This is a genomic window from Mesorhizobium sp. LSJC269B00, assembly GCF_000502815.1.
Taxonomy (GTDB): Bacteria; Pseudomonadota; Alphaproteobacteria; order Rhizobiales; family Rhizobiaceae; genus Mesorhizobium.
Map to the genome: position 1 here is coordinate 57,672 of NZ_AYVN01000003.1, position 224,773 is coordinate 282,444.

The following is a 224,773-nucleotide window of genomic DNA, read 5'->3' on the forward strand; positions in this document are numbered from 1 at the left end:
GGTATGCGAGCGCGTGAACTGATGAGCCTCGACAAGGCCGAGGCGCCCTGCAGTGCTGAAAGCAATACCAATGAAGGGACGGCCAGATGAAAGTCATGATCCGCAGGACCGATGCTGGTTTGTCGGCGTATGTCCCCAAAAAGGACCTCGAAGAGCCGATCATCAAACTCGAGAAGGAAGAGTTGTGGGGCGGAACGGTCACGCTCAGGAACGGGTGGCGGCTCCTCCTACCCGATCTCCCACATGATACGCGTCTGCCGATCACCGTCGAGGCAAGGAAGATTTCCGAAGAGGGCTGATGCTGCCCCTAGGTGCGTCGCGAGGAAACGAGATGAACACGATCCTGACATCGGGCCACCTCGTCATTGTGCGGGACAGTTTTGCTGAAAAGCTGCTTGACCTGGCGAAGGGAGCGCTCGCCGCCGATGAGGTGATCCCCTATCTCGGTCCGGGTCTTCTTGAGTTGAACTGTGTGGAACCGCCTGTGCCGCATACCCCGGAGGTTGTTGCAGCGGCACTCAATGCACGGGCTCCAGCGCCTTCCAGGATCCGCACCAATATGTGGTCGGTTGCGCAGTTCATCGAACAGCGCCGGCATCGCCGGACGCTTCAAGCTTGGATGACCGACATATTCGCAGCGCCGGTGGGGCCGACCCCCTTCCACGCCTGGCTCGCAAGGCTGCCACTCTCCCTCATCATCGACAGCTGGTATGACAGCGCGATGCGCACGGCTCTGGTAGATACCGGCCGAACGGACGTCGTTGAGATACAAGGCGTCACGCGCGCGAATGAAATCGGCAACATTTGGACGAAAACCTACGATTTGTCCGGGAGGGAGCTCGACCCCCGATTGGGGGCCAAGACGGTTCTCTATTCACCTCACGGGAGTATTACGCCCGCGCAAAACTTTCTCGTCGCAGATTCCGACTACGTCGAAGTCCTGTCCGAAATTGATATCCAGACACCGATCCCAGACGCTGTGAAGGAACGGCGCATCACCCGTGGATTTTTCTTCGTTGGCTGCCGCTTCAACGATCAGATGCTGCGCACCTACGCCAGACAGATCATGAAGCGCTCCCGCGGTCCCTATTGCACCGTAATGGACGCCGAAACCCTGACCAGAAACGAAGCGCGTTTCCTTGCGGCAAGCGGAATCACGGTGATCGACATGCCACTAAGTCAAGCGGCGGCTCGGCTTGTGGGAACGGGCACGGCTGCAGGTTGAGGACGGGATTAACAATGACGGATGCCTTTGATGATGTCTGCTTCGGCTTTCCTCGAAGGCGCAAAATGCAGTCGGGAATACACCCGTGAACAGTGATGCTGCCAGTAGCGCAACGAACGCACTGAATTCGTTGACCCATGTTGAAGCGGCGCGCTGGGGCCGGGATTTGAGTACGCTGTTGCGCATCACGCGTATGAATCTGCGCCATCCGTGGCAGGTTGCCCTCGCTATGGGCTCGACGATCATGGCGGCAATCCTCCAGGTGCTCATTCCCCAGCTTCTCGGCCGGGCTGTCGACCAGACCCAGACAGCTATCGGGGGCGGCGTCGCGGGGGCCGCGGCAGGACAAGCGCTCTGGGCCCCGGCTCTCCTGCTGCTCGCCGTCAGCGCGCTACGCGGCGTTTTCACGATGGCGCAGAACTATTTTGCCGAAGCCGTCGGGCATCATGTCGCGTACGAATTGCGGCTCGCCTACTACGACAAGATCCAGCGTCTCAGCTTTTCCTTTCACGACCGGGTCCATTCAGGCGATCTGATAACCGCCGGAATGCTCGATCTCGAAGGCGTGCGGATGTATTTTTCCACCGGGCTTATGCGGGTGCTCCTGCTGACGATGCTGATCGGGATTGGCGCTTACATGATGATCTCGACCGATCCCATGCTCGGCTTGGCCGCGCTCAGCTTCGTGCCTTTTGTCGCTTGGCGCTCATCGACCACACAGCTTAGGCTGCGCGCCACCTGGCTCGACCTCTATGAGCGCCTTTCGGTACTAAGCCGCGTGATGAAGGAAAATCTCGCAGGTATCCGCGTGGTCCGCGCTTTTGCGGCTCAGTCCTATGAGATGCTGAAGTTCGACGGCGCTTCCAAGAACGCGCTCGGCCTCGCCAACGATCTCGTTGACATCTACGTACCCAACACGTCGGCGATGACCTTGTCCTACTTTTTCGCAATGGGATTGGTGCTTGGGATCGGTGGCAACAAGCTCGTCGCTGGCGAGATCAGCGTCGGAACCATGGCGACCTTCCTGACCTTCATGACCATGCTGCAAATGCCAGTCCGCCAGATCGGTCTCATGGTCAATGCGTTTGCCCGCGCTTCTAGCTGCGGTTCGCGGCTTTTCGGTCTCCTCGATCAGGAGATCACCATCAGGGATGCTCTCGAGGCCAGACCGCTTGAGATAAGTGACGGCACTCTGCGCTTCCACAATGTCTCATTTGCCTACCCCAACGCCGAAAACCGCGCCATTCTGAAGAACCTCAGCTTTGAGGCCCGGAGAGGCGAGACGATCGCGATCGTCGGTCCGCCGGGTTCCGGCAAATCGACGATGGCTCATCTGGTCCCCCGCTTTTACGACGTGACCGGTGGCGCCATCACGTTGGACGGCCAGGACATACGCAATGTCACCCTCGAGAGCCTTCGCAAGGCGGTCGCGGTTGTACAGCAGGATGCGTTCCTATTCACCACAACGATCGAGAACAACATCGCTTATGGCGATCCCTGGGCGAAGAGACAGCGAATTGAACGCGCTGGAGAATTCGCCCAGCTCCACGACTACATCCTAGGGCTCCCGGCAGGGTATGAGACGGTCGTGGGCGAACGCGGCGTTTCTCTCTCTGGCGGCCAGCGCCAGCGTCTCACGATTGCTCGCACCATGATGCTGCGCCCCTCCGTCATCATTTTCGACGACTCGATGGCCGCGATCGATGCCGGCACCGAGCTGCGCATTCGCGCGGCGATGCGGCGCTTCGCAAAGGATCGGGTGACGATCATCATCGCGCACCGGCTGAGTGCGCTTAAGCATGCCGATCAAATCCTTTTTGTCGATAACGGCGAAATCGTAGAACGCGGCACGCATGAAGAGCTTCTGGCGAAGCGGGGACGCTACAGGGCCCTTTACGATCTCCAGACGTGCCCGGGTGATAGCATTATTAGCCAGGATGGGGGCGCCCGCTGATGGACCAGGGCCGCGGCGAACTCGAAGCCGAACCTGACGACGGGAGACGCCCTCCGCGCGCGGTCGTCGGCTCGCACCGGATCGAGGAGGAGATGTTCGGCCGGGCTTTCGACAAGAGCATCCTCCGTCGCATCTGGGGCTTCGTCCATCCCTACCGGGCAAAGGTAGTTGTCACGATTGTCGCGATGCTGATCTTCACCGGGACGCAGCTTCTCATCCCCTTGATCATCCGCTACGCGATCGACCTCGGCATGAACCCGGCAAGGCCCGATCGCTCAGCCCAGCTTGCGGCCGTCGGCGCGTTCCTTTCGGCGATTTTGGTCAATTTCGCCGCCGGCTACATGCAGGAAGCCTTGGATGGGAAAATGGCCGAAACTGTCCTGTTCGACATCCGCCGCGCCATGTTTGGCCATCTGCAAAAGGTTTCGCTCTCTTTCATGGACAAGACCGAGGTCGGACGCCTGATGTCGCGCCTGCAAGGCGACGTTAACTCCATACAGGAGTTCCTGGAAACCTCGGTATATTCCCTAGGCGATGTTGCGCTTCTCTTCGGCATCGTTTTCGTAATGCTGTGGCTCGACTTTCGCCTCGGCCTCCTGACGCTATCGGTTCTGCCGATCCTGGTGATCGTCCGCATTGTCTGGTTGCCGCGTGCCCGCGACGCCTTCATGGCTGCACACGAAACCAATTCCGTCGTCAATGGCGCGCTGGCCGAAGCCATTCACGGCGTGCGGACCATACAGTCAATGGACCGCCAGCAGGTGAATTTCAGTCTTTTTGACGATCGGGCCCATGCCAACCTCAGGACCCACCTGGTCGCTGCCAGATATGCACTGGTCATGGTGCCCCTCGTCGATGGCATCACCGGCCTCGCCTTGGCCGCCGTTATTGTGGTCGGCGGCTCGATGGTCATGAATAGCCGTATAGATGTGGGCGTGTTGGTAGCCTACCTATTTTACATCCAGCGGTTCTTTGACCCGATCCGCTCACTCACCCTGCAATATTCGGTCATGCAGCGCGCCATGGCCTCAGGCAAGCGCCTGACCGATGTGCTCGACGTCAAGATCGATGTTAAGGACAAACCCAATGCCGAGGTGCTTTCGCCCGAAATGGACGGCTCGGTCGAGTTTAGGGACGTCACCTTTGGCTACGATCCGAACCGTTCGGTTCTGAAAAATGTCTCGTTCAAGGTCAATCCGGGCGAGACGGTCGCACTAGTCGGACCGAGCGGTTCTGGCAAATCGAGTGCGATGGCCCTGGTCCACCGCTTCTATGATGTTCAGCAGGGTCAGGTGCTGGTTGGCGGACATGATGTACGCGACCTCACCCAGGAATCGCTCGGCCGCCAGGTCGCCATGGTGCTGCAGGAGCCATTCCTGTTCACCGGGACGGTCTTCGAGAACATTCGATACCAGAAGACGGAAGCCACGCGCGACAAGGTGATCGAGGCGGCCAAGGCTGTCGGCGCGCATGACTTCGTCATGAGCCTCGCCGACGGGTATGAGACCCAACTTGGCGAACGGGGCGACAACTTATCTCTCGGCCAGCGCCAGCTTATCAGTTTCGCCCGCGCCCTCGTCGCTGACGCCAAGATCCTCGTGCTCGACGAAGCTACCGCCAACATCGACAGCTACACGGAATTGCAGATTCAGAAGGCTCTGATCAAGCTGCTTGAAGGGCGGACTGGCCTCGTCATCGCCCACCGTCTCGCCACGGTCCGGGGGGCCGACCGCATCATCGTGCTTCAGAATGGCCAAGTTATTGCGACTGGCAACCACGATGAGCTAATAGCCATGGGCGGCCTGTATTCCAAACTCTACTATCTCAACTACGCCTCCTTCGACGACCTTCCCGAACACGATACCACCGTCCAAGCTGGCTCTCAGACCTGACATCTTGGCGGCCTTGTGGTAGTGGCGTTGACTTTCGGGCGTGTCGGCAGACCACTCAGGCCACCGCATCCGGCCAGCAGCCAGCATTCAAGAACGAGCACTCCTCGCAATTCGTGAAGACCGGCTGCGAACGATTTCCTCCAGCATCGTATCCGACCGCGGTGCACCACCATCATCGGGCGAGCTCGCTGGAGGTGTTGGCTGGGCGTCGCAAAGCCGCTCGCGAGCGCGCCCTCAATAGCGCTGTAGCGAGTGACGGCTTTGCCACCGACGGCCGCTGATGAAGCTGGGCCGCACCGACGCCGCCCCGGGCGAGAAGAACCTCCTGCGGCTGGCTATGGGCAACGACTAGCGCCAGCGCGACGAGCAGACGCGTGCCGGCATCGTGACGCGCTCGGCTACCCTCTCCTTAGGATCGTGGATGTTCACACGATGGCCCAGACGCCAGCCAACGCACAAGCTGGTATCCTGTGCCGTCTGCTCGTCGTCAGTTTGGCCTCCTCTCGATTGCCCGCCCCACCACGTGCACGCTCGATCACGTGAGTGTGAGAGCGCTGCACAACGATTTAACCTCAGACCGCGAATTTCATGGTCAGCCAAGTCGAGCCATGATTTCGGACTGAATCGTCCTCGCGGTGTAAAGGGAAGCATCTAGCGGCAGATTTCCAAATGCCATTTGACAAAGCAGGTAGTTGGCACCTGCCTCTTCCAACTGATCTAGCAGAGCTTTTCGCACAGACTCTGCTGATCCTACCACGCACAATTCACTCTCGACTGCCGCATCGAAGGTCAGCGGCAAGTTTGGTGGAGTGGGGATAGCGTTAAGCTCGTAAAGGAATTGGAAGCTCTTGAGCCAGCGTGCGTAAGCAGGTGCCGCGAGCGAATAGGCATGTGTGTCACAACGCCCAATCACGACCATGCGGAGCAATCCGACAAATCTCCCTTGATCCCCCCCGCCTGCGTTGTCCTCTCGATAGGCGCGGAACGCATCAGTAGTTTTGCGAACAGAAGAGGAAGGTCCTACACACGCGATATTTGTTCCATTCGCAGCGGCCCAAGCTGTGGACTCGGGTCGATTGGCAGCGACCCATGTGGGCGGATGTGGACGCTGATGAGGTCTTAGCGTCAAAGGAACGTCATTGAGATCAAAATGGCGGCCTTGATAGCATAGCGTGCCGACCTCCCTCGAATTAACAAGTATTTGCATAAGAATTTCGCTGGCTTCGGCATAACGGCCCGGCACCGCGTCCGCACCAATCCCGAAGTAGCCCAATTCGGTCGGGAGAGCACCGCGCCCTATGCCCAGTTCGAGCCTGCCACCGCTCAACTGGTCCAGCATACAGATCTCTTCGAACGCACGCAGCGGATGATAAAGCGCAAGCAGCATCACCAAGGGTCCGAGACGCAAGCGCCGGGTGCGCTGGGCGACGCTCGATAAGAACAGATTCGGCGATGGACCTCTCCCATGGGGAGTACAGTGGTGTTCTGCGAGGTGATAGGCATAGAACCCTAGCTGATCGCACGCCTCTGCTAATATCAGGCGATCTTCGTACTGCCGGCCTATATCGCGGCCATCCTCATCCAAATGATCGAAGATGCCGAAAGCCAGGTTTGAAGGAAAGACGTTTGTCACTCTTTAAGTCCCCGATTTTAAAAGCAGGCTGTTTTCTTGCTGGGATCACCCGCAAGTCGGAAGAGATGTGTGTGATCGCCGATTAGCGTCAGCGTAACGAAGAAGCAGAGCCTGACGCTTCCCTGCCCCTGGAGCTTGGCACCGTTAAGCTTCCAGCAATGTCGCCAGCGGCAGCAAGAAATTCATCCATCTGCTCTTTTGTGCCGATGCTGACGCGGATACAGTGTTCCAAGCCTTTGTCCGGAAAAAACGCGACAAGTATCTTTTGCCTCTCCAATGCTGCTTGCCACCATGAGCCGTCCTGTCCCGCGGGCACACGGGCCAGCAAGAAATTTGCGCGGGAGGGTGTTACGGAAAATCCGAGTTGCGATAGTGCAACTGTCACTCGCTCTCGTTCATCCTTGATGTGCTTGTGGTTGTCTGCGTAGGCGCCGCGATGCGCAAGCACGCTGATACCAACGGCATGCCCGATCACGTTCATGTTGAAGACGTTCTGGATGTTTCGCAGCCTTCCAATAATTTCAGGGTGACCGAAACCGAAACCGACGCGAATGCCGGCGGCGGCATAGCTTTTCGAGAATGACCTCAAGATCAGAAGGTTCGAATACCGGTTGATGAGGCGCAGTCCGTGATCGGGTGCAAAGTCGACGTATGCCTCATCAAGGATAATCAAGCGGTCCGATTGTGCTACGAGGCGTTCGATATCGCTGATCGGGAGGAATGTTCCGGTCGGATTGTTTGGATTGGCCAACATAATAAACTTGGCGTCTTTTGCCGGACCGGAAAGCAATTGCTCCATTGGCAGGGAATGAGCTTGACATCCGATTTCGAGGAACTCAGCGCCCTGAAGCATGGCAAGTTTGCGGTTGAACGAAAACCCTGGCGACATCATCGCAACCTTGTCGCCGGGTGCGAGGAAAGCTCTGTAGATCAGTCCGAGCAGTTCAGACGACCCGTTGCCAGCGATGACCTGATCCCTGGAAACGCCATAGGTGCTGGACGCTGCTTCCCTCAATCTGAAGTTATCGTCATCCGGATATAGATACTGGCGCTTGAGGGCCGCCACTGCACTTTGCATTATGATTGGCGGCAACGGAAACGGGTTCTCATTCGTATTCAGCTTGATAAAATTTGCGTCCGGCGCTGGTCCGTTGGACGGCAGAGCATCCAACTGTCGTGTCACTTGCGAAAGAGCCGAAAGCACAGTTTGCAGTTTTGCATCGGACATATTTAACTCCGTTTCAGTCACACAGGGGCATCCGTATGAGCTCGCAACGAGAGCAACATGGCGGACGGGATTGACGATGGCAGGGTTGCCTTTCACACAATGGTCGCAGCGCCGGCTGACATGGGAATTCAGCCAGGCTGTCCTCGGTCGAATCGAGTTGACGCGCACGCGGATCTGCATCGCTGCGCGGCGCCAAGGCGCTAAGCGGCTCAGCTCATGCCCAGGGTCATGCTTTCAAAGACGCTTGATCTCGACGCCGTATTTCCTCAGCACGTAGCCAATCTGTCGCGGGGTCAGCCCAAGCAAGCGCGCTGCCTTTGCCTGCACCCAGCCACATCTTTCCATGGCAGCAATGACGCGCTCTATATCGGGCGTCCTCGCGCCAATTGGGTGGGTTGCGCCGGCAAGCGGGTTAGTCGCGGCCGAACTGGCGGCCTCGTCCGGGGGCGTGGCCAAATTCGCTGACTCCGGCAGGATCGGCGGTGGTTGCAGCGCGGCCTTGCCCGATCTGCACTTCCACAGCGCCTCGGCAAAGCATTGGCCTTGGGAGCAGGCAAAGTCGTTTCTCCCGATTGACAGTCCCTCGGCCAGGATCGCTGTCCGGTGCACGCAATTTTCAAGCTCGCGAATGTTGCCGGGAAACTCACATTTCATCAGCACTTCAATCGCACGCGGATCGAAGGTGAGCGTACAGCCGTTCTCGTCGTTGAACTTCTTGAGAAACTCAGCTGCGAGGAGCGGAATATCGCTGCGCCTTTGGCGCAATGCTGGTACCAGCAAGGGAACCACGTTGATGCGGTAGTATAGGTCGGCGCGGAACTCATTCCTTGCAACCGCCTCTTCCAGGTTCCTGTTCGTGGCGGCAATCACGCGAACATCGACCTTGATGGTCTGATTGCTGCCGACGCGCTCAAACTCCTGCTCCTGCAGCACGCGCAGTAGCTTTGCCTGGAACGAGGCCGAGATCTCGCCAATCTCATCCAGAAACAACGTCCCCTTGTCAGCGAGCTCAAAGCGCCCCTTGCGGGAATTGAATGCGCTTGTGAAGGCACCCTTCTCATGACCGAACAATTCGGATTCCAGGACTGTCTCTGGGAGCGCTGCACAATTGAGTTTAACGAAGGGCCGCTTGGCGCGCGGCGACAACTCGTGAATTGCCTTGGCAGCCAGCTCCTTCCCGGTACCGGACTCACCTCGCAACAGAACTGTGGTTTTTGCCTTCGCTACGACCGCGATCTTCTCCAGCAGGGCGCTTATCGCCGGACTGTCACCAATCATCCCCTCGACGTGAACCTTTTTGCGCCGGGGTGCAGGGTGCTTAACATCAGAAAATTTCGTTTGCAGCCGATGTTCCAGCTCCGGCGTTCGCTCGCGGTCGGCCGCGGAGAAGCGATGCAACTTGACTGTCTGTCCCACCATGTTGGCAATCATGGTAAGCAGCCGGACATCATCGTCGAGCCGATAGCTTGACCTGCTTTCCAAAACCCGGTCCAAAGTCAGCGCGCCTATGGCGTTCCCATCAACACGAATGGGAACGCCGATGAACGACACGGTGTCGGAGGCCCCAAGCACCTCGATATCAGCGGCAGTGAAGGTCGGATGCATCGCTATGTCCTCGGCGAGGATCGGCGTGTCGGTCGTCACAATCTGGTCGATGGCGTTGCGCGGCAGGCGCGACCGGGAGGGCTCATTGCCGTTCGTGCCGCAGCCGCTGGCCACTGTGATGTCCAGTCCGCCCTCGGCATCGCAGAGAGCGATGATGCCGTGCCGCATCTGCACAAACGAGTGCAGGAGGTCGACTACCTTGGCCAACTTGAGTTCGAGCCGGGCGGCATCGGCGAGTACTTTCGATATTTCGAAGATGCCGGTTAGCGCGCGCTCGTGCAATGCCACATTCGCAGGATTCGTGTCGGGCTTTGGACAACCTTTTATCGCATTCGGCAGCGATATGCCGCAGTCGCGGGCATTCTGTTCTGACTTGCTAATGTTGTGGTGCATGTGATCCTCGATCTCGCGCCATCAAATCTAGGCTGGCGGCATGTGCGCCCGCGACGTGGCGGGCACGCGCGAATATGCTCCGACGTGAACTCGTGCCGCCGCCGTGTGGTCGAGTGCAAAGCGGGTCTAGCCCTGACGCATCGCTTGGCTACTCCCTCCACGAGGCTTGGCCATGTTATTGGCTTGCCCCGGGCAAACACACGTTGTTTTCAAAAGACTGGAGCGAGGCGGCATAGTCAATCGAGCTTTCTTTCATCTGTGAAAGGAAACCTCGCGGCCTATGATAGGATTCATCAGTTCTATCTTTGCGTTGAAGCAGAAATACCTGGGCCGGCCATGCGTTGCCCGAGCGGCTGACCGCGCGGAGTGTAAATGCGAGGCCGTGCCATTCACCAGCGCCCGCGAAGGAGGGTCGGGAGCGATAATAACCGCCAACGGCAGCACTGGTCGGTTGCGGCAACCGCCATCTTTCTCGAGTTGATCAGGCGGCGGCGATGTCGGCCTAGGCGGTGCTCGCAACTTCTGAATCGCATCGTCGTGGTCAGCACCATCACCGGCCTGGGGCCGAAATCGGCACACTCAATGAGCGTATCGAAAAGTCTGAACAGATTACGATGCGACCGCTTGAAAACGGCTGCCCCTGCTGCGGGCGTTGATTTGCAAAATGGGTCGTCCAAAAGGCCGTCCGAATTTATTCTGTGATTGCACTGGCTGCATGGTCGTAGGCTGTCTAGAAACGAGCGCTTCCGAACAGGGGTAAGTTAGCCTGTCGTCTGGACGGCCTTGAACAGGCGACCTATTGGTACGCGCTGGCGCCAACGATGGGGCCCGGTCCAAAGCCGGCTAACGAGGAACCCACCACGCTCTGTGCAGCAAAACCGCTAGCCAGAGGGATCGACCGGCAGCACTCTGCCACAGACCATCAAGGGCGTTGGGACCGCGGCCTTGCCCGCTGGTCTGACACCGCATTCCTCCATCATTGGCGAGCCCACATCAGTTCAGGTGATGCGGATTCATCTGGCATGGGTATTGCGGCGGCGTTGGTGCAGCGTTCGACCGGAGCGCCGCGATAGGGAGAAGCCCGGGAGAAGTCACGCCACCTCGATCCGGTCAGGGAGAGAGAAACAGTGTCAGCTGCACAAGTCCGCGGCGCGAGTCCCGCGCCCCGCAAACCCTTCTACACCAAGCTCTACGCCCAGGTGCTTGCCGCCATCGCGCTCGGCGTCGCAATTGGCTATTTTTATCCGGAGACCGGCGAGAGCCTGAAGCCGCTGGGTGATGCCTTCATCAAGCTGGTCAAGATGATCATCGCGCCTGTCATCTTCCTGACAATTGCGACCGGCATTGCCGGCATGAACGATCTTCATAAGGTCGGCCGGGTCGCCGGCAAGGCAATGGTTTATTTCCTCACCTTCTCAACGCTCGCGCTGATCGTCGGCCTCATCGTCGCCAATGTCGTCCAGCCTGGCGACGGCCTGAACATCGATCCGGCCTCGCTCGATGTCCAGGCCGTGAATACCTATGCCGCAAAAGCCAAAGCGCAGTCGGTCACCGGCTTCCTGATGAACATTATCCCGCCAACGATCGTCGGTGCCTTCGCGGAAGGCGACATCCTGCAGGTGCTGTTCTTCTCGGTTCTGTTCGGCATGGCGCTTGCGATGGCCGGAGAGGCTGGCAAGCCTGTCGTTTCCTTCCTCCAGGCGCTCATTGTGCCTGTCTTCAAGCTCGTCGGAATTCTGATGAAGGCCGCGCCGATCGGCGCTTTTGGCGCGATGGCCTTCACCATCGGCAGATATGGCATCGGTTCGGTAGTCAACCTCGCGATGCTGGTCGCGACGTTCTATTTCACCGCCTTCCTCTTCGTGTTCGGGGTTCTCGGCGCAGTCTGCCGTTACAACGGCTTTTCGATTTGTTCTCTCATTCGTTACATCAAGGAAGAGCTGCTGCTTGTCCTCGCAACGTCCTCCTCGGAGGCGGCGCTCCCGTCGCTGATGGAGAAAATGGAGAAGGCGGGCGCCAGGCGTTCGGTTGTGGGTCTCGTCATCCCGGCCGGATATTCGTTCAATCTGGACGGCACGAATATCTACATGACGCTAGCGGCTCTCTTCATCGCACAGGCGACGAACACGGATCTGTCCATCGGCGATCAGGTGCTGCTGCTGCTCGTAGCAATGCTTTCCTCCAAGGGCGCTGCAGGTGTGACAGGTGCGGGCTTCATCACCCTGGCGGCTACGCTCGCGGTAGTTCCGAGTGTTCCCGTTGCTGGGATGGCACTGATACTCGGCATCGACCGATTCATGTCCGAATGCCGGGCGCTGACGAATTGCGTCGGCAACGCAGTGGCATCCCTCGTCGTCGCACGCTGGGAAGGAGAGTTGGACCGAGCACAGATGAAAGCTGCCTTCAGCGGTCATCAGCTTACCGAGGCATCAAACCGGCTACCCTCCTGCAAGTAAGGTGGGCGGCCCACGACCTGTCAAGTCGCTTAGCTGGCCACATAACTGAACGACCGACCCGCAGCCTCTAAACGGCTCCTCACGGACCATGTATCAGAAGCGCTAAATGTGTGAGTGCAAATCTTCACCGCCCTTTAAGCGAATGAGCCTTTCAGTATACCCGGCCGGTTTACGTCTGCAATGATGTTCGTCCAACACGCTGTGCCCATTCGTATGGGACGTCTTCGTTTTGCCACCCGAAACCGAAACGCGTTAGGCGGACAGAGAGCCGGCCCGCGTCAAAAACCAATCAGAATAGGACCTATGACCAAGCGCCCCACAATTGCCGATCTCGCCCGCGAAGCCCGAGTCAGCGTAGCAACGATCGATCGGGTTCTGAACGCCCGCCATCCGGTGCGCGAGGAGACCGCGCGGCGGGTCCACGACGCCGCCCAGGCGATCGGCTATCATGCTGCCGGGCTAATCAAGCAGCGGTTGCGGCGAGACCTACCGCACTACCGTCTGGGCTTCATCTTGAGAAAACCGGCCCAGCATTTCTACCAAGATTTTGCGCGCGAGGTCGAAGCATCGGTCAATTTGGCCCAGTCCTTCCACGGGATTCCGCTCGTCGAATTCGCCCCGTCACATATGCCGAGCGACCTGATCGCGCCGCTCAAGGAGTTGGGCGCACGCTGCCATGCAATCGCGATGGTGGCACCGGACCACCCGAAAATCACAGCAGCGGTTGAGGACCTCAAGGCCAAGGGCATTCCGGTTTTCTCGCTGCTTTCCGACTTCGCCGCCGGCGTGCGACAGGGGTATATCGGCCTTAACAACCGCAAGGTGGGGCGCACGGCCGCTTGGATGGTGTCCAAGGTCGCAAAACGGCCCGGCAAAGTGGCGGTGTTTGTCGGCAGCCATCGTTTCCAGGGGCACGAGCTCCGTGACGTCGGCTTTCGCTCCTATTGCCGTGAGAACGCGCCCACGTTCGAGGTGCTGGATCCGGTCATGAACCTCGAGAAGCGGCAGATCACCTACGAGGCAACGCTTGATCTCATGCAGCGGGAGCCCGAGCTCGTCGGCTTCTATGTCGCCGGCGGCGGCATGGAGGGCGCGATCTCCGCGCTCCGAGAAGAGGGCAAAAGTCGGGATCTCGTCGCGATCGTGAATGAAATCACACCTGAGTCTCGGGCAGCGCTCGCAGATAACATCGTCACGATGGCGGTCGCCACGCCAATGCGCCGGCTTTGCCAGGAGCTGATAACGCTGATGACACGGGCTATCGAGACCGGCACCGCTGAAACACCCGGACAGACATTTCTGCCGTTCGACATCCATCTGCCGGAAAATATATGAAGGCGGAAGCGCGAGGGAGATTGCCTAGATCCGCAGCGTCAACCTCCACCGGCTTCACTTGCCAACATGCCCCACGTTCTCGTGCAGGGGGTGTGGTCAATGATCCCGCACGGCAAGAGCCGAGCGAGGCCAGCACAGTCCATTTGGGGTCGACCTCGTCGACCGCCATCTCCTCGCCTGGCTGCACGTGAAAAGCCGCGGCACAGCCGGCAAGGTAGGAATTTAACCGGGCTAACCATCTTCTGGGACTTCGCACGCAAATCGAGGCGGCAGTCAATTCAGTAGCAGCCCGGGCGTGTGTTCTGCTCGTTCCGGCCCCTCGCACTTAGCAAGGAACTGCGCCGCTCTGCCGGGCCAAAGGCCCGACGCCCGAAGGGCAACCGCTCCTACGCGATCGCGTCCGCCTCCAGAAGCCGCCATCGAAAAGAATGCTCGCGTCGTCACCACCTACGGCCAAAGCGGGCAATCAAGGCAGCTGGCATCACTCTGCCACACATCCTCGACGAGCAACTCGCCTGAGATCAGCCCCAGAACGTAGGTAACACGCGCCGCGCCGGCGCTTGTCGAACATGCTGATCAGCCTGTCTTACAGGCGGTGATTAGGTGGGGCTCAACATCTTCCGGGACTTCGCACGCGATTTCGAGGTGGCAGTCGGTACCAAGAAACGAAAGGTCGGATCGGCGTGCCCGAGACGCTCAATGATTTCAGGCAAAGGCGCCAGGCGAGATGCCTCCTGCAACATCATTTCCCGCATCCACATGCTTGCCGGATCACTATTGTGAAGCTCAGGCCATTGGACGGCTTCCGTGAATGCAGGAGGAGGAAGTGGCGGCGGAAGTTGGACAATCCGCAGGGGTGTTGTTTTTGCGAAATGCTGCGCCAGCCGTAAGGGCATGGTCCCGATGCGGTTGGTGCCTGACAGGACGGGCGGGATCAGGCTAAAGCCCTGTACGACAACTTCGATACGTCTCTCGAAACCGTGCTCGAGCAAATACCATTCCTCCATGGTGGGCTGCCGGGTGTGTCTGAATTTGAGCACAACATGCCCCATGCACAAGTATCGCTCGAATGTAAGTGGCTCCGACAGCTGCTTGTTCGTGCCGCAGCCTACGCCTACGAGCTTATCTTCGAACAGGGCTGCGCGAGGATGTTTCGACATGAACACTTCCGGCATAATCAGAAAATCAACGTCGCCGCGCCGGAGAAGCTCCTCGGGGTCGTCGCAAATAGGCAGACATTCAAAGCGAACGGCGGGAGCTTCCCGCGCAGCGCGCTCTACTATCGTCCTAAAAAATACGAGCGTGATGTAATCGGAAAGCATGATTCGGAAGAGGCGATCCGATTGGGCCGGGTTGAAGGCGTCGGGGGAAATAATCGATAGCTGGATGTGCAGCAATGCGTCCCGGACTGCTGGGGCGAGCCCGTCGGCGCGCGGCGTCAAAATGAGCTCGCGGCCGTTCATCGTAAATAGCTCATCGTTGAAATAGGCGCGTAGCCGAGCAACGGCGGCGCTCATGGCCGGCTGGCTCAGGTTGATACTGCGAGCCGCGGCAGTGACTTTACGCTCCCTCATCAGAGCGTCCAGCACAACGAGGAGATTTAGATCCAGCCCTTTAAAACGCATGTCATGTTCTATCCAACGTGTGGATGCGTATCATTCAAACAATCAATTTTACGAATTTACGAGCCATGCATTAGAGGAACGGAAAGTGAGCGACGTCAAGCTCAAATCGACGACACGGGCCGGAACTCGAGAGAGCGTCTGGCTCACCTTCGCCAACGACAACGGCTGAGTGCAGCCACCAACGCCGCTTTGGTCGAGTAATGCGGCCGCAAAAACCAATATGAAGAGAGGTCCTGAATGCGCCATCAGGTGCAGTGGAAGTTGTGCTGGGAAAACGAGTTGCAGCTCTCCGATCACGTTAAGCTCGCCGAGTTCTTTCGTGATACGTACGGGCCGACTGGGGCGTCCAACGCAGAACCGTTCGAAGGTAGTCGAAGCTGGGCCGGAGCCAGGCCTGAACTCCGCGTAATCGCCTATGATTCAAGCGGTGTAGCGGCTCACATGGGCATACTGCGCCGTTTCATCAAGGTCGACGCGGTCGACCTGTTGGTGGCTGAACTGGGCCTGTACGGGGTACGTCCGGACCTTGAGGGTCTGGGAATCGCCCATTCAATCCATGTCATGCTTCCAATACTGCAGGAGCTTGGCGTTCCATTCGCTTTCGGAACGGTCAGGGACGCGATGCGGAATCATGTTGAGAGGTTCGGACGGCGATACAGCCCTATGGCCGTTTTGTCGGGAATTCGCGTGCGCTCCACCCGACCAGAGGCCCGCCTCGACCTGCCGCCCACACGCATCGATGACGCACTCACAATTGTTCTGCCAGTTGGACGGCCGATCAGCGAATGGCCCACGGGCACGATGATAGATCGGAACGGACCAGAGCTATGAGCCGGTCCGATTGCTTGTACGAAGTGCGCCGTGAGTGCTCTGACGGCACCGGCCGTCGAAGCGTTTATCTGACGTTTGACGACGGTCCCAATCCACTTTTCACACCGGAGATTCTCGACGTGCTGGCAGAGCAGCGGGTGCCGGCGACTTTCTTCGTCATCGGCGCCTACGCCTTAGAGCACCCATATCTAATCCAACGGATGATCGCAGAAGGGCACGAGGTAGGCAACCACACGATGTCTCATCCGGATCCGTACCAATGCGGTTTCGGCGAAGTGCAACGTGAGGTCTTTGAAGCGAACGACGCGATCATGAGAGCGTGCCCGCAGGCCTCGGTCCGCTTTGTTCGCGCGCCCTACGGCGCCTGGAGCGAAGAAGTCTGCACAGCATCACAGATCGCCGGGCTGGCGGCCCTTCATTGGTCCGTCGACCCTCGAGATTGGTCTCGCCCTGGAGTCGAGGCGATTATCGATAAAGTGCTCGCCTCCGTCCGGCCGGGCGCAATTGTACTCTTGCACGACGGATGCCCTCCCGGCGAGTTGAGCCAGGGCGCTCACGCCGGCATGCGCGACCAGACGGTCACGGCGCTGTCCCGGCTGATTCCAGCACTGCGTGAGCGCGGATTTGTAATCCGCTCACTTCCTCAACATCACTGAACAACGAGATCCCATGACTCTTCTTGGTACAACCAGCACTGTGGCCATTTCGCTTTATGCACTGCTCTCGACTGCCTATAAGAGCATGCAAGGGCTTTATGCTATGCCGACAAAGGATTCGTCGGCGTTGGAGGTTCTCGCCGGCTCCGACAAACTGCCCAGCGTGGATGTCATCGTCCCCTGCTTCAACGAGGATCCGCGCACGCTTTCAGAGTGCCTGGCTTCCATTGCAGACCAAGAATACGCCGGAAGACTTCGGGTCTATTTGGTTGATGACGGTTCTGGAAATCGCGAAGCCTTAGGAACTGTCCACGAAGACTACGCGCGCGACCCCAGGTTCGACATCATTTTGCTTCCCGAGAATGTTGGAAAGCGCAAGGCGCAGATCGCCGCGATACGACGCTCATCAGGGGATCTGGTGCTTAACGTTGATTCAGACACGGTACTCGCGCCCGACGTCATTTCCAAGCTTGTACCGAAGATGCGAGATTCAGCGGTCGGCGCAGTCATGGGTCAGTTGACGGCCAGTAACCGAACCGAGAGCTGGCTGACCAGGCTGATAGACATGGAGTACTGGCTGGCTTGCAACGAGGAGCGCGCGGCACAGGCTCGCTTCGGTGCCGTTATGTGCTGTTGCGGCCCATGTGCCATGTACCGCCGGTCTGCGCTCCTTTTGTTACTGGACCAGTACGAGTCGCAATTTTTTCGGGGCAAGCCAAGCGACTTCGGTGAGGATCGCCATCTCACTATCCTGATGCTGAAAGCAGGCTTTCGAACCGAATACGTTCCGAGCGCCATCGCGGCCACAGTCGTTCCGAACAGACTCGGACCGTATCTGCGCCAACAACTCCGTTGGGCACGAAGCACATTCCGGGACACACTGCTTGGGCTGCGCTTGCTGCCTAGCCTAAATAGCTATCTCACGTTGGACGTGGTCGGACAGAATCTCGGCGCGCTACTCCTCGCCCTATCGGTATTAACGGGCCTCGCACATTTCGCACTGACAGGCACTGTGCCTTGGTGGACAGGACTGATGATTGTGTCCATGACCATGCTCCGATGCAGCGTGGTAGCATTTCGTGCTCGACAATTTCGATTTCTTGGCTTTTCGCTGCACACGTTCATCAACGTCTTTCTCTTGCTTCCGTTGAAGGCCTACGCGCTGTGTACCTTGAGCAATAGCGATTGGCTGTCGCGAAGCTCTGCTGTCGCTACATCGAACACTGGGGGAAAACAGGCCCCCACCCAAGCTCCGATCACTGGTTCCAGCAGGGCAGAACTCTCGCCCCATTCGGCTCCGCTTCGCAGGCTCAGTCTTGCGCGGGATTCTTCGGAATTAGTCCTGTCGGACAACATTTGCGGCGACGATTGATCGCAAATACCTAATGGACGAGAGGTGCACGAGTTTGACCCAGAACGTGAATCATCAGTTGCTTGATCGGGAATTGGCCGCCGACGATCCGTGGGGCCTCGACGGCAATCCATTCGAGCGGAAGCGCCACACGCAAATGCTCCAGCTGGCGCTTGCCCAAGGCTCCATTACAAATGCCCTCGAAGTCGGGTGCGCTGCCGGCGCATTCACGGAAAAACTAGCCCCCTACTGCCAAGGGCTCACCGTCATCGATGTCGTGGCGCAAGCGATTGCTCGAGCACGTCAACGGATAAAGGAGCCGTCGCGCATCAACTGGATAGTCTGCGATGTTCAACAGTTTTCGACCGACGAGTTGTTTGACGTGATCGTTGTGGCGGAGGTCCTCTACTACCTCGGAGACATAGCCGAGATGCGCGCGGCCGTCAAAAACCTGGTGCGGGTGCTTGCGCCAGGCGGGCATCTGATCTTCGGATCGGCAAGGGATGCTAATTGCCGTCGCTGGGGTCACGCCGCTGGTGCTGAGCCGGTCATCGCCATGCTGAACGAAACGTTGATCGAGGTAGAGCGGCTTGAGTGTCGGGGCGAGTCGGTCAACGAAGACTGCTTGCTCGTCCGTTTCCGGAATCCGATTTCCGCTTCCTGATGAATCTCGAATCTATCGCCGTTAACGTGGAGACACTATGCGCATCTGTGGTACCAAGCTGACCCATGATGGGGCGATCGCCCTGGTCCAGGATGGACGGCTCGTCTTCTGCGATGACCAGGAAAAGCGGCACAACGATCCGCGATACCAACCCATCGATAATCTCGACGCAATTGTCGCCGCTTTAGCGGAGCAGCGGCTAGATCCTTGTGATGTCGATCAGTTCGTTATCGACGGCGGGGATGACGAAGACGAGTCACAGTTTCAGGTCGGCAGGGAACCAAGCAACCGCCAGTTTTGTCGTCCCTCTCGGTAAAATGAACCCATGTCCATGATAGCGATCGACCTTACTGACGTAAGCAAAACTTATGACAAGCTCGTTGTCGACAGGCTGTCGTTCCGCGTTGCGGCGGGGGAATGCTTCGGGCTCTTGGGACCGAACGGCGCGGGCAAAAGCACGATTGCGCGTATGGTCCTCGGCATGACATCGCCTGATGCGGGGAAGATTACTGTGCTCGGCGCTCCAGTGCCGGCGCGCGCGCGTTTGGCACGTATGCGCATCGGCGTGGTCCCGCAGTTCGACAATCTTGATGCCGCGTTCACTGTACGCGAGAACCTGTTGGTGTTCGGGCGCTACTTCCGGATGAGCAGACGCCAGATCGATGCGGTCATACCATCGCTGCTTGAGTTCGCCCGCCTCGAGAACAAAGCGGATGCGCGCGTCGCCGAACTGTCCGGCGGCATGAAGCGGCGCCTGACGCTTGCGCGTGCGCTCATCAATGACCCGCACTTGCTGGTGATGGACGAGCCGACCACCGGCCTCGATCCGCAGGCCCGCCACCTGATCTGGGATCGGCTGCGGTCGCTGCTGGCGCGGGGCAAGACTATTCTTTTGACTACCCATTTCATGGAAGAGGCCGAGCGGCTGTGCGATCGGCTGTGCGTTATGGAGGAGGGGCGCAAGATCGCCGAAGGTCGCCCGTCCGAACTCATTGACGAGCAGATCGGCTGTGACGTGGTGGAGGTCTACGGCGGCAATCCGCATGAACTGGGTGCGCTGATCCGGCCGTACGCACAGCGCATCGAGGTGAGCGGTGAGACGCTTTTTTGCTATGCACCCGATCCGGAGCAGGTGCTGGCGCAGCTACGCGGGCGCACGGGTCTACGCCTTCTGCAGCGTCCCCCCAACCTCGAGGATGTGTTTTTGCGGTTAACCGGGCGCGAGATGGAGGACTGAACAATGGGCGAACGTTATGCGGCGGGCATGCCCGCCAATGCGTGGAATTGGGTCGCGGTTTGGCGCCGCAACTATCTTGGATGGAAGAAAATCGGGCTTGCATCGGTTCTCGGCAACCTCGCCGATCCGATGATCTATCTGTTCGGTCTCGGCTTTGGCATCGGAACAATGATAGGTCCTGTTGAGGGCACTTCGTACATTGCGTTTCTCGCGGCTGGCATGGTTGCCACGAGCGTGATGGCATCGGCGACCGCTGAAACGGTCTACGGGAGTTTCGGCCGCATGGGCGACCAGCGCACCTGGGAAGGAATGCTATGCACTCAGCTGACGCTCGGCGATATCTTACTCGGCGAATTGGCGTGGGCAGCCACGAAGGCCCTCATGGCGGGCACAGCAATCACTATTGTTGCCACCACGCTCGGCTACGCATCGTGGCCATCCATCCTCTGCTTGCTGCCAGTCATCGCTCTCAATGGCCTCGCCTTCGCGAGTCTAGCGATGGTCGTCACGGCGCTTGCGCCCAGTTATGAATATTTCATATTTTATAATACGCTTGTTATTACACCCATGCTGTTCCTTTGCGGCGCGATGTTTCCGGTCAACCAATTGCCCGGCGCTTTTCAGTATGCTGCCTCCTTATTACCGCTCGCACATGCAATCGACCTCATTCGTCCAGCGATGCTTGGCCGTCCGATTGACAAAATGGGCCTGCATATCGGCGCGCTTTGCATATACACAGTTTTGCCCTTCTTCTTTTCGATTGCTCTTTTTCGTCGAAGGCTGATGCGTTGACGCTACTCACCATTCGAATTGAATGTTTGGTCGCAACCCATTCACACGCCGCCTAGATCAAGACATGCGTTTTAAGGGACTCGATCTGAATCTCCTCGTTGTGTTGGACGCTCTGGTCAGGGAACGTAAAGTCACCGCGGCGGCCCGCAGTATTAACCTGAGCCAGCCGGCAATGAGCGCCGCCGTTGCTCGGTTACGCGCCTATTTCAGCGATGAGCTATTTACGATGAGCGGCCGCGAGCTCATTTTGACACCTCGCGCTGAGGGGCTCGCCCCAGCAGTCAGGGAGGCATTGCTGCACATCCAGCTATCGATTATTTCCTGGGACGCCTTCAACCCAGCCCAATCGGATCGTCGCTTCCGGATTATCCTTTCCGATTACATCACGCTCGTATTTTTTAAGAAGATCGTAGAACGTGCTGCGCGGGAAGCTCCCGCCGTCCGCTTTGAATGTCTCCCTATTTCCGACGACCCCGAGGAGCTTCTCCGGCGCGGCGACGTTGATTTTCTAATTATGCCGGAAGTATTCATGTCGAAACATCCTCGCGCAGCCCTGTTCGAAGATATGCTCGTGTGCGTAGGCTGCGGCACGAACAAGCAGCTGTCAGAGCCACTTACATTGGAGCGATACTTATCGATGGGGCAGGTTGTGTTCAAATTCGGGGACACCCGGCAGCTCTCCATGGAGGAATGGTATTTGCTCGAGCACGGTTTCGAGAGACGCATCGAAGTTGTCGTACACGGCTTTAGCCTGATCCCGCCCGTTGTATCAGGCACCAGCCGCATCGGGACCATGCCCTTACGGCTGGCGCAGCATTTCGCAAAAACAACACCCCTGCGGATTGTCAAACTTCCGCCGCCACTTCCTCCCGCATTCACGGAGGCCGTTCAATGGCCTGCGCTCCACAATAGTGATCCGGCAAGCCTGTGGATGCGGGAAATGATGTTGCAGGAGGGATCTCGTATGATTCCCCTGCCTAATAGCACCGGACGTCTGAGTTGTCCCCAAATTGAGAAACTGCCCCCCCCTCGACTATGAGAGGAGGCATGGATGGCGATCCCCCGCCGCCTGCGACCCCGCAACTGCTCAGCAGAAGGGCGAAGCGCACGAGAGTGCATCCATTTCGTAAATGTGTGCCTATCCAAGCAATCGATTTCTGCAACTGTCCGATGACGAATATGAACGCGCCTGAAGGTGTGGAGGCGGAAGCCTGTTCGGGCCCTTGCGGCCGACCACGATGAATCCCTTCCAAACTGTCAGCCGGACGGTGTTGTTGACCCGCTCCATTAAATGCCGGGACCAAACATATTCGGCGGGAGCACTGATCCTGAACCAGCGAGCGGATGCAGTCGGTTGCCGGTCGGGGAGCAATATAGGGAGCTGGGTCGCCAGCCTCCGGAGACTTACGTGACAACCATTCCTTAAAGGATTCAGCTTTGAGACCCTTCCCTCTGACTTCCGCGATTTGGGGCATTGTGTTGATCAGCGGCGTGGTCAACGTGCTTGCGCTCATCTCGCCGCTGTTCATGCTTCAGGTCTATGACCGCGTTCTGGCAAGTGGCAGCGTATCCACGCTAGTGGGGCTCGTCGTGCTTGCTGCGGGGCTTTATGCGTTCCAATGCCTGCTCGACATTTTGCGCGCCCGCGTGCTGCTGCGGATTGGCGAGCGTTTCGATGGACAGTTTTCCGGACGCGTTCACGATGCGATCGTTCGCCTTCCGCTTTCAACGCGCATGCCGGGCGACGGCTTGCAGCCGCTTCGCGATCTCGACAATGTTCGCGGCTTCTTAGGTGGAAACGGTCCGACAGCGTTCTTNGACGGCTTGCAGCCGCTTCGCGATCTCGACAATGTTCGCGGCTTCTTAGGTGGAAACGGTCCGACAGCGTTCTTTGATCTGCCATGGATGCTGTTTTATCTTGGCATTTGCTTCCTCCTTCATTTCTGGATCGGCATGACGGCACTTATCGGGGCGGTCGGTCTCACATCTCTGACACTCCTTGCCAACACTCTCTCGCAAGGGCCGATAAGCGATACCGTTGCCCACAACATGGCACGCAATGGCCTGCTGCAAGCAGCGCGATGTAATGCCGACTTGCGCCTGCAGGTGCAATCGGCCATTCTTACCGTCGGTGCGTACCTTGTCGTCAGGCAGGAGGCTACGGCCGGGGTCATGATTGTCAGTTCGATCATGATGGGGCGTGCGCTGGCTCCGGTCGATCTGGCCATTTCAAGCTGGAAACCCTTCCTCATTGCGCGCCAGAGTTGGGCGCGGCTGGAGGACCTCTTGGAAAGGGTTCCTGAAACCGCTCCTGTTGTGCCTATGCCTGCACCTGAACGCGAACTGCGCTTGGAAGGCGTGACAATCGTTCCGCCCGGCGAAAGCAAGCCGACCGTGACCGGCATTGCGTTTGCCATTCAGGCGGGAAGCGCACTCGGGGTCATCGGTCCATCGGGTTCGGGCAAGTCGACACTCTCGCGCGCCATCGTCGGCGCATGGACGCCGGTCGCCGGGAAGGTTCGCATTGACAGCGCAAGCCTCGAACAATGGGACCGGGAAGCACTAGGCCGTCATATCGGCTATCTACCACAAGGTGTTGAACTGTTCGACGGCACCATTGCCGAAAACATTGCTCGTTTTGAACATGATCCTGACCCTGAGGCTATGGTCGCCGCGGCGAAAGCAGCGGGCACGCACGAACTGATCCTCCGATTTGAGCACGGATACGAAACTCCGATTGGTGAGGTNGCGGCGAAAGCAGCGGGCACGCACGAACTGATCCTCCGATTTGAGCACGGATACGAAACTCCGATTGGTGAGGTCGGATCGGCACTTTCCGCCGGGCAGCGCCAGCTTATCGGTCTTGCCCGTGCCCTTTATCGAGACCCTTTCCTTGTTGTGCTGGATGAACCCAATATCCATCTCGACGCGGAAGGCGAAGCTGCAGTCGCTAAGGCGATCGCCTCCGTGCGCGAGCGCAAGGGCATTGCGGTTGTTGTCTGCCATCAGCCGAGCGTCATCCGCGCCGTGGATTTGGTGTTGGTGATGGAAGGTGGACGGCAGCGATCATTCGGTGCGCCTTCCAAAGTCCTGAAGGCCATCGAGTCTACGCAGGATAACGTGGCAGAGCGCGCTGACATGGAGGATACCGGTGTCCGGCATTGATCAGAACAATGACGTTTCAAGCTCCATTCGCCGCCACCTGGTGGCGGGCCTTCTGGCGAGCGTGATCTTTGTGGGAGGAGCCGGAGCCTGGGCGACCTTCACGAATCNGCCACCTGGTGGCGGGCCTTCTGGCGAGCGTGATCTTTGTGGGAGGAGCCGGAGCCTGGGCGACCTTCACGAATCTCTCCGGTGCGGTTGTAGCGACCGGACACTTTGTCGTCGTTTCGTATGTCAAGAAGGTGCAGCACCCGACTGGCGGGGTGGTGGGAGAAATCCTGGTGCGCGAAGGCGATAAAGTAAAAGCCGGCGACATCCTTATGCGGCTCGATGCCACCCAGACGCGCGCTAATCTCGCCATAGTCACCAAGCGGCTCGATGAGCTGGGCGCCTACCTGGCACGACTCGATGCTGAGCGTGACGATCTCGCGGAAATCGCCTTCCCGGACTGGCTACTCGCCCGAAGAGATGTTCCAGACGTAGCTTCGGCAATAGATAGCGAGACGTTGCTGTTCGAATTCCGCAGGCAATCCCGCGACGGGAAGCAGGCGCAATTGGCGGAACGCATTACTCAATATCACCACGAGATCGAAGGACTCAAGGCGCAGGAAATTGCCTGTGAAAAAATGATCGAGGTTCTCCAAAAGGAAATTGCTGTTCTAAGTGGGCTGCGCGAGCAAGGCATTGTCTCGGTCCAACGGTTGAACAGCCTGAAGATCCAGGTTGCCACTTTCGGTGGCGAACGCGGTGAGAAGATCGCAGATCAGGCACAGACGGCAGCCCGCATAGCCGAAACGCGCCTGCAGATCCCGCAGATCGATCAGGATTTCAAGACGGAAGTCGGCCAGGAGCTCAGAGAGGTTCAGGCGCAGGTCGGGGAGTATGTTGAGCGCAAGGTGGCGGTTGAACAGGAACTGCGGCGGATCGATGTCGTCGCGCCGCAGTCAGGCACCATTCAACAACTCGCAGTTCATACGGTCGGCGGAGTGATTACGCCCGCCGATCCGATCATGCTAATCGTGCCGGAAGGCGACGATCTTGCGCTTGAAGTACGAATCACCCCGAAGGACATCGACCAAATCCAGCTTGGTCACAAGGCCGTGCTGCGGATGTCAGCCTTCAATCTGAGAACCACGCCGATATTGAACGGATATGTCAGCCGGATCGCAGCCGATCTGGCGACGGATGAAAAAAACGGCATTTCGTACTACCTGGTGCGCCTGTCGGTTCCGCAGGCGGAACTGACGAAGCTCAAGGGCCTGACGCTCGTGCCCGGTATGCCGGCCGAAGCGATGGTCCAGACGGGCGAGCGTACGGCGCTTTCCTATTTCGTGAAGCCGCTGTCGGACCAAATCAGTCGGACATTCCGGGAGGAATGAAGTAACCCACCAGAATATATTGTTGGTATTTCTGTTGGTTGTCCGCAGGCCATGTGCGTGGTAAGATCTGAAAGCACAGACATTTCCTACTTGCCCCTGGGCACCACTTGTTTCTGTAATATTCAGCTCATGTTACACCATGTAGCAACTGAGTATCCTTGGTTTCCGACGGTTTTTACTGATGCGCGGCTGATGGACGCGACATGAAACGCGACATGAAAAACCCGCCACCAGCAGCAGCGGGCTGTTCGTTTCTCTTCTGCGGAATGAAAGTCAGTCAGTGCCGCGTGGCTGACATCGCCTCGAACATATCCCAAGCCGCATCTCGGTTTCGGTGCTTGCCGGGAATGGGGACCCAGCACTGCTTCGCAAAGATCCGAGCTTCTAGATCGTCGTCAGGATGCGTATCGGTGACAAGCGCCGCCCAGTCCCACTTCCGGGCTTCGCGGCGCATCACGTCGACCACAAACCAGCCGGAAGGCGGTCGATCACGTTCGGTCGTTCGCATGGCAGTTTCCTTCTGAACGAAAGATCATTGCCGTTCACTCAGCGGCCTGAAGTCAACGCCGACAGTCTGCAAGACGAGCAGCGCACGCGTGGCTGGCGAGGGCACCGTTTCCCATGTCGGGCTATAACTCTCGGTCATCGTAGCGGGAAATGGTAATGCGCCGCAAGAGTGTTGCAGGGCACGAGGGCTGTTTGGCGGTAGGGGTTGCGCTCGCCAGGGTAGATGTCGCGCATAAGCAGCAGACGTTCGAAGAACAGCCACTCACTGTAGGCTTGCAGCAGTTCCTCCTGGGAGGGCAGAGGCGCCGGTTGCGGCGGGACATGCGCCGCGGCCGCGCCTCTTATGCCCGGAATAGAGGCGATGGCACCGAGCAGGGCGCGGGAAAATCTTCTAAGGGAAGGCAGCGGCCATAGCTTCGCCGGCCTCCAGAAGAGGGGTGTTAGGCATTTGGGTCTGCATTTGCGATAACGTTGCACTAATGGTATAAGGCTGCACGTATCGTACAGTCGCACTTTAATGTAAGGTTTAACTAAAATGACAATTTCGCCATCTCAATGCCGGGCAGCCCGGGCGCTTGTTGGATGGTCGCAGGATCAGCTGGCAGCGGCCTCCCAGGTGGCCAAGACGACCATTGCCAATTTCGAAGCTGGCAAGCGGACGCCATACGACCGCACGTTGGTCGACCTGCAGGCCGCTCTGGAGGCTGCCGGGGTTGAGCTCATTCCGCAGAATGGAGGAGGCGCCGGCGTGAGGCTCGCAAAGCCGTAGCCGGGCCGGCGCTTGCGTTCGCGCTCAACCGGCGCGAAGCTGCCTTTTGAGGAACGGGAGGGCATACGTATGGCAATCAGCTATCGGGCGACGACAACGATCCGGCTCAACACGGATGGCATATGGGGTGCTTGGATGTTGATCGTGTCTCCGCTGGTGCAGGCGATTAGCTGGTACTACTATTTTGCGAAGCCGGACTATGGATGGCTCGGCCTTATTGCCCTCACCAGCGTGACAGTGCCCTGCGGCTTCGTGCTGCTACTGATCGGCCGCGACTATGACAGTATCGTCGGCGAGACGAACTGACGCCTCGCCGATGGATCGGCGCGATGCCCAAGGACAATACGTCTGGCATGCAGCGGGGGGAGGAAGACCTAGGCTGGCGCGTCCCGATGGGCTTTGCCGCGTCGCTCTGGCTGCATTCCTGCTTGGAAGGCATTGGCCCGACTACTCGACGATCTGCCGAGATGGCCAAGGCGGCGCCATTTGCGCCCGAGAATGGATCGGCGCGGATGTGGCCTGGATCGGCCAGCTGAGCACGGAGGGGCGTTGGATCGTCATCTCTGGCGATCGACGCATTACCCGGAACAAGGTCGAATATGCTGCATTTCGAAGCTCTCGGCTCGTCGGGTTTTTTCTTTCGAAGGGCCTCTACAAGGCTCCGGTCGTCAAGCAAATGGAGCGGCTACTCGCCCTTTGGTGCCCGATCGAAAAGCAATCGGAAATTGTCGCGGGCGGCGCGATGTTCGAACTTCCAATAAAGAGCACGCGCATCGAGCAACTGAAGGTGTAGTCTAAAGGCAATCGCTACACTTTCGCTTTCCGCCAGCCCGCCCACCACGCTTCCCATTGTGAGCAGAACCAGCGCTCTCCTCGAGCTGGGTTGACGCGCGTAGCAGAGTAATATTCCTGCCCCGGCATATGGTAGATATGCTCGCCGCGCTCGTTAATGTTGCCCTTGATATCGCAGCCCGCCTCGCGGACAGCCGCGTTGCTGGCCGACGAATCGCCGCCATGGTGAACGCGCGGCAGCTCGTGCCGATCGTCGCCGACTGCAAGATAGCCCGCGGAAGTCGCCCCGAGCATCACCAGAACGGCGGCGAGACGATAGCGGAAAAGCGAGCGCCACCAAGGCCGTCGCCTCTCCAACCTCCTGGCATGAACAGAATTGCCCATGATCCCTTCCCCGAGGCGAGAATGCATCGTCTGAAGCCCGGAGTCCAGTATCAGGCCGCAGCGCTGTAGCCCGCTTCCTTGATGCGGCGCCCGAGACGCTACAGGCGCGAGACATGGTCGGCATGACCGCTTCCCTCCTGATGGTGGCGCTTGGCGCCTGGCCCTATCGCTCCCGTGAGAGTAGGCCAGGAGGTCAGGAAGCGTGGCATGTAGGACTATGGTCCGCGTTGCGGCGAACCCCACCAAGCGGAGATCGCCAATGGCCCAGAACCAAACCTTCCGAACAGCTTTCTCGGGCTGAAATCCGAGCGCTTTCTGGCGGCAGCCGAAGCGGCTGCAAAAGAGCATCGTCGGGCCGCTTCTGCGATCGATTGCGCTCAGAAGACGGAAACCCGTCAACTCCACAATACAAGTATTTGGCCCGGAACATTAGTGGTCCCTTAAGCACTTCTCCACAATCGGTACTTGTCCGGCTTGGCGCGTTTTGCTAATGAGTCCGTACAAACGGGGGTTTGGATAATGTCGAAACGCAATTTCCTGTCACCAATGGCCTTGTCGGCCACGATGATTCTCGGCGGCCAAGTTCAGGCTGCAGTCCTTGTCGAATCGGCAAATCAGCCTTCGACCAAGCTCGCTGAAGCTGGCACTGTCCCGGCGGACCTCGGCTACGGTGAGGTGCTAGACCGCTCAAATGGTACGGACGTTATCATGGCGTACCACACCAGCCATTCGAGCCATGCTAGTCACGGGTCTCACTGCTCTGGCTACAGCTATTGTTGATGGCGGACACCCCTCGCGAGAGCGAGCTCGTCCAGACTGCCCAAGTCAAGTTTGATCTGTCAGTCTTCAGCCTCGACTGTGTAAAGCGCGCAGCGTATCGGGTAACCGGCAACGCTGCGGTTGAGATCACGATCGAGGGCGGCTTCGCAGTATGCACGATCAACTTCAGCAAGGCGGCCGCGCGAACTTCGGCCGACGCAGCGGTAGAAAGACTGCGGCTAGAGGTCTTGGATCAGGACCTGCGTAGCAGCATCGCCGCCGAAACCGCCACTGTTAGAAACGCGATACTGGCGCTTGCGTTTTCCAGATCGGGCCTGCAGTCCGATGACTAAGTTTGCTCCGGCAACTGAGTTCCAACGACCGTTGGACGACACTTATCAGCTCGCGTACTTCCGTTTTTCCCAGTTGGACGACGAGCGGTATGTGCTGACCAACCAAGCGGGCGAATATCTGGTATTGCCGCGCGCCGTGCTGGCTTCGTTCATCAGGCACGAGCTTCCCAGCACACACCCCGCCTACTCCCGCCTGCGCAGCAGGCAGTTCCTCTTTGATGCATCCTCCAATATCGGCAAGGAGCTGCTGGCGCTGAAGGTTCGGACCAAGGCAAGAAGGCTTGAGAACTTCACCTCCCTTCACATCATGGTCGTGTCTTTGCGGTGCGAGCACTCCTGCCCCTACTGTCAGGTATCTCGCCAAAGCGAAGATCGTTCAGCCTTCGATATGTCAGAGGAGACTGCCGAGAAGGCGTTGGCGCTCATTTTCCAGTCTCCAAGTCCGGCTATCAAGATCGAGTTCCAAGGCGGCGAGCCGCTTCTGAATTTCCCGTTGATCCAACACGTCGTGCATCGGGCTGAAGCGATCAACAAGGTCGCCGGGCGGTCGCTGCAATTCGTCATCACGACGAATCTCGCCGTCATCACCGACGAAATCTTGGAATTCTGTCGCGAGCACAGGATTCTAATTTCAACGTCGCTCGACGGACAGGCCACTCTTCACAATGCGAATCGACCGCGCCCGGGAAAGAACAGCTACGAATTGGCTGTGGCAGGTATCCACAAGGCCAGACTGGCTCTCGGCCATGAACGCGTCAGCGCACTTATGACAACGACCAAAGCCAGTCTTCCACTGGCGCGCGAGATCATTGACGAATACGTGCGGCTAGATTTCCCCGGAATATTCCTTCGGCCGCTTTCCCCTTACGGCTTCGCGGTCAAGACGAAATCCTACGCAGCCTATGACGTGGACCGCTGGCTCGATTTCTACTTCGACGGGCTGAATTACATCCTGGAACTGAACCGTAACGGCATTCCTTTCAAGGAGTTTTACGCGGCCACCATCCTTACAAAGATGCTCACGCCTTTCGAGCCAGGATATGTGGATCTTATGAGCCCGGCAGGCATCGGTATCTCCGCCGTTGTCTATAACTATGACGCCAGCGTCTACGCGTCCGACGAAGCACGAATGTTGGCCGAAATGGGCGACAAGACATTTCTGCTCGGGAATGTCCACGAAAACACCTATGGCGAGATTTTCGGGTCCGACGCTCTCCTCGATCCTATCGAGCAATCTTTTGCAGGCTCCGTACCGATGTGCGCCGACTGCGCTTACGAGCCGTTCTGTGGCTCCGATCCAGTATTCCATACCGCAACGCAGGGCGACTTTGTTGGCCTCAAAACGCGGTCGGGATTCTGCAATCGCAATATGTCGATCTTCAAGAGGCTGATCGACCTTATGGAGAGGGACGTTACCGCCCGAGAACTCTTTCTAAGTTGGGCGAATTAGGATGTTGCGACTGAGTGGCTTCGCTGCGTCAGCAAGCGTCGGTGATTTCTCACAGCGAGTGGCACTTAGGCTCGTGACGGGCCAAGCTGACCAAGCGCCTAACCGAGAACATGATGCGTATCTTTTCAAGGGGCAGACGTTTCATCCTGAATGCCAGTGGGTTGTCACCTTTGAGGAGCATCGGCCGGAAGCTGAGCGACTGTTTTCAGACCGACGACTAGTCGTTCTGCCCCACGAGTTCGACCACCTTAGCGAAGGAGACGTCATCCGCTTTGTGCCGGATCGGAAGGCAGTGCGTGTCCTGTTCAGAAAGGATGCCAACGCGAACTATTTCCTCGTAACGGAGCGGTGCAACCACCTGTGTTTGATGTGCTCCCAGCCACCCAAAGACGTTGATGATCGCTGGTTGGCGAGGGAGATTTTGGATGTGCTGCCCCTGCTGCCCGTAACGACCCCGTTTCTCGGGATCACTGGCGGTGAGCCAACGCTGGTGGGTGAGGACTTTTTTGACATTTTGTCATCAGCTCGTGACCACCTTCCGTCTACGCCGGTTCATATTCTTTCCAATGGCCGGACATTCAAGGATCGGCAATTCGCAGAGCGCTATCAAGGGATTGGACATCCTAGTCTTTCGGTCGGCATACCGATCTATTCCGCCGACCCGGAAGTTCACGACTACGTGGTTCAGTCCAAAGGCGCCTTCGATGAGACCGTCCGCGGGATCATGAACCTGAAGGCCGTCGGGGCTGAGGTTGAGATACGAGTTGTCGTTCACAAGCAGACCTATGAAGGTCTCGTCGACCTGTCAGATTTCATTTTTAGAAACCTCACCTTCGTAGACCACGTGACGTTTATGGGACTGGAGATCACTGGCTTCACAAGGGCAAATATGGATAAGCTCTGGATGGACCCGTACGACTATCGAAGTGAGTTGCGGGCGGCTGTGCAATATCTGGCTGCGGCTAGGATCAATGTTTCAGTCTACAATCACCAGCTCTGTCTTCTTGATGGCTCTATCCACAAGTATGCAAAGCGATCGATTAGTGACTGGAAAAATGCGTACATGAACGAGTGCACAAGCTGCTCCAAGCGCGCCGAATGTGGTGGCTTCTTTTCATCTAGCCACCTTGCACGAAGCTCCCATATCTCGGCGTTTCAAACAAAATAGAACATCAGATTGGTTGACAATTACCAAAGCCGTTCGCCCGGTGGGATAACCTAGCCTAAATCTTAGAAATACAATCTGTGCGCTGCTGACTCGGATAGCGATTGGAGAGAATATGACCTTCGATTTTAAAAATGCGTCCAAGGCGGAGCTTCGAATTGAGTATAAACGTATCGCCGATGAAATCGGCGACGATCAATTTTTTACAAAGAAAGAGCTAAATCACCTTCCGGAGATTCTTTCAGACGGTGAGCAGGTATTGGCATTCACTTCTGGGCTCATGGACGGCGACACGTGGCTCATCACCCTGACAGACCGACGTATCATCTTTCTCGACAAAGGAATGATCTACGGCCTGAAGCAGGCCAGCATAGGCCTTGACAAGGTAAATGCTGTTAGCGGCAAAACGGGGCTCATCTTTGGTTCGATCACCATCGAAGACGGAGCTTCGCAGCGGCACATCAGCAACGTTTGGAAGAAGACTGTTGTCAAATTCGTCAATAAGGTTAGGGATGCACTGGAGCAGAGAAGGCAGCCAGATCCAGTCTACAATCAACCGCAGGGTACCGACGTGGTGTCAATGCTTGAGCGTCTCGGCGCTTTGAAGGCGAACGGAATCATCACAGATCAAGAATTCGAACAGCAAAAAAGAAAAATACTGGCGGGATAATGGAATTTATAGGGGTCGTTGTCGGGATTATACTCTTCGTCTCTATTTATTTTTGCGTCGGCATTACCCTGCGCTTCATTTGGGAGTGGTGGATACTCGTTATGTCGACCCCATCGCTTTTTGCGGCAGCTCTGCTGTACGGGTGGATTGGTGCACTTGTATCCATAAGCCTTTGGGCCTGGACGCTTACCTTGAATAACTCATGGCACTCGAGTGCGGTATATTTCAGAGGCGCAGATTGGCTTGATAGGCGGTTTAATTTCAAGGATACCTAGCCGCTGCGGTTCCTTGCGCCCAGAGCCGTTATGACTGTTGGCGGGGCTTTAGTTTTTTTGTCGAGGAAATTCAATGAAAGTAAACGTCATCGGATTGACGGCAGCATTTCTACTCGGCTGCACCGCTTCCGCATACGCTGATTGCTTGGGTGAAAGCGACTACAGGGTCTGCACAGATTCCTATTCCGGTACGAATGGGGATCAACATGTGAGATCGTACGATACCGAAGGGAATAACTATTCGATTGACACCGAAACTCTTCGCTTACCGAACGGAGGCCAAGAGGTCACCAGTAGCGATAGCGAAGGAAACTCCTACTCCATTCGCTCCTGGACAGACAGAACCGGAACTCATTCCGTGGACACTGAAGGCAACGAATGCACCATCACGCCATCAGGTACGATGATTGGATGCGGGGAATAGGTGCGATGCGATGAAGAAGTTCGGCGTCTTTGGCTGCACTGGTTGCGTAGCCGCCATTATCATAGCGTGGCTGCTCGGTGTGCGCATATTGGTAGTTCAACCGATCGGAGCCATTCCTGAGGGTGTAACTGCCATAGTATATGGGGTTCCAGATCTGCATCTCGTTGACAGTCCGGATGCCATCTGCCAACGAACCCAAGGGGGCGTCAGTCTCCTATGTAGAGGAATGACAGCTGCGGCAATTGCCAACCACGGCAAGATCCTTGCTCGGCTACCCTACAGCGAGATGCTTTTTCGTCTTAGCGGCGCTCCCGTTCTTGACCGGTAAGCCGGACGGCTTTCGATTTGCGCATATGTTGTTGTTGCACATCAGGGTATACCTGGAAGTGACACCAAAGCGTCGGGTTCAGCAGGGTTGCGCTGGGCAGCCCGGTCAGCGTCCGACACTTGCGGACGCTCCGTTATAAGACATTCCCTCTTCCTCTCGGGGGCGCGCGCGCCACTGTTCGACCCGCTCGTCGACCCATCCTACGGATGGAGGCCAGGACTTCGACTTGCTGGCCGTTTATGGACCGGCCGCTGGGTTGCTTTTCGGCATCGGCACACCAAGAAGCTTTGGACGCCTACGAGGTAGTGGCAGCTCGCTGAAGCGCCTAGCTCGCCTAATCACTTCGGATAAGATCGTCGTAAAGCGAGAGATATACGAAGCTCCGCCAAACGGGGGGTGCGGCTCGCAGCAGCAACAAATTTGCATCAGGCTTCACGGAAGCTCTTGAAAAGATTGCCGGGCGCAAAGACCATACCCCGCCGTGGGACATGGCCGGTGCAGTTGGGGGGTGCTTGTGAGGCCCCACTCTGCCTAAGATATAGGCATATTAGCAAACGAGCAAATTATCTCGCAATGCCACCTTGAAGGCTCAACCGCGAAGCCAACTTAATTCCGAGAGAGCGGACGGAACTGGTGAGCGCTTTGTCGAACCCCGGAAGCAGTGAGCATCTTTGGGCTTCGGACCTTGCCGACCTGCGCAAGGAGTTTGGAAAGTTTCGTCAAGAGCGCGGGACAACGCCCCTTGAGTGGGACGAGCACACCAAGCTGTTCCTTGAAGAACGACGGGAACGCCGCCGGGAACCGGATTTGTCCGAGCCGTTGGGGAATGGCTAGGCTAGCGTCGCGATCATCATTCACCTTCCGACGTGGGGGTCTTGTTGTCAGCCCTTCGAACGCATGCACACACCCCCCCGGAACTTTTGCCGGGTCGCCGTGTTCGTTGGTGATGACGAAAATTGTTGACCTTGGACCGCCTAAGCCCGGCAAGCCACATGACGCTGACTGGCCGGAGCATTTCCATGCGTGCCCCATCTGCGGCCAGCAGGTCGACCGACACGACTTCCGGCAGGTGATGTGACACGAGCAGCCCGATCACGAGCCGCTCGATCTCAACCAATAAAAAGCCTGCCGCCCTTCCGGCCGCGCGGGCGGACGACAGAGACGTCACACCGCAAGCCTCACCAGCAATGGAACAATCGGCCATCACCGTCGCGGCCCTGAGGGTACCCAGCCGCAGGAGGGTCCTAAAGCCGCACAACCTTGTCGAGATGCAGGCGTATCCGCTGGCCTTCCGCGAAGGCCAGTGCGAACGATTCCAGGGCGAATGAGCGTGAAATTTCCTGGTCAGTTTCAATGACGCGGACGACCCATTCGCCACTGGCTCCGACCACTTCCACGCAAGGCGCGGCCTTGCAGATTGGCACCACGTTGCCCATCACGTCCTCCCTACGAAAAGCAATGGCGAGTCGACTTAAAACCGTCGTAGCCGGTAGATCTATAACAAATTGCTTGTTCGGATCGGACGAACCAACCTGGATGGGCAATACGACCGGGGGCTAATGCCACTTCGGTCAGGCGAACCCTCCGGGGAACCTCCCGTGAGATAGCCTCTGCTTCAGGTCGTTGGCATTCAGGATGGCGGCCAGCTCTTCGGCATACTCCATGTCGGGAAGGTCGACAGATGGGTGGCCCGCTACAATAGCCGGCAGCCCGGTGNGCCAGCTCTTCGGCATACTCCATGTCGGGAAGGTCGACAGATGGGTGGCCCGCTACAATAGCCGGCAGCCCGGTGAACACGTCGAATACCGTCCACGTCCCATCCGGTTCCTGCCTTTCGTCGTACCGCAGAGTTGCCATGAGGGGATCATATAGTCACCCTTAGGTGTTGGGAATATTTGGTCCACGGAGGCTCGCGATGCGGAGCGCTGAGTTCGCCGCTTTGAAGATTGCCAATCTCGTCGACAGAGATCAGGCCGCTCAATCTGCGATCGAACTTTATGGGATGGAAGCACCGACCGCCGTGGCGCACTGCGCTTTGGAGGCGCATTTCGACGGTCGACCAGATGACTACCGCTTTTGGTGCGATGTCTTTCCCAACTGAGAAAACCAAACTGACGGAACTTTGCCGCAGCATCTTGTTCGGTCGCGCATGGCTAGAATAGCCGACCTTGGACCGCCTATCCCCGGCAAGCCACACCAACCGCAGGACGGTGACTATCGATTTCACGCATGCCCGATCTGCGGTCAGCAGGTCGACAAACGCGATTTCCGCCAGGTGATGTGGCACGAGCAACCAGATCACGATCCGCTTGAACTGGATCAGTGAGGCAGGAACAACTTGGCAGCCTTCAGGGCCACGTCACACTAGGAAGGAAAGGCCGGACCCTTTGCCGCCGGCCGGTGAACCTTGTGGTTCCAAATTCGTCCTCGACCTTCGCAGTGGCTGCATCGCCCGTAATGTCGAGCGATGCGACTGCCCAGTTGGGGCTGGTGTTCGGCGGCAAGGCCGCACTCATCACCTCGCCGACATAGGCATCGACACTCAGCCATGGAGCTCGAAGAGATCGCGGCTATCTACCCGTTCTATCAGCAAACCGGGTATGGGCGGAAAGTGGGCGTAGGCCGACCATGTGGTTGTCGACGCCGAGATGCGCAGTGCTGGTATCGGCGCCAAACTGATGGGGCGGATCGAGAAGGAAGCAGCGCGTTTCGGCTGCGACATCACCCGCATCTCGATACGAGCGCACACACAAATTCTACAGCCTAAACGGTTAGGCCGATGATGCGCTCGTTCTGGTCAGCCACTGAGTGCGTGGGCCGAGGCAGAGTTCCCACAATATGCTGCGCACAAAGTAGCGACAGAGCGGGCCTAGAAGCGACATAGCGCCGGGTGTGAACGCGAACGCAGCCGGCGCCCGAATGCGTTCAGCGAGCGCCGTCGCGTCCACCTTGCCTTTCTTTGACGGCCCTGTGTTCAGCTTCCCACGGCAACGCGTGGAAGTCGGGCTGGTGCCCCGCTTCACGGTAGCCAGCCTGAGTGAGTAACTTGCTTTGTCCCGCTCCACAACGCAAACAAACGGCGGATTCCCCAAGCACCTATAAACGCCTACAGCTTTTTCCATGCGACAGGTGTGCTGCGGGTGCTCGAAGATGTCGTCCTTCATTGCGATGACAGAACAGGGAGCGAGGACAACTCTTTTTTTGATTGCAGAGAGAGTCTGGGCGGGCTTCTTAGCGCGTCGATTCGCTTCGAGGCCTCGGCTTTGCTTAGATCTTCGGCGTAGCTTCTGTCGTCGCCCGCCTGCTCACATCTGGTGTGGTCACTGCGCTCGGCTACGGCACCACGGGGCTTTCTATAGGTCAGCGGGTGTTCGGCCTCGCGGACTGGCATCGCGACGGCACCCTCGCCGAGTATGTTGCCATGGAGGCCCGTAACCTCGCGCCGCTGCCCGGCGATGTCGACTTTACGGTGGGCGCTAGCCTGCCGATCTCCGGCCTAACTGCATGGCAGGGGCTGTTCCAGCATGGCCGCATCAAGGCCGGGCAGAGCGTTCTCGCGCATGGCGCTGCCGGTGCCGTCGGTTCGATGGTGGCGCAGCTTGCCAGGGAGGCTGGAGCCTATGTGATCGGCACCGGGCGGGCCGCCGACCGCCAGAAAGCGCTCGACTTCGGTGCAAATGAATTCCTCGACCTCGCAAAAGACACGCTTGAAGATGTAGGCGGCGTCGATCTGGTGTTCGATGTCATCGGCGGCGATTTCCAGAAGCGATCCGCAACGCTCGTCCGGGCCGGAGGTATCCTTGTCACAGTCGTTGGACCAACGGACATTCGACCTGCCGATGGCCTGACCGTTGACTTCGTCGTCGAGGCTGATCGCCCCCAGCTTTCTGAGATAGTGCAGCGGATCCGCGATGGACGACTGCGGACGAACATTGGCAAGGTTTCGAGCTTGGATGATGCCATCGGCACCTTCAACTCAACGGACCGACGTGCAGGAAAGACGGTTATCCGCGTTCGTCCGTGAGAATTTGGGGAGGCGGGTCCTCTCTCCTTATGGCCGCGTCGGCAGCTGACACGGTGAGGTGCAAATCAGCGCCTTCGAGGGATTTAGCCATCGTAGGGCGGTGTTTGCGGGAACCTGCTTTGTACGTTTCCGACTCTTGCCTTTTTCGGAAAGTGACCCACAGAATAGCTGATGAGGTTCTATCTCTCTGGGAGGATGGGATGGACATTCAAGCACCTGTTCGGCCTACGCAGCAAACGGCCAAGGAGCTGGTCCGCGAGGTCCTGTTGGGCTCTCAACCCGGCGACATTATTTCCGTCAAAGCGACCATTGTAGCGGTCCGTGAGCGCGGCGGCGATCTTCTCGAAACTGACTGCCAGTTAGTCGAAATGATCGTCAAATCAGCCTCCGTTTGCGGACTGTTCATCGCCTTTGACGTTCGAGAGGCGTGATGCCCCACCGTTGGTTCAACCCTCCAGTTTATGTGAAGACTGAGCGCCCGGGGCTTCTCCTTGGTGTCAACCGGGTTGATGCCGCCGCCGAGGAGCTCCTAAAGTGGTCCAATCGTGGCCCCAAGTGGCGGCTGGCGGCCGAGGCTTGCCTATCTGCGATGGATGGCAAAATGCCGGGTAATGACTTCCGGCTGCTGTTCGAAGCCGCGGCTGATGAAGAGGAGATGCTGCTGCCGGATTAACAACGCTATACGACGAGACCATTCGGGTCTGTTCGCGTTGCGAATTCACCGGCAACGGGCATCTATGCCGTCCGGCTACCGAGCGACGCCCCAGATGGACAGTTGTTCGCCGGTGGGCGTACCATAGGGCCGGGGGGTGACCGATGGAGGTCACATGGTTGATGAAGAGCATCGCCGCGAACGGAGGCAGCGGGTGCTTAAAGGCGCCTCAATCATCAGCGGAATTACAAACTCCGAGATCAGTTGCACCATTCGGAACCAAAACAGTGGCGGAGCTGAGCTCAAAGTCCCGGTGGAATCGCGTGTCCCTGAGCGGTTCGTGCTTTACGTGCCGACCGACGGCGTTGCCTACCAAGCAGTCCTGCGGTGGCGCAGGAACGACCGAATTGGGGTTCAATTTACAGGAACGTTGCCAAAGCCGCGTCTCCACTATGGCTAAAGCGGATGCCCGGGATGCACAGACTCGGGAATTTGGACTCCGGCGCTCCACACGTGTTCCATGGCAGTCATACTTTAGAGGTTACCCCCCGGCGAACCTTCGCTTCAGGTCGACATGGTCAGAAGGCTGAAGATCACGGGAATATTCCTCGTCCAGATAGTTAGCCAGACGCCCACGCGCTGCGGGGGTACCCAGTGAAGACATCAAACACCGTCCCGCTTTCGGCGGGTTCCTTCCTCAGGTCGTAGCTTTGGGAAGCCATGCCGTCACTAGGTAAGTCTGCGGTCCAGTTCTCAAGCAGTGATCGACATTCCTGTTGGAATGCGGGTTCTACAGCAGATTCGGTTTCAAGGATCGCGAGGGGTTGGCTCAATGCATCATGAGCGACCCAGCATTCTCAGAAACCGGCACCCGTCTGCGCAGCCTTATCGTGCAGATAGGTAGAGTCAAAATCTGCGGCGCGAACGAGCCCTGCCCAGTCGGGCGCATGAAAACGCGAGCCAAGGGTAGATATCAGACCGTCGCGTCGAAGGTCCTGAAGCACTCGGTTCACGTGCACGGAGGAGAGGCCTAGTGCGTCGCCAAGTGCAGCCTGCGTTATCGGGAGATAGGCCACATGATCTTCAATGCGACCGACCGAGCGAAGGCGGACAATAAGTTCGCAAAGAATGTGAGCCATACGCGAGTAGGCGTCGCGCCTTCCGACGTTGGTGACCCACTCTCGATAGATCGCCGCATCGATCACAGTGGAGCGCCAAAACACTCTCGTTATCGAAGAGTGCTGGTCGCAAATGGCGCGAAGATCGTCGTGCCGCATGAAGCCCACTCGAGAGGGCATCAGAGGGGTGAACGTGCAATCCATGACCGACAAATGCAAACCATGCAGGTCGGGAATGTCGCCCGGAACAAAAAAGGAGGATATCTGACGCTTGCCCTCCCCGGTTAGTTTGGTCGACCCTATCAAGCCGTCAAGAACGACGAAGGAAAGGCTCGGCTTATCGCCCTCGCGCAGAATGTCTTCGTTGGCCTGATATCTCTTCTCCTGAATCGAGATGTTCCCCAAGGTCGCAATGTCTGATTCTGCGAGTTCCGAGATGGCTTGGAGCTTGCGGATCAACATTTTGAAGGAAGGATCATGTGCCATCAAGAACCTGTTCGTGTTTGCTCTCAACTTTTAGTTGGCGCTAATGTTCCCGCTGCCTAGGGAGACGAAGGCCAATGGTCAGTGCGTCGATGATGCGGGCAAAGTTCAGCTGTCCTCAATCCTTTTCGCCTGCCGCACCCTGTTCGAAACGGCTGGATCACAACCTGCTTTCCACCGGATTAACGAGTGCTATTGCGCGCCAGGAACCTTAAGAGTTCGCAGCCGTTCAACTGTTGGGGCGCACGAAGCAGGCTTTCAATGTCATCGGGTTCCGTGCTGTTCGTGGAGACGTCGAGAACTCTCCGGGAGGCCGGGTTCGAGGTGGTCGCCGGCTTAAGGGGCCTTGAAGCGATTGGGACTTTCGGTCGTGAGCCGGAGCGAGTTGTGGCTCTCCTGACAGATATCAGACTTGGGGACGGCCCAAGCGGGTGGGATGTGGCCCGGCACCCCCGAGGCGCCGATCCTACTATGCCAGTTATATGACAGCGTTGGTCGATGCCATGGCCTGCTACGCAATTGACCGACATCAAATCGACATCCTGTCTCTCGGCTGCGTTGAATTGGAGTTCGCCTTCACCAAGGGCCAAATCGCCAAGGGCGGTATCAGGCACTGGCGCGAGATCATTTCTGCCGCCATGCGCCTGCAAAGCCAGAATGCACTGGGCCAAGCTGGGCTGCTGGTAGGACGAGACCGTCTACTACGCGTCGACGGAGCACCTATGAAGTCTAATCCAATCGACCTCGACGACTACACCCGGTCCGCCGCAGAGTTACCTGTTTATTGCTGCCTCACTGGTCAAGCAACATGAGGAACGGCTGGCGGCGCTTTTCGCTGCGCCGCGTCCACCCTACAAAGCGGTGTATGGGCCAAGGTCTCAGGACCCGTAAATAGCCACCTGTTCTTCGCACGATGTCGGCTTTCAGAAACCGCCTAAAGCGATCCCGATATTGGGCGCAATGGCCATCCGTTCTGATTAAGTCGTCTTGGCCAGCCGTGGTCTTCACTCGACCCCGCATGATGAGGTATGACCAAGAAGGATGTATACTCAACCGGAAGAGACAAGGTGCAGGTGCAAGGCATTGAGAGAAATAGCAGGAACCGAACCAATCCACAGGAATATTTTGTTGGTATTTATGTTGGTAGCAGATGCGGAAACATTCCCCTAAGTATCTGAAAGCAAAACGGGATTTTCTTCACTTGAATTCCGCCTCTGGGCACCATCACCCTAGGGTCCATTCCGGACACATAGCTGAGCAATGCCTCCGCGCTGCACATCGCGGTGTCAGCGCCGCCAGTGAGTTGAACTCCGCCTGCAGCCATCCGAAACGCCGCGCCGATTAGCGCCGGTTATTTCAGTCCGAACTCGACCGGCGTCGGCTGACCGCCGGCCGGCCCATCGAACAGCAGAAGCGCGCGCAGCCTGCCATCGGTCTCGCCGAGCGGCAGCAGCGCTTCCGGCTTGATCTCGGCGCCATAGCCTTCGAGATCGAGAAGCTTATCGGCCTGATCGCCATCGGAGAACACTGAGTAGTCGCCGAGCTTGATGGGCTGGCCTTCGGGCGGGTCGTTGACGGGACCGGCGAGCACGAGCAGCTTTCCCTGATAGGCGAGAAGATCGCGCACGCCGCGCGCATGTCCCTCGCCGTCGACTCCGAGTTCCAGCTTCAGCAGGGTCGCGCCGCCCGGCCCGTGATCGAACAGCATGCCGAGCGGCACCGACAGGATGACGGCCCGGTTGCCCTCCAGAACCGGCCCGCGCAGCCCCGCCAAAAGGGCGCCGTCGCGCACCGCCACGCCCTCTATGGTGAGGCCGTTTTCCTCAAGCGGGCTTTGGGCGAAGGGCGCGAGCTCGGGCTGGGCGCGCACGATTGCCGGCAGTTCCGTCGATCGCCTCTTTTCCGGCTCGGCCATGAGCTTGCCGGTCGTCATATCGATCGAATCGGGCGCAAAGCGAATGCGGAAAATCTCACTGCTCGCCATGACCCTCGCCTCGACCTCGGCGGCGGCGTCGACGCCGGATTCATGGCGCGGCCGGCCATGTGAACCTATGACATAGAAGGCTCCGCCGGCGAAGGCCACGCCCTCGGCGTCCAGTTCGAGAGGCTTGCCGACGAAACTGTCGTCGATCAGCCGCACGAAATCCCCGGCGATCAGCTTACCGTCCTGCAGGATGATGATCTGTGCCCCTTGCGTCTCGTCATCGGCAATGAGGCAAAGCCGCGGGAAGCCACTTTCCGTCGCGCAGGCAATGCCGCTCACATCCTTGGAATTCTTGCTCTCCGATCCCTCGAGATTCTTCGGCTTGCCTGTCAGCTTGCCCTGGATCGTCCAAGGTTGCGGAGCCTGCGCAAGCGCCGCTCCGCTCCAGCCAACCGCCAGGCACGCAGCCACAAGCGAGGCGCTTAGTTTGCGAGAGTCAATCGACCATGTCATGGCGCTCAATCCATCCGCCGGCCCGTCAAGAACATGCCAAACGCGCGATGCGGCACAGCCGTCGGGAACGGGTGGAGCAGACGATTGACTTGCTTTGTCCGTTTTGAACAGCTTCTTCCGAAGCGCGTCGTATTTAAACGGGATCCTGCGACGCACTTCAAGTCTTTGTCTCGATACACGCTCAATTCCTTCCATGGCATTCAGGTATTTTCGAAGACGCTGAAATAGCCACTGGATTTTTACAATAGATCAAAGTAACCTTCTCCTGTCGGCTTCTCACTTTTGAATGATCGTTGTCTATTTTCGTGCGGCGCAGTAGCACTGTGCTGGGCAAATTCTGGTATTTATGGAGGCACTGGCATGTCAGGCATTGTGCGCGTGTGGATTTTTGGAATGTCGGTGCTTTTCCCGATCGCCATGAATTCGCCGAGTGCCGCGAAATCGCTCGAATGTACCTATGAGGGGCAGGCTGGCGTCGATGGCAGCCGGCTTATCGAAATCAACACAGAGCATTCGAACTATTCTTACCAGATGGTCGCATCAAACCCCGAAGATCTTGAGGCAGAGGGCAGCACTTCCTCTGACGCCACATTCGTTGAACTGGACGGCGCCCTCGCCGCTCTCGTTCATGTGAAAGGTTTGATGCAAGGGGGCGAAATCACCACCGAGACGCCGGCCCTCACAATTTTTTACGCCGGAGCGGACGGTAAGTTCGTGGAGGTGACGGACGGGGCCATCGCCAAGGGTACCTGCGTGGCCGGCAATGGCGAGGAGGCTGCACGGCAAGAGGCGCCTTCCGATACTTCTGATCCTTTTTCAGCGCCTTGGGAAAATTCGCAGAACGCAATCGTGCTCGATCCGTTCAAGGGCAACGGCATCGTCTGGGACAAAGTAAAGACGGACCGGCGCGTCGCCGCGGTTATTCACAAGGCGACGCAGGGGCTCGGCAGAGATTCCGCATATGCCACCCGCAAAGGCGAGGCAAAGGCGCTCGGTCTCAAATGGGGCTCATACCACCTCCTGACAAAAAGCGACGTTGACCGGCAGATCAGCAACTACCTCCAGGTGGTCGGAAACGATACGACAGAGACCCATGCCGTTGATGTGGAATGCCTTTCCACGTCCTCAGACTGCCAGGATGGAACGTTCAAGGTCACTTTCGTGCAGATCGAGAGCGCGCTTCGCAGGATGAAGTCGGAGACTGGACGGTTTCCGCTGCTCTATGTGAACCATTCCGTCGCCAAAGAGCTCTCCCGCCACTGGCACGGCTCGACCGAGTTCGGCGGCGTCCCGCTCTGGTATGCACGCTTCAAGCGGCACGTAACCGACTTCCCCGAAGGGCCTTGGCACGGCTACACGCTCTGGCAATTCTCCAGCGAGATAAACTGCTCTGCTGCTTCCTGCCCATACCGAGTACCGGGGACCGACCCTGACATGGACCTAAATGTCTACGGGGGGACCGTTGCGGCACTTCAGGCAGCGTGGCCTCTCGATCATTGAGTAGGCCGGGAAGCCACGGCCTGTGCCCCACAGCACGATTTGAACTGACTTGAGCGGTGGCCGTTCAACCCTCGCGGTCGCGCTCGACCAGTATATCGGCCTCGATCGCCGCATTGACGAAGGCAGCGCGGGCATAGTGCGGCTCTTTCAGGTCTTCGAGAACGCCGAGGCAGGCTTTGCGGGCGGCGACGTGATAGTGGCCGTCTTGGCGGGCCAGCGGTTCATCAGGATGTCAGCGGCCTGCGCGACACGCTCCACCTTGTAGATGGTGTTTCTGGACCTGCCGAGCGCCACGCGAACCGGCTCATCGAAATGCTGGTCTTGCATGCTTCCCCGCCCGAACGCGATCGCGAGTCAATTCGGCATGCACTGAAATGGTTCCAGAAACGAAAGAAGCCCGCCAGCCTGAGCCAGCGGGCTTTCTGTTGATCAGCAAGTCTCGCGCTCAGTGGAGGTCTATATCAAGTCTCGTCAGTGGATGGCGGAACGTCAATGGTTCCGCCGCCACCTGACGTAGGCGAAGCAACATGCGCCGCAAGTTTGCCCTTCCGGTGCAGGACCGGCTTTTCGTATACTTTTTTCATTGAATTATGCCCCAAGGCCAAACGCCCGGCGCAACCCGCGCCTCCATCAGCCCAATGTCAAGCAAATACGAAAACCGGCGCAACGCGAATGACAGGCTTGCCGCGATAGGAGATGGCGGCGTCCAACATTTGCCGCCCAATGAAATCACTTTGCGCCCATCGGCCAAATGGCGGATTCGCTTTGCTTGGTGATCCCCTCTCCCTGGGGCAAACTGCCTGCCGGGGCTGCAGGAGGAGAAATGCGAGCACGCGCAGCTACGATCGGCGATCTCGAAAGTGTCTTCCGTGATCTGTCCACGCGGATGTCGGACGAGTATGTGGCCGCCGGCAAGGACAGCAAGGTCGCCTACGACAATCTGATGATGAATTTGAAGGAAGGCCGAGCGCACGCGTTGGTCGAGGGCGACAAGACGGTGGCGATCGTCGCCTGGCACGAGAACAGCGACGCCGCCGACACGCTGTTTGCCGCGCAGGAGGGTTTCTTCAGCGCCGCGACGGTCCGCTTCTGCAGGCGCCACATCCGCCACATTCAGGCGCTGGCCGGCAACCTTCCCATCCACTCGCGCAGCTGGCTGCAGCGGGCCGACGTCGGCAAATGGTTCCGTGTCATCGGTTATGTCGAACGCGGCCGAGAGAACGGCGCCACTGTGTTCGAATTGCCGCCGGCACGGGGAGCGTCAGCTGCGCGGGCTGCCTAGGGCTGCGCACCCACGGATGCCATCACGGAAAAGCCCCCCGCCAAGATGGCGATGGGCCAATATCGCCTGCAATGGCCTCATATCGGGGGCTCAGATGTCGGGGCTCAGATATCGGGCTGATCCAGCGCCTCGAAAATCACCCGTTCCAGCGGACCGAGATCCTCTTCGATCTCGCTGACCTCAAGGCCTAAATGCCGAGCATCCAGGGCAGCTCGCGTGGTCAGGGTTCGAGCCGTTGCCTTGTCGGCAGGCAGTTCGCCCGGCAGGTGCTCGTGGATCCAGCCCTGCAGGAAATCAACGCCGCGCTCGCTCATCGATTTATCCCTTCCGTTATCTGGGGGATCATTCCCCCAGAATGACCCCAGAAGCGACGATCTGAGCCGTCAGGCTGGTGAGCCTGCCTCGCTTCACGAGCGTCGGCTTTTGGTAGATTTTCTTCATGGCGGTGCCTTTCGCGACAAATCGCTCGTCGGCAACAACGTCCGTCGCGGGGCAGCGTTCCATGGCGGGCTGTTGAGCCCGACCCCCTGACACATCGTATTTGAGAACAGCCCCGCTCCCGCGACCCGTGATGTTGATGCCGCGGCAGGTTGCGAAGCCAATGCGGGGCGTGGCATTTGTCGATGCCGATCATTGGGATGACAAGCAGGACATGGCAAGGCCGCCAGACATCGTCCGACAACAGGCCGCGAGCGCAGGCGTCAGCCTGAACCGGGCGCTTTCCAAACTCGGCCTGTGTTCGCGCAAGCAGGCCGAGCTGCTGATCGCCGAAGGGCGCGTGCAGGTTGGCGGCAAGGTGGTGCGCGATCCGTCGCTGCGTGTCGATCTCGGCCGCGACCGCATCGCTGTCGACGGCGAGCAGATCGTCGGCGAGGCAAAAGTCTACCTGATGATCAATAAGCCGCGCGGACAGGTCACCACGCGCGATGACCCGCAGGATCGTGGCACCGTCTATGACTGCCTGGTGGAACTGGAGTTGCCTTTCGTGTCGCCGGTCGGCCGCCTCGACAAGGCCAGCGAAGGCCTGTTGCTGATGACCAACGACACGCGCTGGGCCAACCGCCTGCTCGATCCGGCCTCGCATGTCGCCAAGACCTATCATGTCCAGATCGGCACCGCGCCCGACGAAGCGATGCTGGCGCGCTTTCGCGACGGAGCGATCGTCGACGGCGAACTGCTGACCGCAAGTTCGATCGAACTGCTGCGCAGCGGCGGCCGCACTGCCTGGCTGGAAATCGTGCTCGACGAGGGCCGCAACCGCCAGATCCGCCGCCTGCTCGGGGCATTCGATATCGAGGTGCTGAGGCTGGTTCGGGTGGCGATCGGCGGTTTGCAGCTCGGCGAACTCGCCAAGGGCAAGGCGCGGCATCTGACATCGGAGGAATTGGCGGTGCTCGCGCGTTAAGAGGCAGGCTTGCCGCGAAATCCTACTTCTGGTTCCACCTGCGTATCACCGGCTCGCTCAGATCGTGCTCATAGCCGAGGATGCTGAGGCTCGCGGTATCAAGTACGAAGTGCGCACCGCCTTCGGGTGGCAGACCGAGCCAGCGCGCGGCCAGCACGCGCAGGAAATGCGAGCTTGAAAACACCAGCACATTGCCCTCGATTGCCCGCAGCCCGGCGATGATCCTGTCGGCCCTGGCGCCGACATCCGCTACCGACTCGCCGTCGGGACAGCCGTCACGGAACAATTGCCAGCCGGGGCGCTGCACAAGAATCTCCTTGGTCTTAACGCCCTCATAGGCGCCATAGTCCCATTCCTGCAGGTCGTCCTTCTTGACGGCAGCAGCGCCGAAGCCGGCAAGCGTGCAGGTGCTGAAGGCGCGCTGCGACGGGCTCGACCACACCGCCTGGAAGGACAGATCCTTGAGCCGGTCCGCCACGCCGCGAGCCGCCGCCTCGCCCTTTGCCGTCAACGGTATGTCGGTGCGGCCGGTGTGTTTTCCCGAAGCGCTCCACTCCGTCTCGCCGTGACGGACCAGATAGATCTCGGGGTATGCACTGCTCATTCGCCGGCCTTTCGGTTGAAAACCGCCGACATCCTAGCCGGGAAGCTTTGGCCAACACCAGCCGCCATGCGCGCCAAAACAAAAGGCCGCAACGGGCGAACCGGCTGCGGCCTTGTGGCGAACGTCTGCGTTCAGTAATCAGGCGGGCTGCAGATCGCCCGACAGCGCCAGGTCGGCTTCCTCGGACAATGTGCCGGCCATGGCGGCGGCGAACTTGGTCTGGTCGAGTTCGCCTTCCCAGCGCGCCACAACGATCGTCGCCACTGCATTGCCGACGAAGTTGGTCAGCGCCCGGCATTCCGACATGAAGCGGTCGACCCCTAGGATCAGCGCCATGCCGGCAACGGGTACCGTAGGCACGACAGAGAGCGTGGCGGCCAGCGTGATAAAGCCGGCGCCGGTGATGCCGGCGGCACCCTTGGAGCTCAGCATGGCAACCAGCAGCAGCAGAATCTGGTCGCCATAGGTGAGCGGCGTATCGGTCGCCTGGGCGATGAACAGCGCCGCCAGCGTCATGTAGATGTTGGTGCCGTCGAGGTTGAAGGAATAGCCGGTCGGGATGACCAGGCCGACCACCGAGCGGTTGCAGCCGGCGCGCTCCATCTTGGCCATCAGGCCGGGAAGAGCGGCTTCCGAGGACGAGGTGCCGAGCACCAGCAGCAGCTCTTCCTTGATGTAGCGGATCAAGGCGAGGATCGAGAAGCCGTTGTACCAAGCGACAGCGCCGAGCACGACCAGCACGAAGAGCAGCGACGTCAGGTAGAAGGTGCCGATCAGAAAGGCGAGGTTGGCAATCGCGCCGATGCCGTATTTGCCGACGGTGAAGGCCATGGCGCCGAAGGCGCCGATGGGGGCGGCCTTCATCAGGATGGCGACCAGGCGGAAGATAGGCGAGGTCAGCGCCTGCAGGAAATCGACGACCGGGCGGCCGCGCTCGCCGACCAGAGCGAGAGAGATGCCGAACAGTACCGAGAAGAACAGCACTTGCAGAATGTCGCCTTGCGCGAAGGCGCCGGTGATGGTGTCGGGGATGATGTTGAGCAGGAAGCCGACGATGGTCGTGTCATGCGCCTTCTCGGTGAAGGTGGCGACCTTCGAGGGATCGAGCGTCGCCGCATTGATGTGCATGCCGGCGCCCGGTTGGACGACGTTGGAGACGACCATGCCGACGACCAGCGCTAGGGTCGAAAAGACCAGGAAATAGATCATCGCCTTGCCGGCGACGCGGCCTACCTTTTTCAGGTCGGAAACGCCGGCAATGCCGGTCGTCACCGTCAGGAAGATGACCGGCGCGATCACCATCTTGACCAGCTTGATGAAGGCGTCTCCGAGCGGCTTCAGCGAAGCACCGAGTTCGGGATAGAAATGACCGAGCAGCACGCCGGCGGCGATCGCCGTCAGGACCTGCACGTAGAGATGACGGTAAAAGGGTAGCTTGCCGCGCGGTTCGGCGGCAGCGAATGCTGGCTGCATGACGTCCTCCATGGCGCCCCGATCGAAAGCTCGACCTCCCGGGGCAGTTGTTTTCCGCAGCCTTGCGACTGCTGTATTGGCCACTGCAACTGCCGTGCCAGACTGTGCGGCATACCGCAGCCATTGATTTTGTTGGAGATTTTTGTCGACCGAGCTGGTGCGCCGCAACCGCAAGTGCGGACATCCGCATGATCGAATTGTGCTTTGTGCGAAATCATGCACAAATAGGGAATGCTGCAACGCCCTGCCGCGGTCCTGTCGCAGACGCCCGAGCAACTCGGCAAACGCGCGCGTCGCGCCTGGCTGCTGTTTGCGGCGATCGCGCTGGTGATCGTTGCCACGGCGCTCACCGGCGCCGGCCTCTACGCGCGCCGCGCCGAGGTCGCGGCACTGGCGGCGCAAGGCCGCACCGATGCCAATCTGAAGGTTGCGTTGCTGCGCGCCGTGCTGGAAAGCCCGCGGGCGCTGCCGCTGCTCTTGTCCGAGGACCAGCAGGTGCATGACGCCCTGCAGAACAAGGGCGCTGTCACGATCGACGTGCTCAACCGCAAGCTCGAAGGGCTGGTCTCCGGCACCAAGGCTTCGGTGCTTTACGTCACCGGCGTCGACGGGTTTGCGATCGCCTCCAGCAACTGGCGCGAAACAACCAGCTTCGTCGGCAACGACTATGGCTTCCGCGCCTATTTCTCCGGCGCCATGCAATCGGGAACGGCCGAATATTTTGCGCTGGGCAACACCAGCAAGCGCCCCGGCCTCTACATTTCGCGTCGCGTCGGCAATGCGGCGGCGCCGCTCGGCGTCGTCGTCGTCAAGATGGAATTCGACCAGCTTGAAGCCGACTGGCATGAGGCCAACCGGCCGGCCTATGTCAGCGACGACCACGGCGTCGTGCTGATCACCAGCGTGCCGTCCTGGCGCTTCATGACCACCGCGCCGCTGGCCGGCCCGGTGGCTGCCGCCATCCGGAGCAGCCAGCAATTCGGCAACGCGCCGCTGATTCCCTTGCCGATCACACGCCCCGAGGCATTGAGCCCTGACGTGTCGATGGTGCATGCGATAACACCGGGCGGCAGCGATGCCGAATATCTCAGGCTTTCGACACTGGTCCAATCGACGCCATGGCGGCTCGATTATCTCGTGCCGGTCGAAGCGCCGATCGCGGCTGCGGTGCGTGAGATGCGGCTGCTGGCGCTGGGCGTCGTGGTGCCGTTGCTGGCGCTGGCCGGCTATCTCCTGTGGCGCCGTCAGTCGGCGCAGATGCGCATCGCTGCCGAACAGGCAGCGCGCATCGAGCTCGAGCGCCGCGTCGTCGAGCGTACGCATGACCTCAGCCTGGCGCGCGACCGGCTGCAGGCCGAGATCACCGATCACCGCAGCACCGAAGCCAAACTGCAGGTCATGCAGCAGGAATTGGTGCAGGCCAACCGTCTTGCTACCCTCGGCCAGGTTGCCGCCGGGGTCGCGCATGAGATCAACCAGCCGGTGGCGACGATCCGCGCCTATGCCGACAATGCGCGTGTGTTCCTGGAGCGCAAGCAGACCGCCTCGGCCGAGGAGAACCTTGGCGCGATTGCCGCGCTGACCGAGCGCATCGGCGGCATCACCGAAGAGTTGAAGGTCTTTGCCCGCAAGGGGCGCACGGCAGCCGAACCAGTCGAACTGCGCGGCGTTATCGAGGGCGCCGTGGTGCTGCTCAGAAGCCGCTTTGCCGGCCGGCTGGACGCGCTCGATATCACACTGCCGCCGGTAACGCTCAAGGTGATGGGCAACCGTCTGCGGCTCGAACAGGTGCTGATCAACCTGTTCCAGAATGCGCTGGAAGCGCTGGACGGTCGCGACGGCGCCAGGGTGGAGGTTTCGGCCCAGGAGACGGCCGACGGCGTGGCGCTTGCCGTCGCCGACAATGGGCCGGGCATTTCGCCTGCCATCCTCAAGTCATTGTTCACGCCGTTCAACACCTCGAAGGAAAAAGGCCTCGGGCTCGGCCTCGTCATCTCGCAGGACATCGTCGCCGACTATGGCGGACGCATCGAGGTGGCGAGCGGCCAGGCCGGCACGCGCTTTACCATTCACCTCGCCAGGGCAGCATGATGGACACCGCACCGGTCGTATTGATCGACGACGACAGCGAATTGCTGAGGGCCACGCGGCAGACGCTGGAACTCGCTGGTTTTTCCGTCTCGGCCTTTGCGGTGGCGGCCGAGGCGCTGGCCGGGCTCGACGCCAATTTCGCCGGCGTGGTGGTGTCCGACATCCGCATGCCCGGCATTGACGGCCTGCAGCTCTTCGACCGCGTCTTGCAGCTTGATGCCGACATTCCGGTAATCCTGGTCACCGGACATGGCGACATCGCGGTTGCGGTCAAGGCGATCAAGGACGGCGCCTACGACTTCATCACCAAGCCGTTCGCCGCCGACCGGCTGGCGCAAAGTGTGGCGCGGGCGGCGGAAAAACGCCGACTGGTGATGGAGAACCGCGCGCTGCGCGAAAGCGCCGAACAGGCGCAGGACGGCCTGCCGCTGATCGGCCAGACGCCGGCGATGGAGCGGCTGCGCCGCACGCTGCGGCAGATCGCCGACACCGATGTCGACGTGCTGGTGACTGGCGAGACCGGCTCCGGCAAGGAGGTGGTGGCGAGCCTGCTGCACCGCTGGAGCCGCCGCGCCAAGGGCAATTTCGTGGCGCTGAATTGCGGCACGCTGCCGGATACGGTGATCGAAAGCGAACTGTTCGGCCATGAGGCCGGCGCGTTCACCGGCGCACAGAAGAAGCGCATCGGCCGCATCGAGCATTCGAGCGGCGGCACGCTGTTTCTCGACGAGATCGAAAGCATGCCGGCCTCGACCCAGGTGCAGATGCTGCGGGTGCTGGAAATGCGCGAGGTGACGCCGCTCGGCACCAATGAAATCCGGCCGGTCGACCTGCGCGTCGTCGCCGCCGCCAAGGTCGATCTCGGCGATGCCAGCCGGCGCGGCGCCTTCCGCGAGGATCTCTACTACCGGCTCAATGTGGTGACGATCTCGATCCCGCCGCTGCGCGAACGCCGCGACGACGTCGCCCTGCTGTTCTTCTACTTCGCAGAGCGTGCAGCCGCCCGCTTCCGCCGGCAAATGCCAGCCGTGCCTGCCTCAGTGCACCGCCATCTGAGCCAGCACGACTGGCCGGGCAATGTGCGTGAACTCGCGCATTTCGCCGAGCGTTTCGTGCTGGGACTCGAGGAAGCGGCGCAAGCGCCACCTTCCGCCCCGGCGGAGCCGGATGACGCCAGCTCACTGCCGGAACGGCTGGAACGCTATGAAGCCAATGTCATCCGCGAGGCGCTTGGCCGCAATGACGGCGATGTCCGGCGCACGATCGAAGCGCTCGGCATTCCGCGCAAGACCTTCTACGACAAGCTGCAGCGGCACGGCATCGTGCGCAGCGATTTTTCCAGGTAATTCATTTTCCAGGCAATTCAGGCGGGTGGACCCGAAAGCAGGGTAGATTTTGTGAACCGGCGCAAAAAAACCGTGGCAAGTCGGCATCAGAAAGTGTTGAAGACCGCACCGGCGGCCTTCGGCACGGCGCGATCCGGTTGCGCTCGGCAGATGTTGATGATTTGTTGCCGGTCAGCGGAGAATGAATGATGCGAGAACCTGTCGGTCAAGATGAATATGGATCGACCAATCCGTTCGATCCGGACGATCTGACGAATTTGAACGCGATCGGCCCGGCCATGGGCGGCGGCAACGACTTCGAGAAATACGCCGTTGCCGTGATCATCGTCTTCGGCGCGCTGATCATTGGCGGGCTGATGGCCGCTTCCATGACCTTTGGTCACCGGAACGGCTTCCTGTTTGCGCTTGGCGGCGCAACCGCGGCCTGGATATCGGGCAATGCGCTGCTCCTCGACCGTCCCCGCATCTACGCGGCGTTCGTCGTGATCGCCGCGCTGATGCTCGTCGGGTCGACGCTTACGCTCGTCCTCTGATCAATCTCTTGTTTTGATCAGTAGCCAATCGCCTCGCCGGATGCGGCGCGGCTGTCGATGGCGCCGTTGTAGCGGGAGCCGCCGCCCTTCTCGATTTCCGCCAGGCTCTTGCCGCCGACAAGAATGCCGGCCGCCTGCCCCCAGGTAGAATCCGCGAGATCGAGGTGGTAGCCCATGCCGGCCAGCAGTTTTTCAGTGTCGGGCGACAGGCCGAAGGGTTCGACATAGATCGTGTCGGGCAGCCATTGATGGTGGATGCGCGATGCGTCGATCGCCTCCTGGATGTTCATGCCGTGGTCGATGACGTTGACGATGGCTTCCAGCGTGATGGTGATGATGCGCGAGCCGCCGGGGCTGCCGATAACCATGAACGGCTTGCCGTCCTTGGCGACGATAGTCGGGCTCATCGATGACAGCGGCGTCTTCTTCGGCTGGATAGCATTGGCCTCTCCCTGCACGAGACCGTAGAGGTTGGGCACGCCAGGCTTCTGGGTGAAATCATCCATCTCGTTGTTGAGCAGGATGCCGGTGCCGTCCGCGACCACGCCGGCGCCGAACGAGCCGTTCAGCGTATAGGTGACCGCGACCGCATTGCCGTCATCGTCGATGATCGAATAGTGCGTCGTTTCCTTCGACTCGCCGAAGCCCTTCGGCATCAAATCCTGCGAGACGCCGGCGCGGAACGGGTCGATCTTGTCGCGGATCTCCTTGGCGTAACCCTTGTCGAGCAGTTTCGAGACCGGATTGTCGACGAAATCTGGATCGCCGAGCGCCGAGTTGCGGTCCACATAGGCGTAACGCATCGCCTCGACCATGACATGCACCGTCTCGGCCGAGCCGGCGCCGAGATAGGACAGCGGGTAGCCCTCCAGCACGTTGAGGATTTCGCAGATGATAACGCCGCCGGAGCTTGGCGGCGGCGAGGACGTGATCTCATAGCCGCGATAGGTGCAGCTCACCGGTTGCAGCTCGCGTACCTTATATTGCTCGAAGTCTGCCTTGGCCAGAATGCCGCCCCTGGCGCCGCTCGCCTTGACGATGGCGCCGGCGATGGCGCCTTTGTAGAAGGCGTCGGCGCCTTTTTCGGAGATGGCGGCGAGCGAGGCTGCAAGATCGGGCTGGAGGAGACGCTCGCCGGCGCCATAGGGTTTGCCGTCCGGCTTCAGGAAGATGGCGGCGGCGGCAGGGTCCTTCGCCAGCCGTGCGGCATTGCTTGCGAATGAAGCAGCGTCGCCCTGGTCGAGGATGAAGCCATCCCTGGCATAGGTAATTGCCGGCGCCATCAAATCCTGGCGTGGCAGCGTGCCATATTTTTCGCGAGCCATCTCGAACCCTGCCACGGAACCAGGTACGCCGACCGCGAGGTAGCCATCAAGGCTGGCGCCCTTCACCGGATTGCCGTCCTTGTCGAGATACATGGTCTTGGTTGCCGCCAGCGGCGCGCGCTCGCGGAAATCGAGGAAGGTGGATTTGCCGTCCTTGAAGCGGATGGTCATGAACCCGCCACCGCCGATATTGCCGGCATTGGGGTAGACGACGGCGAGCGCATAACCGACCGCGACCGCCGCATCGACAGCGTTGCCGCCCTTCTTCAGCACCTCGACGCCGGCTTCCGACGCCAGATGCTGGGCGGTGACGACCATGCCGTGCTCGCCCTTCGCCGGTTGAGGCGAGGCGGCATAGAGCGCACCGGATGGCGCGAGCGCAATTGCGAGCGAAAGGGTGACGCCAATCAGCGTCCGGCGGGTCAAGGGCATGGCGGTGCTCCAAGTGCAGTGTGCCTAGAAGACCTACATGGAGCGGCCGAGTCCATCATCAATATGAGCGAACACATATTGGTGTTCGCCTGCCGGCAGAGGCAAGCTGATCTCCCCCCTGTGGTGGAGATTAGCCAATCTCAAACAATCCCGCCTGAACCGCCCACAACCGCCGGCCGTTCCGCCGCGACCTTCGCCCGGTAGCCCGCCGCGCGATATGCGGCGACTGGATCGATGGCGCCGCCTGTGTTCAGCCGCGCCATGGCAAGGATCGGCTCGACATCGGTGCGGTAGGCAACTTTCAGAGTCTGCGTCGCCATCAGCGCATCATTGCCGTCTTGGAAACCCTCGAGCGCCTTGCGGTCGACCAGCAGCGCCTGCGCATAGGCGCGCTGCACCTCGACCGCCGACAGCATCAGGCTTTCGATCGGGTCGGTGACGTTGTGGCTCTGGTCGAGCATGTGGGCGGGATCGAAACCCTCGGCGACGGAAAGTTCTGCATCAACCAGTTCGTTGAAGACCAGGAACAGCCGATAGGGATCGATCGAGCCGGCATCGAGATCGTCGTCGCCATACTTCGAATCGTTGAAATGGAAGCCGCCCAGTTTTTTGAACTGGATCAGCCGCGACACGATCATCTCGATGTTGACATTGGGCGCATGGTGGCCCAGGTCGACCAGGCAGAACGCCTTGTCGCCCAGCTCCTTGGCGATCATGTAATTGGTGCCCCAGTCCTGCACGACCGTGGAGTAGAAAGCCGGCTCGTACATTTTGTGTTCGGTGAACAGTTTCCAGTCGGCGGGCAGTCCGGCATAGATCTCCTTCATGGCGTCGAGATAGCGCTCGAAGGCTTTGGCGAAATTGACCTGGCCGGGGAAATTCGAGCCGTCGCCGATCCACACTGTCAGCGCCCTGGACCCCAGCGTCTTGCCGATCTCGATGCATTCGAGATTATGCTCGACGGCCTGGCGGCGCGTGCCGGCATCGGCATGCGAAAGCGAGCCGAATTTGTAGGAGAGCGTCTGATCCCTGGCATCCGAAAAGGTGTTGGAGTTCATGGCGTCGAAGCCGAGGCCGAAGCGCGAGGCGGCCTGCTTCAGCCGGTTCGGATCGGCCTTGTCCCACGGGATGTGCAACGAGACGGTCGGTGTCGCCTGCGTCAGTTGGCTGATGACGGCGCAGTCCTCGATCTTGTCGAAAATGTCGCGCGGCTCGCCGGCGCCGGGAAAGCGGGCAAAGCGTGTGCCGCCGGTGCCGACGCCCCAGGACGGAATGGCGACGGCGAATTTCTCGACCTTGCCGCGGATGACGTCGATGGCGATGCCGCGACGGTCGAGGCGTTCCCCGAGCGAGGCGTAGTCGCGTTCGAGGTCGGGTTTGCGCTGGGCGTTGTGGCTGGAGACGAGATCGGCGGCGATGATGGTTTCGGACAAGTGCTATTCCTCCCAATGCGTTCAGTCAGCGCTGCCCCTCATCCGGCCCTTCGGGCCACCTTCTCCCCGTATAGTGACGGGGAGAAGAGAAGCGCTCCGCCCTTAACTCAGCGCGTAAAGCTCTGCGCGTTGCCGGCGTCGACGTTGATGATGTTGCCGGTGGATTTGGCCGACATGTCGGACGCCAGGAAATAAATCGCTTCGGCAATGTCTTCCGGAAACACCGAGCGCTTCAGCATCGAGCGCGAGCGGTAGTGTTCTTCCAGATCGTCGGTCGACATCTTGTAGGCGGCGGCGCGCTGTTCCTTCCACTCGCCGGTCCAGATCTTCGAACCGCGCAGCACGGCGTCCGGATTCACGACATTGACCCGGATCTGGGCTTCCGCGCCTTCCAGCGCGAGGCAGCGGGCGAGATGGATTTCGGCGGCCTTGGCGGTGCAATAGGCGGCGGCGTTGGGTGACGCGGCAAGGCCGTTCTTGGAGGCGACGAAGACGACATTGCCGCCGATCTTCTGGGCGCGAAACAGCCGGAAGGCTTCGCGCGAGACCAGGAAATAGCCGGTCGACAATATGTCCATGTTCTTGTTCCACAGCGCCAGCGTTGTCTCCTCGATCGGCGCCGAGGAGGCGAGGCCTGCGTTGGAGACGAGAATATCAATGCCGCCGAACTCGACGGCTGTCTGGGCGAAGCCGGAAATCACCTGCTCCTCCGCGGTGACGTTGATCAGCACCGGCCGGACGAAGTCCTTGCCATAGGCTTTCGCCAGTTCGTCGTTGGCGTTGGCAAGTGCGGTCTCGTCGATATCGGCCAGCACGACGCAGGCGCCTTCGCGCAGCAGGCGATTGGCGGTGGCGCGGCCGATGCCGCCGGCGCCGCCGGTGACCAGCGCGATTTGGCCGGCGAGCGACTTCGGCTTCGGCATGCGCTGCAGCTTCAAATCCTCGAGCAGCCAGTATTCGATGTCGAAGGCCTCCTGCGCCGGCAGGCCGACATAGGACGAAACGGTCGAGGCCCCGCGCATGACATTGATGGCGTTGACGTAGAATTCGCCAGAGATGCGGGCGGTGGCCTTGTCGCCGGCGAAGGTGAACATGCCGACGCCGGGCATCAGGTAGACCACGGCGTTGGGGTCACGGATCGGGGGCGAGTCCGGATGCTTGCAGCTGTCGTAATAGGCCTGGTAGCCGACACGGTACTCAGCAATATCGTCGGCGAGGCGCGCAATCACGGCTTCGACGTCGGGCTTCGCTGGGTCGAACTCGATAACCAGCGGGCGGATTTTTGTGCGCAGGAAATGATCCGGGCATGAGGTACCGAGTGCCGCCAGCGGGCGCAAATCCCTGGAGTTGACGAATTCGAGCACAGCGGCGGAATCGTCGAAATGGCCGAGCTTGTGGCTCTTCTCCGAAATCAGGCCGCGGATCCTCGGCATCAGTCTCGCCGCGATGGCGCGGCGCTCAGCGGCGTCGAGCGATTTGACGACTTCGCCGCCGAAGATGGCGAGACCCTCGGAGCGGCGCTCGAACCATTCGATCGCCTGGTTGATGACCGAGATCGTCGTCTCATAGCACTCCTTGGGTGTGTCGCCCCAGGTGAACAAGCCGTGGCTTTCGAGGATGACGCCCTTGGCCTCGGGGTGTTCGACGCAGAATTTCTCCAGCCAGAGGCCAAGTTCGAAGCCCGGCCGCTTCCACGGCAGCCAGCCGATGGCGTCACCGAATATCTCCTTGGTCAACGCCTTGGAATCCTTGGCCGCGGCAATCGCGATAATGGCATCGGGATGCATGTGATCGACGAACGGCTTCGGCACATAGGCGTGCAGCGGCGTGTCGATCGAGGCCGCGCGCGGGTTGAGGTTGAAGGTGCAGTGGGGAAGATAGCCCACCATCTCGTCCTCATGCGCGACGCCACGATAGAGGCCTTTCAGCGCCTGCAGTTTGTCCATGTAGAGCGTGGCGAAACCGTCCAGCTTGATCGAGGCGCTGTCGCCGCCCGAGCCCTTGACCCATAGCACTTCGACTTCGGCGCCGGAGAGCGGGTCCTTCTGCCGGATCTTGGACGAGGTGTTGCCGCCGCCATAATTGGTGACACGCTTGTCGAAGCCGAGCGTGTTGGAGCGATAGACCAGAAGCTCAGGCTCGCTCAGCCCCTTGGCTTTAGCATCGTCCCAAAGGTTGGCAAGGCGCGAGCCGGAGCGCTTGTCGAGCATGATTATCCTCCCTGGGACGCAAAAGGCGCGGTCCATTTTGCCGGAAATGTCTACGCAAGCATCTCGGTTGTCAATCATAAACGATCAAGATCGATCATATTGCACTGCACAATGAAATTATATGAGCGGAAATGATTGACACTGGTGGTTTTCTAGTGCCTCATGACCATGCAGGGAGGAACCATGCACGAAAAAGAGCGCCACAGGATCATTCTGTCCGCCGTCCAGGAAAAGCCTGTGGTGACGGTGCAGGAGATGGTCGACCTGACGGACTCCTCCGAGGCGACGATCCGGCGCGATATCGCGGCTCTTCATGTGCAAAAGCGCCTGCGTCGCGTGCGTGGCGGCGCCGAGGCGATCTCGCCACCGCAGTTCATCGGCCTCGCCGGCCGGCCCTTTTCCGTCAACGAAACGCTTAACGCTTCGCAGAAGCGCGCGATTGCGCGCGAAGCGGTGGAGCTGTGCAAGGACGGCGAACCGATCATCATCAATGGCGGCACCACCACCTTCCAGATGGTGCATTTCCTGACCGGACGCCGCATGCCGATCTTCACCAATTCGTTCCCCATCGCCGAGCACCTGCTCAAGCATTCGAAGAACACCGTCATGCTGTCGGGCGGCACCATCTACCGCGAGCAGAACATCATCCTCTCGCCCTTCGACAATGACGTGACGCGTAATTTCTACGCGCGCCGCATGTTCATGGGCGCTCAAGGGCTCGGGCCGCTTGGCCTGATGGAAGGCGACCCGCTGCTGATCCAGGCGGAGCAGAAACTGATCGACCAGGCCGACGAACTGGTGGTGCTGGTCGACTCATCGAAATTCCGCCAGCGCTCGAGCCTGATCCTGTGCGGGCTCAAGCGCATCGCCACCGTCATCACCGATGACGGCATCGAGGATCGCGAAGCCAACATGCTGGAGGCCGCGGGTGTGACGCTGATCGTCGCCCGCAAGTCGGCAAAGGAAGAATCCTCGCTGCAGGCCTGAGGCCAACCGCAGCGACGATGGAATGCAACGCTCAAGGGAGGAAATACGATGAGCTTTCTGAAGAAATTGATGGTGACGGCCGCGTTCTCGGCCGCCATGTTCGTGAATGCCGCCTATGCCGAGAACGTCAAGATCGCGCTGGTGGTGAAGTCGCTCGGCAACGGCTTCTTCGACGCCGCCAACAAGGGCGCCGAAGAGGCGGCCAAGGAACTCGGCGATGTCGACATCATCTACACCGGCCCGACCAAGGCGACCGCCGAAGCGCAGATCGAAGTGGTCAATTCGCTGATCGCGCAGAAGGTCAACGCCATTGCGATTTCGGCCAATGACGCCGACGCGCTGGTGCCGGTGCTGAAGAAGGCCATGGAGCGCGGCATCACCGTCATCTCGTGGGATTCGGGCGTCGCCAAGGAAGGCCGCCAGCTGCATCTCAACCCGTCCGACACCGGCCTGATCGGCGAGACCATCATCAAGCTGGCCGCCGACTATCTGCCGGAAGGCGGCGAAGTCGCCATTCTGTCGGCTTCGTCGACCGCGACCAACCAGAACGCCTGGATCGACGCGGCCAAGAAGATCCTGCCGGAGAAATTCCCCAAGATCAAACTCGTCGCCACCGTCTACGGCGATGACGATTCGGCCAAGAGCACCGACGAAGCCAAGGGCCTGCTGAAATCCTATCCGAACCTCAAGGCGATCATCGCGCCGACCACCGTCGGCGTCGTTGCCGCTGCCCAGGTCGTCACCGACGCGAACCTGATCGGCAAGGTCAATGTCACGGGTCTGGCGCTGCCGTCGGAGTTCAAGAAGTTCATCGACAACGGTTCCAGCCAGGCGGTTGCCCTCTGGAATCCGATCGACCTCGGCTATTCCGCCGTCTACCTCGCTCATGATCTGGCGGTGAAGAAGGAAGAGGCAAAGCCGGGCGCAACGCTGTCGATCGGCCGCGTCGGCAAGGTCACGCTCGATGACAGCAACTCGGCTGCGATGGCTCCGCCCTTCCAGTTCGACAAGTCCAACATCGAAAAGTTCTCCAAGATCTATTGATCTCGGACGTCTCGGACCAAGCGCGGCGGGACCAAAATCCCGCCGCGACTTTAAACGGACCTTGTTTCAGGGCTTGATACGGATATGGACACGACAGCCCAGCACGGCATTGCGAAGGAGGAGCCCACGGGTCCTGCCCCGCGCCTGACGCTGTCCGGCGTCTCCAAAAGCTTTCCCGGCGTGCGCGCGCTGCACAATGTCAGCCTGTCGCTTTACCCCGGCCAGGTTACGGCGCTGATCGGTGAAAACGGTGCCGGCAAGTCGACGCTGGTCAAGATCATGACCGGCATCTACCAGCCCGACGCCGGCACGATCAGCATTGACGGCCAGGCCGTCACCCTGCCCAGCGCGCATGCCGCCTTCGGCCACGGCGTCACCGCCATTCATCAGGAAACCGTGCTGTTCGACGATCTGAGCGTCGCCGAAAACATTTTTCTCGGCCATGCGCCGCGCACGCGGCTAGGCACCATCGACTGGCGCACCATGCGAAAACACGCGCGCGAAGTGCTCGACACCATGCATGCCGGCCATATCAACGCCGATGCGCGGCTGAAAGACCTCGGCATCGCCAACAAGCATCTGGTAGCGGTTGCTCGCGCGATGTCGATCGATGCGCAGATCGTCATCATGGATGAGCCGACCGCAGCCCTTTCGATGAAGGAGATCGAGGAGCTTTTCCTGCTGATCGAATTCCTCAAGGAGGAAGGCAAGGCGATCCTGTTCATCAGCCACAAGTTCGACGAGATCTATCGGATCGCCGATCGCTACACCGTGTTCCGCGACGGCGAGATGGTTGGCGAGGGCCTTATCAAGGATACCGGCCAGAGCCAGATCGTGCGCATGATGGTCGGCCGCTCGGTCGATCACATCTTTCCGCAACGCAAGGCCGAGATCGGCGCGCCGGTGCTGTCGGTCGCTGGCCTTTCGCACCCGACCGAATTCAACGACATCGGCTTCGAACTGCACAAGGGCGAGATCCTCGGTTTCTACGGCCTTGTCGGCGCCGGGCGGTCAGAGGTGATGCAGGCGATTTCAGGCATCACCCGCATATCGGGCGGCACGATAACGCTGGAAGGTAAGGTGATCACGCCGAAATCGGCGGCGGATTCCATCGAAGCCGGCATCGTCTACGTGCCGGAGGAACGCGGCAAGCAGGGCGTGGTGATCGGCCTGCCGATCTTCCAAAACGTCTCGCTTCCTTCGCTCAAGCGCACCTCCAAATCCGGCCTGCTGCGATTGTCGGACGAATTCGCGCTCGCCCACTCCTACACCGAGCGGCTAGACCTGCGCGCCTCGTCGCTGAGCCAGGATGTCGGCACGCTGTCGGGCGGCAACCAGCAGAAGGTGGTGCTGGGCAAATGGCTGGCGATGAACCCGAAGGTGATGATCCTCGATGAGCCGACGCGCGGCATCGATATCGGCGCCAAGGCCGAGATTTACGGGCTGATGCGAGCCTTGGCCGACGCCGGCGTCGCCGTGCTGATGATTTCCAGCGACATGGAAGAGGTGATCGGCGTGTCCGACCGCATCGCCGTCATGCATGAGGGCCAGATCTCGGGCATTCTCGACAAGGAACAATTCAGCCAGGAAAACGTGCTGTTGCTGGCGGTCGGCAAGCCGGCAAACTAGCGGGCTTCAGGCGATTGCCGGTCCGGCGCATTGGGGAGAAGACGATGAGCAAAAAAGATCTCGGCCTGCTGATCCTGATCCTGGTGGTCGGCGCCGTGGTGACCGCCATCAACCCGCGCTTCCTTTTGCCGATCAACCTCGCCAACACCTCGAACCTGATCGGCCTGTTCGGGATCCTCGCCATCGGCCAGGCCTTCGTCATCATCACCGGCGGCATCGAATTGTCGGTGGGGTCGCTGGTGGCGCTGCTCGGCACGCTATTCATCGATTTCATCGCTGTGCGCGACATGCCATGGCCGGTGGCGCTGCCGCTGATCCTGGTGCTGGGCGGCATCATCGGGCTGGCGCATGGCTGGCTGATCACAAGGCTGAAATTGCAGCCCTTCGTGGTGACGCTGTGCGGCCTTTTGATCTATCGCGGGGTCGCCCGTTTCTATACCGCCGACGGCACCGCCGGCTTCGCCTTCGGCCAGAATTTTCCCGAGCTCGAATTCCTCACCGCGGGCCGCAGCTATGGCGTGCCCAACAGTTTCATCGCACTGATCGTCATTTCGATCGTCATGTGGGTGGTGCTGCACCGCTCGGTGTTCGGACGCTACCTCTATGCCATCGGCAAGAACGAAGAGGCGGCTAAATATTCGGGCATCCGCACCGGCCGCGTCGTGATGGCCGCCTATGTCATCTGCGGCGTTCTGACGGCGCTGTCGGCGATCTATTTCGCCATGTACACGCGCTCGATCTCGCCGGCCAGCCACGGCCAGTTCTACGAACTCTACGCCATTGCCGCCGCCGTTCTCGGCGGCTTCTCGCTGCGCGGCGGCGAAGGCTCGCTGGTCGGCGTCATCCTGGGCACCGTGCTGCTGCAGGAGTTGCAGAACCTGGTCAATCTGCTCGGCATCCCGTCCTCGCTCAACTTCGCGGTGATGGGCGGCGTGATCCTGATCGGCGTGCTGGTCGACCAGCAATGGGGCGTGTTCCGCGCAAGGCGGCTGATGCTCGATGCCAGCCGGAAGACTGTCGCGGCGGAGTAGCGCTACATCACGCCGGATATATCCGAGAAGGCCATCGCCTTGCGCAGCACCTCGACGAAGCGTTCTCCGGCGGCTTCGCGCCGGCCGCCATTGTCGATCGAGGTGACGCCGGAGCCGGACAAAGCGATATTGGCGCTGCGGGCGAGCCGAGCCAGCACTTCGCCGCGCGATTCGCGGCCGCGCTGGGCGAGACGCTCGGCGAGGATTTCCGGCGAAGCGGTGATCTCGACGACAGCCAGATTGGCATAGCGCTCCCGCAGCACCGGGATGACTGCGCGCGAGACATTGGCCACGGCGACATGGCCATTGGCTATCGACCAGTCGACATCGGCCGGAATGCCGTAGCGCAGCCCGTGCGCCTCCCAGGAAATGGCGAAGGCGCCGTCGGCCTCGGCTTCGGCAAAGGCTGCGTCGGCCAGCGTGTCGTGATCCTCGCTTGCCGCGTCGCTCGGCCTGGTGATGACCCGGCGGACGAACTCCAGCCTCGTCTCGTCGGCAAACAAGGTGCGGGCATAGCCGATTACCGTATCCTTGCCGGCGCCGCTCGGGCCGACGACGGCGACAAACACGCCGTTGCGGAGCGGAAAGGCCTCGCTGCTGAGTTCGCGCTCGATCGACGCCAAGACCATCAGGCGACCCGGCGCCCTTGGCGCCAGACAGTGCGCACGACCGGCACATGGTCGTCGACGCGCACACGCACCAGATCGGCGCGGCGGCCCTGTTCGATGACGCCGCGGTCGTTGAGGCCGATCGCCTCGGCCGGATTCTTCGACACCATCGCAACCGCCTGCGGCAGGGAAATGCCCTCGACGACGTCGCCGAGGAAGAAGGCCGACTGGATCAGGCTGAAGGGAATGTAGTCGGACGACAATATGTCGAGCAGGCCGTCGCCGGCCAGCGTGCGGGCCGAGACATTGCCCGAATGCGAGGAGCCGCGCATGACGTTGGGCGCGCCCATCAGCACGCCGAGCCCGGCATCCTTCGAGGCCTTGGCGGCTTCCAGCGTGGTCGGGAATTCCGCGACGCGCACGCCCTGCTCGATCGCCTCGTCGACATGGCCTGATGTGGCATCGTCATGGCTCGCCAGCACAATGCCCCGCTCGTTGCAGGCGGCTGATATCGCCACCCGGTTCGGTCCCGAATTCTTCGCCGATTCCGACATCCGCTTTTCGCAGAACAATTGGAAGTCGCGATCGGTCAATTTCAGCTTGCGCTGATAGTAATGGGCGTAGGTCTCGAGATTGACGAACTGACGCTGTCCCGGCGCATGGTCCATCAGCGAGGCCAGCTTGACCCGCTCGTCGCCATCGAAATTGGCGAAAGCCCGCAAGCAATCCGGCGCCGAGACCTCGCAGCGCAGGTGCAGGAAATGGTCGGCCCGCAACCGGTCTTTCGCGACGCTGTCCTCGATCGCGCCGGCGAGCTTGCGGATGTCGTCGGAGGTAATATCCGCGTCATCGTCCATGCCGACACGCAAAGCGTCGAGCACGGTGGTGATGCCGGCGGTGGCCACCTGCGCGTCATGGGCAAGGACGGCGGCGATCGGGTTCCAGCGCACTTTCGGGCGCGGCGCATAGTGGCCTTCGAGATGGTCAGTGTGCAGCTCGACCAGGCCGGGAATGATGTAGTCGCCGCCCATGTCCTCGCCGCCCATGCTCCCCCCGGTGTGGCCGGTGCCGGCGTCGACGCCGGAGATAAAACCGTCGCGCAGCACGAGCGACCCTTCGACGATCTCGTCGGCAAGCACGATGCGGGCGTTGTGGAGAACAGTTTCGGCGGTCATTCAGGCAGTCTTTGCTTACTCGGACGAATTGCGGTCAGGCGGTTTTTCGGGCAGCGCGGCGGCCGAGCGCATGATGCGAAAGCACCATGAACGGAGCGCCCGGTTCGGTTTCGACGAACAGCGTCAGCGCATCCACCAGCACCGGCTGCTGCAGCACATCGGCGAACAGGCTGTCAATTGCCGCGCGCAGACGTTGGCTTTCCTGCGGCCCGGCCCGGCCGGACAGTGTCATGTGGAAGCGAAAGGTCTCAAACACATAGGGATAGCCCCACTGGCAGAGATTGCGGAACTCGGCCGGCTTCAGCGAATCCGGGCTGCGCCGCTCGATCTCGGCCTCGGTGAGCGGCGCGCGAAAACGGTCGAAGCTAAGCACGACATCATCGGCGAAACGGTTGAGCGGCGGCAGCGGGCCTTCCGGCAGCAAAGCGAAGAAACCATCGATCTGGCTGACGACCAGGCGCGGGATGGTGACCGTCGGCATTGCTTCGGCAAAGGCGTCCAGCGCCGCGCGCAACGAGCTTTCGGTTTCGTTGGCGGCCAACCGGAAGGGCGCTTTCAGCGTCGCATGAAAACCGTAGCGCCGCGCCGATGCGGTGTGAAAGGCGACTTCGGCCGCCGACAGCTCGCCCACCGCCTCGACCGGCCTCGCGGCGGCGCCAAAGGGGTCGCGGCCCAGCCAGTTGGCGGCGATCCGCGCCAGCGGCTCGTCCTGCCTCGGGGTGAAATAGATGGCGTAGCGCATCGAAAAAAATCCTCGTCAGCCCGCTGCCATAGGTGATTTCCATGACGGATTGACGAAGCTTATGCGAGTTTTCGAAGGCAAATCGACCCCATGGATCGTTAGCCGACGATTTTTCTTCCGGCGCAAGCGAAGGCCGATCAGGCCTTCATGAGCCATTCGTGCTCGGGCGCGTTGTGGAACTTCCACGTCCGCTTCGGCCCGGCCATGACGTTAAGGTAATAGAGGTCGTAGCCGTGACAGGCCGCGCACGGATGATAGCCCTTGGGCACCAGCACGACATCGCCGTCCTCGATCGCCATCGCCTCGTCCAGTTCGCGGGCGCCCGACTTGTCGGCGTCGGTGTAGACGCGCTGGAAGGCAAAGCCCTGCGGCGGGTTGAGGCGGTGGTAATAGGTTTCCTCAAGATAGGATTCGGCCGGCAGATTGTCCTGATCGTGCTTGTGCGGCGGGTAGCTCGATGTGTGGCCGCCGGGCGTGATGACCTCGACCACCAGCAGCGAGTCGGCGGGCTTGCCCTCGGGCAATATGTTGGTGACGTAGCGCGTGTTGGTGCCTTTGCCCCGAGTCTCCTGGCCGAGGTCGTCGGGTGCGATGACGCGAATGGGCAAGCCGCCGCCCAGGCCCGGCGCCGAGCAGACCGCGAGTTCGAGATCGGTGTCGGCGGTGACCGACCAGTCCGAACCCTCCGGGATATAGACCGACCACGGCTTGCCCTCGAAGGGCGACATGCGCTCGCCGAGCAGGCCGAGTTGCTGGCCGCTGGCCTTTGCCGTGCCCTTGCCGGTGACGAACACCAGGCAGACTTCGCGATCCTGCGTCTTGCCGGATGCGGTCTCGCCCGGCTTCAGCCGGTGCAGGTCGAAGCCGACATAGGTCCATCCGGCGCTTTTGGGCGTGACATGGGCGACGCGGCCATGGCCCTTGTCGGCTTTGACGAGCAGTTTCGACATGTTTTGTCTCCTATCGCAAGTCTTCGAGGTCGGCCTCTCAACTTCGTCATCCTAGGGCGAAGCAGGAACGAAGCTCCGTCGCGAAGACCCTAGGATGACGAAGCGAGGGACGTTCCGGCAATCACCGACGTAGGCGATACGCCAGGTGTCCAGTGTCCGACCCGCAAGCCCTTCCGAGCCGCGGCCGCTTCATTCCTTCGGTTCGGCGTCCGCCTTCGCTTCGCCGGTCTGCGGTCGATCAGGCGCAGCCTTGCTCTCCTCCACCGGCTTGTAAAGATAGAAGAACTGCCACACCGCGTAGGCGGCAAAGCCGAGCGCAATGATGCCCCAGAATGGGGTGCCGGAGGCGAATTCTATTCCGGCCCAGATCACGCAGACGGCGACGACGGCAACGCGCCGCCACAGCGGCCGGAAGAACGGGTGCTCGTAATCCTTCATCGGATCGCCTCAGGCATTGGGAAAGCCTTGCGTTTCCACGGCGTAGCCGGCAGCCGTCATCACGCGCATCAATTCCTTGTGGCCGACCTGCGCCATCTTGAGCGGCGGGTTCTTCTTCGGGTCCTGCTCGGCCTCGACGACGAACCAGCCTTCATAGCCACGGTCGGCGAAGCGCTGCACAATGGCGCCGAAATCGAGCGAACCGTCGCCGGGCACCGTGAAGGCACCGAGCGCCACGGCGTCGAGAAAGGACTGTTTCGTGCGGTCGAGCCCGTCGATCACGCCCATGCGCACATCCTTCACATGGACATGGCTGATGCGCTTGTGGTGGTTGTCGATGGCGCGCAGCACGTCGCCACCGGCAAAGGCGAGATGCCCTGCATCGAGCAGCAACGGAATGCCTTCGCCGGAATGGCGCATGAAGGCATCGAGCTCCGGCTCGGTCTCGACCACTGCTGCCATGTGATGGTGATAGGACAGCGGCATGCCTTGCTCGGCGCACCATTCGCCGAACTCGGTGAGGCGCCTGGCATAGGCCCTCATCTCGTCATTCGACAATTTCGGCTTGGTGGCGAGAGGCCTGGAGCGATCGCCCTGGATCGAGCGGCCGACCTCGCCATAGACGATGCAAGGCGCATTAACCGCCTTGAACAGGTCGATCATCGGCTGGATGCGATCCTTGTTCTTGCCCATGTCCTCATCGACCAGCGTGCCGGAGAACCAGCCGCCGCACAGCGTCACGTCGGCCTTTTTCAGGATAGGCAGCATGATTTCGGGGTCATTGGGAAAGCGGCGGCCCATTTCCATGCCGGTGAAGCCGGCCGAGCGCGACTGGCGCAGGCACTCTTCCAGCGAGACGTCGTCGCTGAGTTCGGCAAGATCGTCGTTCCACCACGCAATGGGGGACATGCCCAGTTTGGCTTTCAAGTTTTAGCTCCGGTCTCTTGTTCACCCTCCCCCTTGTGGGGAGGGTCGCTGCGAAGCAGCGGGGTGGGGGGTGCGGCGCCAGACCCCCACCCGGACCTGCGGTCCGACCTCCTCACAAGGGGGAGGTAGGGGGCAGCGCTGACTTAGCATCAATCGCCGATTGTCTGCATCTGCCGCTTTTCGTCATAGGCTTTGCGCGCTGCGTTGACCTGCGGCCGTGCGGAGACTTCCGGCACCGCGACATCCCACCAATGGCCGCCGGCATCGGTGGAAATCAGCGGGTCGGTGTCGATGACCAACACGGTGGTGCGGTCGTTGGTTTTCGACTTTTGCAGCGCAGTCTCCAGGCCGGTGATCGACGGCACCTTCTCGGCAATAGCGCCCATGCTCGCCGCATGCGCGGCGAAGTCGATGTCGGGCAGGATCTCGTGGCGCGCGTCCTTCAGGAGGTTGTTGAAGTTGGCGCCGCCGGTGGCCATCTGCAGCCGGTTGATGCAGCCATAACCCCTGTTGTCGAGCACCACGATGGTCAGCTTCAGGCCAAGCATCACCGACGTGGCGATTTCGGAATTCATCATGAGGTAGGAGCCGTCCCCGACCATGACGACGACCTCCTGGTCGGGCTTGGCCATCTTGGCGCCGAGCCCGCCGGCAATCTCGTAGCCCATGGTCGAGAAGCCATATTCGCCATGGTACGAGCCGGGCGCGCCTGCCTGCCAGAGCTTGTGCAACTCGCCCGGCAGGCCGCCCGACGCGTTCAGCAAGGTCACGCCGGACCCCAGCGCGCGCTGCACGGCGCCGATCACCTGCGCGTCCGACGGGAAGGCGGCGTTGGTCGACGCCGTCACCTTGGAGGCTTCGGCCTGCCAAGCCTTCTTGCCTTGGGTCGCATTGTCGGTCCATGTCGCCGGTGCTTTCCAGTTCCCCAGCGCAGCACCGAGTTCGGCGAGCCCTTCGGCCGCATCGGCGACCAGCGGCAGCGCACGATGCTTGCCGGCATCGAAAGGCTGCACGTTGAGTCCGATGATGGTCTTGCCGGAATTCTTGAACAGCGCCCATGAGCCGGTGGTGAAATCCTGCAGGCGGGTGCCGATCGCCAGCACGACATCGGCCTCTTCCGCCAGCCGGTTGGCCGCGGACGTGCCGGTGACGCCGACTGCCGCCATGTTGACCGGATGTGTGTCGGGCAGCGAGGATTTGCCGCCTTGCGTCTCGCAGACCGGAATGCCGGCGCTCTCGGCGAATTTCGCCAGTTCATCCGAAGCCTGCGAATACAGCACGCCGCCGCCGGCGATGATCAGCGGTTTTTTCGCACCCTTCAGCGCGGTGACCGCCGCCGCCAATTCATGCCGGTCCGGACGCGGCCGGCGCTGGTGCCAGACACGCTCGGCGAAAAAGCTCTTGGGATAGTCATAGGCCTCGGCCTGCACGTCCTGGCAGAGCGACAGCGTCACCGGGCCGCATTCCGCGGGATCGGTCAGCACCTGCATGGTCCGCGCCAATGCCGGGATGATCTGCTCGGGACGGGTGATGCGGTCGAAATAGCGCGACACCGGACGGAAGCAGTCATTGACCGTCGCGGTGCCGTCGGAAAAGTCCTCGGCCTGCTGCAGCACCGGATCGGGGATGCGGTTGGCGAAGACATCGCCCGGCAAAAACAGGACGGGCAACCTGTTTACGTGGGCGAGCGCCGCCGCCGTCACCATGTTGAGCGCACCGGGGCCGATCGAAGAGGTCGCGGCCATGAAGCGGCGGCGGAAATTGGCCTTGCCATAGGCGATCGCCGCATGCGCCATCGCCTGCTCATTGTGGGCGCGGAAGGTCGGCAATTCGTCGCGCAGCTGGTACAGCGCCTCGCCGATGCCGGCGACATTGCCGTGACCGAAGATCGCCCACACACCGCCGAAGATGGGCACTCTTCTGCCGTCGATCTCGGNTCATCTGCTTGCTCAGAAAGCGGGTCAGCGCCTGCGCCATCGTCAGGCGGATTGTCTTGCTCATGGTGTTTTCCTCCGCAGTCCTCTTGCCGCGCCTTTATGCTGCTTTACGGCCACGCGCGGCAAGCCACGCTTCGGTCAACTGTTCGAAGCGCGCGGCCATGTCGGCGATAGCCTCGTCATCCGTCATCTTGCCCGCCAGCCATTGTTCGGCGGCGTGGACGAAGATGGTGCGGCCGACAGCAAAACCCTTGACGATCGGCGCCTTGGCGGTGGCGGCAAAGGCCGCTTCCAGTTCGTCCTGCGGCGCTTCGAGACCCAGCAGCACGACGCCACGACACCAGGGATCGTGCTTCAAGATCACCGCTTCGATCTTGGCCCAGGCGCCGGCCGACGCCTGCGGTTCGAGCTTCCACCAGTCCGGCTTGATGCCAAGCGCATAGAGTTCTTCCAGGGCGCGCGGGATGGTCGTTTCGTCGAGCTTGCCGTGCTTGCCGGCGATGATCTCGACCAGAAGCTCCCGGCCGACCTTCCGCGCGGCTTCGAACAGCGAGCGCAGCTTCTGCTGCTGCTCTTCCTTGAGCGCTGCCGGATCGTCGGGGTGATAGAAGCACAGGCATTTGATGCAGTGGTCGACCGGCCATTCCACCAGTTGCGAGCCGATGTCCTGCGAGAACTCGAAGCGCAGCGGCCGCGAGCCCGGCAGTTCGACGGGACGGCCGAGCCAGGCAAAGGGGTGGCGGGCGAATTCGAACATCGCTTCGCGGCCATGCTTCTCATCGATCAGCATGCCATAGCCGTCGCGGCCGGCGGCGACTTTTACCGCGGCCTTGACCGCCAGCACCTTGAAGTCGCGGATGCGCGCCGGGTCGGCGCCGGTCCTGGCGGCGACGTCCTCGAGCTGCACACGGTGGTCGCAGGCGAGCGCCATCATGGAGGGGATGTCGCGGCGGCGGGTCGTCGCCCAATGGATGTGGCTGATCGCCTCGTCCTTGCGCAAAGCGAGGTGCTTGCTGCCGTTCCTGAGGAAGAACTGCAGCTCCTCGAAGGTCGGATATTCCGGCGCGCAGAGCAGCCGCGACACGGCGAAGGCGCCGCAGGCATTGGCCCAGGTCGCCGCCGTTGCCAGGTTTTCGCCACCGAGCCAGCCGCGCAGAAAACCGGACATGAAGGCATCACCCGCGCCGAGCACATAGATCGGAAGAGCACACGTCTNTTGCCAGGTTTTCGCCACCGAGCCAGCCGCGCAGAAAACCGGACATGAAGGCATCACCCGCGCCGAGCACATTGTAGATCTCGATCGGAAAGCCCTTGCCGACGATACCGTCTTCCAGATCGTCGCTGACCGGCCCGTCATAGACGATGCAGCCCATGGCGCCGCGCTTCAGTACGATGGTTGCCTTGGACAGCGCGCGGATCGTCTTCAGCGCGCTCAGGCAATCGTCGGCGCCCGAGGCGATCATGATCTCTTCCTCGGTGCCGACGATGAGGTCGCAATCGGGCAGCACCGTCTTCAGCTGGGCTGAGACGCGGTCGGATTTGACATAGCGCTCAAAACCTTCGGCATGGCCGGCGAGGCCCCAGAGGTTGGGGCGGTAGTCGATGTCGAACACCACCTTGCCGCCCCTGGCCTTGATGATGCGGATCGCCTTGCGCTGGGCGGCGTCGCTGTTGGGCCGGGAAAAATGCGTGCCGGTGACGACGATGGAACGGGCCGAGGCGATGAAGGCTTCATCGATGTCTTCTTCGGCGAGCGCCATGTCGGCGCAGTCGCTGCGATAAAAGATCATTGGCGAGACGCCTTCGCTCTCGACCGAAAGCAGCACCAGGGCCGTCAGCCGTTCCTGGTCGGTCTTGAGCCCATCGACATTGACGCCTTCGCGCCTGAGCTGCTCGCGGATGAAGCGGCCCATCTGCTCGTCGCCGACGCGGGTGAGCAGCGCCGAGCGCAGGCCTAGTCTCGCCGTGCCAACCGAGATGTTGGCCGGGCAGCCGCCGACCGATTTGGCGAAGGAGGTGATGTCCTCCAGCCGCGAGCCGATCTGCTGGCCGTAAAGGTCGACGGAAGCGCGACCGATGGTGATGACATCGAGCGTCGCCTGTTTGGCGTCCATGGCTTCGCTCATTGGAACCTCCCGTCGGTCTTGTTGTCTTGAGCAACGTAGTTGGGGGACACGCGCGAGCGGCAGCGTGGCGCCGGGAATATGAAATAATAATTCCAATCCATAGTCAATATGGAATGAGCATTCCTCCGCGAATTCGAGCGCCGGGCGCCGGCCTAGGCCTTACGCTTCTTTCCGGTGCTGCGCCGCTTCTCGCCGACGCCGACGGTGAGCGCCATGGCCAGCGCCATGGTGGCCGACAGCGAGCGGAAGCCGGCGAAATCGGCCTCGGCGACCTCGAACCAGACCTTGGCGAACTGGGCGAGTGGCGAAAACGAACTGTCGGTGATGGCGACGATCGGCACGCCCTGTTCGGAAATGGTGCGGGCCTCCTCGATGGTGGCCGGTGCGTAGGGCGAGAAGCTGATGGCGATGACGGCGTCCGCCGGGGTGGCGAAGGCGACCATTTCGGCATTGAGGCCGGCGGCGGATTCGATCAGCTGGTTGCGGATCTTCAGTTTGCCCAGCGCATAGGCGATGTAGCTCGCCACCGGATAGGAGCGGCGCTTGGCCAGGACATAGATGGTCTCGGCCTTGGCCAGCAGCGCAATTGCGTCTTCCAGATGGGCCTCGTCCAGCGAGCGTGAGATGTCGTTGAGCGAAGTGCTGGCGGCGGCGACGAAGCCGTCGAAGATGGCGCGGTGTCCAGCACCCGCATCGGCCTTGGCGCGCAGCGCCTGCAGGCGTTCGTCATAAGAGGAATTGCGCTCGCGCAGCCGCTCGCGAAACACCTGCTGCAGGCTGGTGAAGCCGTCGAAGCCTAGTTGCTGGGCAAAGCGGATCAAGGTGGACGGCTGCACGCCCGCCGAAGCGGCGATGCTGGCGGCGGTGCCGAAGGCGATGTCATCGGGATTGTCGAGCGCATAGGCGGCGATCTGGGCGATGCGCTTGGGCAAGGTTTCACGGCGATCGAGGATCGTGGCGCGCAGCGTCTCGAAGTCGCGAGGTACCCGTTCGTCCATCGTCGCCCCGTCCAAGCTCATCTAGAGCATGATGCCGAAAAGTGTGCAGCGGTTTTCGGACGACATCATGCTCTCTTTAACTCAAGTGACGTCCTCTCTGCCCCATCATAGCGAGCCTGCGCAAGAAGGCCATAAAAAATGAGGCAGACATTCCATTCGGAGAAGAAATGGACTAATTCATCCATCGATCGCTTCAGGTATTGGGAGAAAGAAATGGTCGGCGTTGGTCTTATCGGCACGGGTTTCATGGGCAAATGCCACGCCATTGCGTGGAGCGCCGTCGGCGCCGTCTTTCCCGATGTCGCCAAGCCGAAGCTGGTCCATCTCGGCGAGGTCAACGAGGAGCTGGCCAAGCGCAAGGCCGGTGAGTTCGGCTTCGCCAAGGCGTCGGGCGACTGGCGTGCCGTCGTCAACGACCCCGAGGTCGATATCGTCTCGCTGACCACGCCCAATCAGTTCCATCCGGAGATGGCCATCGCTATTCTCGAAGCCGGCAAACATCTGTGGTGCGAGAAGCCGATGGCGCCGAGCTTTGCCGAAGCAGCGGCGATGGCGGCCGCGGCGAAGAAGTCCGGCAAGGTCGCAGCGCTTGGTTACAACTACATACAGAGCCCGGCCATCCGCCACATCGGCGCGCTGCTCGAGGAAAAGATCATCGGCGAGGTCAACCATCTGCGCATCGAGATGGACGAGGACTTCATGGCCGACCCCGAAGCGCTGTTCTTCTGGAAGCATGAGGCCGCATCCGGCTATGGCGCGCTCGACGATTTCGCCGTGCATCCGCTGTCGCTGGTCTCGACGCTGTTCGGCCGCGTCGCAAAAGTCATCTGCGACATGGCCAAACCCTATGTCGACCGCAAGCTGGCCAGCGGCGGCCGCCGTGCGGTGGAGACCTACGACATCGCCAGCGTTTTGATGCATCTGGAAAACGGCATTGCCGGCACGCTGCTGGTCAACCGCTCGGCCTGGGGCCGCAAGGGCCGCATCGCCATACAGATTTTCGGCTCCAAGGGATCGATCCTGTTCGACCAGGAGAGGATGAACGAAATCCAGCTCTACGTCACCGCCGATCGCCCGACCGAACAGGGCTACCGCACCATATTGGTGGCGCCGCACCACAAGCCTTACGACGCCTTCCTCCCGGCGCCGGGCCATGGGCTCGGTTTCAACGACCTCAAGATCATCGAGTGCCACGAATTGCTGACGCGGCTTGCCGGCAAGCCGGCACGGGTCATCGAATTTGCCGAAGGGCTGGAGATCGAGCGCACCGTGCACGCGATGGCGAGGTCGTTCGAGGAAGAGCGCTGGGTGGATGTGCGGTAAACCCGCTCGCTTCAGCCGCCAGCGACAGCGTTCGCCTCCCAGCCACTGACCCAGACCTGGCGCAGGCGATCGCCTTCGCCCTTGAAGCGCAGGCCGGTCGCCCGGCAATCCGCGATGCGGTCGCTGCGGAAATTGCGGATGGCCTGGCGCAATTCGCACCAGGCGACGATGTTGGCGGTTTCTGAATAGTAGATCAGCGCGATCGGACGGATCAGCCGCTCGGAGGCGCGGCCGATTTCGTCGCGATAGGACAGGTCGAGCTTTTCCTCGTCGCGGATTGCGCGGCGCACCAGCGCCAGATCGATGGTGCCGATTGCCGGTGCTGCGAACCCCCAGACATGCAGTGCGTTGGCGTCGAACGCCTGGCGCAACGGCGGCGGCACGGCGCCGGCGATCTTGGCGCTGACGCGCTTGGCCGCCTGCTTGAGTTCGCTGTCTCCCGTGCGCTCCAGCAGCGCCAGCGACAGGACGATCGCTTCCATCTCCTCGATCGAAAACATCAGCGGCGGCAGGTCGAAGCCGGGCCGCAATATATAGCCGATACCGCGCCCGCCTTCGATCGGCACGCGCATTGCCTGCAGTGCGGCGATGTCGCGATAGATCGAACGCATCGTGACTTCCAGCTGCCCGGCGATCATGGCTGCCGTCACCGGCTGCCGCGCCAGCCGCAGGATCTGGATGATCTCGAACAGCCGCGACGCCTTGCGCATTTCCTCTCCCTGATGAACGCTACTGACACATCCCCGTCAGTTGGGATGATTTATTGGACTGCCTATTGGGTTGAAAATCAACAAATTCCTCCACGGCACCCCAGCAGGAAGCGACAAGCAACTGACATGAGCTACGCGGAAAATCTCTGGCTGTTCTTTATCCTGCTGTCCGGCATCATCATCGTGCCCGGCATGGACATGCTGTTCGTGCTGGCCAATGCGCTCACCGGCGGCCGCGACCGGGGCCTCGCCGCCACGGGCGGCATCATGGTCGGCGGCATCATGCACACGCTGAACGGCGCCATCGGCGTCGGTCTGCTGATGCATTTCGTACCGATCCTGTACAAGCCGCTGCTGATAGCAGGCGCCGCCTACATGGCCTTCATCGGTATTTCGCTGATGCGCAGTTCCATCACCGTCGGCCATGACGGGCCCGTCGGCAGCCGCACGGCCTGGAAGGCCTTTCGCCAAGGACTGGTGACCTGCCTGATCAACCCGAAGGCCTATCTCTTCATATTTGCCGTCTATCCGCAGTTCCTGAAGCCGGATTACGGCCCGATCTGGATGCAGGCGACGGTCATGGGCCTGCTGACGGTGGCGACTCAGGCCGCGATCTATGGCGGGCTCGCCATCACCGCCGGCCGCAGCCGCAATCTGCTGGTGGCCAACCCGCGGGCGACCGCTTTTGCGGGCCGCGCGGCCGGACTGCTGCTGTTTGCGGTCTCGGTGTTCACGGCTTGGGAGGGGCTGAGGATGGCGTGATCCCGATCAAGCGATGACGCCGCGTTTCTTCGTCTCGGCGCTGCGCTTGCGGATCACTATCCCGGTCTTTGTCGTCGAGGGCGGCAGCAACCGCGTCCCCGAGATCGACGACGTCATGACCGTCCCACGTTCGCGCCCAAGACGACGAGAAGCTCGTCCAGTTGCTCGAACGTCTCGCCCATCGCATCCGCCGCCCCGGTACCGGCCGCGTCGAGAGCCTCCTTCGAGGGATAGAGTTCGTGCATGACCAGCAGCGTCTTGCCACCCTTTTCCTCGAAGGTCAGCGTGGTGACGGGTCCACCGTCACCACCTTCCTCATTGGTCCAGACGAGGCGTGAGTGCGGTGTCACTTCGATATACCTGCCGAAGAATTCGTGAAGGTCCGAGGCGTCGTGGCCGAACACCAGGCGGTACGTGCCTCCTGTACGAGCATCCATCTCGCAGGAACGCAGGAACATGCCCATCGACTTCGGCACCCACCACTGCTTGAACAGCTCGGGCTTGGTCCACGCCTCGAACACGATGCGCGCCGGACCGTTGACTGTTCGCGTGACGACCAGCTCGCGCTCGGACGTCCGTTCGACCGTCGTGCGGTTGTTCGTGGGCTCACTCTCGGTTCTTTGGCGCATCGGCTTTCTCCTTCCGTTTCAATTCCTCGACAACCTTGTCCAACTCGTTGAAGCGTGCGTCCCAGAGCAGGCGGTGCCGCTCGATCCAGGCCGCCTCTTCCTCCAGTCCGCGCAGGCCGAGCTTGCAGGTCCGCACGCGGCCAACCTTCTGCGTGGTGACGAGCCCCGCCTGCTCCAGGACGCCGACGTGCTTCTTCATGCCCGTGAGGGTCATGTGGAACTTTCCGGCAAGCTCGGTGATCGAAGCATCTGCGCGTCCGAGCTGCTCCAGAACGCCACGCCGGGTGGCGTCCGAGAGCGCGGCGAACGAGGAGTCCAAGTCGGCATACTGAACCATATGGTTCAGNAACGCCACGCCGGGTGGCGTCCGAGAGCGCGGCGAACGAGGAGTCCAAGTCGGCATACTGAACCATATGGTTCAGTATCTAGCAGACCGGTGGCCGGGGTGCAAGGGGAGCCGCAGCGTCCTTCCCGCGCATCGCCTCGTATCAGGCGGCGCCCGGCCGGTTCTCCATCATGGCGCGGCGGGCTGAGCGGCGCCATTCTACGGCGCCGGCGAGGCCGTGCAGCACCGTCTCTGTGGTCGCCCAATCGATGCAGCCATCCGTGATGCTCTGGCCATAGACGAGCGGCTTGCCGGGCACGACATCCTGACGGCCGGCAACGAGATTGCTCTCGATCATGAGGCCGATGATGCGTTCGTCGCCCGCCGCGACCTGACCGGCGACATCGGCCGCCACCTTCGGCTGGTTCTCCGGCTTCTTGCTCGAGTTGGCGTGGCTGACGTCGATCATCAGACGGGGGGCGACGCCGATGCGGGCAAGTTCGACCGAGGCCGCCTCGACGCTCGCCGCATCGTAATTCGGCTGAACGCCGCCGCGCAGGATGACGTGGCAGTCCTCATTGCCGGTAGTAGTCGCAATGCCGCTGCGTCCGCCCTTGGTCACCGCCATGAAATGATGCGGCTGGGCGGCGGATTTCACCGCCTCGGCGGCGATCCTGAGATTGCCGTCGGTGCCGTTCTTGAAGCCGACCGGGCAGGACAGGCCGGAAGCCAGTTCGCGGTGGATCTGGCTCTCGGTGGTGCGCGCGCCGATGGCGCCCCAGGCGACGAGGTCGGCAATGTATTGCGGCGTCGTCATGTCGAGAAATTCGGTGGCCGAGGGCAGGCCGAGATTGTTGACCGCCGACAGCACGTTGCGCGCCATCCGCAGCCCCTTGTCGATGTTGAAGCTGCCGTCGAGATCGGGGTCGTTGATAAGGCCCTTCCAGCCGACAGTCGTGCGCGGCTTTTCGAAATAGACCCGCATGACGATCTCCAACCGGTCGGACAGGGTCTCGCGCAGCGCCACTAGCCGGCTGGCATAGTCAACGGCCGCGACCGGGTCGTGGATCGAACACGGGCCGACGATGACAAGCAGCCGGTCGTCGGTGCCGTTCAAGATGGCATGGGTGGCGTTGCGTGATGCGCTCACGGTGCGCGTTGCCGTCAGCGTGCGCGGGATCTCCCGCATCACCTCGTCCGGCGTACTCAATTCTCGGATTTCCTTGACCCGAAGATCGTCTGTGGTGGTCAACACGGCTTTCTGCTCCTGTTTTTAGGAGACCTGCCGGCTGATACAAAAAAGCCGCCAGGTCTGGCGGCTGTTCGGACTTGTTGCTGCAATCTTCAGATCGAGCGCAATCCTCCCGCCGCCAGCGAGCTCGTAAAGTACCAATAGGTGGCGGTCAGGTTGATCATGAGGCTCATATAGTCGATGCCGAGGCGCTTGTCACGTGGGGTATGCGGAGACAATTCGGGATGGGCCGAATCCTCGCGATTTCGTCATCCCTGGGCGGAGCAGGAGCGAAGCTCCGTCGCGGAGACCCTGGGATCCATTCCGTGACCTGGGCCGTGGACTGCGGCGGAGCAGAATTCTGGACCGTAGCAGCGCTCTGAAGTCGCGGCATGGATCCTCGGGTCTGCGCTGCGTCGCCACGCTCCTTGCTCCGCCCGTGGATGACGAAGTGCCGGCGGTTCGCCAATCGCCAACACGTATAACGCGGAGCGGCTCATGCGGTCCAGGGATCGAAGAGTTCAAGCCCAAAGCCTTCGAAATCTTTCGTATTGCACGTTGCCAAGGTGAGCTCGTGCGCAATCGCAGTGGCTGCGATCAGGCCGTCCATCGACGACAGACCACGACCGCGGCGCTTGCAAGACCCATCAGGTCGCCCCAGGCCAAGGCAACCGCATCGTTCACCGGCAAAACCCGCTGTTCGAAGCGCTGGGGCAGGTCCCGGGCGAGCCATTCGGCCAGCGCCTCGCGTTTGCGGCCCTCATCCATCAGAGAGACGCCGCGCCGGATCTCGGCGATCGACACTACGCTGATGAAGGAGCGGTCCTCATCAAGCTCGTCCAGCCAGCCCAGGACACGTGCGTCAGGCGCTGGCCTCGTCACCTCGGACAGGACATTCGTGTCGAGCAGCAGTCTCACAGCGGCAGGTCACGCGGTTCGTCGCGCTGACGTTCAAGCTCGAGATCGGCGCCGCGCAGCGGCGAGTCCAGCAGGAACTCGGCAAGCGTACCCTTGCGTGCGATCTTGCGCTGCCATTCCTCGGCCGAGACGACAACCACGCTTGGTTTGCCGTTCTTGGTGATTGTCTGCGGCGAGGACTGTGCGCGCTCGATGACCTCGGAGAGCCGGGCTTTTGCCCCGGCAACCGTCCAGTTGGTGCCTTTGGATGACGTTAGCATCGCATCCCTCGTGACTATCATGACTATCATGACTATCTGGGAATGGCGATGTTGCTGCAACAGGGTTTGAAGCTACTCCGGCGAGGTCCCCGCGACGTTCTGGTCATAGTCGACCAGCGAGCCGGTCATGACGCCGGATTGCGGGCTGGCCATGTAGCTGATCAGCCGCGCCAGTTGGTCGGGCTTCACCAGTTGGCCCATCGGCTGGCCGGCCTCTGCCTTTGCCAGCCAGTCGTCGGAGGCGCCGTGCCATTTCTTCTGCACGATGTCCTCGCCCTCGGTGTCCATCCAGCCCGGCAGAACGGCGTTGCAGCGGATGCGGTTGGAGCGATAGGCGTTGGCGACGTTCTTGGTCAGTGTCGCCAGTGCACCCTTGCTCGATGAATAGGGCGCCAGGAACGACTGGCCGCAATGCGCCGACATAGAGAGCACGTTGACGATCGAGCCCGGCGCCTTCTTGTCCAGCAGATGCGCCACCACGCCCTGCATCAGGAAGAAGGGACCACGCACATTGGTGTGGAAAATCTGGTCGAACACCTCTTCCGAAGTTTCGACAAGTGAACCACGCGCGGACGTGGCGGCGGCGTTGACCAGCGCGTTGATGGTGTCGAAATGCGAGACGGCGGTGGCCACGGCGCGCTTGCAGTCCGCCACTTTCGAGACGTCGGCGCTGATGAAGATCGCATCGACGCCTGCCTTCTTGAAGTGGGCGACAGCCTTGTCGCCCTTCTCCTGCGAACGGCCGATCAGCGCCAGCGCCTTGCAGCCTTCATCGGCCAAGGCCTCGGCAACGGCAAAGCCGATGCCTTGCGCGCCGCCGGTGACGATGGCGCGCGTGTTCGAATTGCGATCGGCTGATGTGCTCATCGCTCTGCTCCTGTGCCCTGGTTTCGGTTCTTACTTGTCGAGGCGGACGGTCTTGCCCGATGTCGCCGATTTCAGCGCCGCATCGGCCAGTTTTAGCGCAACGAGGCCGTCGGCGCCGCTCGGCGATGCCTTTTTGCCCGACGTCGCGGCGGCGATGAAGGCGGCGATCTCGATGGCGTAGGCGTCAAGATAGCGGGTCATGAAGAAATCGTGCAGCGGCGGGCGGGTATAGCCCTTCTCGTTGGCGACCTCTATCGACACCGGCCGCTGGTTTTCGGCGGCGACCATGCCCTTGGAACCATGCACCTCTATGCGTTGGTCGTAGCCATAGGTGGCGCGGCGCGAATTGGAGATGACGGCCTGCTTGCCGGACGCGGTTTCGAGGATGACGCTGACAGAGTCGAAATCGCCCGCTTCGCCGATCTTCTCGTCGACCAGAACCGAGGCATGGGCGCTGACCGCGACCACCTCTTCGCCGAGCAGGAAGCGCGCCATGTCGAAATCGTGGATTGTCATGTCGCGAAAGATGCCGCCCGAGCGCTTGATGTAGTCGACGGGCGGCGCACCTGGATCGCGCGAGGTGATGGTGACCATCTCGACCTTGCCGATGGCGCCGTCGTCGATCGCCTTGCGCACGGCGGCGAAATGCGGATCGAAGCGGCGGTTGAAACCGACCATCAGCGTCGCCTTGGCCTTGTCGACCACGGCCAGGCATTTCTCGACACGCTTGACGTCGAGGTCGATCGGCTTCTCGCAGAAGATCGCCTTGCCGGCCTTGGCGAAACGCTCGATCAGATCGGCATGGGTGTCGGTCGGCGTGCAGATGACCACGGCGTCGACGTCCTTGGCCTTCTCGATCGCGTCGATGGTGCGCACTTCGGCGCCATAGGCGGTTGCCAACTCGGTCGCCGCCTTTTCAAAAGCGTCGGCAACGGCCACCAGTCTGGCCTGCGGGTTGGAGCCGACGGCGTGGGCATGGACCTTGCCGATGCGGCCGGCACCGAGGAGGGCGAAACGAACAGTCATGGGGTATTTCCTCTAGGGGGATGGGTTCGAGAGAGTTGTGTCTCCACCTTCCTTTTGAGAAAGGTGGCAAGATAATTTTTCGAGCACGCCAGAAAACAGGATGACCATCCTGTTCAGGCCGCGAGTTCCGCCTCCCCGGTCTTGGCGCCGGTGATGTAGGAGACGATGTCGTTGCCGTCGGTGTTTTCCTTGCGCAGGTTGGCGACGATGCGGCCGCGCCGGAAGACGACGATGCGGTCGCACAGGTCGAACACCTGGCGCATGTTGTGGCTGATCAGGATCAGCGGCTCGCCATTGTCCTTCAGCGTGCGGATGATGTTCTCGACCTGCGCCGTCTCCTGCACGCCAAGGGCTGCCGTCGGCTCGTCCATGATGATCAGCTTGGAGGCGAAGGTCGCGGTCCGGGCGATCGCAACGCACTGGCGCTGGCCGCCCGACATGTGACGGATGGTGTTGGAGAGGTTGGGGATTTTCACTGCCGTGCGGATCAGCGCCGCCTCGGTCGCCTTGCGCATGTATTTGCGGTCGAGGATCGAGAACGGCCCGAGATTGAACAGCACCTTTTCGCGGCCGAGGAACAGGTTCGACGGCACGTCGAGATCGTCGGCCAGCGCCAGATTCTGGAACACGGTCTCGATGCCCGCCGTGCGCGCTTCGATCGGCCCGGCAAAATTCACTTCCCTGCCGTCGAACCAGATCTGGCCGCTGGTGCGCTGCTCGACGGCGGTGATCTGGCGCACGAAGGTGGATTTGCCGGCGCCATTGTCGCCCATGATGGCGACATGCTCGCCCTTGCGCAGCTCGAAATTCGCGCCTTCCAGCGCATGGACGCCGCCATAGCGTTTGGTCAGGTTTTCGGTCTTCAGGACGATGTCTGTCGTGGAGATATCTGGCATGGTCAAGCCCTCAATGCCCGCATGCGCTGGCGCCATTGGTCGAGAACGACCGCGCCGACGATGATCACGCCCTTGACCATCTCCTGATAGTAGGCGTCGAGGCGCAGGAAGGTGAAGCCGGAAATGATGACGCCGAAGATCAGCGAGCCGATCACGGTGCCGACGATCGAGCCGCGGCCGCCCGACAAAGAGACGCCGCCGATGACCGCCATGGCGATGGCGTCGAGCTCGTACATGACGCCCATGCCGGACTGTGCTGTCAGGTTCTTGGAGGAGAGCACGACGGCGGCCAGCGCGGCGAGGATGCCGGCAATGACATAGACGAGGATCTTGTGGTTGGCGATCTTGATGCCCGACATGCGCGCGGCATCCTCGTTGGAGCCGATGGCGTAGCAGTGCTTGCCGTAGCGTGTGTAGGTCATGATCAGCTGGAACAGCACCGCCAGCGACAGGAAGATGATGACCGGCATCAGGCCCTTGCCGATACCAGCGAAACTTTCGGTCGGAAACGAGATCGGCTGACCCTTGGACCACCATTTGGCAATGCCGCGCGCGGTCACCATCATGCCGAGCGTGGCGATGAACGGCGGAATGCGCGTGTATGCAATCAAGGAGCCGTTGACGAGACCGGCGAGCAGACCACAGCCGATGGCGACTAGTACCGGCACGATGACCGGCAGGTCGGTCCAGCCTTGCGCCAGGAACATCGCCTTGGGGTTGGGGTTGCCGTTGACCGTCGCCACCTGGGCAAAACTCATGGCGATCATGGCGGTGGCGCCGACGATCGAGCCCGAGGACAAGTCGATGCCGCCGCAAATGATCACCTGCGTGACGCCGATGGCGATGATGCCGACGATCGACACCTGCAGGATGATGATCTGCAGGCGGGCCTCATTGAAGATCCCGGCGACGTTGTCGCGCGTGTTGAACAGGAAGCTGTCGCCAAGAAAGATGCGGCCGATCATTTCGAAGATGACGACCAGAATGACCAGCGCCAGGAAGACGTTGAATTCGGCCGGCCATGTCCGCCTCTTCGCGTCATAGCTGACCCCGCCGACGCCATGAGATGTCTGTGACATGTCTGTCCTCCGTGAGGCGGCATTTGCCCTCCCGCACGTAAGGGCGGTGAGGGAAACGGGAGCGGCGCGATTGATGCGCCGCTCCGTTAGTCGAACGAGTCGCCGGCTCAGTTCTTCTTCAGGAACTTGTCGATGTTGGCTGGCGTCACGAGTTGGAAGGGCACGTAGACCTTGTGCTCGACCTTCTCGCCCTTGGCGAGCTTCAGCGCTGCGTCCAGAGCGCCGGCGCCCTGGCCGGCCGCATCCTGGAACACGGTGGCATCGAGGTCGCCGGCCTGCATGGCGGCAAGCGCGTCCTGCGTGGCGTCGACACCGCCGACGACGACCGTCTTCATGTCGATGTTGGCGGCCTTCATCGCCTGGATGGCGCCGATGGCGCTTTCGTCATTGTTGGCGATGACGCCGTCGAACGGCTTGCCGGTTGACAGCCAGTTGGTCATCAGGTTCTGCGCTTCGTCGCGGTTCCAGTTCGAAGTCTGCTTGTCGATGATCTTGATGAAGCTGCACTCCGGCGTGGCGATCACCTCTTCGATGTCCTTGGTGCGCTGCACGGCGGCCTGGTTGGAAAGCTCGCCCATGATGACATAGACATTGGCCTCCTTCTTGCCGGCCTCGGTGAACAGGCGGCAGACTTCCTTGGTCTCGAGCGTGCCGGAATCGGCCTCGTTCGACGCGACGAAGGCCTGGTTGTCCGGCAGCGTGTCGACATTGACCGGCTGGCGGTTGACATAGACCAACGGGATCTTGGCGGCTGCGGCGGCGTCCGACATCGCCTGCGTGGCCGAGGTATCGACCGGGTTGACGATGATGGCGTCGACGCCCGAGGCGGCGAAGTTCTTGATCTGGTCGAGCTGCTTGGCGACGTCGTTCTGCGCGTCCTCGACCTGCAGTTCCACGCCGCTCATGCCCTTGGCCTGCTCGATCATGCCGTTGCGCAGCACGGTGAGGAAGTTGTCGTCGAACTTGGCCATCGACACGCCGACCTTGGCGGCAAAAGCGGACGAACTCATCAGCGCCGCAAAGGCGACGCCCAAAATCAGTTTCTTCATTGTGTTTCTCCTCCACATTGGTGTCCGGCTGCACCGATCTACCCGGAATCCCCGATAGCCCGAGGAATCTCTCCCTGATGCCTTCCTGTTCCGTATGGCGTTTTGTCCAAGGGATGGAACGCCAGGCTCCCAGTTTGAAACAGATGTTCCGGAACGAAAGAACCAAAATACCAATCTGATGAAATATTTATTCCATTTTTTCGCGAGACGTCAAGAGCGATTCCTAAGTCGGAAAGCGGATTTTCGGTCACCGCGCCGCAATTTCACGTCGAATCAAGGCCGACAGCGGCCCAGGCCGAGTCTGAAGGCAGACTCTGATAGATTCTATCATCGCCGGGAGAGCCCACGCCGAACGGGTCGGCGCGGCAACGCGTTAGATATTTTCCGGCAGATAGATGTCGAAGGGCAGAAAGGTCTGGCCCGGCGCGTTGGCGGCGCCGGCCTCGATGGAATGCGCCATCAGGTCGACAAGCTCGCGGCACAAGGCGGCGAGCGGCGTCGAAATCACCATAGTCAGGATGTTGTCGGCGAGTGCCGCGCGCGATTCGGCGTTGATCTCGTTGCAGACGACCACCGGCATGTTTGCGGGCTTCGCTGCGCGCAGCGCCGAGACCGCGCCTTCCATGCCGCCGCCGGCGACATAGCAGCCGGCAAGATCCGGATACCGCACCAGGAGATCGATCATCGCATCGTGGGTGACCTGGTTGGCTTCCAGATTGACCAGCGTTTCCATCACCGTGAAGTCCGGCGCATGTTCGCGGAAGAAGGAGCGAAATCCGATCTCGCGCAGTTCATGGCCGTGGAAGCGATGACTGCCGACGAAAAGGGCGACCTTGCCGGGGTTCTTTGCCGCCCTGGCGATCATCCAGGCCGCGGTGCGACCGACCTTGCGATTGTCGAGGCCGACATATCCCTCACGGATGCCAGCGGCAAAGTCGGACAGCAGCGAGAAGACAGGTTGCCCCCTCGCTTTCAGCGACTCCACGACCGCCGTCAGCGTCGGATGGTCCGGACCGACAACGGCGATTGCTCTGGATTTCGCTGCCAGCTTGCGCATCTGGGCGGCGATCTCGTCGGCGGCTAGCGAGCTGGCGAAATCGATGGTGGCGACGCCGCGGAAGCGCTGCGATTGCGAGACCGCCATTTCTAGCTCCCTCGCGAAATCGCCGTAAAAAACATCATTGCCCCGCAGCAGCAGAAAGCCGAGGCGGTATTCCGGCAATTCCTGGCGCATGCGCCGCTTGATCAGCCCGGCGGCGTGGTAGCCGATGCCGGTCGCCGCCTCATAGACGCGGCGCGCGGTTTCCTCGCGCACCGGCAGCCGGTTGTTCAGCACCCTGTCGACAGTGGCGACGCTAACGCCGGAGATGCGCGCCAGATCGGTGATGGTTGGCCGTTTTGCCATGACTGTCCCGCATGAGTGCCTGCAACTGCTTACATCGTTCTGATGGAAAATGATAGAAACTATCTTTGTGATATTGAGACTATCACCGCATGGCGCTATTTTGCGCTCGGACACAAGCGCCTGTAATGGACATATCCGTCCTGACGGATGCTGTGGCCGACGGAGGCAGCCCCTATGGAAGCGACACTATCCACACTACCGTTTCGGCGCGACTACAGCCTGATGGGCCGCGATTCCAAGCTCGCCGTCGAGACCGGGCTGGCGGCGGCCGAGTGGTATCACACCGATATTCCGCGCAAGCAGATGAAGGAGCTGATGCAGCGCTCCGACGGGCCGGCGATCCGCGATACCATCANGTGGTATCACACCGATATTCCGCGCAAGCAGATGAAGGAGCTGATGCAGCGCTCCGACGGGCCGGCGATCCGCGACACCGCGATCTGGCTGGCCGCGCTGATCCTGAGTGCCGCCGGCGGCGCCTGGTTCTGGGGCAGCTGGTGGTGCGTGCCGTTCTTCTTCGTCTATGGCGTGCTCTACGGCTCCTCCACCGACTCACGCTGGCACGAATGCGGCCACGGCACCGCCTTCCGCACCCAGTGGATGAACGACGCGGTTTACCAGATCGCCTGCTTCATGATCATGCGCAATCCGGTGACCTGGCGCTGGAGCCACACCCGCCACCACACCGACACCATCATCGTCGGCCGCGACCCGGAAATCTCCGTCATGCGGCCGCCGGATCTGTTCCGGGTCGCGCTTGGCTTTATCGGCGTGCTGGATGCCTGGCATGCGATGTCGGACATGCTGCGCAATGCCGCCGGCAATATCAGCGCGGCGGAAAAGACTTTTATCCCCGAACAGGAGCAGCCTAAGGCCATTCGCATCGCCCGCATCTGGACGGCGATCTATGCCGTGACGATCGCGCTGGCGCTTTATTTCGGTTCATGGCTGCCGCTGATGCTGGTCGGGCTGCCCCGGCTCTACGGCGCCTGGCATCATGTCATGGTCGGCCTGCTGCAGCATGGCGGGCTGGCGGAAAATGTCATCGACCACCGGCTGAACAGCCGCACCGTCTACATGAACCCGGTCAGCCGCTTCATCTACTGGAACATGAACTATCACGTCGAACACCACATGTTCCCGATGGTGCCCTATCATGCGCTGCCTAAACTGCATGCGCTGATCAAGCACGATCTGCCGGCGCCGACGCCGTCGATCCTGGCCGGCTACCGCGAGATGATCCCGGCCTTTTTGCGCCAGCTGCGCAACGAGGACTATTTCCTCAAGCGCGAACTGCCGCCAACGGCGCGGCCCTATCGCGAGGAACTCCACAACGACGCCGTCGCCGCCGCGGCGGAATGATCGCGCGATTAAGCTTTTGTTTTGTCGCAACTCCGAACGGAAAACCGCAACGCACTTTTCCTGGAATTGCTTTTGGGAGGAACACATGAGCGACTGGATCGAGGCCTGCGCCGCCGGCGACATCGACGAAGAAGATGTGATGCGCTTCGACCATGGCGGCCGCACCTTCGCCATCTATCGCAGCCCTGACGACGATTATTTCGCCACGGATGGCCTGTGCACGCACGAAAAGGTGCATCTGGCCGACGGGCTGGTGATGGACGACATCATCGAGTGCCCCAAGCACAATGGCCGCTTCAATTACAAGACGGGGGCGGCACGGGGCGCGCCGGTTTGCGTCAATCTCGCCACCTATCCGGTAAAGGTCGAGGCCGGCAAAGTGCTGATCCAGATCGGATAGGACCATGCAGGCGGGAATGGTCATCATTGGCGCCGGCGAGTGCGGCGGGCGGGCAGCGCTGACACTGCGCGAGCTGGGCTATGACGGGCCGGTGACGCTGGTGGGTGACGAACCCCATCTGCCCTATGAGCGGCCGCCCCTGTCCAAGGACGCAATGACGAGCGACGCGGCCGAGATCAAGACGATCGCCAGCGACGAAATTCTGGCCGAGAAATCGATCCGGCATATCCATTCCGTTCAAGCGGTGGCGATCGACCGCCCGGCGCATATGGTGCGGCTGTCGGACGGTTCGGCCCTGCCCTACGACAAGCTGTTGCTGGCGACCGGCTCGACACCGCGCAAGCTGCCGATGCCGGGATTGGGGTCGCGCTGCGTCTACCTCCGCACCTTTGCCGACGCGCTGGCCATTCGTGCCCACCTCAGCCCGGCAAACCGCATCGCCATCATTGGTGGTGGCTTTATCGGCCTGGAGCTCGCCGCTTCGGCGCGCAAGCTCGGGGCCAGCGTCACGGTCATTGAGGCGCAGCCGCGCATCCTCATGCGCGGGGTGCCGGCGGAGATCGCTGAAATCATCCATCAGGCGCATGAGGCCGAAGGCGTGACCGTGCTCACCGGTCAGGGCATCGCTGATATCGCCGACGACGGCGCTGAGGTGCACATCATGCTCGCCGATGGGCAGGACATCGTCGCCGATCTCGCCGTCATCGGCATCGGCGCCGTGCCGGTGACCGGGCTTGCCGCGGAAGCGGGCCTGACCGTCGATAACGGCATCGCCGTCAATGGCGAACTCCAAACAATCGATCCCGACATCTTTGCCGCCGGCGACTGCTGCTCGTTTCCGCTCGCTGTCTATGCTGGCCGGCGGGTGCGGCTGGAAGCCTGGCGCAATGCGCAGGAACAGGGTGCGCTGGCCGCGAAGAACATGCTGGGTGCCCGCGAAGCGCATGCCGCGGTGCCATGGTTCTGGTCGGATCAGTATGGTTTGTCGCTGCAGATCGCCGGCCTTTCGGACGAGGGCCACACCGCGGTGCGTCGCGATCTCGGCGACGGCGCTTTTATTCTGTTTCACCTGGCCGAGGACGGCAGGCTGGTGGCGGCGAGCGGCCTCGGTACGGGCAATGCCGTGGCGCGCGACATCAGGCTGGCCGAGATGCTGATCGCGAAACGGGCACAGCCCGCGCCGGAGGCGTTGGGGTCGCCGGATGTGAAGCTGAAGTCGTTGCTGGCAGCGTAAGTTTTACCCTTCCCCTTGTGGGGAGGGTCGCTGCGAAGCAGCGGGGCGGGGGTGCGGCACCGACCCCCACCCGGACCTTTGGTCCGACCTCCCCACAAGGGGGAGGTAAAGGGCCCCAGCCCTAAAACAGCGCCTTCAGCTCGTCCAGCTTGTCGTTGACCAGCCAGCCGTAATAATTCTCCTCGGGCAGTTTGACCGTCTCACCCGCGGCGCGGCGCTTGTCGTTCTCTGCTTTCAGCGCATAGGCGCGCTGCTCGGGATTGCCGACATTGTAGAGCGTGGCGGTCAGCCCCGGATTGCCTGAGATGTCGAAGCCGGCAATGTTTTTGTAGGCGTCGATCGACTTCCTGATCGTCGCTGCGACGTAGGGCAATGTCAGGTCTGGATCCATGATGGTCTTGTAGACCCCATTGGGATCGCCGACATCGAGCTCGGGCAGCCCCGACACCTTGTGCACGAGATCGCTCATCTGCAGCGCGGTCAGCGGGTTGAGCTGGCCGAGGCCAAAGGTCTGGCCGGCATAGTAGGGCTGGAAGAAGGTTGCGCCGAAGCGGTCGTTGGGAAAGCTTGTGCCGCCGACGGTCTTGCCGCGGAAGGAGCGGTTCCACACCTGCTCGCGGCATTCCCACAGGTCGTAGCTGTCCGACATCGTGCACTTCTTGAATTCCGGCCGCTGCACGAAATCGGTGATGTCCTCTCCGTCATAGGCAAAGGACAGCTTGCTGGAGAGGTAGGAAATCGCCTTGACGTAGTAGGTCTGCAGCCGGTCGTAGGCGTCGACATTGTAGGTGTGCTCGCCGACGATGGCGCCGACGATGTGCAAAGGATTGATGCCGTAGGCAGCGGCGGCCTTCCTGATCTTGGCGCGCAGTTCGGCGTCGTTCTGAAGCAAGGCGTAGACCTTGCGGTATTTGGCCTGGAAGGTGGTGTTGGTGGCCTGGGTGCGGCGGCTGGAGGCGCCCGGTATGTCAGGCTGCACGACATTGCGGTTGCCCGCCGGCACCAATGTCGCCGCGTCAGCCGCGAACAGCGTCGCCGCCAGCGTCAAGCCGAGAATGACAAGGATCAGTTTTTTCATGCGCCGCCGCCCAAGCAATTCCAGGAAAAGTGTGAAACGGTTTTCCGTCCGGAATTGCGTCTAGAGAATTGCCGCGCAAATTAGGGAGTGCTCCGGGTTGAGTCGAGAGCGCCCTTGCAGCCGGCAAGACGAAAGGTGGCCCGATGATACCATCCGGCCACACATCAACCTGTTAGCCGGATTGTTGCCTAAGCATCGGCCCAAAGATCCAAACCGATTTTTGGGCCGATGCGTCGATTCAATACTGCTAGAGCGACCTTTGCGTGTCCAAAGGACGCGCGGCGCTCTAATACCGGCGCCGGATGAACCGGCGCCCTCGTTTAAAGGATGAATCGCGACAAATCTGTGTTTCGCGAGAGGTCGCCGACATGCTTTTCCACATAGGCGGCATCGATGGCGACGCTGGTGCCGTTGCGGTCGGGCGCGTCGTAGGAGATCTCGTCCAGCACGCGCTCCATCACCGTCTGCAGGCGTCTCGCTCCGATGTTTTCGACGCTAGCGTTGAGGTCGACAGCGATGCCGGCCAGCGAATCGATGGCATCGTCGGTGAAGGTGAGGTCGACGCCTTCGGTCTTCATCAGCGCGATATACTGCTTGATGAGGCTGGCCTCGGTCTCGGTGAGGATGCGAATGAAATCGTCCTTCTCCAGCGCCCGCAACTCGACACGGATCGGCAGGCGGCCCTGCAATTCCGGCAACAGGTCGGACGGCTTGGAGACATGGAAGGCGCCCGAGGCGATGAACAGTATGTGGTCGGTCTTCAACGGTCCGTATTTGGTCGCCACCGTCGTGCCTTCGATCAGCGGCAGCAGGTCGCGCTGCACGCCTTCGCGCGAGACGCCGGCGCCCATGCCGCCTTCGCGCGAGGCGATCTTGTCGATCTCGTCGAGGAAGACGATGCCGTCATTTTCGGTCGCGTCGAGCGCCCGGCGCACCACCTCGTCCTGGTCGAGCAGCTTGTCGGACTCGTCGTTGACCAACAGCGCGTAGGACTCCTTGACCGTCGTCTTGCGCGCCTTGGTCTTCTTGCCACCCATCGCCTTCGACAGCATGTCGTTGATGTTGAGCACGCCGATATTAGCGCCCGGCATGCCGGGGATCTCGAAGCCGGGCATGCCGCCGGTGCCGGTGTCGGCAACCTCGATCTCGATCTCCTTGTCATCGAGCTCGCCGTCGCGCAGCTTCTTGCGGAAGGAATCGCGGGTCGCCGGGCTCGCCGTCTTGCCGACCAGGGCTTCCAGCACGCGCTCCTCGGCATTGAGGTGCGCGCGCGCCTTCACGTCCTCGCGCATCTTCTCGCGCACCAGGCCGATGGCGATCTCGACCAGGTCGCGGATGATCTGCTCGACATCGCGGCCGACATAGCCGACTTCGGTGAACTTGGTGGCCTCGACCTTGACGAAGGGCGCACCGGCGAGTCGCGCCAGGCGGCGCGAGATCTCGGTCTTGCCGACGCCGGTCGGGCCGATCATCAGGATGTTCTTCGGCATCACCTCTTCGCGCATCTGGCCTTCCAGCTGCTGGCGGCGCCAGCGGTTGCGCAAGGCAATGGCCACGGCGCGCTTGGCGTCCTTCTGGCCGATGATGAAGCGGTCGAGTTCCGAAACGATTTCACGGGGAGAGAAGGTGGTCATATCACTGAATTCCACTTTGCCACTGCTTGATGGACTCGAACGGATGCAGCAGCATGATCACGTTGAGCGTCAGATTGTCCCGGATGAGGTAGCCGACACCCAGTTCGAAGATGAGGGCGAGGCCGACGATGCTCCATATAGGTAGCTTTCGCGCCATCACAAATCCCAGCACCATGGCCAGCGTGTCGGACACCGAATTGATGATGCTATCGCCATAGTAATCCAGCGAAATGGTGCCGGCGCGGTAGCGCTCGATGATGAACGGGCTGTTTTCCAGGAGTTCCCAGCCGCCCTCGATGACGACGGCGAAAGCCAGGCGCAGACCGATTGGCGAGCGCGGGAACAGGAACCAGGCCAAGGCGTAGAACAGGAAGCCGTGGATGATGTGCGAGAAGGTGTACCAGTCAGAAATATGCTGGGAATTCTCCGAACTGTTCACCACACCGTGCCAGAGTTTGACGTAACCGCAGGTGCAGATCGGCGTGCGGCCCATGCCGTAAAGCGCCCCGGCTTGGAAGATGAGCAGAGCGAGCACGAGCAGAAGCCCCATCCGCCAGCTGTCTTCGTAGGCCGAGTAATTTTTGGCAGTGCCCGGTGTCGCCATCAACTCATTCCCCTTCTTCCGCGTCGCTGTCTTTGGCATCGACAGCCATCAGCACGACGTCCCCATATCTAGAGTGTCTGCGACCGATAGCCCTGAAGCCCGCCTTTTCATAGGCGCGGATGGCGCGGCCATTGTCGGGATGCGGATCGATTATGACGCGCGGCGCGCCTTCCTCGAACAATTGCTCGACGAATTGCCTGACGATCGCCGAGCCATGACCTTTGCCGACCAGGTCCGGCACGCCGATCGACAGGTCGATGCCGAGCGTGCCGAACGGCTGGTCGGCATAGGGATGGCCGTCTTCCAGATGCGGATCGTAGCTCTGCAGATAGGCGATCGGCCTGCCGTCGAGCTCGACGATCAGCGGCTCTACAGAAATAGAGTCGATGTGCTCCCCGATTTCGGCGATTTCCGTCTCCGGATCGTCCCACCATTCGGCGACATGCGGCTCGGCCAGCCAGCCGGCGATCATCGGCAGGTCTTTTTCTGTAACCGGTCGAAAATTATAGAGCACCGGCGGGTTAGCCGGCATCGAGCGTTTCGACAACAAAGTTGTTGTTGGTGTAGACGCAAATGTCGGAGGCGATCTGCATCGCCTTGCGGGCGATCTCCTCGGCATCCTTGTCGCTATCCATCAGCGCGCGGGCAGCGGCCAGCGCATAGTTGCCGCCGGAACCGATGGCCATGACGCCGAATTCGGGCTCCAGCACGTCGCCGGTGCCGGTGAGCGCCAGCGAAACCGACTTGTCGGCCACCAGCATCATCGCTTCCAGCCGGCGCAGATAACGGTCGGTGCGCCAGTCCTTGGCGAGCTCGACGCAGGCGCGCGTCAACTGGTCCGGATATTGTTCGAGCTTGGCTTCCAGCCGCTCCAAAAGGGTGAAGGCGTCCGCCGTGGCGCCGGCGAAACCGGCAATGACATTGCCGCCCTTGCCGATGCGGCGCACCTTTTTGGCGTTGCCTTTCATGATGGTCTGGCCAAGGCTGACTTGGCCGTCGCCGGCGATCACCACCTTGTTGCCCTTGCGCACCGTCACGATGGTCGTGGCGTGCATGCTCAGTTCATTCGACATTTTTAGCTCCGATTCGCGCGATCCCGATAAGGCGATTGGCGCGCGGTACGAGTGATTTCGATCGGCCATATGTATGCATGGGGCGGGTGATTGCAAACGGCGTCCGCCATGGCCGGTGGCTGTCCGCATCGCAACTGGCAATCGCCGGTTCATGCTGCTAGAAGGCACTCGTTTTCAAGCAAATGACAGCTTGGAACCCCGTCTTGAGTTTCGAACCCCTCAGCCAAGGACAAGGTCATGGCGTCCCGTTCCGCCGAAGTCAGCCGCAAGACCAAGGAAACCGAGATCAGCGTCTCGGTCGATGTCGACGGCACCGGAAAATCCGACATGTCGAGCGGCGTCGGCTTCTTCGACCACATGCTGGACCAGCTGTCGCGCCACTCGCTGATCGACATCACGCTGAAGGCCAAGGGCGACCTGCACATTGACGACCACCACACGGTCGAGGACACCGGCATTGCGATCGGCCAGGCGCTGGCCAAGGCGCTGGGCGAGCGACGCGGCATCATGCGCTACGCCTCTGTCGACCTTGCTATGGACGAGACGCTGACGCGGGCCGCGATCGACGTGTCGGGCCGTCCGTTCCTGGTCTGGAATGTCGCCTTCTCGTCGCCCAAGATCGGCACGTTCGACACCGAACTGGTGCGTGAATTCTTCCAGGCGCTGGCGCAGAATGCCGGCATCACGCTGCATGTCACCAACCATTATGGCGCCAACAATCACCATATTGCCGAGACCTGCTTCAAGGCGGTGGCGCGCGCGCTGCGTTTCGCACTGGAGCGCGACCCGCGCCAGCCGGAAGCGGTTCCCTCCACCAAGGGATCTCTGAAAGGGTAGGCTGATGGCCATCTATGTCGTGATGGAACCGCCAGGCCGCACCGAGGCGGCCGACGCAACCATTTTTGTCCGCGACGGTTTTTCCTGGCTGGCTTTCCTGGTGGCGCCGCTGTGGCTCGCCTGGCACCGGCTTTGGATCGAGGCCGCGCTCGCCTTCGTCGCCATGGGGCTCATCTCGGTGCTCGGCCAATGGCTGGGACTGGACTGGGCCGGCTCCGCACTGTCTTTACTGGTCTCGCTCTATATCGGGCTGGAAGGCCAAGGGTTGCGGCTCGCAGCCCTTCGCCGCCGCGGCTGGCATGAATGGGGCGTCATCGAAGCCGACAATCCTGATGAAGCCGACATTCGCCAGACGCTGGATGCCGAGGCGCTCGCCGATGAGCCGGCGCCGCTGCCGCGCATCGTGCCGGAAGCCAGCCTTGCCCGACCGGCTCAGATCGGGCTGACGCTGGGCCTGAGCCATACGCCGGGAAAAGCCTGAGATGCGGGTTGCCATCATCGATTACGGGTCGGGCAATCTGCGCTCGGCCACCAAGGCCTTCGAGCGCGCCGCGCATGAAGCCGGCATTGCGGCTGCCATCGAGCTGACCGCCGATGCCGAGCGTGTGCGCAGCGCCGACCGCATCGTTTTGCCCGGCGTCGGCGCCTATGCCGATTGCGCGGCGGGCCTGCGCGGCGTCGCCGGCATGTGGGAAGCGGTGGAAGAGGTAGCGATCGCCAAGGCGCGGCCGTTCCTCGGCATCTGCGTCGGCATGCAGCTGATGTCGGAGCGCGGCCTGGAAAAGACCGTGACCAAGGGCTTCGGCTGGATTGCCGGCGACGTCGAGGAGATCACGCCCGCCGATCCGGCACTGAAGATCCCGCAAATCGGCTGGAACACCATCGATCTGGAGCGCAAGCACCCGCTGTTTTCGGGTATTGCGACCGGGCCTAAGGGTCTGCACGCCTATTTCGTTCATTCCTACCATCTCGACGCGACAAGGCCGGACGAAGTGCTGGCCGTCGCCGACTATGGCGGCCCGGTAACGGCGGCGGTCGCGCGCGGTAACCTTGCCGGCACGCAATTCCATCCGGAAAAGAGCCAGGCGCTCGGCCTGGCACTGATCACCAACTTCCTGCGCTGGAGGCCTTGAGATGAGCAAGAAGGGCTACTGGATGGCGATGGTCGATGTGACCGATCCGGAAAACTATCCGAAATACATCGCCGCCAACAAAGCGGCGTTCGACAAATACGGCGCGAAATTCCTGACGCGAGGCGGTCAGTCGTCAAGCCCGGAAGGGCCATCCGGCAATCGCCATGTGATCGTCGAGTTCGAAAGCTACGAGGTCGCGCTGGCTTGCTTCCATTCCCCCGAATACCAGGCAGCGCTGAAATTCCGGCGCGCTTATTCGACCTCGCATTTCGCCATTGTGGAAGGGGTCTGAACGGTGATCCTGTTTCCGGCCATCGATCTCAAGGACGGCAAGTGCGTGCGGCTGAAGCACGGCGATATGGCGACCGCGACCATCTACAATGACGACCCTGCGGCCCAGGCCAAGGCCTTCGAGGACCAGGGTTTTGATTGGCTGCACGTCGTCGACCTCAATGGCGCGTTCAAAGGCCAAAGCGTCAACAGCGCGGCGGTCGGCGCCATCCTCAAGGCGACGAAAAACCCGGTGCAGCTCGGCGGCGGCATCCGCACGCTGGCGCAGATCGAGGACTGGCTCGACCGCGGGCTGGCCCGCGTCATCCTCGGCACGGTGGCGGTGCGCGATCCCGACCTGGTCCGGGAAGCCTGCAAGGAATTTCCTGGAAAGATCGCCGTGGGCATCGACGCCAAGGGCGGCAAGGTGGCGGTCGAAGGCTGGGCCGAGGCCTCCAGCCTCGGCGTCATCGAACTGGCGCAGAAATTCGAAGGCGCCGGCGTTGCCGCCATCATCTACACCGACATCGACCGCGACGGCGTTCTGACCGGCATCAACTGGGACGCCACGATCGATCTCGCCGACGCGGTGTCGATCCCGGTCATCGCCTCGGGCGGGCTGGCCTCGATCGCCGACATCGTGCGCATGACCATGCCCGACGCGAAGAAACTGGAAGGCGCCATCTCCGGCCGCGCGCTCTATGACGGGCGTATCGACCCGGCCGAGGCGCTTGCGGTGCTGCAGGGCAAGGCGATGGAGACCCGGCCGTGAAAATCTCCATCATCCTGGCATCCTATGACAGCGGCCACTATCACGGCGGCATGGGCCGAGGCCCGGATGCACTCATCGCCGGCGGGCTTGTCGACGCGCTGACGCTCTCCGGGCACGACGTCGTCGTCACCGATATCGGCAGGGTTGGCGACGAACAGCAGCGCGAGATCGCCACCGGCTTTGCCGTGTGCGGTGCCCTCTCCGGCGAGGTCCGCATCGCCATAGACCGCGGCCGGTTTCCCATCGTGCTGGCCGGCAATTGCCTGACATCGGCCGGTGCGGTTGCCGGCGAGGATGCCGATGCGATCATCTGGGCCGACCAGCATGGCGATCTCAACACCCCGGAGACGTCCATCTTCGGCTTTCTCGATGGCATGGCGCTGGCCACGGTTCTCGGCCTGTGCTGGAAGCCGATGGCCTCGGCCATCCCCGGCTTCAGGCCGATCGATCCGGCGCGCTGCGTGCTGGTCAACGCGCGCGATCTCGATCCGGCCGAAACGGAGCTGTTGAAGACGTTGCCGGTCATCCGCACCGAATGCCCGGACTGGGCCACGGCGTGCGGCAGGCTGAAGGCGCCGGATGCGAAGCGGGTGCACCTGCATCTCGATCTCGACGTGCACGACCCCGGGGCGCTGCAGGCCAACCGTTACACCACGCCCGGCGGCCCGGAGCCGAAACAGCTGCGCCAGGCTGTCTGCGGCATGGCCGGCCTGCTGCCGATTTCCGGCATCACCATTTCCGCCTACGATCCGGCGTTCGATGCGCAGGCCGAGGTTCCGCCGCTGGTCGGCGAACTGCTCAGCGAGTTGCTGGCGACGATGGAGAAGGGCTGATGCTGAAGGCCCGAGTCATCCCTTGCCTCGACGTCAAGAACGGCCGCGTCGTCAAGGGCGTCAATTTCGTCGACCTCATCGATGCCGGTGATCCGGTCGAGGCGGCCAAAGCCTATGACGCGGCCGGCGCTGACGAGCTTTGCTTTCTCGATATCACCGCGTCGTCCGACAACCGTGAAACCATCTTCGACGTCGTCGCCCGCACCGCCGAACAATGCTTCATGCCGCTGACCGTCGGCGGCGGCGTGCGCCAGGTGGCCGATATTCGCAAACTGTTGCTGGCCGGCGCCGACAAGGTGTCGATCAACACTGCGGCGGTGAAGAACCCCGATTTCGTCGCGGAAGCCGCCGACAAGTTCGGCAACCAGTGCATTGTCGTCGCCATCGACGCCAAGAAGGTGTCGGCACCCAATGAAGCCGACCGCTGGGAGATCTTCACCCATGGCGGCCGTGAAAAGACCGGCATCGATGCGGTCGAGTTTGCGCGAAAAATGGTCGATCGCGGCGCCGGCGAGATTCTTTTGACCTCGATGGACCGTGACGGCACCAAGGCCGGTTACGACATTGCGCTGACCCGCGCGATAGCGGATGCGGTGCGCGCGCCGGTGATCGCGTCGGGCGGCGTCGGCACGCTCGATCATCTGGTCGAGGGCATTCGCGACGGCCATGCCGGCGCCGTGCTCGCCGCCTCGATCTTCCATTTCGGCACTTACACGATTACGGAAGCCAAGGCGCATATGGCCGAGGCCGGGCTGCCGATGCGGCTGGACTATCCGGTTCAATCCACTCCACAAAGGCTGTAGACTGCGCCATGGCTGAATTTTCGCTGTCCGATCTGGAAACGATCATTGGCGAACGCGCCCGTTCCGGCGACCCGGACTCGTGGACGGCAAAACTGTTCGCCAAAGGCATCGACAAGGCGGCGCAGAAGCTTGGTGAAGAGGCAGTCGAGACCGTCATTGCCGCCGTCAAGGGCGACGAGAAAGCCCTCGTTTCCGAAAGTGCCGATCTCATATATCATTGGCTCGTCGTGCTTGGCATGGCCGGCGTTTCGCTGGGCGAGGTGCTGAAGGAGCTTGAGGGCCGCACCGGCCGTTCGGGCGTCACTGAAAAGGCATCCCGGCCGAAAGGCTGACCGCGAGAGCCGGATGATTTCGGGCCGAGGCCTTAAATCTGAATCCGTCTCTAAATTGATAGAGGGAGCATGATGTCGCCCGAAAACCGCTTCACACTTTTCGGCCTCATGCTCTAGAGGGCAGGAAACTCGATGGACCAGCTCGCTCCGACCGAGAAATATTCCCCCTATCGTTTCTTCTCGGCCGAGCAATGGTCGAACTTCCGCGCCGACACGCCGATGACGCTGGGCGAAGACGAGATCAACCGTCTGCGCTCACTGAACGATCCGGTCGACCTGGAAGAAGTCAAGCGCATCTATCTGTCGCTCTCGCGGCTGCTTTCGGCGCATGTCGAGGCCAGCCAGTTGCTGTTTCGCCAGCGCCAGGCCTTCTTCAACGCGCTGGATGTGGTCAAGACACCGTTCATCATCGGCATTGCCGGTTCGGTTGCGGTCGGCAAATCGACCACGGCGCGCGTGCTGAAGGAGCTTCTGGCGCGCTGGCCGTCGAGCCCCAAGGTCGATCTCATCACTACCGACGGGTTCCTGTTGCCCAACAAGGTGTTGCGACGCGACAATCTGATGGAGCGCAAGGGCTTTCCCGACAGCTACGATGTCGGTGCGCTGCTGCGTTTCCTCTCGGGCATCAAGTCGGCGCAGCGCAATGTCCGCGCGCCCGTCTATTCGCATTTGACCTATGACGTCATTCCCGGCGAGTTCGTCACCATCGACCGGCCCGACATTCTGATCTTCGAAGGCATCAACGTTCTGCAGCCCGGCAAATTGCCGAAGGACGGCAAGATCGTGCCGTTCCTGTCGGATTTCTTCGATTTCGCCATTTATATCGACGCCGACGAAAAGCTGATCCACCAATGGTACATCGCCCGCTTCATGCGGCTGCGCGAGACGGCCTTCCGCAATCCGGACTCCTTCTTCCACCGCTATTCGCAGCTTTCGGAAGACGCCGCGCGCGCCATTGCGGAAGGCTTGTGGGCCAACATCAACCTGAAAAACCTGCGCGAGAACATCGTGCCGACACGGGCGCGCGCCGACCTCATCCTGCGCAAGGGCGCCAATCATTTGGTCGAGGAAGTGGCGCTCAGGAAACTGTGACGACTGGGTTAACGGCGCCTTAGGCAATCCCGGCTAGTTTTTGCTGCAATTCCAGCGGGTCGGGAGCAAGCGGTGATCAATGCGAGCGATGCCGGGGGCCGCCAAGCCCCGGTCTATTCTCTGGTCATTCCGATCTTTAACGAGGAAGCGGTGCTACCGCTGCTGGTGCGGCGGATCCGCATGCTGCTGGACGCGCTGGACGGCCGTGCCGAAGCGATTTTCATCGACGATGGCAGCCGCGACACCAGCCTCATCTTCCTGCGCGGCATGGTTGCCGAAGACGACCGCTTCCGGCTGATCGAGCTGTCGCGCAATTTCGGCCACCAGATCGCCATCACGGCCGGCATGGATGCTGCCGCCGGGGACGCCGTCATCGTCATGGATGCCGACCTGCAGGACCCGCCGGAGGTGGTGCTCGATCTCGTCGCCAAGTGGAAAGAAGGCTACGAGATCGTCTACGCGCGGCGCATCCGGCGCGAGGGCGAAACCTGGTTCAAGCGGGTCAGCGCCAATCTGTTCTATCGCGCGCTCGAGCAGATGACCTCCGTCAGCATTCCGCGCGATGTCGGCGATTTCCGCCTCGTCGGCCGCAAGGCGCTCGAGACTTTCAAACGCATGCCCGAGCGTGACCGCTTCGTGCGCGGCATGTTCGGCTGGATGGGTTTCAAGCAGACCGCCGTGCCGTTCGAGAGGCCGACGCGGGCAGCAGGCGAAACCAAATATCCGTTCTGGAAGATGGTGCGGCTGGCCGTGCACGGTATCATCAGCTTTTCCGAAAAGCCGCTGCGGCTGGCGCTGTGGGCGGGTCTGGCCATTTCCGGCCTCGCCGCCCTGCTTGGGCTCTACGCGGTGTTTTCCTGGCTTTTTGTCAGCGGCGTCGTCCATGGCTGGACATCGACGGTGGTGATCATTTCCTTCCTGTCAGGCATCAATCTGCTGATGACCGGCGTCATCGGCCTTTATGTTGGCGGCATTCATGCCGAGGTGAAACGGCGGCCGCTTTACGTCGTCGACCGGCTGACCGGCTTCGAGGAAGCGATCGCCGCCATCAGCAATTCCCAGACGTCGAAAAAGACGCCGCCCGCGACGCACGAACGCCGGTTCGGTTGACTGTGCGCCAGGCGGTCAACGATCCTTTGCCCGGCTACCGGTTCTGGTCATGGGCCATGGGCCGTTCGGAGCCGGCGCGAATCCTGCGGTTTGCTGCAATCGGCGGCGTATCGACCCTGATCTACGCCGTGCTGACCTTGGCCCTTTCGGCTCTGCATGGCTTTGGCAGGCCTGCGACAATCGCCTCGGTCGCTGGCTATGGCGCCGGCGCGGTGTTCTCCTATTGCGGGCATCGCTTCGTGACGTTCATGTCGGACGGCTCGATTGGCTTCGAGATCGTCCGCTTCGCCTGCGCCACGGCGATCGGGTTTCTGCTCTCGGTCGGGCTGGCTATGATCCTTACCGACGTAGCTGGACTGCCGCCATTGGTGCCAGTGGCAATCGCTTCCATCCTGGTTCCGGTCCTGAACTTCATTATCCTGCGCAAATTCGTCTTCGTGGCGGCCAGATGAGTACGGAGATCCGCACTTCGCTCATCGAGAGATCCGCCCTGACTTCGGCCCAGGGCAGCTCGCGAACGCTGCCACCGACCAGGATCATCTGCCTGCTCGTGCTGGTGGCGGCCGTGCCCTGGCAGATGCGCTGGGGCGTCATACCCGACACCAGTTGGGCAATCACCATGTCCGAGAAGGTGCTTGCCGGCTCACGGCTCTATGTGGATCTCTTCGAGGTCAATCCGCCGTTCACGCCGTGGATGTTCATGCCGGCCGTGGCCTTGGCGCACTCTCTCGGCATTTCGCCGGAAGTCGTCATTCATCTCTATGCCTATACGATCTGCCTGCTGGGTCTCGGCATTGCCGCGCGGATCGCCAGATTGGCCGGCTTTGCCGAGAACCATGTGCTGTTCTCGATGCTGCCGCTGTTTCTGGCACTGCTGATCATTCTTCCGGGCAACGCTTTCAGCGAGCGGGAACATCTGGGCATCGCCATGTTTCTGCCGTTGCTGGTGTTGATGGCTTGGCGCGCCGCGCCGACGGAAGGGCGCACGCCGAGCTTGTCGATAGCGGCATTGGCCGGCCTTTGTGGCAGCGTCCTGGTGCTGGTGAAACCCTATTATGCGCTGATGGTGCTGGTTCCGGCGCTGTACGTGGCCTTTCAGCGCCGGTCGATCTGGTCGCTCTTCCGCATCGAATACTGGGTAATCGGCTTGGTCTGCGTCGCCTATCTCGTCGCCGTGCTGTACTTTTATCCAGAGTTCCTCAACACCATCTATCCGGTGCTGACCGACACCTATATGCGGCTGCGGGTGGTGCAAGCGCTGTTGGTCAAGTATGCACCAGCCTATCTCATCGCTCTCTACATGTTGCGCTCGCTTCGGCCGGGCCTCGCCCTGTCGCCGATGATCGTGGTGTTCGTCCTGGCGTCATTGGCCGCCACCGTGCCTCTCGTCTACCAGGCCAAGGGCTGGCCCTATCATGCATTCCCGGCGATCAGCCTGATAGCGGCGGCGTTGCTACTCAGAGCCATCCAGATTGACCCGGCGAGGCAATCGCTATCGGGCATGGGGCTGGCGCGGATGCTTTTGCTTGCCGCCACCATTTTGGCCAATGCTGTCCCCTTCTGGCCCAGCCAGAACCCCAGCGCCGATTTCGTCGCGACGATAAATGCCGCGGTAGACCATCCGAAGGTCGCGCTCATAGGTTCGGACATTGCGGCGGGCCATCCGCTGACGCGAATGGTCGGCGGGAGCTGGATCTCGACGTACTGCAGCGATTGGCTCGGGGGATTTGCTACCTATTTCGCGAAGGTCGAGGCGCAAAGCGGCAACGAGGCGGGGGCCGAACACTACAAGCGGATCACCGATCGCTACATCGATGACAAGGTTGCCCAACTCGAAACCAACCAGCCATCGCTGGTCATTGTGCAGAAGGAGGACATCTTGTGGCTGACCGAGCTTTCCGGCCGGCAGGATTTCGTCCGCTTCATGCAACACTATCGCCAGATCGCGGAGGACGATACGTTGAGGGTCCTTGTTCGCGACGACTTTAGCCGGGCTCCGTCACCCGCCGCAGCGTCAGATTGATCCGGCCGCCATTTTTCAGCAGCGCCGAGGTCGACGGATAAATCCGGTCGACGCCGTGGAAGCAGAGCCGGCCTTCGCCGCCGAGCACGACGACGTCGCCGCTTTTCAGGCGGAACGATTTGGTACCGCCGTCGCGTGTGGCCCCCCTGCCCGTCACTTGGCCGACCCGGAACAGGCAATCGTCGCCAAGTGACACCGAGACCACAGGCGCCGAAAAATCGGCTTCGTCGCGATCCTGGTGCAGGCCCATTTTGGCGCCCTGCGTATAGAAATTGACCAGGCAGGCCTCCGGCGGATTCGGATAGGCGGCGACCTCCCGCCACAATTGCAGCAGCGCGTCCGGGATCGGCGGCCATGGCTCTCCGGTGAGTGGGTGCGTTGGCTGGTAGCGATAACCCAGTTCCTTGTCGGTGACCCAGCCGAGCGTGCCGCAATTGGTCATGCGCACGCTCATCTCCTTGCCGGTCCGCGGCATCGCCGGCACGTACAGCGGCGCCCGCTGTACAATTGTCCTCACCTCTTCCACCAGCGCTTCCTGCGCCGCGCGGGACAGATAACCAGGCATATGGCGGACGCCTTTGGGCAGAACGAGCATGACTTCGCCTCCGGTTGATACTGAAACCATGCCACCGCCAATCAGAAACGGCGACCCGAAAGCCACCGTTGTCGGCCTCCCTTGCTGTGGCAATGGTGAAACCTTGCGTCTGCGGTTCCGAAGGGGAGGCCGCTTTATGCACGCAGTCGGCGCGGTCCTTAGTCGTTCTCTACCCGGCCGCGCAGCTTTTTGATCGTGCCGCGCCCTGCCTTGCTTTGCAGCCGCCGCTCCACCGAGCCTTTCGACGGCCTGGTCTTCTTGCGCGGCGGCGGCGGCGGTTCCGCGGCCTTGGCGACCAGCGCCGTCAGCCTTGCCCGGGCATCGGCCCGGTTCTGCTCCTGGGTGCGGAAGCGGCCGGCCTCGATGACGATGACGCCGTCCTTGGTGGCGCGCTGGCCGGCGAGCTTGATCGTGCGCGCGCGCACGCGTTCGGACAGGCCAGCCGCATTGGCGGCGTCGAAGCGCAACTGGACCGCGGTCGCCACCTTGTTGACGTTCTGGCCGCCGGGACCCGACGAACGGATGAAATCCTCGTGCAGGTCGCCCGGATGGATTACGGCTTCGTCTGATATGATGATGTCGTCGATAGGCATGTCGCAGTCATGGCGCGGCGGACCAAAAAAGAAAAGGCCCGATCGAGACCGCGCCTTTCAAGGATGCTTCGGTGAAGACGCCTCGACTATTCCGCAGCTTCCTGCAGGCGGGGTGCTGCGCCGAGCACGACGGCATCGACATGGCTCTCGAATTTCTCGAAGTTGACGGCGAACATGCCGACCAATCGCGCTGCCTGCCGGTCATAGGCTGCCTTGTCGGCCCAGGTCGAACGCGGGTCGAGAATGGCGCTCTCGACGCCAGGCACAGCAACCGGCACCTCGAAGCCGAAATTGGCGTCGGTGCGGAAACCGGACGCCTTCAGCGAACCGTCAAGCGCTGCGGCCAGCAAGGCGCGCGTCGCCTTGATCGGCATGCGCTTGCCGGTGCCGTAGGCGCCGCCGGTCCAGCCGGTGTTGACCAGCCAGCAATCGGCGCCGTGGCGGGCGATCAGCTCACGCAGCAGATTGCCGTATTCCTTGGGGTGGCGCGGCATGAACGGGGCGCCGAAGCAGGTCGAGAAGGTCGCTTCCGGCTCGGTAACGCCCTTCTCGGTGCCGGCCACCTTGGCGGTGTAGCCGGAGAGGAAGTGATACATCGCCTGCGCCGGGGTCAGCCGTGCGATCGGCGGCATGATGCCGAAGGCATCGGCGGTCAGCATGATGATGTTTTTCGGGTGGCTGGCCCGTCCGCTCTTCGAGGCATTGGGGATGAAATCCAGCGGATAGGCGCAGCGCGTGTTTTCGGTGAGCCGGCCGTCGTTGAAGTCCGGCACGCGGTCGGCGTCGAGCACGACATTTTCCAGCACCGTGCCGAAGCGCTGCGTGGTGGCGAAAATCTCCGGCTCGGCCTCGGCCGACAGCCGGATCGTCTTGGCGTAGCAGCCGCCTTCGAAGTTGAAGATGCCGTGCGGTCCCCAGCCGTGCTCGTCGTCGCCGATGAGCGTACGTGACGGATCGGCCGACAGCGTCGTCTTGCCCGTCCCGGAAAGCCCGAAGAAGATCGCCGCGTCGCCGGCCGGGCCCTCATTGGCCGAGCAGTGCATGGGCATGACGGCCTTTTCCGGCAGCAGATAGTTCAGCATGGTGAACACCGACTTCTTCATCTCGCCGGCATAGGAGGTGCCGCCGATCAGAACGATCTTGCGGGTGAGATCGACCGCAATCACCGTATCGGTGCGGCTGCCGTGACGGGCCGGATCGGCGCGGAAGGACGGCAGGTCGATGATCGTCATCTCCGGCACGAAATCCTCGAGTTCGGCGGCCTGCGGGCGGATCAAAAGATTGCGGATGAACAGCGAGTGCCAGGCGAATTCGGTGATGATCCGCGTCGGCAGCTTCAGCTCGGCATCAGCGCCGCCGATCAGGTCCTGGACATAAAGGTCCCTGTCGGCCGCATGGGCAAGGAAATCGGCAAGCAATGTTTCGAACTGAGCCGGCGAAATCGCCTTGTTGTTATCCCACCAGATATGCGGCTCGGTGGCACTGTCGCGGACGACAAACTTGTCCCTGGGCGAGCGGCCGGTGTGCTGGCCGGTCTCGGCAAGCAGCGCGCCATGCGCGGTCAGCCTTGCCTCGCCACGGCGGATCGCGTCCTCGTACAGCGCGGCGGCACCGAAATTATAACGCACCGTTCCGGTAGTTTTCAGTCCGATGCGATCGATCGCGCAGGCGGAATTGCGTTTGCCGACTTCCGACATCAAGGGTCCCTTCTTCTGGAATCGCCGCACTTTGCCGTCGTATTTCCGGCAGGCCCGCGAAGTGGGCTAAGATGGTCAGAACCAGAAAACCCAAATGATATCAAATCATTAATCGATTTAAAAAAATTGAAAGTTGTTTAAATCGTTTATATATGCAAAAAATTACAGTGGTTACCCAAAGGATTGGCCAGGGTCAGGCGTCCAATCTGCATAGAGGTGCGGGATGGGTCACCGGCAAGCCTTCAGTGACAGCGGACGGAGCCTGTGCCACATTTTGTACCTAATTTGTCCTGCAAAAGCCCTTTCTCTCTTATCGAAGAAGGGACAGCTCATGAGGGAGCCGCTTGAAATGGCAACAATCGCGCTTGTCGATGACGACCGCAACATTCTGACATCGGTGTCGATCGCCCTCGAGTCCGAGGGGTATCGCGTCGAGACCTACACGGATGGTGCGTCGGCGCTTGAAGGCCTGGCGGCGCGGCCGCCGAATCTCGCCATCCTCGACATCAAGATGCCGCGCATGGACGGCATGGAGCTGTTGCGCCGGATGCGGCAGAAGTCCGACCTGCCGGTGATCTTCCTGACCTCGAAGGACGATGAGATCGATGAGCTTTTCGGCCTCAAGATGGGCGCCGACGATTTCATCCGCAAACCGTTCTCGCAGCGCCTGCTGGTCGAGCGGGTGCGCGCCGTGCTGCGCCGCGCCAGCGCCCGCGAAGCTGCGGCAAAGGCGCCCAGCCAGCAGGCCCGTTCGCTGGAACGCGGCCAGCTCGTCATGGACCAGGAACGCCATACCTGCACCTGGAAGGGCGAGCCGGTGACGCTGACGGTCACCGAATTTCTCATCCTGCACTCGTTGGCGCAGCGCCCAGGCGTGGTAAAAAGCCGTGATGCGCTGATGGATTCCGCCTATGATGAGCAGGTCTATGTCGACGACCGCACCATCGATAGCCACATCAAGCGGCTGCGCAAGAAGTTCAAAGCCGTCGATGACGACTTCGAAATGATCGAAACCCTTTACGGAGTCGGATACCGGTTCCGCGAAGCTTGAGTTGATGCATGTCGCCCAAAAGTGGTCGCGGTTTTTGGGACGACGACATGCATAAAACCAAAGACTAGGCGGGAGCTGCTATTCGATGGCAGTGGATGTACAGCGGAGCAGACGAACGAGCGCTGTCAGGCGGTCGCGGATTCTGCCCGCATTCCTGTCGAGGTTGACGGTGCCGATGCGCCGCTTCCTCGGCCACCACATCTTTTCCAGCCTGACCCGGCGCATCCTGTTCCTCAACCTGGCCGGCCTCGCCGTGCTGGTCACCGGCATCCTCTATCTCAACACCTTCCGCGACGGGCTGATCGACGCCCGCGTCGAAAGCCTGATGACGCAGGGCGAGATCATCGCCGGCGCCATTGCCGCGTCGGCAACGGTCGAGACCGATTCGATCAGCATCGATCCGGAAAAACTACTCGAACTGCAGGCCGGTGAAAGCCTGGGGCCGGGCTCAGACCAGCTCGACAATCTGGATTTCCCGATCAACCCCGAGCGCGTCGCGCCGGTGCTGCGGCGGCTGATTTCGCCGACGCGCACCCGGGCCCGCATCTATGACCGCGACGCCAATCTGCTGCTCGATTCGCGCCATCTCTACTCGCGCGGCCAGATCCTGCGCTACGACCTGCCTCCGGTCGAGGACGAGCAGCCGGATATGCTGGAGCGCGTGCAGAAATTCGTCTTCGACTTCTTCCGCAACAAGGACCTGCCCGTCTACCATGAGCAGCCCGGCGGCAACGGTGCGGCCTTCCCGGAAGTGGTCAAGGCGCTGACCGGCAGTCCGTCGACGATCGTGCGGGTGAGCGAACAGGGCGAGCAGATCGTTTCGGTGGCGGTGCCGATCCAGCGCTTCCGCGCCGTTCTCGGCGTGCTGATGCTGTCGACGGAAGGCGGCGACATCGACAAGATCGTCGCCGCCGAGCGCAAGGCTATTTTGCGCGTGTTCGGCATCGCCGCCCTGGTCACCGCCATCCTGTCGATGCTGCTCGCATCCACCATCGCCAATCCGCTGCGCCGGCTATCGGCGGCGGCAGTGCGGGTGCGGCGCGGCGTCAAGAGCCGCGAGGAGATCCCCGACTTTTCCGACCGCCAGGACGAGATCGGCAATTTGTCGGTCGCGGTGCGCGACATGACCAATGCGCTCTATGCCCGCATCGAGGCGATCGAAAGCTTCGCCGCCGATGTCTCGCACGAGCTGAAGAACCCGCTGACCTCGCTGCGCAGCGCGGTGGAGACCTTGCCGCTTGCCAAGAACGACAATTCACGCGGCAGGCTGATGGAGATCATCCAGCACGATGTCCGGCGTCTCGACCGGCTGATCACCGACATTTCCGATGCCTCGCGCCTAGACGCCGAACTGGCGCGTGAGGATGCCGCCACGGTCGATTTGAAGAAATTCATCACCGATCTCGTCGCCGTGTCGCGCGAAGCGACGCGCAACAAAAAGGCTGTCGAGATCGAATTCAAGGCCGCCAAGCTGCCGCAAGGCGTCAAAGGCTATTTCGTCACCGGCCATGATCTGAGGATCGGCCAGGTCATCACCAATCTGATCGAGAATGCCCGCTCCTTCGTGCCGGAGGACCACGGCCATATCGCCATTTCCCTGGCACGCTCGGGCAAGGTCAACATCGTCACCGTCGACGACAACGGCCCCGGAATCCGCGCCGACGCCATCGACCGCATCTTCGAGCGCTTCTACACCGACCGCCCGGCCGGCGAGGCGTTCGGCCAGAATTCGGGGCTTGGCCTGTCGATATCCAGGCAGATCGTCGAAGCCCATGGCGGCACGCTGACCGCCGAGAACATCCCCGGCACCAAGCCCGGCGACATCAAGGGCGCGCGCTTCGTCGTTACGCTGCCGGCCGAAGGCTGATCGCGGCTGCGCATGCCCGATCCCACCGCGGAACCCGAGAACATCCATGCCACCGCAGTCCTGATTGGCGAGCGGGGCGTCCTGATCACCGGGCCGTCCGGCTCGGGCAAGACAACGCTGGCGCTGGCGCTCATCGACCATTTCAGCCGGCTCGGGCTGTTTGCGCGGCTGATCGGCGACGACCAGCTGTTTGTCGCGGCGCGTTTCGGGCGGCTGGTCTGCCATGCGCCCGCCAGCATTGCCGGCCTCGCAGAGGTGCCCGGACTTGGTCCGAAGCCGCTTTTGTTCCAATCTGTGGGAGTCATCGACCTTACGATCCAGCTGGTTGCCGCTAACGCTGTGGAGCGTTTCCAGGAAGAGTCGAGCGCGACCATTGCCGGCTGTGTGGTGCCGCGCATCGACCTCGTTCAGCGCAACGTCACTGCGGCTTTGCCGGCGGTAATGGCGCGGCTGGCGATTGCGCCTTTCGTATGATCCGCCGCCGGTTTTTTGCTGCAATGCGTCAAATTGGCCATGGCCGACGCAATTTTGGGCTTGTCAACGCGCCGCGCGTCGACAAGATAGCGCTCCCGCCGCCTGGGATGGCCGGCGAGCATAAAAAGCGCCTGTGAAGCGGCGATGACGGGAGCCACCATAGAATGATCGGACTCGTGCTTGTAACGCACGGTCAACTGGCCGCCGAGTTCCGCCATGCCGTGGAACATGTCGTGGGGCCACAAGACAATTTCGAAACCGTGGCAATCGGCGCCGACGACGATATGGAGCAGCGTAGGCGCGATATCGTCGACGCCGTCGGCCGCGTCGACACCGGGACCGGCGTCATCGTTCTGACCGATATGTTCGGCGGCACGCCTTCCAACCTCGCCATTTCGGTGATGGAATCCGGTCGCACCGAGGTCATCGCCGGCATGAACCTGCCGATGCTGATCAAGCTGTCGTCGATCCGCAAGGGCGACAACATGGCGACCGCGCTCGACGAGGCGCAGGCCGCGGGGCGCAAATACATCAACGTCGCAAGTCAGCTGCTGAGCAGCAAATGAACGCGCTGTCGCCCGGTGAGATCGTGCGCGAGTTCCCGATCGTCAACCAGCGCGGCCTGCATGCGCGCGCCTCGGCGAAGTTCGTCCAGGTCGCCAGCGGCTTCGACGCCACCGTCCATGTCGAGAAGGATGGTCTCAAGGTCGGCGGCACCTCGATCATGGGGCTGATGATGCTGGCGGCGAGCCCCGGTTATTCGATCCGCGTCACCGCCAGCGGCGCTGAAGCCGCAGCGGCGATGGACGCGCTGGAGCAGCTGGTCGCCTCGCGCTTCGGCGAAGAGTGCTGAAGTTTTTGCTTTGGACGCCGTTGTCCCAAAACCGCCGGATACTTTTGGGCGGCATGCATCCCCGTAAACACATACGCGCATAAAGATTTCTTTATATCCCATTGTCGTCTTGGCGGCGATCTGCTAGTCAGGCCGGCATTCCGCGCCCTTCGACGCGCCGTGTGGCGCAGGCGCATTCTGAAGACAAATCACACCGGAGCACTGCCATGACAGGTAGCAAGGACTATGTGGTCGCCGACATCTCGCTTGCCGGCTGGGGCCGCAAGGAACTCGATATCGCCGAAACCGAAATGCCGGGCCTGATGGCCTGCCGCGAGGAATTCGGCGACAAGAAACCGTTGAAAGGTGCGCGCATCACCGGATCGCTGCACATGACCATCCAGACGGCGGTGCTGATCGAGACGCTGAAGGCGCTTGGCGCCGATATCCGCTGGGCCTCGTGCAACATCTTCTCGACCCAGGACCATGCGGCCGCGGCCATCGCCGAGGCCGGCATCCCGGTGTTCGCCGTCAAGGGCGAGTCGCTCGAGGAGTACTGGGACTACACCGACAGGATCTTCCAGTGGGCCGATGGCGGCCTCTCCAACATGATCCTCGATGATGGCGGCGACGCCACGATGTACATACTGATCGGCGCCCGCGCCGAAGCCGGCGAGGACGTGCTGTCCAACCCGCAGAGCGAGGAAGAGGAATACTTCTACGCCCAGGTCAAGAAGCGCCTGAAGGCTTCGCCCGGCTTTTTCACCAAGCAGAAGGAAGCCATCCGCGGCGTCACCGAAGAGACGACGACGGGCGTCAACCGGCTCTACCAGTTGCAGAAGAAGGGCCTGCTGCCCTTCCCGGCGATCAACGTCAACGACTCGGTCACCAAGTCGAAGTTCGACAACAAATATGGCTGCAAGGAATCGCTGGTCGACGGCATCCGCCGCGGCACCGACACCATGATGGCCGGCAAGGTTGCGGTCGTCTGCGGCTATGGCGACGTCGGCAAGGGCTCGTCGGCTTCGCTCAAGGGCGCCGGCGCCCGCGTCAAGGTCACGGAAGTCGATCCGATCTGCGCGCTGCAGGCGGCGATGGACGGCTTTGAAGTCGTCACGCTGGAAGATGCCGCACCAACCGCCGACATCGTCATCACCACCACCGGCAACAAGGATGTCGTCACCCTCGACCACATGCGCTCGATGAAGGACATGGTGATCGTCGGCAATATCGGCCACTTCGACAATGAGATCCAGGTCGCGTCGCTGCGCAACCTGCAATGGACCAACGTCAAGCCGCAGGTCGACATGATAACCTTCCCGGACGGCAAGCGGATGATCCTGCTGTCCGAGGGGCGCCTGCTCAACCTCGGCAACGCGACCGGTCATCCGAGCTTCGTGATGTCGGCCTCGTTCACCAATCAGGTGCTGGCGCAGATCGAACTCTACACCAAGCCCGGCCAGTACCAGAACCAGGTCTATGTGCTGCCCAAGCACCTCGACGAGAAGGTGGCGCGTCTGCATCTCGACAAGCTCGGAGCCCGCCTGACCGAACTGTCCGGCGAACAGGCCGCCTATATCGGCGTGACCCCGCAGGGTCCGTTCAAGCCGGAACACTACCGCTATTAGCCAAAGCGGCGTTTACCACTAGATATTGAAGCCGGGCGATTGACTTTTCGCCCGACTTCTTTTTTGCGCGGATGATTCTTCACGCCGATTCCAGCACGCGCTATTGTGCTGATTCGTGGGCCGGGGACGAGGGCCGGCGTACGCATCGAGAGCATGATTCGAACCGAAGGACCGCGTCAGCGAAAAGTGGGAAGCGGTTTTCGGAAAAGATCATGCTCTTCAAGAGAGAGTTAGGTCAGAAGGGCGTTTCTACCAAACGTGATCCTGATCTGGGCGGTCTTGCATTCAGGCGGCGAAGAGGACCAAGACATGCCGGGGGAAAACCCGCCTCGCGCGGGATCGGCCGTTTCCGGCGGCCATGACGATTCCGATAGCACTGGCTCCGTCACGACAGGCGGTGGCCTGAAGAGGCGTGTCGGCGCCCGCACCGCCGGCTTTCTTGCCACCTCAGCTCTTGCCGGCCCGCTCACCTCGTTTGCCGCCCATGCCGAGCCGGCCATTGCGCAGAAGGCCGGACTGTCGGTCAGCGCGGTCGAAGTCATCCAGCTCGCCATGTTCGTCGGCGTCATGGGCGCGGCACTGGTCTCGGCCATCTTCCTGATCCGCGAAAGAGCCCGCACCTCGGCGCAGAATGTCGAACTCAGAGCCCGCATTGCCGACATCAATGCGGCGCTGCAGCGCTCCGAGGCGCTGCTCAATCTGCGTGACCAGCGCGTCATCGTCTGGGCGTCCGAGAACAAGAAGCCGGAGCTGATCGGCACGCTGCCGCTGGAAAGCGGTGCGCCGGACGACCGTGCAGCCTTCCTCGCCTTCGGCCGCTGGCTGATGCCGCGCTCGGCGGCGGCGCTCGAAAATGCCGTCGCTGGTCTGCGCGAGAAAGCGAAACCCTTTGATCTCGTGATCGAATCGCAGGCCGGGGCGCCGCTTGAAGTGCATGGCCGCAAGAGCGCCGCGCATGTGCTGGTGCGCTTCGTCTCGCTGTCGGAAACTCAGAGGAGCCAAGCCAGGCTGAAGATCGAGAACCAGCGTCTGGCCGCCGACTACGAGACCATGATCGGCCTGCTCGACGCCTTGCCGATGCCGGCCTGGCTGCGCGCCACCGACGGGCGGCTGAAATGGGTCAACCGTGCCTATGCCGGAGCGGTCGAGGCACCGAACGCCGAGACCGCCGTGCGCGAAGCCAAGGAATTCCTCGGCGCCCAAGCGCGCGAACAGATCGCCGCGCAGCACAAATCGCGCCCAATCTTCGAACAAACGCTGTCGACAGTGATCGAGGGCGACCGCCGCGTGTTCGCCGTCACCGACTTCGCCGGTGCGGACGGCTCGGCCGGCCTTGCCTGCGACACCAGCGCCACCGAAACCATTCGCGGCGAATATGAGCGCACGGTGCGCAGCCATGCCGACACGCTCGACCAGCTCAACACGGCGGTGGCGATCTTCGATGCCAACGAGAAGTTGCGCTTCTTCAACCAGGCGTTCCAGAAACTGTGGGGGCTGGACCCGGGCTTCCTGCATAGCGCGCCCGACAATGCGCTGCTGCTCGACCGGCTGCGCAGCGAAGGCAAGATCGCCGAGCAGCCGGAATGGCGGCGTTGGAAAGAAGGCCTGCTTGGCGCCTACCGCGCGGTGGAATCGCAAGAGCATTGGTGGCATTTGCCCGACGGCAAGACCATCCGCGTGGTGGCCAACCCCCAGCCGAAGGGCGGCGTGACCTGGGTGTTCGAGAACCTGACCGAGAAGATGGACCTCGAAAGCCGCTACCAGACGGCGGTGCGGGTCCAGGGCGAAACGCTCGACAATCTGGCCGAAGGCGTCGCCGTGTTCGGTCCCGATGGGCGGCTGCGCCTGTCGAACCCGGCCTTTGTCGCGCTGTGGGGACTGAGCCAGGATGTGATCAAGCCCAACGTCCATGTCTCGGCGATCCGCGATCTCAGCGACCAGCGCGCCGTCGACAGCCCGTGGGGCGGGTTCGTCGCCGCCATCACCGGTTTCGACGACGAGCGCCGCGACCGCCATGGCCAGACCGAACTGAAGAACGGCACAGTGCTCAGCTACGCCGTCATCCCGCTGCCCAACGGCCAGGTGATGATGACCTTTGTGGACGTCACCGACAGCGTCAATGTCGAGCGCGCGCTGAAGGACAAGAACGAAGCGCTGCAGAAATCCGACCAGCTGAAGAACGAGTTCGTGCAGCATGTCTCCTACGAGCTGCGCTCGCCGCTGACCAACATCATCGGCTTCACCGAGCTTCTGTCGCTGCCGGCGACCGGGCCGCTCAGCCCAAAGCAGCGCGAATATGTCGAGCATGTCGGCTCGTCATCCTCGGTGCTGCTCACCATCGTCAACGACATACTCGACCTCGCCACCGTCGACGCCGGTATCATGCAGCTCGACATTTCGGAAGTAAGCGTCGAGCGCACCATCGAGGCCGCGGCCGAACTGGTCGCCGACCGGCTGCAAGAGCATTCGATCAAGCTCCGGATCGACGCCGCTGCGGCGCCGAAGAGTTTTCACGGCGACGAGACCCGGGTTCGCCAGATCCTCTACAATCTGCTCAGCAACGCCGCCAATTACGCGCCGGAGGCGAGCACGATCACGCTTGCCTGCCGGCATTTGGAGCAAGGTGTGGAATTCTCCGTCCATGACAACGGCCCCGGCATGCCGCCGGACCTGCTCGATTCGGTGTTCCGCCGCTTCGAGCCGCGCACCAATGGCGGGCGCCGGCGCGGTGCGGGCTTAGGCCTGTCGATCGTCAAGAGCTTTGTCGAGCTGCACGGCGGCAGCGTGCGCATCGAGACCGGCAAGGACAAGGGCACCACCGTCATCTGCACCTTCCCCGATGCACCGTCGGGCATCCGCGCCGCGGCCGAGTAGCGCGCTCGATGACTGTTGTTGTGCTGGAGCGTTTTCTCGCCGACGAGGCTGCGACCGCAAGGCTCGGCGAAGACCTGGCCATGGCGCTGCGGCCGGGCGACGTGCTGGCGCTCAAGGGCGATCTCGGCGCCGGCAAGTCGACGCTGGCGCGGGCCCTGATCAGGGCGCTGGCCGATGATGCCGGCCTCGATGTGCCGAGCCCTACCTTCACCTTGGTGCAAAGCTACGACACGCGCATCCCCGTGCACCATTTCGATCTCTATCGCCTGTCCTCGGCCGGCGAGATGGACGAGCTGGGTTTCGACGAGGCGCTGCTGCAGGGCGCTGCCCTTGTCGAGTGGCCGGAACGGGCGGAGGCCGCTCTTCCGAGAACGTCGATCTGGATCGAACTCGTCCATCAGGACGAAGGACGATTGGCGAAACTATCGGGCCAAGGCGTTGCCTTCGAACGCGTGGCGCGATCGCTGGCGATGCGCGATTTCCTCAAAACGGCCGGTTGGGGCGACGCCGCGCGGCGTCATTTCGTCGGCGACGCCTCGGCGCGCTCTTACGAGATTGTTTCGCTCGCCGGCCTTGCGCCGCGCGTGCTGATGAATTCGCCGCGGCTGGTGCTGGGGCCGCCGGTGCGCGACGGCAAGCCCTATGCCGTGATCGCCCACACGGCGCAGTCGGTCACCGCTTTCGTCGCCATCGACAAGGCGCTGCTGTCGCAAGGTGTCAGTGTCCCAAAAATCCATGCCGAGGATCTCGAACGGGGCTTTCTGCTGCTGGAGCATCTGGGCTCGGAAGGTTTTCTCGACGGCAATGATGAGCCGGTGGCCGAGCGCTACGCGGCAGCGGCCGAATTGCTGGCGATGATGCATGGGAAGACCTGGCCGCAGCGCATGGAGGCCGTGCCGGGCGTCTTCCACGAGGTGCCGCCGTTCGATCGCGACGCCATGCTGATCGAAGCCGATCTCTTGGTCGATTGGTATGTGCCGATGGTGACCGGCAGCCCGGCAAGCGAGGCTTTACGCGCCGGCTATCACAGGGAATGGAACGCGGTTCTCGATCGGCTGGACACACAGAAATACACGCTGATGCTGCGCGACTTCCATTCGCCCAACATCATCTGGCGCGGTGACCGCAAAGGCCACGACCGCCTCGGCATCGTCGACGTCCAGGACGCGCTGATGGGTCCTGCGGCCTATGACGTTGCGTCGCTGGCCATGGATGCCCGCGTCACCGTTTCGCCCGATATCGAGCAGCGGACCGTGGACGCCTATGTCGCTGCGCGGCACGCCGCCGTCGGCTTCGATGAGGACGCCTTCCGCAGGGCCTATGCGATCATGGCGGCGCAGCGCAATTCAAAGATCCTCGGCATTTTCGTGCGGCTCGAAAAGCGCGACGGCAAGCCCTATTATCTCCGACACCTGCCGCGCATCCGCGATTATCTCAGGCGGGCGCTGGCGCACCCGGCGCTGGCTCAGCTGAAGGAGTTTTACATGGCACATGGCCTGCTGGAGGAACGGCTCCCGTGACCTTGACCACAGCGATGGTGCTGGCGGCGGGTCTTGGCAAGCGCATGCGGCCGATCACCGACACCATGCCGAAGCCGCTGGTGCGGATCGCCGGCAGGACCTTGCTCGACTGGGGGCTGGACAGTCTCGAAGCGGCCGGCGTCGAGAAAGCCATCGTCAACGTGCACTATCTGCCGGACCAGATCGTCGCCCATATCGCCCACAGGCGGGCGCCAAAGATCGTCATTTCCGACGAGCGCGACGCGCTGCTGAATTCGGCGGGTGGCATCGTCAAGGCATTGCCGCTGCTGGGTGCCGAACCCTTCTACATCATCAACGCCGATACGTTCTGGATCGACAGCGGCCAGCCCAGCCTCGAGCGCCTTGCCCTTGCATGGGACGGCGCGAAAATGGATATTCTGCTGATGCTTACCGATCTCGACTCGGCCACCGGACACGGTGTCGGCACGGATTTCCTGATGGCGCCGGATGGCGGCCTGCGGCGCTCGAAAGGCGATCCGGCCGGGTTGATCTATGCCGGAGCGGCAATCGTCAATCCCGCCATCTTCAGGGATGCGCCGGCCGGGGCGCATTCGCTCAACACCTATTTCGACAAGGCAATCGCCTCTGGCCGTCTGTTCGGCATGCAGATGCGCGGAAGCTGGATCACCGTCGGCACTCCCGACGCCATTCCGCAGGCGGAAGCGGCGGTCGCCGACGCTCTCGCGAAGGTGGTATGAGCGGCGCGCGCCGCGTTCTTTCGATCCCGCCCGGAGCGCCATTCCTGCCGACTCTGGCCGAGGCCTTGCTGGCCGGACGGCTGGTGCCCGGCTTCCGGTTCGACGGCGATCCGCTGGCGCTGGCTGATGTCACCATCTATGTGCCGACACGGCGCGCGGCCCGTGCGCTGCGCGGCGCTTTTGTCGACGCGCTTTCGGGACCGGGAGGGAGCCGCCGTTCGGCGATCCTGCCGGTCATCCGCCCGCTCGGAGAGTTCGACGAGGACGAAGCCGCCTTCGACGCCGGCACGCCGACCGAGCTTGAAATGGCGCCGCCGATCGCAGCCATCGAACGCCTGCTGCTACTGGCGCCGCTGGTGCGGGCCTGGAAGCGCACCTTGCCGGCGCATGTCCTTGATATGTTCAACGAAGAGATCGTCGTGCCGGCCTCCGCCGCCGATGCGATCTGGCTAGCGCGTGACCTCGCCCGGCTGATGGACGAGATCGAAACCGAAGGCACGGACTGGACCAGGCTTGCCGATCTGGTCACCGGCAATCTTGCCGGATGGTGGCTTGTGACGCTCGATTTCCTCCGTATCGTCACCGAGGCCTGGCCGAAATTACTGGAGGAGCGCGACCGCTCCAACCCGGCCGCGCACCGCAATGCGCTGATCCGGCGCGAGGCGAAGCGGCTGGAACGCAACCCGCCCAAAGGCCCGGTGATCGCCGCCGGCTCGACGGGCTCTATTCCCGCCACGGCCGAATTGCTTGCCACGGTCGCCAGCCTGCCCAACGGCGCCGTGGTGCTGCCCGGGCTCGATGGGATGCTGGACGAACCGTCTTTTGCCGCGATTGGGGCGCCCGGTGCGCGGCCGGCACTGCTTGGCCACCCGCAATACGGCATGGCCAAGCTGATCGGCAAGATTGGCGTGCTGCGTGGCGATGTCGAGGAAGTGGTCTCCGCCGAGCCCGCACTGGCGCTCCGCGCGGCCCTTGTCGGCGAGGCGCTGCGGCCGGCCGAGACCACGGAATTATGGGCCGAGACCCGCATATGCTTCAACGCCGTAGACATCGCCGAGGCCTTCGCCGACGTGACGCTGGTCGAAGCCGCCAGCGAACGCGACGAGGCGGCGGCGATCGCCATCGCGCTGAAAACCGCCGTGGAACAGCCGGGGCACAGGGCAGCGCTCGTTACCGGCGACCGCGGGCTGGCGCGGCGCGTCTCGGCCGAGCTGTTGCGCTTCGGTGTGATCGCTGACGATTCCGGCGGCACGCCGCTCGCCAACACGCCTGCAGCCAGCCTGCTGCGGCTCACACTTCACGCGGTATTCCGGCCCGGCGATCCCGTCGACCTTTTGTCGCTGCTCAAGCATCCGCTGCTCGGGCTCGGACTTGAGCGCACCGGCGTGCGCCATGCCGCCGAGCTCATCGAACTCGTGGCGCTGCGCGGCGGCACCGGACGCCCCGACATCGCCGCCTTGCCAGCACTGTTCGAGGAGCGTCTCGCCGGGCTGAGCGGGGACAAGCGCCAGCCCTTCTGGTTTTCGCGCCTGAGCGTGCGCGGCATCGACGATGCCCGCGATATGCTGAGCCGGCTTGTGGCGGCGCTGGCGCCGCTGACTGCCTTTCGCGGTGAAGAGAATGCCGATCTCGTCGCGTTGACCAGAGCGAGCGTCGCCGCGCTGGAAAATCTCGGCCGCACGGCGGAGGGCAGCCTGGCTGAATTTTATGCCGGCGACGCCGGCGAGAAACTCGCCGAGCTGCTGCGCGGTGTGGTCGCCGCGTCTGCATCGTTCGACTTCCCGGCCGACGAATGGCCTGATGTGATGGACGCGCTGGTAGCACCGGAAACGGTCAAGCCGGGGCAAGGCACAGACCGCAACATCGCGATATGGGGCGCGCTGGAGGCACGGCTGCAGAGCGTCGACACGCTTGTCATTGGCGGGCTGAACGAAGGCGTGTGGCCACGCAAGCCGGAAAGCGATCGCTTCATGTCGCGGTTGATGAAGACCGGCATCGATCTCGAGCCGCCGGAGCGGCGCATCGGCCTTGCCGCCCACGACTTCCAGATGGCGATGGGGGCGAAAAAGGTGGTGCTGACGCGCTCCGCCCGCGCCAGCGACGCACCGGCGGTGCCGTCGCGCTGGTTGCAGCGCATCCTCACCTTCATCGGCAAGGATCCTGCAGCCGCACTGCGCGGACGCGGCGACGAATTGCTTGCCTGGGCGCGCGCGCTCGATGCCGGCGAGCGGCAGCATTTCGCGCCGCGACCGCAGCCGAAACCGCCGCTGAGCATGCGGCCCACCCACTTCTCGGTGACCGAGATCGAGACGCTGCGCCGCGACCCCTATGCGGTCTATGCCAAGCGTATCCTGAGCCTTCTGCCGCTCGAGCCGGTGATCCGCGACCCCGGCGCGGCCGAGCGCGGCACGCTGTTTCATGACATCCTGCATCTGTTCTCGACAGAGGTGGCGGATCCCCGCGCGCCCGAAGCTCTGGAACGCCTCATCGCTGCCGGCCGGACCTGCTTTGCCGAGATCGCCCTGCCCGCCGACGTCGAGGCTGTGTGGTGGCCGCGCTTCGAAAAGCTTGCCGCCAACATCATCGAATGGGAGCGCGGCCGCGCTCCCGCCGTCGCCCGGCGGCATGCCGAGGAGCGCGCCGAAAAGACCGCTGTCGGCCGCACCGGCGTGACGCTGTCCGGCTATGCCGACCGCGTCGACCTTTTGGCCGGTGGCATGGCCGACATTCTCGACTACAAGACCGGCTCGTCCCCGTCCAAGGCGCAGGCCCACACGCTGCTGGCGCCACAGCTGGCGCTCGAAGGGGCGCTGCTCCGGCGCGGCGCCTTCAAGGGGCTTGGCGCGCGCGAGCCCTCCCAGCTCGCATTCGTGCGGCTGAAGCCGAATGGCGAAGTCTTCGAGGAATCCATCCTCGACTACAACCGCCAGCCCCGGACCGCCGAAGACCTCGCCGAGGAGGCTTGGGCGCGGTTGGAAAAGCTGCTGGTCCACTATGCCGATCCGACGACCGGCTATCTGTCGCGGGCGCTGCCTTTTCGCGAGGGCGAGAGCGATGGCGATTACGACCATCTGGCGCGCGTGCTCGAATGGTCGGCCGGCGGCGACAGCGATGACGAGGCGGGGGAGGCATGAAAAAAGCCTATCCCATCCCCAGCGAAACCGCCGCCAGCCAGGCGCGCGCCTCCGACCCGAAGAACTCGGCCTGGGTGTCCGCCAATGCCGGCTCGGGCAAGACGCATGTGCTGGCCCAGCGCGTCGTCCGGCTGCTGCTCAACGGCACCGATCCGTCGAAGATCCTGTGCCTGACCTATACGCGGGCGGCCGCCGCCAACATGTCGAACCGCGTGTTCTCGACCCTGTCGGAATGGACGGCGCTCGGCGATGCCGAGCTTGCCACAAAGATTGAGGCGGTGGACGACCGCCGACCCGACCGCGACACGATGCGCCGGGCGCGCCGGCTGTTTGCCGAAGCGCTGGAAACACCGGGCGGGCTGAAGATCCAGACCATACACGCCTTCTGCGAATCGGTGCTGCACCAGTTTCCGCTCGAGGCCAACATCCCGGCGCATTTCGAAATGCTCGATCCGCAGATGGAGGCCTCGCTATTTGCCGGCGCCCGCCGCGACATGATTTCGGGCACGTCAGCCGGAGACGCCGGACTGGCCGAGGCCTTTGCCACCGTGCTGGAGCGCGGCGGAGAACACGGGCTCGATGCGCTGCTCGCCGAAATCGTGCGCAAGCGCGACGGCTTACGCGGCTTCATCGATGCGGTCCGGCGCGACGGCGGCGGCTTTCAGGCCCTGTTCGACGAATTCCATTTTCGCCCCGGGCAGAGCGCCGAAGACATAGCGGCATCGGTATGGCCGCTGCCGGGTTTCCTGCCGGACTTCTTTGCAGTGTTCGCCAGTGCCGCCGAGGCCGCCGACGCCCGCACCGTGCTCAACAATCTCTTGCCCTATGCCCGCTTGGCCTTTGCCGAGACGGACCCGACCCGCCGGCTGCAGATGCTCGGCAAAGCCTTTCTCAAGGCCGGTGGCGACCCCTATGATCCCTCAAAGTTGTTCAAGAAGGCGCTGCTCGGCCGGCTGCCCGACCTTCCCGAGCGCTATCTGGCGGCCGTCAAGGCGATAACAGACGTCTCCGACCGGCTGGCGCTGTTCCGGATGCTGGTAGGCACGGTCGCGGCGTTGACCATAGCCGACTGGCTGATCGTGCGCTACGAGCGCCTGAAGCGCAGCCGCGGCTTTCTCGATTTCAACGACCTCATCACCCGCACCGTCAACCTTCTGGCGCGGCCCGATGCCGGCCCCTGGGTGCAGTACAAGCTCGACCAAGGCATCGATCACATCCTGCTCGACGAGGCGCAGGACACCAGCCCCGACCAATGGGAGGTGGTGAAGCGGCTGGCGGAGGAGTTCTTTGCCGGCCACGGCCAGCGCGGCACGACCAATCGCACGGTGTTCGCCGTCGGCGACGAAAAGCAGTCGATCTATTCCTTTCAGGGTGCCGCGCCGGATTCCTTCGCCGACAGCCGGCTCTTGTTTTCCGGACGTGTGAACGCCGCCAATGCTTCGTTTGCCGACCTGAAACTGACCTGGTCGTTCCGGTCGACCGACGACGTGCTTGCCGCCGTCGACCGCGTCTTTGCCGATCCGGGCGTGCGGCGCGGCATCAGCCATGACCCCGATCCGCTCGACCATAAGGCGATCCGCAACGACGCGCCTGGCTATGTCGAGGTCTGGCCGTCGCTCGGCGCTGACGCCGTCGAGGAGCCCGACGACTGGACGTTGCCGGTCAACCATGCCAGCGCGCCGGCTGTGCGGGTGGCCGAGCATGTGGCTGCGACCATCCAGGCCTGGCTCAAGGACCGCGAGATCATCGAGGGCAAGGGACGCAGGCTGAGGGCCGGCGACATTCTTGTGCTGGTGCGCAAGCGCGACCGCTTCGTCCATGCGCTGTCACGCGCGCTGAAGGACCGCGATATTCCCGTCGCCGGCGCCGACCGGCTGAGCCTGCCCGGCCACATAGCGGTCAAGGACCTGATCGCACTCGGCCATTTCCTCATCCAGCCGCAGGACGACCTGTCGCTCGCCGCCGTGCTGCGCAGCCCGGTTTTCGACGTGTCGGAGGAGACGCTTTTTACGCTTGGCGCCGGACGGCCAGCCGGAACATCGCTGATCGCCTCACTACGCCAGCATGCTGGCGACAATACCGCGCTGACCGATGTCGTTGCCCGGCTCGACGGCTGGGCCAACGAGGCGGCGTTCCGGCCCGTGTTCGAATTCTACGCCGGGGTGCTGGCGCGCGACGGCCTGCGCAAGAAGATGATCGCCCGGCTTGGACCGGAAGCCGGCGACATCCTCGACGAATTCCTGAGTTTCTGCCTGGCCGAGGAACGCACCGGACTGCCGGGGCTGGAAGCCTTTCTGGCGACGCTGGAGAACACCGGCCCGGAGATCAAGCGCGAGATGGACCAGACGCGCGACGAGGTCCGCGTGATGACCGTGCACGCCGCCAAGGGCCTGGAAGCGCCTGTTGTCTTCCTGGTCGATGGCGGGTCGGCGCCGTTCAGCGACCAGCATCTGCCGCGGCTCATGCCGTTCGACGCTTCGGGCCGCAATTTCGACGGCAAGGGCTATCTCTGGCGCTCAGCCGCCGATGTCGCCAACGGCTTCTCAAAGGCAGCCTCGGCCAGGGCGCGGGAGCTTGCCGACGACGAATACCGGCGGCTGCTCTATGTCGGCATGACACGCGCCGAGGACCGGCTGATCGTCTGCGGCTATCACGGCAAGCGTCAGCCCAGCACCGGCACCTGGCATTCGATTGTCAGCCGCGCGCTGCTTGCCGCGCCGGAAAGCACGGAGCGCCGCCACCCCGCCAGCAGCGAGCCGGTGCACCGTTTCGTCATGACCAAGCTTCCGCCGGTGGCGCAAGCGGCAGCCGACGAGTCGCGGCTGCCGCAACAGGTGCCGCCGCTGCCGGTGGGCTTGTTCCGGCCCTTGCCGCCTTATGAGGAGCTGCCGCGCCCGCTGTCGCCTTCCGGCGCGTCGGCGCTGATCGACGAGGCCAAGGAAGCTGTTGTCGATACCCGCTCGCCGGTGCTGGACAGCGAGGCGGAGCCGGGCTTTGCGGTGATGCGCGGGCTGGCGCTGCACAAGCTGCTGCAGATGCTGCCCGGTTTTGCCGAAGACGAACGGCAAGGCGCGGCGGCGCAGTATCTCATTCGAGCCGGCGCCGACTGGCCGGAGGCCGAGCGCAACAAGGCGCTGGCTTCGGTGATGGCGATCCTCAGAGATTCGCGTTTTGCCGGGCTGTTTTCGTCCTCGTCACGCGCCGAAGTGGCCGTCATGGGCAGTATCGAGGTCAAGGGCAGGCTGCGCTCGATCTCCGGCAAGATCGACCGGCTGGCGGTGACGCCCGAGCGCGTATCGATCGTCGACTACAAGACCAACCGGCCGGCGCCTGCGAGTCTGGCCCAGGTGCCGCCGGCCTATATACTGCAGCTGGCGCTCTACCGCGCGCTGCTCAAGCCGCTTTACCCCGGCCGCGCGGTGACGGCGGCGCTGCTGTTCACCGAGGCGCCGAGGCTGATCGAACTGCCGGCGCAGGCGATGGATGACGCCCTTGCCCGACTCACGGGAGCGTGACACAAGTTCTGCTTGAAGAAGGGCTGCTCAACCACCACATTTGGTGCGAGATAAATTTCGAAAGGATTTCGCATGGCCACCGTCAAGGTCGACAAGAGCAATTTCCAGGCCGATGTGCTCAACGCCTCGCAGCCCGTCGTCGTGGATTTCTGGGCCGAATGGTGCGGCCCCTGCAAGATGATCGGTCCGTCGCTGGAAGAGATCGCCAACGAACTCGGCGACAAGATCAAGATCGCCAAGCTGAACATCGACGAGAACCCCGAGCTTGCCGCCCAGTTCGGCGTGCGCTCGATCCCGACGCTGATGATCTTCAAGGGCGGCGAAGTGGCCGACATGAAGGTCGGCGCCGCGCCGAAGACCGCGCTGTCGCACTGGATCAATGGCAGCCTCGCCTGATCTGGCTTTGTTTTGATGCATGTCGTCCTCCCAAAACCGGGACCACTTTTGGGCGACCTGCATTAGTTCCCGAGATCGAAGCCCGGCCCTCGCGCCGGGCTTTTTCTTTGGCGTCATCGCCCGGCCGCCTCTGGCCCTCGCATCGGCGCACTCCATGTCATCTGCTTGAGGCAGGACAGGGAGAAACAGAATGACCGGATCCGCCAAGGCCACCGTCTTCATCGACAATGAGCGCGTCATCGTCACCGAATACCGCTTCCAGCCCGGCGACAACACCGGCTGGCACCGGCATGGCCATGACTACGTCGTGGTGCCGCTGATGGACGGCAAGGTGAAGCTGGTGACCAAGGACGGCGAGAGTTTTGCTGAAATGAAGAAGGGCGCGCCCTACTTCCGCAAGGAAGGCGTCGAGCACGACGTCATCAGCGCCAATGACGGCGAATACGCCTTCATCGAGATCGAGCTGAAATAGGCCTCAGACTGGTGCCGCGGCCGCCGATGTCTATTTAGTTTGAGCCACGGTTTTTTTGGCCTGCCTAGGCTTGCCGGGCTTCCGTCCGGTCGCGGGCTTCAGGACCTGCCCATATCCCTCTATAGCGCCCGTATACACACGATAGAGAAACGTCTCTCGGCTTACGAAATACGCGACACTGGGCTGGCCGGATGCATCATTGGGGCGCGTCGGTCTGTGGGCCACTCGAACAATTGGGTGCGGTGGCTCGATGGCTCCCGGTAACATCACATGATCGCCGACCCGCGGAGCATATTCAAATATCAGCTCCTCCGGCGGGTCGTTGTCGACGGTAACAAGACACTTCACAACCATTCGAGCTTGCCTCCATGCTTCGCCAAGCATATCGGGGCTTCTGCCCGAGGGGCAACCGCCCGATAGATTCCCCGGGCCAAAATACTACCAGTCGGCGATGCGATCCCCGCCGGTGAATTGCGCGCTTTTTGCGGTGTATTCGAACAGCTCGATCTTCACGCCGTTGGGGTCGCGGATCCAGGCCTGAAACGTGTCGTCGCAGGCATGCTTCTTGGCCGTGATATCAATGCCTTTCGACTTGATGTGGGCGATCGCCGCATCGATGTTTTCCACCTCAAGGCAGAAATGGTTGATCTGGTTGAGCTCGCTATGGCTGGTGCCGTCCTTCTGGAACACCTCGACATGGCTGCGATCGCCGCAATTGAGGTAGAAGCCGAACACCTTTCCGTCGCGCAGGAAGTTGAACTGCGTGTCGAGGCCGAGCACGTCGCGGTAGAAGGCCCGCGTCGCTTCCAGATCATGCGCGAAGATGCAGACATGGGCGAGTTGCTTCACCTTGATCATCACCGGCTCCCTCGCGAAAGTGTGGATTCAGGTCGGTGGCGTGCCGTTTTCGGCCAGCACCGCACCGGCGAGATACAGCGAACCACCGATCAGGATGCGCGGCGCCGGGCCGTCCCAGGTGTCGCGCAGCAGCATCAGCGCGCTGGCGACGGAGCTGACCGGCTCGGCGGTGAGGCCGGCCTCGGTCGCCCGGATCGCCAGTTCGTCATTCGGCACACCGGCGTCGCTCATGCTCACCGGCACGGTGTAGACATGGCGGACCAGGCCCTTGAAGGCGCGGAAATAGCCGCTCTGGTCCTTGGTGTTGATCATGCCGGCAATCAAAAACAGCGGCCGCGGGTTCTTTTCCTCCTGCTCGGCCAAGGCTTCCGCCACCACCACGCCGGCGCCCGGATTGTGACCGCCATCGAGCCAGATGTCGGCGCCCTTGGGAGCGAGGTCCGCCAGCCGGCCCTGTGCCAATTTCTGCATGCGGCCCGGCCATGCGACGCTCGCCATCGCCTTCTCAGTGGCGCGATGACTGATTTCGAAACCGGCGGCCTTGACGGCGGCAATCGCTGCCGCCGCATTGGCGAACTGGTGGCGCCCGGGCAGGCGCGGTGGCGGCAGGTCCATCAGCCCGTCCTCATCCTGATAGACCATGCGGCCGTTTTCCTCGAAGGCGAGAAAATCCTGGCCGTAGACGAAGGTCGGGCAATCCAGCCGCTCGGCGGTTTCGATCAGCACTTGCAGCGCCGTCTCGCTCTCCTGCGCGCCGATGACCACCGGGCAGCCGCGCTTCATGATGCCGGCCTTTTCGGCGGCGATCAGTTCGACCCGGTCGCCGAGATAGGCTTCGTGATCCATCGACACCGGCATGATCACCGACACCGCCGGCCGGGCAACGACATTGGTGGCGTCGAAGCGGCCGCCAAGGCCGACCTCGATGATGGCGGCGGCAGCCGGATGTTCGGAAAACAGGATGAAGGTGACGGCGGTTAGGATTTCGAAGACGGTGATCTTCTGGCCTTGATTGGCCCGGGCGACGCGGGCGATGGCCTCGGCGAAGGTCTCGTCGTCGACCAGCCGGCCGCCGCCCTCGGCCGCCAGCCGGTAGCGCTCGGCCCAGTTCACCAGATGCGGCGAAGTGTGGACATGGACAAGGTGGCCGCCGGCTTCGAGCAGCGCGCGCGAAAAGGCCGCGCACGAGCCCTTACCGTTGGTGCCGGCGATATGGATGACCGGCGGCAGCCGCTCCTGCGGATTGCCGAGGCGTTCGAGCAGCCTTGTGATGCGGTCGAGCGAAAGGTCGAAGCCTTTCGGATGCAGCGCCATCAGGGCTTCGATTTCACGATCTGCGGCAAGCGTGGTCATGAGCGAATCCTACGCATGCGCGCAGGTGCACGCAATCGCGGTTTGCGGCCAGAAATGTCGTCTCAAGCCTGCGGGCGGGCTTCCGTCGGGATGACCGACGGCGGCAGGATTTCCGGCTCCAGCGGCTTTTGCTCCTGCGGCAGTTTGAGCAGGATTTTCAACAGCCGTGAAATCGTCTCGCGCAGTTCCAGCCGCGACACCACCATGTCGACCATGCCGTGCTCCATCAGATATTCGGAGCGCTGGAAACCGTCCGGCAGTTTCTCCCGGATAGTCTGCTCGATGACGCGCGGGCCGGCGAAGCCGATCAGCGCGCCGGGCTCGGCGATATGCACGTCGCCCAGCATGGCGTAGGAGGCGGTGACGCCGCCGGTGGTCGGGTTGGTCAAGACGACGATGTATGGGAGGCCGGCTTCCTTCAGCCGATCGACGCCGATCGTGGTGCGCGGCAACTGCATCAGCGACAAGATGCCTTCCTGCATACGCGCGCCGCCGGAGGCGGCAAACAGGATCAGCGGCCGCTTGCGCTGCAAGGCGACCTCGAAACCGTGCACAATGGCGTCACCCGCGGCCATGCCGAGCGAGCCGCCCATGAAGGCGAAATCCTGCACCGTCACTACAACCGGCAGGCCCTCGACCGTGCCCAGCGCATTGATGATGGCGTCTTCCAGGCCGGTCTTGGCCTTGGCGTCCTTCAAGCGGTCGGTGTAGCGCTTCTCGTCGCGGAACTTGAGCGGGTCCTGCATGACCTTGGGGTTCTCAAGCTGCTCGTATTTGCCGTCGTCGAGGAAGAATTTCAGCCGTTCCTTGGCCGAAATCTTCATGTGATGGCCCGATGACGGGATGACGAACTGGTTGGATTCCAGGTCCTTGTGAAACACCATCTCGCCGGTCTCGGGATCCTTGATCCAGAGATTCTCGGGCATGTCGGTGCGCCGGCCGAGCATCGAATTGATCCTCGGGCGAACGTAATTGGTGATCCAGTTCATCGCTTCGGCTCCTGTCCTGACGAAGAGTTGGCTCGTGCATGTCGCCCAAAAGTGGGAACCGGTTTTGGGATAACGACTTGCACAAGGCCTAAGTAGGGAAACTATTCGGCAGCAGCAAGGCGGGCCGAACGCACGCCCTGAGACAGTCCGCTGACCAGGGTGGCGACGGCCTCGGCCGGGTCGGCGGTCTTCTCGCCCTTCGGTCCCAACACATTGGCGACCGCGTTGACGATCGCGGTGCCGACGACGACGCCATCGGCATTGGCGCCGATAATGCGCGCCTGCTCGGCGGTCTTGACGCCGAAGCCGACGCAGACTGGCAAGTTGGTGTGGCCCTTGATGCGCTTGACCGCGGCGGCAACCTTGCCGGTGTCGGCCAAAGCCGAGCCGGTGATGCCGGTCATCGACACGTAATAGACGAAGCCCGACGTATTCTGCAGCACCTTGGGCAGGCGCTTGTCATCGGTGGTCGGCGTTGCCAGGCGGATGAAGTTGATGCCGGCCTTCAGCGCAGGGATACAGAGTTCCTCATCCATTTCCGGTGGCAGGTCGACGACGATCAGCCCGTCAATGCCGCTGGCAATTGCGTCCTTGAGGAAGCGGTCGACGCCGTAGATGTAGATCGGGTTGTAATAGCCCATCAGGACGATCGGCGTCTCATTGTCGCCAGCGCGGAAATCAGCCGCCGTCTGCAGCGTCTTGACCAGCGTCTGGCCACCTTTCAGCGCGCGCAGGCCCGCGGCCTGGATCGCCGGGCCGTCGGCCATCGGATCGGAAAACGGCATGCCCATTTCGATGATGTCGGCGCCGGCCTTGGGCAGCGCCTTCATGATCGACAAAGCGGTGTCATAGTCCGGGTCGCCGCTCATGAAATAGGTAACGAGCGCCGGGCGTCCCTCGGCTTTCAGTTTTGCCATGCGGCGGTCGATGCGGGTCACCATGATCAGATCTCCATGCCCAGCATCGAGGCCACTGTGTGCACATCCTTGTCGCCGCGTCCCGACAGGTTGACGATGACGATCTGGTCCTTGTCCATATCAGGCACGATCTTCACCGCATGCGCGATGGCGTGGGCGGATTCCAGCGCCGGGATGATGCCTTCGACGCGCGTCGTCAGCTTGAAGGCTTCCAGCGCCTCGTCGTCGAGGATCGGCACATATTCGACGCGGCCGGAATCGCGCAGCCAGGAATGTTCGGGGCCGACGCCCGGATAGTCGAGGCCGGCCGAGATCGAATGGCCGTCCATGATCTGGCCATCGGCGTTCTGCAGGAGATAGGTGCGGTTGCCGTGCAGGACGCCTGGCGCGCCGGCATTCATCGAGGCGCAATGCTCGATGCCGTCGAGGCCGCGGCCGCCGGCTTCGATGCCGATGATGCGGACTTGCCTGTCGTCGAGGAAAGGATGGAACAGGCCGATGGCGTTGGAGCCGCCGCCGACAGCCGCGATGATGGTGTCGGGCAGCCGGCCTTCCTGTTCCAGGATCTGGGCGCGCGCCTCGATGCCGATCACCGACTGGAAGTCGCGCACCAGCTCCGGATAGGGATGCGGACCTGCGGCGGTGCCGATCAGATAATAAGTGTCCTCGACATTGGTGACCCAGTCGCGCAACGCTTCGTTCATGGCGTCCTTCAGCGTGCCGTGACCGGCGGTCACCGGCCGCACTTCGGCGCCGAGCAGCTTCATGCGGAAGACGTTGGGGCTTTGGCGGGCGACATCGGTGGCGCCCATATAAACGACGCAGGGAAAGCCGAAGCGCGCCGCGACCGTGGCCGCGGCAACGCCGTGCTGGCCGGCGCCCGTCTCGGCGATGATGCGCTTCTTGCCCATGCGCTTGGCGAGCAGAATCTGACCGAGGCAATTGTTGATCTTGTGCGAACCGGTGTGGTTCAGGTCCTCGCGCTTGAAATAGACCTTGGCGCCGCCCCCGAGGCCCTTCGCCGAGGAAACCTCACGAAGATGTTTGGTCAGGCCTTCGGCGAAATACAGCTTTGACGGCCGCCCGGCATAGTGGGTCGAGAGGTTGGTCAACTCAGCCTTGAAGTCCGGATCGTTCTTGACCTCGTTCCAGTGCCGCTCGAGGTCGAGGATCAGCGGCATCAGCGTCTCGGCCACGAAGCGGCCCCCGAAGATGCCGAACATGCCCTGTTCGTCGGGTCCCGTGCGGAAGGAATTGGGTGTCGCCGGCTTGTTCATCGCCGATCTCCTGGTCTTGGTTCTGAGCATGTCTTATCGGAAAACCGGTTCCCACTTCTCCGGAACATGCTCGGGTTCGAAAGAAGTGCCTCAGGCAGCGCGGTCGTCGCGCGCGGCCCTGACGGCCCGGAAGAACTGCTCGATCAGCGCCGGATCCTTGACGCCCGGGCCGCTTTCCACCCCCGACGAAATGTCTATCGCGGGCGGATTGGCTGATATCAGGGCGTCGCCGATATTGGCGGCGTTGAGCCCACCGGAAAGCATGTAATCGAGCCCGGCGTCAAGGCCGGCCAGGATGCGCCAGTCAAAGGCGACGCCATTGCCGCCCGGAAGTTGCGAGCCCTTTGGTGGCTTGGCATCGAACATGAAGCGATCGGCAACGCCGATGAACGGCTTTAGCCGCTCGAGATCGGCTACCTCACTGACGGAGAACACCTTCATGACAGGCAGGCCGTAGCGAGCTTTCACCTCGGCCACCCGCTCGGGCGTCTCCGTGCCGTGCAGTTGCAGCATGTCGGGTCGCATCTTTTCGACGATCTCGTCCAGGAAGGCGTCATCGGCATCGACCGTCACGGCAACCGCCAGGGCCTTGCCGATTGCCGCCTGGCGCAGGCGGCCGGCTGCCGCAGGCTCGACATAGCGCGGGCTCCTGGCAAAGAAGATGAAGCCGACATGGCTGGCGCCGCCGGCCAATGCCGCGGCCATTGCATCATCGGTCTTCAATCCGCAGATCTTGATATCGAGCGCCATGGCGCGGGGATTGGCACGAAACCGGCCAAGAGTCGAGAAAAAGCATGCTGTTTGCCGGCAACGCCAAAGGCGCTACCTATTGATGGGAGAAGCAAGGCGGAGGAGACCAATGGCCGACCAGAGCATAGCCGAACTCAGGCAGAAGATCGCGCAAGCGCGCGACGTCATCGCGCATCTGATGCAAAAGGCCGCCTTCGACGGGGCAGAAGCGCACCGGGTCCTGGATTATTTCGGCAGCGATGCGTTCGAGCAGAATTTCCTGCCATGGCCGCGCCATGGCGACGAAGGGCTGCGGCCTGAAGAGCTTAATGCGGCCAATGATGATTGAGCGCGCCGCCGGCGAAGGCTAATCGAACACAATCGCCTGCAATGCCCCACCATTCCGCTTCAGCCAGTCCTTGCAGCGGTCGGTGTCGGGGCAGAGCTGCTCGCACAGTTTCCAGAATTTCGGGCCGTGGTTCATCTCCTTGAGATGCGCCACCTCATGCGCGACCAGGTAGTTTATCACCGGCGTCGGCGCCATCATGATGCGCCATGAGAAGGACAAATTGCCGTCGGAAGTGCAGGAGCCCCAGCGGCTCGACGTGTCCTTGAAGCGGATCGCCTTGGCGCGCTTGCCGATGGCCTCGGTATGCTTGACCACCAGCTTCTCGATGTCCTTCTTGGCCTCGCGCCTGAGGAAATCGGCGATGCGGCGCGGCAAATGTATGCGCTCGCCATGGACGATCAGCAGCGGACCGCGCTCGTCGCGCGACACGGTGACGGTGCCGCGTTTCGACGGTTCGTGGACGATGCGATGCGCGACGCCGCGTATCGGGATCTTGATGCCGGGGCGCACTTGCGGCCGTGTCGGTACCTTGGCCAGACGCTGCTCCAGCCAGTCCTGGTGGCGGTGAAGGAATTTCTCCACCTCGCCGCGGCGCAGGCCCGGCGGCACGGTGATGCGCAGCCCCTGGCCGCCCGAATCGATGCGCAGCGTCAGCCGCCGTGCGCGGGCGCTCTCGACGATCCTGAGCGGCAGTGTGCGGCCGGCAACGACGTGCTCTCGCTCTTCGACAGGCGAGGGTTTTGGTTTGGTCAGGTTGCGGAAAAAGCCGAAGGACATGGCTGAACGATACGCGATTCGAGGAAAACGACCAGAACAAAAAAGAAACGGCGCCGCTCGCGCGACGCCGTCCATCATGCCAAGGCCTGTCTTAGAGCGCCGCGCGTCTCTGACGCGCAAAGGACGCTGTAGCACTCTAATTCGGCGCATGAACCTTTCCGAAAATCGGTTTCGATTTTCGGGGTCATGCGCGCAGCCTCAGTCGTCAAGCAGGTTCGGGCCCTTGCGCTTGGGCGTCGCGGGCTTGGCCGTTTCGGCCGAGCCTGTCTTTGCAGGCGCTGTCGACTTGTTGCGGTTGGCCATGAAGCGGTCGAACTCGTCCTGGTCCTTGGCGCGGCGCAATTCGCGGGCGTACTCATCGAACTCGCTCAGCATCTCATCGAGCTTGCGACGCTCTTCGGCGAGGCGTTCGAGTTCCTTCTCGCGCCAGTCGTCGAAAGCGACATTGCCGGTGCGGGCCGAACCGTGGCCCCAGCGCGCGGCCTTGTCGGAACCGCGACGGCAGCCGGCGAAGATGCCGTCGGTGGCCCGGTTGACGTCGCGCTTGAAGCCGTCAAGCCGGTCGCCCCAGATGATGTAGGCGAGCATGGCGAAGCCAAGCGGCCAGAACACCATGAAGCCGATCACCATCAGCGCGATGGTCGCCGGCGTCCAGGCCGGGCGGATCAATGCGGATGTGTTCATTTTCTCCCATTCCTTCGGTTGGAGACAGCCAAGAGCGGCTGCGTGGATTCGAAATGGGATGAGAAAAACGGCGATTCAAGACAACGTCCGCCAAAACCGGACAAGGTCCTGAATTGATTATCGCTTTTTGACCGCTTCGAGGAAAAGCACGACCAGGCCGGCGACCAAGCCCCAGAAGGCGGCGCCAACGCCGAACAAAGTCAGCCCCGACGCGGTGACAACGAAGGTGACAGTAGCCGCCATGCGCTGGTCCTCGTCCTTGAGCGCGATCGCCAGCGCGTTGGCCAGCGACCCCATCAACGCCAGGCCGGCCACCAGCACGATCAGGCTTTGCGGCAGCACTGCGAAGATCGCCACCAGCGAGGCGCCGAAAACCGCGAAGATCAGATAGGCAAGTGCATAGAAGGGTCCGGTCTTCCAGCGCTCGGCCGGGTCGGGATGGACGTCCGGCCCGGTGCAGATCGCCGCAGAGATCGCGGCCAGATTGGTGGTCGAGCCGCCAAACGGCGCCGACAGCAGCGAGAACAGGCCGGTGACGCCGATCAGCGGGCCGGGTTCGGGGTGATAGCCGGCGGCGCGCAAGACGGCGAGACCCGACAGGTTCTGCGACGCCATGGTGACGAGGTAGAGCGGCAGCGCCAGGCCGATGACAGCTGCGGCGCTGAAATGCGGAGCAATCAGCGTCAGCGTCGACAGTTCCGGCGCCGGCAGTCCGCCGACGCGGCCTGTCAGGAAGGCGGCGATGCCGCCGCCGATCAGCACCGCCAGCACCGACAGCGCCGGGTTGAACAGGCGAATGACGAAGAAGGCCGCGATCAGCGGCAGGATCAGCCAGGGGTCGACCGGAATGGTCTTGACGGCATTGAGCGCGAAGGTGACGACGATGCCGGCCAGCATGCCGGACGCGACCGACGTCGGTATCCTTGATATAAGCTGGGTCAGCGGCTTGAACAGGCCGGTGGCGATCAACATCAAGCCGGTGACGATGAAGGCGCCGACCGCATCGGCCATGGTAAAGCCGCTCGATGCCGCCATCAGCGCCAGGCCTGGTGTCGACCAGGCGGTGATGATGGGCATTTTCGTGCGCCAGGACAGCCACAGGCATTCGATCGCCATCGCCACGCACACTGCCGTCACCCAGCTCGCGGTTTCGGCTTGCGTGGCGCCAACCGCCTTGGCGGCGGCAATGACGACGGCCAGCGTGCCGCCGAAGCCGACGATTGCCGCGACAAAGGCGGATATCGGGATGGAAATGCGCATTCTTGCCTACCCCGCCCGCCGAACCATGTCGGCCACCGCCCTCAGCAGCATGTCGAGATCCTGCGGCCGCGACAGGCGGTGGTCGCCGTCGGGAATGAGCGACAAAGTGACGTCGTCGGCTGGCAGCAGCGAGACCAGCTTCAGCGCATGGCTTGCCGGCACGTCGGCATCGGCCAAGCCCTGCAGGATGTGGACCGGGCAATGGGTATCGATCGGCCCGATCATGACCCGGTTCGCTCTGCCGTCCTCGATAAGCGCGCTTGTGTAGATGTAAGGCTCGGCGGAATAGTCCGAAGGTTCTTCGAAAAAGCCTTTCTCCCGAAGTTCGCGCCTCTGTGCCTCCGTCAGAGCCGGCTCGACCAGCTCGGCGGTGAAATCCGGCGCCGGCGCGAGCAGCACCAGGCCAACCACATTGCTGTCGCCCGCCTTGCGCAGCTCCTGCACCATGCGCAGCGCGATCCAGGCGCCCATCGACGAGCCGACCAGGATTTGCTTGCCCTCGGTGAAATGCCGGAAGGCGGCGAGGCTCTCGCCAAGCCATTTCGAGATAGTACCGTCGGCAAAGGCGCCGCCGGATTCGCCATGGCCGGAATAGTCGTGGCGCAGATATGCGCGGCCTTCCCTGGCCGCCCAATCCGACAGCGTTTGCGCCTTCGTGCCCAGCATGTCGGATTTGTAGCCGCCGAGCCAGACGACGCCGGGCGTTGCGCCCGAGGAATGGCGAACCGCGATATCGATGCCGTCGACATCCAGCAGGGTTGGGGTGGTCGCGGTCATGGCTGTGGATCAATCCTGGTTCTGGGGACCTGATTGTGGGAGCCTGATTTTACTCGCTGGTCTTTTGACACAGGCACAGGCGAGGCGGAAAGTGCTCGCGACATCCTTTGTTTGGTGCAGGCCTGCGATCAGGGTGATTTTCTGTCAGCGCTGTGCTATTGACTCCGCCCGCGCGCTCACCACATTGGCGCGTCCCGAACATTTCTAGATTGAAACCCTGAACGAAACGGCCAAGGAGACCACGACCATTCGCAGACCTTTCAAAGCAGCGGCGCCCACCAAGGATGGCCCGCGCTCAAACCGTGATATCCGGGTTCCCCGGGTCCAGCTGATCGACGCCGATGGCCAGAACCGCGGCGATATTTCCATCAACGACGCATTGCTGCTCGCCGAAGAGGCAGGGCTCGATCTGGTCGAGATCTCGCCCAACGCGGTGCCGCCTGTCGTCAAAATTCTCGATCTCGGCAAATTGAAATACGCCAACCAGAAGAAGGCGGCCGAGGCGCGCAAGAACCAGAAGGTCATCGAGATCAAGGAGATCAAGATGCGCCCGAACATCGACAGCCATGACTACGAAACCAAGATGAAGGCCGTGCGGCGCTTCTTCGAGGAAGGTGACAAGGTCAAGCTGACGCTGCGCTTCCGCGGCCGCGAGATGGCGCATATGGAACTCGGCATGCAGCTCCTGAACAAGGTGCGCGAGGAGACGGCTACCATCGCCAAGGTCGAAGCCGAGCCGAAGCTGGAAGGCCGCCAGATGATGATGGTGCTGGCGCCGCGCTAGATCAGTTCGGGCGTTGCGCTCTAAATCCGCCTGAATCCTGTCTCATGGCGTCCCGGCGATTGGCGGGACGCCGATTCTCCTGTCCAGACGCCGCGATCGCCGGCAAAGCTTCTCGACGATCGGATTCCCGACATGGCCAATGAAATCAACCCTGCGCCCATCAAGGAGCTGGGCGGCTACCAGCACATGCGTCGCATGGTGCTTGCGGTGCTGGTGGTGGTGCTGTTTGCGGCACTGCTGTTCGGCCAGTCGACCTTCCCGCCCGATACCCCGGTGCATGAAACGATCGAGATGGTCGGCGTGCTGCTGATCTTCCTTGGCGTAGTCGGCCGCTTGTGGTCGACACTCTATATCGGGGGGCGCAAATCCTCCGAAGTGGTCACCGGCGGCCCCTATTCGATCACCCGCAATCCTCTCTACGTGTTCTCGACCGTTGCCGCCGCCGGCGTCGGGGCGCAGATCGGCTCGTTCTCCGGCATCGTCCTGTTTGCGCTGTTGTGCGCCGGCGCCTTCCACATCGTCATCCTGCGCGAGGAACGGTATCTCAAGGAGGTTCTCGGCGCGCCCTACACAGTCTATCTGGCGCGGGTGCCGCGTTTCTTCCCCCAGCTGTCGCTCTACCAGGAAGGCGACACCGGCAGCTTCAAGCCGCGCCTCTTGCTGACCACCTTGCTCGACGGGCTGGTGTTTCTGGTGGCGTTGCCGGTGTTCGAGACCATCGATGGCGCCCAGCAATCGGGCATTCTGCCGGTGCTGTTCAGGCTGCCCTGATCGCGGACAGAGCGTCGCAGCCGCTCGGGTGTTGCGCGCCAGCCCGCTTTGACGTATAGGACCGCCGTTCCAAGAAAACCGCCCGGCAGGGCATGCCGTGGCGGTTTCATTTGCTTTTCGGGCTTTTGGTCCGCCCGAAGCGAACAAGAAGCGCGATTGTGCGCCACCAATACGGAGTAGCAAAATGCCCAAGATGAAGACCAAATCGGCCGCCAAGAAGCGGTTCAAGATCACAGGTACGGGTAAAGTCCTGTCGGCTGCGGCCGGCAAGCGTCACGGCATGATCAAGCGTTCCAACAAGTTCATTCGAAATGCCCGCGGCACGATGGTTCTGGCTGAACCGGATGGCAAGAAGGTCATCAAGAATTTTCTGCCGAACGGCCTCTGAGCATTCGGTTTCAGGAACAGCGTTTAAGGAGATCATGACATGGCACGCGTAAAAAGAGGCGTCACCTCACACGCCAAGCACAAGAAGGTCCTGAAAGCCGCGAAAGGCTTCTACGGCCGCCGCAAGAACACCATTCGCATCGCCAAGCAGGCGGTCGAAAAGTCGATGCAGTATGCGTATCGCGACCGCAAGAACCGCAAGCGCTCGTTCCGCGCGCTGTGGATCCAGCGCATCAACGCCGCGACGCACGAGCATGGCCTGACCTATGGCCGCTTCATCGACGGCCTCAACAAGTCCGGTATCGAGATCGATCGCAAGATCCTGTCCGACATGGCCATCCATGAACCGCAGGCGTTCGCCGCACTCGTGGCCAAGGCCAAGGTCGCGCTCGAATATCTGAAGAACACCACCCCGAATGCTTTTGAAAGCGCTGTCGCCTAGAGCATGATGCCAAAAAGTTGCTGACTTTTTGGACAACATCATGCTCAGGGAAATTTAGCGAGGAGCGCGATCTTTCCGAAAAGTCTGCAACTTTTCGGGATCGGGCTCCGAGCCCAGCGCTTCCCAGCATTCGCAATTCTGATTGGGGAACCCGCGCTGGCACGGCTGGCGCGGGTTTTTCTTATGGCTGAACTTTCAACTTGAAAGTGACTTTCACCTCAAAGTTGACTCCCAACACAGCGAGTTTGACCGTGAACGACATAGCTACCGGCTTGGATACTCTCGAAAACTCCCTGATGGCCGACGTCGCGTCGGCCGCCGATGAGGCTGCTATCGAAGCCGTGCGCGTCGCGGCTCTCGGCAAAAAGGGGTCGATCTCGGAATTGCTGAAGACACTGGGCGCGATGAGCGCCGAGGAGCGCCAGGTCAAGGGCCCCGCGATCAACGGCCTGAAGAACCGCGTCACCGAAGCGCTGACGACACGCAAGGCCGAGCTGAAGGATGTGGCGGTCACGGCGCGCCTTGCCGCCGAGACGGTCGACGTGACGCTGCCGGTGCGGCAATCGCCGGCCGAGCGCGGCCGCATCCATCCGATCAGCCAGGTCATCGACGAGATCGCGGCGATCTTCGGCGATCTCGGCTTTGCCATCGCAGAAGGTCCCGATGTCGAGAGCGACTATTACAATTTCACCGCGCTGAATTTCCCCGAAGGGCATCCGGCGCGCGAGATGCACGATACCTTCTTTTTCCAGCCGGACGAAAAGGGCGAGCGCAAGCTGTTGCGCACGCACACCTCGCCGGTACAGATCCGCACCATGGAGAAGCAGAAGCCGCCGATCCGCATCGTCATTCCCGGCAAGACCTACCGGCAGGATTCCGACGCTACCCACTCGCCGATGTTCCATCAGGTCGAGGGGCTGGTGATCGACAAATCGGCCAATGTCGCCAACATGAAGTGGGTGCTGGAAGAATTCTGCAAGGCTTTCTTCGAGGTGCCGCAGGTCAAGATGCGCTTCCGGCCGTCGTTCTTCCCGTTCACCGAGCCAAGCCTCGAGGTCGACATCCAATGCGACCGCTCGTGGCCCGGCGAAGTGCGCTTCGGCGAAGGCTCCGACTGGATGGAGATCCTCGGCTGCGGCATGGTCCACCCCAATGTGCTGCGCGCCGGCGGGCTCGATCCCGACGAATATCAGGGCTTTGCCTGGGGCATGGGAATCGACCGCATCGCCATGCTGAAATACGGCATGCCGGACCTGCGCGCCTTCTTCGACGCCGATGTCCGCTGGCTGTCGCATTACGGTTTCCGGCCGCTCGACATGCCGACGCTGTTCGGAGGTCTTTCCGCATGACGGCGCCGCACGCCGGTGGCTGCCGCTGCGGCGCGGTACGGTTCGAGGCCTCGGTCGAACCGCACCATGTCAGCTATTGCCATTGCGGCGATTGCCGGCGCGCCAGCGGCGCGCCGGTGTCGGCCTTTGTCGGCTTCCTTACCGAGCAGGTGGCTTTCACCGGCAAGGCGCTGAAAATGTACGAGAACGGCCCGGTTACACGCTCGTTCTGCGGCATTTGCGGTTCGCCGATCGCCTATGTCGATGAGCGGTTGGAAGACCACATCTACTTCATGCTCGGCGCCATGGACATGCCGGCCTGTTTCCGGCCGACGCACCATGCCTATGTGCGCGAGCAACTGCCTTTCCTGCATATGCCCGACGACCTGCCGCGCCATTTGAAGACCAGCGTGCCCCGACCCGATGGACAAGGTCCGGGCGGGTACAGACAAAACGGAACACAGTGATGAAACTCACCCTCTCCTGGCTCAAGGATCATCTGGAGACCGACGCCACGCTCGACGAAATCGTCGAGCGGCTGACCTCGATCGGCCTCGAAGTCGAGCATGTCGACGACAAGGCCGGCCTGAAGCCGTTCGTCATCGCCAAGGTGCTGACGGCGGTGCAGCATCCCGACGCCGACCGGCTGCGGGTGCTGACCGTCGACACCGGCAATGGCGCAGCCCCTGTCCAGGTGGTGTGCGGTGCGCCGAATGCCCGCGCCGGCCTGATCGGCGCCTTCGCCGCGCCCGGCGCCTATGTGCCCGGTATCGACGTGACGCTGACCGTCGGCAAGATCCGCGGCGTCGAGAGCCATGGCATGATGTGTTCCGAGCGCGAGCTGGAGCTGTCGGATGAGCACAATGGCATTATCGACCTGCCGGCCGATGCGCCTGTCGGCACCAGCTTCGCGGCTTACGCGCATCTCGACGATCCGGTGATCGAGATCAATCTGACGCCGAATCGGCCGGATGCGACCAGCATTTACGGCGTCGCCCGGGACCTGGCGGCAAGCGGGCTTGGCCGGCTCGTCGGCGGTGCGATCATGCCGCATGCCGGCAACGGCATGTGCCCGGTGAAGGTGACGATCGAGGCTCCGGAACTCTGCCCGGGCTTCGCGCTGCGCCTGGTCAAGGGCGTGAAGAACGGCCCGTCGCCAAAATGGCTTCAGCAGCGGCTGATCGCTATTGGGCTCAGGCCCATTAGCGCGCTCGTCGACATCACCAACTATGTCACCTTCGACCGCGGCCGGCCGCTGCATGTGTTCGACGCCGCGAAGGTCGCCGGCAACCTTACGGTGCGCCGCGCCAGGGATGGGGAAAAGGTGCAGGCGCTCGACGGCCGCGAATACACGCTGACGCCGGAGATGTGCGTGATCGCGGACGAGGACGGCGTCGAGTCGATCGCCGGCATCATGGGCGGCGAGCATTCGGGCTGCGACGAGAACACCACCCACGTGCTGATCGAATCCGCACTTTGGGACCCGATCACCACGGCGCGCACCGGCCGCACGCTCGGCATCATCACCGATGCGCGCTATCGCTTCGAGCGCGGCGTCGACCCGGAATTCATGGTGCCCGGCGTCGAGCTGGCGACAAAGCTGGTGCTGGAGTTCTGCGGCGGAGAGCCGACCGAGACGGAGGTGGTCGGCTATGCCGGCTACAAGCCGAAGATCGTTTCCTTCCCGATCTCGGAAGTGAAGCGGCTGACCGGCATCGAGGTGCCGAAGGCGGAAAGCCTCGACATCCTGACCCGCCTCGGCTTCAAGCCGTCAGGCTCGGGCGACGTCGTCGATGTCGCTGTGCCGTCCTGGCGTCCTGACGTCGACGGCAAGGCCGACCTGGTCGAGGAAGTGATGCGCATCCACGGCGTCGACAACATCGCGCCGCAGCCGCTCGGCGCGCATGACGCGGTCAACTCCAAGATACTGACGACGCTGCAGGTTCGCACCCGCACTGCCAAGCGCTCGCTCGCCGTGCGGGGCATGCTGGAGGTTCTCACCTGGTCGTTCATCCCGGCCAAACACGCCGAACTGTTCGGCGGCGGCCAGACGGCGCTGAAGCTCGCCAATCCGATTGCAGCCGACATGTCCGATATGCGGCCCTCGCTGTTGCCCGGCCTGATCGTCGCCGCGCAGCGCAATGCCGACAAGGGCATCGGCGATGTCGCGCTGTTCGAGGTCTCCGGTACCTATGAGGGCGACGGCCCCGACCAGCAGCGGCGCGTTGCCGCCGGTGTGCGCCGCGGCACCGCCAAGCTCGACGGTTCCGGCCGCAGTTGGGCCGGCAATTCCGGCCCGGTCGGCGTGTTCGACGCCAAAGCCGACGCGATTGCAGCGCTGGAAGCCTGCGGCGCGCCGGTCGACAGGCTGCAGATCGAGCCAGGCGGTCCGGCCTGGTATCATCCCGGCCGCTCCGGCACGATCAAGCTCGGCCCGAAGACCGTGCTCGGCACCTTCGGCGAGTTCCACCCGAAGACGCTGGAGGGGTTGGACGTTTCCGGACCGATCTGCGGCTTCGAGGTCTATATCGACGCCGTGCCGGAGCCGAAGGCCAAGCCGACGAAAACCAAGCCGAAGCTGGAGCTTTCCGCATTCCAGGCAGTGAAGCGTGATTTCGCCTTCGTGGTCGACAAGACGATAGAAGCCGGCACGCTGGTGCGCGCGGCACTCGCCGCCGACAAGAAGCTCATCACCGGCGTTTCGGTGTTCGACGTCTTCGAAGGAGCTTCGCTTGGCGCCGCCAAGAAGTCGATCGCCATCGAAGTATCTATCCAGCCGGTTGAAAAGACGCTCACCGACGAAGATTTCGAGGCGCTGGCCAAGCGCGTCGTCGACAATGTCGGCAAGCAAACGGGCGGCGTGTTGAGGACGTAGAGCGGCTAACGCTGCCCTACGTATTTCGAGTTCACGCAATTCTTAGGGAAAGCGCGGCGCGCTTTCCCGGGAAAACCGCTACACACTTTCCTGGAATTGCTTCTGAGGATTGCCGGCAGGTGGCGAATCGCTCTCCAAAGGGTGATGGACCATCTGCGCTATTCCGGTCTGCCGTTCGAAGCCCAGCGCGAAGCGTTTCTCGCCATCGTGTTGGCGGATGCGCTCGTCAGCGACGCGCTGGAGCGGGCCCGCACGCTGGCGTTGCCGGATTGGCTGGTGGTGTCCGGCGCGCTCTACAACAGCATCTGGAACCATCTGACCGGCAAGCCGCCGGGCTACGGCATCAAGGATGTCGATCTCTTCTACTTCGATGACAGCGACCTGTCCTACGAGGCCGAGGACGCGGTCATCCGCCGGGCCGCGCAGCATTTCGAGGGGCTGGCTCTGCCGGCCGAGGTGCGCAACCAGGCACGGGTGCATCTGTAGTATCCGCAGAAATTCGGCCAGCCCTGCCCTCGCTATACGAGTTCCAGCGAGTCGGTGAGCTATTTTGCTTCGAAGACGCATGCGGTCGGGGTGCGATACGATGCCGATGGGCAGCTTGAGGTCGTGGCGCCGTTCGGGCTGGATGACCTCTTCGCGTTTCGCATCACGCCCAACCGGCTGATGGATAACAGGCGCACGCATGAGGCCAAGGGGGCGAGGGCGAAGGCGTGCTGGCCGGAGATTACGGTGGTGCCGTGGTGAGACTTACCCTCCCCGTTGTGGGGAGGGTCGGCTCGCTGTCGCAGCGAGGCGGAGACAGAGAGACGGGGTGGGGGTGCGCCTCACGAGGNACCCCCACCCCGATCCGCTTCGCGGATCGACCCTCCCCACAAGGGGGAGGGTAAAGGCACTCACCCATTCACCAGCGCCAACAGCTCCTCCGTATAGCGCTTGCCAACCACCTTGTCCGGCGACAGCGCATCGCCGATCGCCGCGACCTCAGCCGCGCTCAGCTCGATCCCGACCGCCGCCGTGTTCTGCTCGAGATGGCGTATCTTTCTTGCGCCGGGGATCGGCACGATGAAGTCGCCCTGGTGCAGCACCCAGGCCAGCGCCAGCTGGGCCGAGGTGACGCCTTTTTCCACCGCCAGCTTTTCCAGCGTCGCAACGACCTTGGCATTAGCGGCCATGGCGTCGGCCTGGAAACGCGGCAAGGTCCGGCGCCAGTCGTCGTCGCTGAGGGCCTCGGGCTTGGCGATGGTGCCGGTGAGCAGGCCGCGACCGAGCGGGCTGTAGGGGACGAAGCCGATGCCGAGTTCGCGGCAGACATCGAACACTTCGTCTTCGGGGTCGCGGCTCCAGAGCGAATATTCACTCTGCACGGCAGCGATCGGATGCACGGCGTGCGCCCGGCGGATGGTGGCGGCACTGACCTCCGACAGGCCCAGCGCCCGCACCTTGCCATCGCGCACCAGCTCGGCCATGGCACCGACCGTGTCCTCTATCGGCACGCCGGGATCGACGCGGTGCTGGTAGTAGAGGTCGATGACATCGGTATCGAGCCGCTTCAGCGAGGCTTCGGCCACTGCCTTGACGTGCTCCGGGCGGCTATCGACGCCGACCATGCGTTCGAGGCCTGAGCCTTCCTCGGAAATCTTGAAGCCGAATTTGGTGGCGATCGTCACCCTGTCGCGCACCGGCTTCAACGCCTTGCCGAGAAGGATCTCGTTCTCAAAGGGACCATAGACTTCGGCGGTGTCGAAAAACGTCACGCCGATCTCGACAGCGCGGCGCAGCGTGGCGATTGCATCCGCCTCGGCCTGACCGCCATATGCGAAGCTCATGCCCATGCAGCCGAGGCCGACCGGGAAGACTTCGAGTTCAGTACCAAGTTTGCGGGTTTTCATGGCGCATCTCCTTGTTGCGATGAACAGAGATAGCGCCTAGCTTTACGTTCGATAATTGGCTGTCATTCGCACGGGCTGTTCTATAAAATAGAGCAATGAACCGAGCGCATCTTTCTCAACTCGCTGTACTGGCAACAGTCGCCCAATGCGGTAGTTTTCGCGGCGCGGCGCGCGAACTGGCCATCGCGCCCTCGGCAGTTAGCCATGCCGTGTCCAGCCTGGAGGCGCGGCTGGGCGTGCGGCTTTTGGCGCGCAGCACCCGCAGCGTGGCACCAACGGAGGAGGGCGCGCAGCTGCTCGAACGGCTGCGGCCGGCGCTGTCCGAGATCGATCTGGCGCTGGAAACGGCGATCGAGGCGCGCGACCGGCCGGCCGGGAACCTGCGGCTGACCGTGCCGCGCACCGCGGCCCACCTGGCATTGACGCCCAGGCTCGGCGGCTTTGCCGCGGCCTATCCTGACATCGTCCTGGAAATCGTCATCGAGGATCGCTTCACCGACGTCGTCGAAGGCGGCTTCGATGCCGGCGTGCGGCTCGGTGAGAGCCTGCAGCGCGACATGATCGCGGTGCGCATCGGACCGGACCTTCGCGGCGCCGTGGTCGGCGCGCCATCCTATTTCGCGACCATGCCAAGACCCCGCCATCCGCGCGATCTTGCCGACCACCGCTGCATCCGCTTCCGTTTTTCCAGCGGCATTCTTTACCGCTGGGAATTCGAGAAGGATGGCGAAGAGATCGAGATCGCGGCGCAAGGGCCGCTGATCCTCGACGAAGACCATCTGATCGCCCAGGCGGCGGTCGACGGCGCTGGGCTCGCCTTCGTCTTCGACGATTATGTGCGCGCGCCGCTCGCCGACGGTCGCTTGATCCGCGTGCTGGAAGACTGGTGTCCGCCCTTCGACGGTTTCTTCGTCTACTACCCCAGCCGCCGCCAGATGCGCCCGGCGCTGCGGGCGTTTGTGGATTTCTTCAAGGTCGGTGCTTAGCCACCTCCCCCTAGTGGGGAGGGTCGATCCGCGTAGCGGATCGGGGTGGGAGTCTTCGTAGGGCGCTACCCCCCACCCCGTCGCTTCGCGCCGACCCTCCCCACAAGGGGGAGGGTGGAAGAAAGCCCAGCTGCCATTCGTTCACCAGCCATGCCGGCATTCATCACCAACAACTCAACCCGCTACGGCTGGGCGGCGATCGTCCTCCACTGGCTGATCGGCATCCTGTTCATCGGCCAGTTCATGCTCGGCTTCATCATGGTGCGGTTGACCAGCCAGCGCACCGCCTTCGAGCTGATCCAGCTGCACAAATCCTTCGGCTTCCTGCTGCTCGGCCTCCTCATCCTGCGCATTGCCTGGCGGCTCGGCAATGCGGCCCCGGCCTTGCCGGCCTCGGTCGGAGGCCTGGAGCGTCGGACGGCGCCGCTGGCGCATCTGGCACTTTATGGCTTCCAGCTCGCGGTGCCGCTGTCCGGCTGGGCACTGGTTTCGGTGTCGATGCTGGAGATCCCCAGCATGCCGTTCAACCTTTTCGTGATGCCGAACCTGCCGCTCGGCGTGTCCGATGCGGCGGAAAACTTCTGGGCGGTAGCACACTGGTATCTCGCCTATGCCGGCATTGCCTTGGTTGCGCTGCATGCGCTGGCGGCGCTGCGGCATCATTTCTGGCTGCGCGACAGCGTGCTCACGCGCATGATCACGCCTTCGTCAGATCAGGACATGGAATAGCGCGCGCCGCGCATTCGTTCATTGGAGTGAGGGCGCAACACTTCGCCTGCCCCAGAAGGACAAAACCCATGTATGCGCGCATCTTCGGATTGGCGGCTGTTGCCGCTTGCCTTGCCATGCCTGTCTCCGCCGCTGTGGACCTCGGCGACGCAGCCGGCAGCTACACGGTCAACCCGGCCAGCTCCAGCATTCGCTTCTCCATCGGCAAGGTCGGTGGCGGCGGCCTCGACGGCGCCTTTGGCCGCTTCAAGGGCTCCATCCGCATCGACAACAGCGATGTCGGCCGTTCCGCGGTCAACTTCACCATCTATCCCGAAAGCGTCGGCACCGGCCAGGGCCGCATCGACGCCTTCCTGCGCTCCGATGCGGTGTTCGACGTGGCCAACAGCCCCGAAATCCAGTTCCGCTCGACCAGCGTAACCCGAACCAGCGACACCACGGCGCTGGTCAGCGGCCGGCTGACGGCGCGCGGCAAGACGTTTGCGGAAAAGTTCACTGCCGAGCTCGGCGGGCTGAAGGGCGGCGTCATTAAATTCCACGTCACCGGCAAGGTGCTGCGCTCCCGGTACGGCATGGATGTCGGCACGCCGATCTATTCGAATATCGTCAATTTCGACATGACGCTGACGGGCAAGCGAGGCTAGCAGGACCAGCGATCCGCATTGGCTTTTCTCGCAATTTCGGGCAAACCTCCTCGCCTGTAAATCGATAGGAGAAGCCTGATGTTCCGATGGGGTGTTTTGTCGACGGCCAAGATCGGCCGCGAGCAATTGTTGCCGGCAATCGTCGAGGCCGAGAATGGCGTATTGTCCGCGATCGCCAGCCGCGGCCTGTCGAAGGCCGAGGCCCTGGGCGAGCGGTTCGGCGCCAGGCATGCCTTTGGTTCGTATGAGGAGCTGCTCGCTTCGAAAGACGTCGACGGAGTCTACATCCCGCTGCCGACCTCGCAGCATGTCGAATGGACGGCCAAGGCCATCGAAGCGGGAAAACATGTGCTGGTGGAGAAGCCGCTGGCGCTCGACGCCAAGGACATCGCGCCGCTGATCAAGCTGCGCGACAGCAAGAAGGTGCTGGTCTGCGAGGCCTTCATGGTCATCTACCACCCGCAATGGATCAAGGTGCGCGATCTCATCGCCGATGGCGCCATCGGCCGGCTGCGCCATGTGCAGGGCGCCTTCTCCTATTACAATGTCGATCCCACCAACATGCGCAACCAGCTCGATCTCGGCGGCGGCGCGCTGCCTGATATCGGCGTCTATCCGACGGTGTCGACGCGGTTTTCGAGCGGCAAGGAGCCGCTGCGCGTGCAGGCGACGATCGAGCGCGACAAGAAATTCGGCACCGACATCTATTCCTCGATCCGCGCCGATTTCGGCGATTTCGAACTGTCCTTCTATCTGTCGACGCAGATGGCGGCGCGGCAGGTGATGGTGTTCCACGGCGAGAAGGGTTTCATCGAGGTGTTCTCGCCGTTCAATGCCGGGCTCTACGACCATCACCGCATCGAATTGCACAACCAGAACCACACCGAGGCGCAGGTGTTCCGCTTTCCCGGCACGCAACAGTACCGGCGCGAGGTCGAGACGTTTGCCAGGGCGGCACAGGGCGGCAAGGAGCGTATCTTCACGCTGGAGGAGTCCGTACTCAACCAGAAGGTCATCGACGCCATCTTCCGCGCCGGTGCCAAGGAAGGCTGGGAGGCCGTCTGATACACCAATCTTAGCCGGTAATTTCATGGGAGAAGGGCGTCCGCATTGTGCATGCGGACGCTCCTTTCCTATTGGACTGACGATCTCACGCGCCTCTGAGCGTCAGGTGCAAGGTCTCGGCGAAGCGATCGGGATAGGGCGCAAAGCCCATATGGTCGCCGGGGAAGGCGGCGCGCTTGCTGCCGAGCCTGTCGGCCAGCGCCTTGCCCATGCCGTCGATCGGCTGGCCGATGGACTCTTCGCCGATGCCGACCACGACCGGGCGGCCGCGCAGCGCCTCGATATCAGGACGGTAGAGCGACAGCGGCATGACGCCATGCGCCAGCCAGTATTCGAAATTGCCGCTGACCCTGGCAGAGGTCTCGGCCTCCTCGGGTGACGGTTCGAACGAAGGCGGTCCGTCCTGCGGCCCGGCTTCATCCTGACCCGGCCCTTCCGACAGGCTGTTCTCGCTGAAGAATTTCTGCATCGCCGCCTCGACGCCCTGGCTGCGATAGGTGTCGTGCAGGTCGCGCATGCCGGCCAGTGACGGCGACGGGTCGTCGAGCAGCATCATGCTGGGCGGCTCATGCGCCACCAGCGCACGAACCCGGCCGGGATGGCGGGCGGCGAGGTTGAGCCCGATCTGGGCGCCGCCGCTGGTGCCGAACACATAGGCCGGTCCGGCGCCAAGCGCCTCGATCAATCGCGCGGCATCGTCGCCATGGACATCGAGGTCCTGCTCTTGCGGCTCTCCGTCGAAGGTGCTGCGCGAATTCCCGCGCGGATCATAGGCGACCACCGTGTAGCGGTCGGCGAGGTGGCCCGCGACATCGGCGAAGACGCCGGCGTCCTGCGGTCCGCCGGGGATTATCAACAGTACGGGGCCGGAACCGCGCATCTCATAATAGAGGCTGGCGCCCGGTACTTTCAGCGTCGACGTTTGGGGGGTCATGTCCATCTCTCCTGTTGTTCTCATGTCAAAGTTCGGCTTTGCGCCGGGTCCGATCATTTGCCGGCGACAACCATGCGGTTGCCCTCGCTGTCGCGGAATTCGGCGACCGTGCGGCCCGGCTGCCAAGGCGCTTCCTGCGGCTCGGTGATGATTTCGACGCCGCGCGCCTTCAGGCCCGCGACCGTTGCCTCGACATCGCCATCAACGAGCACCAGCACGGGCTCAGTGCCCGGCGTGTCATCGGGGCGTTTGACGAAATGCAAATTGGTGACGGCGCCGGGAAATGTCAGCTCGATCCAGCGCCAGCCGCTGTCGCCCATCAGCTGGTCCTCCGCCACCTGGCAAGCAAGATGGCCGGTGTAGAAGGCCTTGGCGCGGTCCTGGTCGAACACCGGCAATTCGGCAAACTGGATGTGCATGATGGATCTCTCCTGCTCCTCGATGGCTGCCGCGCAACCGTCCACGGGAAAGACGATCCGGACGATCGAAAAGATTCGCCGGGCGACGAATCTTTTCGAGGCCGCGAAACGTCTTCTCCGTGCAGAGTTGAAAAATAGGAGACGACAATGGGCTACAATCTCGTCCGCTACGGCGTGAAGGACGAAAGCATCGCCGAGAACCGTATGCTGGTTGCACAGGTGTTCGAGGCACTCGACGACACGAAGCCGCAATCCGTGCGCTACCTCGTCCTGGAACTGGAGAATGGCGAGTTCATCCATCTTGTCAGCCAGGATGGCGACGGCCTGACCGGGCTCGCAGCCTTCAAGGCCTTCAGCGCCGATCATGCCGGACGCCGCTCGACGCCGCTTGCCAGATCGCCGGCAAAGATCGTCGGCAATTATCGTATGCTGGCCGGCGAGGTCGTGCCGGCTTGAATGCAAAGACCGGCATTTTGGGAACGGACAGGATGAACACAGCAAAACTCGACCGCGTGGCCCTGGAGGCGATGCTCGGCTCCTTGCGACCGAAGCTGCACCGTTACTGCGCCCGCATGGCCGGCTCGGTGATCGATGGCGAGGACATCGTCCAGGAGACACTGATCAAGGCACTGCAGGCCATCGACGGCGACGCCGCCGTCGAGCGTCCGGAGCAATGGCTGTTCCGCATAGCCCACAATGCCGCGCAGGATCATCTGCGCCGGCGCCAGCGGGAGCAGGCGCGCATGAGCGAGACCGACATGACGACGATCGAAGACCCCTCCGCAAGCGCCGATGCGAGGCTCGCCACCGCCGCCAGCCTGCGAAGCTTCATGCAGCTGGCAACAGTGCAGCGCAGCGCCGTGATCCTTGTCGACGTGCTTGGCCTCAGCCTGCACGAAACCTGCGAAGTGTCCGGCGCGACGCTGGCCGCGACCAAGGCAGCGCTGCATCGCGGGCGGTCGCAGCTGCGCCTGCTGGCGTCACAGGAGGAGCAGGCGCCTGCCCCAAAACTTGACGCCGACGACGAGCGGCGCCTGCGCCGCTATGTCGACCTGTTCAACGCGCGCGACTTCGACGCCGTGCGCGCGTTGATCGCCGAGGACATCCAGCTTGAAGTCGTCAATCGCACCCTCATGCGCGGCAAGGCGCAGGTTTCCAACTATTTCGGCAATTACGACCGTGTCCAGGATTGGGCGCTGTCGCTCGGCTTCGTCGATGGCAGGCCGGCCATCCTGATCCGCAACCCGCAAGCGGGAGATGACGCCGTGCGCGGCTTCATGCTGGTCGACTGGCAGGATGGAAAGGTCAGCCATATCCGCGATTTCCGCTACGCGCCCTATTGCCTTGCCGATGCGGACATCCGCTTCATCGACGAGTAAGCATCGGCCAGAGAGCGCAGGCTTCGCGCCTTAGGCGAAGCTTTGCAAATTGGCGTCCTGCAGCTTGGAGCCGGCGAGCAAGGCCTCGAGCACCTGCTTCTTGAGCGACAGGCACTGCGAGCGGGCAAGCTTTGCGATGGCCGAGACTTCGGCCAGCTCGCAGGCAAGCACCAACTCCTTCTGCTGGCCGATGATCGCTTGCGTGAAGTCGCGCGATTTGAAGCCGAGATGGAGGACACGCTCCGACTGGTCGAGCGTTTGGTCGAGCAGGCGAACCAGCCGCAGATTGCCGGAGAGTTCGGCCAGGGCCAGGCGAAAGGCCCGGTCGGCCGCCAGAAAGGCGACATGGCTGCGCAGCGTCTCCGGCTTCAGCACCTTCTGCGCCGCCAGCCTGATGTCGTCGAGCCCGCGTTCGGTGAGGTTTGCCGCGGCCACCCGGAACACTTCCGGTTCGATCAGGCTGCGGAGGTCGAAGATCTCGTTGACGTCGCGCAGGCTAAGCGGTGCGATGACATAACCGCGGCGCGGCTCGCTCTTGATCAGCCCTTCCTGCGTCAGGCGGGCCAAAGCCGAGCGGATCGTCGCCTTCCTGATCTGGTAGCGGTCGCCGATCTGCTTTTCGGTCAGGCTTTCGCCGGGTTGCAGGACGCAGGCGACGATGTCGCTCTTCAGCTGCTCATAAGCTTCCTCGCTGCGCAATATGTCGGCGGTCGACGGCGCCTTGACGGCGGACGGTGACACTGATTTCGGAAGAGCCATATCTGCCTGCCCGTTTGGTCTGCCCGCGTGGTCTGCCCGCGTAGTCTGCTTGCCCGTTTGGACCATCCGGTTGACGGGTCTGCCGGCATTCGCTAGCCTGAGCATCTCAGTTGTATTGGTTGAGCTTCCCAATGGAGATGACGACAAATGTCTCTTGCCGCCAACTCGCCTCTCTACGCCGTAACCGCCGATATCGTCAACGCAGCCAAAGGTGCTCACGCCTTCGAACGGGTCAAGGCGGTGCTGCGCGAACACACCGGTCGCTTCCATGCATCAGGCGTGCTCGCGCATGAGGAAGACGACGATTAGGTGCTGCTGCATGCCAGCCCTGACTTGACCATCTACCACATCACGCTTTCGCCCGGCCTGCAGTACCCGCCGCACAACCATCTGATGGATGCGCTGATCGGCATCTACAAGGGCAGCGAGACCAACTTCATCTATCCCGTCGACGGCAGCGAGATCGATGCGCCGGAACGCCACGACGTCGCGGCGCCCGCGGTGGTGCATATGAACCCGGATACGGTGCATGCGGTCGCCAACACCGGCAGCGCCCGCTCGGGCGCACTGCATGTCTATCTCGGCAATCTGACGGAGACCCACCGCCACATGTGGAGCCCGGACAGCACCCACGCCGAGCCGTTTGACAATGAGCGGTATCTGGCTGGAGCGAGGCCTATTCGGCCCGGATCCGGGAAAGGCGGAAGAAAAGTGAGCGTGCTGCGCGGCGGCGTGAATGAGCATTCAGCGTCGCTGCGCCCAGATAACGGTCGCCGCGTACTCTCCCGTTTCAAGAACATCGCAGCGCGTTTATAGCGCAGTCAGGCTGACGACTGGGGTAATAAATGAAGAAGCCCGGAATAGGCGGCGTCCAGTTCTCCAGCACTCGAATGAGGCGGTGCTCGGCAACGTGTTCCGCGACCTGCTCTTCATATGTGAGCTCAAAGACCGGCTAGCGGATCGCAGGAAATCACAGTTTCGGCGGAAATGGCGCGCCCGAAGAGATTCGAACTCCTGACCCCCAGATTCGTAGTCTGGTGCTCTATCCAGCTGAGCTACGGGCGCGCAACAGGCCATGCTTTACATAGCCCCGCTAACCGATCCTGACGACCGGCCGCGACAAGACGTGTTCCCTAGCGACTGAATTTCCGAAAAGCAAGCCAATCCGGCAAAAGTTTTGTCGCAGCTGCTTTCGACGGTGTCGATCAAGGTGTGCTGAGATTCAGCTAAAGTCCGGCTTCGGCTGAATATCAATACTGCTCAGGCCGGGCGGCGCAGGCCGTTGCGGGCCTGGTCGAGGCGGACCGGCTGGTCGGGGATGGTGACGGCGAAGGTGGTGCGTCCGCCGATCGATTCGACCAGCTCCACCGTGCCGCCATGGGCGCGGATCAGTTCGTGCGCGATGGCCAGGCCAAGGCCGGTGCCGCCGCTGCGGGCCGAGCCGCGAAACGCCGCGAACAGGTTTTCTCGAGCCTTCGCCGGCAGGCCGGGACCGGTGTCGGTGACAATGATGCGGCTTACGCTGCCTATGCGCTCGGCCGATACGGCGAGCCGGCGCACCAGCGCGCTCTCGGCGTCGGCCGCCATCGCCTGGACCGCGTTGCGACAGAGATTGGTGAGCACGCGAAACAGCTGGTCGGAATCGGCATCGACCTCGAAGGCGAGCTCGACGGCATTGACGAATTCGATGCCGCCCTCGATGTCGAGCAGGCCGTGGACGTCGTCGACCAGCTGGCGCAGCCGCAAGCGGCGGCGTGAGGGCGCCGGCTCCTGCGTGCGACCATAGTGGAGCACGCCTTCGGAATAGGAGACGGCTCGGTCGAGCGCGCGCAACAGCTTTGGCGCGAAGGCCTGCACAGTCGGGTCCTTGACCAGGCGCAAGCGGTCCGACATCAGCTGCGCCGAGGCCAGGATGTTGCGCATGTCGTGGTTGATCTTGGAGACGGCGAGGCCAAGGTCGGCAAGGTGCTTCTGCTCCGACAGCATCTTTTGCAGCCGTTCCTGCATCTGCGACAGTTCGCGCTCGGCAACGCCGATCTCGTCGGCGCGGGCGGCCGGGTGGATGATGCGCCCTGGATCGTCGGGCGCCTCGGAGAAGGACAGCATCGAGCGCGTCATGGTGCGGATCGGGCCGATCATGATCAGGTCGATCGCGGCATAGACCAGCATTGCGGTGAACAGCGAGATCAGCAGTGAGACGAAGGCGACGTTGCGCGAATAGCGCAGCATGGCGTTGCGCAGGGAATAGTCGGGCATGATCAGCTCGAATTCCTTGTCGCTGTCGCCGACCGGGCCGAACACCCGCAGCATGCGCTTGCCGCCGAAGAACAGCGTATCCAGCGCCCCGGTCATGCCCTTGATCATGCCGACATTGGCGATGTCGATGTGCTCGTCGACCTGCGGCGGCATCTCGGCCACCACCAGCAGGCGCGATACGCCGCCGTCGCGCACCGCGATCGCCTTGGCGCCGATTGCCATCAGCACGTCGTTCTGGGCGGCGCGGGAGAGCGAATTGGGCTCGCCCTGCACCAGCACGATCGACACCGCGGCAGCGGTGCTTAGCCGCTCCTTCAGCCAGGCCAGGCGGTAGCTGGCGATCCAGGGCAGGAAAATGAGGACTTCGGCCAGGAGCACGAAGACAATGGTGAGCAAGAGCAGCTTGGTCGACAGGCCGCGCGCCAAGGGCACTGAACGATTGGGCACCGAACGGCTCGCAACCGGGCGAACGGTCGCCGGGCTGGCATCGGCTGTCGCCGGGCCGCTCCCTTCATCCGCTGATGCAACTTCGCTCATTAAGGCCTGTCTTCACAAACGCTTGATCGGTTGAGATTAGGTGATTGCGGCTTTTTTGCCAATTTCATCCTTCGTTGGACGATGGTGCCAGCAATAAAGATAGCCTCGAACTGGGTGTTCGCGCCGCGACGAACGGGGTGTCGCGTCGTGACGAACTGGCAGTTCGCACTGCGACGAACTGGCGTTCGCGCTGCGACGAACTCATAGTTCGCGCTGGATTGACTCCCAAAACCCTTCTTTCTATAAGCCGCTCACGCTCGGGCCATTCGTCCCGGCGCGGTTTCGATCGCGCCAATGCCGGCCCGGCAAAGCTCCTGTTACACAGTGACAGAATCAAGAAGGGCCGCACCCCGCGGTATTAAAACAAATGAAGCGTACCTACCAACCGTCCAAACTCGTCCGCAAACGCCGGCACGGTTTCCGTGCTCGCATGGCCACCAAGGGTGGTCGCGGCGTCGTCGCAGCTCGCCGCAACCGCGGCCGCAAGCGGCTCAGCGCCTGAACGGAAGACGAGATCGTTGCCCGCAACCGGCAAGCCAGTGGGACCAAACCCCAAGCGGCTTCTGAAACGTGCGGAATTCCTGGCCGTCCGCCGCGGTGAAAAGCGGCGCGGGCGGCTTTTTCTCGTTGAAGTTCTCGACCGCAAAGACGGTCTGCCGCCGCGCGTCGGCTTCACCGTCACCAAGAAGGTCGGCAATGCGGTTGTGCGCAACCGCGTCAGGCGGCGGCTGAAAGAAGCCGTGCGCACCCATGCCGCAAGTGACATGGCGCCCGGCAATGACTATGTCATTGTCGGGCGTGAAGACGTGCTCACCATTCCGTTCGGCCACTTGAAGGCCGAACTCTCCCGCCGTCTCAGCGGAACACGATAGGCCAAGGGCTTTCGATGGAAAATAACCGGAACTTCTACATCACCATCGTCTTGTCGGTGCTGATCCTCGGGCTGTGGCAATATTTCTATGTGCTGCCGCGGAGCGAACAGCAGCGCGAGGCGGCCCGCATCGAAGAGCAGCGGGCGGCGGAGCAGAAGAAGGCGGCCGAGGCCGCCAATCCCGGCGGCACGCCGGCGCCCGCGGCGCCCGGCGCCATTCCAAACGCGCCCGGCACCTATGTCACGACGCCGGAAGGCCGCGCGCAGGAAGTGGCCAAGACGGCCCGCGTCAACATCGACACGCCGAGCCTGTCGGGCTCGATCAACCTCACCGGCGCCCGCCTCGACGACCTAAAGCTCAAGCACTACACCGAGACGGTCGACAAGACATCGCCGCAGATCCAGCTGCTCAATCCGCAGGCGCTGCCCACCGGCTATTATGCCGAGATCGGCTTTGTCGGCAGCGACACGACCGGCACGGTGCCGGGCCCGGAAACGGTCTGGAGCGTCGACGGCAATGCGACGCTGACGCCGGCGACGCCAGTGACGCTGACCTTCACCAACGACAAGGGCCTGACCTTCAAGCGCACGATCTCCGTCGACGGCGACTACATGTTCACCGTTTCCGATGCGGTGCAGAATTCAGGCTCGACCCCCGTCACGCTGTCCAATTACGGCCGCGTCATCCGTTTCGACAAGCCGGCCGTCGCCAGCTCCTATGTGCTGCATGAAGGCCTGATCGGCGTCACGGGAACCGAAGGCCTGCAGGAGCACAAATACGCCGACATCGAGAAGAACAAGCTCTATACGCCGAGCAAATCGACCGATGGCTGGCTTGGCATCACCGACAAATATTGGGCGGTCACCCTGGTGCCGACCGAGAAGCAGCCCTTCCAGCCGCACTATGCCTATTACGACAATGGCCGCCCGCGCTACCAGTCGGACTTCCTCACCGACCCGATCACCATTGCCGCCGGCCAGTCGGCGACGGTCGAGACCGAGATCTTCGCCGGCGCCAAGGAAGTCAACAAGATCAACGCCTACGCCCAGGATCGCCAGATCAGGCTGTTCGACCGGCTGATCGATTGGGGATGGTTCATCTGGATCACCAAGCCGATGTTCTACCTGATCGACACGCTGTACAAATTCTTCGGCAATTTCGGTCTGGCCATCCTTGCCACCACCGTCGTCGTCAAAACCCTCTTCTTCCCGCTCGCCAACAAATCCTATGCGTCGATGGCGAACATGAAGAAGGTGCAGCCCAAGATGCTCGAGATCCGCGAGAAATACGCGGACGACAAGATGAAGCAGCAACAGGCGATGATGGAGCTGTACAAGACCGAGAAGATCAATCCGCTCGCCGGCTGCTGGCCGGTGGCGCTGCAGATCCCGGTGTTCTTCTCGCTCTACAAGGTGCTCTACATCACCATCGAGATGCGGCACGCGCCGTTCTTCGGCTGGGTCCAGGATCTGGCCGCGCCCGATCCGACCTCGGTCTTCAACCTGTTCGGCCTGCTGCCCTTCGCGCCGCCGGCATTCCTGCCGCATATGGGCGCCTGGGCGGTGGTCATGGGCATCACCATGTTCCTGCAGATGCGCATGAACCCGACGCCGCCGGATCCGACGCAGGCGCAGATCTTCACCTGGATGCCGGTGATCTTCACCTTCATGATGGGCAGCTTCCCGGCCGGCCTCGTCATCTACTGGGCCTGGAACAACACGCTGTCGATCCTGCAGCAGGGCGTGATCATGAAGCGCCAGGGCGCCAAGATCGAATTGTGGGACAATCTGACGGCATTGTTCCGAAAGAAACCCTCGCCAGCTGAATAAACAGCGTGGCAATCAAAGCCCCGGCTCGTCCGGTGTTTTTTGTGGACGAGGCGCGCATCACGTTCCCGTGAGGCGCGAAACTTGCGGCGTGCAACCGGCGTGGCTGCTGCTTGTACCGCCAAGGCCGATCAACACCGATCAGCTCTAATCCGAAGACCGCTGTTTTTGATCCGTGACCCCGTCATGTCCATCGCGGGGATGCGGCGCGTGGAATGGGCATTCGCCTTTAAATATTTGTTATCATTGTCCTTTTTTACTCTGCACCGAGACTTTCCCGCAATCGCCGCGTAACTCTTCCCGACAATCGAATCAACAATTGTCGCACCAGAAGGGTTCTCCAATGGCAAAGTCCATCCTCAAGGCATTCTGCTTTTCCGCCGGCCTGGCTCTATCGGGCCTCGCAGCTACGACGGCCTATACGCTCGCCAATCCCGCCGTTGGCGGCGCTGCGATGCTGACCTCGAAGAACATCGTCGAGAACGCCCTCAACTCGCCGATCCACAAGACGCTGGTTGCCGCCGTCAAGGCCGCCGGCCTGGTCGACACGCTGGAAAGCGCGGGACCCTTCACGGTGTTTGCGCCGACTGATTCCGCCTTCAAGAAACTGCCGGCCGGCACCGTCGCCACGCTGGTGAAGCCCGAAAATAAGGACAAGCTGACCAAGATCCTGACCGCCCATGTCGTGGCCGGCAAGATCTCGGCCAAGGATATGATGACCAAGGCCAAGGCGATGGGTGGCAAGTATGAAATGAAGACCGTCAGCGGCGACACGCTGATCGCCGAGGTAAAAAAAGGCGCGCTTTATATCGTCGACGAATCCGGCGGCGCCGCCAAGGTAACGGTCGCCGACGTCAACCAGTCGAACGGCGTCATCCACGTCGTCAACAAGGTGCTGTTGCCGAAGTAACGGCTTTACGCAACGGGGAATGACGGCGGGCTGCGACGGGCTTTCTCGGTGTGCCTTCCCCACCTCACGAGGAGGTGCCATTCTTTTGAAGCCGTCTTCGACACCACCGGGGTCCTGCTTGTCCTTCGCAGGGCCCCGTTTTTTTTGTTTCAGGGCGCCTTAGCCGACGGCGGCGGTCGACCTGATCGTGATCTGCCGCGGCACGAACTGAACATCGAAGCCCAGCAGGGCTCGCTCATCGGGCGATTGGTGCTATAGGGCGGATCACGCCATCTCGAATGGCGGCTTTAATTTGCGCCACTCTCGACGGATCTCGCCATGGACGGACCCAACCCAGACATCAAACACCCGATCCCGATGCACACCCGCGTCGGCTTCCTCAAGCCCCTGGTCACCGCGCCGAATATCGAGATCGGCGAGTTCACCTACTATGACGATCCTGACGGACCGGACAAATTCGCCGAGCGGTGCGTGCTGCATCATTATCCCTTCATCGGCGACAAGCTGATCATCGGCAAGTTCTGCGCCATCGCCGAGGGCGCGCGCTTCATCATGAACGGCGCCAACCATGCCATGTCCGGCTTTTCCACCTATCCGTTCAACATTTTCGGCCATGGCTGGGAGCAAGGCTTCGACCCGAAGACGTGGTCGCAGGAACTGCGCGGCGACACGGTGGTCGGCAATGATGTATGGATCGGCATGGATGCGGTGATCATGCCCGGCGTGTCGGTCGGCAATGGCGCCATCGTGGCGGCGAAATCGGTGGTGACGCATGACGTGCCGGCCTATGCGATCGTCGCCGGCAATGCGGCAAAGGTGGTGAAGATGCGTTTCGACGACAGGACGGTCAGGCGGCTGCTTTCCGTGGCGTGGTGGAACTGGCCGGTGGACAAGATCGGCCGCAACCTCAACGCCATTCGGGGCGCCGATATTTCCAGGCTGGAGGCAGCGATTTGAACGCGCTGGGCAACACCGTCATCGGAACCGACCTGTTCACCAAGGGGTGGATCTTCATCCGCGGCGTGCCGGCGATGAAGTTCCTGCCGCCGGAGGGGCCGCCGGAGATCGCCTTTGCCGGCCGCTCCAATGTCGGCAAGTCGTCGCTGATCAATGCGCTGGTCGGCCATAACGGGCTGGCGCGCACCTCCAACACGCCGGGGCGCACGCAGGAGCTCAACTATTTCGTGCCGGGCGGGTTTTCCGGCGAAGGCACCGACTTGCCGCCAATGGCGCTGGTCGACATGCCGGGCTACGGCTATGCCAGCGCGCCGAAGGAAAAGGTGGACGATTGGACCAAGCTGGTCTTCGACTATCTCAAGGGCCGCGTGACGCTGAAGCGGGTCTATGTGCTGATCGATTCCCGCCATGGCATCAAAGCCAAGGACGACGAAGTGCTGTCGCTGCTCGACAAGGCGGCGGTGTCCTACCAGATCGTGCTGACCAAGACCGACAAGATCAAGGCCGCCGGCGTGCCGCAGCTGATCGAAGAGACATTACTGAAGATCAAGAAGCGGCCGGCGGCGTTTCCGTTGGTGCTCGCCACGTCGTCGGAAAAGGGCGAGGGTCTGGACGAACTGCGCGCGGCGATCGTGCTGGCGGCCAATGGCGGTTAAAAGCAACTCCGGGAAAAGTGTGAAGCGGTTTTCCGTCCGGAGTTGCGAAAAAAGACCTTTGGCTAACTAGGCCTTTGCCTTGGACTTCGCCTCGAGCGCGATCATCTGGTGGCTTTCTTCCTCGGCAAGCTTTTCAGTGCCGTAGGACTTCAGGAACAGGCTGACGCCCGACCGCACGATGTGGTCGATTTCATCCTGGCTCGGCGCCTTGGTGCGGTAGGCGAAGATGCACTGGCGAAACAGGCCGGCGAGGCACAGTTCGGTGAATTGATAGGCGGCAAGATCGACATCATCGATCTTGAGCAGGCCGCGTTCGATGGCTGCATTGAGGAACTTGACCACCTTGTCGTGGCCGCGTTTGGGGCCACGTTCGTAAAACCGCGCGCCCATGTCCGGTATCCTGTCGGAGGCGCCGATCACGGTGCGTTGCGCCTGGATGACCTTGGCCGAGGTGATCTTCATCGACAGCACCTTGCCGAATTTCACCAGCGTCTGGCGCAGATCGTCGGCGCGGTCGAGCATGTCGTACATGTTCTTGAAGATGGTGCCGCGCTCTTCCTCGATCAGTGCCTCGAACAGCTCTTCCTTGTTGGCGAAGTAGACATAGATGGTGCCCTTGGAGACGCCGGCCTCGCGGGTAATGTCGTTCATCGACGCCGCTTCGAAGCCCTTGTCGATGAACACGCGCCGCGCGCCTTCGATGATCTGGCTGCGCTTGACCGGATCCTGGCCCGCCGCCGGGCGGCCGCGACGCGCACTATCCAGCACATCGCACGGATCATTTTCGACGTCGGGTAACGTGTCGGCCATTAAAGTCACACCTCGCGAAATAATTCGAACCGATCGGTTCGATTGCTCTTGATATGGGCCTGCTTTAGCGCTATGTCAACGTTCGCATCGAACCGAACGGTTCAGTATAACACATTTTCCTTATGTAGCTACGGTAGCGAGATATCATGTCCTCGAACACGCCAACCACCGCCGAAGTCCGCCCCTTTCCCAACGCCAAGGTCTCGCCGGTTATCGAAGCGCCGGAAGCGCCCATCAAGCCTGCCGCCGAAGTTTTGGCCGAGGTGCCGGCCAAGAAGAAGCGGTCGGCTCGCTCGTTCATGCTGCCGATCATCGGCCTCGCTCTGCTCAGCGCCGGCGCCTGGTATGGCTATAATTACTGGACCGACGGCCGGTTCCTGATCTCGACCGACGATGCCTATGTCCAGGCCGACATGTCGTTCGTCTCGCCGAAGATTTCCGGCTATGTCGATCAAGTCAAGGTCTCGGAGAACCAGCAGGTCAAGGCCGGCGATCCGCTGCTGACGATCGACGACGGCGACTACAGAATAGCCGTTGCCCAGGCGGAGGCGCAGATCGCCACGCTGGCCAAGACGCTCGACCGTATCGACGCGCAGACCAAGGCGGCGCAAGCTTCGCTGCAACAGGCGCAGGCGCAGAAGGTCGCCGACCAGGCGGCAGCCGACAACGCCGCTCGCGCCCAGCAGCGCGCCGCGCAACTGGTCAAGACGCATGTCGGCACACAGGCGCAACTGGACGATGCCCAGACCGCTCTCGACCAGGCCAATGCAGCCCTCGTCGGCGCCGACGCGCAGATTGCAGCCGCACAGGCCAATATCGGCGTGTTCGAAGCGCAGCGCGCCGAATCGGCCAGCACGCTGGCTTCGCTGCGGCTGAACCGCGACAAGGCCGCGCGCGATCTGTCCTTCACCGTGCTCAAGGCGCCTTATGACGGCGTCGTCGGCAACCGCTCGGTCGAGCAGGGCGACCTCGTCAGCCCCGGCCAGAAGCTCGCCGTCGTGGTGCCGCTGGACAAGCTCTACATCGTTGCCAACTTCAAGGAGACGCAGCTGGCCAAGCTGGTGCCCGGCGAGAAGGTGCGGGTCTCGGTCGACGCCACGGACGGCCATGATTTCGAAGGCACGGTGTCGTCGCTGGCGCCGGCTTCGGGTGCGGTGTTCTCGCTGCTGCCGCCGGAAAATGCCACCGGCAACTTCACCAAGGTGGTGCAGCGCATCCCGGTTCGCATCGACGTGCCGGCCGATGTGCTGAAGGCAGGCAGGCTGCGCGCCGGCCTGAGCGTCGTTGTCGCCGTCGACAGCCGCACGGCTCCGGCCGCGGCGAACTGAGCGAACGCCGGGAGCAATGCCATGGCAACCGCAACCATAACAGCAGGAGCGGCGCCGGTGCCTGCCATGCCGGCGGTACCGACNAGCAATGCCATGGCAACCGCAACCATAACAGCAGGAGCGGCGCCGGTGCCTGCCATGCCGGCGGTACCGACGACCATCTCGACGCGCCGCCTCATCGCCTTCCTGGCGATGGTGTTCGGCATGTTCATGGCGATCCTCGACATCCAGATCGTCTCAGCCTCGCTGGCCGAGATCCAGGCCGGCCTCAGCGCCAGTTCCGATGAAATCCCATGGGTGCAGACCGCCTATCTGATCGCCGAAGTGGTGATGATCCCGCTGTCGGGCTTCCTCAGCCGGATGCTGTCGACGCGCGTGCTGTTTGCAGGCGCCGCGGCCGGCTTCACGGCGGCCAGCGCGCTGGCCGCGACCGCCACCAACATCGACCAGATGATCGTCTACCGCGCCATCCAGGGCTTTATCGGCGGCGGCATGATCCCGAGCGTTTTCGCCGCCGCCTTCACCATCTTCCCCCCGTCGCGCCGCGCCATGGTGTCGCCGATGATCGGCCTGGTGGCGACGCTGGCGCCGACCATCGGCCCGACCGTCGGCGGCTATATCAGCCATGCCATGTCGTGGCACTGGCTGTTCCTCATCAATGTCATTCCAGGCATTCTGGTGACGGTCACGACCTGGACCCTGATCGATTTCGACAAGCCCAATCTCGGCCTGTTCAGCAAGTTCGACTGGTGGGGCCTTGCCGGCATGGCGGCGTTTCTCGGCTGCATGGAATATGTGCTCGAGGAAGGTCCGAACCATGACTGGCTGCAGGAACAGGCCGTGTTCATGTGCGCCATCATCATGGTTGTCGGTGCGGCGCTGTTCTTCTGGCGTGCCTTCACCGCCGAGGAGCCGATCGTCGATCTCAGGGCCTTCACCAACGTCAATTTCGCCTTCGGTTCGCTGTTCTCCTTCGTCATCGGCATCGGCCTGTACGGTCTGACCTATCTCTACCCGGTGTTCCTCGGACGCATCCGCGGCTACGATTCCTTGATGATCGGCGAAGCCCTGTTCGTCAGCGGCCTGGCGATGTTCGTCACTGCGCCGATTTCCGGCATCCTGTCGAGCAAGATGGATTTGCGCATCATGATGATGATCGGGCTGTTCGGTTTCGCTGCCGGCACATGGTGGATGACGCATCTGACCGCCGACTGGGATTTCTGGGAATTGCTGATCCCGCAGATCCTGCGCGGCAGCTCGATGATGCTGTGCATGGTGCCGATCAACAACATTGCGCTCGGCACCTTGCCGCCGGACCGGCTGAAGAACGCGTCGGGCCTGTTCAACCTGACCCGCAACCTCGGCGGTGCGGTCGGCCTTGCCGTCATCAACACCGTGCTGATCGATCGCAGCGCCTTCCACTACGCCAGGCTGGCCGAGCATGTGGAATGGGGCAGTGCGGCGGCGCAGACCAAGCTGCAGAACATGACGCTTGACTTCCAGCAGACTCCCGGCCTCGACGCCACCAAGGCGGCGATCTCCAAACTGTCGGGCATGGTCCAGCAGCAGGCGTCGCTGCTGTCGTTCATGGACGTGTTCACCATGCTGACCGTGCTGTTCGCGACCATGGCGGTCTTCACCCTGGTCATCGCCAAGCCGGCGCCGCCCGCGGGCAGCGGTGGCGGAGGCCATTGAGCGCGCCGGATCCCCCGCCTGGCGCCCTCATGTGTGACCCCGGAAATCACCCCCGATTTCCGGGGTCACGCTTAAGCATCGATCGTTGTCAAGCTCCTTGGTCGAGGCGGCCCAAACCATTTGGTCAGCGAGTCGGTTAGCCCGGCTGCTTCAGGGCCGCCGACCCAGGCCACATAACCGTCAGGCCGGACCAGCACTGCGCGTGGGGCTTCGACTGCCCCCAGCACCGGAAGCTCCCACGCGCCATCGTAGCTGGCGTCGACCAGCTGAATCCGCTCCACCCACTGGCCGATACCAAAAGCGCCGGGCTCACCAAGATTAAGCAGCAGCGGCCGAGCGTCGTGCAGCAGGGCGAAAACCGGCAGCGGACCGGCAGCGGTGACGAGGTCGAGATCCGGCATGCGACGCCCCAGCAGCGGATGCCCCTCGCCAATATCGTAGTGGATGTCCAGGCCGGACAACATGCCGGCAAAACGCTTGCGCGGCTCTTCCATGCCGAGAAGTTCCGACACTGTATCGCGCAGCGCCTTGGTGCGCTCGTCTTCGCGACGGAGCACGACCGACGCCATGGTGTTTTTCATCACACGCGCGGCAATCGGGTGGCGCTCTGCCTGGTAGCTGTCGAGCAGGCTTTCGGGCGCAGTTTTCCTGACCACTTGGGCGAGCTTCCAGCCCAGATTGACCGCGTCCTGCACGCCGGTCTGCAGCCCCTGTCCACCGTCCGGTGGATGCACATGCGCGGCGTCGCCGGCGAGCAGCACCCGCCCCTTGCGGTATGAGGCTGCCTGCCGGGTCATGTCGGTGAAGCGGGCCAGCGATGTTGGATTGTGGACGCCGTAATCGGTGCCGTAGACGGCAATGAGCGCCTCGCTGAGCTCATGCAATGTGGGCACGCCGCCGGCCCCGACCTCGCGTTCGGTCACCAGCACCCGCACCGTACCGTCTTCCAGTCTGCTGAGGCCGTGAATTCCGATGGCATCGCGGTGGATACCCCATTGCGGCTCTTCCGTTACCTCGATCTCGGCGATCAAATTGCTGGTTGTCGGCTCGGAACCGGGGAACTCGATGCCCGCCGCCTTGCGCACGAGGCTTCTGCCGCCGTCGCAGCCGACGAGATAATCGGCACGAAGCGACCCGCCATCGCTCAGCGCGACATCGACGCCGCCGCCATCCTGCACCAAGCCTGTCACCTCGCGGCCACGGTAGAACGTGACGCCAAGCTCCTCGACCCAGCAGGCAAGGATGCGCTCTATGTGCTTTTGCCACAGCGCCAGCCCGTAATTGTGGCGGGTGGGGAAGTCGCTGATATCAAGCGAAACGCCGGCGAAGCCTGCGACCTGTGCGGTCTGGCCTTGCGACAGGAACCGATCGGCAATGCCGCGCTGGTCGAAGATCTCGATGGTGCGCGAATGCAGGCCGCCCGAGCGCGCGCCCGCGAGGTCCTGGTTCTCGCGCCGCTCGACGATGGCGACATCGATGCCGGCCAGGGAAAGCTCGCCGGCCAGCATCAACCCGGTCGGGCCGCCGCCGGCGATCACCACGGAATGGGATATTCGCGGCCGGTCCGCATCAACACCGTCGGTCGATTTGGAGGTCGATTTGGGCTCGCCGTCGCGAGCCCGTGCTTCAGTTAGTTGCATAGGTTCTGGCCCTCTCGTTAAGGGCTGCGGAATCTACGCATAAAAAGCCGTCTGCCAATTCTTGAAGTTGACTGTTTTCGCCCCATTTCAAGAGATAGGAGGCGGTCGTCACGCCGGCGCCAAATCCCCAATCCCGCCAAAAGACGCCGAACGGTCAGGCAGTGGCCGGCTTGAAGCTGAGCGCCACGCCGTTGATGCAATGGCGCAGGCCGGTGGGTGCGGGACCGTCATCGAAGACATGGCCGAGATGACCGCCGCAGCGGCGGCAATGAACCTCGGTGCGGGTCATGCCCAGCGAACGGTCCTCGGTCTTGCCGACGGCGTTGGCAATCTCCTGCCAGAAGCTCGGCCAGCCGGTGCCGGACTCGAACTTGGTGTCTGAGGGGTAGACCGGCAGGTCGCAACCGGCGCAGGCGAAAATGCCCTTGCGATGCTCGTTCAGCAGCGGGCTGGTGCCGGGATACTCGGTGCCTTCCTTGCGCAGCACGTTGAAGGCTTCGTCGGACAGGATGGCGTGCCATTCGGCGTCGGTCTTGGTGACCTCGAAGGTTTCGGCAGCCTTAGCGGGCCCGCCCATGCGCAACGTTGCCGCCGCGCCGGCCACGGCAACGATGGCGGCGCCGCTCAAAAGCAAATCTCGACGGTTCATGACAGAAATCCTCCTGCGGGTTGTTTTGCCAATTTTGGCCGCCACTGGAAAATCAAAAGCCGGTGACGGTTGTCCTGCAAACGAACGCTCCACACCGGCTCCGCGCTTGTTGCGGACGGGATGGAGCGCTCGGTCGTTGCTCGGCCCACGGGGGCGGGGCCGCGCAATCTGCAGGAGCTTACCGCCTGTTCGTCGGCGGCAGGGGCTTTGTTACATCTTCGGCAGCAGGACCTTGTCGATGACGTGGATGACGCCGTTCGACTGCTCGACATCGGCGATCGTGACATTGGCGACATTGCCGTTCTCGTCGGCTACGGTGACCTTGCCGCCATCGGCCTTGAGCGACAGCTCGCAGCCGCCGACCGTCTTGACCTTGTGGGTGCCGCCATCGGCCTTGGCCATCGAGGCGACATCGGCGCCCATCGCCTTGGCGCCGATGACATGGCAGGTCAGGATCTTGGTGAGCTTGTCCTTGTTCTCGGGCTTGAGCAGCGACTCGACCGTGCCAGCCGGAAGCGCGGCGAAGGCCTCATTGGTCGGCGCGAACACGGTGAACGGGCCGGCGCCCTGCAGTGTCTCGACCAGGCCGGCAGCCTTGACGGCGGCGACCAGTGTCGTGTGATCCTTCGAATTGACGGCGTTCTCAACGATGTTCTTGTTGGCGTACATGGCGGCGCCGCCAACCATCGGATTCTCGGCATAGGCGATTGTGGCGAGGGCGGAGACGGCAATGGTACCGGCGAGCAAAAGGGTGGCGATTCTACGCATAGTGTTCGAACTCCTCAGGGTTGTTGTTTCCTCTTTCGGGAACATGAGGAGATACGTAATAGAACTGCCTGAGTTTCCGCGCGCCGGGAAAAATTTATCCTTTATCTTGTCGGCGAATTATCTCCGGAGATCGAATCTCTAATCTCCAGCAGCGTATCCAAAACGAAAACAGCGGAAGATGTACTTCCGCTGCCTTCATTGTCACGTCATGATCTTACGATTTATCAGATGCCCTTCAGGTCGCCCGCGGCAACGACCGGTCCGGTCGGCTGTCCGGTCGTCGAACCGCCCGTCGGCTCGACGCTGACGGCAAGCACGGCGCCTTGCGCCAGCTTCTGCTGCACTGCCGGGGTAACCGGAATGTGCGTGACCTGGCCGGCGGGAATGACACCCATCGAGACCGGCGCATTCTTGCCTTCGATCATCCACAGTTCGAAGTCCTTGCCGGGGGCGCGTTCGCCCGAAACCAGCGACAGGCCGACATCGCGGCGGGATGCGTCGTAGACGACGAGGTATTTGACATCGCTGCCTTCGGCGGCCAGCGAGGCGACGAGGCGCTCCTGTGGCACGACGACCGGCGACCTGACGTAGGGCACGGCGACATAGAGTACCAGGGCCGCGAGAGCCGCTGCGGTGAGGCCGCGCCAGAAGGCAAGGCTGGACCAGAGACTGCCGCTCGGCGCCGTCATCGACGCCGCGGTGGAGGAGAACAGCCGGCGATCGATAGCCGGCTTGACCGTGGCCGGCGGCTCTACCTCAGCATAAGCGGCAGCGATCGGCGAGAGGTTCACTTCCCAGGAATCGACGAGACGGGCAAAGCCGGTCTCCGCGTCGATGCGTCCGGAGGCTATCTGGCGCTCATCCGCCGGCAGCACGCCGAGAACGTATTCGGCTGCGAGCAGGTCGTCGCCTCCACGTTCCGGTCCATTTTCTTCTGCCAGGGTCATCTTTCCAGACATTCTCTAAGTTTCAACAGGCTGCGGCGCAGCCATGTCCGCATCGTGTTGAGCGGAACCTTATGACGTTCCGCGAGCTCGGCGTAACTTTCGCCGTTCAAATACGCACCCCGAACGGCTTGCGCCCGGTCTTGTTCCAACTCTTCAAGGCACTGATAGATGCGCTCGGATTCACCGCCCGCAACAACCATAGCCTCTGGCCCGGGACCGGGGTCAGCCACGTCGAGCGCGGCATCGATATCGGCAGCAGGCTTGCGTCGCGAGCGGATGCGATCAATCGCATGATTGCGTGCTATGGCCACCAGCCAGGAGATTGGGCTGAGATCAGAAACAGCGAAACGATCCGCCTTCGTCCACACTTTGACGAAGACCTCTTGCAGCGCTTCTTCCGCATCTCCGCGATCCTTCAATACACGAAGGCACACGCCGAAAAGTTTCGCACTGGTTTGCCGGTAAAGCAGATCGAACGCAGTCCGATCCTTCATCGAGGTCCGGACAATCAGGGTGGAGATATCCTGCGGCGTCATACGGACAAGCTAAGCGATCACAATTTATTTGCAAAGGCAGAAATCTTGTTGTCCACGCAAACGATGTCCGCGCCCGATCGCCAGTAATCGCCGGTCGGTGCCAAGGAAATCGGCTGTCGTTAGCCTCCCGCAGAAAGGGGAACAGCAATGTCGGCCGAACAGATGCTGTGGGAGAACGATGCAACCGACTTGGCAGGCTGTGCACAGAGGCGAGATCTCGCCGCCAGACCTTGTCGATGCTGCGATCGCGCGCGCCGAGGCAACCCGATCATTGCGCATCCGCCGCTTGCCTGAGGCGCCATGGACCCGAAGGGGGCCGACGAGCTCATCGAAAACCTGCTCGACAAATTGCATTTGACCCGTCTCTTGGAGATCAGATCCCTGTTTGGGCAATTGATGGACAAGAGCCAGTGGTTCACCACTGGCCGGCGATCCAGAATGTCAGCGGCCAGCCGTCGATCGCGCTGCCGGCCCATGTCACCGATGCCGGCCTGCCGCTCGACATCCAGGGCGTCGGCCGCCCCGGCGACGAGCAGACGGTTTTGTCGCTCGCCGCGCAGATGGAGAAGATTTCCGGCTGGCTGACGCGGCGGGCGCCGCTCAAGGTGCCGGCCTGATCCGGCAGATTTCATCATCGTGATAGCAAAGCTGTTTGCGGCCTGGGCCAATTCCCGCTAAGACGCCGCCGTCCTTACCCGCATCCAGGGAACCATGCCGATGACGGAGATCACCGCCACCGCCGAAATGCAGGCCGCCCTGCTCTCGCGGGCCCTGCCCTATATGCAGCGCTACGAGCACAAGACGGTGGTGGTGAAATATGGCGGTCATGCCATGGGCGATATCGAGCTCGGCAAGGCTTTCGCCCGTGACATCGCGCTGCTGAAGCAGTCCGGCGTCAACCCGATCGTCGTCCATGGCGGCGGGCCGCAGATCGGCGCCATGCTGGCCAAGATGGGCATCGAATCCAAGTTCGAAGGCGGACTGCGCGTCACGGATCAGAAGACGGTCGAAATCGTCGAGATGGTGCTGGCCGGTTCGATCAACAAGGAGATCGTCGCGCTGATCAACGCCGAGGGCGAATGGGCGATCGGCCTGTGCGGCAAGGACGGCAACATGGTGTTCGCCGAAAAGGCTCGCAAGACCATGATCGACCCGGATTCCAACATCGAGCGTGTGCTCGATCTCGGTTTCGTCGGCGAACCGGTCGAAGTCGACCGCACCCTGCTCGACCTGCTGGCGCGCTCCGAAATGATCCCGGTGCTGGCGCCGGTGGCGCCCGGCCGCGATGGCCATACCTACAACATCAATGCCGACACCTTCGCCGGCGCCATCGCCGGCGCCTGCCAGGCGACGCGCCTTTTGTTCCTGACCGACGTGCCCGGCGTGCTCGACAAGAACAAGAAGCTGATCGACGAGCTGACGGTGGCCGAAGCCAAGGCGCTGATCAAGGACGGCACGGTGTCGGGCGGCATGATCCCCAAAGTCGAGACCTGCATCGAGGCGATCGAGCGCGGCGTCGAAGGCGTCGTCATCCTCAACGGCAAGACGCCGCATGCGGTGCTTCTGGAACTGTTCACCGAACACGGCGCCGGCACGCTAATCGTGCCCTGATCGGCAACTGGCTTGGCGGCCAGTTGGTCGGCTGGCCAGCCCTTAGGCAGGCTGGGGCAGGCGCGCGATGACCTTTATCTCGAAGTCGAAGCCGGCTAACCAGTTGACGCCGACCGCCGTCCAATTGGTGTAGGGCGGTTCACCGAACACCTTCAGCCGAACGGCATCGATCACGGGCCATTGCGTTGCCGGATCGGTGTGGAAGGTGGTCACGTCGACTATATCGTCGAACGTGGCGCCCGCTGCTTTCAGCACTGCCGCGAGATTGTCGAAGGCAAGCTGGACCTGCTTTTCGAAGACAGGTTCGGGCGACCCGTCCTCGCGGCTGCCGACCTGGCCCGAGACAAACAAAAGATCGCCCGATCGGATTGCAGCAGAATAGCGATTGATCTCGTAGAGAGCCTGCCTGCCGGCAGGAAAGATCGCGTCACGTTTGGTCATTTTCACTCCATTGTCCGGGGCACTCACATACGTCCCGTATGCATGAGGTGGGTACATACGCCGCGTATGTCAATACGCATACGGTACGTATCTATGAATGGCAGCGAGCCGGTCAGGTGCCGGCCGAGATCGCGACAGCCGCTTCGGCCGGCTTGAGCGGCGGGCGCATGACGACCATGGATTCCTCATCGGCATCCTGCGGCGCGCCCCAGAACTCAGCCAGCGTCGGACCATCCTTGAGGCGGCGGTCGCGGGCCAGGAAACCCCAGACCTCGCGGAACCACACGCGGCGGCCCATTTGGGTGTACCAGCGCATCGAATGGCGCTGTTCGGGATCGGGGTGGAAGAGAATGCGCGCCAGCGCCTTCGGCCGCGACTGCACCGCGACCTCGATCAGCTTGACCGAGAAGAACAGCATCCACGGTTTCCGCCGGGTCATCTGCAGCACCTGGTGCTTGTAGTCCCACAGCCGGGCATCCGTCTGGATCACCTTGCGGTCCTTGGCGATGCGGAAGAACGGCGTCCAGCGGTGCGGCGTGACATAGAGCGCCTGGATCTGGTCGGGGTCGTAGGCAAGCAGCTGGCGAAAGCCGCGCCACAGATCGCGAAAGGTCTCATCCTCGAACCCCGCCACCCAGGTCGCCATGGACAGTATGCCATGCTGGCGGAGCAGCCGGATCGCCTCGCGGTCGGATGAGGTGCTGCCGCCCTTGCGGATCAGTTGAAGCGTCTGCTGGTCGGTGTTTTCCATGCCGAGCAGCCAGCGGATGACGCCGGCCTTGCGATGGAGGTGCAGGATGTCGGCATCGCGCACGATGTCGTCGGCCCGGGTCGAGCCGACGATCAGCACCGGCACGTTCTCGGCGATCAGCGCATCGAGAAAGGCGCGCCAAACCTTCTTCGATACGGTCGGGTTTTCGTCGGCGAGGTTGATCAGTTCGACGCCGTGCTGGCGGTGCAGCCAGGCAATCTCCTGCGCAAATTTTTTGGGGTCGCGGTGCCGCCAGCGGGTCCAGAAACCGCGCTGGCCGCAATAGTTGCACAGATGCGGACAGCCCCGCGAAAACTGCATGACCACGGCGCGCTTGCCGCCCCAATAGCTGTAGCGGCGGTGATCGATCAGCTCCCAGCCGACGCGGTACTCGTCCAGATTGGCAGTGGTCCCGGCCGGCCGCGTCGCGAAGGGGCGGCCGAGATCGTCGCGATAGGCGATACCCGCGACATCGCCCAGCGGCCGGCGATTGTCCAGTGCCACGACCAGGGCAAGGATGGTTGCCTCGCCCTCGCCGCGCACGATGAAGTCGAAGACATCGCTCGCCGCCAATATGTCGCGCCAGTGATAGGTCGGGAACACGCCGCCATAGATCACCAGCGTCGCCGGCTCGAGCGCCTTGACCATGCGGGCGATCGCGAGCGCGGTGGGATGCGCCGAGGTCGAGCCGGAGTGGCCGATCAGGATGCAATCGGGCTGGCCGCTGAGCGCATCGCGCACCAGAGTTTCCAACGGCATCGGCCCGAATTCGGCATCGACCAGCCGGACTTTATGGCCGGCGTCGATAAGCGGGCCGCCCAGTGCCAGCAGGCCGAGCGGTGGCAGATGGTCATCGGGCACGCGGCTGCCGATGGCGGTGTGCGGCGGATTGATCAGCACGATGTTCATGACGGACCTTTGAGCGACGGTCCGCATGGCGTGGCCGGCGTTTCAGTTTCGCATTTGGGCTCCGTTCAGCAGTTTGCGTGCAGCTTTTCCGCAGAAATGGCGGTGCGTGTCCTACCGCCTGAGGTGGGCGAGCGGCACGTGGCCCGGGCCCTTGATGTTCTGCAGCACCAGCTGGGTGTGAACGTCGCGCACGCCGGCAAGGCGCATCAGGCGGTGCATGACGAAGGCGTTGAGTTCGTCGACCGACGGCACCATGACGTGCAGCAGGAAATCGTGGTCGCCGGTCATCGTCCAGCATGACGACACTTCGTCCATGCGTTGCACGGCGGCGATGAAGGTTTCGGGCGAACCGTCGCTGTGGCTGGTGAGCCGCACCTGGATGAACACCTCGACCATCAGGCCGACGGCGCGGCGGTTGAGCACGGCGGCAAAGCCCTTGATGATGCCGGCCTCCTGCAGCGCCTCGAAGCGGCGGGCGCAAGGCGTCGTCGACAGGCCGATCTCCTGCGCCAGTTCGGACACGGGCTTGCGTCCATCGCGCTGAAGCACATCCAGCATCTTGATCTCGAAATCGTCGAACTGAGGCATTTTCACTCTCTTTCAGCTTCTGCTTGGTGATTTTTACCTCAAATCATGGACCCAAGCCATCATCAAAGCTGAATTGCCTCGCCGGCCGCCGCTAGACTCTGCGGACAGATTCAAGTGTCACGATCAGGGGAGAAGAACCATGACGACGATGAGCGTTGCCGAATATGCCCGTGATTGCGCGGCGCAAGGCCTGCGTGGCGACTATTCAGTGTGCCGTTCCGATTTCACCGTGGCGCAGGGCTATGATTACAGCGCCGACGAACAGGCGGTGTGGCGCACGCTGTGCGACCGGCAGACCAAGCTGACGCAGAAGCTGGCGCACCATTCCTATCTCGATGGCGTCGCCGCACTCGGCCTGCTCGACAAGATCCCGGATTTCGGCGCGGTCTCAGACAGGCTGCGCAAGCTGACCGGCTGGGAAATCGTCGCCGTGCCTGGCCTCATCCCGGCCGCGCCCTTCTTCGACCATCTCGCCAACCGGCGCTTTCCGGTGACCAACTGGCTGCGCACCAAGGACGAGCTCGACTACATCGTCGAACCCGACATGTTCCACGACTTCTTCGGCCATGTGCCCATCCTGACACAGCCGGTGTTTGCCGACTTCATGCAGATGTATGGCGAAAAGGCCGAGAGCGTGATTGCGCTGGGCGGTGACGAGATGATCACCCGGCTCTACTGGTACACCGCCGAATACGGGCTGATACAGGAGGAGGGCCAGAAGCTGAAAGCTTTCGGCGCCGGGCTGATGTCGTCGTTCACCGAATTGCAGTTCGCCGTCGCGAGCCCGGACGCGCACCACGTGCCCTTCGACCTCGAAACGGTAATGCGCACCGGTTACGAGATCGACAAGTTCCAGCGCGCCTATTTCGTGCTGCCGTCCTTCGACGTGCTGCGCGATGCGTTCCGGACCGCCGATTTCAAGGCGATCGTTGCCCGCCGCAAGGGGCAGCCGACCCTGGATCCAGCGACGGTTTAGCAAATCCTGAAGGGTTTGCGCGGCACCTATCCCCACCCTTAATCCTCCCCACAAGGGGGAGGGAGATCTCGTTGGCGCTGATTTCCGAGGGTTTCGACACCAAGGCATGGGTAGCGCCGGCAGCAATCCTGTCGCGCCGTTCGCTTTTTTGACATCAGACGGTAATGACTTCGTCACACCGTGGATGACTTCGTCACACCGTGATTACTTTGGTCAGATGGTCGCCTAGCCGGCAGGCAAGTGCGGTGATTGTCGTCGTCGGGTTGCATTCGCCCGACGTGCAGAACACCGACGAGCCGCCGACATAGAGATTGTCCATGCCGTGCACCTTGCAGTTGGCGTCGACCACGCTCTTGGTGATATCGGTGCCCATGCGCGTGCCGCCCATGTGGTGGTGGCCGGCCAGTTCCTCATCCGTCGGGTAGTCCTCGCCATTGGTCAGCCAGTCCATGATGCGGACGCGGCCGAGGTCCTTCTCGATCAGCGTCGTTCCGAACAGCTTGAGCCCCTCGAGGATGGTGCGGCGCTCCAACGGCGACTTCTTCCAGTGCAGCTCGATGCGCGGCACGCCGGCACGGTCGACATCGGTCTTCGACAATTCGATATGGTTCGAGGCCAGCGGCGCCTGTTCCCAGGCGACGTAGAGCTGGGCGGCGCAGCGCAGGTTCTGGCTGAGCTGGTAGGCGACCCATTCGGCGGCCTCGGGCGCGGTGCAGGCGAGGTCGGCAATCAGGCTCTTGACGCCGGCATAGGGCGTCTCGATCAGGCGTATGCCGAAATTCATGATCTGCAGCCGCTCCATGGCGGCGAGCGTCGGCGAGAAGAACGCCTCGTTGACGGCATCGACCTCGAACTCCCTGTAATCGGCCAAGATGGCATTGCCGCCCTCGAAGGTCGGGTGCTCCATCCAGTAGCGGCCAAGTGCCGTGGCGTTCGGCACCACGCCGCCATTCGAGCGCTGGTTCGACCATAGAAGCAGCCGCGAATTCTCCAGCCCGCCGGCGCAGACGATGAAACAATCGGCGCTGAAGGCGCCGGCATCCTTGCCGTTCGACCACAGCCTGGCGCCGGTCACTCGCTTGCCGTCCCCGGCAAGTTCGGTGGCATAGGTGTTGAGCACGAGCGCTATGTTCTTGCTCTTGTCGAGCTCGTCGGAGAATTTCTCGCCAAAGCGCACGGCCGGGCTCTTGATCAGCTGCACCCAGCGTATGTCGTCTGAAATCGGCACATCGGGCTTGAAGTCGGGAAGCTCGAGTATGTCGTGCACCTCGGACAGATAGGGCTCGATGTCGGTCCGGGCGATTGGCCAGCCGGTGTCCGGCGCCCATGCCTTGGGCTCAAAGTCCTGCTTGTCGAGCACGCGGCACCAGCCGGCCCAGTGGTTCGACGACCCGCCCATGAAGCGCAGCCGGGTGATGTCGAGATCGAAATATTGATCGCCGACCGTGGAGCCGCGGTAGAAATCCTGCGACTCGTCGCTGAATTCGCGTGCGCCGGCCTCCAGCACCACGACCGGAATGCCGGCGGCGCCGAGCTTTCTGGCAATGGTGGTGCCGGCCGGCCCGGAGCCGAGAATGCAGACCTTGGGCTTGAAATCCGAGGCTCGAAACGCCTCATAGCTGTCGAAGATCATGCCAGGTCGCTCCGCTTCAGGATCCAGCCATTGACCACGACGATCTCGTCGGGATCGGACGGGGGGCGGTCGCTGTCAGGCTGCTTGCGAAAAAGCTGTAGCGCCGGCATCGCAATCAGCGCCTGCACGATGGTGCGGCGCGATATTTTCCTGATGAAGAAACTCATGACACGTCTCTGGATGGGGGCTTCGATCCACGCATGGCGTTCCCTGAACGGCACACGTACCGGCCAGACATGCCATTCCCGTGCCAAGCCTTGCCTATAAACGAGTTACAACCCGGTAAACGGCGCAGTTGCGTGGAAACAATGTTGGCGATCCGTTAACAGCCCCACCACCAACACCTCAGGCAGCTTCGGAAATATCCCGGTCTAGGATCGACAAATTGCGGCCGCGGTGCTTGGCCTCGTAGAGCCGGCGGTCGGCGGCGCGCATCAGGTCCGAGACATCGGCATCTTGCGCACAGGTGATGCCGCCGATCGAGACGGTCAGCGGCACCGTGCGCTCGTCGACCGGACGAAAGCGGACCAGCTCGACTTCACGGCGGATGCGCTCGGCCACGCGCCGGGCTTCGGCTTCCGTAGCGCCGACCAGGAAGGCGCCGAACTCCTCACCGCCAATGCGGCCGAGCACGTCGCCGCTGCGGACGCCGCGCTCGATGGCGCTGGCGATCAACACCAGTGCGTCATCGCCGGTCAGATGGCCGAAACTGTCGTTGATCGCCTTGAAATGGTCGGCGTCGATGATCAGCAGCGCGCCGCGATCGGATTTGCGCCGCGAGCCGTCCAACGCGGCAAAGAAGCTCTCGCGGTTGAGCATGCCGGTCATGTCGTCGCGGCTCGCCTTCGCCGACAGGCGCCGATGCGCGGCGGCGAGCTGGGCATGCGCGCGGGCGAGATCGCGATGCGCGTTTTTCAGTCGGTCGCTCTGCCAGAAGGTGCTGGCGCAGGCGATCCAGGCGAGCGCCAGCGGGCACACCGTCGATGTCAGCCAGACAGTGCGGTCGACCGGAAAACCCATGGCGGGAACGATGATCAGCGTCAGCAAAAGCGAGATGGCTACCGAGCCGAATGCGACCGCGGCGGACTTTAAGACTATGCGACTCATCGCTGGCTCCCACTGAACCGTCTCTGTGCCAGCAAGCCCTGAAGGCCACCTTTCCGTGATGGCTAAAATTTGAATGGTGAGCCCATTTTTACAACTCTAGATGCACATAGGTTGTGGATAAGCTCTACATCAGAAAGGGGTTCGAACGGCAGATATTTCATGCCATAAGGACGCCATGACCACGCTGCCCGATCCCGCCCGCTTCGCCCATGTCACCGACTGGGTGTTCGACCTCGACAACACGCTTTATCCGCACCATTCGAATCTGTTTTCGCAGATCGACGTCAAGATGACGGCCTATGTCGGAGAACTGCTCACGCTGCCGCGCGAGGAAGCGCGCAAGCTGCAGAAGGAACTCTATCTCGAATATGGCACGACGCTGAACGGGCTGATGACGCGCCACGGCATCGACCCCGACGATTTTCTCGAAAAGGTGCACGACATCGACTATTCGTGGCTGGTGCCGGATCCGGTGCTGGGCACCGCCATCCGCCAGCTGCCCGGCCGCAAGTTCATCTTCACCAATGGCGACCGCAGGCACGCCGAGCGCACCGCGCGCCAGCTCGGCATACTCGACCATTTCGACGACATTTTCGATATCGTCGCCGCCGGGCTGACGCCGAAGCCGTCGCGGCAGACCTATGAGAAGTTTGCCGAACTGCACGCCGTCACCGGACACAATGCGGTGATGTTCGAGGATCTCGCCCGCAACCTGGAGGTGCCGAAATCACTGGGCATGACCACGGTGCTGGTGGTGCCGCGCAATTTCGAGCCGACCTTTGCCGAGATCTGGGAACGCGATCCGGCCAATGAGGACGACGTCGATTTCGTCACCGACGATCTCGCGACGTTTCTGACGGGGATAGTGGAGGGGGTGGAGGAATTGAGGAGCTGAAGAATTGAAGAACTGGTGAAAGGAAGACCGATCCGGACCTCCTTTTCCTCAATTCTTCAGTTCCTCAATTCCCGGTTCCCCTACTCCCCCAACTTGTAGAAGCGGCTGATGATCCCCCAGGCCTCGTCGGCGGTGTCGACAAAGTCGATGATATCCTGGTCGCCGGGCGTGATGGTGCCTTGTTCGGCCAGGAAATCGAGGTCGATCGCGCGCTGCCAGAACGCCTTGCCGAACAGGATCACCGGCACGCGTTCCATGCGGCCGGTCTGGATCAACGTCAGCGTCTCGAAGAACTCGTCCATGGTGCCGAAGCCGCCCGGAAACACCGCGACGGCCTTGGCGCGCATCACGAAATGCATTTTGCGGATGGCGAAATAGTGGAAGTTGAAGCACAGCTCCGGGGTCACATAGGCGTTCGGCGCCTGCTCGTGCGGCAGGACGATGTTGAGGCCGATCGACGGCGCGCCGACATCGTCGGCGCCGCGATTTCCCGCCTCCATCACGCCTGGGCCGCCACCGGTGACGACGACGAATTCGCGGTAGTAGGACGTGGCCGATTGCTGTGAGCAGAGGCGGGCGAATTTGCGCGCCTCCTCGTAATATTTGCTGTTTTCCTCGAGGTTTTTCTTCTGCGTCTCGTTCTTGGCGGCCCAGGCCTCGCCGCCGGGCTCGGGAATACGCGCGCCGCCGAACAGGATCACCGTCGAGCGGATGCCGCGCTCGGCCAGGATCATTTCGGGCTTCAAGAGCTCAAGCTGCAAGCGCACAGCGCGCAACTCCCGGCGCGTCATGAAGTCGGGATCGTTCCAGGCCAGCCGGTAGGTTTCGGCGCGAGTCTGCGGCGTGTCGGGCACGCTTTTCGAGCGCTCCAGATCCTCGTCCGAATGCGGCAGCGGCGTCCATCCCGCCTTTTCCATAGGAGTCATATGCTTTCTACCCGTCCCAACAGTTCACTTGCGCCGTCCCATGGCGCACCCGCGATTGACCCCCAATACGCCTTAACATAGGGTCCGCGCGACTTTCAAAACAAGGTTAAGGCCGACGGCCTTAACAGCGTGGTAACGGAGCGAATTCATGTCGAAGCCTGATCTGGCCAGCCTCGAAAAGACGATCGAGAAGGCCTTCGAGGAGCGCGACACGATTTCGACCGCGACCCGGGGCGAAACGCGCGACGCCATCCAGTCCTCACTCGACCTGCTCGACCGTGGCACCGTGCGCGTTGCCGAGCGCCAGGCCGATGGCAAATGGCATGTCAACCAATGGCTGAAGAAGGCGGTGCTGCTCTCGTTCCGGCTCTATCCGATGGAGATCATCAAGGGCGGCCCCGGCCAGGCGGTCTGGTGGGACAAGGTGGCGTCGAAGTTCGACGGCTGGAGCGCGGTCGATTTCGAGAAGGCAGGCTTCCGCGCCGTGCCGTCTTCGATCGTGCGCCGCTCGGCCTATGTCGCGCCGGGCGCGGTGCTGATGCCGTCCTTCGTCAATGTCGGCGCCTATGTCGATAGCGGCACCATGGTCGACACCTGGGCCTCGGTCGGCTCCTGCGCCCAGATCGGCAAGAATGTGCACCTCTCGGGCGGCGTCGGCATCGGCGGGGTGCTGGAGCCGATGCAGGCCGGCCCGACCATCATCGAGGACAATTGCTTCATCGGCGCGCGCTCCGAAGTGGTCGAGGGCTGCATCGTGCGCGAAGGCTCGGTGCTCGGAATGGGTGTGTTCATCGGCCAGTCGACCAAGATCGTCGACCGCGCCACCGGCGAAGTGTTTTATGGCGAGGTGCCGCCGAATTCGGTCGTCGTCGCCGGCTCGATGCCGGGCAAGGCCTTTCCGAACAACGAGCCGGGCCCTGGCCTCTACTGCGCCGTCATCGTCAAGCGCGTCGATGCCAAGACCCGGTCGAAAACCTCGATCAACGAACTGCTGCGTGATTGATCCTGTCCGAGCAACCAGAGCGCTCCAGATTGCCCAACACACCACCACTTCCCTGGCTTTTCTTCAGCCTCTCAGGGCGCGTCAGCCCAAGTGCCTACGTGCTCGCCGGGCTGCTGCTGGTGCTTGCACAGTTTTTCCCGCTCTACCAGTTGTCGAGACTGGAACCCGGCACCGCAACCAGCCAGAACTGGGCACTTGTGTTCTGGGTTGTTTTGCTGATCTCGACATGGTCGAGCTTTGCGGTAACCGCAAAGCGGTTTCATGATTTCGGCAAGCCGACTTATTACGCGTTGATCTCTCTTATCATCGGCCCCATTCTTCTCATCGTTCTAGCGTGTTTCCGCGGTGACCCCGGTCCGAACCGCTACGGCAAACGCAGCAACGCGCCGGCTGAACCATGAGCGCCGACCGGATATCTCGCCATGCGCTACCGCACGCTTGATCCGAAACTGATCATCGACACCGCCGAGCGGCTGGAAGAGCGCGTCGCCGAGCGTTTTCCCGATGCCGGCCTGCGCGGCGTCGCCGCCGAACTGGTGTCGCTGTCGCGCGACCTGGCCAAGGCGGCGCAGGCGCTGGAAGCGCCGATCTGGTGGCTGCGCGGCGCCATCGTCGCCGCTGTTGCCGCCGGCGCGCTGATCTTCCTATTCGTCGGCACCATCCTGCCGCTCATCCATATCTCGCAGGCCGACGATGCGGTGCAGTCGGTGCAAGGCATCGAAGCCACGATCAACATGATGATCCTTGCCGTGCTCGGCCTGCTGGCGCTGATCCGCACCGAGGAGCGCATCAAGCGCAAGCGGGTGTTTCGCCAGCTGCATGGGTTGAGATCGCTGATCCATGTCATCGACATGCACCAGCTGACCAAGGATCCGGCAGCATTGTCCGCCAATTTCAGGCCGACCGCGCATTCGCCGGCTCGCATCACCAATGCCGCCGACCTGGCGCGCTACCTCGACTATTGCTCGGAAATGCTGTCGATCACCGGCAAGATCGCGGCGCTGTTTGCGCAGTCCGTCAATGACGATGTGGTCATCGACGGCGTCAACGACGTCGAGAACCTGGCGTCCAACCTGTCGCGCAAGATCTGGCAGAAGATCACGCTGATCGAGAACCACCCGGCGGCGCAGCCCGTGCCGGCGCCAGGCCCGGCGAGCAAAGCGCCGGCTCCGAGGCGCGCACCGAAGCTGTGATGCGGCGGGCCCACGCGCCTGTTTTCGGGCTATGCGGGCCAAGGCCCGAGGCTCGCGGCAAGTAGACTATCCAGTGACGGCTTCCGGCGTCAGCCCGGGTGAGCCGCGCTTTTCCCGCTCGGCTTGCCGCACCAGCGCGGTGACCCGCTTCAGCAGAGGCGCCGGCGTGCCGGCCTTGTCGGCGAGGCTCAGGACGGCCCCCTGCAGGTCACCGATCTCGGTCGGCCGACCGCGCTGGAGGTCGTCCCACATGGACGAGCGCGCCTGCGGGTCGATGGCGAGCATGCGGCGGGCGACCAGCCGGAACAGCCAGTCCGGCAGCCGGAGCAGCTTCGGCAGCAGGCCGGGACGCAAGCCGCCGATCCGCGCCGGCGCGATATGTAACGCCTTCATCGCCGCCAGGGCCTCGTCGATCTGACCGGCCAGGATCCGCCGCCAGCGGCGGTCGGCAAGTTCGCTCGCCAGCGGCAGGCCGGACAAGGCGACAAGCGCGTTGTTGAGGTTGATCAGCAGCTTGCCCCACTGCACGGCCTTCATATCGGCACGCGTTTCCACGCCAAGCCCTTCGACATCGAGAAGGCCGGCAAGGCCGGTCACGCCATCTTCGATCATGACCTTGCCGTCGCTGGCGCGATGCACGTGAAGCGGCAAATTGCCTATGGCCGACTGGACGACATTGAACGGCACCATGCCGGCGAGTACAGTCCGGCCACCGAGCACGGCGCGTAACCGGTCGGCATTGCCGACGCCGTTCTGCAGGCTGACCACCACGACATCGCCACGCGCATGTCCGGCAACAAGCGACGCCATCTCCTCGGTAGCGCCGTTCTTGACCGCCACCAGCACCACGTCGGCGCTGGCGAGGGCAGCGGCGGGATCGGTGGTGACGGACTCCGGCCGGATGGATCGGTCGCGACCATCGAGATCGGTGATGCGCAGGCCACCGCCCAGCAAGGCCGTCGCAATGCCTGGCCGCGCCAAAAACACCACCTTGCGTCCGGCCAGCGCCAGGCAACCGCCGACATAGCAGCCGATGCTGCCGGCGCCGGCAATGACGATGGTCTTTTCGGCGTTGGCCATGCGATTATCTCGTGTTGGCCTGCACTATACGACAGGAAAACCATAATGTCGGCGGCAGGATCGGTCATCATCTCTGGCCGTGACAGGCCTTTCGCTTTCGACTATCGCTTTGCCCATGAAACTGCCGACCGATCCCGCCGCCAACCTCGCGACCCTCATACGCTGCGCCTCCGTAACGCCCGCCGAGGGCGGCGCGCTGGCTGCCCTGGAAGGCATGCTGAAGCCGCTCGGCTTTTCCGTCGAACGCCCTGTGTTTTCCGAAGACGGCACCCCCGACATCGAGAACCTCTACGCGCGCCGCTCCGGCAATGGGCCGCATCTGATGTTTGCCGGCCATACCGACGTGGTGCCGGCGGGCGACGAGGCGTCGTGGACTCATCCGCCCTTTGCCGCTGAGATCGCCAAGGGCGAGATGTACGGCCGCGGCGCCGTCGACATGAAGGGCGGCATTGCCTGTTTCATCGCTGCCGTGGCGCGCCATGTCGAGAACAAGGGTGGTCCGAAAGGCTCGGTCTCGCTGCTGATTACCGGCGACGAGGAGGGGCCGGCGATCAACGGGACGACAAAACTGCTCGACTGGGCGGCGGCCAAGGGCGAGAGATGGGACGCCGCGATCGTTGGCGAGCCGACCAATCCGGACACGCTCGGCGACATGATCAAGATCGGCCGGCGTGGCTCGATGTCTGGCAGTGTCACGGTCAACGGCCGCCAGGGCCATGTCGCCTATCCATTGCTCGCCGACAATCCGGTGCGCGGCCTGATCAGCCTGGTCGACGCCTTGCTGTCGCCCGTCTTCGACAAGGGCACGAAGGATTTTCAGCCGACCAATCTGGAAGTGACCTCGATCGATGTCGGCAACCCCGCGACCAATGTTATTCCGGCCAAGGCGACAGCCACCTTCAACATCCGCTTCAACGACACATGGACTGCCGAGACGGTGCAGGCCGAGATCCATAACCGCCTCGACCAGGCGGCGAAGCGCAAGAAATACCGGACCGGCAAGACGCCGGTCGACTACGAGCTGATCTGGCGCGACCGGCCGAGCCATGTCTTCCTGACGCGCGACGACAAGCTGATCGAGACGCTGCGCGGCTCGATCAAGGCGACGGTCGGCAAGGAGCCGGCGCTGTCCACCTCGGGCGGAACCTCGGATGCGCGTTTCATCAAGGACTATTGCCCGGTGGTCGAGTTCGGCCTGGTCGGCAAGACCATGCACATGGTCGACGAGCGCGTCGCACTGGCCGACCTCGAGACGCTGACCCAAATCTACCAGCGCTTCATCGATGACTGGTTCGAGCAGGGCTGATCATGCTTTCGGTTGACGAGACCTCTTCATCGCTTAACGGCGCCTGGCGGCTAATGCTCGGAAAGGCCGACGGCTTGCGGCTGCTCGACCTTTCGGCGGACGGCTTCTGGAATTCCTTCTTCGCCATCGTCGTCGCCGCGCCGGCGATGATCGTCGGGTGGGTCGGCACGGCCAACGAGATCGGCGATCCCGATGCGTTCGCCGGTCGGCTGGGCATGTTGGTTCGCCTGGCGACCGTCGACCTCGGCTCGTGGCTGCTGCCCCTGTTTGTGCTTGCCCTGGTCGCATCGCGCGCCGGCATTGGCGACCGCTTCGTCCACTATGTCGTCGCCAGCAACTGGGCGTCGGCGATCACCGCCTGGATGCTGCTGCCTTCAGCGCTGATCAGGCTTTTCCTGCCGTCCGGCAACCCGGTTGCCGAATTGGTGTGGCTGGTTCTGGTGGTGCTTTCGCTGGTACTCTCCTGGCGGATGACCAACGCCGCGATCGGCAAGGGCGCGGCTGTCGGCAGCGCCGTGTTCGCAGGCATGTTGGTGGTGTCTCTGGCCGTGTTGTTCGGCCTGGTGGCGCTGCTCGGCATCACTGTGCCGACCGCCGCTCCGGCCTAGAACTTTTCCGGATAGTCTACACCGACGAGAAAAAGCCCGTCGGGCGGCGCCACCTGGCCGCAGGCGGCGCGGTCTTGTGCAGCGAGCGCGGCCTTGAGGTCGGCGGCGGTCCAGCCGCCGTCGCCGACGCGTTTCAGCGAACCGACCATGGAGCGCACCTGGTTGTGCAGGAAAGAGCGCGCCGAGGCCCTGACTTCGATCAGGTCGCCCTGGCGGCTTACATCGAGCCGCTCCAGCGTCCGCACCGGACTATTGGCCTGGCATTGCGTCGAGCGGAAGGTGGTAAAGTCATGTCGGCCGAGCAGGACTTTCGCCGCTTCGTGCATGGCGTCCGCATCGAGCCGCTTCGGCACCCACCAGACCTTGCCCTTTTCCATCGCTGCAGGCGCGCGCCGGTTGAGGATGCGGTAGAGATAGTGCCGTCCGGTGGCCGAGAAACGGGCGTCGAACTCATTGGGGACAACCGTGGCCTGCAGGATGGCGATGCGCGCGCCTGCCGCCTGCAGGTGCGCGTTGACGGCGTCGCGCACCTTGTCGTTTGGCCATGCCTTGGCGAGGTCGACATGCGCCACCTGGGCGGGCGCATGCACGCCGGCGTCGGTGCGGCCGGCGGCGCGTATCCGCACCGCCTCACCGCAAAATTTCTCGATCGCCTGCTCTATCGCCTGCTGCACCGAAGGCTGATCCGCCTGGTGTTGCCAGCCGGCGAAGAGGCTGCCGTCATATTCGATATCGAGACGAAAACGCGGCATACACCCTTCGTTCAGGCGGCGAGTGCGGTAAAGGCCTGGGCGTAGACCAGTTTGCCTTTTTCGGGTGCGTCACCCCAGGCCAGCGCCTGCAGCGCTTCGCCCTGATATTCGCTCTCGAACTTTTCGGCGCGCGCATGGCTGTAGCCGAAGCGGCCGTAATAGGCCGGATCGCCCAACACAACGGCGAGCGTCTCGCCGCCATCCCTGAGGCGGATATGCGCCTCGCGGATCAGCGCACCGCCAATGCCCGAGCCGTGGAACGAAGGTTCCACCGCCAACGGCGCCAGCGCCACGGCTGCAAACTGCTTGCCGCCGTTCTGGACGAACAGCCTGGAAAACAGGATGTGGCCGACCACCTGGCCGTCTTCTTCCGCCACCAGTTCGACAACGGCGTCGCCGCCGGTGACCAGAGCGTCGACCAGCCCGGCCTCCGCCTGCTGGCCGAATGCGTGTTCCTCGACCAGGCGTATGGCCTCGCGGTCCCGCGGCGTCGCGCCGCGTATCGACATCATGCTCATGAGAACTTCATTCCTTTTTCGATCTTGGCCCCGCGCAGAAACTCCTGCGCGGCAGCGGGCTTTCCGCCCGCCCGTTGAACTTCGACCAGCCTGACCGCGCCCGACCCGCAGGCGACCGTCAGCCGGTCATCGAGAATTCCTCCCGACTCGCCCATGCTTTCAGAAAGCGTGCCTTCCAAAAGCGTCGAGCGAAGCAGTTTCAGCCGTTCCGTGCGGCCGCCGATGTCGGCCTCGCACCAGGCGCCGGGAAATGGCGACAGGCCGCGAATGTGATTGTGGACCTCCGCAGCCGGGCGCGTCCAGTCCACACGTGTCTCCGACTTATCGATTTTCCTGGCGTAGGTCACCCCGTCAGCCGCCTGCAAAGTCGATGCCAGGGTATTTGTCTCCAATCGGGACAGCGCTTCCACCATCAGCGTGGCAGCAATATTCATCAAGCGGCCGTGCAGATCGCCGGCCGTCATGTCGGGCTCTATGGCGCATTTTTCAACCAGTGCCACCGGACCGGTGTCCAGGCCCTCTTCCATGCGCATCACCATCATGCCGGTTTCGACGTCGCCGGCCATAATGGCTCGCTGGATGGGAGCTGCACCACGCCAACGCGGCAAAAGCGAGGCGTGGCCATTGAGGCAGCCGAGGCGCGGAGCCTCCAGAATAGCCTTCGGCAACAGCAAACCATACGCGACGACGACTGCGACATCGGCACGCAACGCATGGAAAGCAGCTTGCTCGCCCTCGCCCTTCAGCGACAGCGGCGTGCGCACTTCGATGCCCAGCCGCTCAGCCTCGCGCTGCACCGGCGACGGTGTCAGCTCCAGACCGCGGCGGCCGGCGGCGCGCGGCGGCTGGGTGTAGACGGCTGCTATCTCGTGCTCGGCCTCGGCAATCGCGCGCAGCACCGGCACCGAAAACTCCGGCGTGCCCATGAAGATGACGCGAAGCGGCATCTTCCCTATCCCACCAGCTTGCCCGGCGCCTTGTCCTTGGCGAGCTTCTTGAACTTCTTGACCACCATGTCGCGCTTCAGCTTCGAGATGTGGTCGATGAACAGCACACCGTTGAGATGGTCGATCTCGTGCTGCAGGCAGGTCGCCATCAGGCCTTCGGCCTCGATCTCCTGCAGCTTGCCGTCGCGGTCGAGATATTTCACGCGCACCGAGGCGGGACGCTCGACCTCGGCGTAATAGTCCGGGATCGACAGGCAGCCTTCCTCGTAGACCGAGCGAGCGTCGGCGCTTTCGAGGATTTCGGGATTGATGAAGACATGCGGCGCCGGCGGCTCGTCTTCCTTGGCGAGGTCGATGACCAGCATGCGCAGCGGCTCGCCGATCTGGATTGCGGCCAAGCCGATGCCCGGCGCATCATACATCGTCGCCAGCATGTCGTCGGCCAGATTGCGCAAAGGCGCGTCGACGCGTTCGACCGGTTTGGAAACCTGGCGCAGGATAGGATCGGGAAGGATGATGAGCGGCTTGATCGACATGGCGCCTCACCTAAAACGTCGCAGGAGAAGCGTCAACCGGTGCGAATCGGTCTCGTTCACGTTTTGATCTGTGCCAGGTCTGCGAATCGGCTATGCTGGCGGGATGAACGACCTGAGCACCATCCTTTCCGAACCCGTTGCCCGGCTTGGCGCTACGACGATCACGCTCGGCCATGCACTGGCCATCGGCGCGCTGGTGTTTCTCGGCCTGTTCCTGGCGCTTGTCGTGGCGCTGTGGCGATCGGCCAAGGCGCGCACCATCGCCGCGGCGGAAGCTGCCGACCACGCCCGCGACGCCGAGGCGCGGATGGCCGGCATTTTGCAAAGCCAGGCCGAGATGCAGGGCCGCATGGGCGCCATCGCCGACGTGTTCGGCGCAAGGCAGGCCGAACTCAACCAGTCGATCGGCCAGCGCCTCGACGCCATGACCGGCAGGCTCGGTCAAACCATGACCGAACAGACCAAATCGACGCATGAGAGCCTCGCCAAACTGCAGGAACGGCTGGCGGTCATCGACACCGCGCAAGGCAACATTCAGTCGCTGGCCGGCCAGGTCGTGCAATTGCAGGCGATCCTGTCCAACAAGCAGACGCGCGGCGCCTTCGGCCAGTCGCGCATGGAGGCGATCGTCGCCGACGGCCTTCCGATGGGCGCCTACGAGTTCCAGGCAACACTGTCAAACGGCAGCCGTCCCGACTGCCTGGTCAGGATGCCGAACGGTGCGCCGCAGCTTGCCATCGACGCCAAGTTTCCGCTGGAAGCCTGGAACGCCATCCGCGCCGCCGATGGCGCCGAACAACAGAAGATCGCGGCCCAGGCTTTCCGCCGCGACATCGAAATTCACGTCCGCGATATCTCGGAAAAATACCTGATCCAGGGCGAGACGCAGGACACCGCCTTCATGTTCGTGCCGTCCGAATCGGTGTTCGCCGAAATCCACGAGAATTTCGACGCCGTGGTCCAGAAGGCGCACCGGGCGCGTGTCATCATCGTCTCGCCGTCGCTTTTGATGCTGTCGATCCAGGTCATCCAGGCCATCCTCAAGGACGCCCGCATGCGCGAACAGGCGCATCTGATCCAAGGCGAGGTGATCCGGCTGATGGAAGACGTCGCGCGCGTCGACGAACGCGTGCGCCGGTTGCAGACGCATTTTGGCCAGTCGGCCAAGGATATCGACGAGATACTGGTGTCGACGTCGAAGGTGACCAAGCGCGGCCAAAAGATCGAAGCGCTGGAGTTTGGCGAAAGCGAAGCCGAAGTGCGCGGTGGCGGACCCGCCAAGGCCGAAGCCGGGGTGCGGGTGGCGGATTCCAAGACGGGGCAGCTCAGGCTACGTGTCGTCGAAGGCGACGATTAAAGCGCGTCGCGCTGAAACGGATTCATACGACGCGCTTAAGTCTTTGTTTTGATGCATGTCGTTGTCCCGGAACCGCGGCACACTTCTGGGCGACATGCATTAGACCGTAGCCACGATCACGTGCGCCTGGATCTTGGCCGCAACCTCGCCGCTGCCGTGCCTGGCTGCAATCACGGACGCGGCGTGATCGGTTGCGGCTTCCAGTTTTCCTCTGGCCTCGATTTCGTTGCGAAGCGGAGTTCCCTGGCAATAGGCAACCGCCGGAAGGCGCGGCGAGGAGGCACGGCTTTGTTCGGCCCTCGTCTCGATCACCACACGGGAGAAACCTGCGGCTTCCAACTCGCCGCGGATCAATGCAGTGTCATTGTAGCCGTGCGGCGTGCGGGCGAGAAAGCGGGGCGGATCGTTCGGAAAAATCTCCGCAAGAGCATTCGTCACATCATTGGCGAATACATTCTCTTCGATGCGATCCCACACGTTGAACAGGAAATGGCCGCCGGTCTTCAGGACCCGCTTTGCTTCGCGATAGCCGGCGGCTCGGTCGGGAAAGAACATCGCGCCGAACTGACAGCAAACGAGATCGAAAGCCGCATCTTCGAACGGCAGCGCCAGAGCATCCGCCTGACGCCATTGTATGCGACTGTCGGGAGCTTGTCGCGAGGCCGCGTAGTCGAGCATAGGCTGGTTGAGGTCGGTCACGACATAGCTTGCGCCAGGGGACAGTTTCGGCGCCAATGCGCGGGTGACAACGCCGGTGCCGGCGGCGACTTCCAGGACGGCGCCGGGCGACAAGGACGCTGCCCGTCGTGCCAAATCCGCGGCGAACGGCTCGAAGATCAACGGCACCATGTAGCGGTCGTAGTTTTCCGGAATCGAGCCGGCAAACACTTTGTCCGTTTCCGACATTGCTATCCCCCGCCATCCGTTTGATGGCGAGCCTAGCACATAATTGGCTGGTTTGGGCCGCGTTTAACCGGGAGGCAGGTGCTACTGCGCCTCTACGATGCTTACGCCCTCGAATTCCGGAAGCCAGTGCAGGGCCGATCGATGCCATTTCTGTTGGGTCGGAACGAGATCCTCGCGTTGCCGCGCGGTCCCCGCCCTGATCCCATAGACCTTCGGCCCGTCGTCAACCGACGTTGCGTAAAGATGCGAACCGCAGTCGCCGCAGAACGCCTGGGCACGCTTGGCGCCGCTCGATCCCGTCTTGATATAGACCTTCGGTGTGCCCTTGGTGATCCTGTAATGATCCTCAGGCGCGGGAACAGTGACACGAAAGGCGGTGCCGGTCAGTTGCTGGCAGTCGGTGCAATGACAGATAGAGGTCTTTTCCGGGTCGACGTCTGCTTCATAAGTTATGGCGCCGCAATGGCACCCACCATCGATTTTCATGGTTGATTCTCCGAAATCCGTCGAGTGATCTTAGCGGGACCAGGCGATGGGGCCAACGGTGGACTGCTGGTCCAAGAACTAGTCCGACGCCGCCTCGACCTGCTTGCGCCGGTGCTCCCAGGTTCCGGTCGTCTGCGGCTTGACGAACAGTCTGGTGATCTCCGGCATTTCTTTTTTCAAGAGCGCCTCGATGCGCTCGACACAGGCTTCGATCTCAGGCGCCGTCAGATGGTCCTCGAATTCGATGCTCAGCCCAGCGACGATCTGTTGCGGGCCGAGATGGACGGTGAGAACGCCGTTGGCCCGCTGCACCGCCGGATCCTGCTGGGCGATGGCCAGCACCTTGGCCTGCACTTCCGCCGAGGCCGGCTCACCGATGAGCAATCCCTTGCTTTCGCGCGCCAGAAAGATGGCGGTGGCGCCGAGGATCATCGCGATGCCGATCGAGGCGACGCCGTCGAGTTCGGGCATGTCGAGGAGTTCGGCCGCCAATATGCCGGCGAAGGCGACGAACAGACCGAGCAGGGCGGCGCTGTCCTCGAACAGGATCGTGTAGACGCTCGGATCCTTGCTCGATTGCACGGCCTGCAGCCAGCCTTGCTTGCCCTTCTGCTGGCGGAACTCCTTCAGCGCCACGTACCAGGAGCTGCCCTCGAACAGCATTGAGAGGCCCAGCACGATGTAGTTGATTTTGGGATTGGCGACCGGCTCAGGCGCCATGATGTGGACGACGCCTTCATAGAAGGACACGCCGGCGCCGAGCGCGAATACGAGCAGGGCGACAATGAAGCTCCAGAAATACAGCTCGCGGCCATGGCCGAGCGGATGCGTGCGGTCCGGCGGGCGGGCGGCGCGGTGCATGCCGTAGAGCAGCAGCCCGCCATTGCCGGTATCCACCAGCGAGTGCACGCCTTCCGACAGCATCGCCGAGCTGCCGGTGAAGAAGGCGGCGACGAATTTGGTCACAGCAATAGCGAGATTACCGGCGAGCGCCGCGTAGATGACCGTCTTCGACCCGCCATGTGCTGCCATGCTGTCCCTCCAAGGAACCTGATGTAACGCCCCTGAGCTCCACAGGCATCACAACGCACGAATCGCCCGGTCGTTCAGGGTCTTGTAGGCCAGCTTGCGGAAAGACGCCCCTATTCGATGATCTCGTCCGTCCACACCTTGAAACCAGCCAGCGTGCCCGGTCCGAAGATGTGGGTCAGCGGCACGTCGGCGGCGTCGCGGCCGGAGGCGATCAGGATGCGGCCGATGCGTGGCGAATTGTTGCGCGGGTCAAAGACATGCCAGCGGCCACCGAGATAGACCTCCATCCAGGCTGCGAAATCCATGCTCGCCCAAGGTTTGGGCAGGCCGATGTCGCTGATGTAGCCGGTGCAGTAGCGGGTCGGGATGTTGAGCGCACGGCAGAAGGTGACGGCGAGGTGGGCAAAGTCACGGCAGACGCCGCTTTGCTCCCGATAGGCTTCCGCCGCGGTGCGGGTCGGCCGCGCATTGCCGTAGCTGAAGACGATGTGGTTGTGGACGAAGTCGCAGACCGCCTGGACGCGCGCAATGCCAAGCGGCGTATGCCCGAACAGCCGCCAGGCTTCGCTGGCCAGCAGATCGCTCTCGCAAAAGCGGCTCGGCAACAGGAAGAGCAATGTGTCCGACGGCAGATCGCGCACCTCGTGCTGCCAGGCCATCAGGTCGCCCATCTCGAACGTGCCGGGGTCGCGGATTACCGAATCGGTGCCGAAGGTGAAGCGACCGGGCGGGGCGACGAAGCGGTTGCACCAATTGCCGAAACTGTCGCGGTAGCTCTGGATCGGCACCGGCGGGTTGGAGGTCAGGAAATCCGGGCGCTCGAGATCGGAGGCCCTGGAGTAGTGGACGTTGAGCATCGCGATTAGCGGCGTTTCCTGCGGAAAATCGAAACTCATCTCGCTGCCGATGCGGATTCGCATTGTCGTCCTGACCGCACTGCCTGATCATCGCCGGGCGAAGGCATGGCCGATGCTGCAGTGCGAAGGCAACCATGGCACGGACCGGAATGGTTTACGAGCAAATTAGAAACCGGTTGAAAGCGGCCCGACGGCGCCGGCGACAGACGCAGCCCTCTTGCAGTCCGGCGTTTCTCTTGTTTCACTTGGCCTCCCAGCAACTGGAGGAACGAATCATGGCTAAAGGTGCGATGAAGGCGGGCAAGGAAGCTCGGAAGCCGAAAAAAGACGCCAAGAAGCCCGCAGCGGCTCCGGCACTCAAGGCGCCGCCCGTCAAGGCGATGAGGCTCAAGGAAAAGTAAGCCCGCCTCGGAAGATCTTGGACGGTTGAAATCCGGACAAACCGTTTCGGCGCAGATTTTGACACCGGCGGCATGAACGATGCGGCCGGTGTTTTTGTTGATCGCACCGGCGCAGCCGCTTGTGTCGAAGCGGCGAGGACGACCTCGCGCCTTCCCATAAATCGGCCGGGACGGCCCGCCATGCTCATGGAATGGAGTGCATCCCGATGTCGTGGATTTTTCTGTTTTTCGCCGGCCTGTTCGAAATCGGCTGGGCGATCGGCCTCAAATACACCGACGGCTTCTCGAAGCCGCTGCCGACGGTGCTCACTGTCGCCTCGATGATCATCAGCCTCGGGTTGCTCGGCCTGGCGCTCAAGACGCTGCCTGTCGGGACGGCCTATGCGGTGTGGACCGGCATCGGCACGGTCGGCACGGCGCTTCTTGGCATCTGGCTGCTGGGCGAGCCTGCGACGGCCATCCGGCTCGCCTGCATTGCGCTCATCGTCTGCGGCATTATGGGGCTGAAGCTCGCCGCCTGAGCAAAGCAACCAAGGAAATCGACGCACAAACACATTCACGGCCGCTGGAAGGCGACCCTGATGTCCGATCGTTTCGATCGAAGCGTTAGCGGGCGGAGAAGCCCGGAGGCGTCCTGCCGGTACGCTGCTTGCGCGCCGCATAGCGTGCGTCGCGCTTGGCCTTGCGTTCGGCTTCGTCGGCCAGCAAACGGGCAATGCGCTCGTTTTCTTCGGCTTCCTTGATCTTCGCTTCAGCCTGCGCTGCCTCTTCGGCCGCAATACGCGCCGCTTCGGCTGCTGCCTCGCGCTCGGCCTTCTCGACCGCCTCGCGTGCCAGCTTTTCCTGCTTCAGCCTGGCCTTTTCGGCCTCGCGTATTTCGCGAGCCTCAAGAATCGCCTTGCGTTCGGCCTGTTTGGCCAGAACCGCAGGATCATCAGCCGCCGGCTTTGACTTGAAGCGCTCCAGAAGCGCCTTCTTTGCCTCGTTCGCGGCATTGCGCCGCTCGAAAATGTCTTTTTCCCTGTAGATAGCCAAGTCCACTTCCCTGAAGTCAATTCGCGACGCTTACATACGCGCGAAAACCGAGAGTTCAAGCGCCAAAACGGTATGCCAGCCATGAAAGTTTATGCTGTTGCAGCCGGGAGACGCGTTTTCCCTGAAACAAAGCCGGCCGAAACCGACATGCACTGTTCACTATCCGCCCCTCTGGCGGCCGGGGCGGCTCGCCGCTACCTCTAGCGGCAAATCAGAACATTTGGATGACATGCCATGGAACTCGGTCTCTACACTTTTGCCGACGTCAGCCCGGAGCCCGGCCCCGGCGCGATCGGCCCGCATCAGCGGCTGCGCAACCTGATCGAGGAGGTCGAGCTGGCTGACCAGGTCGGCCTCGACGTCTTTGGTCTGGGCGAACATCACCGCCCCGACTATGCCGCGTCCGCGCCGGTGGTGGGGCTGGCCGCCGCCGCCGAACGCACCAAGCGCATCAAGCTGACCAGCGCGGTCACCGTGCTGTCCTCCGACGATCCGGTTCGCGTCTTCCAGCAGTTCGCAACGCTCGACCTTTTGTCGGGCGGCCGGGCCGAGATCATGGCCGGGCGCGGCTCGTTCATCGAATCCTTCCCGCTGTTCGGCTACAATCTCGAGGACTATGACGAGCTGTTCGCCGAAAAGCTCGATTTGCTGCTGGCCATACGCGACAGCGTCAAAGTTACCTGGTCCGGCAATCTGCGCGCGCCGATCAACGACCGCGGCGTCTATCCGCGACCGCTGCAGGAAAAATTGCCGATCTGGATCGCAATAGGTGGAACGCCGCAGTCTGCTGCCCGCGCGGGGGTGCTCGGCCTGCCGCTGGCGCTGGCCATCATCGGCGGTGAGCCGGCGCGGTTTGCACCGCTGTTCGACATTTATCGCGATGCCGCCAGGCGGGCCGGTACCGACCCCTCGGGCCTTGCCACCAGCATCAATGTGCACGGCTTCATCGCCGGCACCACTGAACAGGCGGCCGACGATTTCTATGGCCCGCAGGCCGAAGTGATGAACCGCATCGGCCGCGAGCGCGGCTGGGGCCCGACCTCGCGGGCGCATTTCGATCAGTCGCGTGGTCCGAACGGCGCGCTGTTCGTCGGCGATCCGGAGCAGGTGGCGGAAAAGATCGTCGCCCAGCACAAGAACTTCAACAATGACCGCTTTCTGCTGCAGATGGCGATCGGCGCCATGCCGCACGCCAAGATCATGAAGGCGATCGAACTCTACGGCACCAAGGTGGCGCCGATCGTGCGCAAGGAGACCGCCAAGCCCGGCGTCGCCGTCGCAGCGCCAGCCGCCTGAGCGACGGGCGGCCCGGATTGAGGGCCTTGCCGGCTAACGGAACCTTGGGCTTGCAGAGGCGTTTCCGTCGTCGGAATGCACCAATTGCGGTGCGCCGCTGAGGGAAAATCATGAAAGCCGAACCCGCCGCTTTGGGTGCTGGCCTTGCCGAAACCGAAGAGGCGAGAGTTGTGGCGCGTGCCGACACGCATCTGATGCGTTCGCTGCTCATCGGGATCTTCCTGTTCATGGCCATCTACGCGCTGTATTTCGCGCGTGCTTTCTTCATGCCGGTCATCCTCGCCTTCCTGCTGACGCTGACGCTGACACCAATCGTGCGCTTCCTGCGCAAGCGCGGCATTCCGGAAGTGGTTTCGGCGACAATGTTGGTCGTGCTGTCGATCTGCGTCTTCGGCGTTGCCGGCTATCTGCTCAGCGGCCCGGTCATCGACCTTCTCAACAACACCTCGTCGATCGGCCAACAACTCACCGAACGGCTCGCGCAATTACGGCGTCCGCTCGAGAGGATCATGCAGATCTCGCATCAGATCGAGCAGATGACGGAGACCTCGCAGGAGCCGGGCATCCAGAAGGTGGCGATGGCGCAGTCCGGTGTCCTGTCGGCCGCCGCCAGCAACGTCCTGTCGGCGGGGACAAGCCTGACCATCATCTTCGTGCTGTCGCTGTTCCTGCTGGCGTCGGGCACGATGTTCTATGAGAAGATCATCCAGTCCTTCGCCAGCCTCAGCGAGAAGAAGCGGGCCTTGCGCGTCGTCTATGACGTCGAGCGCGAAATCTCGCATTATCTGCTCACCGTCACCGTCATCAATGCCGGTCTCGGCGCGGTTATCGGCCTTGGCCTGTGGGCGCTCGGCATGCCCAACCCGCTCGTCTGGGGAACGATGGCGGCGCTGCTCAACTTCCTGCCCTATGTCGGCGCGCTGATCACCATCGTGCTGGTCAGCGTCATTGCGATGATCAGCTTCGACTCGATCACCTACGCCCTTTTGGCGCCGGGCTTCGTGCTTTTGTGCGACATCGTCGAAGGCCAGTTCGTTACGCCGATGGTTGTCGGCCGACGCCTCGAGATCAACGCCGTGGCGATCTTCATCGCCATCGCCTTCTGGTCCTGGCTTTGGGGCTTTGTCGGCGCGCTGATGGCGGTGCCGCTGCTGGTCGTCGTCAAAGTGTTCTGCGATCATTTCGATGGCCTCAGCCATGTCGGCAATTTTCTCGCCGCACAGCAGACGGCCGTGGTGGAGGAGGAAGCGGCCGAAGAGAACGGCAAGGCCGCGGCATAAGCTTGCCGCGCCCGTCCATCATCTCGCATTTGTTGTCTTCAGGCGGAGTGCCTATATCGAGCCGGTCAAGCCGGACCCTGCGATGAACGATGCCTCCTTCGACCTCGATTCCTATTTCGACCGCATCGGCTATCGCGGCCCGATCGATGCTCCGCTCGGCACGCTGAGCGCGTCGCATCGCCAGCATCCGCAGGCGATCCCGTTCGAGAATTTGGACCCGCTGCTTGGCACCAGCTCGACATCCTCATTCCCGACCGCGCCTTCGAAACCAGGGTCAGGCAGTTGAACATCGTAAAGGCTTGAGGCCCATGACCGCACTTTCCGTTCTCGACCTGTCGCCGATCGTCGAAGGCAGCGACGCCTCGCAATCGCTGGCAAATTCGCTCGACCTGGCCCGCCATGCCGAGCGGCTCGGCTACAGGCGCTACTGGCTGGCCGAGCACCACAACATGCCGGGCATCGCCAGCGCGGCGACCGCCGTCGTCATCGCCCATGTCGCCGGCGGCACCAAGACCATCCGCGTCGGCGCCGGTGGCATCATGCTGCCCAACCATGCGCCGCTGGTGATTGCCGAGCAGTTCGGCACGCTGGCGGCACTGCACCCCGGCCGCATCGACCTCGGCCTCGGCCGGGCGCCCGGCACCGATATGGGAACAGCGCGCGCGCTGCGCCGCAATCTCGAGGCGTCAGACAATTTCCCCCAGGACGTCGTCGAGCTGATGGGCTATTTCCAGCCGGCCGCGGAAGGCCAGCGTATCCACGCCGTGCCCGGCGAAGGCCAGAAGGTGCCGGTCTGGATTCTCGGTTCCAGCCTCTATGGCGCGCAGCTCGCCGCCATGCTCGGCCTGCCCTATGCGTTTGCCTCGCATTTCGCGCCGGCCGAACTCGACCATGCGCTGGAGATCTACCGTTCGCGCTTCCAGCCTTCGGAACAGCTGGACAAGCCCTATGTCATGCTCGGCCTCAACGTTTTCGCCGCACCGACCGATGGAGAGGCCAAACTGCTGTTCACCTCGTTGCAGCAGGCCTTCGTCAATCTGCGCACGGGGCGGGCCGGCCGCCTGCCGCCGCCGGTCGAGGGCTATGACCAGACGCTCGAGCCGATGGCAAAAACCATGATTTCGCAGGCGCTGTCCTGCGCCGTCGTCGGCTCTCCCGAAACCGTCCGGCAAGGCATAGACGCGTTCGTGCGCCGCACCGGCGCAGACGAGCTGATGGTGACCGCGCAGATCTTCGACCATGCGGCACGCGTGCGCTCGTTCGAAATCCTGGCCGAGGCGAATAAATCGCTGTCGCAGGCCGCGTGACGCTTTTGCCTGTGTCTGCTGTGGGCAGGCGCCTTCCTCAGCCAGGAGCCGCCTCTCTCACGCATAGGGGACGTTTTCTTGTGGTTTCGAAGCCCTGACTGGGCGCTTCGCCGGGGGATCGCGCAGATCCTGGGGTTTTGAGCGCGGTTTGAGCACATCCGGGCCGCCGGGCGGCTGTTCAAAGGCGCCAAGCGCGGCGCGGTGGATGCCATGCGCAGAATGCTTGCGCCCGATGCCGCCTGTTCTTATATACGCGCCAAGCCGCCCAGTGCCGGAATGCCGGTTGCCGGAGCGGAATTTCTTGTGAACAGGGGCTTTCGTCGGAACGCCTTACGGGTCCTGAGAGCCTGCTTAGCGGAGAGACTAGAAAAATGGCAAAAGTAATCGGTATCGATCTCGGCACCACCAACTCCTGCATCGCCATCATGGATGGCAAGGAGCCCAAGGTCATTGAAAATGCGGAAGGCGCGCGCACGACGCCTTCCATCGTCGCCATCTCGGGCGACGGCGAACGTCTCGTCGGCCAGCCGGCCAAGCGCCAGGCGGTCACCAATCCTGAAAACACCATCTTTGCGGTCAAGCGCCTGATCGGCCGCCGCTATGACGACCCGGTGACGGAGAAGGACAAGAAGCTTGTCCCCTACAAGATCGTCAAGGGCGACAATGGCGATGCCTGGGTCGAGGCCGGCGGCAAGAAGCAGTCGCCCAGCCAGATCTCGGCCATGATCCTGCAGAAGATGAAGGAAACGGCGGAGGCCTATCTCGGCGAGAAGGTCGAGAAGGCGGTCATCACCGTTCCGGCCTATTTCAATGACGCCCAGCGCCAGGCAACCAAGGACGCCGGCAAGATCGCCGGCCTTGAGGTGCTGCGCATCATCAACGAGCCGACGGCTGCAGCACTTGCCTACGGCCTCGACAAGAAGGATGGCAAGACCATTGCCGTCTATGACCTTGGCGGCGGCACGTTCGACATTTCGGTGCTCGAAATCGGCGACGGCGTGTTCGAAGTGAAGTCGACCAATGGCGACACCTTCCTCGGCGGCGAGGATTTCGACATGCGTCTCGTCGAATACCTGGCGGCCGAGTTCAAGAAGGAACAGGGCATCGACCTGAAGAACGACAAGCTTGCGCTGCAGCGCCTCAAGGAGGCGGCTGAAAAGGCCAAGATCGAGCTGTCGTCGACGACGCAGACGGAAATCAACCTGCCCTTCATCACCGCCGACGCGACCGGCCCCAAGCACCTGACGCTGAAGCTGACCCGCGCCAAGTTCGAGCAACTGGTCGACGATCTCGTCCAGCGCACCATCGAGCCCTGCAAGGCGGCGCTCAAGGATGCCGGGCTGAAGGCTGGCGAGATCGACGAAGTGGTCCTGGTCGGCGGCATGACCCGCATGCCCAAGATCCAGGAGATCGTGAAGCAGTTCTTCGGCAAGGAGCCGCACAAGGGCGTCAACCCGGATGAAGTCGTCGCTTTGGGCGCCGCCATCCAGGCCGGCGTGCTGCAGGGCGACGTGAAGGACGTGCTGCTGCTCGACGTGACGCCGCTGTCGCTCGGCATCGAGACGCTGGGTGGCGTGTTTACCCGCCTGATCGAACGCAACACGACGATCCCGACCAAGAAGAGCCAGGTGTTCTCGACCGCTGAAGACAGTCAGTCGGCCGTGACCATCCGCGTCTTCCAGGGCGAGCGTGAAATGGCTGCCGACAACAAGGCGCTCGGCCAGTTCGACCTGGTCGGCATTCCGCCGGCGCCGCGCGGCGTGCCGCAGATCGAGGTCACTTTCGACATCGACGCCAACGGCATCGTCAACGTTTCGGCCAAGGACAAGGGCACCGGCAAGGAGCACCAGATCCGCATCCAGGCCTCTGGTGGCCTTTCGGACGCCGACATCGAGAAGATGGTCAAGGACGCCGAAGCCAATGCCGAGACCGACAAGCAGCGGCGTGCTTTGGTCGAGGCCCGCAACCAGGCCGAGGCGCTGGTGCACTCCTCCGAGAAGTCGCTGAAGGAATATGGCGACAAGGTTTCGGAAACCGAGCGCACGGCGATATCGGAGGCTATCACGGCGCTGAAGGCTGCTGCCGAAGGCGACGATGCCGCCGACATCGAGGCCAAGTCGCAGACCCTTGCCGAAGCATCCATGAAGCTCGGCCAGGCCATGTACGAAGCTTCGCAGAAGGAAGCGGCGGAAGCCGACGCCAAGGCGGACGCGGCCAAGGATAGCGACGTGGTCGACGCCGATTTCGAGGAAATCGACGAAAACGACGAGAAGAAGAAGTCGGCCTGACCGGTTGACGGCAAATAAAGCGGAAAGCCCGGCGCAAAGCCGGGCTTTTTTGCAACCCTCGCTGAAAAAGTGCGGGCCTTGCCGAAAAAGTCACTGAAAAACACAGGCACAAGCGCGCCGGCCCTAGCATCCGGGCAGCACCGCTCCTAAATCGAGACAACGTGCCGGCAAACGACGCAACATGCATCAAGACGTTGAGCATCCGGACTGCGGGAAAAGATGAAAGCTGATTTCTACGAGACGCTGGGCGTGCAGAAGGGCGCCGACGAGAAGGAGCTCAAGAGCGCTTTCCGCAAGCTGGCCATGCAGTTCCATCCCGACCGCAATCCCGGCGATCACTCCTGCGAGCATAAGTTCAAGGAAATCAACGAAGCCTACGAAACGCTGAAGGACCCGCAGAAGCGCGCGGCCTATGACCGTTTCGGTCACGCCGCCTTCGAGCAGGGCGGCATGAATGGCGGCGCGCAAGGTTTTGGCGCCGGCGGCTTCGCCGACATTTTCGAGGATATTTTCGGCGACATGATGGGCGGGCGCCAGCGCCGCTCGTCGGGCGGCCGCGAGCGTGGCGCCGATTTGCGCTACAATATGGAAATCACGCTGGAAGAAGCGTTTGCCGGCAAGACCGCGCAAATCCGCGTGCCGGCCTCGATCTCATGCACGGAATGCTCCGGGACCGGCGCCAAGCCCGGCACCCAGCCGTTGACCTGCTCGATGTGCCATGGCCACGGCAAGGTACGAGCGACACAAGGCTTCTTCTCGATCGAGCGTACCTGCCCGCAATGCCAAGGCCGCGGCCAGACGATCAAGGACCCGTGCCCGAAATGCGCCGGCCAGGGCCGCGTCACCGAGGAACGCTCGCTGTCGGTCAATATCCCGGCCGGCATCGAGGACGGCACCCGCATCCGGCTTGCCAATGAGGGCGAGGCGGGCCTGCGCGGCGGCCCATCGGGCGACCTCTATATTTTCCTGGCGGTGAAGCCGCATGAATTCTTCCAGCGCGACGGCGCCGATCTCTACTGCAAGGTGCCGATATCGATGACGACGGCCGCCCTTGGCGGCTCGTTCGAGGTGACGACGCTGGACGGCAGTCAGACCAAGGTGAAAGTGACCGAAGGCACGCAGAACGGCCGCCAGTTCCGCCTCAAGGGCAAGGGCATGCCGGTGCTGCGCCAGCCCAATGTCGGCGACCTCTATATCCAGACCGCGGTCGAAACGCCGCAAAACCTGTCGCGCCGCCAGCGCGAGCTGCTGGAAGAGTTCGAGCAGCTGTCGTCGAAGGACAATTCGCCCCAGTCGAGCGGCTTTTTCGCCCGCATGAAGGACTTTTTCGAATCCTTCGGCGAGCACTGAACCCAAACCAAGGCCGCCACGCTTCCCGAACGTCATCAACATCTTATGCCAGATCGCGCCTTGCCTTGGACCTGTTAGCTGCTAAGTAGCGTTCGGGGAGTGTTGAGGAGAACTTGCATGGCACGTGGTCCGGGATTGCGGAAGGCGCTGGCGGAAAAGTTCGACGACGAACTCAAATTCTTCAAAGGCTGGATCGACAAGCCGAAGTCGGTCGGTTCGATCGTGCCGACAAGCTCCATCACCGCCCGCAAGATGGCTTCCATCGTCAATCCGAAGTCCGGCCTGCCGGTGCTTGAAGTCGGACCCGGCACAGGCGTCATCACCCGTGCAATCCTCGCCCAGGGCGTTAAGCCCGAAAACCTGTACGCGGTCGAATATTCCACCGATTTCGTGCGCCATCTGCGCCAGCTCTATCCCGGCGTCAACGTCATCGAGGGCGATGCCTTCAATCTCAACGCCACGCTTGGCGAGAAGAGCGGGATGGTTTTCGATTCCGTCGTCTCCGGCGTGCCGCTGCTCAATTTTCCGGTCGCACAGCGGATCGCCTATATTGAAAGCCTGCTAGACCGCATCCCGGTTGGACGGCCGATCGTGCAGCTGACCTATGGGCCGTTGTCGCCGATCCCGCCCGGCCGCGGCAATTACACGGTCAAGCATTTCGACTTCATCTTCCGCAACATCCCGCCGACGCAGCTGTGGATCTACCGGCGGGAAGCGCATTAGCTGGTATTGGGGGCGGGAGAAGTCTCTGGCGCCTTGTAGAGGATCGACGTCTCCCGAAGGAAGCTCGATTGAGGGTCGATCCACATCCTTGACTGTTATCCGCCTCGCAAACTCGTGGCGACTTCTCTGATCGCCGCGCACATGGCCCGCACGGCCGTTGCTTCGGCGCTGCTGGAGAACAGAAGCAGCAGAGGCCGACGCGCACGCGGCTCCAGAGGACGCCTCGCGACGGTTCGCTGCCAATCGGCCGGAAACGCCAGGCCTGGCGCAATCGACAAACCGCGCCCGGCCCCAACCAGAGCAAGCAGCGCCGCCATATCGCTCGCCGACAGGATGACAACTGGCGCAACGCCAAAATCCTGGAACAATTCGGCAAGCATTGGTCCGCAGCCGCCGCTCGACATGATGAATGGCTGGCCGTCGAGAGCGCGGATCGGAAATGACCCGCCTTGGACTGAGTTCTTTTGCGATGACGCCACAAAGAGTTCGTCGTCGACAAGTTCCTCGGCTTGGCAATTGCCGGCGATGTAGGACAGTCCAATATCGGCGGCACCGCGATCGACCCACTCCGCCACCTCGGTATCCGTGCCCAAGAGCAGTTCGACAGCAAGCTCCGGGTGCCGGACGGAAGTAATGTTCAACGCATATGGAGCAATCTTTACCGAGGCGCTGCTGACCAGCGCGAGCCGTACTCTGCCTTTGATGGAGTGTTCCCGTAGGCCGACAAGACGGCCTAAAGCATGCAAAGCGGCGCGCGCCGCGTCCAAAGCCGCCTCGCCGGTCGCGGTGAAAGCGACACCGCGCCGATCACGTATGACGAGGGGCGCGCCAACGATCTCCTCCAGCGCCTTCATTGCATGGCTTATGGCCGATTGAGAAAGACAGAGCCGCTCGGCGGTTTTGGTGAAGCTGCGCGTCTCGCTGAGCGATGTCAGGACGCGCAGCATCGTGATGTTGATATTAGCTTTGTTCATGGCTGCCGAAATATCTTTCATTTCGCTCATATTAACGAGCGCTGTAGGTTTTGTGAAGGTGAGGGAAACGACCCTCGAAATCGGCGAGCGGCTTTCCTGGCTCTCCGGCATGCAGGCGTGCGGTACGACGAGACTGAAACTGGAGTATCGCATGAGCTACCTTCCGCAATTCCTGACCCTTGCTTCGGTCTTCCTGCTCGGCGCCATGAGCCCAGGACCCGATTTTGTAGCCGTGACTTCCCATGCGCTGATCAGCCGTCGCGCGGGGTTCCATGTGGCGCTTGGCATTGCCGCAGCGATCATGGTGTGGGCGGCTCTCGCGATGTGTGGCCTGGGCCTCGTACTGACGCAGATTGCATGGGCTCACCTTGCCGTCCGGATCGCCGGTGCCGTGTATCTCGGTTACCTGGGCAGCAAGATCCTTTTGTCGGCTTGGCAGGCGCGGCCACCGCTGGCCGTCGGTGGCGCAGAGACTACGGCTCCCTGGCGAAGCGGATTCGTTGTCGGAATTACAAATCCGAAGACGGCCGCGTTCTTCGCGAGCCTGTTCATATCGGTATTGCCGATGCAGGCTCCGATCTGGGTCCAGGCAGTGTCGCTGGCCATAATCGGGCTGGTCGCGATGGCGTGGTTTGGGCTTGTCGCGCTAATGTTCTCCACAAGAAGGGTTCGGTCGGTATATGGCAGCGTCCGCAGGCCGATAGATGCCTTGCTCGGAGTTGCACTCATCGCGCTGAGTGCAAGAATTGCGGTCACCCACTAGCAATAGCCCAGCTGCTCGGCACACCTTCGCGCGCTTGCCCCCCGATCGTTTCCGTTTTTTGAGCCAGTGCGTTGATTTGCGCAGCCTCTGGCTGTACCTGTCCGGGAACAAGAGTGGCCAATGGCTGTGATCGCGAAAATCCTCGTCTTTGCCGGCTCGGTGCGCAGCGGCGCCTTCAGCGGCAGGACCGCCGATGTGGCGCAGAAGGAGCTGGCCATGCAAGGCGCCGAGGTGACGCGCATTTCGCTGGCCGACTATCCGCTGCCGATCATCGACGAGGACCTCGAAAAGGAAAAAGGCGTTCCCGACAACGCCGTGAAGCTTGGCCGGCTGATCGCCGCCAATGACGGGCTGCTGATCGCGACGCCCGAATATAATGGCTCGATCCCGCCATTGCTCAAGAACACGATCGACTGGGTGAGCCGGGTGCGCCTGGATGGCGGCCGGCCGGTGAGGCCGCTTGTCGGCAAGGTCGCCGGCCTGTGCTCGTCTTCCAACGGACATTTCGCCGGGATCCGCTGCATCAACCATCTGCGCGCCGTGCTGGTGCGCTGCCAGCTGGAGATGGTGACGCCGGAATGCTCGGTATCCGATGGCGGCAATGCCTTCGACGGCGACGGCAATTTCAGGGATGATAGACTGACCAAATCGATGGAGCACCTATGCCGCACGCTGATCGAAACCTCGCGCATGCTGTCGACCCGGACCGGGGCATGATTTCCACAGCCATGCAGGCCCATACGATGAGAGACAGGCTGATCGTCGGCCTCGACGTGCCGACGGTGAAAGAGGCCGAACAGGCGGTGCGCGAACTCGACGGCGTCGTCTCCTTCTACAAGATCGGCTATCAGTTGGCCTTCGCCGGCGGGCTCGACTTCGCCAGGGAGTTGGCCAGCGGCGGCACGAAGATCTTCCTCGACATGAAGCTGCTCGACATAGACCACACCGTGGCGAAGGGTGTCGAGAACATCGTGCGCATGGGCATGACGATGCTGACCATCCATGCCTATCCCAAGGCGATGAAGGCAGCTGTGGAAGCGTCGCGCGGCAGCGACCTGTGCCTGCTGGCGGTCAGCGTGCTGACCTCGATGGACGAGCAGGACGTGATCGACGCCGGCTATGAATACGACCCGCACACGCTGGTGCTGAGGCGCGCCGAACAGGCGCTGCATGCAGGCATGGGCGGCGTCGTCTGCTCGGCCGAGGAGGCGGAAGCGGTGCGCCGCATCGTCGGACCCGACCTGGCGGTGGTGACGCCGGGGATACGGCCCAAGGGCAGCGACCATGGCGACCAGAAACGCGTGGTGACGCCCGGCCAGGCGATCCGCAACGGCTCCAGCCATCTTGTTGTGGGCCGGCCAATCGTGGCGGCAAGCGACAGGCGCGCGGCGGCGGAAGCCATACTGGAAGAGATGCGCGCCGCGTAGCGAGGAGAAGAAAATGCCCAAGGGATACTGGATAGCCCGCGTCGATGTGCGCGACGCCGAAGGCTACAAGGACTATGTCGCTGCCGCCAAGCTCGCTTTCGACCGTTTCGACGTGAAGTTCCTTGCCCGTGGCGGTGAGCATGAAAAGGCCGAGGGGGCTGGCCGCGCCCGCAATGTCATTATCGAGTTCGAATCGCTCAGCGCGGCGCACGATTGCTACCACTCGCCGGAGTACCAGCGCGCCGTCGCCATCCGTCAGAAAGTAGCCGATGGCGAGATCGTGCTGGTCGAGGGTATCTGACGCGCGAAGCTGCTCTGCTCAGTGCGGCGCTTCCTCCTGCGCCAGCACCTCCAGTCGATGGCGGTGCCCCGACAGCTCATAGCCGACAACGGTGACGGCCGGCGCTAGCGTGAGTAAGATGAGGCAGACCGCCATGTCGACGCCGGCAAGGGCGGCGATGATGGCAAGTGCGACGACCGCAGCCGTTCCCGCCAGCAGCCAGACATGGAGGGGATCGAAGCGCTGGAGCGCGTAGATCGCCCCCAGGAACACGCCTAGCGGAATGGCAACTGACAGCAGCGTCGCTACCGGGCCGATATGGGCCTTGTGCTCGATGAAATAGGCCGCGACATGCAGCCCGGCGCCGGTGGCGACGATGGCCGCCACGATCAGCATCTGGCCATAGCCCCAGACAAAAGAGCGATTGCGGTGCTGGTGCAGCACCGTCCCCGAGGGCAGCATGTAATAGACCCACCACATGCCGAAGGTGAGACCCATTCCGGCAATGCCAATCAAGGCGGCATCGAGGTTCCAGCCCTGCTCCTCGACCACGGCCGACAGCGTCGCCAGCGTGCCGACCACCCCTTCGCCCAGCGCGATGATGGCGAAGAGGCTGTAGCGCTCGGCGACGTGGTGCGCGTGCCAGGGCGTGCCGCCATCCCTGCGCTCGGCGATCGCCGGCCCGGCAAGCTCGATGAGAACCAGGATGGCGCCGAAAGCCAGGCTGGTCTCCAGCGAGAAATCGACCAGTATCTGCACCACCCAGCCGATCTGGGCGATCGCAATGGCGACGGCGTAGGTCAGGCAGGCACGCCGCCGCCCAGGGTCCTGCCGCGCCGCGCGCAGCCATTGGAAGATCATGGCGACGCGCATGATGACGTAGCCCAGCACCATGACCGAATTGTTGAGGTGTTCGCCATGCTCGATCGAGGCGAACATGCGCGGCAGGCCGATGGCCAGCACCAGCACGCCGATCATCTGCACCATGGTGACGAGGCGGAAGATCCAATCGTCGGTGTCATAGGCGGAGGAAAACCAGGAGAAATTGATCCACGCCCAGCAGATGGCGAAGCTGGCAAAGCCGAAGCCGATCAGCGCCGCCGCGTAGTTGCCCTCGGCCAGGGCGTGCGCCAGTTGCGCGGCGGCAAGGCTGAAGGCGGTGACGAAGGTCAGATCGAACAGCAGCTCGAGCGGCGTGGCGACGCGATGTGCCTCATGCGGATCGCGCCCGGCCATGCGCCTGATGTGATGGTGGAGGGAGCTTGCTGGTGTGCTCATCGCGCGGCCTTGCCTGAGGACTGTCCCGCGACACTAAAGGTGGAGCAGAAGCCGTCAAGGCGCGGCACGTCGTGCCGGTCCCCGCGGCTTTCAGATCGCCTGTCGGTTCAGTCGGTTCGCCGCCGTCTCGGCAACCGCATCGGCCAGCGTCATGCTCCATTGCAGCCGGCAATAGGCGCGGAAATCGAAGCAGGGCAGGCCGGGACAGACTTCGAACTCGATGAGGTGGGCATGATCGGTGGCCTCGACCCTGAAATCGATGGAAAACACGTCGCGCAGGCCAAGTCCGCTGACCAGCCGCTCGGCGATGCGGCGGATGGTTGCCGCGGCTGCCGGCTGGGTGTCGGCAACCGCCTCCAGCACCGGCTCGCTGTATAGTCCAGCCGCCTTGGCGGCCTCGCCGGTGTCGCCGTAAAGCGCCATCGAGTCCGCCATGGTCTGGAAATCGCCGCCGGAGTCGACGAACGCAATGCCGAGCGCTTCCGCCCCGGCATCCGTTTGCAGCCCAAGGAAGCTGGCGCGGACATTGCGACCGCCGACATAGGGCTGGACGACGACATCGTCGCGATAAGCGGCATAGACCCGCCGGCTAAGCTCCAGCGCATGGGCCAGGTCGTTGCAGCGTGAATCCGGCCAGATGCCTACCTTGGAGCCGAGCCGGTTCGGCTTGACGAACCAGCCGGCTTCCGAAGCTGGCGGGGCGGCCAGCCAGCGGCCGTCGCGGGCCAGGCCTGCCTGCGGCGCCGGCAGGCCGAGCGCGCAAAGCACGGCGCCGGAACGGAACTTGTCCTGGCAAAGCGCGAACAGCGCATCGTCGGCTCCGATGGTTCTAAGCCCATTCAGCCTGGCAAGTGCGGGCGCCGCAGCACCGCGGAAATAGGCAATGCCGTCGGTCAGCGTCCAGACCAGCGTGGTTGCGGGATCCGCCTTCGCCAGCGCTGCCGCCGCATCGTCGAGTTCGACCGGCAGGAAGGCGAGGCCGCGCCGCCCGCAAGCCGCAGTGAGCTCATCGAATTCGGGCGCGAGATCGGTCGATTGCGCCAGATAGGACGAGATTTCCAAGGCACGCTCGGCAGGAAAGCCATCGGCGACCAGCCTGTCGAAACAGGCCTTTTCAGGCTCGTAGACGAGGATCAAGGTCGGGCGCGGCATGGGTCAAAGCTTCTCGGTGATGCAGCCACACCATCGCACGGCCAATGCGATCGGCTTGCGCGAAATCGACCCGCGCCCGCCGCCTGCACGACAACCGGTACGCTCAGGCGATCAGCACGCGCGGCTCGAAGCGGCCGTTGACGGGGATGTCGAGCAGGAAGGTCATGCCGGCCTGTGGGTCGAGCTTGCGCTGCTTGTCGTCCTTGCCTTTCCAGGCCGAGGTCACCGCCAGCCGATCGGCCTTGGCCCCGACAAAGGCCGGGCACGAGGACTGCCCCGCCGGCACGGCAATTTCGCGCAACAATGTGCCGTCCGGCGCATAAGCCTTCACTGCCTTGCCGCCCCAGACCGCGTTCCACAGCACGCCGTCACGGTCGACAACCGAGCCGTCGACATAGCCCCGCGACGAGCGATGGTCGACGAACACTTTGGACTCGCCGATCGGCAGACCCGTCGCCGGATCGCAGGCGACGCGCATCAACAGGCCGGTCGAGGTATCGGTGTAGTAGGCGATCGTTCCATCCTGCGAGAAACAGATCGAGTTCGACACGGTGATGCCGGTGTAAAGCGTGCGCAATTCGCCCTTGAAGAACCAGTAGATGGCGCCGGCGCCCTTCTCCTCACCCTTGCCCATCGTGCCGACCCAGAAGGCGCCACAAGGGTGGACGCGCGAATCGTTGGAGCGGGTCAGCGCATTGTCAGCCTCGATGGGCGTATGCAGCGTCAGCTTGCCGGTCGAGACGTCGCGGACATGCAGGCCAGTCTCGGTGGCGATGAGCTGGCGATTGTCATCGACAATGGCGATGGCGCTGGCCATCTGGCCGAGCTCATGGACCTTCCGCGCGCCGGACGTGACACCCTGCTCCAGCAAAAGCCCGTTGACGATGTCGAACCAGAACAGCGTATCGGTTGCGGGATCGTAGCTCGGCCCCTCGCCGAGTTCACAGACATGGTCCGAAAAAACCGAAACCTTGTCCATCATGCCGCTCCGCCGAAGGCCGCATCCCAGGCCGTCACCGCCGCCTGCGCGCGCGAGGCCACCTCGTCGACGCTGATGCCGGGTTTGAACAGGCTGGAGCCAAGACCAAAAGCAGTCACCCCGGCGGCTTTGTAGCCGGCAAAGTCTTTGTCGGAAACGCCGCCGACGGCGCCGACCACGGTATCGGCCGGCAGCACGGCGCGCATCGCCGAAATGCCGCTAGGCCCGAGCACGCTTGCCGGGAAGAATTTGAGCGCCGAAGCCCCAAGCCTAATCGCCTGAAAAGCTTCGGTGGGGGTGAACACGCCTGGCATCGTTACCATGCCATGGTGCATGGCGCGGGCCATGACGTCGGCATCGATGTTGGGGCTGACCAGCAGCCTCCCGCCGGCCTTGGCCAGGGCGTCGACATCGGCTGAAGTCAGCACCGTGCCGGCGCCGACCAGCGTTGTCTTGGGCAATGCGGTGACAATGCTGGCGATCGATGAAAACGGCTCCGGCGAATTGAGCGGCACCTCGATGGCTTCGATGCCGGCGTCAAACAGCGCCTGGCCGATGGCCACCGCCTCGGACGGCTTCAGCCCGCGCAGGATGGCAACGAGGCCGCGCTTCAGCTTCGGGAAAGGTGCGGTCTGGGTCACGCTGTCACTCCACTCTGGTGCGTCATTTGGCGATCATGCCATTTTCTCGCGCCGCTTCGATAAGCCCGGCACGCACCGCCTCGTCGGCGTCGACCGTCCTGACGGCAAGCCCGGCAAGGTCGAGCGCCTGCCGGTAGAGGGCTGCTAGCGAGCCGGACGCAACCAGCACGATTGCGGTGGTGCTTTCGCCATAGCGGCGGCCCGCCGAGGCGATCTCGCCGCCGATCAGCAGGCCGGACAGGCAAGCGGCGGCATCGTCGGCCTTGAGGTTCTGCAGCAGGCCGGCGGCGCGGATCGAAAACAGCCGCGAGGTGACATCGCCGCCCTCCGCCAAAGCCTTGCGGCACCATTCCTGGAAGAACGGATTGTCCGGAGTGACCGGCTTCGGGCTCTCGCCCAGCGAATGGCGCAGGATAGAGTGAGTGGCCAGCACCGAAAACAGCTCGCCGGTCGGCCAGGTGCAGAAGCCGTCGACCGCGCCGTCTTCGACCAGAACCCATTTCGAATGGGTGCCGGGCATGCAGACGAGATGGCGACCTTTTGCCGGCAAACCGGCGCCGGCAAGCTGGGTTTCCTCGCCGCGCATTACGTCCGGCGCATCTTCCAGGCGCTGCGCCAGGCCAGGCACGATGCGGATGTCGCGGCTCTGGCCGGGAATGCGGGCGGCCCCCGCGAGGATGGCACTGAGCGGCGCCGGCACGATGACGTAAGGCGCTTCCAGCCAACCCTGGCGCGAGCCGGCCATGCCGCAGATGATGACCGGCAGTGTGTCAGGTGCGCCGAGCGCCGCCAGATGGCCCTCGAGGATGGTCGAAAAGCCTTTTTGCTGCGCGGTGATCAACCCATCATCGCCGCGACGCTCGGCGAGCACCCCGCCCGCCTCGTCGACCAGCCAGACCCGCATGCGGGTCGTGCCCCAGTCGACGGCGGCGACTGCCGGCGTGCCTTTGGCCGGATTTTGATTCACCGGGCTCACAGGAAACCCCCGTCCACGATCAACATCTGCGCCGTCAGCATACGCGAGGCGTCGGAGGCCAGGAACAGCACCGTGCCGACGATGTCGTCGGGCTGCATGACCTGCTTGATGCATTGCTTGGCGACATGGGCGGCGAGCCCCTGCTCGGTGACCCAGAGTTCCCGCTGCCGCTCGGTGATCACCCAGCCCGGCGCAATCGCATTGACGCGGATGCCGTCGACCCCAAGCTTGCCCGCGAGACCCTTGGTGAGGCCGAGTATGCCGGCCTTGGCGGCGGTGTAGGCCGGCATATCGGGGTGGTTGATGAGATAGGAGGTTGAGGTGAAGTTGATGATCGAACCGCCGCCGGCCCGCTTCATGCCCGGCGCGACCGCCTGTGCGGTGAAGAAATGCGGGCGCAGATTGACGGCGAGATTGTTGTCCCAGAACTCGACGGTAACGTCGGCGACGTCGTGGCGTTCGTCCCAGGCGGCATTGTTGACCAGCACGGTGACGTCGCCATGTGCCTCAGCCGCTTTGGCGGCCGAAGCGCGCAACGCCTCGACGTCGCGCAAATCGGTCTTGAGGTAGAGCGGTCGCCGGCCAAGTTCTTTTTCGACGCGGTCGGCAAGCAGCGTGCTTGGGCCATCGGCGATGTCGATGAAGGCGACATGGGCGCCCTGGCGAACGAAGCCCTCGGTCAGTGCCGCACCAATTCCGGAACCGCCGCCGGTGATCAGCACCGAGGCTCCCCTGAGGTCGGCAAAATCGGCCGATGGCATCATATCTTCATCTCCCGGTCCGGTCGGCGCGCATCCTATCCAGCCAAGTCCGGGGAGCAAGGGCGAAAACGGCGATTTGATTGGCTTATGTCAGACAAAAGGCCGCAAGATGGCGGCCACAGTCGATCTTGGCTCGCGCCGCTGACTTGCTCGACGCAGGCCAGACCGCCGGTCAGACTGCCTTGGCGTAGAGGGCGCCGCGATAGGAATCGCGGAGGTAGCCGAGCGTGGCGTCGGCATCGACCGGTTTGCCGAAGAGATAGCCCTGGCCGCCGGCGCAGCCGAACTGGACGAGGCGGTCGGCCTGCGCCTCCTCCTCGATGCCTTCGGCGACGACATCCATGCCGAGCCCTTCACACATGGCCAGAATGGCGCGGATGATGTGTTCCGACGGTCGGTCGTCGAGGATCGAGGAGACGAAGGCGCGGTCGATCTTGAGCTTGTCGAAATGGAATTCGCGCAAGCGGCCGAGCGAGGACTGGCCGGTGCCGAAATCGTCGAGCGAGACTCGGATGCCGACGCGACGCAGGTCCTCGACGATCTTCTCGGCCGAGGCCGGATCGTTCATCAGGCCGGTTTCGGTGATCTCGATCTCCAGCCGTCGCGGATCGAAGCCGGTGCGGTCGAGGATCGACAATATGTGCAGGCCGGTGTTCTGGTCGACGAGCTGCGAGGGCGACAGGTTGAAGGACAGGAACAGGTCCTTCGGCCAGCTGCGCGCCGCTTCGGTCGCCTTGCGCAGCACCAGCTGCGATAGCGGGCCGATGATGCCGCGCTCTTCGGCGATCGGGATGAACACGGTCGGCGGCACCACGCCGAGGTCGCGATCGGTCCAGCGCGCCAGCGTCTCGAAGCCGATGGTGCGGCGGGTGGTCAAATCGACGATGGGCTGGAAATGCGGTTCGACCTCACCGGCCGAGACGGCACGGCGCAGCGCCTGTTCGATGCGGGTGACGCGCTTGGCCGCCTCTTCCATTTCGCGGGTGTAGACGACGACCCGGCCACGGCCCGAACGCTTGGCGTGGTAGAGCGCCGTTTCGGCCTTGTTGACGAGGATTTCCGTGGTTTCGTCGCCGGAATAAAAGAGCGAGCAGCCGACCGAGGCCGAAAGCCTGGCGGTGCGTTCGCCGACATCGTAGGGCGCCGACAGGATTTCGATCATCATGCGCGACTTCTCGGCCGCCGCTTCCTCCGAGAACACCATCGGATACAGGAAGGCGAATTCGTCGGCGCCGATGCGGCAAACGGTGGAGTGGCTGTCCATCGAAGCGCGCAGCCGCATTGCCACCTGGATCAATATGTCGTCGCCGGCCTTGTGGCCGAACAGATCGTTGATCGGCTTGAAGCCGTCGAGGTCGAGAATGCCGACCGTGAACGGCGCGGGATCGTCCGCACGGTCGCTGATCAGGCGATCGACCTTGTCGAAGAAGCGGCGATGGTTGCCAAGCCCGGTCAGCGCATCGGTGAACGCCAGATCCGAGTTTTCCCTGCTTGCCTGCCCGGTGCCAAACGTCGTTTGCATCGGTATCCCTGTTTGTGACGCCCGAAATTTAGGCTGAGACTGGCAGCAAAGCGTTTAGGAAGCGTATCGCGAAATCGATTTTTCGCTGGCGAATGATGCTTTAGCGGACGCGGTAGAGTTCGACCGGGTCTCCGCGCGTTCCGGCCACCGGTTCGAGCCAATCGGGGACGCTTCCCTGCATCAGCCCGGCCAGGAAGCCTTGCGGCGCCTTGGCGGCGAGCACCTTGCTTTCGGCGCTGCCGCGGCACAGCGCCACCAGGCCGACGTGATGAGCCGCTGCGATCGTCCCCGCCTGGTCCGCCGATCCGAGGAAGGCATCGAGCGCAAGCAGATCGCCGGCGATGTTGCGATGATAGGGGCCGGCAAAGACGCGGTGCCCGGAATATGCAAGGATGGGCGAGCCGAGATTGGAAATGGCAAGCACCGTGGTGTCCGGCAGCCGGGCCAACGCCGCGAAGGAGGCCTTGCGCTCGCAGGACGGATCGCTGTCGGTGTCCTGTGCCTCGACCGAGACCTTGCTGGCCTCGAATACGTTCGACGTCGCGGCGGCAGCGCCGGCCCAGACGGCATTCACCGACACCAGCCAGACCGCCGCCATGCGCAGCGATACGCTGCGCGCAGGGCTGATCCTCGCCCGTTCGCGCCAGCTTGCGATCCAGGCCGACAGCGGGATGACGGCAAAGGCGATCGAGAATGTCGAGCCGCGGACCTGCCAGGCGCTGACGATGAAGGCGCCGACCAGCAAGGCGCCGACGAGGCTGTCCTGGCGGCGCCATGGTCCGCGCAGGCGAAGCGCCATCAGCGCGATCGCCACCAGCGGCGTGACATAGCGCGCCGCCAGCGACGCCGGCTCATTGACGGCAATACTGAACAGCGACTGCGCCTCGTCGATGTGATCGAGCCACAATTCCTTGAGGCGCGGATCGAGGTTTGCGTAGGGAGCCGCAAGGCATTGCGGAAACAGCGCCACGATGACGGCGCCCAGCCCAAGCGCGAGCAGGCTAAGCGAGATCAGGCGGCGGCTGGCCGTGCCATTGGACACCGTGAGCGACGTCACGGCGGCAAGCCCCAGTCCGGCGACTGCCGCCACCACGAACTGCACAGCCGAGAAGGCATCGCACTGCGGCTGGCCCATGGCCGATGGCGGGATGGTGGTGACGAAGACGAGGGCTGAAACCCCGGCAAAGCCGAGACCGAAATCCCTGGCGATCCGGCGTTCGCCGCCGGGATCGACGACGAACAGCAAAGCGATGCAGGCGCCGATGGTGGCGACATAGGGCGCGGTTTCCATGCCGACGGCCAGCGTCAGGGCCGCGCACAGGCCTGAAGTCAGGGCCGCCCAGCGACGCGTCGGCGCCTCGAGCAGCAGGCTGAGGCTGGCCATGGTCAGCGTCAGCTGGACATTGTGATGATCGAGCGCACCCGGCAAGAAAATGCCGATGAAATGCAGCGCCGCCGCGCCGATGACGATAGCGGGCAGCACGGCGCCGACGCCGGCGAAGCTGCGTGCCGCACGGGCTGTAAAAAACACCGCCAGGCAAAACAGCAGCGACGGCCACAGCACCTGTGCGATCACTTCGGCCATGGCCATGCTGCCGGTCAGCGCCGAGGCGGCGAGGATGATGGCGGCGAGCGGTGCGTCGACCAGCCGCGACCAGTGCATGACGAAACCGCCTTCCGGCCCCATCCTGTACTGATGCAGGTCGAACCAGCCCTGGCCGGCCAGCATGTCGCGAACCTCGACCAGCCGCAGCAGGCTGTCATTGTCGCCGCCGGCATTGCTCAATTCGCGAAAGCCCGTGGCGGCATTGACGGCCAGCACCACCAGCATGGCAAGCAGCGCCAGCGTCATATCGGACTTCCAGGAGGAAGCACCCGCCTTGGCTGCGTTCATCATCATGACCTTCGTCGGAAAGACTGCGGCCTTAAACCTAGCCTTAACAGCTTCAATAAATAGTAAAGTCGCCTGAGTGAGGCCGCATATGAGCGCGGCCGGAGGCTCCGCCGGGTGTCGGGAGACGGAAATGCCGCACGAAGTCCGCCATGAGCCGGCCATTGCCGTGCTCCTGCCTTGCTACAATGAGGAACTGACCATCGCCGAGGTGGTGCAGCGCTTTCGCGAGACGCTGCCATCGGCCGAGATCTATGTCTATGACAACAATTCCAGGGATTTGACCGCGCTCAAGGCGCGCGCAGCGGGCGCCATCGTCGTCCGCGAGCCGCGCCAGGGCAAGGGCAATGTCGTGCGGCGCATGTTCGCCGACATCGATGCGGACATCTATCTGATGGCCGATGGCGACGGCACCTATGCGCCGGAAGATGCCTCGCTGCTGATCAACATCCTGCAGACCGAGCGCTGCGACATGGTGGTTGGCACCAGGCGCGGCGTCACCGACGATGCCGGCCGTTCCGGCCATGCCTTCGGCAACCGCATCTTCAACAGCCTCTACAAGCGGCTGTTCGGCGCCGACTTCACCGACATCTTCTCCGGCTACCGCGTCTTCTCGAGGCGTTTCGTCAAGAGCTTTCCCGCGGTTTCCGGCGGCTTCGAGATCGAGACCGAAATGTCGGTGCATGCCTCGCAGCTCAAACTGCCGGTGAGCGAGATCGCGCTCGATTATGGCCGCCGGCCTGAGGGATCGTCGTCGAAGCTGTCGACCTATCGCGACGGCGCCAGGATCCTGTGGATGTTCGCCATGCTGATGAAGGAGACGCAGCCGCTGCGCTTCTTCGGCGCCTTCGCGATTTTCTTCCTGGCGTCGAGCCTTGCCCTGATGACGCCGGTGCTGATCGAATTCGCCCAGACCGGCCTCGTGCCGCGCATGCCGACCTGGGTGCTGTCGGTCGGCCTGCTGCTGCTCTCGATGCTTGCGATGGTGACCGGATTGATCCTCGATTCGGTATCGCGCGGACGCGCCGAGCAGAAGCGCGTTTTCTATCTCTCCGTCCCGTCGGGCCGGGTCGAACGGCGCGAACGCACGAGCGAAACAGCGAAGGCCGAACCGGGCAAGACGCCCCGGGCCGCCTGAGGCCGTGAGCCGGCTCGCCCGCTTCGTCCTGGCCGGCGGCGTTGGTTTCGTCGCCGATGCCGCGGTGCTCTGGCTGCTCTTGGCGGTGACGCCGCTCGGTCCCTTCGTCGCCCGTGTCCTGTCGATCGGCTTTGCGCTGTGCGTCACCTGGCAGATCAACCGGCACCTGACCTTTTCGCCGTCGAGCCGCGGCGTGGCGCAGGAGGGCGCGCGCTATGGCGGCGTCGGTATCGCCACCAGCATTGTCAACTATCTCGTCTACTGCGCCATCCTGTTCGCGCTGCCGGCAATGCCGCCGCTGGCGGCACTTGCCGTCGCCTCGCTGGTCGCCATGGCGCTGTCCTTCCTCGGTTACTCCCGGCTGGTCTTCGACCGGTAAAGGTCTGGGCCAAGCAAGCGCGATTGGCAGAAGCCGCCAAGTTCCGTATATCGGCGACTTGCCTTGCCGCAATTCCGGACGGAAAACCGCTACGCACTTTTCCTGGACTTGCTCGACCCGCTGGAGACCGGAAGATGCCCCTGAAAATCGCCGTCCAGATGGACCATGTCTCCACCGTCTCGATCGCCGGCGACACGTCGTTTGCGCTGTCGCTGGAGGCGCAGCGGCGCGGCCACCAACTGTTCCACTATACGCCCGACCGGCTGTCGATGCTGGGCGGCAAGGTGTTTGCCCGCATCGAAGAGATGAAGCTCCGCGACGAGAAGGGCAATCATTATACGCTGGGTGACAAAGTGCGCACCGACCTGTCGGAGATGGATGTTATCCTGCTGCGCCAGGATCCGCCCTTCGACATGAATTACATCACCACGACGCATATTCTGGAGCGCATCCACCCGAAGACACTGGTCGTCAACGACCCGGCCTGGGTGCGCAACAGTCCGGAAAAGATCTTCGTCACCGAATTCCCCGATCTGATGCCCGAAACGCTGATCACCAAGGATCCCCAGGAGGTCGCCGCCTTCCGCAAGGAGTTCGGCGACATCATCGTCAAGCCGCTCTACGGAAATGGCGGCGCCGGCATCTTCCATCTCAAGGAGGATGACCGCAACCTCGCCTCGCTGCTCGAAATGTTCGCCCAGCTGTCACGCGAGCCGTATATCGTCCAGCGCTATCTGAAGGATGTGCGCAAGGGCGACAAGCGCATCATCCTGATCGACGGCGAGGCGGTCGGCGCCATCAACCGCGTGCCGGCCGACCACGATTCTCGCTCCAACATGCATGTCGGCGGCCGCGCCGAAAAGACCGAGCTGACGGAGCGCGAACGCGAGATTTGCGCCCGCATCGGCCCGTCGCTGAAAGAGCGCGGCTTCATCCTGGTCGGCATCGACGTGATCGGCGACTACATGACCGAGATCAACGTGACCTCGCCGACCGGCGTGCGCGAAGTGCAACGCTTTGGTGGCGCGGATATCGCCAGCCTGTTCTGGGACGCGGTGGAGGAAATGCGGCGCAATTCGGCCGCGTAGTGTGCGTTGCTACGGAGGACTTTGGTGGGTCCAGAGAAGCATCGAAAGATGCTCTTTATCGGGTAAGACTGCCGAGCAAGCGGCTCATCAAATCAAACTATGTCCCGGAAGCGCCGAGGCCTCAGTTTCGGAGGAAGGAGACCGATAAGTCTGGTCTGAAATTTTCGCTGTGGTGTTGCCCAATCTTTCAGCAGAAAACCCGCATCGGAGTTCTTTTCCAGCAATGCAAAAGCCGCAGACAGTCCGATCAGGTCGACCAAGGTCCTGCGCGGGAGATTAAATGCTCCAGTCCCGGCGCCACTTCGCACCAACGATTGGCCAGTGCCCGCCGTATCGCTATTTCAGTATCGGGCGACATCCTGCCGAGGCCAACTCCGGTACCCAGGATGCGCCCGTCCGCCCAGCCATTGCCGCCGTGAAGCCGATAACTGCCAAGAGCCCGCCCAATCCTCACGGTTCCGCCGATCATATGGGCGGCACGAGCCATATAACCATCGGCACATATCCTTATTTCGTCCGGATCGGATGGACGCATGATTTCAAGCGGAGCTCGACGAAACATCATCCCCGATGTGGTCGACCAAAACCAACCCACGGTACCCCGATCAATAAATAATAATGTCGGGTCAGCTTCGGTGTCGACATGCAGGTAGCCGCTCATTTTCGGCATCGATCGCGGGTCGTTCAGGTGGAATACGGGATGACCGCCCGCAAGCAGGTTGCCGGCCGTGTCTATCACCACCTCATCGGAGCTCGACATTGCCGCGATACGGGTGTGGCTGAGATGCGCTCTCACATGGCATTCTATGAAGTCAGGATGCCAAGCATCGTCACCGTCAAGAAAGGAGATCAGGGGTCCGGCCGTCGCGTCAAGCCCGGTCATCATTGTTGCCAACTGCCCGCCATTTTGCAGTCGGGGCAGAAAGCGGAAACGACTGTCGCCAAGCTGGGACAGACACTCTTCAATCCTTCGGCGGGAACCGTCAGTCGAAAAATCATCGACCACCACGCACTCGAACGCAGTGTATGTCTGCGCCGCTACGGATCGGATCGCAGTGTCGATGAATGCCTCTTGATTGAAACAGCCTACGCAAACGGATACGGTTGGTAGCGCGATGTGAGAACCAGCTCCGCTTGGGACGATGTTTTCTTTCAAGAGGCGCTTCTCCGTACACCAGATTTGATCGCCTGAGATATTCCGTCGATCAAATGGCGGTGTTTCTTTGCCAAATTTCTCTCTATCGAAGCGAGTTTTTCTCCGCACTCAAGATCGCAATTGCCGCATGTTGACCCTACAGCACGGGTATCGCCCTCCTACCAAATTCGAGATTGTCAGAGCCATGCTGCGTCATGGCCACAACCTCAGAAAAGGGCACCCTTCCGCGAAGTCGCAACCTGCTCTTCAGGCCAGTTTGCTGTCGGACGATCCGTTCATATCCTATTCGGGAATGTCCGGTACGCCGCTCGGACTAGCAAGTCATATGCCTTTCCGTCCACGCAGCCACCGCGCCTGGTTTCTCATCTCGCCAACCTGGTCCATCGAAAACAGTGCTAGCGTCAAAACCATCCGGACCTATGCCGTTCTGCATAGACTCAAGAACCCCCGTCACTCGCTAATCTTCCTATCCAACACTCAGGCAGAGGCTGATCTGTTGAACCAGTCCGGCGAGGCCGCCGTCCTGCACAACAAGACGTCAACAACCTCCGAACACATATTCAGGCCTCTCGATGACGTCCCTGTAGAATTTGATGCAATCTACAATGCGCAGCTGGCTCCGTGGAAGCGCCATGACTTGTCGCTTGGCATCCAGCGTTGCGCATTTGTCTTCTATCGAGATTCAAGCGGATCCTCCACGACGGAGTCGGAAAGAGCGCGAATAAATCGGCATAGGGAGCTCGCGCCGCATCACGTCTTTATCAACGAGTTTGACGGCACCGGCAAGCCTGTCCGATTGGCACCGGCTCAGGTGAACACGCATCTAAATCGTGCAGCCGTGGGAATCTGTCTCTCTCACCTGGAAGGACCAATGTTCGCCAGCACGGAATATCTTCTCGCGGGCCTTCCAGTGGTCACGACGCCGAACCGTGGTGGCCGAGACCTTTATCTGGATGCCGACTATTCGCTTACAGTTCCACCCGATCCTCGATCCATCGCGGAGGCTGTCTTGGCACTGAAGGAGCGGCGAATACCCCGGGCTCATATTCGTACGCAAACTTTGAAACGAGTTGAACGGGACCGCGGGCGGTTCATAGACCTTGTAAATGAGATTTTTCTGGAAAGCGGCTCTTCGCGCCGGATCGCCATGCCCTGGCCTTTCCGATATCCTGTCATGGAGTGGCTTCCACCCCAAATCGCAATCGATCGATCCCTTTCAGGTGCGGTCGATGCCTTCGTCACCGCTTAGACGGCAACAGCCTCGGATTGCCGGAGGAACTCTGTCGCCCTTGTTAAACGCGGTCGAGGAGGCGGAGCAGCCGTTCCATTTTGCTTGACCATCTTCCTTTTTTGCAACCGGCACAGCGCGCTGCAGCCACCACGAATGCACGTTCCTGTAATGTTCTTGCCTTGGCCTGAAATCTATGGTTGTCTTGTCCTGACGTCGCTCGCGGTCTGAACCACAAGGCCGAGGCGAGCCGATATCCGGGGGCAGAGCAAGATGGTGGCGCGGGTTCGCACGGTTGCTTTCCAGGGCATCGAGGCCGTACCGGTCGATGTCCAGGTGATGATCGCGCCGGGCAAGGTCGGCATGCAGATCGTCGGGCTGGCCGACAAGGCGGTGGCCGAAAGCCGCGAGCGCGTGCAGGCGGCACTGCATGCGTCGGGGCTGTCGATGCCGTCGAAGAAGGTGACGGTCAACCTGGCGCCTGCCGATCTTCCCAAGGAAGGGAGCCATTACGACCTGCCGATCGCGCTCGGCCTGATGGCTGCACTCGGCGCCATTCCGGGCGACATGCTGGCCTCCTATGTCGTGCTCGGAGAATTGTCGCTCGACGGCACCATTGCCACGGTGGCCGGCGCGCTGCCGGCGGCGATCGGCGCCAATGCCGAGGGAAAGGGCCTGATCTGCCCGTTCGGCTGCGGGCCGGAAGCGGCCTGGGCGGGCAAGGATTTCGACATATTGGCGCCGCGCAGCCTGATTGCCATCGCCAATCATTTTCGCGGCACGCAGGTGCTGTCGCGGCCCGAGCCCGGCATCCATGTCTCGGCCCGCGACCTGCCCGACCTTTCAGACATCAAGGGCCAGGAAAGCGCCAAGCGGGCGCTGGAAGTGGCGGCGGCCGGCGGCCACAATCTGTTGATGGTCGGGCCTCCCGGCTCGGGAAAATCGATGCTGGCGCAGAGGCTGCCTTCAATTCTGCCGCCACTGGCACCGAAGGAACTTCTTGAAGTCTCGATGATCGCCTCGGTGGCCGGCGAGCTCGGCGAAGGCAAGCTCACCGACCGGCGGCCGTTCCGCGCCCCGCACCATTCGGCCTCGATGGCGGCAATGGTCGGCGGCGGCATCAGGGCGCGGCCGGGCGAAGTATCGCTTGCCCATAACGGCGTCCTGTTCCTCGACGAGTTTCCCGAATTCACGCCGCAGACCTTGGATGCACTGCGCCAGCCGCTGGAGACCGGCGACTGCATGATCGCGCGCGCCAACCACCGCGTCACCTATCCGGCGCGCATCCAGCTGGTGGCGGCGATGAACCCGTGCCGTTGCGGCATGGCCGGCGAGCCCGGCTATCGCTGCCTGCGCGGCGAGCGCTGCCGCACCGACTACCAGGCGCGCATTTCCGGCCCGCTGCTCGACCGCATCGATCTCAGGATCGAGGTGCCTGCGGTCTCGGCCGCCGACCTGATCCGGCCGGATCGGGCGGAGAAAAGTGCCGCCGTTGCGCAGCGCGTCGCGCGCGCCCGCACCATCCAGCGCGAACGGTTCGAGCGGCTCGGCGTGACCAGCGCGACCACCAACGCGCATTGCTCGCCGTCTGTTATCGAAGACATCGCCGCGCCGGACGCAGCCGGCCTGTCGCTGCTTAAAGACGCCAGCGAGAAACTCGGCTTTTCGGCGCGCGCCTATCACCGCGTGCTTAAAGTGGCGCGCACACTGGCCGACCTCGACGCCAGCGAAACCGTCGGCCGCATTCACCTGGCCGAGGCGATTTCCTACCGCATGATGTCGGAGCGGGTGGCGCAGGCGGCTTAACCCTCCCCCCTTGAGGGGAAGGTGACCGCGAAGCGGCCGGGTGGGATCGCCGAAGAATGCTCGATTTTTGAAGCCGAGCCGAGAAAGGGCCTCTGCGCTGACATTGCTTGTAGTGTCGTCCGAAGGGAGTCGCCGCACTTCACGCAGGACCCCACCCGGCCCTTCGGGCCACCCTCCCCTCAAGGGGGAGGGAAATGCAGGCGCTAATTCGCCCGCGCTTTCGCCTTCAGCTCCAGCCTCCGCCTGTGCAGCACCGGCTCGGTGTAGCCATTCGGCTGTTCGCGGCCCTTGAACACCAGATCGCAGGCGGCCTGGAAGGCGATTGAAGCGTCGAAGTCGGTGGCCATCGGGCGGTAGAGCGGGTCGCCGACATTTTGGAGGTCGACGATCGCCGCCATGCGCCGCAGCGAATCCATCACTTGGATCTGCGAGCACACCTTGTGGTGCAGCCAGTTGGCGATGTGCTGGGAGGAGATGCGCAGCGTGGCGCGGTCTTCCATCAGGCCGACATCGTTGATGTCGGGCACTTTCGAGCAGCCGACGCCCTGGTCGATCCAGCGCACGACATAGCCCAGAATGCCTTGCGCATTGTTGTCGAGCTCGCGCTGGATCTCGTCGGGGGTCCAGTTCGGCCGCACCGCCACCGGCACCGACAATATATCATCGAGCCTGGCCTTCGGCCGGCTCTTCAGCGCCGCCTGGACGGCATGGACATCGACCTTGTGATAGTGCGTGGCGTGCAACGTCGCCGCTGTCGGCGACGGCACCCAGGCGGTGTTGGCGCCGGCCTTGGGATGGGCGATCTTCTGTTCCAGCATCGCCGCCATCAGATCCGGCATCGCCCACATGCCCTTGCCGATCTGGGCATGACCGGCGAGCCCGCATTCGAGCCCGATGTCGACATTCCACGCCTCATAGGCGGAGATCCAGGCGGCCTGCTTCATGTCGCCCTTGCGGATCATCGGCCCGGCTTCCATCGAGGTGTGGATCTCGTCGCCGGTGCGGTCGAGGAAGCCGGTGTTGATGAACACGACGCGTTCCTTGGCGGCGCGGATCGCCTCCTTGAGGTTGACGGTGGTGCGCCGCTCCTCGTCCATGATGCCCATCTTGATGGTGTTTGCCGCCATACCGAGCAGCGCTTCGACGCGGTCGAAAATCTCGACTGCGAAGGCGACTTCCTCCGGCCCATGCATCTTCGGCTTCACCACATACATCGAGCCCGCGCGGGAATTCATCCGACGCCCGTTGGCGCCGACATCGTGCAGCGCGATCAGCGCCGTCATCGCCGCATCCAAGATGCCTTCCGGCACCTCGTTGCCATCGCGGTCGAGGATGGCCGGATTGGTCATGAGGTGACCGACGTTTCGCACCAGCATCAGCGAGCGGCCAGGCAAGCTCAGCGCGCCACCACTGGGCGCGGTCCAGGCGCGGTCCGGATTGAGCTTGCGCGTGAAGGTTTTGCCGCCCTTGCTGATTTCCTCCGCCAGATCGCCCTTCATCAGGCCGAGCCAGTTGCGGTAGACGATGACCTTGTCCTCGGCATCCACTGCCGCGACCGAATCCTCGCAGTCCTGGATGGTGGTCAGCGCCGATTCCAGGATCACGTCGGCAATGCCGGCCGGGTCGGTGCGGCCGATCTGGTTGGTGCGGTCGATGAGGATCTCGATGTGCAGGCCGTTCTGGACCAGCAGGATGGCTTCCGGGTTGGCGTCGTCGCCGCGATAGCCGGCAAATTGTTTCGGGTTGGCCAGCGTGGTGCCGCCGGCGCCGGCGCCGAGCCGCAAGGTGCCACCCGAAACCGTCAGCCCGTTCACGCCGGCCCATTTGCCCGAGGTGAGCGGCACGGACTCGTCCAGAAAACTCTTCGCCCAGGCAACCACCTTGGCGCCGCGCACGGGGTTGAAGCTTTTGCCCTTCTCGGCGCCACCGGTCTCGGCAATGGCGTCGGTTCCGTAGAGCGCATCGTAGAGCGAGCCCCAGCGAGCATTGGCGGCGTTGATCGCATAACGCGCATTCATCACCGGTACCACCAGCTGCGGCCCGGCAACGCTGGCGATCTCGGGGTCGACATTGTCGGTCGACACGGAAAAGGCCGGCCCTTCGGGCACGAGATAGCCGATCTCACGCAAGAGGCTTTTGTAGGCCTCCATATCGATGGGCGCGCCATTGGCGCGGTGCCAGGCGTCGATCTGTTCCTGCATGGCGTCGCGTTTGGCCAACAGCGCTCGGTTCTTCGGCGCCAGATCATGCACGATGGCCGAAAAGCCGTTCCAGAAAACGTCCGCGGCAATACCGGTACCCGGCAGCGCTTCGCCGACAAAGTCATGCAGTTCGCGGGCAATCCGCAATCCGGCGATCTCGACGCGATCGGTCATCAGGGCTTCTCCAGATGAAGGCTTTGCGGCCTTTGGCATGTCAGGGGCGAAGGGTCAATTCAGCTTAGGGTGAAGCCGGGGATTTTGAAGCTGCTGATCTCCCCCCTCGTGGGGGAGATTACCCTAAACCGCGATCCTCGGCCGACCCGATGCAACCGCCACCACATGCGCTTCGATAAACATCCGTTGGGCCTCAACCGTAGACACCTTGAACTCGGTCGAAACGTCGATCTCGGCATTATCCGTGCCGGCATCCTTCGCGCGCGCGGCTACGATCGCCCGCACATCAGCCTCCGCTGCCGCGATCGCCTTGGCCTCGTCGGTGAAGTCGCGCACCGTTTGCCCCGACGCGACCCGGAACAAACCTTCCTTGGGCTGGCTGACGCGGGCTTCGGCCGAGACGCGGACCTGGCCGACGACGGCGCCGAGCGCGTTGGCGACGTCGGTATCCTCCGGCACCACGCACTCATTACCGACCAGCTCGGCCAAGCCGGCATAGTGCAGCGGCGCCGAGGCGCCGAGGCCAATGACCGGACGATCGAGCGCGACGCTGAGCCTTGCGATGCCGGGATGGGAATCGACGGCGCGCTGCACCAGCGCGTGCGCGACGGTGGCGGCGCCATCCAGCCCATCCTCGGCAAAGGCTGTCTCCAGAATGTATTCGGCCGACCAGCGCGTCAGCGTCAGCAGCACGCGTTCGGAAATCACCTCCGGAGACGGCGCGATGTACTGGCCTCGCCCATCACGCTTGCGGGCAAACAGTTCGGCGCCGAGCCGGGCCGCAAGCGGGTCCCAGTTGGCCTGCTTGCCGAGCACATGGGCGGCGTCCGAGGGGGTGAAGCCCGAGATATGCACAAGACCGCGCGAGACCAGCCGGTTCAGCGTGGCGTTCTGGGCGTTCGAGGTGAGCAGCCTGTCGATGGCGAGCGGCACGGCACCAATCAGTTCATACAGTTTCGCCTCGGGCGCGGTCAGGCCGGCGGCGAGCCTGTCCGGCACGCCGGTGCGCAACGCAAAGCGGCCGTCCATGCGGCCGGGGTTGGGCGCCCTGAGCTGGCGCTCGAGCTCCGATGTCACTGAAGCACCATGCATCATGCCGGCCAGCGCCAGCGGCACCAGGCGGCGCGGCCCGAGCAGGATTTTCGGGTTGAGCGCGCCATCTTCCAGTGCCACTTCGGAATCGCCGCCGAGGCCGAAGGTGCGCATGGCGACCGCCTCGACCATGGTGCGGAAGCCGCCGACAGTGGCGCCTTCGGGATCGAGCCGAGGACGGCCGCCGTCGAGCACGGCGACATCGGTGGTGGTGCCGCCAATGTCGGACACCATGGCGTTGTCCAGGCCCGTCATGTGGCGGGCGCCGACCAGGCTGGCGGCCGGGCCGGAGAGGATGGTCTCGATCGGCCGCTGGCGGGCAAACGCCGCCGAAACCAGCGCGCCATCGCCGCGCACCACCATCAGGGGCGCTGCGATGTTGCGGGCTTCCAAAAATCCTTCGGTTGCCGCCACCAGCCGGTCGATCATCGAGATCAGCCTGGCGTTGAGCAAGGTGGTGAGCGCGCGACGCGGACCGCCGAGCTTGGCCGACAATTCATGGCTGGCGGTCACCGGCAGGCCGGTCTTTTCGCGGATGAGGTCGCGCGCGGCGAGTTCATGCTCCGGGTTGCGGGTGGCGAAATAGGCGCACACGGCAAAGCCCGACACCGAGGCGCCGAGTTCAGGGAGTGCTGCTTCCAGCCCCGACAGATCGAGCTTGGCCGCATTGCCGTGCACGTCATGGCCGCCCGGACAAAACACCACCGGATCGGTGCCGAGCGCCGTCTTCAGCCCGTCGCGCGCAAGGTCGGCCCCGGCAAAGCCGATCATGATGAGCGCCACACGCCCACCCTGGCCCTCGACCAGCGCATTGGTGGCGAGCGTCGTCGACATCGACACGAGTTTGATCGCGGCCGGATCGGTGGCCGATTTTTCCAGCACCGCATCGACCGCGCCGGAAATGCCGACGGCAAGATCGTGCCGCGTGGTCAGCGCCTTGGCCTTGGCCAGCACCTTGCCTTTTGGCCCGCCTTGTTCCGACCACAGCACGGCATCGGTATAGGTGCCACCGGTGTCGATACCGAGGAACAGGGGTTTTGGCTTGGCGGTCATTTCTGGCGGTCCGGAATTCTGCTCCCCGCCCTTAGCCGATACGGCCCGGCGGATAAAGGCGGGAGAGGTGGGCCAGTTTGACCTCGTCGCCGCTCATGCCCGTCAAACTTTGTAACGGTCACATTTTTTCATTGGTGCGTGGCCTGCCTTTGCGTGCACCATGCGCCGAACTCATCGCTTTCAGGACTTCGCCATGACCACGCTTCCCGGCATCGCCGACATCCATGCCGCCGCCGCGCGGCTCTCCGGCCTGATCGCCGAAACGACCTTGATCGAATCGCTGGAACTCAACAAGCGCTTCGGCGGCCGCATCCTGTTCAAGCCGGAGACGCTGCAGCGCACCGGCTCGTTCAAGTTCCGCGGCGCCTACAACAAGCTGTCTTCGCTGAGCGAAGAAGAGCGCAGCCGCGGCGTCGTCGCCTTCTCCTCCGGCAACCATGCTCAGGGCGTCGCCGCGGCGGCTGCCATGTTCGGCGTCAAGGCGGTCATTGCCATGCCGGCCGACGCGCCGGCGATGAAGATCGCCAATGTCCGCAAGATGGGCGCCGAAGTGGTGCCGTTCGACCGCTTTCGCGACGACCGCATGACGGTGGTGCGACCCTACATGGACAAGGGCATGGTGCTGGTGCCTCCTTTCGACGATCCGGCCATCATCGCCGGCCAGGGCACGATCGGTCTCGAACTGATGCGCCAGGCAAAAGCGCTCGGCGTCAGCCTCGACGCGGTCGTCATTCCCTGTGGAGGCGGCGGCCTGACGAGCGGCATTTCGATCGCCGTCAAGGATGCCTCGCCGGCCACGGCAGTCTGGGCCGTTGAGCCCGAGCATTTCGACGACACCCGCCGCTCGCTGATCGAGGGAAAAAGGGTTTCCAACGAGCCCGGCCACAGTTCGATCTGCGATGCCATCCTCACCGCAGAGCCCGGTGCCATCACCTTCGAGATCAACCGCAAGAACCTCGCCGGCGCCATCGCCGTCTCCGACAAGGCGGCCGCACAGGCGGTGCGCGACGCCATGGCCCATCTCAAGCTGGTGGTCGAACCCGGCGGCTGCGTGGCGCTGGCGGCGCTCTCGTCAGGCGAGATCGAACTGTCGGGCAAATGCGTCGCCGTCGTGCTGTCAGGCGGCAATGTCGATTTCACCACCTATGCCGAGATCATGGCTGCGGCCTGAGAACCGATATGGCAGACGCTGAGATAAGGGCGGCTCTCGATCGCCATTGGGCTGCCTCCGATGCCAATGATTTCGAGACGGAGCATCAGATTTATCGCGACGACGCGGTGCTTGACTATCCGCAGTCAGGCGAGCGCATCAGCGGACGGCACAACATCAAGCCGTCGCGCGCCGCCCAGCCCAACCGGAAGCGCTTTGCCGTGCGGCGGATCACCGGGTCAGGCGACCTCTGGATCACCGAGTATGTCCTGACCTATGACGGGATTCCGTCCTATACGGTGAGCATCATGGAGTTCGTCGATGGCAAGGTGGTTCGCGAGACCCAGTATTTCGGCGATCCGTTCGAGCCGGGGCAGTCGCGCGCGCAATGGGTCGAACGGATACCTTGAAACACGGCGGCGGTAGCATGTCCAGCCACCATCCGCTCGATCGTGCCGAACTGCCTGATGATACGGCCGATCTCGCCCGCTATCTCATCGGCAAGCTCGTGGTGCGGGAATTGCCGGAAGGCATCGTCGGCGGCCGTATCGTCGAGACCGAGGCCTATGTCACCGGCGACGCCGCCGGTCACGGCTATCGCGGGATGACGCCGCGCAACCGTTCGATGTTTCTTGACGCCGGGCACGCCTATGTCTATCTCGCCTATGGCGTCTCCTGGATGCTCAATGTTTCGAGCGAGGGGCCAGGGACCGGCACCGGTGTGCTGATCCGGGCGCTCGAACCGCTCGAAGGCATCGCCATCATGCGGCAGAACCGGGGCGTGGAGCGCCTGCGCGACGTGGCGCGCGGGCCGGGACGGCTCGCACAGGCATTGCGGATCGACCGTTCGCTGGACGGCCTCGATCTGTGCCGCCAAGGCCCGCTATGGCTGGCAGCCGACGGGCATCAGGCCGGCGACATCGGCCAAGGCATCCGCATCGGCATCACGAAGGATGCGGACCGCCCGCTGCGGTTCTATGTCAGGGGCAGTCCGTTCGTCAGCGGTCCGCGATCGCTCAATTCCTGAACGCTCAGTCGAGCGTGCGCCTGAACCGCACCAATGCGACGCCGGCAAACAAGGCCACGAACCCGACCAGCCAGGCAATCTCGCCCGCAACCGCCGGCTGTTCGGCGCCCTTCAGCATCACCGCGCGGGTGATGCGCAGAAAATGCGTCAGCGGGAAAATCTCGCCGAAGGTCTGCGCCCAGCCCGGCATGCCGCGATAGGGGAACATGAAGCCGGACAGCAGGATCGACGGCAGGAAGAAGAAGAAGGTCAGCTGCAGCGCCTGCATCTGCGTGCGGGCGATGGTCGAGATGGTGTAGCCAAGCAGCACCAGCGCCAGCACGAACACCAATACGGCGGTAAGCAGCAGCGACATCGAGCCGGTGAAAGGAATGGCGAACAGAAGCTTCGACGCCGCCAGCACCACCACCACCTGGACGCCACCGACCACCAGATAGGGCAGCACCTTGCCCAGCATGATCTCGAACGGGCTGGACGGCATGGCGAGCAGGTTTTCCATCGTGCCGCGCTCGGTCTCGCGGGTCAGCGCGATCGAGGTCATCATCACCAGGGTCATCTGCAGGATGACGCCGAGCAGGCCGGGCACGATGTTGTATTGCGAGATGCCTTCCGGATTGTAGCGCTGGTGCACCACCACATCGAGCTGGCCCCTGGCGGCCTCACTCGCCGCCTCCTGCATGCCTTGCGCCCGAAGCAGCGCCTGGCTGGCCACTTTGCTTAGCGTCGAGATGGCGCCGCTGGCGGCGGCCGGGTCGGTGGCGTCGGCCTCGATGAGTATCTGCGGATTGTCGCCGCGCTCCACCCGGCGGCCGAAATCGGCCGGGATGGTGACGACGAAGGCGACATCGCCGCGCGCCATCAGGAATTCGGCAGCCTCGGCACTTTGCGCAACATGGTCGAAGCGGTAGTAGCCGGTCGTCTGCAGGGCCGCGACAATGGCGCGGGTGTAGGGGTCATTGCTGGTCGCCACCAGTGCGGCAGGCAGGCTTTTGGGATCGTTGTTGATGGCGTAGCCGAACAGCACCAGCTGCAAAAGCGGCACGCCCAGCATCATGGCGAAGGTGATGCGGTCGCGCCGCATCTGGATGAATTCCTTGATCAGCAGCGCACCTAGCCTGGCGAAGGAGAAGACGCTGTTCATGCCATATTGTCCTTCGAGCCGGACATGAACTGGATGAAGACGTCCTCAAGGCTGGTCTCGCCGGGTTTTACGCTGACACCCTTGTGCTCCTTCTCGACATCGGCGAGCGCCTTTTCGAGCTTTGCCTTGTCGGAGCCGACGACATGCAGCGTCGCGCCGAACGGCGCCACCTGGTCGACGCCGGGCCGGTCCCTGAGTGCATCGGCGACCTGGTCGAGGCGCGGTCCCTGCAGCACGAAGGTGGTCAGACCGGCATTCGTCACCACCTCGTCCACCGTGCCGGTGGCCAGCATCTTGCCGTAGGAGATGTAGCTGATGCGGTGGCAGCGCTCGGCCTCGTCCATGTAATGGGTGGAGACCAGCACGGTCAGACCGCCGCTCGCCAGCCGGTGGATCTCGTCCCAGAATTCGCGCCGCGCCTTCGGATCGACGCCGGCGGTCGGCTCGTCGAGCAGCAGCAGCTTCGGCTTGTGCATGATGCAGGCGGCCAGTGCCAGCCGCTGCTTCCAGCCGCCCGACAGCGTGCCGGCGAGCTGGTTGCGGCGGCTCGTCAGGCCAAGCTCTTCCAGCGTTTTCGACACATGCTCCTCGACCGGCTTCAGCCGGTAGAGCCGCGCCACGAATTCGAGATTCTCGCCGATCGTCAAATCCTCGTAGAACGAGAATTTCTGCGTCATGTAGCCGACTTCGCGCTTGATGCGGAGCGACTCGGTGCGGATGTTGAAACCCAGCACCGTACCTTCGCCCTCGTCGGGCGTCAGCAGGCCGCACATGATGCGGATGGTCGTCGTCTTGCCGGACCCGTTGGGCCCGAGAAAGCCGACGATCTCGCCCTCGGCCACCGTCATCGTCACATGGTCGACGACAGTCTTGTCGCCGAAACGCTTGACCAGGCCATGAACGTCGATGGCGTTCATTTTGCGGAGGCCGCCAGCTCGACATCGACGATCTGTCCCGGCTGCAGCGCTTGCGCCTT

221 protein-coding genes, 1 tRNA gene and 9 pseudogenes (2 of these 231 only partly in view) are annotated in these 224,773 nt (G+C 62.4%); 126 read left to right on the plus strand and 105 right to left on the minus strand.

What is annotated here, in order from left to right; translation table 11 throughout:
* From X771_RS156555 to X771_RS156535, 5 genes are all read left to right on the plus strand, one after another.
* Window positions 1-90, plus strand: the 3' portion of a protein-coding gene (locus X771_RS156555) for a nitrogen fixation protein NifZ (RefSeq protein ID WP_023687354.1). Its footprint begins 231 nt before the window's first position; 90 of the gene's 321 nt are visible here — the last part of the coding sequence; its start codon lies beyond the left edge, outside the window; it ends in the stop codon at window positions 88-90.
* Window positions 87-299, plus strand: a complete 213-nt coding sequence (gene nifT, locus X771_RS156550; protein ID WP_023672220.1) for a putative nitrogen fixation protein NifT — start codon at window positions 87-89, stop codon at window positions 297-299. The genes X771_RS156555 and nifT overlap by 4 nt, the downstream gene beginning before the upstream one ends.
* A gap of 32 nt (window positions 300-331) precedes the next feature.
* Window positions 332-1,225, plus strand: a complete 894-nt coding sequence (locus X771_RS156545; protein WP_023687355.1) for an SIR2 family protein — start codon at window positions 332-334, stop codon at window positions 1,223-1,225.
* An 85-nt stretch (window positions 1,226-1,310) separates the two neighbouring features.
* Window positions 1,311-3,179 carry an ABC transporter ATP-binding protein gene (locus tag X771_RS156540; RefSeq protein ID WP_023687356.1) on the plus strand — a complete coding sequence of 623 codons (1,869 nt, stop codon included), beginning with the start codon at window positions 1,311-1,313 and terminating at the stop codon, window positions 3,177-3,179.
* On the plus strand, window positions 3,179-5,071 hold the full coding sequence (locus X771_RS156535; protein ID WP_023687357.1) for an ABC transporter ATP-binding protein: 1,893 nt from the start codon (window positions 3,179-3,181) through the stop codon (window positions 5,069-5,071). Before X771_RS156540 ends, X771_RS156535 begins: the two co-directional genes overlap by 1 nt.
* 592 nt (window positions 5,072-5,663) lie before the next feature.
* On the opposite strand, the gene X771_RS0133610 is transcribed toward X771_RS156535, so the two are convergent.
* The 3 genes from X771_RS0133610 to nifA all read right to left on the minus strand — a co-directional run bounded on the left by X771_RS0133610 (window position 5,664) and on the right by nifA (window position 9,930).
* The gene (locus X771_RS0133610) at window positions 5,664-6,704 is read right to left on the minus strand and encodes an LLM class flavin-dependent oxidoreductase (protein ID WP_031194208.1); all 1,041 of its coding nucleotides are present in this window, start codon (window positions 6,702-6,704) and stop codon (window positions 5,664-5,666) included.
* Window positions 6,705-6,792: 88 nt separating this feature from the next.
* Window positions 6,793-7,932: a histidinol-phosphate transaminase gene (gene hisC / locus X771_RS156530; protein WP_023687358.1), complete on the minus strand. Its 1,140-nt coding sequence runs from the start codon at window positions 7,930-7,932 to the stop codon at window positions 6,793-6,795.
* A 234-nt stretch (window positions 7,933-8,166) separates the two neighbouring features.
* Window positions 8,167-9,930: a nif-specific transcriptional activator NifA gene (gene nifA / locus X771_RS156525; RefSeq protein ID WP_084566735.1), complete on the minus strand. Its 1,764-nt coding sequence runs from the start codon at window positions 9,928-9,930 to the stop codon at window positions 8,167-8,169.
* Window positions 9,931-11,057: 1,127 nt separating this feature from the next.
* On the opposite strand from nifA, the gene X771_RS156520 reads away from it, so the two are divergent.
* Both X771_RS156520 and X771_RS156515 read left to right on the plus strand, forming a co-directional pair.
* The gene (locus X771_RS156520) at window positions 11,058-12,386 is read left to right on the plus strand and encodes a dicarboxylate/amino acid:cation symporter (protein ID WP_023687360.1); all 1,329 of its coding nucleotides are present in this window, start codon (window positions 11,058-11,060) and stop codon (window positions 12,384-12,386) included.
* Between the two features lie 303 nt (window positions 12,387-12,689).
* Entirely contained in the window at window positions 12,690-13,721 is a 1,032-nt protein-coding gene (locus tag X771_RS156515; protein WP_023672231.1) for a LacI family DNA-binding transcriptional regulator, read from the plus strand.
* A gap of 599 nt (window positions 13,722-14,320) precedes the next feature.
* Here X771_RS156515 and X771_RS156510 read toward each other — a convergent pair.
* Window positions 14,321-15,346, minus strand: a complete 1,026-nt coding sequence (locus tag X771_RS156510) for a LysR family transcriptional regulator (protein WP_023685028.1) — start codon at window positions 15,344-15,346, stop codon at window positions 14,321-14,323.
* Between the two features lie 237 nt (window positions 15,347-15,583).
* Between X771_RS156510 and X771_RS156505 the strand changes: the two genes are divergently transcribed.
* The 10 genes and pseudogenes from X771_RS156505 (at window position 15,584) to X771_RS156460 (ending at window position 25,418) form a co-directional block, all read left to right on the plus strand.
* Window positions 15,584-16,177 carry a NodA family N-acyltransferase gene (locus X771_RS156505; protein WP_023685029.1) on the plus strand — a complete coding sequence of 198 codons (594 nt, stop codon included), beginning with the start codon at window positions 15,584-15,586 and terminating at the stop codon, window positions 16,175-16,177.
* Window positions 16,174-16,833 carry a chitooligosaccharide deacetylase NodB gene (gene nodB / locus X771_RS156500; RefSeq protein ID WP_023685030.1) on the plus strand — a complete coding sequence of 220 codons (660 nt, stop codon included), beginning with the start codon at window positions 16,174-16,176 and terminating at the stop codon, window positions 16,831-16,833. The genes X771_RS156505 and nodB overlap by 4 nt, the downstream gene beginning before the upstream one ends.
* 13 nt (window positions 16,834-16,846) lie before the next feature.
* The gene (nodC, locus tag X771_RS156495; protein ID WP_023687361.1) at window positions 16,847-18,205 is read left to right on the plus strand and encodes a chitooligosaccharide synthase NodC; all 1,359 of its coding nucleotides are present in this window, start codon (window positions 16,847-16,849) and stop codon (window positions 18,203-18,205) included.
* A 13-nt stretch (window positions 18,206-18,218) separates the two neighbouring features.
* The gene (gene nodS / locus X771_RS156490; protein ID WP_023685032.1) at window positions 18,219-18,848 is read left to right on the plus strand and encodes a nodulation methyltransferase NodS; all 630 of its coding nucleotides are present in this window, start codon (window positions 18,219-18,221) and stop codon (window positions 18,846-18,848) included.
* A 37-nt stretch (window positions 18,849-18,885) separates the two neighbouring features.
* A pseudogene (locus X771_RS156485) lies at window positions 18,886-19,119 on the plus strand (carbamoyltransferase N-terminal domain-containing protein); the annotation flags it as partial.
* Window positions 19,120-19,173: 54 nt separating this feature from the next.
* Entirely contained in the window at window positions 19,174-20,085 is a 912-nt protein-coding gene (gene nodI, locus X771_RS156480) for a nodulation factor ABC transporter ATP-binding protein NodI (RefSeq protein ID WP_023685034.1), read from the plus strand.
* 3 nt (window positions 20,086-20,088) lie between these two features.
* Window positions 20,089-20,877, plus strand: coding sequence for an ABC transporter permease (locus X771_RS156475; RefSeq protein WP_023687364.1), 789 nt, complete (start codon window positions 20,089-20,091; stop codon window positions 20,875-20,877).
* A 64-nt stretch (window positions 20,878-20,941) separates the two neighbouring features.
* Complete coding sequence (locus X771_RS156470; RefSeq protein WP_023687365.1) at window positions 20,942-21,916, plus strand: LysR family transcriptional regulator; 975 nt, start codon at window positions 20,942-20,944, stop codon at window positions 21,914-21,916.
* 488 nt (window positions 21,917-22,404) lie between these two features.
* The gene (locus X771_RS156465) at window positions 22,405-24,042 is read left to right on the plus strand and encodes a type I secretion system permease/ATPase (protein ID WP_156935982.1); all 1,638 of its coding nucleotides are present in this window, start codon (window positions 22,405-22,407) and stop codon (window positions 24,040-24,042) included.
* Window positions 24,029-25,418: pseudogene (locus tag X771_RS156460) on the plus strand (HlyD family type I secretion periplasmic adaptor subunit). Before X771_RS156465 ends, X771_RS156460 begins: the two are co-directional and overlap by 14 nt.
* A gap of 277 nt (window positions 25,419-25,695) precedes the next feature.
* On the opposite strand, the gene X771_RS0133615 reads toward X771_RS156460, so the two are convergent.
* Entirely contained in the window at window positions 25,696-25,926 is a 231-nt protein-coding gene (locus X771_RS0133615; RefSeq protein ID WP_031202508.1) for a hypothetical protein, read from the minus strand.
* Window positions 25,927-26,460: 534 nt separating this feature from the next.
* Between X771_RS0133615 and X771_RS156450 the strand changes: the two are divergent.
* The 3 genes and pseudogenes from X771_RS156450 to X771_RS1000000168730 all read left to right on the plus strand — a co-directional run.
* Window positions 26,461-26,688, plus strand: a pseudogene (locus X771_RS156450) (helix-turn-helix transcriptional regulator); the annotation flags it as partial.
* Window positions 26,689-26,763: 75 nt separating this feature from the next.
* Window positions 26,764-27,000 (plus strand): hypothetical protein, encoded by a 237-nt coding sequence (locus tag X771_RS156445; protein ID WP_023687371.1) that lies wholly within the window; start codon window positions 26,764-26,766, stop codon window positions 26,998-27,000.
* A 10-nt stretch (window positions 27,001-27,010) separates the two neighbouring features.
* Entirely contained in the window at window positions 27,011-27,487 is a 477-nt protein-coding gene (locus tag X771_RS1000000168730; protein WP_023687372.1) for a hypothetical protein, read from the plus strand.
* Window positions 27,488-27,501: 14 nt separating this feature from the next.
* On the opposite strand, the gene X771_RS1000000166500 is transcribed toward X771_RS1000000168730, so the two are convergent.
* Window positions 27,502-27,870: a hypothetical protein gene (locus X771_RS1000000166500; protein ID WP_084566736.1), complete on the minus strand. Its 369-nt coding sequence runs from the start codon at window positions 27,868-27,870 to the stop codon at window positions 27,502-27,504.
* Window positions 27,871-28,649: 779 nt separating this feature from the next.
* Here X771_RS1000000166500 and hxsD point away from each other — a divergent pair.
* The 4 genes from hxsD (at window position 28,650) to X771_RS156420 (ending at window position 32,267) form a co-directional block, all read left to right on the plus strand.
* Window positions 28,650-28,982 (plus strand): His-Xaa-Ser system protein HxsD, encoded by a 333-nt coding sequence (gene hxsD / locus X771_RS156435; RefSeq protein ID WP_023672253.1) that lies wholly within the window; start codon window positions 28,650-28,652, stop codon window positions 28,980-28,982.
* A gap of 31 nt (window positions 28,983-29,013) precedes the next feature.
* On the plus strand, window positions 29,014-30,432 hold the full coding sequence (gene hxsB / locus X771_RS156430) for a His-Xaa-Ser system radical SAM maturase HxsB (protein WP_198025817.1): 1,419 nt from the start codon (window positions 29,014-29,016) through the stop codon (window positions 30,430-30,432).
* Between the two features lies 1 nt (window position 30,433).
* Window positions 30,434-31,600 (plus strand): His-Xaa-Ser system radical SAM maturase HxsC, encoded by a 1,167-nt coding sequence (gene hxsC / locus X771_RS156425; protein WP_050587417.1) that lies wholly within the window; start codon window positions 30,434-30,436, stop codon window positions 31,598-31,600.
* Window positions 31,601-31,712: 112 nt separating this feature from the next.
* Window positions 31,713-32,267: a PH domain-containing protein gene (locus X771_RS156420; RefSeq protein WP_023687376.1), complete on the plus strand. Its 555-nt coding sequence runs from the start codon at window positions 31,713-31,715 to the stop codon at window positions 32,265-32,267.
* Window positions 32,268-32,928: 661 nt separating this feature from the next.
* On the opposite strand, the gene X771_RS1000000168000 is transcribed toward X771_RS156420, so the two are convergent.
* Together X771_RS1000000168000 and X771_RS0133625 are read right to left on the minus strand one after the other, a co-directional pair.
* Entirely contained in the window at window positions 32,929-33,165 is a 237-nt protein-coding gene (locus tag X771_RS1000000168000; protein ID WP_031202511.1) for a hypothetical protein, read from the minus strand.
* A 1,373-nt stretch (window positions 33,166-34,538) separates the two neighbouring features.
* Window positions 34,539-34,730 (minus strand): hypothetical protein, encoded by a 192-nt coding sequence (locus X771_RS0133625; protein WP_031202512.1) that lies wholly within the window; start codon window positions 34,728-34,730, stop codon window positions 34,539-34,541.
* A gap of 479 nt (window positions 34,731-35,209) precedes the next feature.
* Between X771_RS0133625 and X771_RS156405 the strand changes: the two genes are divergently transcribed.
* A complete protein-coding gene (locus X771_RS156405; RefSeq protein WP_023687381.1) occupies window positions 35,210-35,395 on the plus strand; it encodes a hypothetical protein in 186 nt (61 codons plus the stop codon).
* 1,059 nt (window positions 35,396-36,454) lie between these two features.
* Here the strand turns inward: X771_RS156405 and X771_RS1000000166520 are convergent.
* On the minus strand, window positions 36,455-36,685 hold the full coding sequence (locus X771_RS1000000166520) for a DUF3072 domain-containing protein (protein WP_156935977.1): 231 nt from the start codon (window positions 36,683-36,685) through the stop codon (window positions 36,455-36,457).
* Here X771_RS1000000166520 and X771_RS0133635 point away from each other — a divergent pair.
* The 4 genes and pseudogenes from X771_RS0133635 to X771_RS1000000166525 all read left to right on the plus strand — a co-directional run.
* A pseudogene (locus X771_RS0133635) lies at window positions 36,608-37,318 on the plus strand (NADP-dependent oxidoreductase); the annotation flags it as partial. The gene X771_RS1000000166520 and the pseudogene X771_RS0133635 sit on opposite strands and share 78 nt — an antisense overlap.
* A 200-nt stretch (window positions 37,319-37,518) precedes the next feature.
* Window positions 37,519-37,749, plus strand: coding sequence for a hypothetical protein (locus X771_RS156400; protein WP_023687382.1), 231 nt, complete (start codon window positions 37,519-37,521; stop codon window positions 37,747-37,749).
* A complete protein-coding gene (locus X771_RS156395) occupies window positions 37,749-37,991 on the plus strand; it encodes a DUF982 domain-containing protein (RefSeq protein ID WP_023687383.1) in 243 nt (80 codons plus the stop codon). The genes X771_RS156400 and X771_RS156395 overlap by 1 nt, the downstream gene beginning before the upstream one ends.
* Before the next feature lie 154 nt (window positions 37,992-38,145).
* A complete protein-coding gene (locus X771_RS1000000166525; RefSeq protein ID WP_084566741.1) occupies window positions 38,146-38,430 on the plus strand; it encodes a PilZ domain-containing protein in 285 nt (94 codons plus the stop codon).
* 397 nt (window positions 38,431-38,827) lie between these two features.
* Here X771_RS1000000166525 and X771_RS156390 read toward each other — a convergent pair whose 3' ends face one another.
* Window positions 38,828-39,574 carry a Crp/Fnr family transcriptional regulator gene (locus X771_RS156390; protein ID WP_023687384.1) on the minus strand — a complete coding sequence of 249 codons (747 nt, stop codon included), beginning with the start codon at window positions 39,572-39,574 and terminating at the stop codon, window positions 38,828-38,830.
* Window positions 39,575-40,053: 479 nt separating this feature from the next.
* Between X771_RS156390 and X771_RS156385 the strand changes: the two genes are divergently transcribed.
* Window positions 40,054-40,383, plus strand: a complete 330-nt coding sequence (locus X771_RS156385) for a hypothetical protein (protein ID WP_023687386.1) — start codon at window positions 40,054-40,056, stop codon at window positions 40,381-40,383.
* A 539-nt stretch (window positions 40,384-40,922) separates the two neighbouring features.
* Here the strand turns inward: X771_RS156385 and X771_RS156380 are convergent.
* The gene (locus tag X771_RS156380; RefSeq protein WP_198025818.1) at window positions 40,923-42,008 is read right to left on the minus strand and encodes a DUF3616 domain-containing protein; all 1,086 of its coding nucleotides are present in this window, start codon (window positions 42,006-42,008) and stop codon (window positions 40,923-40,925) included.
* Window positions 42,009-42,368: 360 nt separating this feature from the next.
* Here X771_RS156380 and X771_RS156375 point away from each other — a divergent pair, with 360 nt between their 5' ends.
* Entirely contained in the window at window positions 42,369-43,508 is a 1,140-nt protein-coding gene (locus X771_RS156375) for a glycoside hydrolase family 25 protein (RefSeq protein WP_023687388.1), read from the plus strand.
* A gap of 64 nt (window positions 43,509-43,572) precedes the next feature.
* Here the strand turns inward: X771_RS156375 and X771_RS1000000169860 are convergent, their stop codons facing one another.
* Both X771_RS1000000169860 and X771_RS01000000164830 read right to left on the minus strand, forming a co-directional pair.
* Window positions 43,573-43,725, minus strand: coding sequence for a DUF982 domain-containing protein (locus X771_RS1000000169860; RefSeq protein WP_348625472.1), 153 nt, complete (start codon window positions 43,723-43,725; stop codon window positions 43,573-43,575).
* Entirely contained in the window at window positions 43,656-43,835 is a 180-nt protein-coding gene (locus tag X771_RS01000000164830) for a DUF982 domain-containing protein (RefSeq protein WP_245262535.1), read from the minus strand. Before X771_RS01000000164830 ends, X771_RS1000000169860 begins: the two co-directional genes overlap by 70 nt.
* Window positions 43,836-44,331: 496 nt before the next feature.
* On the opposite strand from X771_RS01000000164830, the gene X771_RS156370 reads away from it, so the two are divergent.
* Window positions 44,332-44,790, plus strand: a complete 459-nt coding sequence (locus tag X771_RS156370; protein WP_023669674.1) for a hypothetical protein — start codon at window positions 44,332-44,334, stop codon at window positions 44,788-44,790.
* A gap of 104 nt (window positions 44,791-44,894) precedes the next feature.
* On the opposite strand, the gene X771_RS156365 is transcribed toward X771_RS156370, so the two are convergent.
* Both X771_RS156365 and X771_RS1000000168735 read right to left on the minus strand, forming a co-directional pair.
* Window positions 44,895-45,104 (minus strand): DUF768 domain-containing protein, encoded by a 210-nt coding sequence (locus tag X771_RS156365; RefSeq protein WP_023669673.1) that lies wholly within the window; start codon window positions 45,102-45,104, stop codon window positions 44,895-44,897.
* A 28-nt stretch (window positions 45,105-45,132) separates the two neighbouring features.
* Entirely contained in the window at window positions 45,133-45,231 is a 99-nt protein-coding gene (locus X771_RS1000000168735; protein ID WP_196813729.1) for a putative RiPP precursor, read from the minus strand.
* A 211-nt stretch (window positions 45,232-45,442) separates the two neighbouring features.
* Between X771_RS1000000168735 and X771_RS156360 the strand changes: the two genes are divergently transcribed.
* Window positions 45,443-46,195 carry a pseudouridine synthase gene (locus X771_RS156360; protein ID WP_023687389.1) on the plus strand — a complete coding sequence of 251 codons (753 nt, stop codon included), beginning with the start codon at window positions 45,443-45,445 and terminating at the stop codon, window positions 46,193-46,195.
* Window positions 46,196-46,217: 22 nt separating this feature from the next.
* Here X771_RS156360 and X771_RS156355 read toward each other — a convergent pair whose 3' ends face one another.
* Window positions 46,218-46,799: a histidine phosphatase family protein gene (locus X771_RS156355; protein WP_023687390.1), complete on the minus strand. Its 582-nt coding sequence runs from the start codon at window positions 46,797-46,799 to the stop codon at window positions 46,218-46,220.
* A gap of 138 nt (window positions 46,800-46,937) precedes the next feature.
* Complete coding sequence (locus X771_RS156350; protein WP_155922526.1) at window positions 46,938-48,284, minus strand: dicarboxylate/amino acid:cation symporter; 1,347 nt, start codon at window positions 48,282-48,284, stop codon at window positions 46,938-46,940.
* 219 nt (window positions 48,285-48,503) lie between these two features.
* Between X771_RS156350 and X771_RS156345 the strand changes: the two genes are divergently transcribed.
* The 3 genes from X771_RS156345 to X771_RS20785 all read left to right on the plus strand — a co-directional run bounded on the left by X771_RS156345 (window position 48,504) and on the right by X771_RS20785 (window position 52,242).
* Entirely contained in the window at window positions 48,504-50,363 is a 1,860-nt protein-coding gene (locus X771_RS156345; RefSeq protein ID WP_023687391.1) for an ATP-binding protein, read from the plus strand.
* The gene (locus X771_RS156340; RefSeq protein WP_023687392.1) at window positions 50,360-51,709 is read left to right on the plus strand and encodes a sigma-54 dependent transcriptional regulator; all 1,350 of its coding nucleotides are present in this window, start codon (window positions 50,360-50,362) and stop codon (window positions 51,707-51,709) included. Before X771_RS156345 ends, X771_RS156340 begins: the two co-directional genes overlap by 4 nt.
* Before the next feature lie 185 nt (window positions 51,710-51,894).
* Window positions 51,895-52,242, plus strand: a complete 348-nt coding sequence (locus X771_RS20785) for a hypothetical protein (RefSeq protein WP_032885862.1) — start codon at window positions 51,895-51,897, stop codon at window positions 52,240-52,242.
* Window positions 52,243-52,259: 17 nt separating this feature from the next.
* Here the strand turns inward: X771_RS20785 and ggt are convergent, their stop codons facing one another.
* The 3 genes from ggt to X771_RS156325 form a co-directional block, all read right to left on the minus strand.
* Window positions 52,260-53,999 carry a gamma-glutamyltransferase gene (gene ggt, locus X771_RS156335; RefSeq protein ID WP_023687393.1) on the minus strand — a complete coding sequence of 580 codons (1,740 nt, stop codon included), beginning with the start codon at window positions 53,997-53,999 and terminating at the stop codon, window positions 52,260-52,262.
* A gap of 140 nt (window positions 54,000-54,139) precedes the next feature.
* A complete protein-coding gene (gene rhaI / locus X771_RS156330; RefSeq protein WP_023687394.1) occupies window positions 54,140-55,432 on the minus strand; it encodes an L-rhamnose catabolism isomerase in 1,293 nt (430 codons plus the stop codon).
* 107 nt (window positions 55,433-55,539) lie between these two features.
* Complete coding sequence (locus X771_RS156325) at window positions 55,540-57,642, minus strand: bifunctional rhamnulose-1-phosphate aldolase/short-chain dehydrogenase (protein WP_023687395.1); 2,103 nt, start codon at window positions 57,640-57,642, stop codon at window positions 55,540-55,542.
* Window positions 57,643-57,825: 183 nt separating this feature from the next.
* Between X771_RS156325 and X771_RS156320 the strand changes: the two genes are divergently transcribed.
* The 4 genes from X771_RS156320 (at window position 57,826) to X771_RS156305 (ending at window position 62,333) form a co-directional block, all read left to right on the plus strand.
* Window positions 57,826-58,629, plus strand: a complete 804-nt coding sequence (locus X771_RS156320; RefSeq protein ID WP_023669662.1) for a DeoR/GlpR family DNA-binding transcription regulator — start codon at window positions 57,826-57,828, stop codon at window positions 58,627-58,629.
* Between the two features lie 48 nt (window positions 58,630-58,677).
* A complete protein-coding gene (gene rhaS / locus X771_RS156315; protein WP_023669661.1) occupies window positions 58,678-59,673 on the plus strand; it encodes a rhamnose ABC transporter substrate-binding protein in 996 nt (331 codons plus the stop codon).
* A gap of 84 nt (window positions 59,674-59,757) precedes the next feature.
* Complete coding sequence (locus X771_RS156310) at window positions 59,758-61,302, plus strand: sugar ABC transporter ATP-binding protein (protein WP_023687396.1); 1,545 nt, start codon at window positions 59,758-59,760, stop codon at window positions 61,300-61,302.
* A gap of 44 nt (window positions 61,303-61,346) precedes the next feature.
* Entirely contained in the window at window positions 61,347-62,333 is a 987-nt protein-coding gene (locus tag X771_RS156305) for an ABC transporter permease (RefSeq protein ID WP_023684050.1), read from the plus strand.
* A 2-nt stretch (window positions 62,334-62,335) separates the two neighbouring features.
* Here the strand turns inward: X771_RS156305 and phnN are convergent, their stop codons facing one another.
* The 9 genes and pseudogenes from phnN to X771_RS156270 form a co-directional block, all read right to left on the minus strand.
* Window positions 62,336-62,965: a phosphonate metabolism protein/1,5-bisphosphokinase (PRPP-forming) PhnN gene (gene phnN / locus X771_RS156300; RefSeq protein ID WP_023687397.1), complete on the minus strand. Its 630-nt coding sequence runs from the start codon at window positions 62,963-62,965 to the stop codon at window positions 62,336-62,338.
* Complete coding sequence (locus X771_RS156295) at window positions 62,962-64,116, minus strand: alpha-D-ribose 1-methylphosphonate 5-triphosphate diphosphatase (protein ID WP_023687398.1); 1,155 nt, start codon at window positions 64,114-64,116, stop codon at window positions 62,962-62,964. Before X771_RS156295 ends, phnN begins: the two co-directional genes overlap by 4 nt.
* Window positions 64,117-64,150: 34 nt before the next feature.
* Entirely contained in the window at window positions 64,151-64,858 is a 708-nt protein-coding gene (locus tag X771_RS156290; protein WP_023687399.1) for a DUF1045 domain-containing protein, read from the minus strand.
* Window positions 64,859-64,995: 137 nt separating this feature from the next.
* On the minus strand, window positions 64,996-65,808 hold the full coding sequence (iolB, locus tag X771_RS156285; protein ID WP_023687400.1) for a 5-deoxy-glucuronate isomerase: 813 nt from the start codon (window positions 65,806-65,808) through the stop codon (window positions 64,996-64,998).
* A 189-nt stretch (window positions 65,809-65,997) separates the two neighbouring features.
* On the minus strand, window positions 65,998-66,246 hold the full coding sequence (locus tag X771_RS156280; RefSeq protein WP_023687401.1) for a hypothetical protein: 249 nt from the start codon (window positions 66,244-66,246) through the stop codon (window positions 65,998-66,000).
* Between the two features lie 9 nt (window positions 66,247-66,255).
* Complete coding sequence (gene iolE, locus X771_RS156275; protein ID WP_023687402.1) at window positions 66,256-67,173, minus strand: myo-inosose-2 dehydratase; 918 nt, start codon at window positions 67,171-67,173, stop codon at window positions 66,256-66,258.
* A gap of 149 nt (window positions 67,174-67,322) precedes the next feature.
* Window positions 67,323-69,174 (minus strand): annotated as a pseudogene (iolD, locus tag X771_RS01000000164835) (3D-(3,5/4)-trihydroxycyclohexane-1,2-dione acylhydrolase (decyclizing)).
* A gap of 33 nt (window positions 69,175-69,207) precedes the next feature.
* Window positions 69,208-71,236: pseudogene (gene iolC / locus X771_RS01000000164840) on the minus strand (5-dehydro-2-deoxygluconokinase).
* Between the two features lie 152 nt (window positions 71,237-71,388).
* Window positions 71,389-72,234: a MurR/RpiR family transcriptional regulator gene (locus X771_RS156270; RefSeq protein ID WP_023672343.1), complete on the minus strand. Its 846-nt coding sequence runs from the start codon at window positions 72,232-72,234 to the stop codon at window positions 71,389-71,391.
* A 213-nt stretch (window positions 72,235-72,447) separates the two neighbouring features.
* Between X771_RS156270 and X771_RS156265 the strand changes: the two genes are divergently transcribed.
* The gene (locus X771_RS156265) at window positions 72,448-73,557 is read left to right on the plus strand and encodes a Gfo/Idh/MocA family oxidoreductase (RefSeq protein ID WP_023687403.1); all 1,110 of its coding nucleotides are present in this window, start codon (window positions 72,448-72,450) and stop codon (window positions 73,555-73,557) included.
* A gap of 11 nt (window positions 73,558-73,568) precedes the next feature.
* Here the strand turns inward: X771_RS156265 and X771_RS156260 are convergent, their stop codons facing one another.
* Window positions 73,569-74,267: a YafY family protein gene (locus X771_RS156260; protein ID WP_023687404.1), complete on the minus strand. Its 699-nt coding sequence runs from the start codon at window positions 74,265-74,267 to the stop codon at window positions 73,569-73,571.
* Window positions 74,268-74,393: 126 nt separating this feature from the next.
* On the opposite strand from X771_RS156260, the gene X771_RS156255 reads away from it, so the two are divergent.
* Entirely contained in the window at window positions 74,394-75,029 is a 636-nt protein-coding gene (locus X771_RS156255; RefSeq protein ID WP_023687405.1) for a LysE family translocator, read from the plus strand.
* A 113-nt stretch (window positions 75,030-75,142) separates the two neighbouring features.
* Here the strand turns inward: X771_RS156255 and X771_RS156250 are convergent, their stop codons facing one another.
* The 12 genes and pseudogenes from X771_RS156250 to X771_RS156205 all read right to left on the minus strand — a co-directional run bounded on the left by X771_RS156250 (window position 75,143) and on the right by X771_RS156205 (window position 84,714).
* Window positions 75,143-75,658 (minus strand): SRPBCC domain-containing protein, encoded by a 516-nt coding sequence (locus X771_RS156250; RefSeq protein WP_023687407.1) that lies wholly within the window; start codon window positions 75,656-75,658, stop codon window positions 75,143-75,145.
* Window positions 75,636-75,995, minus strand: a complete 360-nt coding sequence (locus X771_RS156245; protein WP_023687408.1) for a helix-turn-helix domain-containing protein — start codon at window positions 75,993-75,995, stop codon at window positions 75,636-75,638. Before X771_RS156245 ends, X771_RS156250 begins: the two co-directional genes overlap by 23 nt.
* A gap of 151 nt (window positions 75,996-76,146) precedes the next feature.
* The gene (locus tag X771_RS156240) at window positions 76,147-77,238 is read right to left on the minus strand and encodes a 3-deoxy-7-phosphoheptulonate synthase (protein WP_023687409.1); all 1,092 of its coding nucleotides are present in this window, start codon (window positions 77,236-77,238) and stop codon (window positions 76,147-76,149) included.
* 89 nt (window positions 77,239-77,327) lie between these two features.
* Window positions 77,328-77,453, minus strand: a complete 126-nt coding sequence (locus X771_RS1000000169710; RefSeq protein ID WP_280938682.1) for a hypothetical protein — start codon at window positions 77,451-77,453, stop codon at window positions 77,328-77,330.
* 257 nt (window positions 77,454-77,710) lie between these two features.
* A pseudogene (locus tag X771_RS01000000164845) lies at window positions 77,711-78,132 on the minus strand (type II toxin-antitoxin system VapC family toxin).
* On the minus strand, window positions 78,129-78,392 hold the full coding sequence (locus X771_RS156235; protein WP_023687410.1) for a type II toxin-antitoxin system Phd/YefM family antitoxin: 264 nt from the start codon (window positions 78,390-78,392) through the stop codon (window positions 78,129-78,131). Before X771_RS156235 ends, X771_RS01000000164845 begins: the two are co-directional and overlap by 4 nt.
* 72 nt (window positions 78,393-78,464) lie before the next feature.
* On the minus strand, window positions 78,465-79,259 hold the full coding sequence (locus X771_RS156230; RefSeq protein ID WP_023687411.1) for an SDR family oxidoreductase: 795 nt from the start codon (window positions 79,257-79,259) through the stop codon (window positions 78,465-78,467).
* 30 nt (window positions 79,260-79,289) lie between these two features.
* Window positions 79,290-80,285, minus strand: coding sequence for an inositol 2-dehydrogenase (gene iolG / locus X771_RS156225; protein ID WP_023687412.1), 996 nt, complete (start codon window positions 80,283-80,285; stop codon window positions 79,290-79,292).
* 113 nt (window positions 80,286-80,398) lie between these two features.
* Complete coding sequence (locus X771_RS156220) at window positions 80,399-81,181, minus strand: ATP-binding cassette domain-containing protein (protein ID WP_027049093.1); 783 nt, start codon at window positions 81,179-81,181, stop codon at window positions 80,399-80,401.
* A 2-nt stretch (window positions 81,182-81,183) separates the two neighbouring features.
* The gene (locus tag X771_RS156215) at window positions 81,184-82,260 is read right to left on the minus strand and encodes an ABC transporter permease (RefSeq protein ID WP_023687413.1); all 1,077 of its coding nucleotides are present in this window, start codon (window positions 82,258-82,260) and stop codon (window positions 81,184-81,186) included.
* A gap of 107 nt (window positions 82,261-82,367) precedes the next feature.
* The gene (locus tag X771_RS156210) at window positions 82,368-83,309 is read right to left on the minus strand and encodes a sugar ABC transporter substrate-binding protein (RefSeq protein ID WP_023684065.1); all 942 of its coding nucleotides are present in this window, start codon (window positions 83,307-83,309) and stop codon (window positions 82,368-82,370) included.
* Window positions 83,310-83,682: 373 nt separating this feature from the next.
* Window positions 83,683-84,714 carry a LacI family DNA-binding transcriptional regulator gene (locus X771_RS156205; RefSeq protein ID WP_023684066.1) on the minus strand — a complete coding sequence of 344 codons (1,032 nt, stop codon included), beginning with the start codon at window positions 84,712-84,714 and terminating at the stop codon, window positions 83,683-83,685.
* Between the two features lie 303 nt (window positions 84,715-85,017).
* Between X771_RS156205 and X771_RS156200 the strand changes: the two genes are divergently transcribed.
* The 3 genes from X771_RS156200 to X771_RS156190 all read left to right on the plus strand — a co-directional run bounded on the left by X771_RS156200 (window position 85,018) and on the right by X771_RS156190 (window position 87,710).
* Entirely contained in the window at window positions 85,018-86,076 is a 1,059-nt protein-coding gene (locus tag X771_RS156200) for a fatty acid desaturase family protein (protein WP_084566750.1), read from the plus strand.
* An 85-nt stretch (window positions 86,077-86,161) separates the two neighbouring features.
* On the plus strand, window positions 86,162-86,476 hold the full coding sequence (locus X771_RS156195) for a MocE family 2Fe-2S type ferredoxin (protein ID WP_023672328.1): 315 nt from the start codon (window positions 86,162-86,164) through the stop codon (window positions 86,474-86,476).
* Window positions 86,477-86,480: 4 nt separating this feature from the next.
* Complete coding sequence (locus X771_RS156190; protein ID WP_031202515.1) at window positions 86,481-87,710, plus strand: FAD-dependent oxidoreductase; 1,230 nt, start codon at window positions 86,481-86,483, stop codon at window positions 87,708-87,710.
* A 121-nt stretch (window positions 87,711-87,831) separates the two neighbouring features.
* Here X771_RS156190 and X771_RS156185 read toward each other — a convergent pair whose 3' ends face one another.
* The 5 genes from X771_RS156185 to hslV form a co-directional block, all read right to left on the minus strand.
* Window positions 87,832-88,788 carry a DUF1402 family protein gene (locus tag X771_RS156185; protein ID WP_023687416.1) on the minus strand — a complete coding sequence of 319 codons (957 nt, stop codon included), beginning with the start codon at window positions 88,786-88,788 and terminating at the stop codon, window positions 87,832-87,834.
* Between the two features lie 320 nt (window positions 88,789-89,108).
* Entirely contained in the window at window positions 89,109-90,422 is a 1,314-nt protein-coding gene (gene hslU / locus X771_RS156180) for an ATP-dependent protease ATPase subunit HslU (RefSeq protein ID WP_023672325.1), read from the minus strand.
* A 1-nt stretch (window position 90,423) separates the two neighbouring features.
* On the minus strand, window positions 90,424-91,026 hold the full coding sequence (locus tag X771_RS156175) for a DUF2585 domain-containing protein (protein ID WP_023687417.1): 603 nt from the start codon (window positions 91,024-91,026) through the stop codon (window positions 90,424-90,426).
* Between the two features lie 4 nt (window positions 91,027-91,030).
* A complete protein-coding gene (locus X771_RS156170; RefSeq protein WP_023687418.1) occupies window positions 91,031-91,558 on the minus strand; it encodes a GNAT family N-acetyltransferase in 528 nt (175 codons plus the stop codon).
* Window positions 91,548-92,099, minus strand: coding sequence for an ATP-dependent protease subunit HslV (gene hslV, locus X771_RS156165; RefSeq protein WP_023672322.1), 552 nt, complete (start codon window positions 92,097-92,099; stop codon window positions 91,548-91,550). Before hslV ends, X771_RS156170 begins: the two co-directional genes overlap by 11 nt.
* A gap of 237 nt (window positions 92,100-92,336) precedes the next feature.
* Here hslV and hisB point away from each other — a divergent pair, with 237 nt between their 5' ends.
* The 12 genes from hisB to X771_RS156105 all read left to right on the plus strand — a co-directional run bounded on the left by hisB (window position 92,337) and on the right by X771_RS156105 (window position 101,304).
* Window positions 92,337-92,936, plus strand: a complete 600-nt coding sequence (gene hisB / locus X771_RS156160) for an imidazoleglycerol-phosphate dehydratase HisB (RefSeq protein WP_023687419.1) — start codon at window positions 92,337-92,339, stop codon at window positions 92,934-92,936.
* A gap of 4 nt (window positions 92,937-92,940) precedes the next feature.
* On the plus strand, window positions 92,941-93,417 hold the full coding sequence (locus tag X771_RS156155) for a DUF2628 domain-containing protein (protein WP_023687420.1): 477 nt from the start codon (window positions 92,941-92,943) through the stop codon (window positions 93,415-93,417).
* A gap of 1 nt (window position 93,418) precedes the next feature.
* On the plus strand, window positions 93,419-94,069 hold the full coding sequence (gene hisH / locus X771_RS156150; protein WP_023687421.1) for an imidazole glycerol phosphate synthase subunit HisH: 651 nt from the start codon (window positions 93,419-93,421) through the stop codon (window positions 94,067-94,069).
* A gap of 1 nt (window position 94,070) precedes the next feature.
* Entirely contained in the window at window positions 94,071-94,361 is a 291-nt protein-coding gene (locus tag X771_RS156145; protein WP_023672318.1) for a DUF1330 domain-containing protein, read from the plus strand.
* A 3-nt stretch (window positions 94,362-94,364) separates the two neighbouring features.
* A complete protein-coding gene (gene hisA, locus X771_RS156140; RefSeq protein WP_023687422.1) occupies window positions 94,365-95,111 on the plus strand; it encodes a 1-(5-phosphoribosyl)-5-[(5-phosphoribosylamino)methylideneamino]imidazole-4-carboxamide isomerase in 747 nt (248 codons plus the stop codon).
* Window positions 95,108-95,944 (plus strand): arginase family protein, encoded by an 837-nt coding sequence (locus tag X771_RS156135; protein WP_023672316.1) that lies wholly within the window; start codon window positions 95,108-95,110, stop codon window positions 95,942-95,944. The genes hisA and X771_RS156135 overlap by 4 nt, the downstream gene beginning before the upstream one ends.
* On the plus strand, window positions 95,941-96,747 hold the full coding sequence (gene hisF, locus X771_RS156130; RefSeq protein ID WP_023687423.1) for an imidazole glycerol phosphate synthase subunit HisF: 807 nt from the start codon (window positions 95,941-95,943) through the stop codon (window positions 96,745-96,747). Before X771_RS156135 ends, hisF begins: the two co-directional genes overlap by 4 nt.
* Window positions 96,748-96,755: 8 nt before the next feature.
* Window positions 96,756-97,079, plus strand: a complete 324-nt coding sequence (locus X771_RS156125; RefSeq protein WP_023681408.1) for a phosphoribosyl-ATP diphosphatase — start codon at window positions 96,756-96,758, stop codon at window positions 97,077-97,079.
* Between the two features lie 132 nt (window positions 97,080-97,211).
* Window positions 97,212-98,171 carry a type I pantothenate kinase gene (gene coaA / locus X771_RS156120; protein WP_023672313.1) on the plus strand — a complete coding sequence of 320 codons (960 nt, stop codon included), beginning with the start codon at window positions 97,212-97,214 and terminating at the stop codon, window positions 98,169-98,171.
* 72 nt (window positions 98,172-98,243) lie between these two features.
* On the plus strand, window positions 98,244-99,281 hold the full coding sequence (locus X771_RS156115; RefSeq protein ID WP_023687424.1) for a glycosyltransferase family 2 protein: 1,038 nt from the start codon (window positions 98,244-98,246) through the stop codon (window positions 99,279-99,281).
* A 2-nt stretch (window positions 99,282-99,283) separates the two neighbouring features.
* Window positions 99,284-99,733 (plus strand): GtrA family protein, encoded by a 450-nt coding sequence (locus X771_RS156110; protein ID WP_050588916.1) that lies wholly within the window; start codon window positions 99,284-99,286, stop codon window positions 99,731-99,733.
* The gene (locus X771_RS156105) at window positions 99,730-101,304 is read left to right on the plus strand and encodes a hypothetical protein (protein ID WP_023687426.1); all 1,575 of its coding nucleotides are present in this window, start codon (window positions 99,730-99,732) and stop codon (window positions 101,302-101,304) included. The genes X771_RS156110 and X771_RS156105 overlap by 4 nt, the downstream gene beginning before the upstream one ends.
* Here the strand turns inward: X771_RS156105 and X771_RS156100 are convergent.
* The 3 genes from X771_RS156100 to X771_RS156090 form a co-directional block, all read right to left on the minus strand.
* Window positions 101,267-101,899, minus strand: a complete 633-nt coding sequence (locus X771_RS156100; RefSeq protein ID WP_023687427.1) for an alpha-ketoglutarate-dependent dioxygenase AlkB — start codon at window positions 101,897-101,899, stop codon at window positions 101,267-101,269. The two genes, X771_RS156105 and X771_RS156100, sit on opposite strands and share 38 nt — an antisense overlap.
* Window positions 101,900-102,057: 158 nt before the next feature.
* Window positions 102,058-102,492 carry an alternative ribosome rescue aminoacyl-tRNA hydrolase ArfB gene (gene arfB / locus X771_RS156095; RefSeq protein ID WP_023672309.1) on the minus strand — a complete coding sequence of 145 codons (435 nt, stop codon included), beginning with the start codon at window positions 102,490-102,492 and terminating at the stop codon, window positions 102,058-102,060.
* An 86-nt stretch (window positions 102,493-102,578) separates the two neighbouring features.
* Complete coding sequence (locus X771_RS156090; RefSeq protein WP_023687428.1) at window positions 102,579-104,189, minus strand: phosphoenolpyruvate carboxykinase; 1,611 nt, start codon at window positions 104,187-104,189, stop codon at window positions 102,579-102,581.
* A gap of 349 nt (window positions 104,190-104,538) precedes the next feature.
* On the opposite strand from X771_RS156090, the gene X771_RS156085 reads away from it, so the two are divergent.
* From X771_RS156085 to X771_RS156025, 13 genes are all read left to right on the plus strand, one after another.
* Window positions 104,539-105,240: a response regulator transcription factor gene (locus X771_RS156085; protein ID WP_010912942.1), complete on the plus strand. Its 702-nt coding sequence runs from the start codon at window positions 104,539-104,541 to the stop codon at window positions 105,238-105,240.
* Between the two features lie 85 nt (window positions 105,241-105,325).
* Window positions 105,326-107,107: a sensor histidine kinase gene (locus tag X771_RS156080; RefSeq protein WP_023672307.1), complete on the plus strand. Its 1,782-nt coding sequence runs from the start codon at window positions 105,326-105,328 to the stop codon at window positions 107,105-107,107.
* A 12-nt stretch (window positions 107,108-107,119) separates the two neighbouring features.
* On the plus strand, window positions 107,120-107,581 hold the full coding sequence (locus tag X771_RS156075; RefSeq protein ID WP_023687429.1) for an HPr kinase: 462 nt from the start codon (window positions 107,120-107,122) through the stop codon (window positions 107,579-107,581).
* Between the two features lie 164 nt (window positions 107,582-107,745).
* On the plus strand, window positions 107,746-108,147 hold the full coding sequence (locus X771_RS156070) for a PTS sugar transporter subunit IIA (RefSeq protein WP_023672304.1): 402 nt from the start codon (window positions 107,746-107,748) through the stop codon (window positions 108,145-108,147).
* The gene (locus X771_RS156065) at window positions 108,144-108,434 is read left to right on the plus strand and encodes an HPr family phosphocarrier protein (RefSeq protein ID WP_023672303.1); all 291 of its coding nucleotides are present in this window, start codon (window positions 108,144-108,146) and stop codon (window positions 108,432-108,434) included. The genes X771_RS156070 and X771_RS156065 overlap by 4 nt, the downstream gene beginning before the upstream one ends.
* Before the next feature lie 206 nt (window positions 108,435-108,640).
* Complete coding sequence (gene ahcY, locus X771_RS156060; RefSeq protein WP_023681401.1) at window positions 108,641-110,041, plus strand: adenosylhomocysteinase; 1,401 nt, start codon at window positions 108,641-108,643, stop codon at window positions 110,039-110,041.
* 309 nt (window positions 110,042-110,350) lie between these two features.
* Window positions 110,351-112,915 carry a PAS domain-containing sensor histidine kinase gene (locus tag X771_RS156055; protein ID WP_023687430.1) on the plus strand — a complete coding sequence of 855 codons (2,565 nt, stop codon included), beginning with the start codon at window positions 110,351-110,353 and terminating at the stop codon, window positions 112,913-112,915.
* Between the two features lie 8 nt (window positions 112,916-112,923).
* Window positions 112,924-114,435 carry a tRNA (adenosine(37)-N6)-threonylcarbamoyltransferase complex ATPase subunit type 1 TsaE gene (tsaE, locus tag X771_RS156050; RefSeq protein WP_023687431.1) on the plus strand — a complete coding sequence of 504 codons (1,512 nt, stop codon included), beginning with the start codon at window positions 112,924-112,926 and terminating at the stop codon, window positions 114,433-114,435.
* Between the two features lie 14 nt (window positions 114,436-114,449).
* Complete coding sequence (locus tag X771_RS156045; protein ID WP_031199014.1) at window positions 114,450-115,154, plus strand: nucleotidyltransferase family protein; 705 nt, start codon at window positions 114,450-114,452, stop codon at window positions 115,152-115,154.
* Complete coding sequence (addB, locus tag X771_RS156040) at window positions 115,151-118,288, plus strand: double-strand break repair protein AddB (RefSeq protein ID WP_023687433.1); 3,138 nt, start codon at window positions 115,151-115,153, stop codon at window positions 118,286-118,288. The genes X771_RS156045 and addB overlap by 4 nt, the downstream gene beginning before the upstream one ends.
* Window positions 118,285-121,803: a double-strand break repair helicase AddA gene (gene addA / locus X771_RS156035; protein ID WP_023687434.1), complete on the plus strand. Its 3,519-nt coding sequence runs from the start codon at window positions 118,285-118,287 to the stop codon at window positions 121,801-121,803. Before addB ends, addA begins: the two co-directional genes overlap by 4 nt.
* Window positions 121,804-121,875: 72 nt before the next feature.
* Window positions 121,876-122,199 carry a thioredoxin gene (gene trxA / locus X771_RS156030; RefSeq protein WP_023672297.1) on the plus strand — a complete coding sequence of 108 codons (324 nt, stop codon included), beginning with the start codon at window positions 121,876-121,878 and terminating at the stop codon, window positions 122,197-122,199.
* Window positions 122,200-122,389: 190 nt separating this feature from the next.
* Window positions 122,390-122,671: a cupin domain-containing protein gene (locus X771_RS156025; RefSeq protein WP_023681396.1), complete on the plus strand. Its 282-nt coding sequence runs from the start codon at window positions 122,390-122,392 to the stop codon at window positions 122,669-122,671.
* A gap of 438 nt (window positions 122,672-123,109) precedes the next feature.
* On the opposite strand, the gene X771_RS156020 is transcribed toward X771_RS156025, so the two are convergent.
* The 6 genes from X771_RS156020 to X771_RS155995 form a co-directional block, all read right to left on the minus strand.
* Window positions 123,110-123,529, minus strand: a complete 420-nt coding sequence (locus X771_RS156020; protein ID WP_023687435.1) for a VOC family protein — start codon at window positions 123,527-123,529, stop codon at window positions 123,110-123,112.
* A 27-nt stretch (window positions 123,530-123,556) separates the two neighbouring features.
* A complete protein-coding gene (locus X771_RS156015) occupies window positions 123,557-124,882 on the minus strand; it encodes a folylpolyglutamate synthase/dihydrofolate synthase family protein (RefSeq protein ID WP_023687436.1) in 1,326 nt (441 codons plus the stop codon).
* 62 nt (window positions 124,883-124,944) lie between these two features.
* Complete coding sequence (accD, locus tag X771_RS156010; RefSeq protein ID WP_023687437.1) at window positions 124,945-125,871, minus strand: acetyl-CoA carboxylase, carboxyltransferase subunit beta; 927 nt, start codon at window positions 125,869-125,871, stop codon at window positions 124,945-124,947.
* Window positions 125,872-125,972: 101 nt separating this feature from the next.
* Complete coding sequence (trpA, locus tag X771_RS156005; RefSeq protein ID WP_023687438.1) at window positions 125,973-126,812, minus strand: tryptophan synthase subunit alpha; 840 nt, start codon at window positions 126,810-126,812, stop codon at window positions 125,973-125,975.
* Window positions 126,813-126,814: 2 nt separating this feature from the next.
* Window positions 126,815-128,065, minus strand: coding sequence for a tryptophan synthase subunit beta (gene trpB, locus X771_RS156000; protein ID WP_023687439.1), 1,251 nt, complete (start codon window positions 128,063-128,065; stop codon window positions 126,815-126,817).
* A 90-nt stretch (window positions 128,066-128,155) separates the two neighbouring features.
* Window positions 128,156-128,815 (minus strand): phosphoribosylanthranilate isomerase, encoded by a 660-nt coding sequence (locus tag X771_RS155995; RefSeq protein WP_023672289.1) that lies wholly within the window; start codon window positions 128,813-128,815, stop codon window positions 128,156-128,158.
* 109 nt (window positions 128,816-128,924) lie between these two features.
* Between X771_RS155995 and X771_RS155990 the strand changes: the two genes are divergently transcribed.
* Complete coding sequence (locus X771_RS155990) at window positions 128,925-129,143, plus strand: hypothetical protein (RefSeq protein ID WP_023672288.1); 219 nt, start codon at window positions 128,925-128,927, stop codon at window positions 129,141-129,143.
* An 18-nt stretch (window positions 129,144-129,161) separates the two neighbouring features.
* On the opposite strand, the gene X771_RS155985 is transcribed toward X771_RS155990, so the two are convergent.
* From X771_RS155985 to X771_RS155970, 4 genes are all read right to left on the minus strand, one after another.
* Window positions 129,162-129,920, minus strand: coding sequence for a M48 family metallopeptidase (locus tag X771_RS155985; protein ID WP_023672287.1), 759 nt, complete (start codon window positions 129,918-129,920; stop codon window positions 129,162-129,164).
* A gap of 198 nt (window positions 129,921-130,118) precedes the next feature.
* Complete coding sequence (locus X771_RS155980) at window positions 130,119-130,604, minus strand: DUF2852 domain-containing protein (protein WP_023672286.1); 486 nt, start codon at window positions 130,602-130,604, stop codon at window positions 130,119-130,121.
* Window positions 130,605-130,721: 117 nt separating this feature from the next.
* Window positions 130,722-131,864, minus strand: coding sequence for a benzoate/H(+) symporter BenE family transporter (locus tag X771_RS155975; RefSeq protein WP_023672285.1), 1,143 nt, complete (start codon window positions 131,862-131,864; stop codon window positions 130,722-130,724).
* Between the two features lie 6 nt (window positions 131,865-131,870).
* Entirely contained in the window at window positions 131,871-132,641 is a 771-nt protein-coding gene (locus X771_RS155970; protein ID WP_023672284.1) for an alpha/beta hydrolase, read from the minus strand.
* A 247-nt stretch (window positions 132,642-132,888) separates the two neighbouring features.
* Between X771_RS155970 and infC the strand changes: the two genes are divergently transcribed.
* The 8 genes and pseudogenes from infC (at window position 132,889) to X771_RS01000000164850 (ending at window position 139,975) form a co-directional block, all read left to right on the plus strand.
* On the plus strand, window positions 132,889-133,425 hold the full coding sequence (gene infC, locus X771_RS155965; protein WP_023744911.1) for a translation initiation factor IF-3: 537 nt from the start codon (window positions 132,889-132,891) through the stop codon (window positions 133,423-133,425).
* A gap of 132 nt (window positions 133,426-133,557) precedes the next feature.
* Entirely contained in the window at window positions 133,558-134,196 is a 639-nt protein-coding gene (locus tag X771_RS155960) for an isoprenylcysteine carboxylmethyltransferase family protein (protein ID WP_023672282.1), read from the plus strand.
* Between the two features lie 184 nt (window positions 134,197-134,380).
* Complete coding sequence (rpmI, locus tag X771_RS155955) at window positions 134,381-134,584, plus strand: 50S ribosomal protein L35 (RefSeq protein ID WP_006201248.1); 204 nt, start codon at window positions 134,381-134,383, stop codon at window positions 134,582-134,584.
* A gap of 39 nt (window positions 134,585-134,623) precedes the next feature.
* Window positions 134,624-135,025, plus strand: a complete 402-nt coding sequence (gene rplT, locus X771_RS155950) for a 50S ribosomal protein L20 (protein ID WP_023672281.1) — start codon at window positions 134,624-134,626, stop codon at window positions 135,023-135,025.
* Window positions 135,026-135,321: 296 nt separating this feature from the next.
* Complete coding sequence (gene pheS / locus X771_RS155945) at window positions 135,322-136,374, plus strand: phenylalanine--tRNA ligase subunit alpha (RefSeq protein ID WP_023832646.1); 1,053 nt, start codon at window positions 135,322-135,324, stop codon at window positions 136,372-136,374.
* On the plus strand, window positions 136,371-136,820 hold the full coding sequence (locus X771_RS155940) for a GFA family protein (protein ID WP_023687441.1): 450 nt from the start codon (window positions 136,371-136,373) through the stop codon (window positions 136,818-136,820). The genes pheS and X771_RS155940 overlap by 4 nt, the downstream gene beginning before the upstream one ends.
* Window positions 136,820-139,228, plus strand: a complete 2,409-nt coding sequence (gene pheT / locus X771_RS155935) for a phenylalanine--tRNA ligase subunit beta (RefSeq protein WP_023687442.1) — start codon at window positions 136,820-136,822, stop codon at window positions 139,226-139,228. The genes X771_RS155940 and pheT overlap by 1 nt, the downstream gene beginning before the upstream one ends.
* 144 nt (window positions 139,229-139,372) lie before the next feature.
* Window positions 139,373-139,975 (plus strand): annotated as a pseudogene (locus X771_RS01000000164850) (nucleotidyltransferase family protein).
* Between the two features lie 149 nt (window positions 139,976-140,124).
* On the opposite strand, the gene X771_RS155930 reads toward X771_RS01000000164850, so the two are convergent.
* A complete protein-coding gene (locus X771_RS155930; RefSeq protein ID WP_023687443.1) occupies window positions 140,125-141,120 on the minus strand; it encodes an aldo/keto reductase in 996 nt (331 codons plus the stop codon).
* Between the two features lie 95 nt (window positions 141,121-141,215).
* On the opposite strand from X771_RS155930, the gene X771_RS155925 reads away from it, so the two are divergent.
* The 4 genes from X771_RS155925 to X771_RS155910 all read left to right on the plus strand — a co-directional run bounded on the left by X771_RS155925 (window position 141,216) and on the right by X771_RS155910 (window position 144,544).
* Window positions 141,216-142,106: a LysR family transcriptional regulator gene (locus X771_RS155925; RefSeq protein ID WP_023687444.1), complete on the plus strand. Its 891-nt coding sequence runs from the start codon at window positions 141,216-141,218 to the stop codon at window positions 142,104-142,106.
* A gap of 150 nt (window positions 142,107-142,256) precedes the next feature.
* Window positions 142,257-142,835: a cytochrome b gene (locus X771_RS155920; protein WP_023687445.1), complete on the plus strand. Its 579-nt coding sequence runs from the start codon at window positions 142,257-142,259 to the stop codon at window positions 142,833-142,835.
* 68 nt (window positions 142,836-142,903) lie between these two features.
* Window positions 142,904-143,479: a YceI family protein gene (locus X771_RS155915; protein ID WP_023681381.1), complete on the plus strand. Its 576-nt coding sequence runs from the start codon at window positions 142,904-142,906 to the stop codon at window positions 143,477-143,479.
* A 78-nt stretch (window positions 143,480-143,557) separates the two neighbouring features.
* The gene (locus tag X771_RS155910) at window positions 143,558-144,544 is read left to right on the plus strand and encodes a Gfo/Idh/MocA family oxidoreductase (protein ID WP_023687446.1); all 987 of its coding nucleotides are present in this window, start codon (window positions 143,558-143,560) and stop codon (window positions 144,542-144,544) included.
* An 85-nt stretch (window positions 144,545-144,629) separates the two neighbouring features.
* Here the strand turns inward: X771_RS155910 and X771_RS155905 are convergent, their stop codons facing one another.
* Window positions 144,630-145,478 (minus strand): alpha/beta hydrolase, encoded by an 849-nt coding sequence (locus tag X771_RS155905; RefSeq protein ID WP_245262536.1) that lies wholly within the window; start codon window positions 145,476-145,478, stop codon window positions 144,630-144,632.
* A gap of 53 nt (window positions 145,479-145,531) precedes the next feature.
* Entirely contained in the window at window positions 145,532-145,897 is a 366-nt protein-coding gene (locus X771_RS155900; RefSeq protein ID WP_023687448.1) for a VOC family protein, read from the minus strand.
* A 147-nt stretch (window positions 145,898-146,044) separates the two neighbouring features.
* Between X771_RS155900 and X771_RS155895 the strand changes: the two genes are divergently transcribed.
* Window positions 146,045-146,353, plus strand: a complete 309-nt coding sequence (locus X771_RS155895; protein WP_023687449.1) for a hypothetical protein — start codon at window positions 146,045-146,047, stop codon at window positions 146,351-146,353.
* A gap of 32 nt (window positions 146,354-146,385) precedes the next feature.
* Window positions 146,386-147,276 (plus strand): sigma-70 family RNA polymerase sigma factor, encoded by an 891-nt coding sequence (locus tag X771_RS155890; protein WP_023687450.1) that lies wholly within the window; start codon window positions 146,386-146,388, stop codon window positions 147,274-147,276.
* A gap of 30 nt (window positions 147,277-147,306) precedes the next feature.
* Here X771_RS155890 and X771_RS155885 read toward each other — a convergent pair whose 3' ends face one another.
* Entirely contained in the window at window positions 147,307-148,035 is a 729-nt protein-coding gene (locus X771_RS155885) for a GntR family transcriptional regulator (RefSeq protein ID WP_023672267.1), read from the minus strand.
* Between the two features lie 147 nt (window positions 148,036-148,182).
* Here X771_RS155885 and X771_RS1000000169115 point away from each other — a divergent pair, with 147 nt between their 5' ends.
* On the plus strand, window positions 148,183-148,344 hold the full coding sequence (locus tag X771_RS1000000169115) for a hypothetical protein (protein ID WP_245262537.1): 162 nt from the start codon (window positions 148,183-148,185) through the stop codon (window positions 148,342-148,344).
* Entirely contained in the window at window positions 148,345-148,851 is a 507-nt protein-coding gene (locus X771_RS1000000169120) for a hypothetical protein (RefSeq protein ID WP_245262538.1), read from the plus strand.
* On the opposite strand, the pseudogene X771_RS1000000169125 reads toward X771_RS1000000169120, so the two are convergent.
* The 3 genes and pseudogenes from X771_RS1000000169125 to X771_RS155875 form a co-directional block, all read right to left on the minus strand.
* Window positions 148,826-148,969: pseudogene (locus tag X771_RS1000000169125) on the minus strand (LysR family transcriptional regulator); the annotation flags it as partial. The gene X771_RS1000000169120 and the pseudogene X771_RS1000000169125 overlap by 26 nt on opposite strands.
* 54 nt (window positions 148,970-149,023) lie before the next feature.
* Window positions 149,024-149,100: transfer RNA gene (locus X771_RS155880), tRNA-Arg, on the minus strand.
* 195 nt (window positions 149,101-149,295) lie between these two features.
* Complete coding sequence (locus X771_RS155875; protein ID WP_023687452.1) at window positions 149,296-150,828, minus strand: HAMP domain-containing sensor histidine kinase; 1,533 nt, start codon at window positions 150,826-150,828, stop codon at window positions 149,296-149,298.
* 367 nt (window positions 150,829-151,195) lie between these two features.
* Here X771_RS155875 and rpmH point away from each other — a divergent pair, with 367 nt between their 5' ends.
* The 6 genes from rpmH to yihA all read left to right on the plus strand — a co-directional run bounded on the left by rpmH (window position 151,196) and on the right by yihA (window position 156,049).
* On the plus strand, window positions 151,196-151,330 hold the full coding sequence (gene rpmH, locus X771_RS1000000166535) for a 50S ribosomal protein L34 (protein WP_008833937.1): 135 nt from the start codon (window positions 151,196-151,198) through the stop codon (window positions 151,328-151,330).
* Window positions 151,331-151,346: 16 nt separating this feature from the next.
* Window positions 151,347-151,700 (plus strand): ribonuclease P protein component, encoded by a 354-nt coding sequence (rnpA, locus tag X771_RS155870; RefSeq protein WP_023681360.1) that lies wholly within the window; start codon window positions 151,347-151,349, stop codon window positions 151,698-151,700.
* A 14-nt stretch (window positions 151,701-151,714) separates the two neighbouring features.
* The gene (gene yidC, locus X771_RS155865) at window positions 151,715-153,529 is read left to right on the plus strand and encodes a membrane protein insertase YidC (protein WP_023681359.1); all 1,815 of its coding nucleotides are present in this window, start codon (window positions 151,715-151,717) and stop codon (window positions 153,527-153,529) included.
* Window positions 153,530-153,869: 340 nt separating this feature from the next.
* On the plus strand, window positions 153,870-154,436 hold the full coding sequence (locus X771_RS155860) for a fasciclin domain-containing protein (protein WP_023673244.1): 567 nt from the start codon (window positions 153,870-153,872) through the stop codon (window positions 154,434-154,436).
* Between the two features lie 318 nt (window positions 154,437-154,754).
* Window positions 154,755-155,393 carry a CatB-related O-acetyltransferase gene (locus tag X771_RS155855; protein ID WP_023681358.1) on the plus strand — a complete coding sequence of 213 codons (639 nt, stop codon included), beginning with the start codon at window positions 154,755-154,757 and terminating at the stop codon, window positions 155,391-155,393.
* Window positions 155,390-156,049, plus strand: a complete 660-nt coding sequence (yihA, locus tag X771_RS155850; protein ID WP_023687454.1) for a ribosome biogenesis GTP-binding protein YihA/YsxC — start codon at window positions 155,390-155,392, stop codon at window positions 156,047-156,049. The genes X771_RS155855 and yihA overlap by 4 nt, the downstream gene beginning before the upstream one ends.
* Before the next feature lie 66 nt (window positions 156,050-156,115).
* Here the strand turns inward: yihA and X771_RS155845 are convergent, their stop codons facing one another.
* Window positions 156,116-156,859, minus strand: a complete 744-nt coding sequence (locus X771_RS155845; RefSeq protein WP_023681357.1) for a TetR/AcrR family transcriptional regulator — start codon at window positions 156,857-156,859, stop codon at window positions 156,116-156,118.
* 146 nt (window positions 156,860-157,005) lie between these two features.
* Here X771_RS155845 and X771_RS155840 point away from each other — a divergent pair, with 146 nt between their 5' ends.
* The gene (locus tag X771_RS155840) at window positions 157,006-158,187 is read left to right on the plus strand and encodes an HlyD family secretion protein (protein ID WP_023687455.1); all 1,182 of its coding nucleotides are present in this window, start codon (window positions 157,006-157,008) and stop codon (window positions 158,185-158,187) included.
* 93 nt (window positions 158,188-158,280) lie between these two features.
* On the plus strand, window positions 158,281-159,882 hold the full coding sequence (locus X771_RS155835; RefSeq protein ID WP_023687456.1) for a DHA2 family efflux MFS transporter permease subunit: 1,602 nt from the start codon (window positions 158,281-158,283) through the stop codon (window positions 159,880-159,882).
* 71 nt (window positions 159,883-159,953) lie between these two features.
* Here X771_RS155835 and X771_RS155830 read toward each other — a convergent pair whose 3' ends face one another.
* From X771_RS155830 to X771_RS1000000166540, 5 genes are all read right to left on the minus strand, one after another.
* Window positions 159,954-161,522 carry an FAD-dependent monooxygenase gene (locus X771_RS155830; RefSeq protein WP_033001359.1) on the minus strand — a complete coding sequence of 523 codons (1,569 nt, stop codon included), beginning with the start codon at window positions 161,520-161,522 and terminating at the stop codon, window positions 159,954-159,956.
* 154 nt (window positions 161,523-161,676) lie between these two features.
* Window positions 161,677-162,171, minus strand: coding sequence for a peptide-methionine (R)-S-oxide reductase MsrB (msrB, locus tag X771_RS155825; RefSeq protein WP_023687458.1), 495 nt, complete (start codon window positions 162,169-162,171; stop codon window positions 161,677-161,679).
* A 210-nt stretch (window positions 162,172-162,381) separates the two neighbouring features.
* Window positions 162,382-162,939 carry a fasciclin domain-containing protein gene (locus X771_RS155820; protein ID WP_023687459.1) on the minus strand — a complete coding sequence of 186 codons (558 nt, stop codon included), beginning with the start codon at window positions 162,937-162,939 and terminating at the stop codon, window positions 162,382-162,384.
* A gap of 224 nt (window positions 162,940-163,163) precedes the next feature.
* Entirely contained in the window at window positions 163,164-163,886 is a 723-nt protein-coding gene (locus X771_RS155815; protein ID WP_023687460.1) for an anti-sigma factor, read from the minus strand.
* A complete protein-coding gene (locus X771_RS1000000166540) occupies window positions 163,883-164,422 on the minus strand; it encodes a sigma-70 family RNA polymerase sigma factor (RefSeq protein WP_023673234.1) in 540 nt (179 codons plus the stop codon). Before X771_RS1000000166540 ends, X771_RS155815 begins: the two co-directional genes overlap by 4 nt.
* 410 nt (window positions 164,423-164,832) lie before the next feature.
* Between X771_RS1000000166540 and X771_RS1000000169130 the strand changes: the two genes are divergently transcribed.
* Together X771_RS1000000169130 and argB are read left to right on the plus strand one after the other, a co-directional pair.
* Window positions 164,833-165,039, plus strand: a complete 207-nt coding sequence (locus X771_RS1000000169130; RefSeq protein WP_023687462.1) for an amidase family protein — start codon at window positions 164,833-164,835, stop codon at window positions 165,037-165,039.
* Between the two features lie 100 nt (window positions 165,040-165,139).
* On the plus strand, window positions 165,140-166,033 hold the full coding sequence (gene argB, locus X771_RS155800; RefSeq protein WP_013528489.1) for an acetylglutamate kinase: 894 nt from the start codon (window positions 165,140-165,142) through the stop codon (window positions 166,031-166,033).
* Window positions 166,034-166,075: 42 nt separating this feature from the next.
* On the opposite strand, the gene X771_RS155795 is transcribed toward argB, so the two are convergent.
* From X771_RS155795 to X771_RS155785, 3 genes are all read right to left on the minus strand, one after another.
* Window positions 166,076-166,474 (minus strand): RidA family protein, encoded by a 399-nt coding sequence (locus X771_RS155795; RefSeq protein ID WP_023687463.1) that lies wholly within the window; start codon window positions 166,472-166,474, stop codon window positions 166,076-166,078.
* Between the two features lie 112 nt (window positions 166,475-166,586).
* Entirely contained in the window at window positions 166,587-168,134 is a 1,548-nt protein-coding gene (bchE, locus tag X771_RS155790; protein WP_023687464.1) for a magnesium-protoporphyrin IX monomethyl ester anaerobic oxidative cyclase, read from the minus strand.
* Window positions 168,135-168,245: 111 nt separating this feature from the next.
* A complete protein-coding gene (locus X771_RS155785) occupies window positions 168,246-168,722 on the minus strand; it encodes an Lrp/AsnC family transcriptional regulator (RefSeq protein WP_023687465.1) in 477 nt (158 codons plus the stop codon).
* A gap of 139 nt (window positions 168,723-168,861) precedes the next feature.
* On the opposite strand from X771_RS155785, the gene phhA reads away from it, so the two are divergent.
* Window positions 168,862-169,698, plus strand: coding sequence for a phenylalanine 4-monooxygenase (gene phhA / locus X771_RS155780; protein ID WP_023687466.1), 837 nt, complete (start codon window positions 168,862-168,864; stop codon window positions 169,696-169,698).
* A gap of 193 nt (window positions 169,699-169,891) precedes the next feature.
* On the opposite strand, the gene X771_RS155775 is transcribed toward phhA, so the two are convergent.
* The 3 genes from X771_RS155775 to X771_RS155770 all read right to left on the minus strand — a co-directional run bounded on the left by X771_RS155775 (window position 169,892) and on the right by X771_RS155770 (window position 172,438).
* A complete protein-coding gene (locus tag X771_RS155775; RefSeq protein ID WP_023687467.1) occupies window positions 169,892-171,331 on the minus strand; it encodes a GMC family oxidoreductase in 1,440 nt (479 codons plus the stop codon).
* Window positions 171,328-171,498, minus strand: coding sequence for a hypothetical protein (locus X771_RS1000000168740; RefSeq protein ID WP_023687468.1), 171 nt, complete (start codon window positions 171,496-171,498; stop codon window positions 171,328-171,330). The genes X771_RS155775 and X771_RS1000000168740 overlap by 4 nt, the downstream gene beginning before the upstream one ends.
* 178 nt (window positions 171,499-171,676) lie before the next feature.
* Entirely contained in the window at window positions 171,677-172,438 is a 762-nt protein-coding gene (locus X771_RS155770) for a GGDEF domain-containing protein (RefSeq protein ID WP_023681345.1), read from the minus strand.
* 175 nt (window positions 172,439-172,613) lie between these two features.
* Between X771_RS155770 and X771_RS155765 the strand changes: the two genes are divergently transcribed.
* Window positions 172,614-173,333 carry a pyrimidine 5'-nucleotidase gene (locus tag X771_RS155765; RefSeq protein ID WP_023687469.1) on the plus strand — a complete coding sequence of 240 codons (720 nt, stop codon included), beginning with the start codon at window positions 172,614-172,616 and terminating at the stop codon, window positions 173,331-173,333.
* A gap of 80 nt (window positions 173,334-173,413) precedes the next feature.
* Here X771_RS155765 and X771_RS155760 read toward each other — a convergent pair whose 3' ends face one another.
* A complete protein-coding gene (locus tag X771_RS155760) occupies window positions 173,414-174,259 on the minus strand; it encodes an LOG family protein (protein ID WP_023681343.1) in 846 nt (281 codons plus the stop codon).
* Between the two features lie 148 nt (window positions 174,260-174,407).
* Between X771_RS155760 and dapD the strand changes: the two genes are divergently transcribed.
* The 3 genes from dapD to X771_RS155745 are packed head-to-tail and all read left to right on the plus strand — an operon-like array spanning window position 174,408 to window position 176,455.
* Window positions 174,408-175,262, plus strand: a complete 855-nt coding sequence (dapD, locus tag X771_RS155755; protein WP_023673222.1) for a 2,3,4,5-tetrahydropyridine-2,6-dicarboxylate N-succinyltransferase — start codon at window positions 174,408-174,410, stop codon at window positions 175,260-175,262.
* Window positions 175,259-175,663, plus strand: coding sequence for a DUF805 domain-containing protein (locus tag X771_RS155750; protein WP_081725464.1), 405 nt, complete (start codon window positions 175,259-175,261; stop codon window positions 175,661-175,663). Before dapD ends, X771_RS155750 begins: the two co-directional genes overlap by 4 nt.
* Window positions 175,664-175,684: 21 nt before the next feature.
* Window positions 175,685-176,455 carry a hypothetical protein gene (locus X771_RS155745; protein ID WP_023673220.1) on the plus strand — a complete coding sequence of 257 codons (771 nt, stop codon included), beginning with the start codon at window positions 175,685-175,687 and terminating at the stop codon, window positions 176,453-176,455.
* A 66-nt stretch (window positions 176,456-176,521) separates the two neighbouring features.
* Here the strand turns inward: X771_RS155745 and X771_RS155740 are convergent, their stop codons facing one another.
* Window positions 176,522-177,535: a 2-dehydropantoate 2-reductase gene (locus X771_RS155740; protein ID WP_023687471.1), complete on the minus strand. Its 1,014-nt coding sequence runs from the start codon at window positions 177,533-177,535 to the stop codon at window positions 176,522-176,524.
* 115 nt (window positions 177,536-177,650) lie between these two features.
* On the opposite strand from X771_RS155740, the gene dapE reads away from it, so the two are divergent.
* Window positions 177,651-178,841 (plus strand): succinyl-diaminopimelate desuccinylase, encoded by a 1,191-nt coding sequence (gene dapE, locus X771_RS155735; protein WP_023687472.1) that lies wholly within the window; start codon window positions 177,651-177,653, stop codon window positions 178,839-178,841.
* Between the two features lie 2 nt (window positions 178,842-178,843).
* Window positions 178,844-179,449, plus strand: a complete 606-nt coding sequence (locus tag X771_RS155730) for a hypothetical protein (RefSeq protein ID WP_023687473.1) — start codon at window positions 178,844-178,846, stop codon at window positions 179,447-179,449.
* Here the strand turns inward: X771_RS155730 and truA are convergent.
* Genes truA through def form a run of 4 tightly spaced genes read right to left on the minus strand, consistent with a single transcriptional unit; the run spans window position 179,446 to window position 182,202 of the window.
* Window positions 179,446-180,201: a tRNA pseudouridine(38-40) synthase TruA gene (truA, locus tag X771_RS155725; RefSeq protein ID WP_023687474.1), complete on the minus strand. Its 756-nt coding sequence runs from the start codon at window positions 180,199-180,201 to the stop codon at window positions 179,446-179,448. The two genes, X771_RS155730 and truA, sit on opposite strands and share 4 nt — an antisense overlap.
* An 11-nt stretch (window positions 180,202-180,212) precedes the next feature.
* Window positions 180,213-180,719: an N-acetyltransferase gene (locus X771_RS155720; protein ID WP_023673215.1), complete on the minus strand. Its 507-nt coding sequence runs from the start codon at window positions 180,717-180,719 to the stop codon at window positions 180,213-180,215.
* A complete protein-coding gene (gene fmt, locus X771_RS155715; RefSeq protein WP_023687475.1) occupies window positions 180,716-181,666 on the minus strand; it encodes a methionyl-tRNA formyltransferase in 951 nt (316 codons plus the stop codon). The genes X771_RS155720 and fmt overlap by 4 nt, the downstream gene beginning before the upstream one ends.
* A gap of 5 nt (window positions 181,667-181,671) precedes the next feature.
* Window positions 181,672-182,202: a peptide deformylase gene (def, locus tag X771_RS155710; protein ID WP_023687476.1), complete on the minus strand. Its 531-nt coding sequence runs from the start codon at window positions 182,200-182,202 to the stop codon at window positions 181,672-181,674.
* A 103-nt stretch (window positions 182,203-182,305) separates the two neighbouring features.
* On the opposite strand from def, the gene X771_RS155705 reads away from it, so the two are divergent.
* Window positions 182,306-183,559, plus strand: coding sequence for a DNA recombination protein RmuC (locus tag X771_RS155705; protein WP_023673212.1), 1,254 nt, complete (start codon window positions 182,306-182,308; stop codon window positions 183,557-183,559).
* A 99-nt stretch (window positions 183,560-183,658) separates the two neighbouring features.
* On the opposite strand, the gene X771_RS155700 is transcribed toward X771_RS155705, so the two are convergent.
* From X771_RS155700 to X771_RS155685, 4 genes are all read right to left on the minus strand, one after another.
* A complete protein-coding gene (locus X771_RS155700; RefSeq protein ID WP_023687477.1) occupies window positions 183,659-184,465 on the minus strand; it encodes a class I SAM-dependent methyltransferase in 807 nt (268 codons plus the stop codon).
* 81 nt (window positions 184,466-184,546) lie between these two features.
* Window positions 184,547-184,951: a GFA family protein gene (locus X771_RS155695; RefSeq protein WP_023687478.1), complete on the minus strand. Its 405-nt coding sequence runs from the start codon at window positions 184,949-184,951 to the stop codon at window positions 184,547-184,549.
* A gap of 78 nt (window positions 184,952-185,029) precedes the next feature.
* Complete coding sequence (locus X771_RS155690) at window positions 185,030-185,983, minus strand: cation diffusion facilitator family transporter (RefSeq protein ID WP_023687479.1); 954 nt, start codon at window positions 185,981-185,983, stop codon at window positions 185,030-185,032.
* A gap of 110 nt (window positions 185,984-186,093) precedes the next feature.
* Window positions 186,094-186,903 carry a transglutaminase family protein gene (locus X771_RS155685; protein ID WP_023687480.1) on the minus strand — a complete coding sequence of 270 codons (810 nt, stop codon included), beginning with the start codon at window positions 186,901-186,903 and terminating at the stop codon, window positions 186,094-186,096.
* A gap of 212 nt (window positions 186,904-187,115) precedes the next feature.
* Here X771_RS155685 and X771_RS1000000169715 point away from each other — a divergent pair, with 212 nt between their 5' ends.
* Window positions 187,116-187,241, plus strand: a complete 126-nt coding sequence (locus X771_RS1000000169715) for a hypothetical protein (protein ID WP_006200611.1) — start codon at window positions 187,116-187,118, stop codon at window positions 187,239-187,241.
* A 206-nt stretch (window positions 187,242-187,447) separates the two neighbouring features.
* Entirely contained in the window at window positions 187,448-187,762 is a 315-nt protein-coding gene (gene sugE / locus X771_RS155680; protein ID WP_023681326.1) for a quaternary ammonium compound efflux SMR transporter SugE, read from the plus strand.
* Window positions 187,763-187,847: 85 nt separating this feature from the next.
* Here sugE and X771_RS155675 read toward each other — a convergent pair whose 3' ends face one another.
* Complete coding sequence (locus X771_RS155675) at window positions 187,848-188,276, minus strand: DUF6481 family protein (RefSeq protein ID WP_023673205.1); 429 nt, start codon at window positions 188,274-188,276, stop codon at window positions 187,848-187,850.
* A 234-nt stretch (window positions 188,277-188,510) separates the two neighbouring features.
* Here X771_RS155675 and X771_RS155670 point away from each other — a divergent pair, with 234 nt between their 5' ends.
* The 7 genes from X771_RS155670 to pmtA all read left to right on the plus strand — a co-directional run bounded on the left by X771_RS155670 (window position 188,511) and on the right by pmtA (window position 196,520).
* A complete protein-coding gene (locus X771_RS155670; RefSeq protein ID WP_023687481.1) occupies window positions 188,511-189,572 on the plus strand; it encodes an LLM class flavin-dependent oxidoreductase in 1,062 nt (353 codons plus the stop codon).
* A gap of 110 nt (window positions 189,573-189,682) precedes the next feature.
* Window positions 189,683-190,852, plus strand: coding sequence for an AI-2E family transporter (locus X771_RS155665; protein WP_023673203.1), 1,170 nt, complete (start codon window positions 189,683-189,685; stop codon window positions 190,850-190,852).
* An 82-nt stretch (window positions 190,853-190,934) separates the two neighbouring features.
* Window positions 190,935-191,138, plus strand: a complete 204-nt coding sequence (locus X771_RS155660; protein ID WP_023687482.1) for an arylamine N-acetyltransferase — start codon at window positions 190,935-190,937, stop codon at window positions 191,136-191,138.
* A gap of 22 nt (window positions 191,139-191,160) precedes the next feature.
* Window positions 191,161-192,159, plus strand: coding sequence for an LLM class flavin-dependent oxidoreductase (locus X771_RS155655; RefSeq protein ID WP_023687483.1), 999 nt, complete (start codon window positions 191,161-191,163; stop codon window positions 192,157-192,159).
* Between the two features lie 371 nt (window positions 192,160-192,530).
* Window positions 192,531-194,447, plus strand: coding sequence for a molecular chaperone DnaK (gene dnaK / locus X771_RS155650; protein ID WP_023673200.1), 1,917 nt, complete (start codon window positions 192,531-192,533; stop codon window positions 194,445-194,447).
* A 219-nt stretch (window positions 194,448-194,666) separates the two neighbouring features.
* The gene (gene dnaJ, locus X771_RS155645) at window positions 194,667-195,797 is read left to right on the plus strand and encodes a molecular chaperone DnaJ (RefSeq protein WP_023673199.1); all 1,131 of its coding nucleotides are present in this window, start codon (window positions 194,667-194,669) and stop codon (window positions 195,795-195,797) included.
* A gap of 117 nt (window positions 195,798-195,914) precedes the next feature.
* Window positions 195,915-196,520: a phospholipid N-methyltransferase PmtA gene (pmtA, locus tag X771_RS155640; protein WP_023687484.1), complete on the plus strand. Its 606-nt coding sequence runs from the start codon at window positions 195,915-195,917 to the stop codon at window positions 196,518-196,520.
* Window positions 196,521-196,615: 95 nt separating this feature from the next.
* Here the strand turns inward: pmtA and X771_RS155635 are convergent, their stop codons facing one another.
* Window positions 196,616-197,647: a LysR family transcriptional regulator gene (locus X771_RS155635; RefSeq protein WP_084566743.1), complete on the minus strand. Its 1,032-nt coding sequence runs from the start codon at window positions 197,645-197,647 to the stop codon at window positions 196,616-196,618.
* Here X771_RS155635 and X771_RS155630 point away from each other — a divergent pair.
* From X771_RS155630 to X771_RS155615, 4 genes are all read left to right on the plus strand, one after another.
* Complete coding sequence (locus X771_RS155630; RefSeq protein ID WP_023687486.1) at window positions 197,646-198,257, plus strand: LysE family transporter; 612 nt, start codon at window positions 197,646-197,648, stop codon at window positions 198,255-198,257. The two genes, X771_RS155635 and X771_RS155630, sit on opposite strands and share 2 nt — an antisense overlap.
* Before the next feature lie 120 nt (window positions 198,258-198,377).
* Window positions 198,378-198,974 carry an NADPH-dependent FMN reductase gene (locus X771_RS155625; RefSeq protein WP_023687487.1) on the plus strand — a complete coding sequence of 199 codons (597 nt, stop codon included), beginning with the start codon at window positions 198,378-198,380 and terminating at the stop codon, window positions 198,972-198,974.
* Window positions 198,971-199,684 carry an orotidine-5'-phosphate decarboxylase gene (gene pyrF, locus X771_RS155620; protein WP_023687488.1) on the plus strand — a complete coding sequence of 238 codons (714 nt, stop codon included), beginning with the start codon at window positions 198,971-198,973 and terminating at the stop codon, window positions 199,682-199,684. The genes X771_RS155625 and pyrF overlap by 4 nt, the downstream gene beginning before the upstream one ends.
* 13 nt (window positions 199,685-199,697) lie before the next feature.
* Window positions 199,698-199,985 carry a DUF1330 domain-containing protein gene (locus X771_RS155615; protein ID WP_023687489.1) on the plus strand — a complete coding sequence of 96 codons (288 nt, stop codon included), beginning with the start codon at window positions 199,698-199,700 and terminating at the stop codon, window positions 199,983-199,985.
* Window positions 199,986-200,003: 18 nt separating this feature from the next.
* Here X771_RS155615 and X771_RS155610 read toward each other — a convergent pair whose 3' ends face one another.
* The 8 genes from X771_RS155610 to X771_RS155575 all read right to left on the minus strand — a co-directional run bounded on the left by X771_RS155610 (window position 200,004) and on the right by X771_RS155575 (window position 209,173).
* On the minus strand, window positions 200,004-201,242 hold the full coding sequence (locus X771_RS155610) for a low temperature requirement protein A (protein WP_031202519.1): 1,239 nt from the start codon (window positions 201,240-201,242) through the stop codon (window positions 200,004-200,006).
* 90 nt (window positions 201,243-201,332) lie between these two features.
* Window positions 201,333-202,394, minus strand: a complete 1,062-nt coding sequence (locus X771_RS155605; RefSeq protein WP_023687491.1) for a hypothetical protein — start codon at window positions 202,392-202,394, stop codon at window positions 201,333-201,335.
* 103 nt (window positions 202,395-202,497) lie between these two features.
* Entirely contained in the window at window positions 202,498-203,373 is an 876-nt protein-coding gene (locus X771_RS155600; RefSeq protein WP_033001360.1) for an SMP-30/gluconolactonase/LRE family protein, read from the minus strand.
* Window positions 203,373-204,014: a 2-dehydro-3-deoxy-6-phosphogalactonate aldolase gene (locus X771_RS155595; RefSeq protein WP_023687493.1), complete on the minus strand. Its 642-nt coding sequence runs from the start codon at window positions 204,012-204,014 to the stop codon at window positions 203,373-203,375. Before X771_RS155595 ends, X771_RS155600 begins: the two co-directional genes overlap by 1 nt.
* 22 nt (window positions 204,015-204,036) lie before the next feature.
* On the minus strand, window positions 204,037-204,981 hold the full coding sequence (locus X771_RS155590; protein ID WP_031201383.1) for a 2-dehydro-3-deoxygalactonokinase: 945 nt from the start codon (window positions 204,979-204,981) through the stop codon (window positions 204,037-204,039).
* Between the two features lie 5 nt (window positions 204,982-204,986).
* The gene (locus tag X771_RS155585; protein ID WP_023673186.1) at window positions 204,987-205,754 is read right to left on the minus strand and encodes an SDR family oxidoreductase; all 768 of its coding nucleotides are present in this window, start codon (window positions 205,752-205,754) and stop codon (window positions 204,987-204,989) included.
* Between the two features lie 169 nt (window positions 205,755-205,923).
* A complete protein-coding gene (locus X771_RS155580; RefSeq protein ID WP_023681311.1) occupies window positions 205,924-207,273 on the minus strand; it encodes an EAL domain-containing protein in 1,350 nt (449 codons plus the stop codon).
* A gap of 100 nt (window positions 207,274-207,373) precedes the next feature.
* Window positions 207,374-209,173: a hypothetical protein gene (locus tag X771_RS155575; protein WP_023687495.1), complete on the minus strand. Its 1,800-nt coding sequence runs from the start codon at window positions 209,171-209,173 to the stop codon at window positions 207,374-207,376.
* 124 nt (window positions 209,174-209,297) lie between these two features.
* Between X771_RS155575 and X771_RS155570 the strand changes: the two genes are divergently transcribed.
* From X771_RS155570 to gshB, 3 genes are all read left to right on the plus strand, one after another.
* Entirely contained in the window at window positions 209,298-210,302 is a 1,005-nt protein-coding gene (locus X771_RS155570) for a glycosyltransferase (protein WP_023687496.1), read from the plus strand.
* A gap of 4 nt (window positions 210,303-210,306) precedes the next feature.
* Entirely contained in the window at window positions 210,307-210,681 is a 375-nt protein-coding gene (locus X771_RS155565) for a GtrA family protein (protein WP_023681308.1), read from the plus strand.
* A 134-nt stretch (window positions 210,682-210,815) separates the two neighbouring features.
* Complete coding sequence (gene gshB / locus X771_RS155560) at window positions 210,816-211,769, plus strand: glutathione synthase (protein WP_023687497.1); 954 nt, start codon at window positions 210,816-210,818, stop codon at window positions 211,767-211,769.
* A gap of 247 nt (window positions 211,770-212,016) precedes the next feature.
* Here the strand turns inward: gshB and X771_RS0133690 are convergent, their stop codons facing one another.
* Window positions 212,017-212,925 carry a glycosyltransferase family A protein gene (locus tag X771_RS0133690; protein WP_050587420.1) on the minus strand — a complete coding sequence of 303 codons (909 nt, stop codon included), beginning with the start codon at window positions 212,923-212,925 and terminating at the stop codon, window positions 212,017-212,019.
* Between the two features lie 184 nt (window positions 212,926-213,109).
* On the opposite strand from X771_RS0133690, the gene X771_RS155555 reads away from it, so the two are divergent.
* Entirely contained in the window at window positions 213,110-214,174 is a 1,065-nt protein-coding gene (locus X771_RS155555; RefSeq protein WP_156932602.1) for a glycosyltransferase family 1 protein, read from the plus strand.
* A gap of 252 nt (window positions 214,175-214,426) precedes the next feature.
* Complete coding sequence (locus X771_RS155550; protein WP_023687500.1) at window positions 214,427-215,959, plus strand: YifB family Mg chelatase-like AAA ATPase; 1,533 nt, start codon at window positions 214,427-214,429, stop codon at window positions 215,957-215,959.
* A 203-nt stretch (window positions 215,960-216,162) separates the two neighbouring features.
* Here X771_RS155550 and X771_RS155545 read toward each other — a convergent pair whose 3' ends face one another.
* Together X771_RS155545 and X771_RS155540 are read right to left on the minus strand one after the other, a co-directional pair.
* Window positions 216,163-218,334 carry a malate synthase G gene (locus tag X771_RS155545; protein ID WP_023687501.1) on the minus strand — a complete coding sequence of 724 codons (2,172 nt, stop codon included), beginning with the start codon at window positions 218,332-218,334 and terminating at the stop codon, window positions 216,163-216,165.
* Window positions 218,335-218,457: 123 nt separating this feature from the next.
* A complete protein-coding gene (locus X771_RS155540; RefSeq protein ID WP_023687502.1) occupies window positions 218,458-220,479 on the minus strand; it encodes a hydantoinase/oxoprolinase family protein in 2,022 nt (673 codons plus the stop codon).
* A 193-nt stretch (window positions 220,480-220,672) separates the two neighbouring features.
* Here X771_RS155540 and X771_RS155535 point away from each other — a divergent pair, with 193 nt between their 5' ends.
* Genes X771_RS155535 through X771_RS155525 form a run of 3 tightly spaced genes read left to right on the plus strand, consistent with a single transcriptional unit; the run spans window position 220,673 to window position 222,656 of the window.
* Window positions 220,673-221,650 carry a threonine/serine dehydratase gene (locus X771_RS155535; protein ID WP_023673293.1) on the plus strand — a complete coding sequence of 326 codons (978 nt, stop codon included), beginning with the start codon at window positions 220,673-220,675 and terminating at the stop codon, window positions 221,648-221,650.
* An 8-nt stretch (window positions 221,651-221,658) separates the two neighbouring features.
* Window positions 221,659-222,039, plus strand: a complete 381-nt coding sequence (locus tag X771_RS155530; RefSeq protein WP_023687503.1) for a nuclear transport factor 2 family protein — start codon at window positions 221,659-221,661, stop codon at window positions 222,037-222,039.
* Between the two features lie 17 nt (window positions 222,040-222,056).
* Complete coding sequence (locus X771_RS155525) at window positions 222,057-222,656, plus strand: DNA-3-methyladenine glycosylase (RefSeq protein WP_023687504.1); 600 nt, start codon at window positions 222,057-222,059, stop codon at window positions 222,654-222,656.
* Window positions 222,657-222,660: 4 nt separating this feature from the next.
* On the opposite strand, the gene X771_RS155520 is transcribed toward X771_RS155525, so the two are convergent.
* The 3 genes in view from X771_RS155520 to X771_RS155510 are tightly spaced (each overlapping or abutting the next) and all read right to left on the minus strand, a layout consistent with a single transcriptional unit that may run on beyond the window.
* Window positions 222,661-223,797 carry an ABC transporter permease gene (locus X771_RS155520; protein WP_023687505.1) on the minus strand — a complete coding sequence of 379 codons (1,137 nt, stop codon included), beginning with the start codon at window positions 223,795-223,797 and terminating at the stop codon, window positions 222,661-222,663.
* A complete protein-coding gene (locus X771_RS155515; protein WP_023673289.1) occupies window positions 223,794-224,714 on the minus strand; it encodes an ABC transporter ATP-binding protein in 921 nt (306 codons plus the stop codon). The genes X771_RS155520 and X771_RS155515 overlap by 4 nt, the downstream gene beginning before the upstream one ends.
* On the minus strand, window positions 224,711-224,773 hold the 3' end of the coding sequence (locus tag X771_RS155510; protein ID WP_023687506.1) for an HlyD family efflux transporter periplasmic adaptor subunit. It continues 891 nt past the right edge of the window; the window shows 63 of its 954 coding nt (coding positions 892-954); its start codon lies off the right edge, out of view; its stop codon occupies window positions 224,711-224,713. The genes X771_RS155515 and X771_RS155510 overlap by 4 nt, the downstream gene beginning before the upstream one ends.

Bases quoted from the DNA above. Each gene is read 5' to 3' on its own strand.
- phhA (WP_023687466.1), top strand. From the start codon at position 168,862: ATGACGACGATGAGCGTTGCCGAATATGCCCGTGATTGCGCGGCGCAA.
- X771_RS156250 (WP_023687407.1), bottom strand. From the start codon at position 75,658: ATGCGCCAAAGAACCGAGAGTGAGCCCACGAACAACCGCACGACGGTC.
- X771_RS155705 (WP_023673212.1), top strand. From the start codon at position 182,306: ATGAACGACCTGAGCACCATCCTTTCCGAACCCGTTGCCCGGCTTGGC.
- nodC (WP_023687361.1), top strand. From the start codon at position 16,847: ATGACTCTTCTTGGTACAACCAGCACTGTGGCCATTTCGCTTTATGCA.
- X771_RS156445 (WP_023687371.1), top strand. From the start codon at position 26,764: ATGGCAATCAGCTATCGGGCGACGACAACGATCCGGCTCAACACGGAT.
- X771_RS20785 (WP_032885862.1), top strand. From the start codon at position 51,895: ATGATGCGAGAACCTGTCGGTCAAGATGAATATGGATCGACCAATCCG.
- X771_RS156360 (WP_023687389.1), top strand. From the start codon at position 45,443: ATGGCAAGGCCGCCAGACATCGTCCGACAACAGGCCGCGAGCGCAGGC.
- X771_RS156320 (WP_023669662.1), top strand. From the start codon at position 57,826: ATGCACGAAAAAGAGCGCCACAGGATCATTCTGTCCGCCGTCCAGGAA.
- X771_RS155890 (WP_023687450.1), top strand. From the start codon at position 146,386: ATGAACACAGCAAAACTCGACCGCGTGGCCCTGGAGGCGATGCTCGGC.
- X771_RS155985 (WP_023672287.1), bottom strand. From the start codon at position 129,920: ATGTCCTTCGGCTTTTTCCGCAACCTGACCAAACCAAAACCCTCGCCT.
- X771_RS155520 (WP_023687505.1), bottom strand. From the start codon at position 223,797: ATGAACAGCGTCTTCTCCTTCGCCAGGCTAGGTGCGCTGCTGATCAAG.
- X771_RS1000000169115 (WP_245262537.1), top strand. From the start codon at position 148,183: ATGTCTCTTGCCGCCAACTCGCCTCTCTACGCCGTAACCGCCGATATC.
- X771_RS156395 (WP_023687383.1), top strand. From the start codon at position 37,749: ATGCCCCACCGTTGGTTCAACCCTCCAGTTTATGTGAAGACTGAGCGC.
- X771_RS155635 (WP_084566743.1), bottom strand. From the start codon at position 197,647: ATGCGATACTCCAGTTTCAGTCTCGTCGTACCGCACGCCTGCATGCCG.
- X771_RS156340 (WP_023687392.1), top strand. From the start codon at position 50,360: ATGATGGACACCGCACCGGTCGTATTGATCGACGACGACAGCGAATTG.
- addB (WP_023687433.1), top strand. From the start codon at position 115,151: ATGAGCGGCGCGCGCCGCGTTCTTTCGATCCCGCCCGGAGCGCCATTC.
- X771_RS156220 (WP_027049093.1), bottom strand. From the start codon at position 81,181: ATGCCAGATATCTCCACGACAGACATCGTCCTGAAGACCGAAAACCTG.
- X771_RS155670 (WP_023687481.1), top strand. From the start codon at position 188,511: ATGGAACTCGGTCTCTACACTTTTGCCGACGTCAGCCCGGAGCCCGGC.
- X771_RS155745 (WP_023673220.1), top strand. From the start codon at position 175,685: ATGCGCTACCGCACGCTTGATCCGAAACTGATCATCGACACCGCCGAG.
- X771_RS156350 (WP_155922526.1), bottom strand. From the start codon at position 48,284: ATGGAGGACGTCATGCAGCCAGCATTCGCTGCCGCCGAACCGCGCGGC.
- X771_RS156230 (WP_023687411.1), bottom strand. From the start codon at position 79,259: ATGAGCACATCAGCCGATCGCAATTCGAACACGCGCGCCATCGTCACC.
- rplT (WP_023672281.1), top strand. From the start codon at position 134,624: ATGGCACGCGTAAAAAGAGGCGTCACCTCACACGCCAAGCACAAGAAG.
- hisH (WP_023687421.1), top strand. From the start codon at position 93,419: ATGCGGGTTGCCATCATCGATTACGGGTCGGGCAATCTGCGCTCGGCC.
- X771_RS155875 (WP_023687452.1), bottom strand. From the start codon at position 150,828: ATGAGCGAAGTTGCATCAGCGGATGAAGGGAGCGGCCCGGCGACAGCC.
- X771_RS155600 (WP_033001360.1), bottom strand. From the start codon at position 203,373: ATGGACAAGGTTTCGGTTTTTTCGGACCATGTCTGTGAACTCGGCGAG.
- X771_RS155570 (WP_023687496.1), top strand. From the start codon at position 209,298: ATGCCGCACGAAGTCCGCCATGAGCCGGCCATTGCCGTGCTCCTGCCT.
- X771_RS155515 (WP_023673289.1), bottom strand. From the start codon at position 224,714: ATGAACGCCATCGACGTTCATGGCCTGGTCAAGCGTTTCGGCGACAAG.
- hslV (WP_023672322.1), bottom strand. From the start codon at position 92,099: ATGTCGAATGAACTGAGCATGCACGCCACGACCATCGTGACGGTGCGC.
- X771_RS1000000169715 (WP_006200611.1), top strand. From the start codon at position 187,116: ATGGCTAAAGGTGCGATGAAGGCGGGCAAGGAAGCTCGGAAGCCGAAA.
- X771_RS155785 (WP_023687465.1), bottom strand. From the start codon at position 168,722: ATGCCTCAGTTCGACGATTTCGAGATCAAGATGCTGGATGTGCTTCAG.
- X771_RS156020 (WP_023687435.1), bottom strand. From the start codon at position 123,529: ATGATCAAGGTGAAGCAACTCGCCCATGTCTGCATCTTCGCGCATGAT.
- bchE (WP_023687464.1), bottom strand. From the start codon at position 168,134: ATGAACATCGTGCTGATCAATCCGCCGCACACCGCCATCGGCAGCCGC.
- X771_RS155585 (WP_023673186.1), bottom strand. From the start codon at position 205,754: ATGATGCCATCGGCCGATTTTGCCGACCTCAGGGGAGCCTCGGTGCTG.
- X771_RS156365 (WP_023669673.1), bottom strand. From the start codon at position 45,104: ATGAGCGAGCGCGGCGTTGATTTCCTGCAGGGCTGGATCCACGAGCAC.
- X771_RS156265 (WP_023687403.1), top strand. From the start codon at position 72,448: ATGGTCGGCGTTGGTCTTATCGGCACGGGTTTCATGGGCAAATGCCAC.
- X771_RS155550 (WP_023687500.1), top strand. From the start codon at position 214,427: ATGGTGGCGCGGGTTCGCACGGTTGCTTTCCAGGGCATCGAGGCCGTA.
- X771_RS1000000166500 (WP_084566736.1), bottom strand. From the start codon at position 27,870: ATGGGCAATTCTGTTCATGCCAGGAGGTTGGAGAGGCGACGGCCTTGG.
- rhaS (WP_023669661.1), top strand. From the start codon at position 58,678: ATGAGCTTTCTGAAGAAATTGATGGTGACGGCCGCGTTCTCGGCCGCC.
- X771_RS155775 (WP_023687467.1), bottom strand. From the start codon at position 171,331: ATGATCTTCGACAGCTATGAGGCGTTTCGAGCCTCGGATTTCAAGCCC.
- X771_RS156175 (WP_023687417.1), bottom strand. From the start codon at position 91,026: ATGGCGACACCGGGCACTGCCAAAAATTACTCGGCCTACGAAGACAGC.
- X771_RS156375 (WP_023687388.1), top strand. From the start codon at position 42,369: ATGTCAGGCATTGTGCGCGTGTGGATTTTTGGAATGTCGGTGCTTTTC.
- X771_RS156270 (WP_023672343.1), bottom strand. From the start codon at position 72,234: ATGGACGAACGGGTACCTCGCGACTTCGAGACGCTGCGCGCCACGATC.
- X771_RS156245 (WP_023687408.1), bottom strand. From the start codon at position 75,995: ATGGTTCAGTATGCCGACTTGGACTCCTCGTTCGCCGCGCTCTCGGAC.
- X771_RS155615 (WP_023687489.1), top strand. From the start codon at position 199,698: ATGCCCAAGGGATACTGGATAGCCCGCGTCGATGTGCGCGACGCCGAA.
- X771_RS01000000164830 (WP_245262535.1), bottom strand. From the start codon at position 43,835: ATGCAAGACCAGCATTTCGATGAGCCGGTTCGCGTGGCGCTCGGCAGG.
- rpmI (WP_006201248.1), top strand. From the start codon at position 134,381: ATGCCCAAGATGAAGACCAAATCGGCCGCCAAGAAGCGGTTCAAGATC.
- X771_RS156325 (WP_023687395.1), bottom strand. From the start codon at position 57,642: ATGCTCGACAAGCGCTCCGGCTCGCGCCTTGCCAACCTTTGGGACGAT.
- X771_RS156400 (WP_023687382.1), top strand. From the start codon at position 37,519: ATGGACATTCAAGCACCTGTTCGGCCTACGCAGCAAACGGCCAAGGAG.
- nifT (WP_023672220.1), top strand. From the start codon at position 87: ATGAAAGTCATGATCCGCAGGACCGATGCTGGTTTGTCGGCGTATGTC.
- msrB (WP_023687458.1), bottom strand. From the start codon at position 162,171: ATGAACCGTCGAGATTTGCTTTTGAGCGGCGCCGCCATCGTTGCCGTG.
- X771_RS156255 (WP_023687405.1), top strand. From the start codon at position 74,394: ATGAGCTACGCGGAAAATCTCTGGCTGTTCTTTATCCTGCTGTCCGGC.
- dapD (WP_023673222.1), top strand. From the start codon at position 174,408: ATGTCGAAGCCTGATCTGGCCAGCCTCGAAAAGACGATCGAGAAGGCC.
- fmt (WP_023687475.1), bottom strand. From the start codon at position 181,666: ATGCCGCTTCGCGTCATCTTCATGGGCACGCCGGAGTTTTCGGTGCCG.
- X771_RS156510 (WP_023685028.1), bottom strand. From the start codon at position 15,346: ATGCGTTTTAAAGGGCTGGATCTAAATCTCCTCGTTGTGCTGGACGCT.
- sugE (WP_023681326.1), top strand. From the start codon at position 187,448: ATGTCGTGGATTTTTCTGTTTTTCGCCGGCCTGTTCGAAATCGGCTGG.
- pheT (WP_023687442.1), top strand. From the start codon at position 136,820: ATGAAACTCACCCTCTCCTGGCTCAAGGATCATCTGGAGACCGACGCC.
- X771_RS155840 (WP_023687455.1), top strand. From the start codon at position 157,006: ATGTCCTCGAACACGCCAACCACCGCCGAAGTCCGCCCCTTTCCCAAC.
- X771_RS156475 (WP_023687364.1), top strand. From the start codon at position 20,089: ATGGGCGAACGTTATGCGGCGGGCATGCCCGCCAATGCGTGGAATTGG.
- hxsD (WP_023672253.1), top strand. From the start codon at position 28,650: ATGGCGGACACCCCTCGCGAGAGCGAGCTCGTCCAGACTGCCCAAGTC.
- trpA (WP_023687438.1), bottom strand. From the start codon at position 126,812: ATGGTGACCCGCATCGACCGCCGCATGGCAAAACTGAAAGCCGAGGGA.
- X771_RS155540 (WP_023687502.1), bottom strand. From the start codon at position 220,479: ATGACCGCCAAGCCAAAACCCCTGTTCCTCGGTATCGACACCGGTGGC.
- iolG (WP_023687412.1), bottom strand. From the start codon at position 80,285: ATGACTGTTCGTTTCGCCCTCCTCGGTGCCGGCCGCATCGGCAAGGTC.
- X771_RS156310 (WP_023687396.1), top strand. From the start codon at position 59,758: ATGGACACGACAGCCCAGCACGGCATTGCGAAGGAGGAGCCCACGGGT.
- X771_RS156535 (WP_023687357.1), top strand. From the start codon at position 3,179: ATGGACCAGGGCCGCGGCGAACTCGAAGCCGAACCTGACGACGGGAGA.
- X771_RS156185 (WP_023687416.1), bottom strand. From the start codon at position 88,788: ATGAAAAAACTGATCCTTGTCATTCTCGGCTTGACGCTGGCGGCGACG.
- X771_RS155630 (WP_023687486.1), top strand. From the start codon at position 197,646: ATGAGCTACCTTCCGCAATTCCTGACCCTTGCTTCGGTCTTCCTGCTC.
- X771_RS156080 (WP_023672307.1), top strand. From the start codon at position 105,326: ATGGCAGTGGATGTACAGCGGAGCAGACGAACGAGCGCTGTCAGGCGG.
- X771_RS156305 (WP_023684050.1), top strand. From the start codon at position 61,347: ATGAGCAAAAAAGATCTCGGCCTGCTGATCCTGATCCTGGTGGTCGGC.
- arfB (WP_023672309.1), bottom strand. From the start codon at position 102,492: ATGCCTATCGACGACATCATCATATCAGACGAAGCCGTAATCCATCCG.
- X771_RS155920 (WP_023687445.1), top strand. From the start codon at position 142,257: ATGCCGGCATTCATCACCAACAACTCAACCCGCTACGGCTGGGCGGCG.
- X771_RS156355 (WP_023687390.1), bottom strand. From the start codon at position 46,799: ATGAGCAGTGCATACCCCGAGATCTATCTGGTCCGTCACGGCGAGACG.
- X771_RS156070 (WP_023672304.1), top strand. From the start codon at position 107,746: ATGATCGGACTCGTGCTTGTAACGCACGGTCAACTGGCCGCCGAGTTC.
- X771_RS156215 (WP_023687413.1), bottom strand. From the start codon at position 82,260: ATGTCACAGACATCTCATGGCGTCGGCGGGGTCAGCTATGACGCGAAG.
- truA (WP_023687474.1), bottom strand. From the start codon at position 180,201: ATGCCGCGTTTTCGTCTCGATATCGAATATGACGGCAGCCTCTTCGCC.
- X771_RS155855 (WP_023681358.1), top strand. From the start codon at position 154,755: ATGGACGGACCCAACCCAGACATCAAACACCCGATCCCGATGCACACC.
- X771_RS156295 (WP_023687398.1), bottom strand. From the start codon at position 64,116: ATGACCGCCGAAACTGTTCTCCACAACGCCCGCATCGTGCTTGCCGAC.
- X771_RS155975 (WP_023672285.1), bottom strand. From the start codon at position 131,864: ATGCGCATTTCCATCCCGATATCCGCCTTTGTCGCGGCAATCGTCGGC.
- X771_RS155575 (WP_023687495.1), bottom strand. From the start codon at position 209,173: ATGATGATGAACGCAGCCAAGGCGGGTGCTTCCTCCTGGAAGTCCGAT.
- X771_RS155915 (WP_023681381.1), top strand. From the start codon at position 142,904: ATGTATGCGCGCATCTTCGGATTGGCGGCTGTTGCCGCTTGCCTTGCC.
- X771_RS155960 (WP_023672282.1), top strand. From the start codon at position 133,558: ATGGCCAATGAAATCAACCCTGCGCCCATCAAGGAGCTGGGCGGCTAC.
- X771_RS156280 (WP_023687401.1), bottom strand. From the start codon at position 66,246: ATGAAGGATTACGAGCACCCGTTCTTCCGGCCGCTGTGGCGGCGCGTT.
- ahcY (WP_023681401.1), top strand. From the start codon at position 108,641: ATGACAGGTAGCAAGGACTATGTGGTCGCCGACATCTCGCTTGCCGGC.
- X771_RS155625 (WP_023687487.1), top strand. From the start codon at position 198,378: ATGGCTGTGATCGCGAAAATCCTCGTCTTTGCCGGCTCGGTGCGCAGC.
- X771_RS156385 (WP_023687386.1), top strand. From the start codon at position 40,054: ATGACAGCGTTGGTCGATGCCATGGCCTGCTACGCAATTGACCGACAT.
- X771_RS155760 (WP_023681343.1), bottom strand. From the start codon at position 174,259: ATGACTCCTATGGAAAAGGCGGGATGGACGCCGCTGCCGCATTCGGAC.
- X771_RS155885 (WP_023672267.1), bottom strand. From the start codon at position 148,035: ATGGCTCTTCCGAAATCAGTGTCACCGTCCGCCGTCAAGGCGCCGTCG.
- X771_RS155995 (WP_023672289.1), bottom strand. From the start codon at position 128,815: ATGGCGCTCGATATCAAGATCTGCGGATTGAAGACCGATGATGCAATG.
- X771_RS155765 (WP_023687469.1), top strand. From the start codon at position 172,614: ATGACCACGCTGCCCGATCCCGCCCGCTTCGCCCATGTCACCGACTGG.
- dnaK (WP_023673200.1), top strand. From the start codon at position 192,531: ATGGCAAAAGTAATCGGTATCGATCTCGGCACCACCAACTCCTGCATC.
- X771_RS155555 (WP_156932602.1), top strand. From the start codon at position 213,110: ATGCTGCGTCATGGCCACAACCTCAGAAAAGGGCACCCTTCCGCGAAG.
- X771_RS155910 (WP_023687446.1), top strand. From the start codon at position 143,558: ATGTTCCGATGGGGTGTTTTGTCGACGGCCAAGATCGGCCGCGAGCAA.
- X771_RS156090 (WP_023687428.1), bottom strand. From the start codon at position 104,189: ATGTCGGAAGTCGGCAAACGCAATTCCGCCTGCGCGATCGATCGCATC.
- X771_RS156210 (WP_023684065.1), bottom strand. From the start codon at position 83,309: ATGAAGAAACTGATTTTGGGCGTCGCCTTTGCGGCGCTGATGAGTTCG.
- X771_RS156290 (WP_023687399.1), bottom strand. From the start codon at position 64,858: ATGCGCTACGCCATCTATTTCACCCCGAGGCAGGACGAGCCGCTGGCG.
- X771_RS156100 (WP_023687427.1), bottom strand. From the start codon at position 101,899: ATGCTCGTTCTGCCCAAAGGCGTCCGCCATATGCCTGGTTATCTGTCC.
- gshB (WP_023687497.1), top strand. From the start codon at position 210,816: ATGCCCCTGAAAATCGCCGTCCAGATGGACCATGTCTCCACCGTCTCG.
- X771_RS155815 (WP_023687460.1), bottom strand. From the start codon at position 163,886: ATGACCCTGGCAGAAGAAAATGGACCGGAACGTGGAGGCGACGACCTG.
- X771_RS156055 (WP_023687430.1), top strand. From the start codon at position 110,351: ATGCCGGGGGAAAACCCGCCTCGCGCGGGATCGGCCGTTTCCGGCGGC.
- nodI (WP_023685034.1), top strand. From the start codon at position 19,174: ATGTCCATGATAGCGATCGACCTTACTGACGTAAGCAAAACTTATGAC.
- hslU (WP_023672325.1), bottom strand. From the start codon at position 90,422: ATGACCACCTTCTCTCCCCGTGAAATCGTTTCGGAACTCGACCGCTTC.
- nifA (WP_084566735.1), bottom strand. From the start codon at position 9,930: ATGCACCACAACATTAGCAAGTCAGAACAGAATGCCCGCGACTGCGGC.
- X771_RS156125 (WP_023681408.1), top strand. From the start codon at position 96,756: ATGGCTGAATTTTCGCTGTCCGATCTGGAAACGATCATTGGCGAACGC.
- pheS (WP_023832646.1), top strand. From the start codon at position 135,322: ATGGCCGACGTCGCGTCGGCCGCCGATGAGGCTGCTATCGAAGCCGTG.
- X771_RS156190 (WP_031202515.1), top strand. From the start codon at position 86,481: ATGCAGGCGGGAATGGTCATCATTGGCGCCGGCGAGTGCGGCGGGCGG.
- X771_RS156155 (WP_023687420.1), top strand. From the start codon at position 92,941: ATGGCCATCTATGTCGTGATGGAACCGCCAGGCCGCACCGAGGCGGCC.
- X771_RS1000000168730 (WP_023687372.1), top strand. From the start codon at position 27,011: ATGGATCGGCGCGATGCCCAAGGACAATACGTCTGGCATGCAGCGGGG.
- X771_RS155545 (WP_023687501.1), bottom strand. From the start codon at position 218,334: ATGACCGATCGCGTCGAGATCGCCGGATTGCGGATTGCCCGCGAACTG.
- yidC (WP_023681359.1), top strand. From the start codon at position 151,715: ATGGAAAATAACCGGAACTTCTACATCACCATCGTCTTGTCGGTGCTG.
- X771_RS156205 (WP_023684066.1), bottom strand. From the start codon at position 84,714: ATGGCAAAACGGCCAACCATCACCGATCTGGCGCGCATCTCCGGCGTT.
- X771_RS0133625 (WP_031202512.1), bottom strand. From the start codon at position 34,730: ATGGGCAACGTGGTGCCAATCTGCAAGGCCGCGCCTTGCGTGGAAGTG.
- X771_RS156505 (WP_023685029.1), top strand. From the start codon at position 15,584: ATGCGCCATCAGGTGCAGTGGAAGTTGTGCTGGGAAAACGAGTTGCAG.
- hxsC (WP_050587417.1), top strand. From the start codon at position 30,434: ATGTTGCGACTGAGTGGCTTCGCTGCGTCAGCAAGCGTCGGTGATTTC.
- X771_RS155700 (WP_023687477.1), bottom strand. From the start codon at position 184,465: ATGTCGGAAACGGACAAAGTGTTTGCCGGCTCGATTCCGGAAAACTAC.
- ggt (WP_023687393.1), bottom strand. From the start codon at position 53,999: ATGCCCTTGACCCGCCGGACGCTGATTGGCGTCACCCTTTCGCTCGCA.
- X771_RS156195 (WP_023672328.1), top strand. From the start codon at position 86,162: ATGAGCGACTGGATCGAGGCCTGCGCCGCCGGCGACATCGACGAAGAA.
- X771_RS155930 (WP_023687443.1), bottom strand. From the start codon at position 141,120: ATGAAAACCCGCAAACTTGGTACTGAACTCGAAGTCTTCCCGGTCGGC.
- X771_RS156345 (WP_023687391.1), top strand. From the start codon at position 48,504: ATGCTGCAACGCCCTGCCGCGGTCCTGTCGCAGACGCCCGAGCAACTC.
- X771_RS155665 (WP_023673203.1), top strand. From the start codon at position 189,683: ATGAAAGCCGAACCCGCCGCTTTGGGTGCTGGCCTTGCCGAAACCGAA.
- X771_RS156390 (WP_023687384.1), bottom strand. From the start codon at position 39,574: ATGGCACATGATCCTTCCTTCAAAATGTTGATCCGCAAGCTCCAAGCC.
- X771_RS155690 (WP_023687479.1), bottom strand. From the start codon at position 185,983: ATGGCAGCACATGGCGGGTCGAAGACGGTCATCTACGCGGCGCTCGCC.
- X771_RS155605 (WP_023687491.1), bottom strand. From the start codon at position 202,394: ATGCCGCGCCCGACCTTGATCCTCGTCTACGAGCCTGAAAAGGCCTGT.
- pmtA (WP_023687484.1), top strand. From the start codon at position 195,915: ATGGCACGTGGTCCGGGATTGCGGAAGGCGCTGGCGGAAAAGTTCGAC.
- X771_RS155795 (WP_023687463.1), bottom strand. From the start codon at position 166,474: ATGACCAAACGTGACGCGATCTTTCCTGCCGGCAGGCAGGCTCTCTAC.
- X771_RS155580 (WP_023681311.1), bottom strand. From the start codon at position 207,273: ATGCAAACGACGTTTGGCACCGGGCAGGCAAGCAGGGAAAACTCGGAT.
- X771_RS155720 (WP_023673215.1), bottom strand. From the start codon at position 180,719: ATGAGCATGATGTCGATACGCGGCGCGACGCCGCGGGACCGCGAGGCC.
- X771_RS155740 (WP_023687471.1), bottom strand. From the start codon at position 177,535: ATGGCCAACGCCGAAAAGACCATCGTCATTGCCGGCGCCGGCAGCATC.
- X771_RS156235 (WP_023687410.1), bottom strand. From the start codon at position 78,392: ATGCTAACGTCATCCAAAGGCACCAACTGGACGGTTGCCGGGGCAAAA.
- X771_RS155895 (WP_023687449.1), top strand. From the start codon at position 146,045: ATGGGCTACAATCTCGTCCGCTACGGCGTGAAGGACGAAAGCATCGCC.
- X771_RS155925 (WP_023687444.1), top strand. From the start codon at position 141,216: ATGAACCGAGCGCATCTTTCTCAACTCGCTGTACTGGCAACAGTCGCC.
- accD (WP_023687437.1), bottom strand. From the start codon at position 125,871: ATGAACTGGATCACCAATTACGTTCGCCCGAGGATCAATTCGATGCTC.
- X771_RS156260 (WP_023687404.1), bottom strand. From the start codon at position 74,267: ATGCGCAAGGCGTCGCGGCTGTTCGAGATCATCCAGATCCTGCGGCTG.
- X771_RS156145 (WP_023672318.1), top strand. From the start codon at position 94,071: ATGAGCAAGAAGGGCTACTGGATGGCGATGGTCGATGTGACCGATCCG.
- X771_RS156515 (WP_023672231.1), top strand. From the start codon at position 12,690: ATGACCAAGCGCCCCACAATTGCCGATCTCGCCCGCGAAGCCCGAGTC.
- X771_RS156405 (WP_023687381.1), top strand. From the start codon at position 35,210: ATGCGGAGCGCTGAGTTCGCCGCTTTGAAGATTGCCAATCTCGTCGAC.
- X771_RS155905 (WP_245262536.1), bottom strand. From the start codon at position 145,478: ATGACCCCCCAAACGTCGACGCTGAAAGTACCGGGCGCCAGCCTCTAT.
- dnaJ (WP_023673199.1), top strand. From the start codon at position 194,667: ATGAAAGCTGATTTCTACGAGACGCTGGGCGTGCAGAAGGGCGCCGAC.
- def (WP_023687476.1), bottom strand. From the start codon at position 182,202: ATGTCGATCAAGCCGCTCATCATCCTTCCCGATCCTATCCTGCGCCAG.
- X771_RS155900 (WP_023687448.1), bottom strand. From the start codon at position 145,897: ATGCACATCCAGTTTGCCGAATTGCCGGTGTTCGACCAGGACCGCGCC.
- X771_RS155655 (WP_023687483.1), top strand. From the start codon at position 191,161: ATGACCGCACTTTCCGTTCTCGACCTGTCGCCGATCGTCGAAGGCAGC.
- X771_RS155525 (WP_023687504.1), top strand. From the start codon at position 222,057: ATGTCCAGCCACCATCCGCTCGATCGTGCCGAACTGCCTGATGATACG.
- trxA (WP_023672297.1), top strand. From the start codon at position 121,876: ATGGCCACCGTCAAGGTCGACAAGAGCAATTTCCAGGCCGATGTGCTC.
- X771_RS155980 (WP_023672286.1), bottom strand. From the start codon at position 130,604: ATGAACACATCCGCATTGATCCGCCCGGCCTGGACGCCGGCGACCATC.
- X771_RS155940 (WP_023687441.1), top strand. From the start codon at position 136,371: ATGACGGCGCCGCACGCCGGTGGCTGCCGCTGCGGCGCGGTACGGTTC.
- X771_RS156105 (WP_023687426.1), top strand. From the start codon at position 99,730: ATGAGTACGGAGATCCGCACTTCGCTCATCGAGAGATCCGCCCTGACT.
- X771_RS155530 (WP_023687503.1), top strand. From the start codon at position 221,659: ATGGCAGACGCTGAGATAAGGGCGGCTCTCGATCGCCATTGGGCTGCC.
- X771_RS155970 (WP_023672284.1), bottom strand. From the start codon at position 132,641: ATGACCGCGACCACCCCAACCCTGCTGGATGTCGACGGCATCGATATC.
- X771_RS1000000166520 (WP_156935977.1), bottom strand. From the start codon at position 36,685: ATGCCAGTCCGCGAGGCCGAACACCCGCTGACCTATAGAAAGCCCCGT.
- X771_RS155685 (WP_023687480.1), bottom strand. From the start codon at position 186,903: ATGCGAATCCGCATCGGCAGCGAGATGAGTTTCGATTTTCCGCAGGAA.
- X771_RS0133615 (WP_031202508.1), bottom strand. From the start codon at position 25,926: ATGCGAACGACCGAACGTGATCGACCGCCTTCCGGCTGGTTTGTGGTC.
- X771_RS156370 (WP_023669674.1), top strand. From the start codon at position 44,332: ATGCGAGCACGCGCAGCTACGATCGGCGATCTCGAAAGTGTCTTCCGT.
- X771_RS155820 (WP_023687459.1), bottom strand. From the start codon at position 162,939: ATGCGTAGAATCGCCACCCTTTTGCTCGCCGGTACCATTGCCGTCTCC.
- X771_RS155845 (WP_023681357.1), bottom strand. From the start codon at position 156,859: ATGGCCGACACGTTACCCGACGTCGAAAATGATCCGTGCGATGTGCTG.
- X771_RS1000000166540 (WP_023673234.1), bottom strand. From the start codon at position 164,422: ATGACGCCGCAGGATATCTCCACCCTGATTGTCCGGACCTCGATGAAG.
- hisC (WP_023687358.1), bottom strand. From the start codon at position 7,932: ATGTCCGATGCAAAACTGCAAACTGTGCTTTCGGCTCTTTCGCAAGTG.
- X771_RS156025 (WP_023681396.1), top strand. From the start codon at position 122,390: ATGACCGGATCCGCCAAGGCCACCGTCTTCATCGACAATGAGCGCGTC.
- X771_RS155660 (WP_023687482.1), top strand. From the start codon at position 190,935: ATGAACGATGCCTCCTTCGACCTCGATTCCTATTTCGACCGCATCGGC.
- X771_RS1000000168740 (WP_023687468.1), bottom strand. From the start codon at position 171,498: ATGAGTTTCTTCATCAGGAAAATATCGCGCCGCACCATCGTGCAGGCG.
- X771_RS156420 (WP_023687376.1), top strand. From the start codon at position 31,713: ATGACCTTCGATTTTAAAAATGCGTCCAAGGCGGAGCTTCGAATTGAG.
- X771_RS155610 (WP_031202519.1), bottom strand. From the start codon at position 201,242: ATGAGCACACCAGCAAGCTCCCTCCACCATCACATCAGGCGCATGGCC.
- dapE (WP_023687472.1), top strand. From the start codon at position 177,651: ATGAAACTGCCGACCGATCCCGCCGCCAACCTCGCGACCCTCATACGC.
- pyrF (WP_023687488.1), top strand. From the start codon at position 198,971: ATGATTTCCACAGCCATGCAGGCCCATACGATGAGAGACAGGCTGATC.
- X771_RS156045 (WP_031199014.1), top strand. From the start codon at position 114,450: ATGGTGCTGGCGGCGGGTCTTGGCAAGCGCATGCGGCCGATCACCGAC.
- X771_RS156075 (WP_023687429.1), top strand. From the start codon at position 107,120: ATGCCCGATCCCACCGCGGAACCCGAGAACATCCATGCCACCGCAGTC.
- X771_RS155695 (WP_023687478.1), bottom strand. From the start codon at position 184,951: ATGAAAATCGATGGTGGGTGCCATTGCGGCGCCATAACTTATGAAGCA.
- nodB (WP_023685030.1), top strand. From the start codon at position 16,174: ATGAGCCGGTCCGATTGCTTGTACGAAGTGCGCCGTGAGTGCTCTGAC.
- argB (WP_013528489.1), top strand. From the start codon at position 165,140: ATGACGGAGATCACCGCCACCGCCGAAATGCAGGCCGCCCTGCTCTCG.
- X771_RS156470 (WP_023687365.1), top strand. From the start codon at position 20,942: ATGCGTTTTAAGGGACTCGATCTGAATCTCCTCGTTGTGTTGGACGCT.
- addA (WP_023687434.1), top strand. From the start codon at position 118,285: ATGAAAAAAGCCTATCCCATCCCCAGCGAAACCGCCGCCAGCCAGGCG.
- X771_RS156170 (WP_023687418.1), bottom strand. From the start codon at position 91,558: ATGCCGGCTAACCCGCCGGTGCTCTATAATTTTCGACCGGTTACAGAA.
- trpB (WP_023687439.1), bottom strand. From the start codon at position 128,065: ATGAACAAGCCGGCGACACCCAATTCCTTCCGCACGGGACCCGACGAA.
- X771_RS155830 (WP_033001359.1), bottom strand. From the start codon at position 161,522: ATGCAACTAACTGAAGCACGGGCTCGCGACGGCGAGCCCAAATCGACC.
- rpmH (WP_008833937.1), top strand. From the start codon at position 151,196: ATGAAGCGTACCTACCAACCGTCCAAACTCGTCCGCAAACGCCGGCAC.
- coaA (WP_023672313.1), top strand. From the start codon at position 97,212: ATGGACCAGCTCGCTCCGACCGAGAAATATTCCCCCTATCGTTTCTTC.
- X771_RS1000000168735 (WP_196813729.1), bottom strand. From the start codon at position 45,231: ATGAAGAAAATCTACCAAAAGCCGACGCTCGTGAAGCGAGGCAGGCTC.
- X771_RS155860 (WP_023673244.1), top strand. From the start codon at position 153,870: ATGGCAAAGTCCATCCTCAAGGCATTCTGCTTTTCCGCCGGCCTGGCT.
- X771_RS156545 (WP_023687355.1), top strand. From the start codon at position 332: ATGAACACGATCCTGACATCGGGCCACCTCGTCATTGTGCGGGACAGT.
- X771_RS155990 (WP_023672288.1), top strand. From the start codon at position 128,925: ATGGCCGACCAGAGCATAGCCGAACTCAGGCAGAAGATCGCGCAAGCG.
- iolB (WP_023687400.1), bottom strand. From the start codon at position 65,808: ATGTCGAAACTGCTCGTCAAAGCCGACAAGGGCCATGGCCGCGTCGCC.
- X771_RS155835 (WP_023687456.1), top strand. From the start codon at position 158,281: ATGGCAACCGCAACCATAACAGCAGGAGCGGCGCCGGTGCCTGCCATG.
- X771_RS156085 (WP_010912942.1), top strand. From the start codon at position 104,539: ATGGCAACAATCGCGCTTGTCGATGACGACCGCAACATTCTGACATCG.
- X771_RS155770 (WP_023681345.1), bottom strand. From the start codon at position 172,438: ATGAGTCGCATAGTCTTAAAGTCCGCCGCGGTCGCATTCGGCTCGGTA.
- X771_RS155730 (WP_023687473.1), top strand. From the start codon at position 178,844: ATGCTTTCGGTTGACGAGACCTCTTCATCGCTTAACGGCGCCTGGCGG.
- X771_RS156065 (WP_023672303.1), top strand. From the start codon at position 108,144: ATGAACGCGCTGTCGCCCGGTGAGATCGTGCGCGAGTTCCCGATCGTC.
- X771_RS1000000166525 (WP_084566741.1), top strand. From the start codon at position 38,146: ATGGTTGATGAAGAGCATCGCCGCGAACGGAGGCAGCGGGTGCTTAAA.
- X771_RS155535 (WP_023673293.1), top strand. From the start codon at position 220,673: ATGACCACGCTTCCCGGCATCGCCGACATCCATGCCGCCGCCGCGCGG.
- X771_RS156015 (WP_023687436.1), bottom strand. From the start codon at position 124,882: ATGACCACGCTTGCCGCAGATCGTGAAATCGAAGCCCTGATGGCGCTG.
- hisB (WP_023687419.1), top strand. From the start codon at position 92,337: ATGGCGTCCCGTTCCGCCGAAGTCAGCCGCAAGACCAAGGAAACCGAG.
- nodS (WP_023685032.1), top strand. From the start codon at position 18,219: ATGGACGAGAGGTGCACGAGTTTGACCCAGAACGTGAATCATCAGTTG.
- tsaE (WP_023687431.1), top strand. From the start codon at position 112,924: ATGACTGTTGTTGTGCTGGAGCGTTTTCTCGCCGACGAGGCTGCGACC.
- X771_RS156380 (WP_198025818.1), bottom strand. From the start codon at position 42,008: ATGACATGGTCGATTGACTCTCGCAAACTAAGCGCCTCGCTTGTGGCT.